Annotated in this window: 206 protein-coding genes, 1 tRNA gene and 2 pseudogenes (1 of these 209 cut by a window edge); 140 read left to right on the top strand and 69 right to left on the bottom strand. The window is 71.3% G+C overall.

Translation table 11 applies throughout. From position 1 onward, the window contains the following. Window positions 1-15 precede the first annotated feature (15 nt). Complete coding sequence (gene hmgA / locus ACTWQF_RS10785) at window positions 16-1386, bottom strand: homogentisate 1,2-dioxygenase (protein WP_443279464.1); 1371 nt, start codon at window positions 1384-1386, stop codon at window positions 16-18. Between the two features lie 207 nt (window positions 1387-1593). Here hmgA and ACTWQF_RS10790 point away from each other — a divergent pair, with 207 nt between their 5' ends. From ACTWQF_RS10790 to ACTWQF_RS10800, 3 genes are all read left to right on the top strand, one after another. Further along, the gene (locus tag ACTWQF_RS10790) at window positions 1594-3027 is read left to right on the top strand and encodes an aldehyde dehydrogenase family protein (RefSeq protein WP_443278970.1); all 1434 of its coding nucleotides are present in this window, start codon (window positions 1594-1596) and stop codon (window positions 3025-3027) included. 55 nt (window positions 3028-3082) lie between these two features. Further along, complete coding sequence (locus tag ACTWQF_RS10795) at window positions 3083-4168, top strand: zinc-binding dehydrogenase (RefSeq protein ID WP_443278971.1); 1086 nt, start codon at window positions 3083-3085, stop codon at window positions 4166-4168. Between the two features lie 99 nt (window positions 4169-4267). Then, the gene (locus tag ACTWQF_RS10800) at window positions 4268-4903 is read left to right on the top strand and encodes a TetR/AcrR family transcriptional regulator (protein WP_443278972.1); all 636 of its coding nucleotides are present in this window, start codon (window positions 4268-4270) and stop codon (window positions 4901-4903) included. Here ACTWQF_RS10800 and ACTWQF_RS10805 read toward each other — a convergent pair. Both ACTWQF_RS10805 and ACTWQF_RS10810 read right to left on the bottom strand, forming a co-directional pair. Continuing rightward, window positions 4884-5348: a MaoC family dehydratase gene (locus tag ACTWQF_RS10805; RefSeq protein ID WP_443278973.1), complete on the bottom strand. Its 465-nt coding sequence runs from the start codon at window positions 5346-5348 to the stop codon at window positions 4884-4886. The two genes, ACTWQF_RS10800 and ACTWQF_RS10805, sit on opposite strands and share 20 nt — an antisense overlap. A gap of 314 nt (window positions 5349-5662) precedes the next feature. Then, on the bottom strand, window positions 5663-6244 hold the full coding sequence (locus ACTWQF_RS10810) for a hypothetical protein (protein WP_443278974.1): 582 nt from the start codon (window positions 6242-6244) through the stop codon (window positions 5663-5665). A gap of 435 nt (window positions 6245-6679) precedes the next feature. On the opposite strand from ACTWQF_RS10810, the gene ACTWQF_RS10815 reads away from it, so the two are divergent. From ACTWQF_RS10815 to ACTWQF_RS10830, 4 genes are all read left to right on the top strand, one after another. After that, window positions 6680-7501 (top strand): SDR family oxidoreductase, encoded by an 822-nt coding sequence (locus tag ACTWQF_RS10815; RefSeq protein WP_443278975.1) that lies wholly within the window; start codon window positions 6680-6682, stop codon window positions 7499-7501. Next, window positions 7498-9201 carry a class I adenylate-forming enzyme family protein gene (locus ACTWQF_RS10820; protein ID WP_443278976.1) on the top strand — a complete coding sequence of 568 codons (1704 nt, stop codon included), beginning with the start codon at window positions 7498-7500 and terminating at the stop codon, window positions 9199-9201. Before ACTWQF_RS10815 ends, ACTWQF_RS10820 begins: the two co-directional genes overlap by 4 nt. An 84-nt stretch (window positions 9202-9285) precedes the next feature. Continuing rightward, window positions 9286-9891, top strand: coding sequence for a TetR/AcrR family transcriptional regulator (locus ACTWQF_RS10825; RefSeq protein WP_443279465.1), 606 nt, complete (start codon window positions 9286-9288; stop codon window positions 9889-9891). 94 nt (window positions 9892-9985) lie between these two features. Continuing rightward, window positions 9986-10954: an NADPH:quinone oxidoreductase family protein gene (locus tag ACTWQF_RS10830; protein ID WP_443279466.1), complete on the top strand. Its 969-nt coding sequence runs from the start codon at window positions 9986-9988 to the stop codon at window positions 10952-10954. Window positions 10955-10968: 14 nt separating this feature from the next. On the opposite strand, the gene ACTWQF_RS10835 is transcribed toward ACTWQF_RS10830, so the two are convergent. Beyond that, window positions 10969-12663 carry an FAD-binding dehydrogenase gene (locus ACTWQF_RS10835; RefSeq protein ID WP_443278977.1) on the bottom strand — a complete coding sequence of 565 codons (1695 nt, stop codon included), beginning with the start codon at window positions 12661-12663 and terminating at the stop codon, window positions 10969-10971. Window positions 12664-12777: 114 nt separating this feature from the next. Between ACTWQF_RS10835 and ACTWQF_RS10840 the strand changes: the two genes are divergently transcribed. From ACTWQF_RS10840 to ACTWQF_RS10855, 4 genes are all read left to right on the top strand, one after another. Beyond that, complete coding sequence (locus ACTWQF_RS10840) at window positions 12778-13311, top strand: NUDIX domain-containing protein (protein WP_443278978.1); 534 nt, start codon at window positions 12778-12780, stop codon at window positions 13309-13311. A 68-nt stretch (window positions 13312-13379) separates the two neighbouring features. Then, on the top strand, window positions 13380-13778 hold the full coding sequence (locus tag ACTWQF_RS10845; protein WP_443278979.1) for a YidH family protein: 399 nt from the start codon (window positions 13380-13382) through the stop codon (window positions 13776-13778). A gap of 29 nt (window positions 13779-13807) precedes the next feature. Further along, window positions 13808-14131 carry a DUF202 domain-containing protein gene (locus tag ACTWQF_RS10850; protein WP_443278980.1) on the top strand — a complete coding sequence of 108 codons (324 nt, stop codon included), beginning with the start codon at window positions 13808-13810 and terminating at the stop codon, window positions 14129-14131. Between the two features lie 38 nt (window positions 14132-14169). Beyond that, window positions 14170-14655, top strand: coding sequence for a gluconokinase (locus ACTWQF_RS10855; RefSeq protein WP_443279467.1), 486 nt, complete (start codon window positions 14170-14172; stop codon window positions 14653-14655). A gap of 33 nt (window positions 14656-14688) precedes the next feature. Here ACTWQF_RS10855 and ACTWQF_RS10860 read toward each other — a convergent pair whose 3' ends face one another. After that, window positions 14689-14838, bottom strand: coding sequence for a hypothetical protein (locus ACTWQF_RS10860; protein WP_443278981.1), 150 nt, complete (start codon window positions 14836-14838; stop codon window positions 14689-14691). 359 nt (window positions 14839-15197) lie between these two features. Between ACTWQF_RS10860 and ACTWQF_RS10865 the strand changes: the two genes are divergently transcribed. Next, complete coding sequence (locus ACTWQF_RS10865; RefSeq protein ID WP_443278982.1) at window positions 15198-16220, top strand: phosphotransferase family protein; 1023 nt, start codon at window positions 15198-15200, stop codon at window positions 16218-16220. 7 nt (window positions 16221-16227) lie between these two features. Next, a complete protein-coding gene (locus ACTWQF_RS10870; protein ID WP_443278983.1) occupies window positions 16228-17478 on the top strand; it encodes an acyl-CoA dehydrogenase family protein in 1251 nt (416 codons plus the stop codon). Window positions 17479-17690: 212 nt separating this feature from the next. On the opposite strand, the gene ACTWQF_RS10875 is transcribed toward ACTWQF_RS10870, so the two are convergent. From ACTWQF_RS10875 to ACTWQF_RS10885, 3 genes are all read right to left on the bottom strand, one after another. Continuing rightward, on the bottom strand, window positions 17691-20063 hold the full coding sequence (locus ACTWQF_RS10875; RefSeq protein ID WP_443278984.1) for a glycoside hydrolase family 65 protein: 2373 nt from the start codon (window positions 20061-20063) through the stop codon (window positions 17691-17693). Continuing rightward, window positions 20060-20833 (bottom strand): beta-phosphoglucomutase family hydrolase, encoded by a 774-nt coding sequence (locus ACTWQF_RS10880; protein ID WP_443278985.1) that lies wholly within the window; start codon window positions 20831-20833, stop codon window positions 20060-20062. The genes ACTWQF_RS10875 and ACTWQF_RS10880 overlap by 4 nt, the downstream gene beginning before the upstream one ends. 79 nt (window positions 20834-20912) lie before the next feature. Continuing rightward, on the bottom strand, window positions 20913-22751 hold the full coding sequence (locus ACTWQF_RS10885) for a GAF domain-containing protein (RefSeq protein ID WP_443278986.1): 1839 nt from the start codon (window positions 22749-22751) through the stop codon (window positions 20913-20915). A 284-nt stretch (window positions 22752-23035) separates the two neighbouring features. On the opposite strand from ACTWQF_RS10885, the gene ACTWQF_RS10890 reads away from it, so the two are divergent. Continuing rightward, window positions 23036-23740, top strand: coding sequence for a response regulator (locus ACTWQF_RS10890; protein ID WP_443278987.1), 705 nt, complete (start codon window positions 23036-23038; stop codon window positions 23738-23740). A gap of 189 nt (window positions 23741-23929) precedes the next feature. On the opposite strand, the gene ACTWQF_RS10895 is transcribed toward ACTWQF_RS10890, so the two are convergent. Beyond that, window positions 23930-24307 carry an RNA-binding S4 domain-containing protein gene (locus ACTWQF_RS10895; RefSeq protein ID WP_443278988.1) on the bottom strand — a complete coding sequence of 126 codons (378 nt, stop codon included), beginning with the start codon at window positions 24305-24307 and terminating at the stop codon, window positions 23930-23932. Between the two features lie 104 nt (window positions 24308-24411). On the opposite strand from ACTWQF_RS10895, the gene ACTWQF_RS10900 reads away from it, so the two are divergent. Next, complete coding sequence (locus tag ACTWQF_RS10900) at window positions 24412-26241, top strand: PP2C family protein-serine/threonine phosphatase (RefSeq protein ID WP_443278989.1); 1830 nt, start codon at window positions 24412-24414, stop codon at window positions 26239-26241. 68 nt (window positions 26242-26309) lie between these two features. Here the strand turns inward: ACTWQF_RS10900 and gvpO are convergent, their stop codons facing one another. Next, window positions 26310-26603 (bottom strand): gas vesicle protein GvpO, encoded by a 294-nt coding sequence (gene gvpO / locus ACTWQF_RS10905; RefSeq protein WP_443278990.1) that lies wholly within the window; start codon window positions 26601-26603, stop codon window positions 26310-26312. Window positions 26604-26723: 120 nt separating this feature from the next. Further along, the gene (locus ACTWQF_RS10910; protein WP_443278991.1) at window positions 26724-26894 is read right to left on the bottom strand and encodes a hypothetical protein; all 171 of its coding nucleotides are present in this window, start codon (window positions 26892-26894) and stop codon (window positions 26724-26726) included. A 109-nt stretch (window positions 26895-27003) separates the two neighbouring features. On the opposite strand from ACTWQF_RS10910, the gene ACTWQF_RS10915 reads away from it, so the two are divergent. From ACTWQF_RS10915 to ACTWQF_RS10960, 10 genes are all read left to right on the top strand, one after another. Further along, window positions 27004-27459, top strand: a complete 456-nt coding sequence (locus tag ACTWQF_RS10915; RefSeq protein WP_443278992.1) for a hemerythrin domain-containing protein — start codon at window positions 27004-27006, stop codon at window positions 27457-27459. Window positions 27460-27606: 147 nt separating this feature from the next. Next, window positions 27607-28017, top strand: coding sequence for a gas vesicle structural protein GvpA (locus tag ACTWQF_RS10920; RefSeq protein WP_443278993.1), 411 nt, complete (start codon window positions 27607-27609; stop codon window positions 28015-28017). Then, on the top strand, window positions 28014-28787 hold the full coding sequence (locus ACTWQF_RS10925; protein WP_443278994.1) for a GvpL/GvpF family gas vesicle protein: 774 nt from the start codon (window positions 28014-28016) through the stop codon (window positions 28785-28787). The genes ACTWQF_RS10920 and ACTWQF_RS10925 overlap by 4 nt, the downstream gene beginning before the upstream one ends. 135 nt (window positions 28788-28922) lie before the next feature. Beyond that, window positions 28923-29159 carry a gas vesicle protein GvpG gene (locus ACTWQF_RS10930; RefSeq protein ID WP_443278995.1) on the top strand — a complete coding sequence of 79 codons (237 nt, stop codon included), beginning with the start codon at window positions 28923-28925 and terminating at the stop codon, window positions 29157-29159. A 76-nt stretch (window positions 29160-29235) separates the two neighbouring features. After that, on the top strand, window positions 29236-29601 hold the full coding sequence (locus ACTWQF_RS10935; RefSeq protein WP_443278996.1) for a gas vesicle protein: 366 nt from the start codon (window positions 29236-29238) through the stop codon (window positions 29599-29601). Further along, complete coding sequence (locus ACTWQF_RS10940) at window positions 29573-30391, top strand: GvpL/GvpF family gas vesicle protein (RefSeq protein WP_443278997.1); 819 nt, start codon at window positions 29573-29575, stop codon at window positions 30389-30391. Before ACTWQF_RS10935 ends, ACTWQF_RS10940 begins: the two co-directional genes overlap by 29 nt. 73 nt (window positions 30392-30464) lie before the next feature. Beyond that, entirely contained in the window at window positions 30465-30650 is a 186-nt protein-coding gene (locus tag ACTWQF_RS10945; RefSeq protein ID WP_443247494.1) for a gas vesicle protein, read from the top strand. Next, window positions 30647-30955 (top strand): gas vesicle protein K, encoded by a 309-nt coding sequence (locus ACTWQF_RS10950; protein WP_443278998.1) that lies wholly within the window; start codon window positions 30647-30649, stop codon window positions 30953-30955. Before ACTWQF_RS10945 ends, ACTWQF_RS10950 begins: the two co-directional genes overlap by 4 nt. Before the next feature lie 25 nt (window positions 30956-30980). Beyond that, window positions 30981-31700, top strand: a complete 720-nt coding sequence (locus ACTWQF_RS10955) for an MgtC/SapB family protein (protein ID WP_443278999.1) — start codon at window positions 30981-30983, stop codon at window positions 31698-31700. 107 nt (window positions 31701-31807) lie between these two features. Then, on the top strand, window positions 31808-32182 hold the full coding sequence (locus tag ACTWQF_RS10960; protein ID WP_443279000.1) for a DUF6479 family protein: 375 nt from the start codon (window positions 31808-31810) through the stop codon (window positions 32180-32182). A 54-nt stretch (window positions 32183-32236) separates the two neighbouring features. Here the strand turns inward: ACTWQF_RS10960 and ACTWQF_RS10965 are convergent, their stop codons facing one another. From ACTWQF_RS10965 to ACTWQF_RS10980, 4 genes are all read right to left on the bottom strand, one after another. Then, window positions 32237-33088: a carbohydrate ABC transporter permease gene (locus tag ACTWQF_RS10965; protein WP_443279001.1), complete on the bottom strand. Its 852-nt coding sequence runs from the start codon at window positions 33086-33088 to the stop codon at window positions 32237-32239. 56 nt (window positions 33089-33144) lie between these two features. After that, window positions 33145-34104, bottom strand: a complete 960-nt coding sequence (locus ACTWQF_RS10970; RefSeq protein ID WP_443279002.1) for a carbohydrate ABC transporter permease — start codon at window positions 34102-34104, stop codon at window positions 33145-33147. Continuing rightward, window positions 34104-35399 carry an ABC transporter substrate-binding protein gene (locus ACTWQF_RS10975; protein ID WP_443279003.1) on the bottom strand — a complete coding sequence of 432 codons (1296 nt, stop codon included), beginning with the start codon at window positions 35397-35399 and terminating at the stop codon, window positions 34104-34106. Before ACTWQF_RS10975 ends, ACTWQF_RS10970 begins: the two co-directional genes overlap by 1 nt. 207 nt (window positions 35400-35606) lie before the next feature. After that, the gene (locus ACTWQF_RS10980) at window positions 35607-36119 is read right to left on the bottom strand and encodes a TetR/AcrR family transcriptional regulator (RefSeq protein ID WP_443279004.1); all 513 of its coding nucleotides are present in this window, start codon (window positions 36117-36119) and stop codon (window positions 35607-35609) included. A 160-nt stretch (window positions 36120-36279) separates the two neighbouring features. On the opposite strand from ACTWQF_RS10980, the gene ACTWQF_RS10985 reads away from it, so the two are divergent. Both ACTWQF_RS10985 and ACTWQF_RS10990 read left to right on the top strand, forming a co-directional pair. Continuing rightward, complete coding sequence (locus tag ACTWQF_RS10985) at window positions 36280-37881, top strand: MFS transporter (RefSeq protein ID WP_443279005.1); 1602 nt, start codon at window positions 36280-36282, stop codon at window positions 37879-37881. A 185-nt stretch (window positions 37882-38066) separates the two neighbouring features. Further along, window positions 38067-39179 carry a M23 family metallopeptidase gene (locus ACTWQF_RS10990; RefSeq protein WP_443279006.1) on the top strand — a complete coding sequence of 371 codons (1113 nt, stop codon included), beginning with the start codon at window positions 38067-38069 and terminating at the stop codon, window positions 39177-39179. 100 nt (window positions 39180-39279) lie between these two features. Here ACTWQF_RS10990 and ACTWQF_RS10995 read toward each other — a convergent pair whose 3' ends face one another. From ACTWQF_RS10995 to ACTWQF_RS11010, 4 genes are all read right to left on the bottom strand, one after another. After that, window positions 39280-40494, bottom strand: a complete 1215-nt coding sequence (locus ACTWQF_RS10995) for an ABC transporter permease (RefSeq protein ID WP_443279007.1) — start codon at window positions 40492-40494, stop codon at window positions 39280-39282. Next, window positions 40491-41195 carry an ABC transporter ATP-binding protein gene (locus ACTWQF_RS11000; protein WP_443279468.1) on the bottom strand — a complete coding sequence of 235 codons (705 nt, stop codon included), beginning with the start codon at window positions 41193-41195 and terminating at the stop codon, window positions 40491-40493. Before ACTWQF_RS11000 ends, ACTWQF_RS10995 begins: the two co-directional genes overlap by 4 nt. A 68-nt stretch (window positions 41196-41263) precedes the next feature. Then, window positions 41264-42595, bottom strand: coding sequence for a peptidoglycan-binding protein (locus ACTWQF_RS11005; protein WP_443279008.1), 1332 nt, complete (start codon window positions 42593-42595; stop codon window positions 41264-41266). Continuing rightward, on the bottom strand, window positions 42592-43179 hold the full coding sequence (locus ACTWQF_RS11010; RefSeq protein WP_443279009.1) for a hypothetical protein: 588 nt from the start codon (window positions 43177-43179) through the stop codon (window positions 42592-42594). The genes ACTWQF_RS11005 and ACTWQF_RS11010 overlap by 4 nt, the downstream gene beginning before the upstream one ends. 86 nt (window positions 43180-43265) lie before the next feature. Between ACTWQF_RS11010 and ACTWQF_RS11015 the strand changes: the two genes are divergently transcribed. From ACTWQF_RS11015 to ACTWQF_RS11050, 8 genes are all read left to right on the top strand, one after another. Beyond that, on the top strand, window positions 43266-43919 hold the full coding sequence (locus ACTWQF_RS11015; RefSeq protein WP_443279010.1) for a response regulator transcription factor: 654 nt from the start codon (window positions 43266-43268) through the stop codon (window positions 43917-43919). Then, a complete protein-coding gene (locus ACTWQF_RS11020; protein ID WP_443279011.1) occupies window positions 43900-45183 on the top strand; it encodes a sensor histidine kinase in 1284 nt (427 codons plus the stop codon). The genes ACTWQF_RS11015 and ACTWQF_RS11020 overlap by 20 nt, the downstream gene beginning before the upstream one ends. 73 nt (window positions 45184-45256) lie before the next feature. Then, window positions 45257-47524 (top strand): TOMM precursor leader peptide-binding protein, encoded by a 2268-nt coding sequence (locus tag ACTWQF_RS11025; protein WP_443279012.1) that lies wholly within the window; start codon window positions 45257-45259, stop codon window positions 47522-47524. Beyond that, window positions 47521-49584 (top strand): TOMM precursor leader peptide-binding protein, encoded by a 2064-nt coding sequence (locus tag ACTWQF_RS11030; RefSeq protein WP_443279013.1) that lies wholly within the window; start codon window positions 47521-47523, stop codon window positions 49582-49584. Before ACTWQF_RS11025 ends, ACTWQF_RS11030 begins: the two co-directional genes overlap by 4 nt. A gap of 13 nt (window positions 49585-49597) precedes the next feature. Next, window positions 49598-51283, top strand: a complete 1686-nt coding sequence (locus tag ACTWQF_RS11035; RefSeq protein ID WP_443279014.1) for a SagB family peptide dehydrogenase — start codon at window positions 49598-49600, stop codon at window positions 51281-51283. After that, the gene (locus ACTWQF_RS11040) at window positions 51280-54033 is read left to right on the top strand and encodes a lantibiotic dehydratase (protein ID WP_443279015.1); all 2754 of its coding nucleotides are present in this window, start codon (window positions 51280-51282) and stop codon (window positions 54031-54033) included. Before ACTWQF_RS11035 ends, ACTWQF_RS11040 begins: the two co-directional genes overlap by 4 nt. Further along, the gene (locus tag ACTWQF_RS11045; protein WP_443279016.1) at window positions 54030-55151 is read left to right on the top strand and encodes a lantibiotic dehydratase C-terminal domain-containing protein; all 1122 of its coding nucleotides are present in this window, start codon (window positions 54030-54032) and stop codon (window positions 55149-55151) included. Before ACTWQF_RS11040 ends, ACTWQF_RS11045 begins: the two co-directional genes overlap by 4 nt. 353 nt (window positions 55152-55504) lie before the next feature. Then, a complete protein-coding gene (locus ACTWQF_RS11050; RefSeq protein WP_443279017.1) occupies window positions 55505-56551 on the top strand; it encodes a methyltransferase in 1047 nt (348 codons plus the stop codon). 56 nt (window positions 56552-56607) lie between these two features. Here ACTWQF_RS11050 and ACTWQF_RS11055 read toward each other — a convergent pair whose 3' ends face one another. The 6 genes from ACTWQF_RS11055 to ACTWQF_RS11080 all read right to left on the bottom strand — a co-directional run bounded on the left by ACTWQF_RS11055 (window position 56608) and on the right by ACTWQF_RS11080 (window position 62650). Further along, window positions 56608-58131, bottom strand: coding sequence for a SulP family inorganic anion transporter (locus ACTWQF_RS11055; RefSeq protein ID WP_443279018.1), 1524 nt, complete (start codon window positions 58129-58131; stop codon window positions 56608-56610). A gap of 11 nt (window positions 58132-58142) precedes the next feature. After that, window positions 58143-58763, bottom strand: a complete 621-nt coding sequence (locus ACTWQF_RS11060) for a carbonic anhydrase (RefSeq protein ID WP_443279019.1) — start codon at window positions 58761-58763, stop codon at window positions 58143-58145. A 117-nt stretch (window positions 58764-58880) separates the two neighbouring features. Further along, complete coding sequence (locus tag ACTWQF_RS11065; RefSeq protein WP_443279020.1) at window positions 58881-59261, bottom strand: hypothetical protein; 381 nt, start codon at window positions 59259-59261, stop codon at window positions 58881-58883. A gap of 224 nt (window positions 59262-59485) precedes the next feature. Next, complete coding sequence (locus ACTWQF_RS11070; protein ID WP_443279021.1) at window positions 59486-60313, bottom strand: carbohydrate ABC transporter permease; 828 nt, start codon at window positions 60311-60313, stop codon at window positions 59486-59488. 25 nt (window positions 60314-60338) lie between these two features. After that, on the bottom strand, window positions 60339-61274 hold the full coding sequence (locus ACTWQF_RS11075; protein WP_443279022.1) for a carbohydrate ABC transporter permease: 936 nt from the start codon (window positions 61272-61274) through the stop codon (window positions 60339-60341). Continuing rightward, window positions 61271-62650 (bottom strand): ABC transporter substrate-binding protein, encoded by a 1380-nt coding sequence (locus ACTWQF_RS11080; RefSeq protein ID WP_443279023.1) that lies wholly within the window; start codon window positions 62648-62650, stop codon window positions 61271-61273. The genes ACTWQF_RS11075 and ACTWQF_RS11080 overlap by 4 nt, the downstream gene beginning before the upstream one ends. Before the next feature lie 298 nt (window positions 62651-62948). Between ACTWQF_RS11080 and ACTWQF_RS11085 the strand changes: the two genes are divergently transcribed. From ACTWQF_RS11085 to mmsB, 19 genes are all read left to right on the top strand, one after another. Then, window positions 62949-63305 (top strand): PRC-barrel domain-containing protein, encoded by a 357-nt coding sequence (locus tag ACTWQF_RS11085; RefSeq protein WP_443279024.1) that lies wholly within the window; start codon window positions 62949-62951, stop codon window positions 63303-63305. A gap of 16 nt (window positions 63306-63321) precedes the next feature. Further along, entirely contained in the window at window positions 63322-63492 is a 171-nt protein-coding gene (locus tag ACTWQF_RS11090; protein ID WP_443279025.1) for a hypothetical protein, read from the top strand. Between the two features lie 405 nt (window positions 63493-63897). Next, window positions 63898-65301, top strand: a complete 1404-nt coding sequence (locus tag ACTWQF_RS11095; RefSeq protein WP_443279026.1) for an extracellular solute-binding protein — start codon at window positions 63898-63900, stop codon at window positions 65299-65301. Further along, window positions 65276-66304: a carbohydrate ABC transporter permease gene (locus ACTWQF_RS11100; protein WP_443279027.1), complete on the top strand. Its 1029-nt coding sequence runs from the start codon at window positions 65276-65278 to the stop codon at window positions 66302-66304. Before ACTWQF_RS11095 ends, ACTWQF_RS11100 begins: the two co-directional genes overlap by 26 nt. Further along, complete coding sequence (locus tag ACTWQF_RS11105; RefSeq protein ID WP_443279028.1) at window positions 66301-67137, top strand: carbohydrate ABC transporter permease; 837 nt, start codon at window positions 66301-66303, stop codon at window positions 67135-67137. The genes ACTWQF_RS11100 and ACTWQF_RS11105 overlap by 4 nt, the downstream gene beginning before the upstream one ends. Then, window positions 67137-68282 carry an ABC transporter ATP-binding protein gene (locus ACTWQF_RS11110; RefSeq protein ID WP_443279029.1) on the top strand — a complete coding sequence of 382 codons (1146 nt, stop codon included), beginning with the start codon at window positions 67137-67139 and terminating at the stop codon, window positions 68280-68282. The genes ACTWQF_RS11105 and ACTWQF_RS11110 overlap by 1 nt, the downstream gene beginning before the upstream one ends. After that, entirely contained in the window at window positions 68279-69496 is a 1218-nt protein-coding gene (locus ACTWQF_RS11115) for a CehA/McbA family metallohydrolase (RefSeq protein WP_443279030.1), read from the top strand. Before ACTWQF_RS11110 ends, ACTWQF_RS11115 begins: the two co-directional genes overlap by 4 nt. A 32-nt stretch (window positions 69497-69528) precedes the next feature. Next, window positions 69529-70437, top strand: a complete 909-nt coding sequence (locus ACTWQF_RS11120) for a sugar phosphate isomerase/epimerase family protein (protein WP_443279031.1) — start codon at window positions 69529-69531, stop codon at window positions 70435-70437. A gap of 5 nt (window positions 70438-70442) precedes the next feature. After that, the gene (locus tag ACTWQF_RS11125; RefSeq protein WP_443279032.1) at window positions 70443-71633 is read left to right on the top strand and encodes a Gfo/Idh/MocA family protein; all 1191 of its coding nucleotides are present in this window, start codon (window positions 70443-70445) and stop codon (window positions 71631-71633) included. Then, entirely contained in the window at window positions 71630-74416 is a 2787-nt protein-coding gene (locus ACTWQF_RS11130; RefSeq protein ID WP_443279033.1) for a glycoside hydrolase family 38 N-terminal domain-containing protein, read from the top strand. The genes ACTWQF_RS11125 and ACTWQF_RS11130 overlap by 4 nt, the downstream gene beginning before the upstream one ends. Window positions 74417-74596: 180 nt before the next feature. After that, window positions 74597-75361: a VOC family protein gene (locus ACTWQF_RS11135; RefSeq protein WP_443279034.1), complete on the top strand. Its 765-nt coding sequence runs from the start codon at window positions 74597-74599 to the stop codon at window positions 75359-75361. Between the two features lie 10 nt (window positions 75362-75371). Then, complete coding sequence (locus ACTWQF_RS11140; RefSeq protein ID WP_443279035.1) at window positions 75372-75767, top strand: DUF2795 domain-containing protein; 396 nt, start codon at window positions 75372-75374, stop codon at window positions 75765-75767. Window positions 75768-75866: 99 nt separating this feature from the next. Beyond that, entirely contained in the window at window positions 75867-76247 is a 381-nt protein-coding gene (locus ACTWQF_RS11145) for an FhaA domain-containing protein (RefSeq protein ID WP_443279036.1), read from the top strand. Between the two features lie 206 nt (window positions 76248-76453). Next, on the top strand, window positions 76454-77620 hold the full coding sequence (locus tag ACTWQF_RS11150) for a mandelate racemase/muconate lactonizing enzyme family protein (RefSeq protein ID WP_443279037.1): 1167 nt from the start codon (window positions 76454-76456) through the stop codon (window positions 77618-77620). Further along, on the top strand, window positions 77617-78642 hold the full coding sequence (locus ACTWQF_RS11155; RefSeq protein WP_443279038.1) for a zinc-dependent alcohol dehydrogenase: 1026 nt from the start codon (window positions 77617-77619) through the stop codon (window positions 78640-78642). The genes ACTWQF_RS11150 and ACTWQF_RS11155 overlap by 4 nt, the downstream gene beginning before the upstream one ends. A gap of 45 nt (window positions 78643-78687) precedes the next feature. Beyond that, the gene (locus ACTWQF_RS11160; RefSeq protein WP_443279039.1) at window positions 78688-79662 is read left to right on the top strand and encodes a hypothetical protein; all 975 of its coding nucleotides are present in this window, start codon (window positions 78688-78690) and stop codon (window positions 79660-79662) included. A 1-nt stretch (window position 79663) separates the two neighbouring features. Continuing rightward, the gene (gene chvE, locus ACTWQF_RS11165) at window positions 79664-80782 is read left to right on the top strand and encodes a multiple monosaccharide ABC transporter substrate-binding protein (RefSeq protein WP_443279040.1); all 1119 of its coding nucleotides are present in this window, start codon (window positions 79664-79666) and stop codon (window positions 80780-80782) included. Between the two features lie 62 nt (window positions 80783-80844). Then, window positions 80845-82380 (top strand): multiple monosaccharide ABC transporter ATP-binding protein, encoded by a 1536-nt coding sequence (gene mmsA, locus ACTWQF_RS11170; RefSeq protein WP_443279469.1) that lies wholly within the window; start codon window positions 80845-80847, stop codon window positions 82378-82380. An 8-nt stretch (window positions 82381-82388) separates the two neighbouring features. Then, on the top strand, window positions 82389-83630 hold the full coding sequence (mmsB, locus tag ACTWQF_RS11175) for a multiple monosaccharide ABC transporter permease (RefSeq protein ID WP_443279041.1): 1242 nt from the start codon (window positions 82389-82391) through the stop codon (window positions 83628-83630). A gap of 195 nt (window positions 83631-83825) precedes the next feature. On the opposite strand, the gene ACTWQF_RS11180 is transcribed toward mmsB, so the two are convergent. Further along, window positions 83826-84686, bottom strand: a complete 861-nt coding sequence (locus tag ACTWQF_RS11180; protein ID WP_443279042.1) for a hypothetical protein — start codon at window positions 84684-84686, stop codon at window positions 83826-83828. A 165-nt stretch (window positions 84687-84851) separates the two neighbouring features. Between ACTWQF_RS11180 and ACTWQF_RS11185 the strand changes: the two genes are divergently transcribed. Further along, window positions 84852-85280: a DUF4913 domain-containing protein gene (locus ACTWQF_RS11185; protein ID WP_443279043.1), complete on the top strand. Its 429-nt coding sequence runs from the start codon at window positions 84852-84854 to the stop codon at window positions 85278-85280. 6 nt (window positions 85281-85286) lie between these two features. On the opposite strand, the gene ACTWQF_RS11190 is transcribed toward ACTWQF_RS11185, so the two are convergent. Then, complete coding sequence (locus tag ACTWQF_RS11190; protein ID WP_443279044.1) at window positions 85287-86144, bottom strand: SMP-30/gluconolactonase/LRE family protein; 858 nt, start codon at window positions 86142-86144, stop codon at window positions 85287-85289. Further along, complete coding sequence (locus ACTWQF_RS11195; RefSeq protein WP_443279045.1) at window positions 86144-86914, bottom strand: IclR family transcriptional regulator; 771 nt, start codon at window positions 86912-86914, stop codon at window positions 86144-86146. Before ACTWQF_RS11195 ends, ACTWQF_RS11190 begins: the two co-directional genes overlap by 1 nt. 111 nt (window positions 86915-87025) lie before the next feature. On the opposite strand from ACTWQF_RS11195, the gene ACTWQF_RS11200 reads away from it, so the two are divergent. Then, window positions 87026-87304 carry a DUF6480 family protein gene (locus tag ACTWQF_RS11200; RefSeq protein WP_443279046.1) on the top strand — a complete coding sequence of 93 codons (279 nt, stop codon included), beginning with the start codon at window positions 87026-87028 and terminating at the stop codon, window positions 87302-87304. Between the two features lie 30 nt (window positions 87305-87334). Here the strand turns inward: ACTWQF_RS11200 and ACTWQF_RS11205 are convergent, their stop codons facing one another. Next, on the bottom strand, window positions 87335-88045 hold the full coding sequence (locus tag ACTWQF_RS11205; RefSeq protein WP_443279047.1) for a VOC family protein: 711 nt from the start codon (window positions 88043-88045) through the stop codon (window positions 87335-87337). A 329-nt stretch (window positions 88046-88374) separates the two neighbouring features. Here ACTWQF_RS11205 and ACTWQF_RS11210 point away from each other — a divergent pair, with 329 nt between their 5' ends. Beyond that, on the top strand, window positions 88375-89436 hold the full coding sequence (locus ACTWQF_RS11210; RefSeq protein ID WP_443279048.1) for a SigB/SigF/SigG family RNA polymerase sigma factor: 1062 nt from the start codon (window positions 88375-88377) through the stop codon (window positions 89434-89436). Between the two features lie 116 nt (window positions 89437-89552). Next, window positions 89553-90770, top strand: coding sequence for a cytochrome P450 family protein (locus tag ACTWQF_RS11215; protein WP_443279049.1), 1218 nt, complete (start codon window positions 89553-89555; stop codon window positions 90768-90770). A 111-nt stretch (window positions 90771-90881) separates the two neighbouring features. Here ACTWQF_RS11215 and ACTWQF_RS11220 read toward each other — a convergent pair whose 3' ends face one another. Continuing rightward, window positions 90882-91613 (bottom strand): FadR/GntR family transcriptional regulator, encoded by a 732-nt coding sequence (locus tag ACTWQF_RS11220; RefSeq protein ID WP_443279051.1) that lies wholly within the window; start codon window positions 91611-91613, stop codon window positions 90882-90884. 219 nt (window positions 91614-91832) lie between these two features. Here ACTWQF_RS11220 and ACTWQF_RS11225 point away from each other — a divergent pair, with 219 nt between their 5' ends. The 8 genes from ACTWQF_RS11225 (at window position 91833) to ACTWQF_RS11260 (ending at window position 101879) form a co-directional block, all read left to right on the top strand. Next, window positions 91833-93872, top strand: coding sequence for a beta-galactosidase (locus ACTWQF_RS11225; protein WP_443279053.1), 2040 nt, complete (start codon window positions 91833-91835; stop codon window positions 93870-93872). 155 nt (window positions 93873-94027) lie between these two features. Further along, the gene (locus tag ACTWQF_RS11230) at window positions 94028-95356 is read left to right on the top strand and encodes an ABC transporter substrate-binding protein (RefSeq protein WP_443279055.1); all 1329 of its coding nucleotides are present in this window, start codon (window positions 94028-94030) and stop codon (window positions 95354-95356) included. Then, the gene (locus ACTWQF_RS11235) at window positions 95353-96288 is read left to right on the top strand and encodes a carbohydrate ABC transporter permease (RefSeq protein WP_443279057.1); all 936 of its coding nucleotides are present in this window, start codon (window positions 95353-95355) and stop codon (window positions 96286-96288) included. Before ACTWQF_RS11230 ends, ACTWQF_RS11235 begins: the two co-directional genes overlap by 4 nt. After that, window positions 96285-97127 (top strand): carbohydrate ABC transporter permease, encoded by an 843-nt coding sequence (locus ACTWQF_RS11240; protein WP_443247394.1) that lies wholly within the window; start codon window positions 96285-96287, stop codon window positions 97125-97127. The genes ACTWQF_RS11235 and ACTWQF_RS11240 overlap by 4 nt, the downstream gene beginning before the upstream one ends. Window positions 97128-97130: 3 nt before the next feature. Beyond that, window positions 97131-98279 carry a galactonate dehydratase gene (gene dgoD / locus ACTWQF_RS11245; RefSeq protein ID WP_443279059.1) on the top strand — a complete coding sequence of 383 codons (1149 nt, stop codon included), beginning with the start codon at window positions 97131-97133 and terminating at the stop codon, window positions 98277-98279. A gap of 135 nt (window positions 98280-98414) precedes the next feature. Continuing rightward, the gene (locus tag ACTWQF_RS11250; protein ID WP_443279060.1) at window positions 98415-99209 is read left to right on the top strand and encodes a serine/threonine protein kinase; all 795 of its coding nucleotides are present in this window, start codon (window positions 98415-98417) and stop codon (window positions 99207-99209) included. Beyond that, on the top strand, window positions 99202-100794 hold the full coding sequence (locus tag ACTWQF_RS11255) for a serine/threonine-protein kinase (protein WP_443279062.1): 1593 nt from the start codon (window positions 99202-99204) through the stop codon (window positions 100792-100794). Before ACTWQF_RS11250 ends, ACTWQF_RS11255 begins: the two co-directional genes overlap by 8 nt. Before the next feature lie 341 nt (window positions 100795-101135). Beyond that, on the top strand, window positions 101136-101879 hold the full coding sequence (locus tag ACTWQF_RS11260; protein ID WP_443279063.1) for a uracil-DNA glycosylase: 744 nt from the start codon (window positions 101136-101138) through the stop codon (window positions 101877-101879). A gap of 7 nt (window positions 101880-101886) precedes the next feature. Here the strand turns inward: ACTWQF_RS11260 and ACTWQF_RS11265 are convergent, their stop codons facing one another. From ACTWQF_RS11265 to tdh, 3 genes are read right to left on the bottom strand one after another with little or no spacing between them, the layout of a single operon-like run. Beyond that, window positions 101887-102786, bottom strand: a complete 900-nt coding sequence (locus ACTWQF_RS11265; protein WP_443279065.1) for a LysR family transcriptional regulator — start codon at window positions 102784-102786, stop codon at window positions 101887-101889. After that, window positions 102783-104000, bottom strand: coding sequence for a glycine C-acetyltransferase (locus tag ACTWQF_RS11270; RefSeq protein WP_443279067.1), 1218 nt, complete (start codon window positions 103998-104000; stop codon window positions 102783-102785). The genes ACTWQF_RS11265 and ACTWQF_RS11270 overlap by 4 nt, the downstream gene beginning before the upstream one ends. 36 nt (window positions 104001-104036) lie before the next feature. Continuing rightward, complete coding sequence (gene tdh / locus ACTWQF_RS11275) at window positions 104037-105065, bottom strand: L-threonine 3-dehydrogenase (protein WP_443279069.1); 1029 nt, start codon at window positions 105063-105065, stop codon at window positions 104037-104039. A gap of 294 nt (window positions 105066-105359) precedes the next feature. On the opposite strand from tdh, the gene ACTWQF_RS11280 reads away from it, so the two are divergent. The 3 genes from ACTWQF_RS11280 (at window position 105360) to ACTWQF_RS11290 (ending at window position 108318) form a co-directional block, all read left to right on the top strand. Further along, on the top strand, window positions 105360-106361 hold the full coding sequence (locus ACTWQF_RS11280; protein ID WP_443279071.1) for an ATP-dependent DNA ligase: 1002 nt from the start codon (window positions 105360-105362) through the stop codon (window positions 106359-106361). A 191-nt stretch (window positions 106362-106552) separates the two neighbouring features. Beyond that, window positions 106553-107830: an APC family permease gene (locus ACTWQF_RS11285; protein WP_443279073.1), complete on the top strand. Its 1278-nt coding sequence runs from the start codon at window positions 106553-106555 to the stop codon at window positions 107828-107830. Window positions 107831-107946: 116 nt separating this feature from the next. Next, window positions 107947-108318: a hypothetical protein gene (locus ACTWQF_RS11290; protein ID WP_443279074.1), complete on the top strand. Its 372-nt coding sequence runs from the start codon at window positions 107947-107949 to the stop codon at window positions 108316-108318. A gap of 98 nt (window positions 108319-108416) precedes the next feature. Here the strand turns inward: ACTWQF_RS11290 and ACTWQF_RS11295 are convergent, their stop codons facing one another. Continuing rightward, window positions 108417-109577, bottom strand: a complete 1161-nt coding sequence (locus ACTWQF_RS11295) for an FAD-dependent monooxygenase (protein WP_443279075.1) — start codon at window positions 109575-109577, stop codon at window positions 108417-108419. A gap of 186 nt (window positions 109578-109763) precedes the next feature. On the opposite strand from ACTWQF_RS11295, the gene ACTWQF_RS11300 reads away from it, so the two are divergent. From ACTWQF_RS11300 to ACTWQF_RS11310, 3 genes are all read left to right on the top strand, one after another. Continuing rightward, window positions 109764-110282 carry a TetR/AcrR family transcriptional regulator gene (locus ACTWQF_RS11300; protein WP_443279470.1) on the top strand — a complete coding sequence of 173 codons (519 nt, stop codon included), beginning with the start codon at window positions 109764-109766 and terminating at the stop codon, window positions 110280-110282. A gap of 236 nt (window positions 110283-110518) precedes the next feature. Beyond that, window positions 110519-111037 carry a phospholipase A2 gene (locus tag ACTWQF_RS11305; protein WP_443279077.1) on the top strand — a complete coding sequence of 173 codons (519 nt, stop codon included), beginning with the start codon at window positions 110519-110521 and terminating at the stop codon, window positions 111035-111037. 244 nt (window positions 111038-111281) lie between these two features. Next, the gene (locus ACTWQF_RS11310; protein WP_443279079.1) at window positions 111282-111857 is read left to right on the top strand and encodes a hypothetical protein; all 576 of its coding nucleotides are present in this window, start codon (window positions 111282-111284) and stop codon (window positions 111855-111857) included. Between the two features lie 372 nt (window positions 111858-112229). Here ACTWQF_RS11310 and ACTWQF_RS11315 read toward each other — a convergent pair whose 3' ends face one another. Beyond that, complete coding sequence (locus ACTWQF_RS11315; RefSeq protein ID WP_443279080.1) at window positions 112230-113474, bottom strand: FUSC family protein; 1245 nt, start codon at window positions 113472-113474, stop codon at window positions 112230-112232. A gap of 325 nt (window positions 113475-113799) precedes the next feature. Here ACTWQF_RS11315 and ACTWQF_RS11320 point away from each other — a divergent pair, with 325 nt between their 5' ends. The 3 genes from ACTWQF_RS11320 (at window position 113800) to dnaK (ending at window position 118786) form a co-directional block, all read left to right on the top strand. After that, the gene (locus ACTWQF_RS11320; RefSeq protein ID WP_443279082.1) at window positions 113800-115860 is read left to right on the top strand and encodes a phosphocholine-specific phospholipase C; all 2061 of its coding nucleotides are present in this window, start codon (window positions 113800-113802) and stop codon (window positions 115858-115860) included. 172 nt (window positions 115861-116032) lie between these two features. Beyond that, window positions 116033-116770, top strand: coding sequence for a L,D-transpeptidase family protein (locus ACTWQF_RS11325; RefSeq protein WP_443279084.1), 738 nt, complete (start codon window positions 116033-116035; stop codon window positions 116768-116770). A 141-nt stretch (window positions 116771-116911) separates the two neighbouring features. Further along, window positions 116912-118786: a molecular chaperone DnaK gene (gene dnaK, locus ACTWQF_RS11330; RefSeq protein ID WP_443279086.1), complete on the top strand. Its 1875-nt coding sequence runs from the start codon at window positions 116912-116914 to the stop codon at window positions 118784-118786. Between the two features lie 182 nt (window positions 118787-118968). Here the strand turns inward: dnaK and ACTWQF_RS11335 are convergent, their stop codons facing one another. From ACTWQF_RS11335 to ACTWQF_RS11355, 5 genes and pseudogenes are all read right to left on the bottom strand, one after another. Further along, the gene (locus tag ACTWQF_RS11335) at window positions 118969-119592 is read right to left on the bottom strand and encodes a LysE family translocator (protein ID WP_443279087.1); all 624 of its coding nucleotides are present in this window, start codon (window positions 119590-119592) and stop codon (window positions 118969-118971) included. Between the two features lie 110 nt (window positions 119593-119702). Further along, a pseudogene (locus ACTWQF_RS11340) lies at window positions 119703-119960 on the bottom strand (zinc-dependent alcohol dehydrogenase); the annotation flags it as partial. A 157-nt stretch (window positions 119961-120117) separates the two neighbouring features. Beyond that, window positions 120118-121554, bottom strand: a complete 1437-nt coding sequence (locus ACTWQF_RS11345; RefSeq protein WP_443279089.1) for an Nramp family divalent metal transporter — start codon at window positions 121552-121554, stop codon at window positions 120118-120120. Window positions 121555-121606: 52 nt separating this feature from the next. Continuing rightward, window positions 121607-122074 carry a type II 3-dehydroquinate dehydratase gene (gene aroQ / locus ACTWQF_RS11350; protein ID WP_443279091.1) on the bottom strand — a complete coding sequence of 156 codons (468 nt, stop codon included), beginning with the start codon at window positions 122072-122074 and terminating at the stop codon, window positions 121607-121609. A 49-nt stretch (window positions 122075-122123) separates the two neighbouring features. After that, on the bottom strand, window positions 122124-123017 hold the full coding sequence (locus ACTWQF_RS11355) for a shikimate dehydrogenase (protein ID WP_443279092.1): 894 nt from the start codon (window positions 123015-123017) through the stop codon (window positions 122124-122126). Between the two features lie 45 nt (window positions 123018-123062). Between ACTWQF_RS11355 and ACTWQF_RS11360 the strand changes: the two genes are divergently transcribed. The 9 genes from ACTWQF_RS11360 (at window position 123063) to ACTWQF_RS11400 (ending at window position 130027) form a co-directional block, all read left to right on the top strand. Further along, window positions 123063-123803 (top strand): IclR family transcriptional regulator, encoded by a 741-nt coding sequence (locus ACTWQF_RS11360; protein WP_443279094.1) that lies wholly within the window; start codon window positions 123063-123065, stop codon window positions 123801-123803. A 271-nt stretch (window positions 123804-124074) separates the two neighbouring features. After that, window positions 124075-124887 carry a 2-keto-4-pentenoate hydratase gene (locus tag ACTWQF_RS11365; protein ID WP_443279096.1) on the top strand — a complete coding sequence of 271 codons (813 nt, stop codon included), beginning with the start codon at window positions 124075-124077 and terminating at the stop codon, window positions 124885-124887. Next, entirely contained in the window at window positions 124884-125795 is a 912-nt protein-coding gene (locus ACTWQF_RS11370) for an acetaldehyde dehydrogenase (acetylating) (protein ID WP_443279097.1), read from the top strand. The genes ACTWQF_RS11365 and ACTWQF_RS11370 overlap by 4 nt, the downstream gene beginning before the upstream one ends. Next, on the top strand, window positions 125792-126847 hold the full coding sequence (gene dmpG / locus ACTWQF_RS11375; protein ID WP_443279099.1) for a 4-hydroxy-2-oxovalerate aldolase: 1056 nt from the start codon (window positions 125792-125794) through the stop codon (window positions 126845-126847). The genes ACTWQF_RS11370 and dmpG overlap by 4 nt, the downstream gene beginning before the upstream one ends. Beyond that, complete coding sequence (locus ACTWQF_RS11380; protein WP_443279100.1) at window positions 126844-127635, top strand: 2-keto-4-pentenoate hydratase; 792 nt, start codon at window positions 126844-126846, stop codon at window positions 127633-127635. Before dmpG ends, ACTWQF_RS11380 begins: the two co-directional genes overlap by 4 nt. A gap of 2 nt (window positions 127636-127637) precedes the next feature. Further along, entirely contained in the window at window positions 127638-127838 is a 201-nt protein-coding gene (locus tag ACTWQF_RS11385; protein WP_443279101.1) for a tautomerase family protein, read from the top strand. Further along, a complete protein-coding gene (locus ACTWQF_RS11390) occupies window positions 127831-128235 on the top strand; it encodes a carboxymuconolactone decarboxylase family protein (protein ID WP_443279103.1) in 405 nt (134 codons plus the stop codon). The genes ACTWQF_RS11385 and ACTWQF_RS11390 overlap by 8 nt, the downstream gene beginning before the upstream one ends. Beyond that, the gene (locus ACTWQF_RS11395; protein ID WP_443279104.1) at window positions 128232-129188 is read left to right on the top strand and encodes a VOC family protein; all 957 of its coding nucleotides are present in this window, start codon (window positions 128232-128234) and stop codon (window positions 129186-129188) included. Before ACTWQF_RS11390 ends, ACTWQF_RS11395 begins: the two co-directional genes overlap by 4 nt. After that, a complete protein-coding gene (locus ACTWQF_RS11400) occupies window positions 129185-130027 on the top strand; it encodes a sugar phosphate isomerase/epimerase family protein (RefSeq protein ID WP_443279106.1) in 843 nt (280 codons plus the stop codon). Before ACTWQF_RS11395 ends, ACTWQF_RS11400 begins: the two co-directional genes overlap by 4 nt. A 307-nt stretch (window positions 130028-130334) precedes the next feature. On the opposite strand, the gene ACTWQF_RS11405 is transcribed toward ACTWQF_RS11400, so the two are convergent. Together ACTWQF_RS11405 and ACTWQF_RS11410 are read right to left on the bottom strand one after the other, a co-directional pair. Continuing rightward, the gene (locus ACTWQF_RS11405) at window positions 130335-130583 is read right to left on the bottom strand and encodes an NlpC/P60 family protein (RefSeq protein WP_443279108.1); all 249 of its coding nucleotides are present in this window, start codon (window positions 130581-130583) and stop codon (window positions 130335-130337) included. Window positions 130584-131499: 916 nt separating this feature from the next. After that, window positions 131500-131584: transfer RNA gene (locus ACTWQF_RS11410), tRNA-Leu, on the bottom strand. Between the two features lie 139 nt (window positions 131585-131723). Here ACTWQF_RS11410 and ACTWQF_RS11415 point away from each other — a divergent pair. The 3 genes from ACTWQF_RS11415 to ACTWQF_RS11425 all read left to right on the top strand — a co-directional run bounded on the left by ACTWQF_RS11415 (window position 131724) and on the right by ACTWQF_RS11425 (window position 134542). Beyond that, on the top strand, window positions 131724-133040 hold the full coding sequence (locus tag ACTWQF_RS11415) for a M20/M25/M40 family metallo-hydrolase (RefSeq protein WP_443247438.1): 1317 nt from the start codon (window positions 131724-131726) through the stop codon (window positions 133038-133040). Between the two features lie 188 nt (window positions 133041-133228). After that, on the top strand, window positions 133229-133462 hold the full coding sequence (chpH, locus tag ACTWQF_RS11420) for a chaplin ChpH (protein WP_443279110.1): 234 nt from the start codon (window positions 133229-133231) through the stop codon (window positions 133460-133462). 168 nt (window positions 133463-133630) lie between these two features. After that, the gene (locus ACTWQF_RS11425) at window positions 133631-134542 is read left to right on the top strand and encodes a chaplin (protein ID WP_443279111.1); all 912 of its coding nucleotides are present in this window, start codon (window positions 133631-133633) and stop codon (window positions 134540-134542) included. A 113-nt stretch (window positions 134543-134655) separates the two neighbouring features. On the opposite strand, the gene ACTWQF_RS11430 is transcribed toward ACTWQF_RS11425, so the two are convergent. Next, window positions 134656-134844, bottom strand: coding sequence for a DUF5703 family protein (locus tag ACTWQF_RS11430; RefSeq protein ID WP_055498790.1), 189 nt, complete (start codon window positions 134842-134844; stop codon window positions 134656-134658). A 47-nt stretch (window positions 134845-134891) separates the two neighbouring features. On the opposite strand from ACTWQF_RS11430, the gene ACTWQF_RS11435 reads away from it, so the two are divergent. Continuing rightward, a complete protein-coding gene (locus ACTWQF_RS11435) occupies window positions 134892-135665 on the top strand; it encodes a hypothetical protein (RefSeq protein ID WP_443279113.1) in 774 nt (257 codons plus the stop codon). A 110-nt stretch (window positions 135666-135775) separates the two neighbouring features. Here the strand turns inward: ACTWQF_RS11435 and ACTWQF_RS11440 are convergent, their stop codons facing one another. Together ACTWQF_RS11440 and ACTWQF_RS11445 are read right to left on the bottom strand one after the other, a co-directional pair. Continuing rightward, window positions 135776-137839: a helix-hairpin-helix domain-containing protein gene (locus ACTWQF_RS11440; protein WP_443279114.1), complete on the bottom strand. Its 2064-nt coding sequence runs from the start codon at window positions 137837-137839 to the stop codon at window positions 135776-135778. Next, entirely contained in the window at window positions 137836-138894 is a 1059-nt protein-coding gene (locus ACTWQF_RS11445; protein WP_443279116.1) for an aldo/keto reductase, read from the bottom strand. The genes ACTWQF_RS11440 and ACTWQF_RS11445 overlap by 4 nt, the downstream gene beginning before the upstream one ends. 86 nt (window positions 138895-138980) lie before the next feature. On the opposite strand from ACTWQF_RS11445, the gene ACTWQF_RS11450 reads away from it, so the two are divergent. Both ACTWQF_RS11450 and ACTWQF_RS11455 read left to right on the top strand, forming a co-directional pair. Beyond that, a complete protein-coding gene (locus ACTWQF_RS11450) occupies window positions 138981-140033 on the top strand; it encodes an LLM class F420-dependent oxidoreductase (protein WP_443279471.1) in 1053 nt (350 codons plus the stop codon). 316 nt (window positions 140034-140349) lie between these two features. After that, entirely contained in the window at window positions 140350-141141 is a 792-nt protein-coding gene (locus tag ACTWQF_RS11455) for a ferritin-like domain-containing protein (RefSeq protein ID WP_443279118.1), read from the top strand. Between the two features lie 15 nt (window positions 141142-141156). Here ACTWQF_RS11455 and corA read toward each other — a convergent pair whose 3' ends face one another. Beyond that, complete coding sequence (gene corA, locus ACTWQF_RS11460; RefSeq protein WP_443279472.1) at window positions 141157-142149, bottom strand: magnesium/cobalt transporter CorA; 993 nt, start codon at window positions 142147-142149, stop codon at window positions 141157-141159. A gap of 67 nt (window positions 142150-142216) precedes the next feature. Here corA and ACTWQF_RS11465 point away from each other — a divergent pair, with 67 nt between their 5' ends. The 4 genes from ACTWQF_RS11465 (at window position 142217) to mshC (ending at window position 145997) form a co-directional block, all read left to right on the top strand. After that, entirely contained in the window at window positions 142217-142933 is a 717-nt protein-coding gene (locus ACTWQF_RS11465) for a histidine phosphatase family protein (RefSeq protein ID WP_443279119.1), read from the top strand. 75 nt (window positions 142934-143008) lie between these two features. Further along, window positions 143009-143599, top strand: coding sequence for a DUF3090 domain-containing protein (locus tag ACTWQF_RS11470; RefSeq protein WP_443247446.1), 591 nt, complete (start codon window positions 143009-143011; stop codon window positions 143597-143599). Beyond that, window positions 143563-144483, top strand: coding sequence for an SCO1664 family protein (locus ACTWQF_RS11475; RefSeq protein ID WP_443279121.1), 921 nt, complete (start codon window positions 143563-143565; stop codon window positions 144481-144483). Before ACTWQF_RS11470 ends, ACTWQF_RS11475 begins: the two co-directional genes overlap by 37 nt. A gap of 284 nt (window positions 144484-144767) precedes the next feature. Further along, entirely contained in the window at window positions 144768-145997 is a 1230-nt protein-coding gene (gene mshC / locus ACTWQF_RS11480; protein WP_443279122.1) for a cysteine--1-D-myo-inosityl 2-amino-2-deoxy-alpha-D-glucopyranoside ligase, read from the top strand. A 76-nt stretch (window positions 145998-146073) separates the two neighbouring features. On the opposite strand, the gene ACTWQF_RS11485 is transcribed toward mshC, so the two are convergent. From ACTWQF_RS11485 to ACTWQF_RS11515, 7 genes are all read right to left on the bottom strand, one after another. After that, window positions 146074-147063, bottom strand: a complete 990-nt coding sequence (locus ACTWQF_RS11485) for a PAC2 family protein (protein ID WP_443279124.1) — start codon at window positions 147061-147063, stop codon at window positions 146074-146076. Between the two features lie 457 nt (window positions 147064-147520). Next, window positions 147521-148192 (bottom strand): FadR/GntR family transcriptional regulator, encoded by a 672-nt coding sequence (locus ACTWQF_RS11490; RefSeq protein WP_443279473.1) that lies wholly within the window; start codon window positions 148190-148192, stop codon window positions 147521-147523. Window positions 148193-148227: 35 nt separating this feature from the next. Then, window positions 148228-149334 carry a hypothetical protein gene (locus ACTWQF_RS11495; protein WP_443279125.1) on the bottom strand — a complete coding sequence of 369 codons (1107 nt, stop codon included), beginning with the start codon at window positions 149332-149334 and terminating at the stop codon, window positions 148228-148230. 221 nt (window positions 149335-149555) lie between these two features. Next, a complete protein-coding gene (locus ACTWQF_RS11500; RefSeq protein ID WP_443279126.1) occupies window positions 149556-151163 on the bottom strand; it encodes an FAD-dependent oxidoreductase in 1608 nt (535 codons plus the stop codon). Window positions 151164-151168: 5 nt separating this feature from the next. Next, window positions 151169-152713 carry a glycerol kinase GlpK gene (gene glpK / locus ACTWQF_RS11505; protein ID WP_443279128.1) on the bottom strand — a complete coding sequence of 515 codons (1545 nt, stop codon included), beginning with the start codon at window positions 152711-152713 and terminating at the stop codon, window positions 151169-151171. 52 nt (window positions 152714-152765) lie between these two features. Further along, on the bottom strand, window positions 152766-153539 hold the full coding sequence (locus tag ACTWQF_RS11510; protein WP_443279129.1) for an MIP/aquaporin family protein: 774 nt from the start codon (window positions 153537-153539) through the stop codon (window positions 152766-152768). Between the two features lie 285 nt (window positions 153540-153824). Further along, window positions 153825-154589, bottom strand: a complete 765-nt coding sequence (locus ACTWQF_RS11515; RefSeq protein WP_443279130.1) for an IclR family transcriptional regulator — start codon at window positions 154587-154589, stop codon at window positions 153825-153827. Between the two features lie 219 nt (window positions 154590-154808). Between ACTWQF_RS11515 and metH the strand changes: the two genes are divergently transcribed. The 3 genes from metH to ACTWQF_RS11530 all read left to right on the top strand — a co-directional run bounded on the left by metH (window position 154809) and on the right by ACTWQF_RS11530 (window position 161186). Beyond that, window positions 154809-158330, top strand: coding sequence for a methionine synthase (gene metH, locus ACTWQF_RS11520; RefSeq protein WP_443279132.1), 3522 nt, complete (start codon window positions 154809-154811; stop codon window positions 158328-158330). 154 nt (window positions 158331-158484) lie between these two features. Further along, window positions 158485-159186 carry an HAD family hydrolase gene (locus ACTWQF_RS11525; protein WP_443279133.1) on the top strand — a complete coding sequence of 234 codons (702 nt, stop codon included), beginning with the start codon at window positions 158485-158487 and terminating at the stop codon, window positions 159184-159186. Window positions 159187-159590: 404 nt separating this feature from the next. After that, a complete protein-coding gene (locus ACTWQF_RS11530) occupies window positions 159591-161186 on the top strand; it encodes an ABC transporter substrate-binding protein (protein ID WP_443279134.1) in 1596 nt (531 codons plus the stop codon). Between the two features lie 49 nt (window positions 161187-161235). Here ACTWQF_RS11530 and ACTWQF_RS11535 read toward each other — a convergent pair whose 3' ends face one another. After that, the gene (locus ACTWQF_RS11535; RefSeq protein ID WP_443279136.1) at window positions 161236-161907 is read right to left on the bottom strand and encodes a response regulator; all 672 of its coding nucleotides are present in this window, start codon (window positions 161905-161907) and stop codon (window positions 161236-161238) included. A gap of 42 nt (window positions 161908-161949) precedes the next feature. Continuing rightward, on the bottom strand, window positions 161950-162873 hold the full coding sequence (locus tag ACTWQF_RS11540) for a RecB family exonuclease (RefSeq protein WP_443279137.1): 924 nt from the start codon (window positions 162871-162873) through the stop codon (window positions 161950-161952). 140 nt (window positions 162874-163013) lie between these two features. Between ACTWQF_RS11540 and ACTWQF_RS11545 the strand changes: the two genes are divergently transcribed. The 9 genes and pseudogenes from ACTWQF_RS11545 (at window position 163014) to prcA (ending at window position 172331) form a co-directional block, all read left to right on the top strand. Further along, a complete protein-coding gene (locus ACTWQF_RS11545; RefSeq protein WP_443279138.1) occupies window positions 163014-164306 on the top strand; it encodes a site-2 protease family protein in 1293 nt (430 codons plus the stop codon). A 169-nt stretch (window positions 164307-164475) separates the two neighbouring features. Next, window positions 164476-165381, top strand: a complete 906-nt coding sequence (locus ACTWQF_RS11550) for a tRNA (adenine-N1)-methyltransferase (protein ID WP_443279140.1) — start codon at window positions 164476-164478, stop codon at window positions 165379-165381. A 319-nt stretch (window positions 165382-165700) separates the two neighbouring features. Beyond that, window positions 165701-166258, top strand: a complete 558-nt coding sequence (locus ACTWQF_RS11555; protein ID WP_443279142.1) for a hypothetical protein — start codon at window positions 165701-165703, stop codon at window positions 166256-166258. A 263-nt stretch (window positions 166259-166521) separates the two neighbouring features. Further along, entirely contained in the window at window positions 166522-168288 is a 1767-nt protein-coding gene (arc, locus tag ACTWQF_RS11560; RefSeq protein ID WP_443279144.1) for a proteasome ATPase, read from the top strand. Between the two features lie 230 nt (window positions 168289-168518). Continuing rightward, window positions 168519-170030 (top strand): depupylase/deamidase Dop, encoded by a 1512-nt coding sequence (gene dop / locus ACTWQF_RS11565; protein ID WP_443279146.1) that lies wholly within the window; start codon window positions 168519-168521, stop codon window positions 170028-170030. Between the two features lie 145 nt (window positions 170031-170175). Next, a complete protein-coding gene (locus tag ACTWQF_RS11570) occupies window positions 170176-170394 on the top strand; it encodes a ubiquitin-like protein Pup (RefSeq protein WP_443279147.1) in 219 nt (72 codons plus the stop codon). A 170-nt stretch (window positions 170395-170564) separates the two neighbouring features. Further along, window positions 170565-170750, top strand: a pseudogene (locus ACTWQF_RS11575) (endonuclease domain-containing protein); the annotation flags it as partial. Next, complete coding sequence (gene prcB, locus ACTWQF_RS11580; protein ID WP_443279149.1) at window positions 170702-171547, top strand: proteasome subunit beta; 846 nt, start codon at window positions 170702-170704, stop codon at window positions 171545-171547. The pseudogene ACTWQF_RS11575 and the gene prcB, both read left to right, overlap by 49 nt. 34 nt (window positions 171548-171581) lie before the next feature. After that, window positions 171582-172331 carry a proteasome subunit alpha gene (gene prcA, locus ACTWQF_RS11585; RefSeq protein ID WP_443279150.1) on the top strand — a complete coding sequence of 250 codons (750 nt, stop codon included), beginning with the start codon at window positions 171582-171584 and terminating at the stop codon, window positions 172329-172331. Between the two features lie 42 nt (window positions 172332-172373). Here prcA and ACTWQF_RS11590 read toward each other — a convergent pair whose 3' ends face one another. Further along, window positions 172374-173471, bottom strand: a complete 1098-nt coding sequence (locus ACTWQF_RS11590; protein WP_443279152.1) for a LacI family DNA-binding transcriptional regulator — start codon at window positions 173469-173471, stop codon at window positions 172374-172376. A gap of 83 nt (window positions 173472-173554) precedes the next feature. Between ACTWQF_RS11590 and ACTWQF_RS11595 the strand changes: the two genes are divergently transcribed. The 11 genes from ACTWQF_RS11595 (at window position 173555) to ACTWQF_RS11645 (ending at window position 186189) form a co-directional block, all read left to right on the top strand. Further along, complete coding sequence (locus ACTWQF_RS11595) at window positions 173555-174943, top strand: MFS transporter (RefSeq protein ID WP_443279153.1); 1389 nt, start codon at window positions 173555-173557, stop codon at window positions 174941-174943. A gap of 15 nt (window positions 174944-174958) precedes the next feature. Next, window positions 174959-176320 (top strand): Pup--protein ligase, encoded by a 1362-nt coding sequence (gene pafA, locus ACTWQF_RS11600; RefSeq protein ID WP_209213255.1) that lies wholly within the window; start codon window positions 174959-174961, stop codon window positions 176318-176320. Window positions 176321-176530: 210 nt separating this feature from the next. Further along, window positions 176531-177520: an FKBP-type peptidyl-prolyl cis-trans isomerase gene (locus ACTWQF_RS11605; RefSeq protein WP_443279155.1), complete on the top strand. Its 990-nt coding sequence runs from the start codon at window positions 176531-176533 to the stop codon at window positions 177518-177520. A 58-nt stretch (window positions 177521-177578) separates the two neighbouring features. Further along, window positions 177579-177953, top strand: coding sequence for an FKBP-type peptidyl-prolyl cis-trans isomerase (locus tag ACTWQF_RS11610; protein WP_443279157.1), 375 nt, complete (start codon window positions 177579-177581; stop codon window positions 177951-177953). A gap of 122 nt (window positions 177954-178075) precedes the next feature. After that, window positions 178076-179143: a helix-turn-helix transcriptional regulator gene (locus ACTWQF_RS11615; RefSeq protein ID WP_443279158.1), complete on the top strand. Its 1068-nt coding sequence runs from the start codon at window positions 178076-178078 to the stop codon at window positions 179141-179143. A gap of 13 nt (window positions 179144-179156) precedes the next feature. Beyond that, window positions 179157-180128, top strand: coding sequence for a helix-turn-helix transcriptional regulator (locus tag ACTWQF_RS11620; protein ID WP_443279160.1), 972 nt, complete (start codon window positions 179157-179159; stop codon window positions 180126-180128). Window positions 180129-180175: 47 nt separating this feature from the next. Next, entirely contained in the window at window positions 180176-180406 is a 231-nt protein-coding gene (locus ACTWQF_RS11625) for a hypothetical protein (protein WP_443279162.1), read from the top strand. Window positions 180407-180624: 218 nt separating this feature from the next. Beyond that, on the top strand, window positions 180625-180909 hold the full coding sequence (gene tatA / locus ACTWQF_RS11630; protein ID WP_443279163.1) for a Sec-independent protein translocase subunit TatA: 285 nt from the start codon (window positions 180625-180627) through the stop codon (window positions 180907-180909). A gap of 107 nt (window positions 180910-181016) precedes the next feature. Continuing rightward, window positions 181017-181994: a twin-arginine translocase subunit TatC gene (tatC, locus tag ACTWQF_RS11635; protein ID WP_443279165.1), complete on the top strand. Its 978-nt coding sequence runs from the start codon at window positions 181017-181019 to the stop codon at window positions 181992-181994. 130 nt (window positions 181995-182124) lie between these two features. Beyond that, window positions 182125-184941, top strand: a complete 2817-nt coding sequence (locus tag ACTWQF_RS11640; RefSeq protein ID WP_443279167.1) for a DEAD/DEAH box helicase — start codon at window positions 182125-182127, stop codon at window positions 184939-184941. Between the two features lie 114 nt (window positions 184942-185055). After that, a complete protein-coding gene (locus ACTWQF_RS11645; protein ID WP_443279168.1) occupies window positions 185056-186189 on the top strand; it encodes an epoxide hydrolase family protein in 1134 nt (377 codons plus the stop codon). Between the two features lie 7 nt (window positions 186190-186196). Here the strand turns inward: ACTWQF_RS11645 and ACTWQF_RS11650 are convergent, their stop codons facing one another. Further along, window positions 186197-186847, bottom strand: a complete 651-nt coding sequence (locus ACTWQF_RS11650; protein WP_443279169.1) for a hypothetical protein — start codon at window positions 186845-186847, stop codon at window positions 186197-186199. Window positions 186848-187046: 199 nt separating this feature from the next. Here ACTWQF_RS11650 and ACTWQF_RS11655 point away from each other — a divergent pair, with 199 nt between their 5' ends. Then, window positions 187047-188264 (top strand): phosphatidylinositol-specific phospholipase C1-like protein, encoded by a 1218-nt coding sequence (locus ACTWQF_RS11655; RefSeq protein WP_443279171.1) that lies wholly within the window; start codon window positions 187047-187049, stop codon window positions 188262-188264. Window positions 188265-188410: 146 nt separating this feature from the next. On the opposite strand, the gene ACTWQF_RS11660 is transcribed toward ACTWQF_RS11655, so the two are convergent. Both ACTWQF_RS11660 and ACTWQF_RS11665 read right to left on the bottom strand, forming a co-directional pair. Further along, window positions 188411-189268, bottom strand: a complete 858-nt coding sequence (locus ACTWQF_RS11660; RefSeq protein ID WP_443279172.1) for a siderophore-interacting protein — start codon at window positions 189266-189268, stop codon at window positions 188411-188413. An 89-nt stretch (window positions 189269-189357) separates the two neighbouring features. Then, the gene (locus ACTWQF_RS11665; RefSeq protein ID WP_443279474.1) at window positions 189358-190263 is read right to left on the bottom strand and encodes a 5'-3' exonuclease; all 906 of its coding nucleotides are present in this window, start codon (window positions 190261-190263) and stop codon (window positions 189358-189360) included. A 328-nt stretch (window positions 190264-190591) separates the two neighbouring features. Here ACTWQF_RS11665 and ACTWQF_RS11670 point away from each other — a divergent pair, with 328 nt between their 5' ends. The 3 genes from ACTWQF_RS11670 to ACTWQF_RS11680 all read left to right on the top strand — a co-directional run bounded on the left by ACTWQF_RS11670 (window position 190592) and on the right by ACTWQF_RS11680 (window position 196224). Continuing rightward, the gene (locus tag ACTWQF_RS11670) at window positions 190592-191686 is read left to right on the top strand and encodes a quaternary amine ABC transporter ATP-binding protein (protein ID WP_443279174.1); all 1095 of its coding nucleotides are present in this window, start codon (window positions 190592-190594) and stop codon (window positions 191684-191686) included. After that, window positions 191679-194291 carry an ABC transporter permease/substrate binding protein gene (locus ACTWQF_RS11675; protein WP_443279176.1) on the top strand — a complete coding sequence of 871 codons (2613 nt, stop codon included), beginning with the start codon at window positions 191679-191681 and terminating at the stop codon, window positions 194289-194291. Before ACTWQF_RS11670 ends, ACTWQF_RS11675 begins: the two co-directional genes overlap by 8 nt. Before the next feature lie 346 nt (window positions 194292-194637). Then, window positions 194638-196224: a TROVE domain-containing protein gene (locus ACTWQF_RS11680; RefSeq protein ID WP_443279178.1), complete on the top strand. Its 1587-nt coding sequence runs from the start codon at window positions 194638-194640 to the stop codon at window positions 196222-196224. A gap of 92 nt (window positions 196225-196316) precedes the next feature. On the opposite strand, the gene ACTWQF_RS11685 is transcribed toward ACTWQF_RS11680, so the two are convergent. Beyond that, complete coding sequence (locus ACTWQF_RS11685) at window positions 196317-197405, bottom strand: SLAC1 family transporter (protein ID WP_443279180.1); 1089 nt, start codon at window positions 197403-197405, stop codon at window positions 196317-196319. 70 nt (window positions 197406-197475) lie between these two features. Between ACTWQF_RS11685 and ACTWQF_RS11690 the strand changes: the two genes are divergently transcribed. After that, a complete protein-coding gene (locus tag ACTWQF_RS11690) occupies window positions 197476-198396 on the top strand; it encodes a LysR family transcriptional regulator (protein WP_443279181.1) in 921 nt (306 codons plus the stop codon). On the opposite strand, the gene ACTWQF_RS11695 is transcribed toward ACTWQF_RS11690, so the two are convergent. The 3 genes from ACTWQF_RS11695 to ACTWQF_RS11705 all read right to left on the bottom strand — a co-directional run bounded on the left by ACTWQF_RS11695 (window position 198386) and on the right by ACTWQF_RS11705 (window position 201686). Beyond that, a complete protein-coding gene (locus ACTWQF_RS11695; protein WP_443279183.1) occupies window positions 198386-199108 on the bottom strand; it encodes a gamma-glutamyl-gamma-aminobutyrate hydrolase family protein in 723 nt (240 codons plus the stop codon). The two genes, ACTWQF_RS11690 and ACTWQF_RS11695, sit on opposite strands and share 11 nt — an antisense overlap. A gap of 196 nt (window positions 199109-199304) precedes the next feature. After that, on the bottom strand, window positions 199305-200795 hold the full coding sequence (eat, locus tag ACTWQF_RS11700; protein WP_443279185.1) for an ethanolamine permease: 1491 nt from the start codon (window positions 200793-200795) through the stop codon (window positions 199305-199307). Between the two features lie 159 nt (window positions 200796-200954). Continuing rightward, window positions 200955-201686: a FadR/GntR family transcriptional regulator gene (locus tag ACTWQF_RS11705; protein WP_443279186.1), complete on the bottom strand. Its 732-nt coding sequence runs from the start codon at window positions 201684-201686 to the stop codon at window positions 200955-200957. A 99-nt stretch (window positions 201687-201785) separates the two neighbouring features. Between ACTWQF_RS11705 and ACTWQF_RS11710 the strand changes: the two genes are divergently transcribed. From ACTWQF_RS11710 to ACTWQF_RS11730, 5 genes are all read left to right on the top strand, one after another. Next, complete coding sequence (locus ACTWQF_RS11710) at window positions 201786-203153, top strand: glutamine synthetase family protein (protein ID WP_443279188.1); 1368 nt, start codon at window positions 201786-201788, stop codon at window positions 203151-203153. Window positions 203154-203199: 46 nt separating this feature from the next. Then, complete coding sequence (locus ACTWQF_RS11715) at window positions 203200-204603, top strand: aldehyde dehydrogenase family protein (protein WP_443279189.1); 1404 nt, start codon at window positions 203200-203202, stop codon at window positions 204601-204603. Beyond that, window positions 204600-205394, top strand: coding sequence for a 3-oxoacyl-ACP reductase (locus tag ACTWQF_RS11720; RefSeq protein WP_443279190.1), 795 nt, complete (start codon window positions 204600-204602; stop codon window positions 205392-205394). Before ACTWQF_RS11715 ends, ACTWQF_RS11720 begins: the two co-directional genes overlap by 4 nt. 191 nt (window positions 205395-205585) lie before the next feature. Continuing rightward, the gene (locus ACTWQF_RS11725) at window positions 205586-206887 is read left to right on the top strand and encodes an HAD family hydrolase (protein WP_443279192.1); all 1302 of its coding nucleotides are present in this window, start codon (window positions 205586-205588) and stop codon (window positions 206885-206887) included. A gap of 52 nt (window positions 206888-206939) precedes the next feature. Beyond that, window positions 206940-207830 (top strand): DUF2510 domain-containing protein, encoded by an 891-nt coding sequence (locus ACTWQF_RS11730; RefSeq protein ID WP_443279475.1) that lies wholly within the window; start codon window positions 206940-206942, stop codon window positions 207828-207830. A 39-nt stretch (window positions 207831-207869) separates the two neighbouring features. Here the strand turns inward: ACTWQF_RS11730 and ACTWQF_RS11735 are convergent, their stop codons facing one another. Beyond that, window positions 207870-209084, bottom strand: a complete 1215-nt coding sequence (locus tag ACTWQF_RS11735; protein WP_443279194.1) for an amino acid deaminase/aldolase — start codon at window positions 209082-209084, stop codon at window positions 207870-207872. A gap of 326 nt (window positions 209085-209410) precedes the next feature. Here ACTWQF_RS11735 and ACTWQF_RS11740 point away from each other — a divergent pair, with 326 nt between their 5' ends. After that, window positions 209411-210859 carry a hypothetical protein gene (locus tag ACTWQF_RS11740; RefSeq protein WP_443279196.1) on the top strand — a complete coding sequence of 483 codons (1449 nt, stop codon included), beginning with the start codon at window positions 209411-209413 and terminating at the stop codon, window positions 210857-210859. Next, window positions 210856-212097, top strand: coding sequence for a type VII secretion-associated serine protease mycosin (gene mycP, locus ACTWQF_RS11745; RefSeq protein WP_443279197.1), 1242 nt, complete (start codon window positions 210856-210858; stop codon window positions 212095-212097). The genes ACTWQF_RS11740 and mycP overlap by 4 nt, the downstream gene beginning before the upstream one ends. Here the strand turns inward: mycP and ACTWQF_RS11750 are convergent. Beyond that, entirely contained in the window at window positions 212006-212875 is an 870-nt protein-coding gene (locus tag ACTWQF_RS11750; protein WP_443279199.1) for a serine hydrolase, read from the bottom strand. The two genes, mycP and ACTWQF_RS11750, sit on opposite strands and share 92 nt — an antisense overlap. A 67-nt stretch (window positions 212876-212942) precedes the next feature. Between ACTWQF_RS11750 and ACTWQF_RS11755 the strand changes: the two genes are divergently transcribed. Together ACTWQF_RS11755 and ACTWQF_RS11760 are read left to right on the top strand one after the other, a co-directional pair. Further along, window positions 212943-213689 (top strand): SseB family protein, encoded by a 747-nt coding sequence (locus ACTWQF_RS11755; protein ID WP_443279201.1) that lies wholly within the window; start codon window positions 212943-212945, stop codon window positions 213687-213689. Window positions 213690-213792: 103 nt separating this feature from the next. Then, window positions 213793-214557, top strand: coding sequence for an MIP family channel protein (locus tag ACTWQF_RS11760; RefSeq protein ID WP_443279203.1), 765 nt, complete (start codon window positions 213793-213795; stop codon window positions 214555-214557). Window positions 214558-214589: 32 nt separating this feature from the next. On the opposite strand, the gene ACTWQF_RS11765 is transcribed toward ACTWQF_RS11760, so the two are convergent. Then, a complete protein-coding gene (locus ACTWQF_RS11765) occupies window positions 214590-214964 on the bottom strand; it encodes a DUF1844 domain-containing protein (RefSeq protein ID WP_443248733.1) in 375 nt (124 codons plus the stop codon). A 374-nt stretch (window positions 214965-215338) separates the two neighbouring features. Here ACTWQF_RS11765 and infC point away from each other — a divergent pair, with 374 nt between their 5' ends. The 8 genes from infC (at window position 215339) to ACTWQF_RS11805 (ending at window position 224377) form a co-directional block, all read left to right on the top strand. Beyond that, window positions 215339-215959 (top strand): translation initiation factor IF-3, encoded by a 621-nt coding sequence (infC, locus tag ACTWQF_RS11770; protein WP_209211742.1) that lies wholly within the window; start codon window positions 215339-215341, stop codon window positions 215957-215959. Window positions 215960-216060: 101 nt separating this feature from the next. After that, entirely contained in the window at window positions 216061-216255 is a 195-nt protein-coding gene (gene rpmI, locus ACTWQF_RS11775; protein WP_433104406.1) for a 50S ribosomal protein L35, read from the top strand. Between the two features lie 80 nt (window positions 216256-216335). Next, the gene (gene rplT / locus ACTWQF_RS11780; protein ID WP_209237807.1) at window positions 216336-216719 is read left to right on the top strand and encodes a 50S ribosomal protein L20; all 384 of its coding nucleotides are present in this window, start codon (window positions 216336-216338) and stop codon (window positions 216717-216719) included. A 174-nt stretch (window positions 216720-216893) separates the two neighbouring features. Further along, a complete protein-coding gene (locus tag ACTWQF_RS11785; protein WP_443279205.1) occupies window positions 216894-217697 on the top strand; it encodes a TrmH family RNA methyltransferase in 804 nt (267 codons plus the stop codon). A gap of 72 nt (window positions 217698-217769) precedes the next feature. Continuing rightward, entirely contained in the window at window positions 217770-218825 is a 1056-nt protein-coding gene (locus tag ACTWQF_RS11790; RefSeq protein ID WP_443279207.1) for an ATP-binding protein, read from the top strand. Window positions 218826-219047: 222 nt separating this feature from the next. Next, a complete protein-coding gene (pheS, locus tag ACTWQF_RS11795; RefSeq protein ID WP_443279209.1) occupies window positions 219048-220169 on the top strand; it encodes a phenylalanine--tRNA ligase subunit alpha in 1122 nt (373 codons plus the stop codon). Continuing rightward, a complete protein-coding gene (gene pheT, locus ACTWQF_RS11800; RefSeq protein WP_443279211.1) occupies window positions 220169-222670 on the top strand; it encodes a phenylalanine--tRNA ligase subunit beta in 2502 nt (833 codons plus the stop codon). Before pheS ends, pheT begins: the two co-directional genes overlap by 1 nt. Before the next feature lie 120 nt (window positions 222671-222790). Continuing rightward, window positions 222791-224377 carry an MFS transporter gene (locus ACTWQF_RS11805; RefSeq protein WP_443279213.1) on the top strand — a complete coding sequence of 529 codons (1587 nt, stop codon included), beginning with the start codon at window positions 222791-222793 and terminating at the stop codon, window positions 224375-224377. Between the two features lie 48 nt (window positions 224378-224425). Here the strand turns inward: ACTWQF_RS11805 and ACTWQF_RS11810 are convergent, their stop codons facing one another. From ACTWQF_RS11810 to ACTWQF_RS11820, 3 genes are all read right to left on the bottom strand, one after another. Beyond that, complete coding sequence (locus tag ACTWQF_RS11810; RefSeq protein WP_443279214.1) at window positions 224426-225298, bottom strand: 3-hydroxybutyryl-CoA dehydrogenase; 873 nt, start codon at window positions 225296-225298, stop codon at window positions 224426-224428. Between the two features lie 229 nt (window positions 225299-225527). Further along, window positions 225528-225734 carry a DUF1918 domain-containing protein gene (locus tag ACTWQF_RS11815; RefSeq protein WP_443279216.1) on the bottom strand — a complete coding sequence of 69 codons (207 nt, stop codon included), beginning with the start codon at window positions 225732-225734 and terminating at the stop codon, window positions 225528-225530. A gap of 26 nt (window positions 225735-225760) precedes the next feature. Beyond that, the gene (locus tag ACTWQF_RS11820; protein WP_443279218.1) at window positions 225761-226834 is read right to left on the bottom strand and encodes a DMT family transporter; all 1074 of its coding nucleotides are present in this window, start codon (window positions 226832-226834) and stop codon (window positions 225761-225763) included. On the opposite strand from ACTWQF_RS11820, the gene ACTWQF_RS11825 reads away from it, so the two are divergent. Continuing rightward, window positions 226833-226987, top strand: partial view of an aminotransferase-like domain-containing protein gene (locus tag ACTWQF_RS11825; RefSeq protein ID WP_443279219.1) — the beginning only. 1303 nt of this gene lie beyond the right edge of the window; only the first 155 of its 1458 coding nucleotides appear in the window; its start codon is at window positions 226833-226835; the stop codon falls past the right edge of the window. The two genes, ACTWQF_RS11820 and ACTWQF_RS11825, sit on opposite strands and share 2 nt — an antisense overlap.

Genomic DNA, 226987 nt, shown 5'->3' on the forward strand with positions numbered 1-226987 from the left:
CGCCGCCGGGGGTTGTCAGGGGGCCGGGAAATGGCGCTCAAGACCCTGCCACACCGCGTCGTAGTCCGACTGCAGATGGGCAGCGCCGGCCGCCTGCTCCGTGAGCGAGACGGGCCAGCGGGTCTCGAACATGAAGGCCAGTCCGTCGTCGATCTTCTGCGGCTTCAGCTCGGCGGCCGACGCCCGCTCGAAGGTCTCCCGGTCAGGGCCGTGCGCCGACATCATGTTGTGCAGCGAGCCGCCACCGGGGAGGAATCCCTCGGCCTTGGCGTCGTAGGCGCCCTCGATCAGGCCCATGTACTCGCTCATCACGTTCCGGTGGAAGTACGGCGGCCGGAAGGTGTCCTCGCCCACCAGCCAGCGGGGCGCAAAGACCACGAAGTCCACGTTCGCCAGCCCCGGGGTGTCCGACGGCGAGGTCAGTACGGTGAAGATCGACGGGTCCGGGTGGTCGTAGCTGATGGTGCCCAGCACATTGAAGCGCCGCAGGTCGTAGACGTAGGGCAGATGATTGCCGTGCCAGGCCACGACATCCAGCGGCGAGTGGTCGTAGACGGCGCTCCAGAGATTCCCGCAGAACTTGTTGACGACCTCGACCGGGACCTCCACGTCCTCGTACGCGGCTGTGGGAGCCAGGAAGTCCCGGGCGTTGGCCAGTCCGTTGGCGCCGATCGGCCCCAGATCGGGCAGCGTGAAGGGGCGCCCGTAGTTTTCGCAGACATAGCCGCGCGCGCTCTCCTCCAGCAGCTCGACGCGGAAGCGCACCCCGCGCGGGATCAGCGCCACCTGGCTCGGCTCGGCCCGCAGCAGCCCGAACTCGGTGCGCAGCAGCAGCCCGCCGCGCTCGGGGACGATCAGCAGTTCGCCGTCGGCGTCGCTGAAGACCCGGTCGGTCATCGACGCGTCGGCGGCGTACAGATGGACGGCCATGCCGCAGCGCTGCCGCGCGTCGCCGTTGCCGCCCAGCGTCCACAGGCCCGCCAGGAAGTCGGTGCCCTCGGGGGCTTCGGGCAGCGGGCCCCAGCGCAGCCGGTTCGGGTCGGGAATCGTCTCCTCGAAGGGCGCGCCGCGCAGACCGCCGTTGCCGGTGCGCATGAAGCGGGGGTGCGCTGCCGAGGGGCGGATCCGGTAGAGCCACGAGCGCCGGTTGTGCGCCCGGGGTTCTGTGAAGGCGCTGCCGCTCAACTGCTCCGCGTACAGGCCCAGGGGCGCGCGCTGGGGGGAGTTACGTCCGACGGGCAGTGCCCCCGGCTCGGCCTCACTGCTGTGCTCGTTGCCGAAGCCGGACAGATAGCTCAGGTGCGCGGCCGTCTTGCGTGCCTGCTCCCGTGCCCCGTCGGTGGAGGTGCTGGTCGTGCTGGTGGTGCTGTCGGTGCCCTGGCCCATCGCCAACTCCCGCCGCCTCATGAATTCCTGTGCAGGACCATAGGAATAACGAAGGCCCCCGTCAACGCACCACGCGTCCGGACCCCGGCGCACCACGCGCGCGAGCCCCGCGCCCCGCACACCCGGCTGCGCCGCCGCCCGCGCGGTGATCCAGGGCACTCCGAGGCCGTGCTGACACCTTGCTGACTCGACAGTAGGTTTGCCCTCATGAAGGCACACGACGGCATGTACATCGACGGCGCCTGGCGCCCCGCTGCGGGCACCGGGACGATCGAGGTCACCAACCCCGCCGACGGAACCCTCCTTGCCACCGTCCCCGCGGGCGGCCCCGAGGACGTCGAGGCGGCCGTGCGCGCCGCCCGCGCCGCGCTGCCCGGCTGGGCCGCCACCCCGCCCGCCGAGCGCGCCGCGCGCCTCGAAGCCCTCCAGCAGATCCTGGCCGACCGGCGCGAGGAGATCGCCGGGACCATCACCGCCGAGCTCGGCTCGCCGCTCGCCTTCTCGCAGAAGGTGCACGCCGCCGTGCCGATCGCGGTCTGCGCCGGCTACGCCCAGCTGGCCGCCGAGTACGCCTTCGAGGAGCAGACGGGCAACTCCCGGGTCCTGCGCGAGCCCGTCGGCGTCGTCGGTGCCATCACACCGTGGAACTACCCGCTGCACCAGATCGTCGCCAAGGCCGCCCCGGCGTTCGCCGCCGGCTGCACCATGGTGCTCAAGCCCGCCGAGGACACCCCGCTGGTGGCACAGCTTTTCGCGGAGGCCGTCCACGAGGCGGGCCTGCCCGCGGGCGTCTTCAACCTCGTCACCGGGCTCGGGCCGGTCGCCGGGCAGGCACTGGCCGAGCACGACGGCATCGACCTGCTCTCCTTCACCGGCTCCACTGCCGTCGGCCGCCGGATAGGCGCGGTGGCGGCGTCCGGTGTCAAGCGTGTCGCGCTGGAGCTCGGCGGCAAGTCGGCCAACGTCATCCTCCCCGGCGCCGACCTGAAGAAGGCCGTCAAGGTCGGCGTCGCCAACGTGATGTCCAACTCCGGCCAGACGTGCAGCGCCTGGACCCGGATGCTGGTGGACTCCGAGCGCTACGACGAGGCCGTACGGCTCGCCGCCGAAGCCGCGGCCAAATACGTCACCGGGGACCCTCTGGACGAAACCACCCGCGTCGGCCCCGTCGTCAACGCCGAGCAGCGCGAGCGCGTCACCGGCTACATCAGGCGCGGCCAGGAGGAAGGCGCCCGGCTCGTGGTGGGCGGCGCCGAGCCTCCCCCGGGCTCTTCGAGCAGGGGCCAGGAGCGCGGCCACTATGTGCGGCCCACCGTCTTCGCCGATGTCACCCCGGAGATGACCATCGCCCAGGAGGAGATCTTCGGCCCCGTGCTGTCCATCCTCAGATACGAGGACACCGAGGACGCGCTGCGCATCGCCAACGGCACCGTCTACGGCCTGGCGGGCGCCGTGTGGTCCGAGAACGAGGACGAGGCCGTCTCCTTCGCGCGCCGGATGGAGACCGGACAGGTCGACATCAACGGCGGCCGGTTCAACACCCTCGCGCCCTTCGGCGGATACAAGCAGTCGGGCGTCGGGCGGGAGCTGGGGGTCCACGGCCTGGAGGAATATCTGCAGACCAAGTCCCTCCAGTTCTGACGTCCCCCTTCCGGCCGAGGCCACCCCCCGTCCCCGCACGCCGCTTGGAGCTCGCATGGTTCGCGCCGCCGTACTGCCCGCCGTCTCGGCACCGCTGGAGGTCACCTCGATAGCCCTGCCGCAACCCGGTCCCGGCCAGGTGCGGGTGCGGCTCGCCGCGGCCGGTGTCTGCCACTCCGACCTCTCCCTCGCCAACGGCACCCTGCGCCAGCCCGTACCGGCCGTCCTCGGGCACGAGGGTGCGGGCACCGTCGTCGCCGTGGGGGAGGAGGTGCTGGATGTCGCGCCCGGTGACCGTGTCGTGCTCAACTGGGCGCCGAACTGCGGCGAGTGCCACTTCTGCGCCCAGCTGTCCGAACCCTGGCTGTGCACCCGCGCCAACGACGCCACCACCACGCCCTACGCGAGCACCCGCAGCGGCGACGGCCTCTATCCCGGGCTGAGCGTCGCCGCCTTCGCCGAGGAGACGGTCGTCCCCCGGCGCGCGGTCCTCCCGCTGCCGCCCGGGGTGCCGCTGGAGGATGCGGCGCTGCTGGGCTGCGCCATGCTCACCGGTTACGGCGCCGTGCACCACAGCGCCCGGGTGCGGGTGGGGGAGTCGGTCGCCGTGTACGGCGTGGGCGGGGTGGGCCTGGCCACCTTGCAGTCCGCCCGGCTGGCAGGTGCCGGACAGATCATCGCCGTGGACGTCTCAGCGGCCAAGGAGGAGATGGCACGGGCTGCGGGGGCCACGGACTTCGTCGTCGCCGGCGAGAAGACCGCCAAGGCCGTACGCGCGCTGACGGTGGGCGGCTACGGGGCCGACGTGGCCATCGAGTGCGTGGGCCGCGCGGAGACCGTCCGGGCAGCCTGGGACTCCACCAGGCGGGGCGGGCGTACCACCGTCGTCGGCATCGGCGGCAAGGACGAGCGCGTCTCGTTCTCCGCGCTGGAGATCTTCCACTTCGCGCGGGAGCTGCGCGGCTGCGTGTACGGGGACTCCGACCCGGCCCGGGACGTTCCGGTGCTGGCCCAGCACGTCCGGGACGGGCGGCTGGAGCTCGGGGCGCTGGTCACCGAGCGGGTGGGGCTGGAGGGGGTCGGCGACGCCTTCGCCGCGATGCGGGCCGGGCGGGGCGGGCGCACGCTGGTGGTGTTCTGAGGCGTGACCGGCCCGGCCGGCCCGGCCGGGAGCTGAGGCCGGGAACTGGGGCCGGGGCTGGGGGCTAAGCAGGCGCTCAGCGCACAGTAAGCTGGCCGGATGACGACGGGCGAGATCGACGAATCGTTTGGCGGCGTCACCCCGGATGCCGCCCGCCGCCTTCTCCTGGGCGCCGTCCAGGCATTCGCGGAGCGGGGTTTCCACGCCACCACCACCCGCGACATCGCCGGGCGTGCCGGGATGAGCCCTGCGGCGCTGTACATCCACTACAAGACCAAGGAAGAACTGCTCTTCCACATCAGCAGGGTCGGCCACGAGCGCTCCGTGGCGGTGCTGGAGGAGGCCGTTGAGGGCGCCGCCGGCAGTGCGCAGCGCCTCGCCCGCGCCGTCCGCGCGTTCGTGCGCTGGCACGCGGAGCACCACACCACGGCCCGCGTCGTCCAGTACGAGCTCGCGGCGCTCGGCGAGGAGCACTATGCGCGGATCGTGGTGCTGCGCCGCCGCAGCGAGGAGATTCTGCGCGGGGTCCTCGAAGACGGCGTCGCCGCGGGCGAGTTCGATATCCCGGACATTCGTGGTACGGCCCTCGCGGTGATGTCGCTGTGCATCGACGTCGCCCGCTGGTTCAGCCCGGAAGGCCGCAGGACGCCGGACGAGATCGGCGAGCTGTACGCCGATCTCGCACTGCGGATGGCGGGCCACCGGGCCGCCGGCGTCACCAGTAGTAGCGGCTGAGGCTCTCCGCGACACACACCGGCTTGTCGCCGCCCTCCCGTTCCACGGTCACCTGCGCGGCGACCTGAACTCCGCCGTCCGACGTCTCGTTGACGTCGGCCAGGGTCGCCCGGGCGCGCAGCCGGGAGCCGACGGGCACGGGGGCCGGGAAGCGCACCTTGTTGGTGCCGTAGTTGACGCCCATCTTCATGCCCTCGACGCGCAGGATCTGCGGGACGAGGGCGGGCAGCAGCGACAGCGTCAAGTAGCCGTGCGCGATGGTGCTGCCGAAGGGGCCCTCGGCAGCGCGCTCCGGGTCCACGTGGATCCACTGGTGGTCACCTGTCGCGTCGGCGAACAGGTCGATCCGCTTCTGGTCCACCTCCAGCCAGTCGCTGTGGCCCAGCTCCTGGCCGACCGCGGCGCGCAGCTCGTCGGCCGAGGTGAAGACCCGGGGTTCCGCCATGCGAACAGACCTCCTACGCAGATGTGTCGCGGAGCAGGCGCCGAAGGGCAGGCAGCCGAAGAGCGGGCATCGGCTAAGCGACTGCTCAGCATGTGCCTGTCAGCATGCCAGGAGCCTGCGGCGCTGCGCCACCCCCAGTCCGTGCCGGGCCCCTGTTCGCGCAGGCCGTCCGAGGCGGCAGCCCGCGGTATGGGCGCGGCGGTCCGCCGTAGGGGTTGCGGCCGGCGGCCGTGTGCCCGCTCGTTGTGGTTGTGGGGGCACCTCCCGGCCGGAGGCTGGGGGAGCAGTTCCCCGCGCCCCTTTGGGGCTCGGTCTCAGCCCTGGGAGGGCAGTGGGCTGCTGAATCCCAGCCGGGAGCCTGCACCTTGGCGGTGTGGGTTGCGGCTCTCGCGGCGGCCGGAGCCGTCGGTGCGGATCTCCGTCCGTACCCCCCGGTCCATCCGCAGGCCGCGGCGTTGCGGAGGGGTTTCGCACGCGTCATCCGTCATGGCGATCATGCGGCGCAGCACCTCGGCCAGCCGGGGAGTCGGCGGCTGGGCCGGATCGCACCGCATCAGCGACCGTCCGCCCCACGTCCTGCGGTGCCACTCGTCGAGCGCGGTGGGCTGTCTGATGCCGTTGCGTTTCTCCCGCTTACGGCGGGCCGCGACTTCGGACTCGTAGGCGAGCCAGACCGCGCGTGCCTCCTCCAGCTCTTCCAGCGCCGCGACGAGCAGCGCGGGGTCGGGTTCGCGGTCGTCGGGATGGAACCCGGCGTTTCTGCACAGGTGTTGCCATGTGGCGCGGTGGCCGTAGGGGGCGAACCGCTCCAGGCACTTGCGCAGTGCCTGTCGTCGCTGGGACGGGTCTCTGTCTGGGTCACGGACTTGTCGGGCGAGCGCTCTGAAACCGGCCAATCATCCCACCTCCGGCGGAGAGGACCCGTGTCGTCGGGGGTGTGACGTACGACCCCGCACTTCGGATCCGTCTCCGGCGATGCTTTTTCGCGCGGCGAGCGCGCACTTGCTTCGGCGTGGCGGATTACCCCGGATGTGGCCCTCTATTCCTGTAAGGGTCGATTTCCCGCCTCAGCGGACGCAGCCGCTTCCGGGCTCTCCACCTGTCACGCATACGCGACGCCGCGCGCCGCACACAGCAGAAGAACGAGCCTCGCGCCGCGGTCGTTCCCGGGTCGGTCCAGGAACGGGCTCCGGGGTTCGCCGGGCACCCCTTCCGTAACGACATACCGACTGGTTAGTCTGCCGGGCGGGTGCGGGACCGGCAGGCCGTTCTGCCGCCCGCATCCCAACGGGGCCGCAGGAGCACAAGCCCGAAGAGTGGAGGCGCAGCCGATGGAGTCCTTGCGCGACAGTTCCGTTGTCGTCACCGGAGCCGGTGGTGGCATAGGAGCGGCCCTTGCCCGCAGATTCGCCGCCGAGGGCGCGCGGGTCGTCGTCAACGACCTCGACCCGGGCCGGGCCCGCGCCGTCGCGGAAGAGATCGGCGGCATCGCCGTACCCGGCGACGCAGCCACGATCGTGGCCCCCGCGTGCGAGGCGCTCGGCGGCGCTGTCGACACGTTCTGCGCCAACGCGGGCGTCGGCACCGAGGGCGGCCCCGAGACTCCGGACGCCCAGTGGAACGCGGCCTGGGACGTCAACGTCATGGCGCACGTACGGGCCGCGCGCGAGTTGCTGCCCGGCTGGCTGGAGCGCGGGCGGGGCCGATTCGTTTCGACCGTCTCGGCGGCCGGGCTGCTGACGATGGTCGGCTCGGCGCCCTACAGCGTCACCAAGCACGCGGCCCTGGCCTTCGCGGAGTGGCTGTCGGTCAGTTACCGGCACCGTGGCGTGGACGTGCACGCCATCTGCCCGGAGGGCGTACGTACCGACATGCTGGAGGCCACCGGTGCGGCAGGCGACGTCGTGCTGCGGCCGGGGGCCATCGCACCCGAGGCAGTCGCCGACGCGCTGTTCGCCGCGCTCGCCGACGGGCGTTTCCTCGTCCTGCCGCACACCACCACCCAGGCTCACTACACGGCGCGTGCCACCGGCACGGACAACTGGCTGAGCGCCATGAACCACCTCCAGCAGAAGGTCGAGCGCCGGGAGCGCGCCGGGCTCGACGGCGCACAGCCCGTCCCGGACGGCGCGCGGGAGGAGGAGCCGGCATGACACCGGCGGCCGCCGCCAGGTACGAGGACAAGCCATGGCTCGCCCAGCTGACTGCTGCCCAGCGCGCCCCCGTCACGCCGCCCGAGACGGTGCTGCACGCCTTCCGCGCCGCTGCCCACGAGGTGCCGGACCGCACCGCGCTCGCGTACTTCGACGGCCGGCTCAGCTACGCGGAGACCGACGCCCTCTCCGACGCGGTCGCAGCGCACCTCGCCGAGCGCGGGCTGCGGAAGGGCGACCGGCTCGCCCTCATGCTGCAGAACACCCCGCACTATGTGCTCGCGCTGCTCGGCGCGTGGAAGGCGGGCGCCACCGTCGTACCCGTCAACCCGATGTACAAGGAAGGTGAGGTGGCGCACGTCCTGCAGGACGCGGAAGTCGCCGCGCTGGTGTGCTCCGACCGCGCCTGGGAGGGCCGGCTGCGCGGGGCGGCGGCCGGCAGCAGCGTGCACACCGTGCTGACGGCCTGTGAACTCGACCTCCAGATCCGCGACGACGCCCGCGTACTCGGCTTCGAGCGGTGTGCGCCCGCCGACGACGCGCAGGACCTGCTCGCCGTCGCACGCACCGGCGCACCGGCGCCCGCCGGGCGCGAGCCGGCTGCCGGGGACATCGCGCTGATCAGCTACACCTCCGGTACCAGCGGCGCGCCAAAGGGCGCCATGAACACCCATGCCAACCTCGCCTACAACGCCGAGCGGCAGCGCGTCGGTCACGGCTTCCCAGAGGGCTCCTGCATCTTCGTGCTGGCGCCGCTGTTCCACATCACCGGGATGGTGGTGGAGCTGTGCGGGTGCATCGCCAACAAGGGCACGCTAGCGCTCGCCTACCGCTTCGACGCGGGCGTCGTCCTAGACGCCTTCCTGGAGCACCGCCCCGCCTACACCGTCGGCCCCTCCACCGCGTTCATGGCGCTGGCCGCCCACCCGGGTGTGACCCGCGAGCACTTCGCCTCGTTCCGGCACATCTCCTCCGGCGGCGCGCCACTGCCGCCCGCGCTGGTGGAGAAGTTCCGCGCCGCCTTCGGCCCGTACATCGCCAACGGCTACGGGCTCACCGAGTGCTCGGCGCCGTGTGCCTCCGTACCGCCCGGGAAACAGGCGCCCGTCGACCCGGAGTCCGGCACCCTCGCGGTGGGCGTGCCGGGCCCGGACACGGTCGTGCGCATCCTGGACGAGACGGGAGCGCCGGTGCCCTTCGGGCAGCAGGGTGAGGTCGCCGTCCGCGGCCCGCAGGTCGTCCCCGGCTACTGGCGGCGGCCCGAGGAGACGGCTGCCGGTATGCCCGACGGTGAACTGCGCACCGGTGACATCGGGTTCATGGACGAGGACGGCTGGCTGTACGTCGTCGACCGCAAGAAGGACATGATCAACGCTTCCGGGTTCAAGGTCTGGCCCCGCGAGATCGAGGACGTGCTCTACGCGCACCCCGCCGTCCGTGAGGCCGCGGTGGTCGGCGTCCCGCACGAGTACCGGGGGGAGACCGTCAAGGCGTATGTCAGTCTGCGCGAGGGCACCGATGCCGCGCCGGAGGAGCTGAGCGCGTACTGCAAGGAGCGGCTGGCCGCCTACAAATATCCCCGCGAGGTGGAGATCCTCCCGGAGTTGCCCAAGACCACCAGTGGGAAGATCCTGCGGCGGGAGTTGCGTTCCCGGCGGTTGAACGAGGACCGGAGCCGGTCGAGCGGACCCGGTCGATGAACGATGAGTGAGAGGCAGGTGGCGGCCATGGCGCCCAGGGCCGGTTCGGCGGGACGTGGGGCACGTTGGGACATGCCGGGCATGATGAGCCGTCAGGACGACGGCTGGGGCGGCGACACCCCCGCACCCGTACCGCAGCGGCTGCTGGCAGCCGCCACCCGGCTCTTCGCGGAGCAGGGTTACGACCGCACCTCCGTGCAGGAGATCGTGGAGGCGGCAGGCGTCACCAAGGGCGCCCTGTACCACTACTTCGGCTCCAAGGACGACCTGCTGCACGAGATCTACGGCCGCCTGCTGCGGCTCCAGCAGGAGCGACTCGACCTGCTGGCGCAGCGCGACGCACCCGTCGAGGAGAGGCTGCGGGCGGCCGCCGCCGACGTCGTCGTCACCACCATCGACAATCTCGACGACGCCATGATCTTTTTCCGCTCCATGCACCAGCTCTCGCCCGAGAAGCAGAAGCAGGTGCGCGCGGAGCGGCGCTGCTACCACGAGAGGTTCCGCGCCCTGATCGAAGAGGGCCAGCGCGCCGGGGTGTTCAGCGACGCCACCCCCGCCGACCTCGTCGTGGACTACCACTTCGGCTCCGTACACCACCTCGGCAGCTGGTACCGGCCCGGCGGCCGGCTCACCCCCCAGCAGGTCGCCGACCATCTGGCCGACCTGCTGCTGCGGTCGCTGAGGCCGTGAGACCGCTTATGCGCGGGGGACCATCCGTACCACCCGTTGGGGGCGAAGCCCCCGCACCGGCTCAACCACAACGTTCGGCATGAAAGGACATCCCGTGCAGGCTTGGCGCGTCCATACCAACGGCGAACCGCGTGACGTGATGCGGCTGGAGGAGATATCCGAGCCCGAGCCGGGGCCCGGCCAGTTGCTGGTGCGGGTGCGGGCCGGCAACGTCAACTACCCGGACGCCATGCTGTGCCGGGGCGAGTACCAGATCCGGCCGCCGTTGCCGTTCACCCCCGGCGTGGAGCTGTGCGGCGAGATCGTCGGCGGGCCCCGGGCGGGGGAGCGGGTGCTGGGACAGCCCGTACTGCCCTGCGGCGCCTTCGGCGAACTGGCCGTCATCAGCGAGGAGAGCGCCCGGCCCGCACCGGAGGCGCTGGACGACGCCCAAGCCGCCGCGCTGCACATCGGCTACCAGACGGGCTGGTTCGGCCTCCACCGGCGCGCCCGCCTCCAGAAGGGCGAGACCCTGCTGGTGCACGCTGCCGCGGGGGGTGTCGGCAGCGCCGCCGTCCAGCTCGGCAAGGCCGCCGGGGCGCGGGTGCTGGGCGTCGTCGGCGGCGAGGCGAAGGCGGCGGTCGCCCGCGAGCTGGGCTGCGACGTCGTCATCGACCGGCGGAGCGACGATGTCGTCGCCGCCGTGAAGGAGGCCACCGGCGGCAAGGGGGCCGATGTCGTCTACGACCCGGTCGGGGGTGACGCCTACGCGGCGTCCGCCAAATCCGTCGCCTTCGAGGGGCGCATCGTGGTCGTCGGCTTCGCCAGTGGCGCGGTGCCCACACCGGGGCTCAACCACGCGCTGGTGAAGAACTATTCGATCCTCGGCCTGCATTGGGGGCTTTACGCGCAGAAGGAGCCGTCGGCCGTCGACCGCTGCCACGAGGAGCTGACCCGTCTCGCCGCTGAAGGCGCGGTCGAACCGCTGGTGAGCGAGCGGGTGGCGCTGGACGGCGCTGCGGACGCCGTCCAGCGGGTCTTCGACGGGGTGACCACAGGGCGGGTGGTGGTCGAGCTCGGATGAACCCGCACGGGCGGTCAGCCGACCGCCCGTGCGGCAGCGCGCCCCGCCGTACGGCCCGAGAAGAGGCAGCCGCCCAGGAAGGTGCCCTCCAAGGACCGGTAGCCGTGCACGCCGCCGCCTCCGAAACCGGCGGCCTCGCCTGCCGCGTAGACACCCGGAATGGGGTCTCCCCTGTTCGAGCGAAGCCGAGAACTTGGGGAAGGGTCTCCGCCCTCCGTGAGCACGCGCGAGGACAGATCCGTCTCCAGCCCGCCCAGTGTCTTCCGCGTCAGGATGTTGAGGCGTACGGCGATCAGCGGACCGGCGGCGGGATCGAGCAGCCGGTGCGGGATCGCGACGCGGATGAGCCGGTCGCCCAGATAGCGCCGGGCGCCATGCATCGCCGTGATCTGCAGGTCCTTGGTGAAGGGGTTGCGGATCTCGCGGTCCCTGGCGGCGATCTCGCGCCGCAACGCGTCGGCCTCGATCAGCTTGTCCCCCGTCAGTTCGTTCATGCGGCGGGCCAGCGCGGCGACATCGCGCTCGATCACGAAATCGACGCCGTTGTCCATGAACGCCTGCACAGGGCCGGGCGCGCCGCCGCGTGCCCGGCCGAGGACATCGCGTACGGACCGCCCGGTCAGGTCCGGATTCTGTTCGGACCCGGACAGCGTGAACTCCTTCTCGATGATCTTCTGGCTCAGTACGAACCAGGTGTAGCCGTAGCCGGTCCGCATGATGTGGTCGAGGGTGCCCAGGGTGTCGAAGCCGGGGAAGAGCGGGACCGGCAGCCGCTGTCCGGTGGCGTCCAGCCATAGGGAGGAGGGGCCGGGCAGGATGCGGATGCCGTGCCCGGCCCAGATCGGGTTCCAGTTCTCGATGCCCTCGGTGTAGTGCCACATCCGGTCGCGGTTGATGAGCCGTCCGCCCGCCTGCTCCGTGACGCCGAGCATCAGCCCGTCCACGTGCGCCGGGACGCCGGAGAGCAGCTTCTCGGGCGGAGTGCCCAGCCGCTCGGGCCAGTTGGCGCGCACCAGGTCGTGGTTGCCGCCGATGCCGCCGGAGGTGACGATCACGGCCTGGGCACGCAGCTCGAAGCGGCCGTCGACCTCCCGGCTGCTGGCCGTGCCGCGCCGTGCGTCGCTGGGTACCAGTACCTCGCCGGTCACGGTGTCCACCGTCCCCGCCGTACGTGAGAGACCGGTGACGCGGTGCCGGAAGCGCAGCTCGACCAGGCCCCGCTCCACGCCCGCGCGTACCCGGCGCTCGAACGGCTCGACGAGTCCGGGCCCGGTGCCCCAGGTGATGTGGAAGCGGGGTACCGAGTTGCCGTGGCCGCCCGCGTCGTAGCCGCCGCGCTCGGCCCAGCCGACCACGGGGAAGAGCTTCAGCCCCTGGGAGCGGAGCCAGGCCCGCTTCTCACCGGCGGCGAAATCCACATACGCCTCGGCCCAGCGGCGCGGCCAGTGGTCCTCCGGCCGGTCGAAGCCGGCCGTGCCCAGCCAGTCCTGCCAGGCCAGCTCGCGGCTGTCCTTGATACGCAGCCGGCGCTGTTCGGGGGAGTCGACGAAGAAGAGGCCGCCGAAGGACCAGTGCGCCTGGCCGCCGAGCGACTGTTCGGGCTCCTGGTCGAGGAGGATGACGCGCCGCCCGGCGTCGGCGAGTTCGGCCGTCGCGGCAAGGCCCGCCAGCCCGGCTCCGACCACGATCACATCGGCGTCGTACGCCATGCTCCCACCTCTCGTACAGCTGCACCCGACCGGTGACCGGAGAGTAACCTTCGGCCGGGCCGTCGGACACCCCTTCGGAACCGTCTGCGTCAACGGTGGTGCTTGGATGGGCGTATGACGGAGCAGGGGCGCGCGGCGGACGAGCTGCTGGACATCGTGGACGAGCAGGACCGGGTCATCGGGCAGCGGCTGCGCTGTGAGGTCTACGCGAAGCGGCTGCGGCACCGCAGCACCTCCATCCGGGTGCGGGACGCCGCGGGCCGGATCTTCGTGCACCGCCGCACCCCGACCAAGCTGATCTTCCCCGGGATGTACGACGTCGTGGTGGGCGGCGTGGTGGGCGCCGGTGAGGACTACGACACGGCGGCGCTCCGGGAGGCCGAGGAGGAGCTGGGCGTCAGCGGGCTGCCGCAGCCCGAGCGGCGGCTGAAGTTCCTCTTCGAGACGCCCGCATTCTCCTGGTTCCTCCAGGTGTACGAGGTGGTGTGCACGCTGCCCGTCCAGCCGCAGCCCGAGGAGGTCGAGTGGTGGGACTTCCTCCCGGAGGACGAGCTGGAGCGGCGGCTGGACGGCTGGGCGGCGGAGGGAAAGGTCGTCCCGGACGGTCTGGAGTGTCACCGCCGCCTCTCGGCGCGGTCGGGGCTGTAAGGGCCCAGGAGCCGGGGCGTGGGTGTCCCACCGGAAGTGCGCCGCAGGTCACGGCGTACGGTTGAGCCATGCGCAACCGGATCTCGGGGACCCTCCGGCTGTGGTTCGCACCTCAGCGGCTCAGGGACGAGGGCACCACACCCGACTACCGCTTCTCCCTCGCCAACGAGCGCACCTTCCTCGCCTGGATCCGCACCGCGCTGGCCCTGGTGGCGGGCGGGATCGCGGTCGACCAGTTCCTGACGGACCTGCGCTGGGGCGTGCGGACGGGCGTCGCGATCGTGCTGCTGGCCGGTGCGGCGCTGTGCGCCTTCCGCGCGGTGAACCACTGGGTGCGCTGCGAACGTGCCATGCGCCGCGGTGAGGATCTGCCCGCCTCGCGCTTCCCGGTGCTGCTGGCGAGCGGCACGGCGTTTGCGGCGCTGCTGGTCATCGCCATCGTCGTGCTCGGCCTGGCGGGCCGGTGACCGGCCGTCCGACGGCCCGCGGACCGGGCGTGGGCACGCCGCGCGACCCGGAGGTGGGCCGCGATCCGGGCGCGCAGCCGGAGCGTACCTGGCTGGCCTGGCGCCGTACGACGCTCACCTGCGCCGTCTCCGTCGCGCTGGCGGCGCGGGTGGCGCTCGCGCAGCCGTCGGGCCCCGCCGTTGCGGCCGCCGCTCTCGGGGCGCTGGCCTGGGTCGGCCTGCTGATCACGGCCCACCGGCGGATCGGCGGACTGTCCCGGGCCCGGCCGGGGACGATGGGTGCCGCCGAGACCCTGGGGACGCTGGTCTGCGTATTCGTACTGATCGGTGTGGGGGGAATGATGCTGCTGTGAACGGCCGGGAGGGCGCACCGGGGCCGCTCGTCGTCGTGATGGGGGTGTCCGGGTCGGGCAAGAGCACCGTCGGCGAATGGCTGGCGGAGGCGCTCGGCCTGCCGTTCGCCGACGCGGACGACTTCCACCCGGAGCAGAACATCGAGAAGATGTCGGCCGGTGTCCCGCTGGACGACGATGACCGGGCGCCGTGGCTGGACGCGATGGCCGACTGGCTGGCCGGCCGCGCCGACGGCGGTGCCGTACTGGTCTGTTCGGCGCTCAAGCACCGCTACCGCGAGCGGCTGCGCCGGGCGTCCCCGCGGCTGTTCTTCGTGCACCTGGACGGCTCCTACGAGCTGATCGCCGCCCGGCTGGCCCGGCGCAAGGGCCACTTCATGCCACCGAGCCTGCTGCGCTCGCAGTTCGACGCCTTGGAGCCGCTCGGCGAGGACGAGCGGGGGGTCACCGTTTCCGCTGCCGGTACGCCGGGGGAGACCCGCGCCGCGGTGCGCAGCGCGCTGGCGCGCGCGGGGGTGTGCTGAGGGCTTCGCCGCGAGGGGTGGCCACTGGCCGGGTCAGGCGAGCGCGACGGCGGTCAGGATCAGCACGCCGACCGTGAGAACGATGATCAGCGCGAGTCCGGACGGGTTGCGGTGGTTGAGGACGTAGCCGTTCCTGTACCGCTCGTCGCGTACGAACAGCGGCTCGTTGTCACCCATGGGCATACCCCGAGGCTAGGGCGCGACCGGTGGGTGTGTCATGGGACTTCGGGCGGAAAGCGGTGCATCACACACCGAGCCAGCAGCATGCGGGTCAATCCGGACCTGAGAGGGCGGAGCCGGGGAAGACGCGCCCCGAAGGGGCGCGGGGAACTGCGCGACCAGCCACAAACAACCCGCAGCCTGCGGACGTCGGGAAGGGGCACCCCCTGGCCAGCAACGGGAGAGACCCGGAGATCGTGTCCGGTTCACGCCGTCGCGGCGGGAAATGGGCGTCGGCAGCGCAAAGAGAGAGAGCCACCCCTGGACGCGCATACCGACTAGTCGGCATGATCGTGCCGAGCGATGTCGAAGGAGCGCGCACGATGAGCGAACAGAATCCGCCCGGTCTCGATCCGGCACGGCTGGCCGCGCACCTGGAGCGGGAGTGTCCGGGGCTGATACGGGGGCCGCTGAGCGCCGAGGTCGTGCAGGGCGGCCGGTCGAACCTGACGTACCGGGTCACGGACGGAACGGGCCGGTGGGTGGTGCGGCGTCCGCCGCTCGGCCACGTACTGGCCACCGCGCACGACATGGCCCGCGAGCACCGTGTCATCAGCGCGCTGCGCGACACCGCCGTGCCGGTGCCGGGGACGGTGCTGCTGTGCGAGGACCCGGACGTGATCGGGGCGCCGTTCTATGTGATGGAGCACGTCGACGGCACCCCGTACCGCACGGCCGAGGAGCTCGCCCCGCTCGGACCCGGGCGCACCCGCGAGATCGTGCTGGCGCTGCCCGACACGCTGGTGGCGCTGCATGCCGTCGATCCGGAAGCGGTGGGGCTGGCCGGCTTCGGGCGGCCCGAAGGCTTTCTGGAGCGGCAACTGCGGCGCTGGGGCAAGCAGCTGGAGGCGTCCCGCAGTCGTGAGCTGGCCGGTATCGACGAACTGCGCACCGCGCTCGGCGAGACGCTGCCCGACTCGCCGCGGCCCACCGTCGTGCACGGCGACTTCCGCCTGGACAACGTGCTGGTGGACGCCGACGACGAGGTTGCCGCGGTGCTCGACTGGGAGATGTCCACCCTCGGCGACCCGCTGACCGACCTCGGGCTGCTGGCGATGTACAGCGAGCGCCAGGACGTGCCCGACTCGCCGGTCAGCACCACAAGCGGGGCAGCGGGCCACCCCTCCGCGGCCGAGCTGATCGAGCGGTACGCCGAACTGTCGGGACGCGATGTGTCCCGGATCAACTGGTACACCGCGTTCGCCTACTTCAAGCTCGCCGTGATCCTCGAGGGCATCCACTACCGCTTCACGCTCGGCCAGACCGTCGGCGCGGGCTTCGACCGGATCGGCGAGCTCGTGCCGGTCTTCATCGACAGCGGACTCACCACTTTGCGGAAGGGCTGAGCAGCAGATGGACTTCGCATACGACGCGCGTACGGAGGAGCTGCGCGAGCGGCTGCTCGCCTTCATGGACGCGCATGTGTACCCGGCCGAGCGGGTGGCCGAGGAGCAGCGCGCCGAGCAGGACTCGCCCTGGTCCACCGTGCCGGTCCAGGAGGAACTGAAGGCCACGGCACGGAAGCTGGGGCTGTGGAACCTGTTCCTTGTAAACGAGCACAGCTTTGTGAACGAGCACAGCCTGCCCGACGAGGAGTACGGCGCGGGGCTCACCAACCTCCAGTACGCGCCGCTGGCCGAGATCACCGGCCGCAGCCCGCAGTTGGCGCCGACCGCGCTCAACTGCGCGGCCCCGGACACCGGGAACATGGAGCTGCTGGCCCAGTTCGGCTCGCCCGAGCAGCGGAAGCGGTGGCTGGAGCCGCTGTTGGCGGGCGAGATCCGCTCGGCCTTCGCGATGACCGAGCCGGACGTCGCCTCCTCGGACGCCACCAACATCGCCACCCGCATCCGGCGGGAGGGCGACACCTATGTCATCTCGGGCCGTAAGTGGTACATCTCCGGGGCCATGCATCCGGACTGTGCCGTCTTCATCGTCATGGGGAAGACCGACCCGGACGGCGAGGACGTACGCCGCCAGCAGTCCATGGTGCTGGTCCCGCGTGACACCCCCGGCGTGGAGGTGCGCCGTGCGATGTCCGTCTACGGCTACGAGGACCACTACCACGGCGGTCACGCCGAGGTGGTCTTCCACGACGTACGCGTCCCGGCGGCCAACCTCGTCGGCGAGGAGGGCGGCGGTTTCGCCATCGCGCAGGCCCGGCTCGGCCCGGGCCGTATCCACCACTGCATGCGGCTGATCGGGATGGCCGAGCGGGCCATCGAGCTGATGTGCCGGCGGGCGCTGGACCGAACGGCCTTCGGTAAGCCGCTGGCCCGGCAGGGCGTGGTGCACGAGTGGATCGCCGACGCGCGGGTGCAGGTCGAGCAGTTGCGGCTGCTGGTGCTGAAGACGGCGTGGCTGATGGACACCGTCGGCAACCGGGGCGCCCACACCGAGATCCAGGCGATAAAGATCGCCACCCCGCGCGCGGTGGTGCGGATCATCGACGACGCCGTACAGCTGCACGGGGCCGGCGGGGTCTCCCAGGACTTCCCCCTCGCCCACCTGTGGGCCTCAGCGCGTACCCTGCGGTTGGCCGACGGCCCGGACGAGGTGCACCAGCGCTCACTGGCCCGCCGAGAGCTGAAGCGCCACGCCTAGGGCTTGCCCGGTATGTCTTGCGCACCGGGGCTGCGCTTGCCCACCCTGCGCCCTGGGGGTACCCCCTGCTCGAAGAGCTTGGGGGAGCAGACTGCCCAAGCTTTGCAGCGGAGGTGCGCCCCGAAGGGGCGCGGGGAACTGCGCGACCAGCCACAAACGACCCGTAGCCTGCGGACGGCGGACAGGGGCAGCCCCTCTCCAGAGGAGAGGCACTACTCCGGCGGGGGCCCGAGGCCGCCGTGCCGCACGGCGGGGCGGCGGCCCGGCGGCGGGGACGGCTCGGGCCGCGGCGGCGGGCGCCGCACCTGGTGCGTCCGAGGCGTCCCGCAGGCCAGCGTGAAACGCTTACCGCAGTGGCACAGCTCCAGCGGCTCGCCCTCCAGCAGCGTGTACGTGGCCGTCGTCCCGGCGAGGTCCACCCGCAGCCGCCGCTCCCGCACCTGCACCGTGAAGGCCAGCCGGCTCAGCTGTTCGGGCAGCAAGGGAGCGAAGTCCAGCGTGCCGCGCCGCAGCCGCATCCCGCCGAACCCGGCGACCAGCGCGATCCAGGCGCCGGCCAGCGAGGCGATGTGCAGCCCGTCGCGGGTGTTGCTCTCCAGGTCCTCCAGGTCCATCAGCGCGGCCTCGCCCACATAGTCGTAGGCGAGCCGCAGATGACCGACCTCGGCGGCCATCACGGCCTGGCAGCAGGCGGAGAGCGAGGAGTCGCGGACCGTCATCTGCTCGTAGTAGGCGAAGTTACGGGCCTTCTGCTCGGCGTCGAAGGCATCACCGCGCTTGTAGAGGGCCAGCACCAGGTCGGCCTGTTTGATGACCTGTTTGCGGTACAGGTCGAAGTACGGGTAGTGCAGCATCAGCGGATACTGGTCGGGCCCCGTCGCGGCGAAATCCCACATCTGGTGCCCGGTGAAGCCGGCCGACTGTTCATGGACCCCCAGCGTCTCGTTGAACGGTAGGGCCACCGCGTCCGCCGCGTCCCGCCAGGCCGCTGCCTCCTCGTCGTCCACCCCCAGCGCGGCAGCTTCCTCGGTGTACCGCTCCACGGCATCGGCGGCGGCGCGCAGGTTCTGCTGCGCCATCAGGTTGGTGTAGAGGTTGTCGTCCGCGACGGCGCTGTACTCGTCAGGGCCGGTGACGCCGTCGAAGTGGAAGGCGCCGTGGTGGTCGTGGTGGCCCAGCGAGTGCCACAGCCGGGCGGTCTCGACCAGGATCTCCACCGCCGTCTCGCGCTCGAACTCCACGTCGCCGGTGGCGTCGACGTACCGTACGACGGCGTCCGCGATGTCCGCGTTGACGTGGAAGGCGGCGGTACCGGCCGGCCAGTAGGCGGAACACTCCGAACCGTCGATCGTCCGCCAGGGGAAGGTGGCTCCCCGCAGGCCGAGCTTGCGGGCCCTCTCGCGCGCGGCGGGCAGCGTCTCCTGCCGCCAGCGCAGCGCTTCGGCCACCGAGTCCGGCGAGGTGTAGGTGAGCACCGGCAGCACGAACTGCTCGCTGTCCCAGAAGGAGTGGCCGTCGTAACCGGAACCGGTCAGCCCCTTCGAGGGGATGGCGCGCTTCTCGGCACGGGCGCCCGCCTGAAGCACGTGGAAGAGCGCGAAGCGCACCGCCTGCTGGATCTCCGCGTCGCCGTCCACCTCCACATCGGCGCGGGCCCAGAAGTTGTCCAGATACTCCCGCTGCTGCTGCACCAGTCCCTGCCAGCCCTTGCTGCGGGCACCGGCCAGTGCCGCGTCGACCTGGTCGCGTACCGCGGGCAGCGAACGGGCTCCGGACCAGCCGTAGGCGACCAGCTTCTCCACCCGCAGCGGTTCGCCGGGCTGCAGTTCGGCGGTGACGGTGAGCCGGGCGACGTTCTCCCCGCTCTCGCTGGAGGTGTTGGTCGACGCCGGTCCGTGCACGGTGTGGTCGGCCGCCGCACCGACCCGCAGCCCGCTGCGCTCGGTGCAGTGCACCAGCCGCAGCCGCATCTCGTGGGCGAAGTTCTCCTCCGGCAGCAGCACATCCTCCAGCGCGGCGGCGACCCGCGGGTCGCCGCCGGTCTTCTGTGGCAGCTGCTCGTTGGCGACCAGCTCCGACTGCACGACGATCCGGACGTCGGAGTCCAGCGGTTCCACCTCATAGTCGACGGCGGCGATGGCGCGCTGGCTGAAGGAGACCAGCCGGGTCGAGGTCACCCGTACGGTGCAGCCGGCCGGCGAGCTCCACTCGCAGACCCGGCGCAGCAGCCCCGTCCGCAGATCCAGTACGCGCTCGTGGAAGCGCAGCTTGCCGTAGCGGACGTCGAACGGCTCGTCGTCGACGAGCAGTCGCATGATCTTGCCGTTGGTGACGTTGATGACGGTCTGCCCGGACTCGGGATAGCCGTAGCCCGCCTCCGCGTACGGCAGCGGGTGCAGCTCGTGCACCCCGTTGAGATAGGTGCCCGGCAGTCCGTGCGGCTCGCCCTCGTCGAGATTGCCGCGCCAGCCGATGTGCCCGTTGGAGAGGGCGAAGACGGACTCGCTCTGCGGGAGGACGTCCAGATGCAGCTCGGTCTCCCGCAGGGACCACGGCTGTACGGCGTAGCAGGAGTGGCTGATCACGGGCGCTCCCTCCCCGGCACATGCTCCGGCTCGCGGTCCGGGAGCAGCTGTTGCAGGTCCTGGACGACGGTGTCGGCGCCGTGTGCGCGCAACGCGTCGGCCTGTCCCGTCCGGTCGACCCCCACGACGTACCCGAAGTGTCCGGCCCGGCCGGCGTCCATCCCGGCCAGCGCGTCCTCGAAGACCGCCGACTCGCCCGCAGGTACGCCCAGTTCCTCGGCGGCGGCGAGAAAGGTGTCGGGGTGCGGCTTGCCGGGCAGTCGGCGTTCCCTGGCCACGATGCCGTCGATCCGTACGTCGAACCGGTCCTCGATGCCGACCGAGGCGAGGACGTCGCGGCAGTTGGCGCTGGAGGAGACCACCGCAGTCCGCAGCCGGGCCGTGCGCACCGCGTACAGATAGCGCAGCGAGCCGTCGTACGCCTCGACGCCGTCCTTGCGGATCTTCGCCAGCAGCAGCTCGTTCTTGCGGTTGCCCAGCCCGTGCACGGTCTCCCGGCCGGGCGGGTCGTCGTCGGTGCCCTCCGGCAGCTGGATGCCGCGCGAGGCGAGGAAGGTGCGTACGCCGTCGGCACGCGGGCGCCCATCCACGTAAGCGTCGTACTCCGCCACCGGGTCGAAGGGGCGGAAGCCGGGCCCTTCGCGGTCGCGCAGATAGGCGTCGAACATCTCCTTCCAGGCGGCAGCGTGCACGACGGCCGTCTTGGTGAGCACACCGTCGAGATCGAACAGACATGCGCGGATGCTGTCCGGCAGACCGAGGTTCGTCATGCGTGCCGGGTCCCCTGGCCGCCCGGTCGGCATGCCTTCCTTCCGGCTTTGCCGCCCGGCTGGGCGCCGGGCAGGCGGCTTACCCCCTGGCCGGCTCACCGTCGTGGGGGAGGGGCACCTCCCAGACGATGCGGGTGCCGGGACCTGTACCGGACGCCGAATCGGTGCCCGGACCCGGCGTCACGGTCAGCGTGCCGCCGAGCAGCTCGGCCCGCGACCGCATGTTGGCGAGCCCTCCGGAGTGCGAGGCGGCACCGCTGACCACGGCGTCGTCGAGTCCCACACCGTCGTCGACGACGGTGAGTGAGATCGTCGCGCCGACCTGCAGCGTCACGTCCACCCGGCGTGCCCGCGCGTGCCGCACGATGTTGCTCAGCGCCTCGGCCAGCACCGCGCCCACCTGTTCGGCCGCCTCCACCGGCACGTTGGTGTCGACGGGTCCCTCCATCCGCAGGGACGGCAGGAAACCGAGCCGCTCGGCAGCGTCGCTGACGGCCTTGGCCAGGGTCCTGCGCAGACTGGTGCCGGGATCCGCAGCGCCCTCCCCGGAGGTGCGCAGCGCGAAGATGGTGGAGCGGATGATCTTGATGGTTTCGTCGAGGTCGTCCACGGCCCGGTTCACCCGTTCCGCCGCCTCGGTCCGCTCGATGAGCCGCCCCGCGCTCTGCAGCGTCATCCCGGTGGCGAACAGCCGCTGGATGGCCAGATCGTGCAGGTCGCGGGCGATGCGGTCGCGGTCGTGGAGCAGTGCCAGCTGTTCGGACTCGGCGCGGTGCTGCGCCATCTCCAGCGCGAGGGCCGCCTGCGCCGCGAAGTCCTTGAGCAGCTCAACCTCCGTCTCGTCGAACGGCGGCCGTCCCTTGAGCCGGCTCAGCCGCAGCGCACCCGGCGCGTCCTGCTGCGCCAGCAGCGGCACGGCGACGACGGGACCGTGCTCGGCCTCCCCGTCCGGAAATGCGTGGGTACGCGGATCGTTGCCGATGTCCGCCGTCACCGCCGACTCCCCGGTACGGGCCGCGAGCCCCGACAGGGTGTCGTCGTAGGGCACGATCACCCCTGTCTGCTCCTTGGCGACGTCACCGACCGCCACCACGACCCGCAGCGCGTCCGCCCCGCCCTCGGTGTCCGGCAGCAGCACACACGAGGTGTCGGACTGCGCCACCTCCAGCGCCCGCTGCGCGATCAGCCGCAACACCTCGTTCGAGGTCGCACCGCTCAGCAGCAGCCGGGTGATCTCGCCCAGCGCCTCCAGCCACTGCTCGCGGCGCCGGCTCTCCGCGTACAGCCGCGCGTTGTCGACGGCGACCCCGGCGGCGACGGCCAGCGTGGTGACGACCGCCTCGTCGTCCGCGTCGAAGTCCGCACCGCCGCGCTTCTGGGTCAGATAGAGGTTGCCGAAGACCTCGTCCCGCACCCGCACGGGCACGCCCAGGAACGTGCGCATCGGCGGATGGTGCGCGGGGAAGCCCTGGCTGGCCGGGTGCGCCGCCAGGTCGGTGAGCCGTAACGGCCGTGGATGGCGGATCAGTTCGCCGAGCACACCGTGCCCCGACGGCAACGGGCCGATGCGCGCGGCCTGTTCGGCCGAGATGCCCACGGGCAGGAAGGTCGACAGCCGCTGCCCGTCGCCGATGACGCCCAGCGCGCCGTACTCGGCGTCGGTCAGCGCCAGCGCCGCCTCCACGATGCGGCGCAGCACCTGGGACAGATCCAGCTCCCGCCCGACGCTGAGCACGGCTTCCAGCAGGCTGTGCATCCGGTCCTGGGTCAGGCGTGCGGCGTCCAGCCGCGTCTGGAGCTCGTCCAGCAGCTCGTCCAGCCGGAAGTGGGGCAGCTCCTCGCGGCTCTCCACCCGGTCCTGGGCCCGGTCCGCCTCCCGGTCCGGACGGTGCTGCCCCGCTCTGGCAGCCTCCGACATGCGCACCTCCGTACGCCGTACGACATCCGGGCCCCCGCACGACCCCGGAACCGGCAGTCTACGGCCGAACGGACCTCAGGTCGCCGGTCGTTTCCGGCTCCACCTCGGTACTTCCGTCGCGCGGCCGGGAGTTCGTGCTCCGGTTGCCCGGCTTGACGGGCCGCCGCGTCGGCGGGGAGACCTCCGGCCGGTCACTGGACGGCACGTTCGAGCAGGTACCGAACGGCCCCTACTCTTCGGGCGGTGCGTGCCGCAGGCTGGGAAGGCGTACCGAAGGAGGTCCAGTGCCGGGTTCCGACAGCCTGGGCGGCGTTCCCGCCCGCCCCGCAGCGCCTGTTCGTGTCTTTCTGCTCGACGATCACGAGGTGGTACGGCGAGGGCTGCGCGACCTGCTGGACGGGGAGCCGGATCTGGAGGTCGTCGGCGAGGCGTCCGACGCCGAGGAAGCGCTCACCCGGGTCCCCGCGGTGCGCCCCGATGTCGCGGTGCTGGATGTGCGGCTGGGCAGCGCCGAGCAGGACGGCGACCACTCGGGTATCGAGGTCTGCCGGGAACTGCGCGCCCGGATGCCCGAGTTGGTGTGCCTCATCCTCACCTCCTTCGACGACGACGAGGCGCTGATGGACGCGGTCATGGCGGGCGCCGCGGGCTATGTGCTCAAGCAGATCAAGGGCGCCGACCTGGTCAGCGCGATCCGGACGGTGGCGGACGGCACTCCGCTGCTCGACCCGGGAGCGAGCGGGCGCGTCATGGCGCGTGTCCGGGCCCGGGAGAACCGCGCGGGCCCGCCGGAGCTCGCCCGGCTCACGCCGCGCGAGCGGGAGGTGCTCGCACTGATCGGCGAGGGGCTGACCAACCGCCAGATCGGCGAGCGGCTGTTCCTTGCGGAGAAGACGGTGAAGAACCGGATCTCCGCCATCCTCGGCAAACTCGGCGTCGGCCGCCGCGTCCAGGCAGCCGTCATCGCAGAACGCCTCCGCGACCCCTGACGTCCCGCCCCATCCCGCGTACCCCGCATGGGGGCTGCGCTTGCCCACCCTGCGCCCCTGGCGCAGACTGCCCAAGCCCAGGAAGGGATAGCCCCGTCAGGGGCGCGGGGAACTGCGCGACCAGCCACAACGCACCCGCAGCCTGCGACTGCCGGGAAGGGGCACCCCCTCATCAGCAGCGAGGCACGCTCAAGCGGACCCGCGGAGACGGTCCAGCTCCCGGCGATCGCGCTTGGTGGGGCGCCCCGCGCCCCTCTCGCGGCGGGCGATAACGGGGACCTCCACCGGAGTCGGCGGCGGCGGACTTTTGTCCTCGTAACACGCGACAGCGATTGGCGCCCCCACCCGCTTCTTGATCAGCCGCTTGACGATCACGATCCGCTCGCGCCCTGACTGCCGCACCCGTACCTCGTCCCCCACCCGGAGGGCGTGCGCCGCCTTCACCCGCTCACCGTTGACCTTGACGTGTCCGCCGCGGGCCGCGGTCGCCGCCTGGGAGCGGGTCTTCGTCAGCCGTACGGACCAGATCCAGCTGTCGACCCGTACCGACCCCTCGTCTGCCGTCATGCTCCCGACTTTAGGCGAGCGCGACCGCGTGGGTGTCCCGCTGGGTCTTCCGGGCGGCCCCGCCACCCGGCGAAGAAGCGCCGCAAGGCCGACAATGAGGACATATGGACGCCTCATCTGCGGACCTCGCCACCGGAGCCGCCGCAGCTGCCGCGGAAAACGCGCTCCAGGAGCTCAACCAGCTGGCGCTGCGGACGGTCGCGCGTGCCCGGCACCGTGCGCGCGTCCGGATCGCCGAGGCGAGCCCCGCACACCCCGCGCACTCCGGCCACTCCCAGGACGGGGCGGGGAGCCGGCCGACGACCGGGCCGTTCGCCTACGACGGCGCCGAGACGGCACCGCCCAGCGATGTGGCGGTACTGCCCGGACTCCCGTCCTGGATGCCCGCCGTGCTGGGCGTGCTGCGGGGCAGCTCGACAGTGCTGCGCCCGGAGTACGCCGCGGACGGTACGGTCCGTGACTTCATCGTCGTCGGGGCCAACCACTTCGAGCTGAGCGGGGTGGAGCGCGGCTCCTACGACTTCCTCGGCAAGCGGCTGTCCGAGACCCGGCCGGGCGTCCGTACCAGCGGGATGTACGACGTCTACCGCGCTGCCCTGGACCGCGGCAGCCCCGTCTCCAGCGACACGATCGACTACGTCGACGTCATCGACGGCGTACTCCAGCGTGCCCGGCTGCGCGGCACCGTGACGCTGCTGCCGGACGAGGGGCTGCTGCTGACGAACTGGGAGCCGGTGGGCGAGGCCAGACTCAGCCGCCGTATCCAGGAGCGGGGCCGGATGGGGTGGGCGGAGTGGGATCTGATCACCGGCCGGATGCGCTGGTCGCTGGGGATGCGCGAGCTGCTGGGCCTGGCGGCGCCACCGCCGGAAGGCGTCCCGCTGGAGGGAGCCGACGAGCTGGAGGGCGCCGCTCGCTCGGTGACCTCGGCCAAGGACATCGCGGCCGACCTGCTCACCGTGGGGCGGATGATCGACCCGGCCGACATGCCCGCGTTCGTCGAGGACATGCGTACGCTGCTGGCCGGCGGCGAGGTGCCCGACCGGGAGCTGACCGTCCACGTGCGGGAATCGACGCGGCGGATCCGCTGGCTCGGCCACGCGCAGCCGGAGGGCGCCGAGGTGCCGGAGTCCCTGCTGTTCGCCGCGCGGAACGTCACCGGTCAGGAGGAGCTGCTGAGCCGGGCGCTGAGCGAGACGGAACGGCTGCGCGAGGAGGCGGCGGCCGAACACCGCGTCTCCGAGACCTTCCGCAGGGCGCTCACCCCGCCGCTGGGCGCGCTCACCCCGCCGTGGCTCTCCGTCAGCGCCGCGTATGTGCCCTCCGAATCGGGCGTCGGCGGCGACTGGTACAAGTGCCGCGAGCTGCCCGACGGCCGGGTGCTGCTGGCCGTCGGCGACGCCTCCGGACACGGTGTGGACGCGGCCAGCCGGGCGGTGCAGCAGCGCTCCGCGCTGGCCGGGCTCGCCTACACCGACGAGGACGCGGCCGAGCTGACCATGGCCCTGGGGGAGGTCGTCTACTACGGCGGCCTGGACACCACCGCCACCTGCGTGGTGGGGCACCTGCACCCCGAGTCCCGCGTCTTCCGCTGGGCCAGCGCCGGGCACCCATCGCCGGTGCTCGTCCGGGACGGCGTACCGCGGCTGCTGGAGGCGGAGCACGGCCTGATGCTGGGCGTCACGCCGCACACGCCGTACGCCATCAACGACACGCGGCTGCACTCCGGTGACCTGTTGCTCTGCTACACGGACGGTGTCATCGAACGCCGCGGTATGGACCTGGACGAGGGGGTCGGCGCCCTGCTGGCGGCGGCAGGGGAGTGCGCAGCACGCAGCCGTTCGGCCGAAGGAGCCACGGACTGTCTGGTCTCCACCCTGCTGGCGCAGGAAGCGGAGGACGACGCGACGATCCTCGCTCTGTACCTGTCCTGAGCCCTGCACGTGTCCTGAGAGCCAGGTTCGGCGAGCCTATGAAGCTCCTGGTTCGGCGAGCCCATGGCTCAGCGTGGGTCGGCCCTGCCCCGTTCGTAGCGGCGGACCCTGCGGTAGCCGGTCAGCTCGCCGTCCGGGTCCAGCGACATCTCGTACGAGCCGAGCATGCTGACGCTGTCCGGGATCCGGCGCAGCTCGACGACTTCGATGCACAGCGTCCAGCTCCCGTCGTCGCCTCTGACGACGGAGGAGACCGATTCGGACTCCAGGCCGGTCAGCTCCTCGATGGCCTCCCGCGCCGACCGCAGGACCTGCGCGGTGCCGGGGCCCTTCGCCTCGACGGTCGGCTTCTTCTCACTCATCCGCGGTCCTCCTCCCTCCCCGCTCGTGCCGGGGGGCGCCGGTGGACAGGGCGGGTGCCCGCTGTGGGCGGAGTGAACCGGGCGAGGCCGGGTACCGGTGAGGGGCCGAAGCGCGGCCGGTCAGTCCTCGCCGCGGAAGATGTGCGACTCCGGGTCCCGGTCGCCGGACGTGGCGTGCGGTCCGTAGCCCATGGGGCCGTCCGGGCGGCGCGCCGTCCGCGAGACGTTCACCGTCGGGCGGCGGGGTTCCCGGGCGTTCTCGTCACGGGTCCTCGTCTGATTCTGCTGCACGTGCGATCACCTCCGTTTCAGCTCACGCAGGCGGGTCCCCACGCGCCACGAGGTGAAACGGCGACCCGGACAAAACGGTCACGGGGCCGGAAGAAACCGAGGAGAGCCGATGCCGCACCGCCCGGACGTACTCGAACTGTTCACGGACGCTCACGCGGAGGCCGAACGCCTCGTCACGGCCTACGAGGCGACCCGCGACCCGGAGCGCCGCGCCGCCCTCGCCGAGCAGCTGGCGGCCGGGCTGGAGCGGCACGCACTCGCGGAGGGCCGCGCGCTGCACCCCGTCGTCCGCCGGGTGCTGCCCGATGGTGAGCGGCTCGTCACCGCGGCCCGGCAGCGGTGGGCGGTCGCGTCGGCTACCGCCCAGGAACTTTCGGCGGCCGAGCCTTGCTCGCCGGCCGCCGAGCGCTGGATGAGCACGCTGTTCGATCAGCTCCGCGAGCACGCCGCCCGCGAGGAGGGCGAGCTTTTCCTCCCGCTGCGGGGGCGGCTGCGCCGCCGGGAACGCCGCCGACTGGGTGCCGCCGCGGACCGCTGGCTGAGGGCCGGCTCCCAGGCCGGGTGAGCCTCGGCAAGGGCCCGGCGGGAGGCGGTGGCGCGAGGGCCGGGGGTTTGACCCTTGGGGTGAGGGCTACCCGTGCTGGGCCGCACGGGAGTTGACCCGTGAAGCCAAGCCAGAAAGCGGCGCCAACAGCGAAGGAGGCTCTGCCTCATGACTGTCGCTCCGGCACAGCAACAAGGCGGCGGAACCGGCAATCTCTACGACGTACTGGAACTCGTCCTCGATCGCGGATTGGTGATCGACGCGTTCGTACGGGTGTCCCTCGTCGGCATCGAGATCCTCAAGATCGACGTCCGGGTCGTGGTCGCCAGCGTCGACACGTACCTGAAGTTCGCCGAGGCGTGCAACCGCCTGGACCTCGAGTCGGGCCGCAACAAGAGCCCCGGCCTGCCCGACGTCGTCGGACAGGTCACCGAGTCCGGGGCCAAGGGAAAGACCAAGGGCGCGCTCAGCGGCGCGGCACAGACCGTGTCCGACGCGTTCCAGCAGGCGCGTGACGAGTCCAAGGAGGGCAGTACGCGACGGCGCACCACCACCCGCAAGAAGGAGGAGCCGGAGTGAGTACCTACGTCTACGGCATCACCCGGACCCCGGCCCCACCCCTGCGCGACGGCCTGACCGGCGTGGGCGACCCGCCCGGCGCGGTACGGGTGCTGGAGCGGGACGGCTTGGTGGCGGTGGTCGGTGACGCGCCCGACGACCTGCGGCCGAAGCGCCGCGAGCTCCTCGCCCACCAGCAGGTCCTGGCGGAGGTGAACGCCGAGCGGGTGGTCCTGCCGATGCGCTTCGGCAGCGTCTCGGAGGACGACGCCACCGTCGGCGAGGTGCTTCTGGAGCGGGCCGAGCACTTCCTGGAACGCCTCGACACGCTCGAAGGCAAGGTCGAGTACAACATCAAGGCCAGCCACAACCAGGAGGCCGTGCTGCACGTCGTGCTGGCGGAGCAGCCCGAACTGCGCGCGGAGAGCGAGGCCAACCGCGCGGCAGGCGGCGGCAGCCACGAGCAGAAGCTGGCGCTCGGCGAGAAGGTCGCCCGTGCCGTGCAGGCCCGGGAGCCCGTCGACGCGGCCCTGCTGCGCCGTGCGCTGGAGCCGCTGGCGGCCGAGGTGAGCGAGGGCCCGCAGAGCGCGGGCTGGCTGACGAACCTCTCCGTCCTGGTCGACCGGGAAGCGGCCGACGAACTGCTGTCCGCCGTCGAGGAGCTGGGCATCTCCGCACCGCAGCTGGACCTGAAGGTGAACGGTCCGCTGCCGCCCTACAGCTTCGTCGAGAAGACCGACGCCTCCGCCGATGTGACCACCGGCGCCCGGACCGCACCGGCGACCGGCTGACGGACCGGCGGACCGACGGACCGACGGACCGACGGATCGGCCGAGGGCCGAGGGCCGACGGGCGCAGGACGCCGGTGGACGCCGGTGGACGCGGACGGACGCCCACGGACGCCGACGGAGGCCAGGGAGGTCGACATGGGGCTGATCAGCGAACTGCTGCTGTTGCCCGCTGCCCCGCTGCGCGGCACCGCCTGGGTGCTGCGGCAGGTACAGGAGGAGGCGGAGCGCCAGTACCGCGACCCGGCCACCGTCCAGCGCGAGCTCGCGGAAGCGGAGCGGCAGTTGCTCGACGGCGAGATCGACGATGCCGAGTTCGACCGCCGTGAGGACGAGCTCCTCGCGCGGTTGGAGAACGGGAACCCATGGACATGAACGACAGACTGACGACGGCGCTCGCCGTCGCCCCTTCCCCGGGCCGCGTTCGAGACGCCGCGGGGCGTGAGCGCCCGTGACGACGCCGAACAGACTGCCCGAGCGCTACGAGGGCGGCAGCAGCGCGAACCTCGCCGACATCCTCGAACGGGTCCTCGACAAGGGCGTGGTGATCGCGGGTGACATCCGCATCAACCTGCTCGACATCGAGCTGCTGACCATCAAGCTCCGGCTGATCGTCGCCTCCGTCGACAAGGCCAAGGAAATGGGCATCGACTGGTGGGAGACCGATCCCGCGCTCAGCTCCAACGCCCGGCGGGGCGAACTGTCCGAGGAGAACGACCGGTTGCGGCGGCGCATCGCCGAGCTGGAACAGCGTGCCCCGGACCGCCCGGAGCCGGAGGGAGAACGCCATGAACACGGTGAGCGCCATGAACGGTGAACTGCGGTACGTCTACGCGGTGACAGCGCCCCTGGAGGCGCCCTTGGCTGACGGTGTACGGGGCGTTTGCGGCTCCGCCCCGTACACCGTCCACCACGCCGGACTGCGGGCCGTCGTCAGCCGGGTCCCCGAGGCGGACTTCGCCGAGGAGCCGCTGCGTGCGCATCTGGAGGACCTCGGGTGGCTGGAGGAGACGGCGAGGGCCCACCAGGCGGTGGTGGACGCGCTCACCGCACTGACCTGTCCCCTCCCGCTCCGTCTGGCCACCGTCTACCGCGACGACGACGGGGTCCGGCGCGCCCTGGAGGCGGGCAGGGAGCACTTCCTGCACACCCTCGACCGGCTGGCGGGTCGCGTCGAGTGGGGCGTGAAGGTCTACGCACAGCAAGAGCCCGGACCCGCCGCCGTGTCGGCGCCCGCCGCGACGAGCGGGCGGGAGTTCCTGCGCCGCCGCAGGGAGGAGGTCACCTCGCGGGAGAACGCGCTGCAGGAGGCCGAGGAGCTCGGCCGCACTCTTCATGCGGCGCTCGCCGCGCAGGCCGAGGACGTGCGGGTGCACCCCGCACAGAACCCGCAGCTCTCCCGGACGCCCGGGCAGAACCTGCTCAACGCGGCCTATCTGGTGCCCCGCGACCGGTCGGAGGAGTTCGTCACCCGCGTGGAGCGGCTCGGCGCGCACGACCCCTCCGTCCGGGTCGAGCTGACCGGCCCGTGGGCGCCGTACTCCTTCGCGGCACCCGACGCGCCGGACCGGCAGCGGGAGGTCAGCCATGACGGCGCCGTCTCCTGAGCCGTACGAGCCGTACGAGCCCTACGAGCCCTGTGCGCCGCGCGGGCCGGTGGCTGTCGACTCCCAGCAGCCGCTGGCCCGGCGGCAGGTCGCGCTGGTCGATCTGCTGGACCGGCTGCTGGGTACCGGAGCCGTCCTCACCGGGTCGCTCACCCTGGGGATCGCCGACGTGGACCTGGTACGGATCGACCTGCGGGCCCTGATCAGCTCGGTCAACGCACATGTCCCCTCGCCCTGGGAGGGAGGGCAGCCGCTGTGACACGAGTGCCTGAGCCACGGGCCTCCGCGACCCGCCGGCTCGATTTCGACCCCGACACGGTGGAGCACGACCTGGCCGCGCTGGTGCTGACCGTCGTCGAACTGCTGCGGCAACTGGTGGAGCGGCAGGCCCTGCGCCGGGTGGAGGTCGGGGACCTGGACGAGGACCAGGAGGAGCGGATCGGGATGACGCTCCTGCTGCTGGAGGACCGTATGGAGCTGCTGCGGGAACGCTTCGGGCTGACGCCGGAGGAGCTGAACCTGGATCTCGGCCCGCTGGGTCCCCTGCTGCCTACCGACCGATGACGCCCGAAGCTGTTAGACCTCGGATATGAACGACGCGTTCTACTCTTCGCTGGGCCAGGGCTGGCCACAGGTGGCCGACCTCGCCCTCGCTTTCTTCCTGACCTCGCTGATCGGCCTGGAGCGGCGGGCCAAGCACAAGAGCGCGGGGCTGCGCACCCACGCGCTGGTGGGGCTCGGCGCCGCGCTCTTCATGCTGGTCAGCAAGTACGGCTTCGCGGATCTGATGGGCAGGGAGGACATCTCCATCGACCCGTCCCGGGTCGCGGCCCAGGTGGTCTCCGGCGTCGGGTTCCTCGGTGGTGGCGTCATCTTCGTACACCGCAACGTGGTGCGCGGACTGACGACGGCGGCGATCGTATGGGTCTCGGCCGCGGTCGGGATGGCCTGCGGCGCGGGGCTGCCGCTGCTGGCGGTCGCGACGGTGGCCATGCACTTCCTCACGGTGTGGGGCTTCACCAAGATCAGCGACCGGCTGCCTGGCGTGGAGCCCGGTCATCTGCGGCTCACCTACGAGGAGGGCCGGGGCGTGCTGCGCAACACGCTGGAGATGTGTACGGAGCGTGGCTTCGTGGTGACCGAGACCAACGTCGAGCAGGTGGGTGAGCCGCGTCCGGAGCTCGCCAAGCTCACCCTCGCCGTGTCGGGGTCCGGCTCGGTGCCGGAGCTGGTGGGCGAGCTGATGACGGTCCCCGGGGTGCTCGCGGTCAACGGCCGCGCGGCGCCAGGTGCGCGAGACGGATACTGAGCGTCTGGTGTCGCTCAGATGTTCGCCTTCGGGGCCGGGCCAGGTTTCCTTTCGTCGACCACGGAAACCCCGGTTGGTGACACCGCGAGCCGAAGGGGGCTGAGCACATGAACGCGGACGTCATGGGGACGGCCATGGATGTCGCCGCCCGCGACCATCTGGTGGGCCTGGTGCCGGGGCTCATCGGGCTGTTCATCGTGGCCGCACTGATCGGCGCCGTCTGGCTCGGCATCCGGATCAAGAACCGTGAACCCGAACTGCCGGACCCCGAACAGCAGCCGCACCTCCCGGACACCGGACCGACCGAGGAGATCACGGGGAACCGCGAGCCGGACGAGATGCCTCGGGACGGGATCCGCCGGCTGCCGCACAGCGGTGTGCACGACTACGGCGATCGAGAGGATCACCCCGGCGAGCCGCCGACGCGTAAGAAGTGGGAGCCCGGCAAGAGCGGATCCTTCGGCAGCGGTGGGCCGGGCTGAGGCCCGCGCGCTTCGGACAGGGGCACCCCCTTACCGGAACACCGGCGGGCCCCCTCACTTGCCGATGCCCAGCGTCATCCCCGTGATGATGCGGCGGGAGAGCCAGCCGTACAGCAGCAGCATGGGAGCCACGATCAGACACAGCCCGGCGAACATTCCGCCCCAGTCGGCGCCCCGGTACTGCTGCTCACCGATGAACCGCGCAAGCACCAGCGGCAGCGTGAAGTTGTCGTTGCTCTGCATGAGCGACAGCGCGAACAGCGTCTCGTTCCAGTTGTTGATCAGCTGGAGGAGGAAGGCGGTGATCAGCCCGGAGCGGGCCAGCGGCAGCACGATCTGCCAGAAGGTGCGGGCGGGCGAGGCCCCGTCCAGGGCCGCCGCCTCCTCCAGCTCACCGGGCAGCGAGCGGAAGAATCCGGTCAGCAGGAAGACCGTGAACGGCATCGCCAGTCCCACGTACACCAGGAACAGCCCAGGCAGCGTGTCCACCATGTTCACCTCGGTGAGCATGAAGAACACCGGGATCAGCAGCACCTGCCCCGGCACACCGAGCCCCAGGACGAACAGCATGGTCAACGGCCCGGCGAGGGCGTTCAGACGGCGGCTGAGCGCATAGGCGGCCGGGGCCGCCAGCACCACGGCCACCAGTGCCGCCGAGCCGCTGACCAGCACGCTGTTGACCGCGGCCCGCCCGAAGCCGGAGTCGAACGCCGTGCGGTAGTTGGACAGCTGCCACGGGTCGGGCAGTGCCCAGGGCCGGTCGAAGATCGCCCGGGAGTCCCGCAGCGAGGTCAGCACCATCCATGCGAGCAGCAGCAGACCGGCCGCGACGGAGAGCCAGATCAGCCCGAGCCCGACGGCGCGCGCGGGGCTCGTGCGGGCGGAGCGCATGAGAGGTGCGGTCACCGGCTCTCCTCGGGTTCGGCGGTACGCGGTACGCGGCGGGACTCGGTACGGGGGACTCAGTACTCGACGGGGTCGCGGCGCATCAGACGGCGCAGCAGCGCGGTGAAGACGGCGACCAGCAGCAGGCTGGTGATCCCGGCAGCGCAGACCGTGCCGAACTGCGGGATGTCCGAGCCGGTGAACGCGTTGCGGTAGATGTACAGGGCGCTCGTCCAGGTCTCGATGGGCGGGGCACTGGTGGTGAAGGTCCCGCCGAAGACGAGCACCAGCTCGAAGACCTTCACCGAGCTGATCGTCCACAGCACGGCGCACACGGTCACCACATCCCAGCTCAGCGGCAGTGTGATGTGCCAGAACTTGCGGAAGGCCCCGGCGCCGGCCAGCTCCGCGTCCTCGTACAGATACCCGGGGATGTTGTCGACGGCGGCCATGAGGATGGCGACGTAGAAGCCGGTGGAGGTGCCCACCATCGTGGCCATGATCAGGAGAAAGACGTTGTCGCTCCCCAGCCACTTGGGCGGATCGTCCACCCCCAGCCCGGCCAGCGCCGAGTTGACCAGCCCGCCCGGGTTGAAGAGGAAGCCCGCCAGCACGCCGAAGACCATCGCGTTGACGATGTGCGGGAAGAAGATGACGGCCCGTACGAACCGCCTGCCCGCCATCTCCCGCAGCACCATCGTCAGCGCGAACGCCAGCACGAAGACGGCCAGCCCGACGAACACCAGGATCTTGAAGGTGTTCACCATCGAGGTACGGAAGTAGGGGTCGTCCACCAGCGCCTGGTAGCTGCCCAGGCCGTTCCACTCCATCGCGGAGTAGCCGTCCCAGCTGTGGAAGCTGGTCCACAGGCCGAACAGCAGCGGGCCGAGGTAGAAGACGGCCAGGAACAGCAGCGCCGGGATCACGAACGGCCAGAACAGCCGCCGCCGTCTGAGCGCCAGCGGCGCATCGCGTCCTGCCGCACCCGGCGGCTGCCGCGCCTGTGCCTGCTTACGGCCCGCGGTCAGCACCGTCATCAGCGGTGCGCCTTCGCATAGGAGACGTGCAGCTTCTTCATCTCGGCGACGAACTCCTCCGGGCCGGCCTCGCCGAAGAACAGCTTCTTGTACGCCGGGTAGAGGGCCTTGTCGGTGTACGAGGTCACCGAGCCGGGCAGCTGCTCGCGCGAGGGCGTGGACTCCATCTGCTGCTGGACGTCCCGCAGTACGGGCGGCGCCGCGATGTCGGGGCGCGGGGTGATGTTGTCCGCCTCGGTGGCGATACCGCGCAGCCGCTTCTTCGCCATGAAGTACGAGATGAACTTCTCGGCCGCTGCGGCGTTCTTGGCCTGCTTGGGCACCGCGAAGCCGAACACCCGCACGTCGGTGGCGTTCCGCCGGTCGGCCATGGTGTCCGCGGCGGAGGGGAAAGGCGCCGCCCGGAAGTCGAAGCCCTTCCCGGCGAACTTCCGGGTCTCGGTGGGCAGCCAGCTGCCGTTCAGGTTGAACGCCGCCTTGCCCTGCGCCCAGCGGTTCTGCTGCTCGGGGTACTTGCTCGCGTCGTACCCCTTGAGCAGATAGCCCTCCTCGACCAGTTCGTGGATCTTCTCCGCCGCCTCCTTGACCGCCGGATCGTCCCAGCCCTTGCCGGAGGGGTCGGTGATGGCCTTCTTCATGACGCCGTCGCCGCCGATCCGGTCGGCCAGATAGTCCAGCCACCAGATGATGTAGACGGGCTGGTCGCCGTCGGCCGAGATGCAGGCGCGGCCCTTGGCCTTGAGCTTCGTGCAGACCTCCAGCAGTTCGCCCCAGGTCTTCGGGGGCCGTACGTCCTTGTCGGCCGCGTTGTACCAGAGGTTGACGGAGGTGACCTCGTAGGGGACGAGCCATCTGTTGCTGCCGCCTGGCAGCTTGCGGAGATAGTCCAGATAGCTCATCTTCAGCGCCTTGGACAGCGGCTTCTTCTCGCCGGTCGCGGGCCGGTCGAAGACGGCGGACAGGTCCTTGGCCCGGCCGGTCCGCACCAGCGTGGGGTAGAGCTTGTCGTCGGACTGGTCCACCAGGTCGGGCACCTTGCCGGTGGTCAGCGTGGGCGCGAGCTTCTCCAGCACGGTGCGGCCCTGCCACTGCACGGTCACCTTGATGCCGGTGTCCGCGGTGAAGTCCTTGATGGCGGACTTGAGTACGGCCGCCTGCGGCTCGTTCTCGGTCCACATGGACCAGTAGGTCAGGCTCTTGCCGTCGCCGCCGTCCGCGCCGCATCCCGTCAGTGAGCTGAGGACGGCCGTCGCCGCCAGTGCTACGGCGGCCGTGCGAGTTCCGGTGTGCGTCATGGGCCCTCCCGGCGAGGCGCGCGGTCCGTCTCCCCGGCGCCTCGGCCAGGACGCGCGAGATTGATGCGGACAGATCAATTGATCCCGCGCATCCCGGTCGGGGTCAAGACACGTGCGGAGAAGTCCAGTTGTGCGGACCGCTTGTCCAAGCCGGTGCCACTGGTCGGTGCCAATGGCGCTGCCGGTGCCGGTTGTGGTGCCCGGGGCTCACTCGTCGGGGGTGAGCAGTGCCGCGAGTGGTCCCGTGATGTCGGTGCGGCTCGGCGGGGCCGCCGCGGCGAGGGAGTGCAGCAGCAGACCGTCGAGCACGCGCGAGAGCGCCCGCGCCGTCCGCTCGTCCGTGTGTGCGCCCAGCACCTCGCGCTCGGTCTCCGCGTACAGCAGCGCGGAGTCGCGCAGTTCGGGCCGCCGCATGGCGGCGGCCGACAGCTCGAAGGAGAGGGCCAGCGCGGCGCGGTCCTCGCGCAGCAGCGTCTCCACCAGGTCGGCCAGCGCCTCGACCAGCTCGGCGCGGGAGATCTCACCCAGTCCGGCACCCCAGGTGTGCAGCCGGCGTGCGTAGCGCTCGCTGAGCCTGCGGATGGCCGCGTCGAGCAGGTCGTTCAGCGTGGCGAAGTAGTACGTGGTCGAGCCGAGCGGGACGTCCGCCTCGCGGGCGACCGCGCGGTGGCTGAGCCCCGCGATGCCGCCCTCCAGCAGAATCCGCTCGGTGGCGGCCATGATCCGCTCCCGGCGCCTGGGGTCGGCCGGCCCGCGCTTGGCTCCCATCGGCGTTGCCCGTCTTTCTCCGTTCCGGCGGTTTTTGTGTACCGTAGTGCACAGATTTATGTACGGCCGTACACAAAATTCGGTTGACGGGGAAGAACGGAGATGCTGCGCCATGGTGCAGGAGACGACCACGAGGGCGGGGGCCCGCGAGTGGGCCGGGCTGCTGATCCTCACCCTGCCCGTGCTGTTGATCGCGATAGACCTCACCGTCCTCGGCTTCGCCGTCCCCGCGCTCAGCGAGGACCTCGCCCCGTCCAGCACCCAACTGCTGTGGACCGTGGACATCTACTCGTTCGTGCTGGCCGGGCTGCTGGTGACCATGGGCACCCTCGGCGACCGAATAGGCAGGCGCAAGCTGCTGATGGCCGGCTGCGCCGGATTCGGCGTGGCCTCCGCGCTCGCCGCCTACGCCCCCAGCGCAGGGGCGCTCATCGCGGCCCGCGTCCTGCTCGGCGTGGCGGGCGCGACGCTGATGCCTTCCACCCTCTCGCTGCTGCGCAGCATGTTCGGTGACGAGCGCCAGCGGCTGGTCGCCGTCGCCGCCTGGGGCTCGGCCTTCAACGCAGGTTCGGCGCTCGGCCCCGTCGTCGGCGGGCTGCTCCTGGAGCACTTCTGGTGGGGCTCGGTCTTCCTGATCAACCTCCCGCTGGTGCTGCTCGCGCTGATCGGGCTGCCGTTGCTGGTGCCCGAGACGAAGGACCCCGCTCCGGGCCGCTTCGACCTGCCGAGCGCCGCCCTCACCCTGCTGACGGTGCTGCCCGTCGTCTACGCCATCAAGACCTTCGCGCACGGCGACGAGTTGGAAGCCCTGCCGTTCCTCGCCGCGGGACTGGTCCTCGGCACCGTGTTCGTACGCCGTCAGCGCACTCTCGCCGACCCGCTGATCGACATCTCGCTCTTCCGCGTCCGCCACTTCTCCGCCGCGATCGTCACCAATGTGCTGGTGGTGTTCGTGATGGCCGGATCGCTGTTCTTCCTCCCGCAGTTCCTCCAGCTCTCCGCGGGCCTGTCGCCGCTGCGCGGCGGGCTGATGCTGCTGCCAGGCACCGCCCTCGCGGTGGCCTCCGGATTCTTCGCGGCTGCCGCGGCCCGGCGCACCGGCGTACGGCAGCTGATCACCGCCGGGCTGGCGACTGCGGCGCTCGGCTTCGCGGCGCTCACGGCGCTGCCGCTGGGGCACGGGGTGGCCGTGGTGGTCCTCGCCTTCTGTCTGGTGAGTCTGGGGGTGAGCACGGTGATGACGCTCACCAACAGCATGGTGCTCAGCACCGTTCCCCCCGAGCGTGCGGGCGCCGCCTCCGCCGTCTCCGAGACCGGCATCGAGCTGGGCGGGGCACTCGGCGTCGCCGTCCTGGGCAGCGTGCTCTCCTCCGCGTACCGGATGAGCCTCGACCCGGTGGACGGGGTGCCCGCGCGGGTGCTGGACGCGGCCCGCGAGACGCTCGGCAACGCCGTGGCCGCCGCCGCGCGACTGGGCGGGGACCCCGGCCGCGAGCTGGCCGCCGAGGCCAAGTCCGCCTTCGCGGGCGGCATCCAGTTCACCGGGCTGGCCGGTGCGGGCTTGCTCGCGGTGGCCGCGGCCTTGGCGTGGGTGCTGCTGCGGCCCCGGCCGGAGGAGGGCCCCGGCGGATCTTGCGCGCCCCGTGAGGGGCGCGGGGATCAGCTCACCCGCAGCCCGCAACCATCGGGCAGTGGCACCCCCTCATCGTCGTAGGAGAGGCGGCCGGCGAGCGAGGGCGCCGCGCGGCGGGCCCCCTCCCGCGCATGTGCGGTCCCTCCCGCGGCCGGCGGGAAATGCACCCGTACCGGGGACGGACCGCTGCGTCGAACGGCCCAAGCCGCCCGCGTGCCGCGTCCGCCCGGCGGCTCTCACACGGTGCGCGGCCGCACGATCGTGCCATGACTCAGGTCGCACGAAAGAGACGGGCGGCGGCCCCACTGGCCGCGCTGCTGTGTGCCGTGGTGCTCGCCGGTGGCGCCCCGCAGGCGGTGGGGAACGCCCCCGCGAAGGGCGCAGCCGAGGCGGCGCAACCGCTGCCGGCCCGGATCGCCTCGCTCTACCGGGAGGCCGCTGCCGCCTCGGCGCGCTACGAGGCCGCCAACCGCAGGGCGGCGGCACAGCGCGCGGCGGTCGCCCGGGCCGGACGGGCCGTCGCCAGAGGCGAGGACCGGCTGCGGCGGCTGCACCGGCAACTGGGCGCGGTGGCCCGCAGCCAGTACCAGCAGGGCAGCTGGGCGCCCACCACCCGGCTGCTGATGACGGGTTCGCCGGACACCCTGCTCGACAAGCTCCGCTCGCAGCGCCAGGGCGATCACGCCTTCCGGCGGCTGCTGTACACCACCAAGGTCACCCAGCGGCGCCTCGTCCGGGACCGCGCTGACCGGCGGACGCAGTTGGGCAGGCTCAATGCCGAGGCCGAGCGGCAGCGGCGGGCCAAGCGCGCCGTCGAACAGCGGCTGGCGAAGGCCAGGGAGCGGCTGCGGGAGGCACGGAAGGAACGCGCCGCGCGAGCCGCGGGCCCGATCTCCCGGGCGGCGCTCGGGGCGGAGCCCGGCTCCGGCGGCTGCTCGTACAGCCCGCCGCCCGCGCACCGGGCCGGGAGCGGCGCTGCATGGGTGGCGCCTGTCAAGGACTACACGCTGTCGGCGGGCTTCGCCTCTTCGGGCAAGCGCTGGGCGAACAGCCACACCGGGCAGGACTTCGCGGTCGGCATCGGCACCCCCGTACGGGCCGCCGGGGCGGGCACCGTCGTCAGGACGCGATGCGGCGGGCCCTTCGGCAATCACCTCGTCATCAGGCACCCCAACGGCTACTACACCCAGTACGCGCACCTGTCCCGTCTCCAGACCAGGCCGGGCGACCAGGTGCGGGCGGGGGAGCGGATCGGCCTCTCCGGCAACACGGGCAACTCGACAGGCCCGCACCTGCACTTCGAGGTACGCGTCACCCCCGAGGACGGCTCGGGCATCGACCCGGTGCCGTGGCTGCGGAGTCGGGGGGTGGATGTCTGAATCGAGGGCGCCGCGGCCGGGGCCCTCACCTGCGACAGATAACTGACGACGAGAGGGGGCGCCCCCCGTGGGGCGCCCCCTCCCTGGGCGGCGGCACCGGTCACGCGGCGGCCAACGCTTCCGTCGGCGGCAGCCGCGCAGCCCGCACGGCGGGATAGAACCCCGCGAGCCCGCCGATCACCAGCGTGGCGCTCACGCCGCCCGCCATCGCCCAGACCGGTACCACGGACGGCCAGCCCTGGTATGCCGCGTACCCCGTGGTGACGCCGATACCGAGCAGCACCCCGCCGATCCCGCCGAGCGCGGACAGCAGTTGGGACTCGCACAGGAACTGGCCCCGGATCTGGCCCCGGGTGGCCCCCAGCGCACGGCGCAGCCCGATCTCCGAGCGCCGTTCCAGCACGGAGATCACCATGGTGTTGGCGACTCCCACTCCGCCGACGAGCAGTGCCACGGCGCCCAGACCCAGGAGCAGCCCGCTCAGCGTGTCGTCGGACGCCTCCTTGGCGGCCAGCGCGTCCGAGGGCCGGGAGACCGTCACCTCGTTGGGACTCTCCGGGTTGGCCGTCGCCCCCAGCAGCTCCTGCACCTGGCCGACCGCCGACTCCTCCGCGCGGGTGTGCACGGTCGTCGGGTAGCCGTCGAAGTCCAGGTACCGCGCCGCCGCTTCCCAGCCCACCAGCGCGCCGGCGTCCAGGTCCGGGGCGAGTTCGTTGGGCGCCAGGATGCCCACGACGGTGAACCACCGATCGCCCAGCCACACCTGAGTGTCCCGGCCCGTGGTGTGGATGCCCAGGTGCTCGGCCGCCTTGGGACCGAGCACCACGGCCGGATAGCGCGAGTTGGCCGCGTTCAGCCAGCGGCCCGCCGTCAGCCGGGCCCCCACCGTGGCCGGCAGATCGGTCCGCGCCGCGACGACGGAGATGCCGCCGGTCTCCTCCTCGGGTATCCGGTCGCTGCGGAAGACCTTGGCGTCCGTCTTCCCCACCGCGGAGACCGACTCCACCTGCGGCATCCGGCCGATCATGTCCACCGCGCTCCTCGGCAGCCGGGCCTCCTCCCCGGAGAAGGACTGCCCCGGCGTGACGGTGAGCAGATTGGTGCCCAGCGCGTCCAGCTTCCGGTTCAGGTCCTCTCTGCTGGAGGTGGAGATTCCGACCACGCCGACCATGGCGGCGATGCCGATGGCGATGCCCAGCGCCGACAGGAACACCCGCATCGGGCGTGCACGCAGCCCGGATCCGCCCACTCGCAGCACGTCGGCGAGGCTCATCCGCGCGGCGCGCGGCGCGGTACCGGTCGTACGCTGCTTCATCGGGCGACCTCCGCCCCCGCCGCCGAGTCGTACGCCGAGCCGTGCGCCGAGTCGTGCTCGATCCGCCCGTCCCGCAGCCGCACCTCGCGCGGCAACGAAGCGGCGATGTCCCGGTCGTGGGTGATGACGACCACCGTCGTGCCCGCGCGGTGCAGCCCGTGCAGCAGATCCAGTACGGCCGTGCCCGAACGGGAATCCAGCGCACCCGTCGGCTCGTCCGCCAGCAGCAACGGCGGATCGCCCAGCACCGCTCGCGCGATCGCCACCCGCTGCTTCTCGCCGCCGGAGAGCTCGTGCGGCCTGTGCCACAACCGGTGCCCCAACCCGACCCCGCGCAGCGCTGCTTCGGCGGCCCGCCGCCGCTCGCCGCGCGAGGTGCCGCTGTAGAGCAGCCCGTCGGCGACGCTGTCCAGGGCCGGTACACCGGGGGAGAGATGGAACTGCTGGAAGACGAAGCCGATCGTCCTGGCACGCAGCGCGGACAACTCGCGGTCGGACAGCGCCGCCACGTCGTGCCCGTCGATGCGCACCGTGCCCCGGGACGGCCGGCTGAGGGTGCCCATGATGTTGAGCAGCGTCGACTTGCCCGACCCCGAAGGACCGACGATGGCGAGCAGTTCGCCCCTGGCCACGGTGAGGTCGGCGCCGCCGAGCGCCACCACATCGCCGTACCGCTGCTGGACGCCGGCCAGCTCCACCACCGTGCGGCCGGCCGGCGGGAGCAGGGGCGCTGGCCGCGGCGGGGGTGCGGAGCGGGCACGGGTCGCCGTCATCGGGGCACCCCCACGTCGAGCCCCTCCTTGACGCCCTTCCCGGACACCTCCACCTTGCCGTCCGCGAACATGCCCAGCTGCACCGGAATCCGGCGCGACCGCCCGTCCGCGCCCCTGGTCTCGACCGCATAGCCGCCACCTGGCTGGGCGAGCAGCGCGTTGACCGGCACCGCGAGCACGTTCTCGCGGGTCTGCGCCTCGAGGACCACATCCACCGAGGCCGCCTGATACCGGCCCAGCTTCTGCTGCGAGCCGACTTTCAGCTCGACGGGCAGCGTCGCCTCCTCCGCGTCGCCCTCCTCGCCGCCGCTTCCTGCGGAGTCCCCACCGCCGGACGCCTCCTGAGCGCTGGAGGGGGTGCCGATGTCGGTCACCTCTGCCTCCGCCGTGCCGCCGTCCGGCAACCGGACCGTCGCCTTGGTGCCCTTCTTCACCAGGCTCTCCAGCCCCGCCTCCAGGTCGACCTCCACGATCCGGTCGGTCCCCGTCCAGGTCAGCGCCTCGCCCCCGGCCAGCGCCCCCGGCGAGGTCTGCTGCTCGGCGACGCGGCGCGCCCCGGAGGCCACCACGGCGTCGCCGGGGGCGACCTCGCCCGTCTCCTCGCGGTGCATGTCGTCCTGCCAGTCGCGGACGGCTTCCGCCGTACCGCCCGTGAACGTGTCATCGGCGGTGAAGCCGCTGTAGCCGAGCTTCGCGAGGTTCTGCTCCAGCGTCCGCACGTCGTCCCCCTCCACGCCGGTGCGCATCGTGCGGTAGAACGGCTTGGCGCCGTACAGCAGGGGCACTTTGTGCTCGTCCACGCTGTAGACGGTGTCCCCGCGGGAGAGGGTGGCGCCCTCCTCGGGCAGCCAGGTGATGATCTCCCCGTCCCCGTCCCCGTCCCCGTCCCCGTCCCCGCTCCCGCCCGCGCCCGCGGAGCTCCCCGTGTCCCCGCCGGGCTGCTGCCCCGACCCCGAACCGCCGCTGTCCTCCCGGCCGTCGGTGGCCGCCTGCTGGACCGTCGTCGGCGTACCGAAGCCGAGCGTGCCGTCCACGGTCTCCGTGCGGGTGAGCGTGGTGCGCTCCACCGGCGCCGTCCTGCGGGGGCCCGTGGCGCGGGACGCCTCGGCGTTCTCCCCGTCGCCGCCGAAGGCACCGGTCGCCGCCACCCCGGCGGCGCCCACCGCCGTGACGGCGGCCAGCACCAGCAACGAGACCCGCAACGGACGCCGCGAGCCCCGCCCCCGCACGGGTCCCGCGGCTCCGCCGTCGTCGGTGCTCCCGGCTGCGCCGCCCTCGCCGGTGCTGCTCCCGCTGTCGGGCACCGGCACCGCGTCGGACACGGTCACTTCGGGCCGCCGCCCTTCATCTGGATGCCGCCGCCCGGGTACTTGCCGCGGCACGCCTTCTGGGCGTCCTGGAACGCCTTGCCACCGGGTTCGATGCCGGTGCCCGCCAGGTCGATCTGCATGGCGCTGCCGTTGATCGCTGGGTCGGGGAAGTCGTCGAGCCCGTTCTCGCGCATGCACTTGGCCCAGGCGGCGACCTTCGCCGAGTCCAGCGGCTTGCCCCCGCCGCCGTCCATCTGCGGCGCCTTGTCGCGGCACGCCTGCTCCGCCTCCTTGAACGCCGCGGAGTCGCGGTCTACGCCCGCGCCGCCGATGCGGACGCCGCCGCCTTCCTGCTTGGGGTCGGGGAAGTCCTTGACGCCGTTGTCGCGCATGCACTGCGCGTACTCCAGCGCCTTGTCGAACTGCTTGCCCGCGCCGCCGCGGGCACCGTCCTCGCCGGCGGCCTTGCCGGACGAGCCGTCCTTGGCCGCGTCGTCGGAGCCGGACGAGTCGCCGCCGCAGCCGGTGAGCAGCGCACCCGCCAGCAGTACCGCTGCCGCGGGGAGGGTTCGGATCAGAGATCGGTCACGAGTGATGAACATGCGGTGAGTTCTACGCCGCAGCCGGTTACACCACGGGAACGGCGGCTGTTACGCCGCTGTTATGCCCCTTGCCGCATCCTTGCGCCATGCGCGTGCTGATCGTGGAGGACCACCGGGAGTTGGCGCAGACCGTGGCCACCGGGCTGCGCCGCGACGGCATGGCCATCGACCTGGCCTTCGACGGGGAGGAGGCACTGGAGCAGGCGACGGTGCACGACTACGACGTGATCGTGCTCGACCGTGACCTGCCACGGCTGCACGGCGACGAGGTGTGCCGCGCGCTGAGCCGCGACGGCTCCCGTGCCCGGCTGCTGATGCTGACCGCGGCATCCACCCTGGAAGACCGGGTCGAGGGGCTGGATCTCGGCGCCGACGACTACCTCGCCAAGCCGTTCGCGTTCGCCGAACTCATCGCCCGTATCCGGGCGCTGGCCCGCCGCGCCCAGCCGGCTGTGCCGCCGGTCCTGGTGCACGGCGACCTCACTCTCGCCCCGGCCGAGCGGCTGGCCCGCAGGGGCGGGCGCAGGCTGGATCTCTCCCCCAAGGAACTGGCCGTCCTGGAACTGCTGCTGGCGGCGCGGGGTACTGTCGTCTCCGCCGAGGAGTTGCTGGAACGGGCCTGGGACCGGTCGGCCGACCCGTTCACCAACACCGTGAAGGTCACCGTCAGCAGGCTCCGCCGGAAGCTGGGCGACCCGCCCCTGATCGAGACGGTGCCCCATGCCGGCTACCGCATCTGAGTCCGTACGCGGGCAGTCCCCCGGAACCGCGCGGTCCGCGCCGGTACGTGCGACGCGCGGCGGCATCCGCTGGTCGGCACGGCTGCGGCTGACGCTGCTGTACGGCGCCCTCTTCCTGGTCTCGGGCGCGGCGCTGCTGGGCAGCACCTATCTGCTGGTGGCCCAGAGTCCCGTCACCAAGAACACGCGGGTGACGGCCTGGCGCGTCGGGGGCACGGGCGGTGAGAGCGACCGGGTGCGCACCCACCTGGAGGACATCGTCAACGAGCGCCGCGCCGCCGAACTGCGCATCCTGCTCACCGAGTCCGGTATCGCACTGGCCGGGATGACGGCCGTTTCGGTGGCGCTGGGCTGGGTGATGGCCGGCCGGGTGCTGCGCCCGGTGCGGGTGATGGCGGACAGGGCGCGCCGGATCTCCGAGCGGAACCTGCACGAGCGGCTCGCCGTTCCGGGGCCGACGGACGAACTGAAGGAGCTCGGCGACACCTTCGACGGGCTGCTGTCCCGGCTGGACGCGGCCTTCGCGGCGCAGCGGCGTTTCGTCGCGAACGCCTCGCACGAACTGCGTACCCCGCTGACCCTCCAGCGCGCCACCGTCGAGGTGGCCCTCGCCGCGCCGGACGCCGACGTGCTGATGCTGCGCCAGGTGTGTGAGCGCGTACTGCGGGCCGGGGAGAGCCAGGAACGGCTCATCGAGGCGCTGCTGACGCTGGCGAGCAGCGAACGCGGGCTCGACCCCGCGCGCAGCGGTCCCACCGATCTGGCGGCCGTCGTGGACACGGTGGTGCGCGAGCGGGAGGACGCGCGGATGACCGTCACCTTGCGGCCGGCCCCCGCGCACGGCGACGCGGCGCTCGTGGAGCGGCTGGCGGCCAACCTCGTGGAGAACGCTCGCCGTTACACGCCCGGCGACGGCTGGATCCACGTCGCCACCGGAACCAGCGCCGGGCGCCCCTGGCTGCACGTGGCCAACAGCGGTGAGCCGATCCCGCGCAGCCGTATCCCCGCGCTGCACCAGCCCTTCCAGCGCCTCGCCCCGCGCGGTGCCGACGAGGGGCACGGTCTGGGCCTGTCCATCGTGGCCGCCATCGCCCAGGCACACGGCGCCACCCTCACCACCGTCCCCGGCCCCGAGGGCGGCCTGGCCGTCACCGTCACCTTCCCGGCGCCCCGAAGGAGTGCGGGGAACTGTGCGGACAACCACGACGCACGTGCCCCCGCCCTCCCACCAGCAACCCCCACGGCGAGCAGCCGCACCGTATGACTGACACCGCGCCGGGCGACGGGGTACCGTCCTTGATCACGATCCGTACGAACGTGTGCACGGGAGCCGCCACGTGGACCCCACCCACGACGTACGCCCCAGACTGCGGGCGGACGCGCTGTTCACGGCGACCGAGGACGGGGCCCTCCTCCAGTACCCCGAAGGCCGGTTCGTCCTCAAAGGGCGGACCGCCTACCAGTGGATGTGCCGCCTCGCCCCGCATCTGACCGGCGCCCACACGGTCGCCGAACTGTGCCAAGGACTGCCCGAGGAGCGCCGGGCCACCGTCACCGCGATGGTGCGCACGCTGCTGCGGCGCGGCGTGGTGCGCGACGTACATCCCGACAACCCCGCTAGCCAGCACGGGAGTTATCCGCTCTCCGACGCCGTCCGCGACCGCTTCCGGGACCAACTCGCCTACCTCGACCACCAGCTCGGCGGCGGCGCGGCCACCGCCTTCGCCCGGTTCCGCGACACCCGCGTGCTGATCGCGGGCCGCGGCGAGGCGGCCGAGAGCTGCGCCCTGACCCTGCTGCGCAACGGGATGCGGACAGTCACCCTCACCGGACCGTACGAGGAACCGCCGCGCCAACTCCTGCTGGAGCAGGACGCTTTGCGCGCTGCGCACTGCGATGCCGATGTGGTGCTGCACCCGGTGGGCGAGGACGGCGCCGGCCCCGGCCACGCGGACGGTGCTGCCGACCTGGTCGTGGCATGCGGTACGGAATACGGAGAACTCGTCCGCCGCAACCGCGCGGCGCTCGACGGCGGTCCCGCGCTGCTGCCGCTGACCGTACTGGACGGCACGGCGGTGCTCGGGCCGCTGGTGCAGCGCGCGGGGCACGGCGTAACGGGCGGTGGCGACGAGTGGCCGGCGGGCTGCTGGCAGTGTGCCGTGCTGCGGCTCGCCGCCAACCTGGAGCCGTCGGCTGCGGCGGCGCTACTGCGTGCAGTGCACTCGGAGCGGACAGCGGCCGGGCCGGACGCGCAGCTGGGGCGCATGCTCGGTACGACGCTCGCGTTCGAGGTCTTCCGGCACCGCACGGGTGCCCTGCCCGCGGAGTGCGCGGGTGCCCTTGTCACCCAGGACTGCGCGACCCTGGCGACCTCGCGGGAGACCTTGCTCGCGCACCCCGACTGCGGGGCGTGCGGCGGACTCCCGAAGGCGCAGTTCGAGGCCGGCGGGCAGGGTGCTGCGGCAGCACCAAAGGCGTCCGACCAGACGGGGGAGGGGTTGCTGTTCGGCACACACGCCGGGGTCTTCCGCCGCTACGCCGACGACGAGCTCCCGCAGTCACCGGTTCGCGCCGCCTGCGTGGAGGTCGCGGCGCCCGGACCGTCCGCCGTACCTCCCCGGGCCGTCACCGCCTTCGCCCTCGACACCCAGACCGACGCCAGAGCCGCAGCGCGCAACGCGGCAGCGCTGGCGTACGAGGCGCTGCTGCACGCGCACGGCCTGCCGCGGAGTGCCGCACCGTACATCGCGGACGGGGTTGAGGAGCGCGTACCCGGCGCCGAGTTGAGCAATTGGAGCGGGACCGGGCAGGACGACGGCCACGCTGGTGGGGGGCCGTGGCTGCGCGCGTGGGTGTGGGATTCCGCGGAGCTCCCGAGCCCCGGGCACGGGCGGACGGTGGCCGTCCCGGCGGCAGCCGTCCACCCAGGCGGCGCAGTCGACCGGGAGGGGCGCTTCGAACCGGGGAGCGCGGGCGCCGGAGCAGGCGCCACCGTCGAAGCCGCCGCACGGGCCGGGCTGTTGTCGGCTCTCGCTCGCGAAGGCGTCGTGGCCGCGCTGCGCGGGGAGGCCGCCGCCCGGACGCTGCCCGTGGACGCGGCTGCCGATGGGGACTGCGGATTTCTCCTGCGTTCGGTCGCGCACTTCGACCAGCGGGTCACCCTCCTCGAACTCCCCGGTGCAGCGCCCGCACACGCCGTGGCCGCGCTCGCCTCCGACGAAGCCTCCGAGGGGATCTCCGACAGCACCGCTCAAGCGCTCGGCTACGGCACCACCCGCACCGAGGCCACCGTCCACGCCCTCCGCGACCTGGCCGGTACCCTCCAACTTGCGCGGCGCGGCCAGGAGGTGGACCTTGGCGATCCCCTGGTGGGCGGGCTCGACGTGCGGGCGTTGGCAGCGACGGCCGAGGGGACAGCCGAGGAATCGGTGCCGTCTGCCGAGCCGGCCGAGGCCGAAAGGCTCCGGCCGGGTCAGGACCCGATGGCGGCGGTGATTCCCGGCAGGCAAGTGCTCGTCGTGGTGACGACGCCGCCGGACCTGCGCGCGGGCGGCGTGGAGACCGTACGGGTGTTGCTGCGCAGCCCCCGGAAGGCACCGGCGTGACGGCCACGACCGAGAAGACGTTGGACGACGACCGGCTCCGCGTGGCGGAGGAACTGACGCGCCGTCTGCAAGCTGCCCGGCCCGCGGAGCCGCTGGCGGTCCACGTACGGCTGCTGGGTGTGCACGACGCCTACGCAGCGCCGGAGCAGCAGCCCGACTGCTCGCCCGGCACCACGCTCGTCCCCGTACATCTGCACGGCAGATACGCCCTGCTCGGGCCCCTCGGCCCGCGGCAGCCGGCTCCGGGCCGCCCGTGCTTCCACTGTGTGGCGACCCGCTGGCAGGCCCTGCGCTCAGCCGTCGAGCGCGATGCGCTGGAGCGCGGGCCAGGCGCTCCCCTCCATGCGGCTGCGCCGAACCCGTATGTGACCCCGTTCGCCCTCGACATGCTCGCGCACTTGGCGACGGCCGCACTCGATGCCGAAGCGCTCGATGCCGAAGCCCGCGAAGCTGAAGCACTCGATGCCGAAGCCCTCGATGCCGAACGCAGGGAGCCGTCGACCGCGCCCCGCACCGGCACCGTGCACCGGCTGGCGCTCGACACCCTCCGCGTGGAGCGTGCCCAGCTGCTGGCCGATCCCGAGTGCCCCTGGTGCGGGGCGCGACAGGCCGCTGTCCCGGCTCCCTCCCGGAGTTGCGCGGTCCTCCTGCGGCCCGGCCTCGTCCCGCGCTCCGGCTCCTTCCGGCTGCTGAGCCCCGCCGAGGCCGTGCCGGAGTGGGCCGCCGACGCACTGGCCAACCCCGTCTGCGGCGCGCTCGGCACGGGGGTACGACCGGACCGGGAGGCGGCCAACACCGCGCCGGCCGGCGGTCGTTTCGCGGTACGCGGGTCACCCCGCCTGCTGGACGTCCACTTCAGCGGGCACGCCGACAGCTACCGGGACAGCGCGGCCCTCGCCCTGTGCGAAGGGCTGGAGCGGCTGGCGGGTCTGCGCGAGGGCGCCCCCGAGCGGATTGTGGCCGCCCGGTCGGAACTGCGGCACCCGTCCGTTGACCCGCGCGAGTGCGGCCTCCCGGACGCGGCGTTCTTCGAGGGCGCGCCGTCGAGCTTCGTGCCGTACGACGAGGAGCTGGTCCTGCCGTGGGTGTGGGGCTGGTCGCTGCGGGACGAGCGGCCGGTGCTGGTTCCCGAGCAGCTGGTCGACTACCGGCTGGCCGGTCCGGGACCGTTCTTCGCGGCCGAGACCTCCAGCGGGTATGCGGGCGGCTCCTGCGTGGAAGAGGCCGTGCTGCACGGGCTGCTGGAGGTGGTCGAGCGGGACGCGTTCCTGCTGGCCTGGCTCGGGCGGGCCCGGCTGCCGCGGATCGCGGTGGAGAGCTGCCGGTCCCCTTCGCTGCTGTCCCTCGCCGAACGGATACGGCGCGGCGGCTACCGGCTGCGGCTCCTGGACAACCGCATCGATCTGCCCGTCCCCGTCGTGACCGCCGTCGCGACCCGCGAGGACGGCGGACCGGGGGCGCTGTGCCTGTCCTCCGCCGCCGCGCTCGACCCGGAACGCGCCGCCGAGTCGGCCGTACGCGAGGTTGCCAGCTCTCTGTCCGGTTTTCCCGAACGCACGGTACGGGACCTCGACCGGCTGCGCGCCATGGCGCAGGACTTCGCCCGGGTGCGCGAACTCGCCGACCACGCCGCGCTGTACGGCCTCCCGGAGATGGTGCGGCACGCCGCGTTCCTCCTCGGCCCTGAGGACGGGGCGCGCCCGCTGGCCGAGATCTACCGTGTCGGCGAGGAAGGCGCCGAAGGCCGCGGCGGCGGCGGACGAGGCGAAGGCGTGCCGCCCGGCGGAGATCTGTCCGCCGCCGTACGCCACTGCCGTGACCTGCTCGCCGCGCGCGGCTTCGACACGGTCGTCGTCGACCGGACGGGGCCCGAACAGCGGCTTGTCGGGACGAGCGTGGTGCGGGTGCTGGTGCCCGGTCTGCTGCCGATCGACTTCGGCGCGCGGCGGCACCGCGCGCCCGGCATGGCCCGCACCCGCACCGCGCTGCGGAGCGCGGGGATGCGTGCTGACGACCTGACGGGTGCGGAGCTCAACCCGGCTCCGCACCCGTTCATGTGAGGGAGAGGGAGACGTGCCCGACAGCGCAGAGCCGGGTGGGGCGGGCGACCACATGCTGACCGTCACCCGCTATCTGGACGCGGTGCTGCGGCGGGCCTCGGTGCCGATGGAGACCGAGCCCTTCGAGCCGGACTGGCAGGACCAGCCCCGGAGCCACAAGATCTACCGCGGGGTGCCCGGCTTCCCGCTCCCCGAAGCGCCGCCGCAGCCCCTCCTGCCGCTGGGGGAGGCCCTGCTCGCCCAGCACCCGGGAGAGGGAGCGGCCTTCACCCTGCCGCTCCTCGCCGGGATGCTCCGGTACTCCTACGGCTGGCTCTCCCGTCGGCTCCAGATCACCGCCGACCCGGGCCAGGGCGGCCGGGAGGCGTACGCGCACGCCGCGTGGGCGCGTGGCAGCGCGGCAGGCGGTGGCCTGTACCCGTGCGAGCTCTACTGGGTGTGCGGCCCGGGCGCGGGCCCCCTGCCGGGCGTCTACCACTACGACCAGCCCGCGCATGCCCTCCGCCGCATCGCCACGGGCGACATCTCGCCCCGGGTACGCGAGGCGCTGGGCGCCGGGCCGGCCGAGGGGCGCCAGTTCCTCCTCGTCACCGTGCGGTTCTGGCAGAACGCCTTCAAGTACGGGGAGTTCAGCCACCACTGCGTCACCATGGACCTCGGCTGCCTGCTGCAGACCTGGCAGACCTGGGCGGCGTCCTGCGGCATCGGGCTCAGCCCCCGCCTGTGGTACGACGAGCCGGAGCTGGACCGGCTGTTGGGCCTCGACCCCGCCACCGAAAGCGTCCTGGCCGCGGTGCCGCTGCCCTGGGGGTACCTCCCGGACAAAGGCCGGGGGACGGGAGCCGCCGAGAAGAGCGCCGGCCTCGCAACGGCCTCTCGCTCCACTCCGTCCATCGCCCCGCCCGTCGCCGAACGCTCCCGCACCGTACGGCGGTTCCCCGCCGCCGAGGCGGCCCAGCTGGCGGCGGCGTACGACACCCGGCCCTACCCCGCCCCCGAGGCGCTGGCCCGAGCTGCGGCCGACGCGTGCGGCCCGCCCGCCGGCGCCGCCGTCCCGCTGCCCGCACCGACCCCGCTCACCGGTGGCGTCGCCGAAGCGCTCGCCGCCCGGCGCAGCAGCTTCGGCCGGTTCTCGGCGCACCGCCCGCTCGCCGCTGAGGACTTGTCCGCGCTGCTGGAGGCAGCCGCGGCCGGGCGCCGGCTGAACACGGGGGCGCCCCCGCTCACCCGGCCGGCCGTCTTCGTGCAGCACGTGGCCGGAGTGCGGGCGGGGCTGTACCTCCACGACTCCGCGGCGCACGCACTCGTCCCGCTGCCCGGACCGGCCCCGCACCCGTTCCTCCAGCGGGTCTACACGCTCAACAACTACAACCTCCAGCAGGCCGCCGCCGTCCTCGTCGTCCTCGCCCGCCCGCACGCCGTCGTGGCCGCTGCCGGGCCGCGCGGCTACCGGCTGCTCAACGCCGAGGTGGGAGCGGTCGCGCAGTCGGCCTATCTGGCTGCCGCAGCGCTCGGCACCGGCTGCGGTGCGGCGCTCGGCTTCGACTACGAGGCCCTCCAGGCGGCTCTCGGCCCGGCCGTCGGCCCGGACACCTGGCCGCTGCTGCTGCTCATGACGGGCCACGAGCGCCCCGACAGACCCCGTTTCGACGCCTCCCTCACCCCCAGCCCTCGCACGGACCGGACCGACCACCCATGATCGCCACCCCCTCACGCCTCCCCTTCGAACTCGCCCCCGACGTCGTCCTCCGCGTCGCCGGGCTCCCTCTCGCAGCCCTCGCCCCCCTGCGTGCCCCCGGCACCGTCGCGTGGGCGCGGACGGCACTGGAACTGGAGGACCGCATGGCCGCGCTGGCACCCGCGGCCGAGGACGCCCTCGCCGAGGCCGTCGCACACGCCGAGCACCCCGCGACCCGCCGGGCCCTGCTCGCCCTGCGCCGCGATCTCCACAACGCCCGTACGCCGTCCCGCGAAACCCTGCGCACCGCCGAGCCGGTGGTCCCCTCGCCCGCCGCCGACTGGCTCGCCCTGCGGCACCGTTACGAGGCGCACCTGGCCGCCGGCGAGTCCACGGCGGCCGCCGAACTCGCCGCCGCTCGCTACCAGTTGCGCCACCTCGCCCACGATCCCGCCCTCCGCGCCGGCGTCCAGGCCGCCTCTCCCACCCTGGACGCCGCCCTCCCCGGCTACCTCGCGGCCGATGACGCGCCACCGAGCGACAAGCGGGCCCGGAAGACGGAACGGTCGCTGGTGTCGTACGTGTACCGGGCGGCGCTCAAGACGAGCCCCTTCAGCACCCTCACCACCCTGGCGCACGGACGTTTCCACGACTCCGGTCCTGCGCTGGGGCTTGCCCTCGCGGACGACGTCCCCCTGCGGCCGCTCCTGCGCGCCCGGCCCAACCTGACCGCACTCCACGAGATCGCCGTCGCCGCGCTCGGCGATCCGGCCACCCGGGTTGCCCTCCCGTTCCACGCGGCCGGCGGATGGCGCCGTACCGGCGGGCGCATCCACTACATACGCCGTCGCTACCGGCCCGTCGATCCCGGGCTCGCCCTCGCCACGCCGGGAGTGCTGGAGGAGGAGCCGTTCCAACTCCCGGCGGGTCCCGTTCTCGACGAGGCGCTGCGGCTCCTCGACGCGGCCGGGGACGCCGGACTCACCCTGCCGGGGCTCGCCGACGCGCTGCACCGCTCGGACCCGGACGGCAGACCCCGGGAGCGGCTGGACGGCTACCTCGCCAAGCTGGTGGAGCTCGGCCTGCTCACCACGCCCGCGCTCGCCCCCGACATCCACCACCCCGACCCGGTGGCCGAACTGGCCGGCCGGCTGCGTGCGCTCGGCCGCCCGTCCCCCGGCCCAGGGCCGTCCCTCGCCGACCGGCTGGAGCGGATACGGGAGCACGCCGACGGCTTCCCTCTCGCGCCGCCCGAGGAGCGCGCCCGTCGTACTGCCGCGCTCCGTACCGAGGTGGCCGAGGCGCAGCGGGCGCTCGGCCGCTCGACGCCGGTCGTGCCCAGGACCGCCGTCTACGAGGACGCCGTGCTGGCCGCGCCCGCCACCGCCTCCCTCCCGGCCTGGGAGGACGGGCCGCTGCCCGCGCTGCGGCGCTTCGCCCGGCTGCTGCCCGCATTCGATCTGATGCTGCTGGACCGACTGCTGGTGCGCGCTCACTTCCGCTCCCGGTACGGGCCCGGAGGGACCTGCGACGACGTGCCCGGCTTCGCGCACGAGCTGCACCAGTCGTTCGGCAAGTGGCTGTCGGGCACCGGCACCCGGCTCGGCACGCTCGCGGCGGACGGTGCGTACGTGCCGCGCGCGAACCCCTACGACGATCCGCGGGTCGCGGCGTTGAGCGCGGCCCACGAGGAGTTCACCCGCGCGCTGCGCGCCGCGCTCGACGCCCGGTTCCCCGAAGGGAAGCCCCAGCCGCCCGGCGCGCCCGAACTCGTCCTGGAGGCGGCGGATCTGGACCGGGCCGCAGCGCTGCTGCCGCCCGACGATCCCGGTATGCCGCGCAGCTACTCCTGCTACCTCCAGTGGGCCGAGCCCTCCGGGGACCGCCGACCGTTCGCCGTCCTCAACTGGGCCTACTCGGGCCTCGGCCAGCCCCTCGCACGGTTCGCCAGGTCCTTCGGGCCGGAGGCCGAACGCGAGCTGGCGGACGGCATCCGTGTCCGGCACGCCCGGCTGCTACCGCCCGATGCCGTAGCCGCCGACCTGAGCGGCGGCTACGACACCTCCAACCTGGCACTGCGGCCCGCGCTGGCCCCCTACCGGCTGACCGGGCCCGCCGAGGCGCCGCACGGGCCCGCCGAACGCCGGCTCCCCGTCGGCGACCTGGAGCTGGTCGACGACGAGGAGCGCGGCGAACTGCGGCTGGTCTCACGGAACCTGGGCAAGCGCGTCGTCCCGCTGTGGCTCGGCGGTCTCGTCCCTATGGCGCTGCCCCGCGTCCAGCGCACCCTGCTGGCGCTCTCCCCGGCCGCCATGCCGCTCGTCGCGGACCTGTGGGGGTGCCTGGAGGGCGGCGGGCCGACGGACCGCCCCCGGGTGCGGCACGGCTCGCTGGTCCTGGCCCGCCGCAGCCGGCGGTTCGCGGGGCCCGGACTGCCCGGACCGCAGCCGCCCGCCGAGACCGCGCGCGGCTTCCTCGCCCGCCGCAGGTGGTGGCGCGCGACGGGGCTGCCGGAGCGGGTGATGGCCCGTACGGACAGCGACCGCAAGCCGCAGCCCGTGGACGCCGACAGCCCGCTGTCCCTCGCGCTGCTCGACCACCGGCTGCGCGACGCGGGTGAGGCGGTCTTCACCGAACTGCTGCCCGACGTCACCGAACCGGCCCTGCGCGCGGGCGGCTCCGCGTACGCGTCGGAGGTGTGCGTGGAACTCGACGCGGCGCCCGCCCCCCTCGAACAGGCACAGCACAGCGGAAGGACGAACCCCCAGTGACCGACACCGACCAGGCGCGGCCCCCGGCCGAGCAGCGCAGCACCGGGCCCGCCGCGCCCCTCAACGCCGACGACCGCCCGCCCGCCGAGCTGCGCCCCGGCGAATGGCTGTCCGCGCACGTCTACTACGCCGGGGACCGCGACCCGCTGCTGGGCGAGTGCGTCGGCCCGCTGTTCGAGCAGCTGCGCGGCGAAGGGCTCGCCGACTGCTGCTACTTCCTCCGCCACTGGCTGGAGGGCCCGCACGTACGGCTGCGGGTGCGGCCCGTGAACACGGACGCGATCCCGGCCCTCACCGATGCGATCGAGGGGGCCGTCGGCGACTTTCTGGGCCGCCGCCCTTCCGTCTACGATCCCGCGGTCGACCTGACCGACGAGCAGTACCGGGAGCGCTTCCGGCTGGAGTTCTCCGACGCGCAGTGGGATGCCCGCTACGGCCCCGGCACCGTGCGGATGCCGCGCCGCCCCAACGACTCCCTCGCCTACCTCGGCTACGAGCCGGAGCTGGAGCGCTACGGCGGCCTGGCGGGTGTGGCGCTGGCGGAATGGCACGCCGACCGCTCCAGCACCCTCGTCGCGAGCCTGCTGGCCTCCACGAACACCCAGGTCGGCAGCGTCCGGCTGGGGCTGGCCGCGCAGCTGACGGCGACCCTCGCGCTGACCGTGCTGGACGACACCGACCGCACGATCGCCTTCTTCGAGCAGCGCATGGCCGACTGGGCGCCCATGTTCAAGGAGCGCTACAACACCTACGCCGCCGCGTACCAGCGGATGGCGGGCCCGGTGGGCGACAAGGTCGAGGCGCTGCACGCGGGCGTCCTCGGCGGACAGCCCGAGCTGCTCGCCGGGTTCCTGCGCCGCTGGGCCGAGCACGGCACCGAACTGCGCGCCCGCATCGACGAGGAAGCCCGGCGCGGGGCACTGGCGTTCCCCTCGGGCGACGGAACGGGCACGCCGGTGGCCGTGGGCGCCGAGACCGCGCGTGCCGCCCTCCTCGCCGGGATCGTGCACATGGGGTGCAACCGGCTCGGGGTGACCGTCGGCAACGAGGACTACCTCGCCTATCTGCTGCACCGGGCGCTCCGGGAGCGGGTGCAGGGACTGCCGGCGGATCGATGACGACCGCACCCCGTCAGCTATTGACCATGGCGAAAACTGATCTCCACAATGGCGGGTGTCCGTATAACTCACCCATCGAACAAGGGAGTTGGCACATGCTCGTAGACGAGCTGGAGGCCCTGGAAGCCGAGACCTTCGAGATCGAGGAGATCGAGGAGCCGCCGCAGGTCATCGCCAGCACGACGGCCTCGGGTCCGCTCTGCCACTGAGCCGTGCGGCAGCCGCCGCCGGGCACTGTCCGTGCTGTACGCAGTCGGACGGCGCCCGGCGGTGAGCCGTCCACGAGTGACCGAAAGCGAATCGTCCCGGCCAACGGCCGGGCCTGTCGCACCACCACACGACCGGAGAAGACGGTGACCCAGAAGGTGACCCAGGAGAACAAGCGGCCCCGCGGCACGAGCGATATCTGGGAGGCCGCCGACTTGGTCACCCCCATGGCCGTACGCGTCGCCGCCACACTGCGCCTCGCCGATCACATAGGGGAGGGCACCGCCCCCCTCGACCACCTCGCCGAGCGTTCCGGCGCCCCCGCACACCTGCTGGAACGGCTGCTCAACCACCTCGTCAACGCCGAGGTGTTCACCCAGCCGGAGCCGCACCTCTACGGCCTCACCGAACTGGGCGCCCAGCTGCGCGCCGACCACCCCGGCAGCCCTCGCGACTGGCTCGACACCGACAGCGCCTTCGGCCGCGGCGACCTCGCGCTGGTCCACCTGCTGGAGAGCATCCGCACGGGCAGGCCCGGATACGACACCGCCTACGGCCGCTCCTTCTGGGCGGACCTGGAGGACCGGCCGGAGCTCTCCGCATCGTTCGACACCTTGCTCGCCTCGCTGCTCGTACCCGGCGAGACGAAGGCCGCCGCCGACGGCTACGACTGGGGCTCGCTCGGCCACCTCGTCGACGTGGGAGGCGGCGACGCCACGCTCCTCACAGCGCTGCTCACCGCGCACCCGGAACTCCGCGGCACCCTGGTCGAGTTGCCAGGGCCGGCCGCGGCGGCCCGCACCAAGCTCGCCGAGCAGGGGCTGAGCGAGCGGTGCGCCGTCCTGGAGTCCAGCTTCCTGGACCCGCTGCCCGAAGGGGCCCACGGCGCAGGCGGCTATCTGCTCTCCGTCGTGCTGCACGACTGGGACGACGCCCACGCGCTGGCCATCCTGGAGAACTGCGCCCGCGCCGCCCGCCCCGGCAGCCGGGTGCTGCTGATCGAGGGGCTGCGCGACGACCCGCAGGGCGCACGCGTCCGCTCCGAGATGGATCTGCGGATGCTCACCTACTTCTCCGGTCAGGAGCGCACCCGCGACCAGCTCGCCGCGCTCGGCGACCGCGCCGGGTTCGATCTCGGCGTGGTGCGCAAGCTGAGCTACTACCGCTCCCTGGTGGAACTCGTCGCCCGCTGACAGCCGGGTGGCCGGCCCGCCAGGGGCGGGCCGGCCACTCACTCGGCACTCGTCGGTCAGCGGGTCAGGCTGGAGGCGTCCTCCCCGTGCGGCTCGGCGGCAACGGTTTCCGCCGCACCATCAGCTGCGCTCTCGGCGACGATGCGCTCCGCCGCCTTGTTGTGCTGCTCCTCCCAGGTCGAGAGGGCGAGCCCGCAGGCGTGGTCCATGTGCCGCAGCTTCTCCAGGCGCAGTTCGACCCGGCGATCGGTCGGCAGCGCCTCCAACTGGTCCTGGAGCTTGGGCAGCCGCAGGAACGTGGCGTTCCCCAGCACCATGACCCGCAGCGGCCGGCCCTCGCCCGGGTCCTCCGTCTCCACGTGGATGTGCGAGGTCTCCCAGGCGGTCTTGACCACCGCCATCAGCAGGCCCAGCACCACGCCCTCGAACATGTTGGTGAGGACGATCGCCAGCGCGGTGACGGCCAGCACCACGGCCTCGGCCCGGTGCTCCCGCCACATGGGCGCCAGATCGCGCAGTGGAATCAGCTTCCAGCCCGCGTGGACCAGGATGCCCGCCAGTGCGGAGAGCGGGATCATGCCCAGCGCGCCGGGAAGCGCGACGGTGAACACCAGCAGCCACAGACCGTGCAGCACCCGGGACGCCTTCGTCTTCGCCCCGGCCGACACATTGGCCGAGCTGCGGACGATGACCGCCGTCATGGGCAGCGCACCCAGCACTCCGCAGACGGTGTTCCCGGCGCCCTGCGCGATCAGCTCCTTGTTGTAGTCGGTACGCGGCCCGTCGTGCAGCCGGTCGACGGCGGCCGCGCTGAACAGCGACTCGGCCGAGGCGATCAGCGTGAACGCGAGCACCGTGCCCAGCATGCCGATCGAGGCGAGGCCGCCGAAGTCGTCCATTCCGGGCGGCTGGACGACGCCCAGCAGGCCCTGCACCTCGACGCGTGCGATGGGCAGATCGAGGGCGACGGTCGCGGCCGTGGCCAGCAGCACGGCGGCCAGCGGCGCGGGCAGCACCCGTGCCCCGGCTCGCCACTTCGGCCACACCACAAGGACCGCCACCGTGCCGGCACCGACCGCGAAGGCGGTCAGCGCCGTGCTGTCGCCCACCGTGTCCAGCACGAGCCGGCCCAGGCCCAGGATCTTCTCCGGGCCGCTGCCCGGTGCCTTGGCGTCGGCGAGCGAGTACAGCTGACCGGCGATCAGCACCAGGCCGATACCGGCGAGCATGCCCTGGACGACGGAGACGGAGATCGCCCGGAACCAGCGGCCCAGCCGCAGCACACCCATCAGCAGCTGCAGCACCCCCGCGGCCAGCACCAGGACGCCCAGTCCGCTGAGGCCGTAGGTCTGCACCGCCTCGTACACCAGCACCGTCAGACCGGCGGCCGGACCGCTGACCTGGAGGCTGCTGCCGGGCAGGAACCCGGTGACCAGCCCGCCCACGATGCCGGTGACCAGCCCGAGTTCGGCCGGCACCCCGGAGGCGACGGCGACGCCCACGCACAGCGGCAGGGCGACGAGGAAGACGACGAGCGAGGCGGTGAAGTCCGCCCGCAGCAGGCTTTTCGAGTACGTCATGACGCCACCTCTCACAGCGGGAGGAACGCGTCGTAACGCGTGTTGAGTTCGAGCACCTGGCCGGTGTCGATGGTGTAGAACCAGCCGCGCAGCGCCAGCTCTCCGGAGGCTTCCCGTTCGGCGACGCACGGGTAGTCCCGCAGCCGCGCGAGCTGCGCCCGTACATGGCGCTGCACGGCGGCGGCCACATCGGGCTGCTCGCGCTCGGCCTCGTCGGGCGCGAGTTCGACGGGCGGTGGCAGCTGTGTGGTCAGCCAGCCGTGCACGGCGGGCACGGCCGCCAGGTCCTCCTCCCGCACCCGGGCGCCGACCGCGCCGCAGTGCGAGTGTCCGCACACCACGATCTCGGGTACTTCCAGGACCCGGACCGCGTATTCGATGGTGGCGGACTCGCCGCTGGGCCGGCCCGCCGCGCCGTAGGGCGGCACCGCGTTGCCCGCGGTGCGCAGTTCGAACAGCTGGCCGGGGCGGGCGCCGGTGAAGACCGCGGGCTGGACCCGCGAGTCGGAGCAGGTGATGAAGAGTGCTTCTGGCGACTGGCCCTGTGCCAGCCTGCCGTAGCTTTCCCGTTCGTCGGTACGGTCGCTTATCCGTGCGGAAAAGGCGCGTGCGTGAGGGATGAGTGAGCGCATGAGGATTACCTTGCGTTCAGGTGCGTACGGATGTCGGTGAGAAGTCGGATACCCGGCAGGGGCCGGTATCGGCTGGTCACGGACAGGCGCGCCGTTAAGCGGCTGCCGCGGGCGGTATCAGTGCCGCAGCACCTGGTGCAGTACGGGAACCTCGACGGATCTGCGCCACGGCATCCCGGCGCTGCCGTTCCCGGGCAGCGCGGAGGGGTAGTCGTCGGCGAGCGATTGGGTCTGCCGGCCCCCCGCGTACTGCGGGCGCTCGCCGGGGGCCGGCGGTGTGGTGTGGTGGCGTACGGCGCGGCGCGGATGACAGTCGGCGTCACCGTGCTCGGCGTCGTCGGCCACGGGCGGTGAGACGTCCGTGGCGGTCGCGGCGGCGGCCGTCGGTCCGGCGGCAGATGCCGGGAGGGCAGCTGCGGCCTCGGTGGCCAGCAGTACGGAGAGGAGAAGGACGAGGGCGGAGACGCATGCTCGTACGGCGGTCACGCAGCGTCGCATCGTCCTCCCCCCTGTCCATGGCTCCGAGCTGGGCGTATTCAATCGTCGCCCACAGGGTGTGACGAACCCGCACGGCGGAGGTGAACAGCAGGTGAACTAACCTGGGAGATGCGGAGATTTTCGCTCACAGGGTCTTGTTTTCGGCCGCAACGGCGAGAATTGATCGCTGAGAGAGCTCGCTCGTATGATCGATAGTCGAACTCCGACGCCTCTGACCCGGGATGTCAGCCCTTGAAGGCTCCCTGCAACAAGCCGGAAACAAAGCTACGTTGAAATAGCAGGTACACGATTGTGATCGGCAACATCACAAGGATGGTCCCGGCAGCAAGCATTGGCACATCCGTGTTGTTCTGTCCCACGAAGAACCCGAGTCCCGCCGGTGCCGTCCGCTTGGCCGCGTCCTGCATCAACACCAGCACCAGCAGAAACTGGTTCCACGACCACATGAACACCAGCACCCCGAGCGTCGTCAGCGACGGCCGGACCAGTGGCAGCAGCACCCTGGTGAGGATCGTCCACGACGAGGCGCCGTCGATCCGCGCCGCCTCCACCAGCGAGGCCGGCGTCGTACGGAAGTGGGTCCGCATCCAGAAGACGCTGAACGGCATGAACAGCGCGATCTCCACCAGGACGACGCCCAGGTACGAGTCCGTCAGCCCGATCCCCCGCAGATCGAAGTAGAGCGGTACCACGATCAGTTCGACGGGGATGGTCAGCCCCGCGACGAACAGCGCCGCCACCCCGTCACCGCCCGGCAGCCGCATCGTGCCCAGCGCGTACCCCGCCAGCCCGGCCAGCACCAGCGAGGCGGGCACCACTCCGACGGCGATGACCAGGCTGGAGCGCATCAGCTCGGAGAAGCCCGCGACCGTCCACGCCTGCCGGTAGTTGTCCAGGCTCCACCGCTCGGGCCACGCCATGCCCACCACCGGCTCGCCCGAGGGCTGCATGGAGGCGAGGAAGACGCTGAGGAACGGGATGACGACCGCGATCCCCAGCACGGCCAGCAGCGCCTGCCCCGTCCAACGCTCCGCCCGGGACGCCGTGTTCATGACTGCGACCTCTCAGCGCTCGGTCTCATGGCCGTGACCCCTCCGCGCTCTCCTGCTGCCTCGCCAGCCGGTTGACGATGTAGACGATCACCAGGATCAGCAGACTCAGCAGCACTCCGAGCGCCGAGGCCAGGCCCACCTTCCCGTCGGAGAAGGCCAGCCGGTAGACCAGCAGTCCGGGAACGGTCGTCTCCTCGCCCGGCCCGCCGCCGGTGGTGACGTAGACGATGTCGAAGCTGGCGAGCGCGGCCACGGTGGTGACTGTCAGCGCGACGGCCAGCTCGCCGCGCAGCTGGGGGAGAGTGACCGAGACGAACTCCCGCACCGGCCCCGCGCCGTCCAGCCGCGCCGCCTCGTACAGCTGGGGGTCGATCTTCTGCACCCCGCTCAGGAAGAGCATCATGCACAGCCCGCTGAGCACCCATGTGCCCACCAGGCCGACGGCGACCAGTGCCCAGTCGAAGTCCCCCAGCCACGCCCGTGCCCAGCCGCCGAGCCCGATGCCGCCCAGCGTCTCGTTGATCAGCCCGTCGTCCCCGTACAGCCATCGCCAGGTCACGCCCACCGCGACCAGCGGCACCACCTGCGGAAGCATGAACAGCAGCCGGTAGACGCCCATTCCGCGGCGCCGGTGCCGGGCCAGCAGTCCCGTCATCGTCAGCCCTGCCAGGATCGGCAGGAACGCGAAGAAGACGACGAGCACCAGCGCGTTGACCACCGAGCCGCGCAGCGCCGGATCGGCGAAGACCTCCCGGTAGTTGTCGAGCCCCACCCAGCTGCCCAGCGTCACCCCGTCCCACTCGAACAGCGACAGATAGGCCGTGTGCAGCGCGGGCAGCACCGCGAAGGCGAGATAGACGGCGAGCGCGGGCAGCACATACAGGTAGCCGCGGTAGTCGCGCCAGGAGCGTGCGTGGCGCGGCGCTGTGCGGGAGGCCGAACGCTTCCCGGGCCGCGTCATGATCCGCTCCCGTAGCGTTCCTGCCACACGTCCTGGAGCGAGTCGAGATACGCCTCGGGCGTGGTGCGGCCCGCGATCAGTTTCTGCACCCCGGCGCGGAGCGGGTCGAGCATGTTGGGCGCGGTGAAGTCGGGGAAGTGGTTCATGCCGTCGTCGGCGGTGACCCGCCGGTGGGCCCGCGCCACCTCGCCCAGTACGCCCTCGGGGACGGGCACGGCGCTCTCGTCGGGCGGCAGGAAGCCGTTGTCGCTGACGATCTTGGCTGCCTCCGGGGAGCCGAGGAAGTCGAGAAAGGCTCCGGCGGCCTGCGGATGCTTCGTCCGGGAGGAGACCGCGTACGAGACGCTGAACCCGGAGGCGACGGCGCGGGCGCCGGGGCGCTCACCGGGCATCAGGAAGAAGCCCGCCTTCTTCCCCATCGCCTCGGACAGCTGCCCGGCCGCCCAGTTGCCGTTGATGAGGAAGACGCTCTCGCCCCGGGTGAACTGGGCCGTGGTGTCGGTCTGGGTGGTGCCGTTGGCCGACTCGTCGAAGTACCCCTTGCGGCTCCACTCCACCAGCTTGCGGGTGGCCGCCAGCGTCTGCCGCGTCTTGATGGTGGCGCCGGCCGTGCCCTTGACCCAGTTCCGGTACGCCTTCGGCGGCATCGCGTTGTTGACCAGCGCCGCCCACAGGTGGAGGCCGCCCGAATCGAGCGCGCCGACGCCCAGCGGCGTCATCCCGGCCTTCTTGACGGCGGCCAGCTGCCGGTCGAACTCGGCCACCGTGCGCGGCGGCCGGGTGATGCCCGCCTTCCGTGCCAGCTGCTTGTTGTAGTAGATCCCCGTCATCGACAGCCCGGCAGGCACCCCGTACAGATGCCGCCCCGAGGCGGCGCGCCGGCCGGAGCCGGTGAGCTGGTCCAGGCCGGCCGCCGGGAACTTCTTCCGCCAGCCGTACGCGTCCCGGTACGGCGCCAGATCCAGGATGTCGCCCCGCGCGGCGATGTCGTCCATACCGACGGCGAACTGCGCGAGGTCGGGCGCGGTGTCCGAGGCCATCGTGAGCTTGATGCTCTTCACGTAGTCGGCGAACTGGGTGTACCGCGGCTCGATGCTGATGCGGGGGTGCTTCTTGTGGAACGCCGCGATGAGAGCGTCCACCATCTGGGGTGCGTCGGCGAAGGTGAGCCTCAGGGTGATGTCGCCCTCGCCCTTCGGCACCGCCGTGGACGACGGCACCGTCCTCGGCCGGTCCGGATCGGCGGCGCTGCCCGGGGTCAGGGCGCCACATGCTGTGACCAGCACGGTGAGGAGTGCGCACAGTGCTGTTGCCGACCGCGTTTTGGTGGTGCGGCGCGTGGTGGTGCGGCGCGTGGTGGTGCGGCGTCTCCCCATGCTTGCCCCCTCTCGGAGCACTCTCTTCCCATCGCGACGGCGCACAACGCCTGTTCGAGTGCGCGCCTTTCCGCCCCCACGTTGCGCGGGGACGCGGTTTCTTTCCGGCGGTCGGCCGCCGTGGGGGCTTTGCGGATTGCCCGGGTGCCGGTGCGTCGTGGTTGCTCGCGCATGCCTCGAAGCCGGCGGAGCGCCCGCGAGAGGCACAAAGGAGGGGCCCGCGCTCTTCGGGGCGCCTTCGCGGGGGGCGGGATGGTCGGTGCAACTATGGAAATAGGCCCCGAGGCTGGAGGAAGAGATGTTCGAGCCGGACGACATCCGGGAGTGGCGAGGGCACGACGTGGTGGACGCGGGTGGAAGCAAGATCGGCTCGCTGGAGTCCGTGTATGTGGACACCCGTACCGACCAGCCCTCCTTCGCCACGGTGACCGTCGGTATGCCCACCCGGCACCGGCTCGTCTTCGTTCCGCTGGCGGGAGCCACCGTGGGGCCCAAGTATCTGAAGGTCCGGTACCCCAAGAACCGGGTGAAGGACGCCCCGTCCATCGGAACCGACGATGTGCTGCCGGCCGCTGACGAGCCGTCCGTCTTCGCGCACTACGAGATCGAGTACACCCCGGGCGCGGGCGGCGAGCGCCGCCTCGCGCGCCGCTGAGACACGGGAGGCCGAGATGGCGCTGTTCCTGTTCCTGGTCCTGGTGGCGATCCTGCTGGGGATCTTCGGCTCGGTCGTCGAGGGAATGTTCTATCTGCTGGTCATCGGCATCTTCGTGGCGCTGATCGGCTTCCTCTACGCGGCCTACCGGATCACGGCCCGCACCAACCGGCGCCACCCGCGCTGAGGGGGTCCACCGCGGTCAGGGCGTGCCCGGCGAATCCTGCCGCGCTCGTCCCTTCTTCTCGGTCAGGGGATGCCCCTGCCCGTCGTCCCGGGCCGCTCGTGCTCCCCCAAGCTCTTCGAGCAGGGAGGTACCCCCATGGCTTGTCGCGCAGTTCCCCGCGCCCCTGACGGGGCGCAACCTCCTGCTGCGAAGCTTGGGCAGTCTGCTTCCCCCAAGCGCGCCGAGCGGGGGAGGGGCCAGGGCGCAGGGGTGGGTAAGCGCGGCCCCCGCCGGGTACGCAAGATTCGCGGATAAGCGCCGGCGCAAGTCGTGTCCGTGATGTGAATGTAAGGACAACAGCTCTTTACGTCATGCGGGCGCCGTGCCAATCTTCCGGGACGATCTCTGGCGCAAGGAGGGGCCCGGATGGGAGTCATCGCGCGGCGAACCGCGCTGACCGCCGCCGTCCTCGGGGCGGGCTCGGCGGCGCTCGCAGGGTGCGGGAGCCCGCTCGATCCACGCGGGGGCGAGGGCGGGGACGGGGAGAAATCGCTCACCATCGCCACCAACGCCGTCTCGGGCGGCAAGAACGCCGACGAAGCGGACTGGATCACGCAGTGGGTCATACCCCGTTTCGTCGAGCGGCAGCGGGCCAAAGGCGTCGATGTCCGCGTCCAGTTCCAGCCCAGCGGCGTCGACGACGAGCAGTACAAGACCAAGCTCGCGCTCGACCTCAAGGCCCAGGCGGGCCCCGACATCATGTCGCTGGACGGCATCTGGGTCGGCGAGTTCGCGCAGGCCGAGTACATCAGGCCGCTCCGCGAGGTCGCCGGACCCGGCGCTGCCGACTGGGAGGGCTGGCAGCAGATCAGCGCCAAGGTACGCTCCCTCGCCCGCTTCGAGGGCAAGCTCTACGGCGTTCCGGCAGGCACCGACGCACGCGTGCTCTACTTCCACAAGCCGCTCTTCCGCAAAGCCGGGCTCCCCGCCGACTGGCAGCCGGGCAGCTGGCAGGACATCCTGGATGCCGCCCGCAAGCTGAAGCGGCTGGAGGGGGTCACTCCGCTGCAGATCAACGCGGGCACCGCGATGGGTGAGGCCACCACCATGCAGGGCGTGCTGCCGCTGCTGGCGGGCGCGGGCGGACGGATGGCCAAGGGGGACCGCTGGTACGGCGACACCCCCGAACTCCGGGCGGTGCTCGGCTTCTACCGCGACGTCTACCGGCACGGCCTGGGCGATCCGAAGCTCCAGCAGGAGGCCAAGGGCCGGGACAAGTCCTTCGAGCGGTTCGCGGAGGGCAGGCTCGGCATCCTCGCCGAGGGCGACTACTTCTGGCGGGACGTGATCTCCCCCAAAACCGGCACCGCACCCATGAAGCATCGTGACAACGATGTCGGTTTTGCGCTGATCCCCGCCCGCGCCCGCGGTGAGGCCACCGGCGGCCGCGACCACGTCAGCCTCTCCGGCGGTGCGGTCCATGTGCTCAACCCCCATACCCGCCACCCCCGGCAGGCGTTCGAACTGCTCGCCGCGCTGCACTCGGCAGCCGCGCTCAAGGCGCGGCTCGGTGACGCGGCGATGATCACCGAGCGGGACGACGTCAACGACGTGGTCCTGGACAAGGACCCCATGCTCCGCTTCTGCGCCGACAAGGCGATGCCCGTCACCACCTTCCGGCCCCCGCTCGCCGCCTACACCGCCGTGTCCCTCGCGCTCCAGGAGGCGACGGCGCAGGTGGTGGCGGGCCGCAGCCCCGTCAGAGCCGCACAGGCGTACCGCAAGGAGTTGGAGGAGGTGCTCGGTGGCAGCGACCACATCATCGGCTGAGACCGGCTCCCCGGCGGAACCCCGGGGCCGGGACGGGGACCAGAGGCAGGACGGAGCAGCCGCAGGCCGGGAGCTGGGACACGACGACGCGGCCGGGCTCGGCAGGCGCCGGGCCGCCGGCTTCGTCGCGCCGGCGCTGGTGCTGATCGCCCTCTTCCTGGTCCTGCCCGCCGTCTGGACGCTCTATCTCGGCGCCACCGACTACCGGTTGACCGGCATTCCCGCCATCGACCCCAGCTTCGTCGGGTTCGACAACATCACCAAGGCGCTCGGCGACGACGGGTTCCTGCGCTCGCTGCGGCTCACCCTGGTCTTCGTCCTGGGCTCCGCCGTCATCGGCCAGGCCGGGCTCGGCTTCGCGCTCGCGTGGTGGATGCGGGAGCGTGCCGGCTGGCTCAAGACCACCCTCGAAGCGCTGGTCATGCTCGCCTGGATCCTGCCCAGCTCGGTGGTCGCCTTCCTGTGGATCGCCTTCCTGGACCGGGACGGCGGCACCCTCAACGAACTGCTCCGCACGCCCGGCGCTGCCTGGCTGCTGGACCACCCGATGCTGTCGATCGTCGTCTACAACATCTGGCGCGGCAGCGCCTTCTCGATGATGCTCTACAGCGCGGCGCTCGGGAACGTGCCCGCCTCCCATCTGGAGACCGCGCGGCTGGCCGGGGCGAACGGATGGCAGCAGCTGCGCGACGTCGTCTTCCCGCGCATCCGCGGTCACATCCTGACGAACCTGCTGCTGATCAGCCTGTGGACGTTCAACGACTTCACGCCGTTCCTCATCACCGCCGGCGGCCCGAATGGACAGACCGAGACGCTGCCCGTCCACATCTACAAGACGGCCCTGGGCAGCGGCGAGCTGGGCTACGGTGCCGCGATCTCCTTCCTGATGCTGCTGATCAACCTGGTGGTGGCGGTGATCTATCTGCGGCTGCTCGGCCAGAAGAAGACATCCCGTTCGGCACGTAAGAGGGCCCGCAAGAGCAGGCAGGAGGAGACGGCGTGAGAACCGGAGGGAACCCCATCCCGGCGCTGCTGCGCGGTGTCGGCGTCTACGTCCTGGTCGCCCTCGCGCTGGCGTTCTTCGCGCTGCCCATGCTGTGGCTGGCCAGCGCCCCCTTCGACAGGCGTCCGGGCATCACCGCCTCGCTGCCCGACTTCACCCTCGCCAACTTCGAACGGCTGTGGCACAACCCCAACGCCGTCGATTCACTGGCCAGTTCGCTGATCCTGGCCGTCGGCAGTGCCGTGCTCGTCGTCGGTCTCTCCGCGCTCGCCGCCTACGCGCTCAGCCGCGTCCGCATCCGGGGCCGGGACGGACTGCTGTACGCGCTGCTGCTGCTGTCCTCCATCGTCACCGGTACGGCCGCGATGGTGCCGATCTTCCTGCTGGCCGCCGAACTCAACCTGGTCGACTCCTACTTGGGCGTCATCCTCGTGCTCACCGGAGGACTGCTGCCCGCCGCGATCTTCATCCTCAAGGACTTCATGGACACCACACCGCGCTCCTACGAGGAGTCGGCGCGGGTCTTCGGCGCCTCACCGCTGCGCGTCATGAAGGACGTCGTCGTGCCCGTCGTACGGCCGGGACTCGCCACGGTCGGCGTGTGGACGGTCGCCCAGGTGTGGGGCAACTTCCTCATTCCGTTCCTGCTCCTGCGCTCGCCGGACAAGTCACCCGCTGCCGTGGTCATGTACACCTTCTACACCGAGGGTGGCCAGCCCGACCTGGCGCTCATCTCCACCTTTTCGCTGCTCTACTCCCTGCCGGTCGTGCTGATGTTCCTCTTCGTCAGCCGCCGCTACGGCTTCCGCTTCCACGGAGGGATCAAGGCCTGATGGCAGACATCACCCTGAACCGGCTCGCCAAGGTCTACCCCGGCGGTGTGCGGGCCCTGCACGACCTGGACCTGACCGTCCGTGACGGCGAGTTCTTCGCCCTCCTCGGCCCCTCCGGCTGCGGCAAGTCCACCCTGCTGCGCACCATCGCGGGCCTGGAGACCGCCAGCGGCGGCACCGTCCGCATCGGCGACCGCGATGTGACAGCGCTGCAGCCCGGCGAGCGTGACATCGCCATGGTCTTCCAGGACTACGCCCTCTTCCCGCACATGACCGTCGAGGAGAACATCGCCTACCCCCTGAAGATCAAGAAGGTGAGCAGGGCGGAGCGCGCCGCCAAGGCCCGGGAGACCGCCGAGGAGCTCGGCCTGGGCCATCTGTCGGAGCGCAGGCCCGGCCAGCTCTCCGGCGGCCAGCAGCAGCGCGCCGCACTCGCCCGCGCGATGGCCTGCCACCCGCAGGTCTTCCTCTTCGACGAGCCGCTGTCCAACCTGGACGCGCGGATGCGTCTGGAGGCCCGTACCTTCCTCAAGAAGCTCCAGAGGGAACTGGGCGTCACCACCGTCTTCGTGACCCACGACCAAGCCGAGGCGCTGGCCATGGCCGACCGCCTCGCCGTCATGGAGGGTGGCGAACTACGGCAGGTCGGGACCCCCACCGAAGTCTTCCGCCACCCCGCGAGCACCTTCGTCGCCTCGTTCATCGGGTCCACACCGATGAACCTGCTGGACGGCGAGGTCACGGCGGTCGGCGGCGGGGTCCGCGTGGCCGGCGCCGAACTGCCGATACCCGACGCCGCCACCGGCCTGACCGCGGAGGGGGAGAAGGTCGTCTACGGCATTCGCCCCGAGTACCTGAGGTGGTCCGGCACGGCCGTGGAAGGCGCCGTCGCGGGCACCGTCTCGGTCGTGGAGAACCTGGGCAGCGCCCAGTTGGTCACCCTGGAGTGCGACGGCGAGGTGAGCGTGCAGGTCGTCGTGGACGAGGACCACCAGCCGGAGCCCGGCGGACGCGGATGGGCCGTACCGCGCAACGACCGGGCGCTGCTCTACCGCGACGGCAACCTCGTCACGGCGCCTGCTGACGCGGACGGGGCGGACGGGGCTGACGAAGCGCCCGACCCGGCCCAGGCAGTGCCCTCGTGACGGCGCAGGAACAGACGCACCACGGTACGTGGACGATGGAGCACCGCGCCGAAGAGGTACTGCGGGCGCTCCCCGTCGAGGTGCCCGGCGGCACGGGCGCGCTCACCGTCACCCTCGGCTACCCGCGCCGCGCGGGAGTGCTCGACCTCGGACTCCTCGGCCCGTACGGGGAGTTCCGCGGCTGGGCCGGCGGCGCACGCGACACCGTCACCGTGACGGAGAGCTGGGCCACCCCCGGCTATCTGCCCGGCCCGGTCGTCCCCGGCATCTGGCAGGTACTGCTCCGGCTGCACCGCATCCCGCCGCAGGGGCTGCCGTACGAGGTGCGGGCACGGTTCGACGGCCAGGTGCCCGCCGCGCCGTCGAGTGCGGCGCCACGGCCGCCGGCCCCGGCGGACCGCCGACGGCGGCGGACGGTGCCCTCCCTGGGCGGCGCCCAGTGGCTGGCCGGCGACCTGCACGCCCATACAGTGCACAGCGACGGTGCCCTGACCATCGACGAACTGGCCCACGCCGCAGTCGCCGAGGGCCTCGACTTCCTCGCCGTCACCGACCACAACACCGTCAGCCATCACCCCCGGCTCGCGGCCGTCGGCAGCCGTCAGGGCATCCGCCTGCTGCCCGGTCAGGAGGTCACCACCGACCTCGGACACGCCAATGTCTTCGGCGACACCGGGTGGATCGACTTCCGGCGCCCGGCCGGGGACTGGCTGGCCCAGGCCGACGCCGCGGGCGGTGTCCTGTCCGTCAACCACCCGCTGGCCGACGACTGCGCCTGGCAACTCCCCTTCGCCGGGCGGCGGCCCCGGCACGCCGAACTGTGGCACCACACCTGGACGGACCGGCGGCACGGGGCACCGCTCGCCTGGGCGCGGGCCTGGCGGAACGATGTGATCCCGCTGGGCGGCAGCGACTTCCACCGGCCCGAGCAGGGCCACCCCCTCGGCGCGCCCACCACCTGGGTGCTGTGCGCGGACGGCGATGTCCTCGGCGGTCTCGCCGCGGGCCGCACCGCCGTCTCGGCAGCACCTGACGCGGCCGTGCTGCTGCGCTACGGGGACGAACTGCTCGCCCTCGATGCGGACGGCACCGTACTGGTGCGGCCCGGTGGAGCGCGGACGGTCGTACGCGGCGACGCCGTCCGGCTCCCCGCCCGGGAGGGAATGCACCGGCTGGAGACCCATACCTGCGAGGTCGTGGCCCTCTGCGCCTGATCCCTGTGCGGGCCACCCATCGAAAGGAATCCATGCACGTCCGCCTCGCCAACGCGCCCGTCTCGTACGGGATATACAGCCCCGAAAACGCCCCGCTGCCTCCCGACGAACTGCTCGGCACCTTCCAGGAGCAGGGCTACCGGGGAACGGACAGCGGCCCCCTCGGCTATCTCGGCGAGGGCGAAGCCCTCACCCGCCGCCTGGCCCGGCACGGGCTCTCTCTCGCGGGCGGCTGGGCCGATCTGCGCTACGGCGGCGACCCCGACGCGTTCGCCGCGGACCTGCGCTCTCTCGACCACACGCTGGACGTCTTCACCGCCGTCCCCGTGGACGACAAGCTGTTCGCCCCGCGCCCCACCCTCGCCTGCCCCGCGGACCCGGAGCGCTTCGCGGCGCCCGGCGCGCCGGTGGATCCGGGCCTGCAACTGGCCGAGGGGGAGTGGGAAGCGTTCGCCGCCGATGTGCAGCGAGCAGCGGACCGGTGCCGGGAGCGCGGGCTGGAGCCCGTCTTCCACCACCATTTGGGGACCGCCGTCGAGACCCCGGAGGAGACCCGCCGGCTGCTGTCCCTCACCGACATCTCCCTCTGCCTGGACACCGGGCACTGGTGGCTGGCGGGGGGCGACCCGGTGGCCGCCGTCGCCGAGTTCGGACCGCGCATCCGCCAGGTGCACCTCAAGGACGCCGACCGTGCGGCACACGCACGGGCGCGCAACGCGGGCGGGGACCTGTGGCGCGTCGTCGCCGAGGGCGGCTTCCGCGCCCTGGGGGAGGGCGACCTCGACTTCGCGGCCGTGCTGGCGGCTCTCCGCGACGCGGAGTACACCGGCTGGCTCGTCGTCGAGCAGGACGCCCCGCCCGCACCCTGTGGCCGGGACCTGGACCGCATCACCGCCGACCAGCGAGCCAATCGCGAACTGCTCCGTGAGAAAGGGCTGTAACGACCATGACCGCCGCCACCCCCACGCGCCCGCGGCCCCGGACCCGGCTGCGGGTCGCCGTCGCCGGGCTCGGGGCCATTGCCCGAACCGCGCATCTGCCACTGCTGGAGCGGCGCCGCGAACTGTTCGAGATCACGGCGCTGTGCGATCTGTCCCCGGGCGCCCTCGCGGAACTGGGCGCCCGGTACGGCGTACCGCCGCAGCACCGGCACACCAGCACGGACGCGCTGCTGGCGCAGGGCGGCTTCGACGCCGTGCTGCTGCTGACGTCCGGCTCGCACGGCCCGGCGGCCGAGGCCGCGCTGCGCGCCGGGTACGCCGTGCTGTGCGAGAAGCCGCTCGCCTTCACCCGGGCCGAGGCCGTCCGGATCGCGGAGGCCGAGCGCGCGCAGCGCCGCGGACCGCGGCTGATGGTCGGGTACATGAAGCAGTACGACCCGGCGACGCGCCGGCTGGCGACCCTGCTCGCCGAGGCGGGCGGGCCCTCCCGCATCCGGTCCGCCGAGGTGTGCGTGCTGCATCCTACGGGCCCTGACCAGCTGGCCTTCGCCCAACTGCCCGCGCCCTACGACGACCTGGACGCCGGGGCGCTGGCCTCCCTCAAGGCGCACGACGAGGCACTGACGAACGCCGCGCTCGGCAGCGGCGCCACCGAGGCGATGCGCTCGCTCTACCACATCGTCACCGGCTCCATCAGCCACGACCTGTCGCTGCTGCGGACGGCCGTCGGCGCCCCGGAGAGCGTCGACCTCGCCGCGTTGTGGGGGGCCTCCGCCGAGGGGCCCGGCTCGGTCGAGCTGTCGGGAGCGCTGCCGGGCGGGGCGCGGTACGCGGTCCGCTGGCACTTCCTGTCAGGGCACGCCGCCTACCGCGAGACGTTCGCCGTCCACCACGAGGGCGGCACCCTGGAACTGGCCTTCCCCTCCCCATACTTGATGAACGCGCCGACGGTGCTGACCGAGACGTCGAGCGGCCCGGGGGAGGGCCCGCACGCCGAGCGGCGCGCCGAGTACCGGTCGGTGACCGAGGCGTTCGAGGAGGAGCTGGTCGCCTTCCACTCCATGGTCACCGCCGGCACCCCGCCCCGCACCGGGGTCGACGGCGCCACCGAGGACCTGATCACAGCCCAGCGCGCGGTCGCGGCGTACGCGGCCCGCCACCAGCTCCCCTGCGACGGAGAGGCAGCATCCGTATGAGCGCCCCTGACCCGGCTCGGCAGCACGCCGACGAGCTCGTCATCGTGCCGCACACCCACTGGGACCGCGAGTGGTATCTGCCCTTCCAGCAGTTCCGCCTCCAGCTGATCGGGCTGCTGGACGAGGTGCTGGAGCGGATGGAGAACGACCCCCGCCAGCGCTTCACCCTCGACGGGCAGGCCGTCGCGGTGGACGACTATCTGGAGGTCCGGCCCGAGCAGCGCGAGCGGCTGACCTCGCTGGTGAAGGCAGGCCGGCTCGCCGTGGGCCCGTGGCAGATCCTGCTGGACGAGTTCCTGTGCTCCGGCGAGAACATCGTCCGCAACCTGGAGCTGGGCCTGCGCCGCAGCCAGGAGATGGGCGGTTCGCTGCCCGTCGGCTATATGCCCGACATGTTCGGGCACTGCGCACAGATGCCGCAGATCCTGCGCGGCGCCGGTCTCGAACACGCCTGCGTATGGCGCGGGGTACCGGCCGCCGTGGACAGCCACGTCTTCGCCTGGACCGCGCCCGACGGCACGGCGATCCGCACCGAGTACCTGGCCGCGGGCGGGTACGGCAGCGCCGCGGGGCTGTTCGACGCCACCGGCGACCCCGTGCAGGTCGCCGAGCGGGCCCGCGCCGTCGCGGCCAAGCTGCGCCCGTGGCGCCCGGACGGCTCCCCGATGCTGGCGATGTACGGCTCCGACCACACCGCGCCGGCGGCCGACCTCGCCGAGCTGCTGGAGCGCCACAACGAGCGGTACGCCGCGGAGGGTGGGGTGCGGCTGCGGCTGGCGACCATGGCCGAGTACTTCGCCGAGCAGCCCACCGACGTCGCGGGGCTGCGCGCCGTACACGGCGAGCTCCGCAGCCACGCGCGGGCCAACATCCTGCCCGGCGTCTTCTCGGTGCGTGCCCCGCTCAAGCAGGCCATGGCCCGCGCGGAGCGCGCCGTGGAGCGGTACGCCGAACCGCTGGCCGCGCTCTGGTTCGACGGCTCGGCCCGGCGCTTCCTGGACATGGCCTGGCACCGCCTCATCGAGGTCTCCTGCCACGACTCGGTCACCGGCTGCGGCTGCGACGAGACGGCGCAGCAGGTCGCGGCCCGGATCGCCGAGGCCGAGCAACTGGGCCTGGCGGTACGGGACATGGTCGGCAAGCAGCTTGCCGCGCACGTCCCGCACGACGCGTACCTGCTGCTCAACCCGACGCCTGCGCCGCGCACCGACCTGGTGGAGCTGGACGTCGCAGGGGACGGCCCGGTCCACCTCGTCGCGGCCGACGGCACCGTTTTCCCGGCGCAGCAGACCGCCACGGCGCCCCGGCTGCTGGCCGACGACACCGTGCCTGCCGAGCGGCTGCCCATCGTGCTGGCCCGGGTGCACGGCAGCGAGCTGTACGGCCAGGAGATCACCGCCTGGCGCGTCGAGCCCGCGGAGCGGCTGCTGCACTTCACCGTCGCCCGGAAGAGCGAGCTGCCCTTCGACATCGCCGAGGTCGCATCCGCGCTGGCCGCAGCGCGGGCCGAGGGCTCCGGGGAGGACGGCGACTGGCGGGTGGTCATCGAGGCTGAGCCACGGCAGCGGGTCGCCGCGCTGGTGTCCGCGCCGGCGCTGGGCCACACCGCCGTGCGCGCGGTCGCGCGCGGAGCCGCGCCCGAGCCCGCGTACCCGGTCCGCACCTGGGACGGCACCCTCGCCAACGGCCTGCTCACCGTGGAGTTCGCCGAGGACGGCACCTTCGCCGTACGGACGGCGGACGGGGTCGAACTGACCGGCGTCGGCCGGGTGGTGGACGGCGGCGACCTCGGCGACACCTACAACTACGCCCCGCCGGCCCACGATGTGCTGGTCGACCGGCCTACCGACGTCACCGTCCGCCGTGTCGCCGAGGGCCCGCTGACCGGCGCGTACGAGATCGAGCGCCGCTACGCCTGGCCCGCGGCCGGCGATTTCGCCGCGGACGGACGTACCACCGCCACCGAGCCGACGACGGTGACCACGCGCGTGGAGCTGCGCGCGGGCGAACGGTTCCTACGGCTGGCCGTCTCGTTCGACAACCGCAGCGACGACCACCGCGTACGGCTGCACGTGCCACTGCCCCGGCGTGCCGATGTCTCGTACGGGGAGGGCCAGTTCGCCGTCGTCGAGCGGGGCCTGACGGCGGAGGGCGGCTTCGGTGAGGAGCCGGTGCCGACGTTCCCCGCCTCCGCCTTCGTCGCGGCCGGTGGTGCGGCGGTGCTGCTCGAGCACGCCACCGAGTACGAACTGGTCGGGGACGGCTGTGAGTTGGCGCTGACGCTGCTGCGGCCCACCGGCCGGATGTCCCGTAACCGTCATGTGTGGCGCGACGAGCCCGCGGGCGGCGAGTTCGACACCCCGCAGGCCCAGTGCCGTGGGCTGCGTACGGTGACCTTCGGGCTGCTGCCGTACCCGGGGGAGTGGCACGAGGCGGGGGTGCACACCGCCGCAGAGTCCTTCCGCCACCCGTTCGCGGCGCTGCACGGCACCGCACCCGCCGCCACCCCGCTGCCCGACGCGTCCGAGGGGCTGTCCGTGACGGGCGCGGGTGTCGTCCTCAGCTCGGTGCGGGAGCGCGAGGGGCGGTTGGAGGTCCGCGTCGTCGCACAGACACCGCTACCGGCGACCGCCCGACTGGCTCTCCCGGGGCTGCTGGCCGCCGTACGGTGCGATCTGCTCGGCCGGCCGCTGGAGCAGGGCGAGCCGCCGGCGGTGGCGGACGGTGCCGTCGCGGTGCGGCTGCGGCCCTGGGAGATCGCCACCTTCCGGCTGGAGCGCTGAGCGCTGCCCTGCCGGGTGCTGAGCCTCCGGCAGGGCACAGGCCCTCACCGTCCGGCACAAGGCCGCTCCGGCTCGTGAGCGGGCGGCTCCCAAGGGGTGGTCGTCCGATATGCCCCTTCTGCTCCGCTATGTACCCTGAGTGGAGCACGCACGATGCCCACGCGGCGGGAAGGCGGACACATGGCTTCGGTCGGCGGAGTGCCCTGTTGGGTGAGCCTGATGACCCCCGATCAACGGGCCGCCGAGGAGTTCTACGGACCGGTGCTGAGCTGGACGTTCGTGTCCTCGGACGCCGGCCCCGACGCGCGGATCGCCACGGTGGACGGCCAGCCCGTGGCCGGGGTCAACCAGCTGACCGCGGGCGCCGGCCCCGAGGCCGAGCGGTGGACCGTGTACTTCCAGGTCGAGGACGCCGACGTGGTCGCGGAGCGCATCTCCGAGCGGGGTGCGACCGTGGCGGTCGGCCCGCTCCGGGCGGGCGGCGGCCGTGCCGTGATCGCGGCCGACCAGTGGGGGGCGCCGTTCGGGCTGTGGCAGGGCGACGGCCCCGCCTCCTGGTGGGTCGGCTCCGGTCCGGCGCCCGCCTGGCTCCAGCTGCACACCTCCGACGCCTTCGCCGCGGCGGTCTTCTACGGCGAGATCTTCGACTGGATGGGGGACCCCAGCCACGGGGTCACCTATGAGGAGCAGTACGACGAGATCGTCGTCCGGGTCGACGGTCACGCCGTGGCCGGGCTGCGCGGCGGTGCGCTGGAGGCGCCGCCCGATCCGGCCATCCGGCCGCGATGGGAGCCGTACTTCCGGGTACCCGATCTGGACGCGGCGGTCAGTGCGGTGGAACGGGAGGGCGGCGCGGTCGCCTCCCCGCCCCGGACGGGCCCTCTGGGACGGACGGCGACGCTCCGTGACCCCAAGGGAGCTTCCTTCTGTCTGCTCAGTACGTAAGGAGCACACCATGCAGGAGAACGACAAGACCGGCCCCATCCAGGACGACGAGGCCAAGAAGCGGCTGCGCGGAGATCTGCGCTCCAACCGCGAGGAGGCGCGGGAGATGGAGCCCTCGGGCGAGGACCAGCCCGAGCCCTTCCGGGACCCGCAGGCGCTGCGGACCGGCGGCACCCCCGCCGGGATGACCCCTCGCGACGTCGAGCTGCGCTCCGAGATCGCGCAGTACCTGGGCCGCCATCTGTACCCGACCGGGCGCCAGGAGGTGCTGGACGCGCTGCGTGCCGAGCACGCTCCGGACCGGCTCCTGGACATGGCCGAGGGCCTTCCGGCGGACACCCGCTTCAGCAACGTGCAGGAGCTGGCGCAGGCTCTCGGCCTGCACACCGAGTCCCGCCGGGGTTGAGCCGACCCGGCGGGGAAGAGCGGGAGGGCTTCGGCCCCGCGCACGGACACCACCCGATCGGGGGGACATGCTTGCCGTGGGAGCGGGAAACGGGGAGCGATGACGTTCTTCCATGACCTCGAATCCAGGATGGAGCGCCTCTCCGCCTCCCTGTGGCGGCTGTTCCCTCGCCGTACCGAAGAGCCGGTGGAGGTGCTCGGGGTGCTGCGTCGCGAGTGCGACGCGAAGGCGGTGATCGTGGGCCGGGACCGGACCGTGGTGCCCAACGCCTATGAGCTGGAGCTCCCGGCCGAGAGTTATGCGCGGCTGGCGGGCGAGGCCGGAGCGGTCGGCGAGCGGCTCGCGTCGGAGGTGCGACGGCACGCCGCCGAACGGCACTTCAGCTTCGCGGGCCCGGTCGCCGTCCGGTTGCGGCCCCCGCGCGACGGACACGAGCCGCACCGCTACCGCGTCCACAGCAGCATCACCCCCGGCCCCTGACCTCCGACGACGGGAGTCCCTGGCCGTGGACGACGGGATTCCCCCGACAGCGGGCAACAAGCTCGATCAGTGCCGAGCAACAAGACGCACAGAAAAGCGCGTCCCGGGCATTGACACCCTTCCCGGCCCTCCTTAGTGTCGCCATCGCTATTTCGAACGCGTGACGAAATATCGAACGTGGCGAACAGACTTCACAGGAGCGGCTCGTGCGCATCACCGGTATCAGCACCCACGTGGTCGGGACGCCTTGGCGGAACCTGACCTACGTACAGGTTCACACCGACGAAGGGCTCACGGGCGTCGGAGAGACCCGGATGCTGGGCCACACCGATGCGCTGCTCGGCTATCTGCGGGAGGCGGAGGCCAATCACATCGCCGGCTCCGACCCGTTCCGTACCGAGGACCTGGTACGCCGGATGAAGTACGGCGACTACGGGCGCGCCGGCGAGATCGTGATGTCCGGTATCGCCTGCGTCGAGATGGCCTGCTGGGACATCAAAGGGAAGGCACTGGGCCTGCCCGTCTGGCAGCTGCTGGGCGGCAACGTCACCGACACCGTCAAGGCGTACGCCAACGGCTGGTACACCACCGAGCGCACCCCCGAGGCGTACCACCAGGCCGCCAAGGACGTCATGGCGCGCGGCTACCGCGCCCTGAAGATCGACCCGTTCGGCACCGGGCACCTGGAGCTCTCCCACGAGGACACCCGCTACGCGGTCTCCCTCATCGAGGCGGTGCGCGACGCCATCGGCCCGGAGGCGGAGCTGATGCTGGAGATGCACGGCCGCTTCGCGCCCGCCACCGCCGTCCGGCTGGCCCACGAGATGGCGCCGTTCCGGCCGGCCTGGCTGGAGGAGCCGGTGCCGCCGGAGAACCTCAAGGCCCTCGCCAAGGTCGCAGACAGGGTGGACATCCCGGTGGCGACGGGGGAGCGCATCCACGACCGGATCGAGTTCCGGGAGCTGTTCGAGAGCCAGGCCGCCGACATCCTCCAGCCCGACCTCGGGCACCTCGGCGGCATCGCCGAGACCCGCAAGCTGGCGGCCACCGCCGAGACCCACTACATGCTCGTGGCCCCGCACAACGTCGGCGGCCCCGTACTGACCGCCGCCAGCCTCCAGGTGGGGTTCGCCACGCCCAACTTCAAGGTGCTGGAGCACTTCAACGACTTCGCCGACGCCGAGATCAAGAAGGTCGTCAAGGGCGCGCCCCAGGTCGACCCCGAGACCGGCTGCTTCACCCTCTCCCAGGCCCCCGGGCTGGGCGTCGAGCTGGACACCGAAGCGGCGGCCGAATTCCCCCAGCAGCGCGCCCACTTCGACCTGTGGGCCGAGGGCTGGGAGACCCGCAACCCCGACGGCGGCGACCGGTGAACGCCGCACAGGGCGAGGGCCTCGCCGTCGTCCTGGACGCGCCCGGCACCGCCCGCCTCGTCCCGCACACCCCGCGCCCGCCCGGCCCAGGAGAGGCGCTGGTACGGGTTCACGTGGCCGGGATCTGCGGCAGCGACCGGGAGCTGTACCAGGGCAACCGCCCGGCGCCGTACGCGCGCTACCCCGTCACGCCCGGCCACGAGTGGTCGGGCACGGTCGCCGACACCGGCGAAGGGGTGCCCGAGGGGCTGGTGGGGCGCAAGGTGGTGGGGGAGGGATTCCGCAACTGCCAGGTGTGCGAACGCTGCCACCTCGGCGAGACCACGCTGTGCACCGCCGGATACGCCGAAACGGGGTTCACCGAGCCCGGCGCCATGGCACCCACGCTCACCCTCCCGGCCCGGCTGCTGCATCCGCTGCCCGACGACGCCGATCTGACCGCCGCCGCGCTGCTGGAGCCCGCCGCCTGCGTCGCGGCTGCCGCGCTGCGGGCCCGGGTGCGGCCCGGTGACCGGGTGGCCGTCGTCGGTGACGGCACGCTGGGGATGCTCGCCGTCCGGCTGCTGGGCCTGGGCTCACCCGCCGAGCTGCTGCTGGTCGGGGCGCGTGCGGAACGCGCGGCGCTCGCCGCCGGGTTCGGCGCCACCGACTACCGCCACCACCGGGAGACCGAAGGGCTCGGCGGCTACGACACCGTCGTCGAGGCGGCGGGCGCGCCAGGAGCGGCCCGGCAGGCGGCCGGACTGCTGCGGCGCGGCGGACGGCTGGTGCTGACCGGCATCCCGCCCGCCGGAACCGAAGAGCTCGACCCGGCCGCGCTCGTGCTCGGCCAACTGCGGGTGGAGACCGTCTTCGGTGCCCCGCCCGCCGCCTGGGCGCACGCGGTGCGCACCTTCGCCGCCGGGCTGCTGGACCCGCTGCCGCTGGTCACCCACCGGCTGCCGCTGTCCGAGTTCGAGAAGGCCGTCTCACTGGTCGCCGACGGCGATCCCGCCGTCGGCAAGGTGCTGCTGCACCCCTGACCCCCCGCACCCCGCCCGGCCTCCGCCCCGTACCGAAGGAGCCCTGTGACCACCAGCACCACCCCCCGCCTCCCCGGCGAACCCGCGCTCGGAGCGCTGGGCCTGGCCGCCCCCCGGCCCGAGCCCGCCGACGGCTCCGCGCACACCTTCCCCGACGGGGGCCGATGGCGCACCGAGGTGCCCTCATGCGAGGGACCCGAGGCGCTGGCCGTCGTCCTCAAGGAGTCCGCGCGGCTCGACGTACCGCTGCACCGGATCAGCCAGGGCAGCGGCATCTGGATGCTCACCGACGCCGAGATCACCGAGATGGTCGAGGCGTGCGCCGAACGGGACATCGAACTGTGCCTGTTCACCGGCCCGCGCGGCACCTGGGACACCGGCGCCGCCACCCGCACCGACTCCGGCGGCGCCGGGCTGCGGGCGCGCGGCCACAGCGCGCTCGCCGGCTGTGTCGAGGACGCGGTACGCGCCACCGAACTGGGGGTGCGCTGCCTGCTCGTCGCCGACGAGGGCGTGCTGTGGACCCTGCACCGGGCACGCGCCACCGGCATCCTGCCCGCCGACACCACGCTGAAGGTGTCCGCGCTGATAGGCCCGGTCAACCCCGCCTCGTACGCCGTATACGAGCGGCTCGGCGCCGACTCGCTGAACGTGCCCAGCGATCTGACGCTCGACCACCTCACCGAGATCCGGCGGGTCAGCGCAGCACCCATGGACATGTACATCGAGGCACCCGACGACCTCGGCGGCTATGTGCGGATGTACGAGCTGGCCGAGCTGATCCGCCGCGGCGCCCCCCTCTATCTGAAGTTCGGGCTGGCCAAGGCCCCCGGCATCTACCCCTCCGGGCGGCACATGCGCGACACCGTGCTGGACACGGCGCGCGAACGGGTACGCCGCGGCCGGCTCGCCCTGGACCTGCTGGCACGGCACGGCGCCGAGGACGGGATGTCTCCGCTCGGCTCCCGGCTGCCGGGCCCGCTGCACCGCTTCGAGCACACCGAGCCTGAAGGGAACTGACATGCGCACCCGCAGATGCCGTATCGCCGCGTCGGCGGTGCTGGCCGCCGCGCTCGTCGCCGGGCTGACCTCCTGCGGCCAAGAGGCCCGCGGTGGCAGCCGTTACCAGCCCCCCAAGGGCAAGGGCGGCACCATCGGCCTGGCCATGCCCACCAAGTCGTCCGAGCGGTGGATAGCCGACGGCAAGAACATGGCCGAGCAGTTCCAGAAGGCCGGCTACAAGACCGACCTCCAGTACGGGGACGACAAGGTCGAGAACCAGGTGGCCCAGCTCGAGAACATGATCGCCAAGGGGCACCGGCTGCTGGTCATCGCCGCCATCGACGGCTCGGCCCTCACCGACGTCCTCAAGCAGGCCGCGGACGCGAACGTCCCCGTCATCTCCTACGACCGGCTCATCCTGGGCACCAAGAACGTCAACTACTACGCGTCCTTCGACAACGAGCGCGTGGGCGAGCTCCAGGGCCAGTACATCCTCGACAAGCTCAAGCTGAAGAAGCCGGACGAGAACGCGGACAAGAGCTACAACATCGAGCTGTTCGCGGGCTCACCCGACGACAACAACACCAAGTACTTCTGGAACGGCGCGATGAAGAAGCTCAAGCCGTTCATGAAGTCGGGCCAGCTGGTGGTGCGCAGCAAGCAGACGAAGATGAACCAGGGCTACACCCCGGCATGGAACGGCGGTGTGGCGCAGAAGCGCATGGACGACCTGATCAGCAAGAGCTATGGCAGCGAAGATGTGGACGCGGTGCTCTCGCCGTACGACGGCATGTCCATCGGCATCATCTCCGCACTCAAGAGCGCCGGTTACGGCGGCAAGGAACATCCGCTGCCCATCGTCACCGGGCAGGACGCCGAGCTGGCCTCCGTCAAGTCCATCGTCGCCGGGAACCAGACCCAGACCGTCTTCAAGGACACCCGCAAGCTCGCCAAACAGGCCGTCCAGATGGGCGACGCCGTCCTCACCGGCAAGAAGGTCCAGGTCAACAACACCACCGACTACGACAACGGCAAGAAAGTCGTCCCCGCCTATCTGCTCAAGCCGGTCTCCGTCGACAAGAAGAACACCCAGCTCCTCATCGACGAGGGCTACTTCACCAAGGGGCAGCTCAAGTGAGCCCGGCAGCAGAACCGCAGGAGCAAGCCGTCCTCGAAGACCAGGACCAGCTCGTCCTCCAGATGCGGGGCATCACCAAGACCTTCCCCGGCGTCAAGGCGCTCAGCGACGTCAACCTGGCCGTGCGCCCCGGTGAGATCCACGCGATCTGCGGCGAGAACGGCGCGGGCAAGTCGACGCTGATGAAGGTGCTCAGCGGCGTCCACCCGCACGGCAGTTACGAGGGTGAGATCCTCTTCCAGGGCGAGCCGGTGGCCTTCAAGGACATCCGTGCCAGCGAACAGCACGGCATCGTCATCATCCACCAGGAGCTGGCACTGGTGCCGTTCCTGTCCATCGCCGAGAACATCTTCCTCGGCAACGAGCAGCGCAGCGGCACCCGCGGGCTCGTGGACTGGAACGCCACCATGCAGCGGGCGACCGAACTGCTGCGGCGGGTGGGTCTGCGGGAGAACCCGCAGACCCCCGTCGCCGACATCGGCGTCGGCAAGCAGCAGCTGGTGGAGATCGCCAAGGCGCTGTCCAAAGAGGTGCAGTTGCTCATCCTGGACGAGCCCACGGCGGCGCTCAACGACGAGGACAGCGCCACACTCCTGGACCTCATCCTGGAGCTGCGCGAGCAGGGCATCGCCAGCATCGTCATCTCGCACAAGCTGGGCGAGATCCGCCGCATCGCCGACACCGTCACCATCCTGCGCGACGGCCGCACCATCGAGACGCTGACCGTACGCGAAAGCCCCGGCGACGAGCCCGAGTTGTCCGAGGACCGCATCATCCGCGGCATGGTCGGCCGCGACCTCGACCACCGCTTCCCCGACCGCACCCCCTACGAGGGCGAGCACAGCACAGCCCTGGAGGTCTCCGGCTGGACCGTACGGCACCCCGTCGACCAGCAGCGCAAGGTCGTCGACGACGCCTCGCTGACCGTGCGCCGAGGCGAGATCGTGGGCATCGCCGGGCTGATGGGCGCGGGCCGTACCGAGCTGGCCATGTCCGTCTTCGGCCGCTCCTACGGGCGCTACGAGTCCGGCACCGTACGGATGGACGGGCGCGAGGTACGCACCAAGACGGTGCCGGCGGCGATCGAGGCGGGCATCGCCTACGTCACCGAGGACCGCAAGCAGTACGGGCTCAACCTGCTCGACACCATCAACCGCAACATCTCACTGGCGTCGCTGTCCGGCATGGCGCGGCGCGGTGTCGTCGACGAGCACCACGAGAGCTCCGTCGCCGAGCGCTACCGCAAGTCCATGAACATCAAGGCCCCCACGGTCCACGAGCAGACCGGCCGGCTCTCCGGCGGCAACCAGCAGAAGGTCGTGCTCAGCAAGTGGATCCACGCCGATCCCGAGGTGCTGATCCTCGACGAGCCGACCCGGGGCATCGACGTGGGCGCCAAGTACGAGATCTACACCGTTATCGACGAACTCGCCGCGCAGGGGAAAGCCGTGCTCTTCATCTCCTCCGAGTTGCCCGAGCTGCTGGGGATGTGCGACCGCATCTACACCATGGCCGAGGGCCGCCTCACCGCAGAGATCGACCGTGCGGACGCCACCCAGGAAGTCCTGATGCGCCACATGACCCGGAACAGAAGCTGAGGCCCGCCATGACCACCACGACCAAGCCCAACACTCCGCCCGAGGACGCGCCGCCACCCGTGCAGGCCGCCGTACGGTCGGCGGGAGCCGTGCTGCTGGAGAACATGCGCGGCCATATGCGCCAGTACGGCATGCTCACGGCGCTCGTCTTCATCATCGTGCTGTTCCAGATCTGGACCGACGGCACGCTGCTGCTGCCGAACAACGTCTCCAACCTGATCCAGCAGAACGGCTACATCCTCATCCTGGCCATGGGCATGATGATCGTCATCATCGCCGGCCATATCGATCTGTCCGTCGGCTCACTCGTGGCCTTCGTCGGCGCCATGTCGGCGGTGATGATGGTCAAACACGATATGCCCTGGGTGCTGGCGCTGGTGCTGTCACTGCTGATCGGGGCGGTCGCCGGGGCCTGGCAGGGCTTCTTCATCGCCTACGTCGGCATCCCGTCGTTCATCGTGACGCTCGCCGGAATGCTGCTCTTCCGGGGCCTGACGCAGATCGTCCTGGAGGGCCAGTCCCTCTCGCCCTTCCCGGAGGGCTTCCAGAACCTCGCCAAGGGCTTCATCCCCGAGATGGGCCCCTACACCCAGTACCACAACCCCACGCTGTTCATCGGCCTCGTCGCGCTCGTCTTCCTGCTGCTGCGCGAACACCGGGACCGCAGGCGGCAGCTGACGTACGAGCTGGAAGTACTGCCCACCGGGCTGTGGGTCGCCAAGTGCGTGGCCCTCTCCGCCGCCGTCATCGCCTTCACCCTGACGCTCGCCAGCTTCCACGGCATCCCCGTCGTCATGCTGGTGATGGGCGGCCTGCTCATCGGGCTCGGCTACGTCATGCGCAACGCCGTCGTCGGCCGTCACGTCTACGCGCTCGGCGGCAACAAGGCTGCCGCCAAGCTCTCCGGCGTCAAGGACCAGCGGGTCACCTTCCTGGTCTTCGTCAACATGGGCGTCCTCGCCGCGCTCGCCGGCTGCGTCTACGCTGCGCGGCTCAACGCGGGCACCCCGCAGGCGGGCCTCAACTTCGAACTGGAAGCCATCGCCGCCTCGTTCATCGGTGGCGCCTCGATGAGCGGCGGCGTCGGCACCGTGATGGGTGCCGTCATCGGCGGCCTCGTCCTCGGCGTCCTCAACAACGGTATGTCCCTCGTCGGCATCGGCACCGACTACCAGCAGGTCATCAAGGGCCTGGTGCTGCTGGCCGCCGTCGGTTTCGACGTCTGGAACAAGCGCAAAGCGGGCCGCTGACCGCCCCCGCTGCGTGCGGGGCGCCCGCCCACCCGTCCCTTCCGGGGGACGGGTGGGCGGGCGTGTTCCGGCAAGGGGGTGCCCCTGTCCGAAGTGTGCGGGCTGCGGGCGCGTCGTGGTTGATCGCGCAGTTCCCCGCGCCCCTGACGGGGCGCAGCGCCCCATGCCGGGTACGCAAGAGGCGCCGGACAAGCCCTAGTGCTTTCTGCCCTTGCCCTTCTTGTCCTTTCCGCTCTTGCTGTGCCCTCCAGGCTTGGGCGGCGGCTGTTGAGACTGGGCGGTGGCCGCGGACTGCTGGGCGGCGCTTTGCGGCGGGCTCTGCCGGCGGGGCGGCGAGTCACCGCTGGTGTTGGACGACGAGGACGGGAACTTCGGCGAATCCCGGTCCGAGGTCGGGGGAGTGGTACGAGTGGCCCGATTGATCTGGCTGGGGTCCACCACTCCCGCCGAGCCACCCGGGACATGCGCGCGCTGCCAATAGGTGGCGTGGGCCTCCGGGTTGTTGTCCGCCGTGTACGAGTTGGTCCGCCGAGTGGCGTCGTTGTACCCGTACGTCGACAGGACCTGGCCGGTGCTGAAATCCCGCCTGCCGTCGGTGGCGCTGTGCGGGGAGTAGTCGTCGTAGTTCGGCTTGACGGCCACGCGTCCGTTGGTCCTGGGGAAGAGCTGGCCCACCCGGTCGGCGAGCATCTGCTGGCGCGTCTTGCATCCGTTGCAGGCTCCGGTGTCCGCGACGAGGTCCACCTGGACCGACCTCACTTCGTCCCTGTTGGTGACGCTTCGGGCCCGCTCTTCAGCCCAGTCCAGAGCCTGGACCTCCGCGTCGTTCCGGGACATCCGCATCTCCTGCGACCTGTTGCCACGGAGCGCGTACGTGCTGTTGGGGCCCGGTTGTGTGCCGCTGTTGAAGATCGGGGATTCCGCGAACTGTTGCCCGTTGATGTACATGATCGCTTTGAGGGTGACGCGTCCCGGTCGACTTGCGCTCATCACGTCGTCGAAAGCCCGTGCGCGGGCCGGCGAGGCGGCGCCGTATCCCCCTGTCGGGGTGGTCATGGCGGCTCCTAGGTGGTCCGGCGGTCCCAGGTGGACCGCGACTCGCCAGTTCCCACGGAGCGGCTCCCGGCCCGGTTCAACGGCATACGGAATCCGGAAGTTGTGAACCCTCCGCCGTACACATGCGTTGTCGTGGCCGGACGACGAACGTAGGAAGGAACGCCCATGCCCTCCCCAGAGCCGCCCCCGCCGGAGCCTCCGCCCGCCCCTCGTCCGTCATTCATCCTCTTTCTGGACGGGCCCGAGCACCAGGAGACGCTGCGTCGGCTGACCCTGTGGACGCATCACCTGCTGCTGCCCGTCTACGGCAGGGAGGTCACTTCCACCGCGCCCTGGTGTCCCCGCTGGTGGGAACACGAAGAGGCGGTGGCTCAGCTCCATGGCCTGTTCCTGGCCTGGCAGGAGCTGACCGGTCCGGATGCCGGGGCGTCGGGTCCCGCCATGTGGCACCGCGACTACCTGGGCCCCGTGATGGACACCCTGCGCGATCCCACGGGGCCCTTCGCCGGCTGCAAGCCGGGCAGCCACCGCGTCAAGCAGCTACCGCCCATCGACGCCGTCGACCCGTTCGGCCCGCCCCCTGGGGAGTCCTGACCGGCTTCAGCCCGCGAAGGGGGGCTGGGGGAGACCGTGGCCTGCGTCGGGGAGGACGAGGAGCGAACCGGCGGCCGCCGGGGGCGCGTCGAGGCCGACGCGGGCCGTGGTGATGTAGAGGTCGCGGAGGCCGGGGCCGCCGAAGGCGCACGCGGTGGGGCGCCGCACAGGAAGGGGAACCACCCGGTCCAGCGCCCCCTCCGGGGTGTAGCGCCGCACGGCGCCCCCGTCCCACAGCGCCACCCACACACAGCCGTCCGCGTCCACGGTCAGCCCGTCCGGACAGCCCGCGCCCTCCTCGACCGTGGCCAGTGGGCGCCGGCCGGCGACGGCGCCGCCCTCACGGACGTCGAAGATGTCGATGCGACGCGTGGGGGTGTCGATGTAGTACATCCGCTGCCCGTCCGGACTCCAGCCGGTGCCGTTGGAGACGGTGACGTCGTCGAGGACGGTGGCGGCCGTCCCGTCCGGGGCCAGCCGCACCAGCGTGCCGCCGCCGGGCGTCTCGTCGTAACACATCGTGCCCGCCCACAGCGCGCCGTCGGCAGCGACCGCCGCGTCGTTGCCGCGGCGGCCGGGCGACGGGTCGCGGTACAGCCAGGAGAAGCGGCCGTCGGCGTCGTACAGCCCCACGCCGTCCCGCAGGTTGACGACAAGCCCGCCGCCCGCGCGCGGCTTGGCCGCGCCCACATGCTGTTCGGTGGTCATCAGAGTGCGGTTGCCGGTCGCGGGATCGAAGGTGTGGACCCGGGCGCCGAGGATGTCCACCCAGATCAGCCGGCCGGCCGCCGGATCCCAGGTCGGTCCCTCGCCCAGTTCGGCGGATGCGTGGAGTGCGGTCTTGACTCCCGTCCCTGTTCCCATCACAGCCCCCTGTGGCCCAGCCGTTCGGACAACCGTACGGCGCCGCGCTGCGCCAACTCCGCCAGCTCCGCGCGGCGTTCCTCGCTCCACCGGATCAACGGTACGGAGATGGACAGCGCCGCCACCACCCGGCCGGAACGGTCCCGTACAGGCGCGGCCACACAGCTCACATCGGGGTTCGACTCGCTCTCCTCGACGGCGAACCCGCGCTCCGCGATCCGCGTCAGCTCCTCGCGCAGCGTCGCCGCGTCGGTGATGCTGTTGGGCGTCATGGCGCGCAGCTCGGCACCGTCCGGCAGCCTGGCCGCGAGCTCCTCGGAGGGCAGCGAGGCGAGCAGCATCTTGCCGACCGCGGTGCAGTGCGCGGGCAGCCGCCGCCCGGCGGCCGAGACCATCCGCACCGCCTGCGTGGAATCCACCTTCGCGACGTAGATGACGTCCGTTCCCTCCAGGATCGCCACATGCACCGTCTCCTCGCAGGTCTCCGCCACCGAGCGGGCCACCTGCTGCCCCTCCGCCGCGAGGTCGAGCTGCTCGGCGTACCGGCTGCCGAGCTGGTAGGCGCGCACCCCCAGCCGGTAGTGGCCCGCCTTGCCCGGGACGGGTACGAGGTAGGAGCGCGCGGTCAGGGTGCCGACCAGTTCGTGCACCGTGGTGCGGGGCAGCTGCAGCTTGCGCACTATGTCGGGTGCCGAGAGTGTGCCGTCCCCTTCCAGGAACAGCTCCAGAATGTCCAGCGCCCGGGTCACAGCGGGCACGAGCCGTCCCATGGCTCCTCCTGTTCCGTCCTGTTCGAAATTTCAACAACCGATCGAAGGTCCGAACAGTCTATCCGGGGGGCCCCAGGTGTACGAGGGGGCGTCGCGGTCCACCCGGAAGGTATGACGTACCCCAACCCTGACCCCGATCCGCAGCGCACCCCCGGGCTGGAGGAGGAGCGCACCCCCGGGCCGGAGAAGGAGCGCACTCCCGGGCCGGAGATGGGCGGACTGGTTCCGCCCGGCGAGACGCCGCCCGGGGAGGGCGGTCTGTCGGAGGCCGGTCCGCGCGAGACGCACAACCCGACCAAGGGCTGGAGCACGGTGCCGGTGGTTCTGATCGCCATCGTGGTGGCGGCCATGCTTCTCTTCTTCGTGGGTTATCTCGTCGGCCTGATGTGACCGGTCGGAGAGGGCCTACGGGGAGGGCTGTCATGCTCCGACGAGGGTGAACAGCGCCCCGTGCGGATCGGAGAGGGTGATCCGGCGTCCTTCGGCGACCTCTTGAGGGGCGGAGAGGACCGAACCGCCGTGCCGAGCGGCTTCAGCGAGGGTCCCACCGGGGTCCGCCGACCGGAACGAGACCTCCCAGCGGGGCCGGGCACCCGGGTCGGGGTCCGCAGCGCGGGCTCCGGGACGCAACGCGGCGTACGGCCACTCCGCGACCGCCCGCGGCCACCCCAGCAGGGCGCTGTAGAACTCCGCCACGTCGTCCGGATCGCACGTGCGCAGGCACAGCTCCGCGGGAGCGTCGTCGGCACCCACGTGCCACTCGGCGGGGGTCGCGCCCTGCCACAGCCCGAAGGCCGCGCCGCACGGATCCGCGCCCAGCACCGCACGGCCGCTCCCGGTCTCCAGCGGGCCCACGGCGACCGTTCCCCCGCGCTCCGCCATCATCTCGGCTCCCTTGTCCGCGTCCTCGACCAGGAAGAACACCGTCCATCGCGCGGGCAGCCCGCGGGCCGCCGCGGCCTCGTTCAGCCCGGCCACCGGCCGCCCCGCCACGGTGGCGACCCGGAACTCCGGCGCGAGGGTGCCGTCCTCGAAGGACCAGCCGAGCACTCCGTTGTAGAACGCCTCCGTCGCCCGCCGGTCGTGAGTCGTCAGACTGACCCAGCACGGCGCACCCCGTCGAACGGCCATCTCGCTTCTCCTCCGCAGCCACATGTCGCGGCGGCGGCCCCTTCGGGGGAGCCGCCGCGCAGAGTGCTCGGGTGCCCCGTCCGTATCACTGGCAAACGGCGGTGGCCGCGCTTCGACTACGGTGCGTCTGTCCCACAGCTACCCGCTGCGAACGGCCCTGACCTGCGATGACCTGCGAAGATGCCGTGCGGCGTGGTTTGTGTCACGGTGAAATCGGGCCGCTGGATTTCCGGCGGCACCACCTTCGGATCCTGTCCGGAAGCGGACTGGGGGATCGCTTCTCGCCTGTCTTACACAGCACCCATGTGAGACGTGGGAGTGAGCAGCCCATGAACACCACGCGGTTCCGCACCACCGAGGACGGCACCACCCCTGCCGTCCCGACCGAGGGCACGGACGCCACCGGCGCCACGGAAGCCCCATGCACCACGGATGCCGCAGACCCCGCGGACGCCGGGGGCGCAACGGACGCCGGGGACACCGCGGTCGCCGGGGACGCCACGGACGTCGCCGGGGACGCCACGGACGCCGTGGAGGGAGCCACCGCGTCCCACGCCCACCGTCGTACCCACCACGACGCACCCGACACCGCCGCCGACTTCGCCGCGTTGGTGAAGCTGCCCGAAGGCTGCCCCGAGCGTCAGCGGCTCCAGGACTGTGTGGTCACGGCCTGGCTGCCGATGGCGCACCGGCTCGCCCGCAAGTTCCGCAACCGTGGCGAGTCGCTGGAGGATCTCGAACAGGTCGCCGCGCTCGCGCTGGTCAAGTCCGTCGAGCGCTACGACCCGGCCCGGGGCAACGCCTTCGAGACCTTCGCCATACCGACGATCTACGGCGAACTGAAGCGGCACTTCCGGGACAACATGTGGGAGATCCACGTCCCGCGCCGCGTCCAGGACCTGCGCAACCGGGTCCGCGCCAGCATGCGGGAGCTGGAGCTGACCTCTTCCGGGCGCTCACCCACCGTCGCCGAGCTGGCAGCGCACAGTGGCCTCTCGGAAGAGGACACCCTCACCGGCATGGAAGCCCTCCAGTGCTTCAACTCCCTCTCGCTGGATGCGCCCGTCTCCTCCGAGGCCGGGGGCGGAGGGGATGGTTCCGGTGACGGGGCGATCTGCCTGATGGACACCCTCAGCTCGGACGAGAACGGCTACGACCACGTGGTCGACCGCGAAGCGGTCCGGTCCTGTCTGTGCCGGCTCCCCGAGCGGGAGCAGCGGCTGCTGTACCTGCGCTTCTTCCGTGAGCTCACCCAGTCGCAGATCGCTCGCCGGCTGGGCGTCTCCCAGATGCACGTCTCCCGCCTCCTCGCCGCGGCCTGCCGCCGCGTGCGGGAGGAGATCGAGGAGGAGCAGGAACCCCCCGCCAAGTCCCCGCGCGCCGCCGCCTGAGAGGGCGCGCCCGAAGGGGTCTCGTTCTCCGCCGGAAGCCCGGGTTCTAGCCTGTGCGCCAGCACGTTCGCGCCGGCTCACAGAGCCCGCTCACAGATCTGACGGAGAGAACGAGAATGACGGCACTGCCGCAGCCTTTCGACGAGTCGTTCCGTGCCATGCCGCACGCGGTGTACAACAAGCTGCGGGACGAGGCCGCCGTACACCGGGTCGCGCTGCCCGACGGCGCCGAGGTCTGGCTCGTCACCCGCGACGAGGACGTACGCGCCGGCCTCGCCGACGCCCGGTTGTCCGTCAACAAGGCGCACTCCACCGGTGGCTACCAGGGCTTCTCCCTCCCGCCCGCACTGGATGCGAACCTCCTCAACCTCGACCACGACGACCACATACGGCTGCGGCGGCTGGTCGCGCAAGGCTTCACCCCGCGGCGCACCGAGGCGATGCGCGCCGGGATCCAGGCGGTGGCCGACCGGCTCGCGGACGGGCTGGCGGAGCGGCTGGAGAGTGACGGAGTGGCCGATCTGGTGCGGGAGTTCGCCACCCCGCTGCCCCTGACCGTCGTCTGCGACCTGTTCGAGGTGCCCGAGGCGGACCGCCGGCCGTTCGCCTCCTGGGTGACGACGATGCTCGCGATGGAGAGCCCGCAACAGGTCGGCGAGGCGATCTCGGAGATGCACGACTTCCTGCGCCGGCTGGTGGCCGAGCGCAGGAGCGCGCCCGGCGACGATCTCCTCTCCGCGCTCATCGAGGCCCGCGACGAGGGGGACCGGCTCTCCGAGGACGAGCTGTGCTCCCTCGCCTTCCTCGTCCTGGGCGCGGGCATCGAAAACGTGCAGCACCTGCTGAGCGGGGGCTTCCTCACCCTGCTGCGGCATCCGAGGCAGCTCGCCGCACTGCGCGGCGACTCCTCGCTGCTGCCCGACGCTGTCGAGGAACTGATGCGGTACGCGCATCCGAACCTGACGGCGATCCGGCGGTTTCCCACCGAGCCGGTGGAGTACGGCGGGGTGCGGATCCCGGCCGGTGACACGGTGCTGTTTGCTCTCGCCGCTGCCAATCGCGATCCCTCTCGCTACGAGCAGCCCGAGCGGTTCGACATCCGCCGTCGCCCTGGGGGCACCTCCCGGCCGGAGGCTGGGGGAGCGCATCTGGCCTTCGGCCAGGGCATGCACTATTGCCTCGGCGCCCCGCTCGCCCGCATGGAGATCGGCCTGGCCCTGGAGACGCTGCTCAGCCGCTTCCCCTCCCTGCGCCTGGCTGTGGAGCCCGACGAACTCCGCTGGCAGACCTCCTTCCGCTCCCACGCGCTCCGCGAATTGCCGCTCAGCCGCTGAGGGGGTGCCCCTGCCGGTCGCTTGCGGGCTGCGGGTGCTCTGTGGTTGCTCGCGCAGTTCCCCGCGCCCCTGACGGGGCGCGTCCCCTGCGCTGTACGCAAGAGCCGAGGGCTAGCCCTCTTCGACGTGCTCCCGCAGCAGCGCCACGTCCTTCGCGGCCTGCGCCAGCAATCGGCGCATGGCCGCCTCCGCGGCGTCGGCGTCCCGGGCGCGTATGGCGTCCAGGACCGCGCGGTGGCTGGGCACCGGGTCGAGAGGGTGGTGGCCGGGCCCGTGTACGAGGCTGTCGCGGGCGGCCCGCACGGTGGAGATCACCATCTCCATGCGCTCCAGCAGCTCGTTGTGCGAGGCGGCCAGCAGCGCCCGGTGGAAGGTGAGGTCCGCCTCGACGGCCTCGGACGCGCCGTCGGTGGCCTCGCACATGGCCTCCAGGGCCCGCTCCAGCGCGGCGAGGTCGGCGTCGGTACGGCGCTCGGCGGCCAGCCGTACCGCGGCGGGCTCCACGATGCCGCGCACCTCGTCCAGATCGCGTAGCAGTGGCGGGCCCGCGTCGGAGGCGGCGGCGGTGGCGGACTGGAACTGCCAGCGCAGCACGTCCGCGTCCAGCAGGTTCCAGTCGGTGCGCGGGCGTATGAAGGTGCCCCGCTTCTGCCGGGCGTCGACCATGCCCTTGGCCGCCAGCACCTTCAGCGACTCGCGCAGCGCGGTGAGGCTGACGCCCAACTCGGCCTGGAGCGCCCCGAGATCGAGGGTGGCGCCCTCGCGGAGGGCGCCGCTGAGCACCCGGTGGGCGAGGGCTTCCACGGTCTGTCCGTGTACGCCCCGCGGCGCGTAGCCCGCCATCGGGACCTCCTGTTGTTTCCCCCGGTACGCCTGCTGTTCCTCCGGCGTTCGGGCCGATCTCATCCCGGCGACGACTTTACGACGCCCCCCGACAGTCCACGATCTCGGGCGGATTGCCGTCAAGGAACTATTCATAAATAACGAGTTCTTGTACGGTGCGGCGTCATCACGGTCTCCGCTCTGCCCGGCATCCAACTCGTCGCAGGGGGCGCAGCATTCATGACGGCAGCCGACCACCGTTCCGGAAGCAGCTCCGGCATCCGCACCTTCGAGCCCGCCCGTCTGCACTTCGGCGGCGACTACAACCCCGAGCACTGGCCGGAGGAGGTGTGGGCCGAGGACATCCGGCTGATGAAGGAGGCCGGGGTCACCATGGTCACGGCCGGGATCTTCTCCTGGGGGCTGGTCGAACCGCGGCCCGGCAGCTATGACTTCGGCTGGTTCGACCGCGTCATGGGCCATCTCGGCGACGCAGGCATCCAGGTCTGTCTGGCCACCATGACCGCCTCTCCGCCGCCCTGGCTGAGCCGGCAGCACCCGGAGATCCTGCCCGAGACCGCCGACGGCGTCCGCAAGTGGCCCGGCTCCCGGCAGCACTACTGCCCCTCCAGCCCGGTCTACCGCACCCGCGCCGTCCGCCTCGTGGAACAGCTCGCCACCCGCTACGCCGAGCACCCGGCGCTGGCCCTGTGGCACATCGGCAACGAGTACGGGTGCAGCAACCCGGTCTGCTACTGCGAGGTGTCGGCCGCCGACTTCCGCCGCTGGCTGCGCGAGCGCTACGGCACCGTCGAAGCCCTCAACGCGGCGTGGTCCACCACTTTCTGGTCGCAGCGCTACGGCGACTTCGAGGAGGTGCTGCCGCCGCGTACGGCGCCGACCCACGCCAACCCCACCCAGCAGCTGGACTACGCCCGCTTCAGCGACGACGCGCTGCTGCAGTGCTATCTGGCCGAGCGCGAAGTGCTGCGCCGTATCACCCCCGACGTCCCGGTGACCACCAACCACATGCCGCACCACAAGCCGGTGGACCCGTTCCGCTGGGCCGCGTACGAGGACGTCACCGCGCTGGACTACTACCAGGAGCCGTACGACAGCGAGACGCACATCGACGCGGCAGCCGCGTTCGATGTGACGCGCTGTGCCGGGGGCGGACGGCCGTGGCTGCTGATGGAGCAGGCACCCGGCGCCGTCAACTGGCGGGCCCGCAACAGCCCCAAGCCGCCCGGTGCGATGCGGCTGTGGAGCTGGCAGGCCGTCGCACAGGGCGCCGATGCGGTGCTCTACTTCCAGTGGCGCCAGTCCCAGGGCGGCGCCGAGAAGTTCCACTCCGCGATGGTGCCGCACGCCGGGACCGACACCCGGATCTTCCGCGAGGTCAGCGCGCTGGGCCAGGAACTGGCCACGGTGCCGCAGCTCGCGGGCACCCGCTGCAGTTCCGAGGTGGCGCTGCTGGCCGACTGGAACAGCTGGTGGGCGCTGGAGCAGGGCTCGCACCCCTCCTCGGCCCTCAGCCACCGCGAGACGCTGCTGCGCCACTACAGGCCGTTCTTCGACGCCGGGGTGCCCTGCGACATCGTCCCGCCCGACCGCGCGCTCAGCGGCTACCGGCTGGTGGTCGTCCCCAATCTGTATCTGATGAGCGAGGAGACCGCGGAGCGGCTGACCGCATACGTACGCGACGGCGGTCACCTGTTCGTGTCGTACTTCACCGGCATCGCCGACGAGTGCGACCGCGTCCACCTGGGCGGCTATCCCGCGCCGCTGCGCGAGGTGCTGGGGCTGCGGGTCGAGGAGTTCTGGCCGCTGGACGAGGGCGCCCGCGTGCTGCTGCGCGGTGAGCTGAGCGGCCAGGCCGATCTGTGGTCGGAGGCCATCGATCTCGAGGGGGCCCGTGCCGTGGCCACGTTCGGGGACGGCGAGTTGACCGGGCGGCCCGCACTGACCCGGCACGCTTTCGGGGACGGCATGGCCTGGTACGCGGGCACGCGCCCGGAGCCCGGGGTGATGCGGACCTTGATGGACCGGGTACGGGAGGAGGCCTGTGCCGCGCCCCTGCTCGCCGACCTGCCGCCCGGGGTCCAGGCCACCGCCCGCGAGGGCGGGGACGGACGGTACCTGTTCCTGCTCAACCACGGTGAGACGGCGGCAACGGTGACGCTCCCGCACCTCGCGCGGAACCTGCTCGACCCCGGGGCCGAGCCCGCCGCAGCCGTCACCCTTCCTGGCCGCGGCGTCGCGGTGCTGAGCGCCCCGTAAGGGGCGCGGGGAACTGCGCGATCAATCATGGGGGTACCTCCCTGCTCGAAGAGCTTGGGGGAGCGCCCGCAGCCGGACAACTACCCGTCATGCAACGGCGGGCAGCCGCCAGCGGGTCAGCCCCTCTCTCGGAAGTGCTCTGACAAGGAGGTCGGATGCCCACCCGAAGAAAGCTGCTGGCGGCAACCGCTGCCGCGGCGGCCATCCCCGCGATAGCGGCCTGCGGTGAGCAGGCGGGCGCGGCCCGGATGACGAAGCAGACCCGTCGCACTCCCGGACGGCGGGTGAACCTCGTCTTCTGGACCTGGGTCCCACTGCAGAAGGCCGCAGCGCTGTGGAACAAGCAGAACCCCGACATCCACGTCACCGTGCAGACGGTGCCCGCCAACACCTCCGGCGGCTACCAGAAGATGCACGCCGCTCTCAAGGCCGGTGACCCGCCCGATCTGGCCCAGATCGAGTACTACGCACTGCCGGAGTTCATGCTGGTCCGCGGCTTGACGGACCTCAGCAAGTACGGTGCCGACCGGCTCAAGGACAGTTACGTCGACTGGCAGTGGCAGCAGGGGGTGTTCGCGGGCCGGACCTATGCCATGCCGCAGGGCTCCGGGCCGATGGGCTTCTTCTACCGCGCCGACCTGTACGACAAGTGGGACCTGGAGGTTCCCCGCACCTGGGACGAGTTCCGGCAGACGGCACTGAAGATCAAGAAGCGTTCCGGCGGCTCCTACATCACCGCGTTTCCGCCCGTCAACGCGCAGTGGTTCGCCTCCTTCCCCTGGCAGCGCGGCGCCCACTGGGTGCGTACCGAGGGTGATACCTGGATCGTGGATCTGACCAGCGAGGAGTCGCTGCAGGTGGCCGACTTCTGGGACGGGCTGATCCGGGACAAGCTCGTAGCGACGATCCAGGACTCGCAGGGCTCCTTCTTCAAGGGCCTGCAGACCGGGCAGCTCGCGAGCTGGCTCGGCGCCCAGTGGCAGGACGCCCTCATCCGCGGCAACGCGCCCGGCACCAAGGGCAAGTGGCGGGTGGCGGAGCTGCCCCAGTGGGAGCGGGGTGAGCACGCCTCGGCGAACTGGGGCGGCTCCTCCACCGCGATCCTGCAAGGCACCCGGCACCCCGAGGAAGCGCTGAAGTTCGCCCACTGGCTCAACACCGATCCCGCCAGCATCAAGCTGCTGGTGGAGGCCGGATACGGCTGGCCCTCCGCCAAACTGGACCTGAAAGAGTCCCCGTTGGGCAAGCCGGACCCGTTCTTCGACGGCCAGGTCTACAACGAGGTCTTCCAGGTCTCGGACCGCAACGTGGACACCAGCTGGCGCTTCTCGCCCACCACCACCCAGTCCTACGCACACATCCAGGACAACATCGGCCGGGTCGTCGCGGGCCACGGCACCATTGGTGAAGCGCTCGCGGACGCCGAGACCAAGTTCGTCGACGATCTCAAGGCCAAGGGCCTGGACGCGAGGAGCGCCCGATGACGACGTCCAGCACAGGGAGAAAGCCCGAGCGTCGCCGGCGCAGCGCGCGGCCCGACCGCAAGGCGTGGACGTTCCTCGGCCCGTTCCTCGCCGTCTACGTCTTCGCGATGATCCTGCCGATCTGCTACGCGATCTACCAGAGCCTGCTGACAGTCGAACGCTCGGGCCCGCTGGGTCTTGGTGAGCCGTCCGTCGAGTTCGCCGGGCTGGACAACTACGCGCTCGCCCTCGAGCAGACCGCGTTCCTGGAAGGCTTCGGCCGCGTGCTGCTGTTCGGCGTCGTGCAGGTGCCGGTGATGCTGGTGCTGGCCCTCGTCCTGGCGCTGCTGCTCGACCAGGTGAAGGACCGCTGGGCCGGGCTGCTGCGGGCCACCTATTTCCTGCCGTACGGCATTCCCGGCGTCATCGCCACCCTGCTGTGGGGCTTTCTGTACGTACCGGGGATCAGCCCGATCAACGACCTGCTCGGGGAACTCGGCTTCCAGCCGGACTTCCTCGGCTACGACAGCATCCTGTGGTCCATCGCGAACATCGTCGTCTGGGAGTTCGCGGGCTACAACATGCTGATCATCGTCGCCCAGCTCAAGTCGATCCCCCAGGAGCTGTACGAGGCGGCCAGGATCGACGGTGCGGGGCCGTGGCAGGTCGCGCTGCGCATCAAGCTCCCGCTGGTGCGCCCTGCCCTCATCCTCACCTGCGTCTTCTCCATCATCGGCACCATGCAGCTGTTCGCGGAGCCGCTGGTCCTCAAGAAACTCGCACCTGTCGTGACCAACGACTTCACGCCGAACCTCAGCGCCTACTTCGACGCCTTCGCCAACGCCAACGTCTATCTGGCAGCCGCCAAGTCGGTGCTCCTCGCCGTCGTCGCGATGGTGCTCTCCTTCTCCTTCCTCAGCCTGGTCAGCCGCAAGCGGAAGGATGACCGATGAGAACGCTGCGTCCCGGACGGATCCTGCTCGTCGCCTTCCTCGCGCTGGCCGCCGGCTACTTCCTGCTGCCCGTCTACTGGCTTGTCATCGCGGCCACCAAGTCGAACGAGAGCCTCTACGGCAGCTTCGGGCTGTGGTTCGACAACCCGAGGCTGTGGCACAACCTGTCGCAGATCTTCACCTACAACGGCCACATATACCCCCGCTGGGCACTCAACTCCCTCTTCTACGCGGGCGTCGGCGCCCTCCTCGCCACACTGCTGTCGGCCGCCGCGGGCTTCGCCCTGGCCAAGTACCGCTTCCGGGGCCGCGAGGCCGTCTTCAAGTGTGTGCTCGCCGGTGTGCTGCTGCCGTCCACGGCGCTGGCGCTGCCGCTCTATCTGATGTTCAACAAGATCGGGCTGACCAACACTTACTGGGGTGTGCTCATCCCCAGCATCGTCAGCCCCTTCGGCGTCTATCTGTGCCGCATCTACGCCGAGTCCGCCGTGTCCGACAACCTGCTGGAGGCCGCGCGGGTGGACGGTGCGGGGGAGGAGCGCATCTTCTTCACCGTGGTGCTGCGGCTGATGACCCCGGCGCTGGTGACGGTCTTCCTCTTCCAGTTCGTCCACATCTGGAACAACTATTTCCTGCCCCTGGTGATGCTCTCCGACGAGCGCAAGTACCCGATCACCCTGGGCCTGGTCGCGTGGAAGGAGGCCGCGGACCGGGTTCCCGAACTCACCCAGTACACCGTCGGGGGCGCGTTCGTCTCCGTCATCCCGCTCGCCGTTGCCATGCTCGTCCTCCAGCGGTACTGGCGGACGGGACTGACCGAGGGAAGCGTGAAGGAGTAGCAATTGCGGATCGCCAGGGTCGAGACCTTCGCTGTGCCGCCGCGCTGGCTGTTCTGTCGCATCGAGACCGACAGCGGACTCGTCGGCTGGGGCGAACCGGTGGTGGAGGGCCGCGCGGAGACCGTACGCACCGCCGTGGCCGAACTCGCCGAGCAGTTCCTGCTCGGCGCCGACCCGCTGCGGATCGAGGACCACTGGCAGCTGATGACCAAGGGCTCCTTCTACCGCGGCGGGCCCGTCCTCTCCTCCGCCGTAGCCGGCCTCGACCAGGCCCTGTGGGACATCGCGGGCAAGGCGTACGGCGCACCCGTGCACCAGCTCCTCGGCGGGCCGGTGCGCGAGCGGGCCCGCGCCTACTGCTGGGTGGGCGGCGACGAACCGGCCGATGTGCGCGAGCAGGTGGCGGCGCAGGTGGCGGCCGGTTTCACCGCCGTCAAGATGAACGCCTCCGGGCGCACCGACCGGCTGCCCACCACCGCGGCGCTCGACGCCGTCGCGGCCCGCGCCGAGGCGGCCCGCGAAGCCCTCGGGCCCGACGGTGACTTCGCCGTCGACTTCCACGGCCGGTTCTCCGTCGCGGGCGCCGTCCGGGCGCTGTCCGTACTGGAGCCGTACGGGCCGATGTTCGCCGAGGAGCCCGTACTGCCCGAGTACACCCATCTGCTCGGCCGGGTGACCGAGGGGACCACCGTCCCGATCGCCACCGGGGAGCGACTCTTCTCCCGTACGGACGTGCTGCCCGCGCTGCAGGCCGGCATCGCCGTGATCCAGCCGGACCTCTCGCACGCGGGCGGCCTCTCCGAGGTACGGCGCATCGCCTCGCTCGCCGAGACCTGGGACGTCGCGGTCGCCCCGCACTGCCCGCTCGGACCGCTGGCGCTGGCCGCCAGCCTCCAACTGGCCTTCTGCACCCCGAACTTCCTGATCCAGGAACAGTCCATCGGCATCCACTACAACACCGGCGCCGAACTGCTCGACTATGTGGTGGACCGCGAGGTCTTCCGCTTCCAGGACGGACATCTGCTCCGCCCCACAGGCCCCGGGCTGGGCGTGACCGTCGACGAGCGGGCCGTGCGCGAGGCCGACAGCAAGGCCGAGAGCTGGCACAACCCCATATGGCGTCACCCGGACGGAGGGTTCGCCGAATGGTGAGCTCACCCTGGGGGGTGGTGCTGCCTCCGGGCCGCGGCTGAAAACCTTCCACTCTGGCAGCCGGGCGTCCAGCGTGGGCCCTGACAGATGTCAGGGCCGATATAGGATGCCCGCGGCCGAAGGGGGAGGCTGATCATGGACACGGTCATCGTTCAACTGCCGGACCAGCCGGGAAGCGACGCCGGCGAGTTCGGCGACCGGCCGCGTCTGCTGCACCTGGGGCCCGGGGAGACGGCGGACTTCGGCCGCGGCGGGGCTGACAGCCCGGTAGAGGTCGCGCTGTCCGATCCGGGCGTCTCCCGGCACGCGGGCCAGATCACGGCCGCCGAGGACTACTGGCGGCTCTCCAACTACAGCGGCAACGTCACCTATGTGGTGGAGAACATGGAAGGCGCCGGGGAGCACATCAAGGTGGCGCCGGGCAGGCTGGGCGCGCCGGTCCCGTTCGAGTTCTCCCGCGTCGTGCTGCCCTCCCGCGACGGCGAGGTGCACTTCAAGGTGTTCGCACCGGAGCACATGTATCTGGACACCGGCGTCGGCGTCCGCTCCGGGGAGCCCACCCAGAGCCCCTTCGCGCTGGACCAGACCTCCAAGTACTTCCTGGTGCTGCTCGCCCTGTGCGAGCCCCGGCTGCGCGACCCCTCCAGCGGGGCCATCCCCGGCGTCAGCGAGGTCCTTGAGCGGCTGCGCCCCGTGGAGGGCTGCCAGGACCTGACGCGCTCGGCCGTCAACTACCACATCGAGTACCTGGCCACGGTCAAGCTGCGGCTGCGCAACGACGACGAACGCGCCACCGGCACCAACCACAAACGCGCCGAACTCGTCGCCCTCGCCCTCCGCTTCGACCTCGTCCGCGAAGAACATCTCGCGCTGCTGCGGCCCGCGCGGGGCGAACGCAAGGGGCACAAGGAGAACGCAGCGCATGGCTGACGGCGACGCGACCGGCCGGATCGACCTGCCCGCCGGCTACCGGGTGGGGGACTGGGAGCTGACCGGCCCGATCGGCGCGGGCAGTTGGGGCGTCGTCTACGCGGCACGTGGGACGACGGACGGTACGCAGGCGGCGGTGAAGTTCCTGCCGACCCAGCTGTTGCCCCCCGGGCAGCGCGAGTCCATGGCGGAGCTGGTGCGGCGCGAGGTCCGCTTCAGCCTGGAGACCCGCCACCCGAACGTGGTGCGTACCCACGAAGCGCTCACGGTCCACGACGCTGACCGGCCCGATCTGGACGGTGCGACCGCGCTCGTCATGGACCGCGCCGAGCGCAGCCTCCAGGAGCTGCTGACCCCCGGCACCGGCGAGGGCCCCGCGCCGCTGCCGGACGCGGCGCACATCCTCGCCGGGGTCGGCGCCGGGCTGGCCCACATCCACGAACGCGGCTGGGTGCACGGCGACCTCAAACCCGGCAACGTACTGCTGGCACCCGGCGGCGAAGTGTGGCTGGGCGACTTCGGGCTGACCGTCGAGCTGGACGGCACCCACGCCTATGTGCCGCCGCTGGGCTCCCTCGACCACGTACCGCCCGAGTGGTGGTCCGACCGCGAGGGCGGGCACAGCGTGGTGCGCCCCACCGCGGACATCTGGGCCTTCGGAGTGCTGGCCCACCAGGTACTCACCGGCGGACTGCACCCCTTTCCCGGCAGCACCCCGCGCGCCCGCGCGCTGGGCGCCCAGGCATACGCACGCGGTAACGCCGAACTGCGTCTCGACAACAGCGTCCCGCAGGGCTGGCGGGAACTGATCGCCGACTGCCTCAAGCCCGACCACACCTCCCGCGCGGCGCTGGACGCCGGTCAACTCGCGGCCCGGGTACGGGAACTGGAAGGCACCGGCCGGGCGGGAGGGGGCCGTTTCGGCAGCCGGTTCAGCTTCGGCAGCCCGTTCCGCTCCGACCGCGGGGGACGTCGGGGCGGCTGGAGGAGCCGCCGCCTCACCATCATCGCGGCAGCCGTCGCCGTCCCGCTCGTCGCCGCCGGCTCGGTCTTCCTGCTGCGGGCCGACGACGACCCGACCTCCTCCTCCGGGGGCGAAGCGCCCAGCGCCTCGCCGTCCGTACCCGGCGCCATCCCCGCCGACTCCGACGTGCCCCGCAAGCTGCGCCCGGTCATCACCAAGGCGGCGCTCAAGTGCGCCGAGGACGAGGTCACGCCGGCCTTCCTCGCCGCCATGCTGAAGGCGGAGAGCGGCTTCGACGCGAACGCCAGACGGCCCAGGACCGACGAGTACGGCATCGCCATGTGGACGCCGTCCGTCTTCAAGGGATGGGCCCAGGACGGCGACAAGGACGGCGACAAGAGCTATATGTCGCCGCCGGACGCCATCGCGGCGATGTCCAGCTTCGTGTGCTGGCTCGACCAGCAGTACAAGGAGAAGGGCATGCGCAAGGACCTGCCCGCGCTGATGGCCGCCGGCTACCGCACCAGCTCCCGTACGGTCATCGAGGCGGGCGGCGTCCCAGAGCGGGTGCGGCCGCATGTCAACCGCGTCGAGCGCTATCTGAAGCAGTACTCCAGCTGAGGCCGTGCAGCCCTGAAGCCGAGGCCGAAGCCCTGAAGCCGCCTGCCCACGGGGCGCAAGCGGCTCAGGGCGGCGGCCGCTCACGGGGGACGGGCTCGCGCGAGGCTCCACCGCGCTACCCGGCCCCCATGCCCCCCGGACGCCGACCCGTCAGCTTCCCGCACGTCGGCCGTGGGCCAGCACGGCCGCCGCGTTCGGGCGGGTTCTGCTCGACGGGTCCCGGGCCGGGCCGCTCGTCAGCGGCCCGGCCCGTTGTGCTCCACCCTAGGAAGAGGCAGGTCCAGCGGGTACCTGACGTATGTCAGGACAACGGGACCGGACGGAACCGGAGGATCCAGCGGATGAGTTATCCCGGTCGGCAGGCGCCGCGGGCGCCCGATCTGCGTACGCTCGACGCGGCGCTGACCGAGTGCCGGGCCTGTCCGCGACTGGTGGAGTGGCGGGAGGAGGCGGCACGCGTCAAACGTCCGGCCTTCCGGGACTGGGAGTACTGGGCGCGGCCCGTGCCCGGGTTCGGCCCGCCGGACGCGCGGATGCTGCTCGTCGGCCTGGCTCCGGCCGCGCACGGAGGCAATCGGACCGGGCGGATGTTCACCGGTGACCGGTCCGGTGACGCTCTCGTCGCGGCGCTGTACGACCTCGGCCTGGCCTCGCAGCCTGCCTCCACCCACCGCGGCGACGGGCTGCGGCTGCACGGGGTGCGGTTCACCTCGCCGGTGCACTGTGCGCCGCCCGCCCACAAGCCCACCCCGGCCGAGCGGGACACCTGCCGCCCCTGGCTGGTACGGGAGCTGGAGCTGCTGCACCCCACGGTGCGTACCATCGTCGCGCTCGGCGCCTTCGGCTGGCAGGCCCTGCTGCCGGTGTTGGCCGCCGGCGGCTGGCGTGTCCCCCGTCCCCGCCCCGTGTTCGGACACGGTGTCCGGGTCGAACTTCGCCCCCTCCGGGCGGATACGGCACCGCTGGCCGTGTACGGCTGCTACCACGTCACGCCGCGCAACACCTTCACCGGCAGGCTGACCCCCGCCATGCTGCGGGATGTGCTGCGCACGGCGGCCCGTGAGGCGGGGCTGGCGACCCGGTGAGGACGCCTCAGCCGGCGGCTTCAAGCAGCGCGTCCAGCACCGGGCTGATCAGCGGATGCTCCTCGGCCCCGCGGCGCACGGCGGCGAAAACCCGGCGCGTGGGCGGGCTGCCCTCCACGGGCTGTACGGCGACCCCGGCCAGGTCGGTGCCGAGCAACGCCGACCGCGGCACCAGGGCAACGCCCACCCCCGCGGAGGCGAGCGCGACGACGGCGCTGAAGTCGTCGGAGAAGTGCTCCATGGTGGGCTCGAAGCCCGCATGTTCGCAGGCGAGCACGACCACGTCGTGGCAGGGGTTGCCGGGGAAGGGCCCGATCCAGGTGTCCTTGGCCAGCTCGTCCAGCGGCACCCGGTCGGCGTCGGCCAGCCGGTGCCCCACGGGCACCACGGCGTCGAACGGCTCCGCGTACAGCGGCAGCCGCGTCAGCCGGGGGTCGTCCGGGCTGGGTGCGCCCCGGTACTCGACGGCCACCGCCACATCCGTCTCGCGGTCCAGCACCATCGGCAGGCTCGCGTCGCCCTCCGCGTCCTGGACCCGCACCCGGATTCCCGGCGCCGTACGGGCCAGCCGGGCGAGGGCGGGGGCGACCACCAGGCCGATGCCGGTGGCGAAGGAGGCCAGGTCCACCCGGCCCGCGGCGCCCGAGCCGTACGCTGCCAGCTCCGCCTCGGCCCGCTCCAGCTGGGCGAGGACCAGATTGGTGTGCGAGAGCAGGATCTCCCCGGCCGGGGTGAGCCGTACGCCCTTGGTGCCGCGCTCGACCAGCCGGTGGCCGGTCTCCTGCTCCAGCGCGGTCAGCTGCTGGGAGACGGCCGAGGGGGTCAGATAGAGCGCGGCGGCAGCGGCGGTCACCGTGCGATGGTCGGCCACCGCACGGAGGATGTGCAGCCGCCGCGCTTCGATCACGCGACCGATTCTCCCCCAGTCGTCTTCGCGAGCTCTGCCCGGGATGCGACGAACGCGTCGACCGCCCGGTCGACGTCCTCCGTGGAGTGCGCCGCCGACAGCTGCACCCGGATCCTGGCCTGCCCCTTCGGCACCACCGGGTAGGAGAACCCGATCACATACACCCCGCGCTCCAGCAGCAGCTCCGCCATCCGGGCCGCCTCGGCGGCGTCACCGATCATGACGGGCGCGATGGCGTGCTCGCCGGGGAGGATCGTGAAGCCCTCCTCGGTCATCCGGCGGCGAAACAACTCGGTGTTGGCCTTCAGCTTCTCCCGCAGGTCACCGGCCGACTCCAGCAGGTCGAGCACCTTCAGCGAGGCCGCCGCGATCACCGGGGCCAGGCTGTTGGAGAACAGATACGGGCGCGAGCGCTGGCGCAGCAGCGCCACGATCTCCGCGCGGGCCGCCACATAGCCGCCCGAGGCGCCGCCCAGCGCCTTGCCGAGGGTGCCGGTGATGATGTCGATCCGGTCCATGACGCCGTGCAGCTCCGGCGTTCCGCGCCCGCCCTCGCCGACGAAGCCGACCGCGTGCGAGTCGTCCACCATCACCATCGCGTCGTAGCGCTCGGCCAGGTCGCAGATCTCGGGCAGCGGTGCGAGGTAGCCGTCCATCGAGAAGACGCCGTCGGTGACGATCAGCCGGCGCCGGGCGTCCTGCGCCTGCTTGAGCTGCTGCTCCAGGTCGGCCATGTCGCGGTTGGCGTAGCGGAGGCGGCGGGCCTTGGACAGCCGGATGCCGTCGATGATCGAGGCGTGGTTGAGGGCGTCGGATATGACCGCGTCCTCGGCGTCGAGCAGCGTTTCGAACACGCCGCCGTTCGCGTCGAAGCAGGACGAGTAGAGGACGGCGTCCTCCTGGCCGAGGAACGCCGAGAGCCGCGCCTCCAGCTCCTTGTGCACCTCCTGGGTGCCGCAGATGAAGCGGACCGAGGCCATCCCGTAGCCCCAGCGGTCCAGCGCCGCGTGCGCCGCGGCGAGCACCTCGGGGTGGTCGGCCAGGCCCAGGTAGTTGTTGGCACAGAAGTTGAGCACCTCACCGGGCCGCCCGCCCGCGGTGACCTCGACGGTTGCGGACTGCGGGGTGCCGATCACCCGTTCCGGCTTGTGCAGCCCGGCCGCGGTGATCTCGTCGAGGGCGGCGCGCAGCTCGTCGCGTACGGAGTCGAACATGCTGTCAGGTCTCCAGGGGATAGAACGAGAGGGGGCTCAGCTGGTCCAGTCGAGGACGACCTTGCCGCCGCGCCCGCCGGCCGCGTCGTCGAAGGCCGCGTCGAAGTCGCGGTAGTCGTACCGGCCGGTGATCACGGGGCCGAGGTCGAGGCCGCCCTCCAGCAGCACCGACATCGCGTACCAGGTCTCGAACATCTCCCGGCCGTAGATGCCCTTGATGGTGATCATCGAGGTGACGATCCGGGCCCAGTCCACGGCGAACTCCTCGGCGGGGAGCCCGAGCATCGCGATCTTCCCGCCGTGGGTCATGTTGGCGAGCATGTCGCGCAGGGCCACCGGGTTGCCGGACATCTCCAGGCCCACGTCGAAGCCCTCGCGCAGTCCCAGGGTGCGCTGGCCGTCGGCGATGCTCGCGCCGGCGACGTTCAGGGCGAGTGAGGCGCCGACCTTGCGGGCCAGCTCCAGGCGCTCCTCGCTGACGTCGGTGACCACGACGTTCCGCGCCCCGGCGTGCTTGGCGACCGCCACCGCCATCAGCCCGATCGGGCCCGCGCCGGTGATCAGTACGTCCTCGCCGACGAGCGGGAAGGAGAGCGCGGTGTGCACGGCGTTGCCGAACGGGTCGAAGATCGCCGCGATATCCGGGTCCACCGGGCTGCGGTGCACCCACACGTTCTCCGCGGGCAGTGCCACGTACTCGGCGAAGGCGCCGTCCCGGCCGACGCCGAGTCCGACCGTGGCGCGGCACAGGTGCCGGCGCCCGGCCAGACAGTTGCGGCACTTGCCGCAGACCAGATGGCCCTCGCCGCTCACCCGGTCGCCGGGCTCGATGTCGGTCACATCCCGGCCGGTCTCCACGACCTCGCCGGTGAACTCGTGCCCCACCACCAGCGGCGCGGTCACCGCCTGCTGGGCCCAGCCGTCCCAGGCGCGGATGTGCAGATCGGTGCCGCAGATACCGGTCCGCTCCACCTTGATCAACACCTCGCCGGGGCCGGTGGCGGGCTCCGGCACATCGGCCAGCCACAGCCCCGGTTCGGCCTTCTCCTTGACCAGTGCCTTCACGCCACGGCTCCTGTCGTCTCGCGCCACGGCAGGGCGAAGCAGGGCCGGTAGGCCCTGTGCCCTGGGACGGGGTGGGGCGGCGCTTTCCGCGCGCACCGCCGGGACAAACGTGCCGTACGGGGGCTCCAGGGTCCATCGAGGATTTCTTAACCGCGCCCGCAGCTTCCCTTCACACGCCGCTGTCCCGGCCCCGCGCAGGTCCCGGTTCCGGCCTGCACGGGGTCCGGTTCCGGCCCCGCACGCGGTCGTGCGGGCGCGGTCGCGAGCTGCGGAGTTTCGCGTTATATGTGACGTATGGGCGAGAACGGCAGGCGGCTCGTACCGCCCATCTCCCCGATGACGGCCCGCACGGTCGATGTGCCGCCCCGCGCGCCCGGCCTCGCGTACGAGGCCAAGTGGGACGGCTACCGCGTACTGCTCTTCGCCCGCCCCGACGCGCCCCACCTCCAGTCGCGGCGCGGGAACGACCTCGGCCCCGGCTTCCCCGACATCCTGCGGGCCGCAGCGGAACTGGGCGAGGAGGCCGTCTTCGACGGGGAGCTGGTGGTGATCGAGGAGGGAGCCGTCAACTTCGCCGCGCTCCAGTCGCGGGCCCAGCGCACCGGGCGCCGCGCCGAGTCCGCGGCCGCCGCGCACCCGGCCCACTTCATCGCCTTCGACCTGCTGCAGCTCGGCGACGAGCCCACCATGGCCCGCCCCTACCGTGAGCGCCGGGCCCTGCTGGAGGAGATCTTCACCCGCCGTGACCTCCAGCCGCCCTGGGCCCTGTGCCCGATGACGACCGACCCGGACCGGGCGAGCGAATGGCTCGACCCGGCCTGGGGCGCGGTCGGCGTCGAGGGCATGGTCGTCAAGGGACTGGGCCAGCCCTACCGGCCCGGCGAACGCGGCTGGCGCAAGCTGCGCGCCCGCGCTACCGCCGACGCGCTGGTCGGCGCGGTAACCGGCCCGCTGACCTCGCCCGATGCCCTGCTCCTGGGACGTTACGACGCCGAGGGCGAACTCCGCATGGTGGCCCAGAGCGCGCCCGTCACCAACGTCCTCCGCCGCCAACTCGGCCCCCTGCTCACCCCCGCAGGGCCCGACCACCCCTGGACCCACGTCCGCTTCCGCTCCGGCTGGGGCACCCGCGACATCCTCGCCCACCGCTGCGTCGTCCCCGAACTGGTCGTCGAGTTCGAGGCCGACGTCGCCTTCGACGCGGGCCGCTGGCGCCACCCCGTCCAAGCCCGCCGCGTTCGCGCTGAGTTGGCCCCGGACGATGTCCCCCGCTTCCCTGCGGGGTCGGTGGACTGACGCGACTGCGGCCTCACTCTTCTTCCCGCCGCAGCGGTGCTCAGCCACGAGCTACGTGACCGGCGGTGCCGAACCCAGCTGTAACGATGCACTTGCGCCCACCGGGGGGAAGAGCGCCGTAACCTTGCTCGGCTAGGGTCCCGTGAGGGCCGGGCGGCCCGACGCACCGTCACACAGGGAGGGCAGCCACGATGCCAAGGTCGTCGGACGGGGCGGAGGCCCCGGACGAGTTGCGGCGGCGGCTCGGGGTACCGGACGCCGTGATCATCGGCCTCGGCGCCATGATCGGCGCCGGGGTCTTCGCGGCGCTGGCGCCCGCCGCCCGCGCCGCCGGGTCGGGGCTGCTGCTCGGTCTCGCGGTGGCGGCCGTCGTCGCGTACTGCAACGCGACGTCCTCCGCACGGCTGGCGGCCCGCTACCCGACCTCCGGCGGCACGTATGTGTACGGCCGTGAGCGGCTGGGCGAGTTCTGGGGATATCTGGCGGGGTGGGCGTTCGTCGTCGGCAAGACCGCCTCGTGCGCGGCGATGGCGCTGACGGTCGGCTCGTACGTATGGCCCGCGCAGTCGCACGCCGTCGCGGTGGCCGCCGTGGTGGCGCTGACCGCCGTCAACTATGCCGGGGTGCAGAAGACGGCCTGGCTGACGCGGGCGATCGTGGCCGTGGTCCTGGCCGTCCTCGCCGCCGTCGTGGTGGCCGCGCTCACCGCGCAGGGTGCGGCGGCCGACCGGCTGGCGCCCGGCGGCGACGTCTCGGCCGGCGGTGTCCTCCAGGCGGCGGGACTGCTGTTCTTCGCCTTCGCCGGGTACGCCCGGATCGCCACGCTGGGGGAGGAGGTGCGCGATCCGCGGCGCACCATCCCCCTCGCCGTCCCGCTGGCCCTCTTCCTCACCCTGGTCGTCTACGCGGCCGTCGCGGCTGCTGCGCTGGCGGTGCTGGGCCCCGAGCGGCTGGCCGACGCCACCGCGCCGCTCGCGGACGCCGCGCGGGCCGCGGGTGCCGACTGGCTGGCGCCGGTGGTGCGGGCGGGGGCCGCGGTCGCCGCGCTCGGTTCGCTGCTCGCCCTCGTCCTCGGCGTCTCCCGCACCACGCTCGCCATGGCCCGCGACCGCCATCTGCCGCCCGTGCTCTCCGCGGTCCACCCGCGCTTCGGGGTCCCGCACCGCGCCGAACTCGCGGTCGGCGCCGTGGTGGCCGTGGTCGCGGCGACGGCCGACGTACGGGGCGCCATCGGGTTCTCCTCCTTCGGCGTGCTCCTCTACTACGCCGTCGCCAACGCCTCGGCGTGGACCCTCACTTCCGCCGAGGGCCGTCCGCCCAGGATCGTGCCCGCCGTCGGGCTGGCGGGCTGTCTGGTGCTGGCCTGCGCGCTGCCGCTGCCGTCGGTCGTCTCGGGTGCCGCCGTCCTCGTCCTCGGCGCGGGCGTCTTCGGGCTGCGCCGTCTCCTCGGCGCCCGTACGGGGCGCTGACGAGGATCCGTTCGTACGCCGCGATTGACCTGTCCGGAGCAGCACCGCGCGCACGGTCCGGGCACTCGGTGCAGCGTGGAAGCAGCGTCAGCAGCAATCGAACCGAAGGAGTTCCCATGCGTCGCTTCCCCCTCCCGTCACGCACCGCGACCACCATCGCCGCGCTCACCGTCACAGCCCTGGTCCCCCTCTGCGGAGTCGCCCAGGCCGCCCCCGCCGACCATGCGCCGGGGACGACCGCGTCCACCCCGGCACCGGGCGCCGATTCCCAGCCCGGCTCCCACTCCGAGGGTGGCTCCCACTCCCAGCCCGGTGCCCATTCCGAGCCCGGCTCCCACTCTGAGGGAGGCGCCCACTCCCAGCCCGGCGCCCACTCCCAGCCCGGCGCCCACTCCCAGCCCGGCGCCCACTCCGAGGGCGGCTCCCGGCCGCTGAAGATCGGCAGCCGTGACGGCCTCCTCGGGCTCGGCTTCCTCGGCCTCCTCTGACACCGGTCCCGGCCCCACCCCGCGCCGAACCGCTCGACTGCCGCTGTGCAGCGAGCGGTTCGGCGTGCCCGAGGCCGGTCTGCGGTCTCGTTCTCCCGTCAGCCGACGGCCGGCGGTTGCCAGTCGGCGTGCCGCAGCACGGCCCGGAGCGTGGTACCCGAAGGCGCGAGCCGCATCGCCGTGTTGCGCAGCGCCACGGCCACCGGATGGGACAGCTGCTGTCCCAGTCGACCCGCCTGCCGGGCGGCGCGGGCGACGGCCTGGCTGCGGGGGCGCCGCTCGGCGTCGTAACGGGCCAGTGCCGCTGCCACCTCCGGTGCTGCGGCCAGCGCGGCGGCCAGCACGACGGCGTCCTCCAGCGCCTGACAGGCACCCTGCCCGAGGTTGGGCGTCATCGCGTGAGCCGCGTCGCCGAGCAGGGCGACGCGGCCCGCGGCGAACCGCGGCAGGGGCGTGACCAGTTCGCTGATGTCGTGGTGCAGCACGGCCTCGGGGCGGGTGGTGGCCAGAAGTTGGGGGATCGGGTCGTGCCAGCCTCCGAACCGACGGCGCATCGCGGCGAGCGTGTCCTGGTGGCGGACTCCGGGCCGTGCGGTGAGGACCGCATGCCATTCGGCCCGGCCGTCGGTGAACGCGATATGGCCGAACTCCGCTCCGTCGCCCCACGTCAGCTCGAAGTCGGTCCCCGTGTCCACCGGGCCGTCGCTGATGGCGCGTACGACCGTCGAGCCGCTGTGCACCGGGCCCGGATGGTGCGGGAAGAGAGAACTGCGCAGCCGGCTGTTGACCCCGTCGGCGGCCACCACGAGGTCCGCTTGCAGGACGGTGTCCCCGAGCGGCAGCCGTACCCGGTCGTGGTCCGGATCGTCCTCGACGGACCGCACCTCCTCGCCGGTCACCAGCACCGTGGACGGCAGCGCCTCGCGCAGCGCCAGGTGGAGTGCGGTGCGGGGTATGCCCATGATCGGCGTGCCCAGCTTGCGCTCCAGCGCCGCCCCGTCCATGCGGGCCAGCAGCCGGCCGGCCGGGGTACGGGTGCCGCCCCTGTACTGGGGCCGGGCCGCCTCCCGCACCGGGGCGCCGACTCCCAGCGCGTCCAGGGCGCGCATGCCGTTGGCGTGCAGGGAGATGCCGGCGCCGGCGTCGGCGAGCACCGGGGCGCGCTCGACGACCGTCACCTCCCAGCCGATACGCCGCAGACCGATCGCGGCAGCCAGTCCCCCGATGCCGCCGCCGACCACGACCGCGCGGTGTCCCATAGAAGCCTCCTTCTACATCTGTAGAAGGAGGCTACATCGGCGCTTCTACAGGTGTAGAAAGAGGGGGTGTCCAACGACAGCCGAGCCGAAGACAGCCGTACCGAAGTCAGCCGCAGCCGAGACAGCCCCGCCCGAGACAGCAGTACCGACCGCCGGGACCGCCGTACCGTTCTCGCCGACGCGGCCATCGAGGTACTGGCCGAGAGCGGGATGCGGGGCCTGACCCACCGTGCCGTGGACCGGGCCGCCGGACTGCCGCCCGGCACCACCTCCGCGTACTGCCGCACCCGCCAAGCCCTGCTGACCGCGCTGGTCGCCCGCCTGGTGGCACGTGACCAGGCGGAGCTCGAAGAGGGCGGGCGCCGGCTCCCCGTCCTGCGCGACGCGGACGAACTCGCCGGGGCGCTGGCCGGGTTCGTCCGACGACGGCTGACGGGGGAGGGCCGCCGCCGGACGCTCGCCCGGTACGCCTGCACGGTCGAGAGCGTGCACCACCCCGAGCTGCGCGAAATCCTGCTGCCCCGCGAGAACGCCGCACGGGACGCGGTACGCGCCTTTCTGGCAGCGCACGGGGTCACGGATCCGGAGACGCGCACCCTCACCCTGCTGGCCTGCGTGGACGGGCTGGTCTTCGACCGCCTGGTGAACGGCGGAGACGTCGCGGAGGAAGAGCTGCGCGGGCTGGTCACGACCGCACTGCGGTAACCCGGCGCGTCTGTCACGAGATCGGGTACGGCTTCCGTCTCCCGGGCCGCGCGGTGTGCGCCGCCCTGGCGTGCCTCGTACTGGCATGGACGGCGACCCGGCCGGCGGGCGGGGCGGGGAGCCTGTCGCATGCCGGGGCCCGCCGTGTCCCCCGGAGGAGGGAAGCGGCGCACCAGGCTGCAGGTGACGCTCGTTCCCAGGTCGGCAGCGCTCCGAGCCGAGACCTGGGAGTCACGATGCGCGCGAAGTTCTCAACCATGCTGGCCGCCGGAGTGCTCACCGCCTCCACGATGCTGGGCGCCGCCGTCCCGGGTACCGCCGTCGCGGCCCCCGCCCCGGTCTCCGCCCCGGCCCTTGTTCCTGCCTCCGCTCCGGCCGACTCCGCCGTGCGGGCCGAGGCCGACCGCCTGATGGAGCTCAGCTACCAGGAGTTCGCGAAGGCCCGCCACGTCGCACCGTTCAACTGGACCACCGACGGTTGCTCCGTACCGATCGGCCTCGCCCCCTACCGCGAGGTCTTCCGTCCGGCCTGCGTCCAGCACGACTTCGGATACCGCAACTACGGCCGCGACCACGAGCTGAAGCTGGACCCCACCCGGAAGACGAAGAACTGGATCGACGGCCGCTTCCGCACCGAGATGCGGCGGATCTGCGCCGACAGGTACCCGGAGCAGCGGCGCCGCCACAACTGCCGCAGCGCGGCCGAGACGTACTACCTCGGGGTGCAGATCGGCGGCGACGGAGCGTTCTTCTAGGGCTTGCCCGGCGGATGTTGCGTACCCGGCGTGGTGGGCTGCGCTTGCCCACCCTGCGCCCCTGGGGCGGACTGCCCAAGCTTCGCAGCACGGGGGGACGCGCCCTCGCCCGCGAAACGGTCGGCCGGGCGCAAAGTCCTTCCGGGAAGCGGGAGCTGGGGTGTTCGCCGGGTCGCGGGGGGGCGGCTGGGGCATGCTCGGCGGGGGAGCCGGGCAGCGGGCCGGCGGCACGGAGGGGGCGTTCATGGGATGGCGGAGCGAGAAGTTCGGGGCGTCGCACGAGGGGTGGGCGGGAGCGCTGCTGGCCGACGGCAGTGAGCCCGGACCGGCGTATCTGGATGTGGGCAGCGGCCCCCGGATGGCGGAGACCACCGAGTGGTGGGCCTACGACGGCAGGCTGAGCTCCCGGCCGCGGGCCGCCTGGGCGCGGGCGGCGTGCGCGTGCGGCTGGCGGGGCGAGCGCCGGTTCCCCGTCGAGCCGGACCAGTTGGGCGGCCGGGGCGACTTCGACGACTCCGGAGCGCGGCAGGAGTGGAGCCGGCACATCCGTGAGGTGGAGCTGCGCTCCGTGCCACTGCCGGTGGGACTGGCGGAGAGGCTGGAGCAACTGGGCGACGAGTTGTTGGCGCTGGCCGACCAGGCGCCGCTGGCCGCGGTCCGTGCCGTCGGCGAACTGGAGCGCCTCACCGTGGATGTCGGTCATCTGGCGGCCCAGAACATCCACGCCGACCAGATCCCGTGGCACGCGGCGGGGGAGGCGTTGGGCCTGAGCGCACGGGAGGCCAGGTCCCGGATCGTCCGCTACAGCCTGCGGCGCTGAGGAGCAGGTGTGACGGGCTGCGGAGTGGCGGTGGCAAGGGCGAGGCGTTCGACGGGGACACACTGGTGCTCGTACCCGACCGGGTGCTGCTCCCCAAGGGCGTGGTGAAGGACCACGCGGTGCTCGTCCGGAGGGCGTCTTCCGCGAGATCGGCGGCGCCGCCCGGCTCACCGCCGCACACCCCCGTCGATGTGGCGGCGCCGGCCAAGGGGGCCGAAGCAGCCGGCATCCGCCGCGCCGCCGAGGTGGGCCGCGAGGTGGTCCGCCGCGCCGACATCCACCGCGTCGAGCCGGTGCCGGGCGGGGTAGGCCGACTCGGCTCCGCCGGACGGCCCGGCGGTGTCCGCGCTCCCTCAGCGGGCGGCTGCTCCCTCAGCGGGCGGCCTCCTCCTGGAGTTCGCCGGACTCCGTGGCCTCCTGGACGGTGTGCCGGAGGATGTCGCAGGAGTGCTGGGCCTCGTCCATCAGCCGGGTGGCCTCCGCCAGGAGGATGCCGTACGGGCGGGAGGGGTCGCCGAGCGGGATCTGCCTGGGGCACTCGACCAGTTCACCGTGCTTCTCCTGCGCCGCCTCCGTCGCCCGCCGCAGCTCGTACACCTGGCTGGTGAGCCGCCGGGCATCGATGTCGCAGAAGTGCCGGACCACTCGGGCGACGGCCTCCAGGAGCGCGGCGTAGTCCCGCAGGAAGCCGCGGCACTCCTCGCCGCTCTCGTCCTGCGGCCAGTGGTGCAGCGTCCGCGCCATCGACGTGAGCTGGTAGGTGACGCGTTCCAGCGCGTCGACCAGTTCCTGGTAGCCGGAGAAGTCCTCGTGCCCGGAGCGGCCGGGAAACAGCAGCCGCGGGTTGTAGTACCTGCTCTCCACCGCCATGTGCAGCGCCGAGCGGGCCTGGCCGACCAGCGGTCCCAGCGTGGTGGCGCGCTGTCGCCAGTGCCAGGTGGTCTCCTCGTCGAGGGCGCCCTCGCGCAGTGCGGGGGCGATGTCACTGATCAGATCGCACATCGAGTGGGCCAGGGCGCGAATGCCTTCCTCGGCGCCGCGGTAGCGCATCGGCGGCAGCACCGTGACGTTGATCAGTACGCCGATCCCGCAGCCGATGCCGACGAGTTCGAGGATCTGGCCGAGCTGTTCGACCCGCTGCGGGTTGTCGGTGGCGGTGACGAAGGTGGAGAAGGCGAAGAACGCGGCGGTCGCCACCTGGGTGCCCTGGGAGCCGAGCCGCTGCCAGCGGCCGATGGTCATCGCGATCAGCGCGACCACCACGAAGGTCAGCAGATCGGGCCCGGCCAGCAAACCCAGCACCCCCTGCACGCACACCCCCGCGCAGACGGCGGCCAGATAGCGCAGCGCCTGGAGCAGCGACTGATAGATGGTCACCTGCATGATCAGTACGGCGGAGAACGGCGCGAAGGCCGGCGTCTGCGCGGCCATCAGATCGTGGGCCACGAACCAGGACGCGCCGGCCGCCAGGGTGCTCTTGCCGATGAGCTCCAGGGTGTGCCGCTCGTGTCCCGCCGACGACTTCGCGCGGCTCAGCCATTGCCTGGCCCGTGTCCACCTGCTGTGCTGCGATGCCGCGTGGCCGTCGTCGTGGGACACCTTCGTCTCCTCGGTCATCGGTGGCTCTCCTCATCGCGTCATCGTCGTCCCCTGCGCTCTCCCGGCGGGTCTGCCCGGCAGGTGGCGGAGTGCCCGTTATTTCCTTCCCACCGTGTGTGGCGGCGGTCACTGTGCTGGTTTCCGCGGGTTACGGAACACAGCGCGACGGCGGCCGGTCCGCTCTCCCGGCGCATCTTGGCTGGTGGTATGGGGGGCGAACCTCTTCACGTCGCCAGATGTTTGCCAACTTGTTCATACAGGTGGCTTCCCTGGTTGTTGGTGTTCTTGAAAGACTCTGCCGCGTCCGACGATTCCGAACACGCCCTGCGAGGTCAGCAGAGACATGCCAGAACTCAACCGGCGCCGGTTCCTCCAGATAGCCGGCGCGACCGCGGGCTTCTCGGCCCTCTCCGGCAGCATCGAGCGGGCCGCCGCCATCCCCGCGGCCCGCCGTTCCGGCACGATCGACGACGTCGAGCACATCGTCGTGCTGATGCAGGAGAACCGGTCCTTCGACCACTACTTCGGCACCCTGAAGGGTGTCCGCGGCTTCGGCGACCCGCGCCCGGCCGCACCGACCGGGAAGCGGACGGTCTGGCAGCAGTCCGACGGCAACAAGGACGTGCTGCCCTACCACCCGGACGCCGAGAACCTGGGCATGCAGTTCATCGCGGGCCTCAACCACGACTGGGCCGGCGGCCACCAGGCATGGCACGAGGGCAAGTACGACCAGTGGATGCCGGCCAAGGGCACCGGCACCATGGCGTATCTGACCCGGAAGGACATCCCCTTCCACTTCGCCCTCGCAGACGCCTTCACCATCTGCGACGCCTACCACTGCTCGATGATCGGCGCCACCGACCCCAACCGCTACTACATGTGGAGCGGCTACTCCGGAAACGACGGCGAGGGCGGCGGCCCCGTCCTCGGCAACGAGGAGGCCGGGTACGGCTGGACGACGTATCCGGAGCGGCTGGAGCAGGCCGGTATCTCCTGGAAGATCTACCAGGACATCGGCGACGGCCTGGACGCGGAAGGAAAATGGGGCTGGATCGAGGACGCCTACCGGGGCAACTACGGCGACAACTCACTGCTGTACTTCAACAAGTACCGGAACGCCGAGCCCGGCGACCCGCTCTACGACAAGGCCCGCACCGGCACCGACGCCAAGAAGGGCGACGGCTTCTTCGACATCCTCAAGGCCGACGTCAAGGCCGGCAAGCTGCCGCAGATCTCCTGGATCGCAGCGCCAGAGGCTTTCACCGAGCACCCCAACTTCCCCGCCAACTACGGCGCCTGGTACATCTCCCAGGTACTGGACGCGCTCACCGCCAACCCCGAGGTGTGGGCGAAGACGGCGCTGTTCATCACCTACGACGAGAACGACGGATACTTCGACCACGTCGTCCCGCCCTACCCGCCGGCCTCCGCCTCCCAGGGCCGTTCCACCGTGGACACCGCGCCCGACTACTACCAGGGCGGCGTCTCCGGCTACGCGCCCGGTCCCTACGGCTTCGGCCAGCGCGTGCCGATGCTGGTCGTCTCGCCCTGGAGCACCGGCGGCTATGTGTGCTCCGAACTGTTCGACCACACCTCCATCATCCGCTTCATGGAGCGCCGCTTCGGAGTGCACGAGCCCCACATCTCTCCCTGGCGGCGGGCCCTGTGCGGCGATCTGACCTCGGCGTTCGACTTCACCCTCCAGGACACCGAACCGGCCGAACTGCCGGACACCGACGCCTACGAGCCGCCGGACAAGGAGCGGCACGAGGACTATGTGCCCAAGCCGCCGGCCAAGCCGGTGCTGCCCAAGCAGGAGGCGGGCTCCCGGCCCACCCGTCCGCTGCCGTACGCCCCCCTGGTGGACGGCGCGGCCAAGCCGGCGGAGGGGAAGTTCACCCTCACCTTCGGCGGCGGCAAGTCAGCGGGCGCCTTCTTCCTCGTCACCTCCGCCAACCGCACCGACGGCCCCTGGACCTACAGCACCGAGGCGGGCAAGCAGCTGTCCGACACCTGGAACACCGCCCATTCCGGTGGTAGCTACGATCTCACGGCCCACGGCCCGAACGGCTTCCTGCGCACATTCAAGGGCCCGGGCAAGCAGCCCGGCCCGGAGGTGACGGCGCGGCACCTCGCGAAGAGCGGCGACATCGAGCTGACCCTCACCAACGCGGGCGACACCGACTGCGGTCTCACGGTGGCCAACGCCTACGGCGGCGCCAAGGAGACCCACAAGGTGCGCGCGGGGGCCACGGTCGTGCGCACCGTGAGCCTGCGGGACAGCAAGCGCTGGTACGACCTGACCGTCACCTCCGACACCGACGCGGACTGGCAGCGCCGCCTCGCCGGCCACGTCGAGACCGGTGAGGTTGGCGTCAGCGACCCGGCCACGCTGACGGACTGACACCTCTCGCCGCCTCGCCCCACCCGGAGTCGCCCCCTGCCGCACCCGGTATTCCTGCCCCGCCCGGAACGGCTCCGGGCGGGGCAGGAAAAGGGGGAACTCGTGTGCGGCGGTCAGGTGAATCCGCAGCGTTCCGCGCTGTATTCGCAGCATCGGGGGCAGATGCCCGTGCATGCCACCGAAGAATTTCCTTCCCCCCGCGCGTAAGGCCCAGGCGCCCGCCCTCGCGCTCCTGTTGCTGCTCGGCCTCGCCGAAGCCGTACCCTCCCAGGCGCTCGCCCCGCACTCGGCGGGGGAGGACCAGGCCGAGGAACGAGCCTGCTCCATGAGAACCGGCCCGCAGCAGCGGGAGGTCGAGAGATATCTGGGCCTCCCGGTGGACGGCCGGCAGTCGCAGCGGGACTGCGCGGCGATCCAGCGGTTCCAGGAGCAGGAGGGCGTGCTGCCCGCGGACGGCTTCGCGTCCCCCGCCACGTATCGGGCGCTGTACGCGCGCTGGGCGGCGGGGCATCCGGAGAAACTGCTGGCGGACAAGCACTGTCGGCCGGCCCGCGGCCGGGTGGTCTGTCTCGATCTGACCCACCAGGTGATGTGGCTGCTCAAGGGGCGGAAGGTCGTCCTCCGCGCGATGCCCGCCCGCAGCGGCGCCCGCGGGTACGAGACGCGCACCGGACACTTCCGCATCCTGCGCCGGGTGCGGTACGACTATTCGGTCCTCTACCGCCAGCAGATGCCGTTCAGCCAGTACTTCAGCCGCGGCCAGGCTTTCCACGGCACGCACAAGAACATCTACAGCCCGCCCGGCTCCCACGGCTGCGTCAACCTCCGCTACGAGGACGCGGAAAACCTGTGGAGATGGCTGCGGATCGGCGACCGCGTCCGTATCTGGGGCCGCAAGCCGGCGGCGTGACGGGCCCCTCCACAGGTGCTGGGGCGGATCAGGGTCCGAAAGCGCGCTCCCTCGCTTGACAGTAAGCGACTCAACTTTTATGCAAGATGTAGAGGCACCTGGAGAGCGGCAATGGTGGGGGACGCAGGAGAGGAGACTGAGGTGGCACGCGCAGTCGGAATCGATCTCGGTACGACCAACTCGGTGGTCTCCGTCCTGGAGGGTGGCGAGCCCACCGTCGTCACGAATGCGGAAGGCGCCCGGACGACGCCCTCGGTGGTGGCGTTCGCCAAGGGCGGCGAAGTGCTGGTAGGGGAGGTCGCCAAGCGGCAGGCCGTGACCAACGTGGAGCGCACGGCACGCTCGGTGAAGCGGCACGTGGGCGAGTCGGACTGGCGCTTCCCGGCGTCCGGCAGCGTGGACGGCAAGCAGTACACCGCACAGGAGATCTCCGCGCGGGTGCTGCAGAAGCTCAAGCGGGACGCGGAAGCGTTCCTCGGGGACGAGGTGACGGACGCCGTCATCACCGTGCCCGCCTACTTCAACGACTCCCAGCGCACCGCCACCAAGGAAGCGGGCGAGATCGCCGGGCTGAACGTCCTGCGGATCATCAACGAGCCGACCTCCGCAGCCCTCGCCTACGGGCTGGACAAGGAGAACGACCAGACGGTCCTCGTCTTCGACCTGGGCGGAGGCACCTTCGACGTCTCGCTGCTGGAGATCGGCGAGGGCGTCGTCGAGGTGAAGTCCACCTCCGGCGACACTCATCTGGGTGGTGACGACTGGGACCAGCGGGTCGTCGATCATCTGACGAAGCAGTTCAAGAACAGCTACGGCGTCGATCTGGCCCAGGACAAGATGGCGGTGCAGCGGCTGCGTGAGGCGGCCGAGAAAGCGAAGATCGAACTATCCGCCACGACCGAGACGACGATCAACCTGCCGTACATCACCGCCTCGTCCGAGGGGCCGCTGCACCTGGATGAGAAGCTCACCCGGGCGCAGTTCGAGCAGCTGACCTCGGACCTGCTCGAACGGTGCGAAGGCCCGTTCCACAGCGCGGTCCGGGACGCGGGGATCAGCGTCTCCGACGTCGACCACGTGATCCTGGTCGGTGGTTCGACCAGGATGCCCGCGGTGACGGACCTGGTGAAGAACCTCACCGGCAAGGAACCGCACAAGGGCGTCAACCCGGACGAGGTCGTGGCCATCGGCGCCGCCCTCCAGGCGGGCGTGCTCAAGGGCGAGGTCAAGGACGTCCTGCTGCTGGACGTCACCCCGCTGTCCCTCGGTATCGAGACCAAGGGCGGCGTCATGACCAGGCTGATCGAGCGGAACACCACGATCCCCACCCGGCGCTCGGAGATCTTCACCACCGCCGAGGACAACCAGCCCTCGGTGAACGTGCAGGTCTTCCAGGGCGAGCGGGAGATCGCCGCGTACAACAAGAAGCTCGGCATGTTCGAGCTCACCGGGCTCCCGCCGGCGCCCCGTGGCGTACCGCAGATCGAGGTCGCCTTCGACATCGACGCCAACGGCATCATGCATGTCTCCGCCAAGGACCAGGGGACAGGCAGAGAACAGAAGATGCAGGTCACCGGCGGCTCCAGCCTGCCGAAGGACGAGATCGACCGCATGATGCGGGAGGCCGAGCAGCACGCCGACGAGGACCGCCGCCGGCGCGAGGCCGCCGAGACCCGCAACCAGGCCGAGACCCTCGTCCACCAGACCGAGAAGTTCCTCGCGGAGAACGAGGACAAGGTCCCCGCGGACACCCGCTCCGAGGTCGAGGCAGCGGTCGGTGACCTCAAGGAGAAGCTGAAGGCGGAGTCCGCCGACAGCGACGACACCGCGGCGATCCGCGCCGCCACCGAGCGCGTCAGTACGGTCAGCCAGAAGCTGGGCCAGGCCATGTACGCGGGAACCCAGCCCGGTGCCCCCGGCCCCGACGGCGCGGGCCCCGCCGGTGGCGGCACCGGCGGGGAGGAGGACGTCGTGGATGCGGAGATCGTCGACGACGAGAAGGGCGGCTCGCGCTGAGCCGCCGCCGAGGGGGTGCCCCTGCTCGACGTTTGCGGGGTGCGGCTGCGTCGTGGTTGCTCGCGCCCACGCGGCGGAGCCGCACATGAACTCAGTCCCGCGCCCCTTACGGGGCGCGTCCCCCTGCTCGAAGAGCTTGGGGGAGCGGGGTGGGCAAGCGCAGCCCTCCATGCCGGACGAGCTCAGGAGTCGACGGCAAGCCGCACGCCGAGGCCGACCAGGACCGCGCCGGAGATCTGTTCCATCCGGCGCCGTACGGACTGCCGCCGCAGCACTCCGCCGACCCGCCCGGCCAGGGCAATCAGCGGGAGGTACCAGATCAGGTCGACCACGACCCATATCACCGAGAGGGCGAACAGCGTCGGGAGGACGGGTGCGCCGTCGGGCACGAACTGCGGCAGGAAGGAGACGGCGAACAGGCCCGCCTTGGGATTGGCGAAGTTGGTGACCAGCCCCTGCCAGAAGGCCCGCCGGTACGACACCGGGGCCGTCTCCGCCGATTCCCCGACCGGCCCTGCGACCCGCCGCGCCTGCCACAGCGCCCGCGCCCCCATCCAGACCAGAACAGCTGCGCCGGTGATCCGTATGACGTCGTAGGCGACCTGCGAGGCCAGCAGCAGGACCGAGAGCCCGCACGCCGCGGCGAGGCCCCACAGCAGTACCCCGCACTCGTTGCCCAGCACCGCGGCCATGCCGGTCCGGCGGCCGTTGACCACCGCACGGCGCAGGATCACGACCGTGCTCGGCCCCGGAACCATGGCGATCAGAAAAGCCGCACCGACGAACGCGGCCAGTGAAGTCAGCATCGGGCCAGCATCGTCAAGCGCTGCCGACCCCACAAGGCATTTCGCCCGGGCGGCCAGCGAGGGGCCCACGCTTACCCCAACCAAGGTGGTCGCGGGCGGCGATGCGGTTGTCAGCGTGCGGCCTGGGGTGGGTTGGTGTTGCGGACGAAGACGGGCTTGAGGTGCTTCTCGGGCAGGGCGTCGGGGAGTTGTTCCCAGTCGAGGACGCGGGAGACGACGCGTTCGGGTGCGACGGTGCCGGAGGTGGCGAGGTCGAGGGCGTCGGGCATGTGGGCGCGGACGTTGTCGCGGGCGATGCGGAGGCTTACGCCGGTGAGGTACATGTCGAGGAGCGGCAGTTCGCCGGGGCGGAAGTGGTTGCCGGCCGACTACGACGCACCCCCACCCGATCAGCCGGCGCCCGCGCCGGCGGTGGTCTTCGCGGTGCAGCTTCCTGCCTGGTCACCGCAGGGGTGACCAGGCAGGGAGACACGATTCCCCCTCGGCTTGGGCCATGGGGTGTTTCGGCACTGTTTCAGTACAGGCTCACAGGAAGTTGTCCCGTATCTGCGTCACCACCATCGCGACGGCGAAGAAGCCGTAGAACCCGATGGCTACCGCCATTCCGCCGAGCCTGGCGCCGCGCAGGCGGATTGCGCTGGGCAGGTCCCTGGTGTTCAGGCGGACCAGCAGGATCGAGTAGAGCAGGGTCACCACGGACGCGGCGCAGGTGGAGACCACGAGCAGGGCGATCGGCTGGGTGAACCCGGCCAGCAGGATGAACGATCCCAGGATGATCTCGCCCCACACCACGGCGAGGTAGAGCCGGGGTTCGGTCCAGAAGGCGGAGTTCGGGAGATAGCTGCGCCGGAGGAAGTCGGCGGCCACACGGCCGATGACGTCGAGGAGTCCCATGGCGGCCGCCCACAGCGACACCGTGACGATCGCGAAGAACAGCAGCTTGAGCCACTCCCCGACTTGATCGCTGAGAATGTCTCCCTGGATGTTGAGGAATTCGGGGCTGGAGTCGAGGTCGTCGCGGCCGAAGAGCGTCTCGTACGCCAGCAGGCTCATGATGGTGATCGTTACGACGCAGACGAGCGAGAACGTCATGACGTGCTCGGCATTCGCGCGCTTCCACCAGATCCTCCAGCGGGCGAGGTTGGCCTCGTCCTGCGGGAAGGCGTATCGGTCGGTGCCTGCGGCCTCCTCCTGGCCGGTGATCGGTGAGACGAGGCGGGGGACGTGGGCGCCCATCCCGTACCTCTTGTCGCGTATCCAGTTGCTCAGCACCAGGTTGTGCACGCCCCCGGCGCCGGCCGCTCCGATCGCGCTGAGCAGCATGGTGAAGGTGACGCCGTCCGGGATCTGCCCGAAACCGGTGGCTGTCTCCCTGGCTCCCTCGCCCCAACTGGTGGCGGAGATCACGAATATCACCACGATGGCCAGGAAGAAGAGGGTGAGCCCGACCTTGACGACCTCGACCCGCTCCACTGTCCGGTAGATGACCTTTGATGCCGAGAGCAGGACGCCGATGGCGCCCAGCGCGATCACTGTCACCCAGACCGGATCACCGCCGCCGACGAGGTATGTGAACACCGTGGAGCCGCTGGTGGCCCAGCCCGGCCAGACGTACTGAAACGCGCCGGCCAGGCAGATGGCGATCCCCCAGCCCTTCCACCACCGGGAGAAAGCGGCGACGACGGTCTGACCGGTGGCCAGTGTGTAGCGCTCGATCTCCATGTTGATGACGGTCTGGACGACCAGGGTGGTGAGGGCGAGCCACAGCAGACCGAGGCCGCCGATCGAGGTGAGGTAGGGCCACAGGATGATCTCGCCGGCAGCCAGTCCGATCCCGACGGCCACGACACCGGGGCCGACCATTCGCCGCAGGGGCATCGGCTCGGGGAGGTCCCGGATCTCGGCGTCGCCGGGTTCGCCGGAACCGGGGGGTCTGACAGTGGTCGGTCCTTCTTCTGACATGTCGTTCTCCAAGCGGTGCGGGTGCCCCTGGGGATGGGGGCGGGGACGGGGGTCAGCGGGAGAGGAGGTGCGCGGCGTGCAGCGTCGCCAGGACGTAGCCGTGCGTACCGGCGCCGACGATCAGGGCGTCGGCGACCGCGGAGATGTAGGAGTGGTGCCGGAACTCCTCGCGCCGGTGCACGTTGGTGATGTGCAGCTCGACGGTCGGCAGGGCGACGGCGGCGAGCGCGTCCCGCAGTGCGACGGAGGTGTGCGTGAAGCCGGCGGGGTTGATGACGATCGCGCCGCATTCGGTGCGCGCCGCGTGAATCGCGTCGATCAGCACGCCCTCGTGGTTGCTCTGCACGAAGCGGGCGGTCAGGTCGTGTTCGGCGGCGGTCTTCGCCACGGTCTCCTGGACCTGGCTCAGCGTGGTGGACCCGTACGTGTCGGGCTCGCGCGTGCCGAGCAGGTTGAGGTTGGGGCCGTTGAGGAACAGGACGGTACGTCCGGGGTCGCTGCCGGTGATGCAATCGCCCATGTGCGGCTCCTTCAAGAAAATGTGGGCAAGTGGGTGTACGGAGCGCCGGTCAGGCGGGCGTGGCCGCCTCCCGCTGGGCGAGGAGCCGGGAAAGATGGCGGAGCATCCGTTCGGTGTCGGGTGTGCGGCCGGTGATGAGCTCGAATGCCCCCGCTGCCTGGAACACGCACATGCCGGTGCCGCCCAGGGTGCGCAGGCCGCGGGCCGCCGCCTCGGACAGCAGCCGGGTCTCGGTGGGCATGTAGACCACGTCGGCGACCCACTGGTCGTCCCGTAGCAGTTCCACGGCGACCGGGGTGCCTGGGTGGCTGATCATGCCGACCGGGCTGGCGTTGACCACCCCGTCGGCCTCCGTCAGAGAGGCGGGCAGCCCGTCCGGGTCGACGGCGTCGGCGCGCTCGTCGCCGAACGCCTTCCGCAGGGCGCGGACCAGCGCCGCACTCCTGGACGGGTCGGGGTCCATGATCGCCACATGCCCGGTTCCCGCCGCGAGCTGGGCGTGCGCGACGGCGGCTCCGGCGCCGCCCGCGCCGAACTGGACGACACGGCGGGTCGCAGCGCCGGGCAGTCCGCGCCGGAACGATCGGGCGAATCCGGATGCGTCCGTGTTGTGGCCGATCCGGCGCCCGTCGCGGAAGACCACGGTGTTGACGGCGCCGATCGCCCGGGCGAGGGGGGAGAGCTCGTCCAGCTCAGGGATCACCCGCTGCTTGTACGGGTGCGTGATGTTGAGCCCGGCGAAGCCTTGGGCCTCGGCGTCGCGCAGCAGCCCTCCCAACTCGTCCGGAGTGCCGGGTCGGGCGGTGTCGATCAGTACGTAGGACAGGCCCAGGCCGTGGTGCCTGCCTTCCTCCTGGTGGAGGGCCGGTGACAGTGAGGTTCCTATGCCGGCGCCGATGAGGCCGTACGCGCATGCTTGCATGCCGTCTGGTGCTCCCCTCATGATGCGAGGATGTGTCCCGCTGAACGGAACGTTCCTGATTCTGGTGTGGCACGCGTTGCCGCCGTGCTCGGGGCCTTCGACGCGCTCCACGCCGAGTTGGGGGTGTCGGACATCGCCCGCCGGTCCCGCCTGCCCAAGTCCACGACCTCCCGCCTCGTACGGGACCTCGTCGCGTACGGATTCCTGGAGCGCGACGGCGCGATGCTGCACATGGGCACGCGGTTGTTCGAGTACGGCGAGCTGGCCTCCCGGCACCGGAATCTCCGGGCGATAGCCCTGCCGTACATGGCCGATCTGCGCGAGGCGACCCGACAGACGGTCCATCTCGCCGTCCTGGACGGCACCGAGGTCGTGTACGTCGAGATCTTGCGCAGCAAGGGCGCCCCAAAGATGGGATCCCAGGTGGGGGGCAGGCTGCCGGCCCACTCCGCCGCGGTGGGCAAGGCCCTTCTCGCGTTCAGCCAGGCGGAGGCGGTCGACGCGGTCTGCGTGCGTGGACTGGCCGCCATCGGCCCCCGGACAATCACGGCGCCGCAGCTGCTGAGGCGCGAACTGGAACGCATCCGCGGCGCGGGACTCGCATATGAGAGCGAGGAGTCCGGCCCCGGCGTGGGGTGTGTGGCGAGTGCGATCCTGGGGGCGAGCGGCCGAGCGGTCGCGGCGGTGTCCATCTCGGGCTGGAGCGGCCGCCTCAATCTGCGACGGGTGGGCCCCGCGGTGCGTACGGCCGCGCTCGCCATCAGTCGCGAGCTGCGGGGCCCGAGCCCCGTCCCGGACGAACGCTGAGCGGACACGACGCACGGCCTTTCCGGGCGCCGCTTGTCCGCTCATGCCGTTCCCTCCATCGCGTTCGGCCTGTGGTGTGTCACGCGTTTGCGGAGACCGACTGTCCTCCCGCGGTGCAGAGCGAGCAAGCAAGATGATCCGCTGAGCGGGACACAATCTCGCAAAGGTTATTCGCGATCATGATCCGTTCAGCGGATCACTCGCCTTGTCGGTCGGGCGGCTGCCGCACATGCTTCGGGGAGACCGTCACAGCCGGACCGAGGAGACGCGGATGGACAGAGCCACGCATGGCGTGGTCGCCGAGGAACTGCTGGCGGCCCGGCGCAGCCGCGAGCCCATCCCCCCGCTCAGCCGGTCCCACCCCGGGCTGACGGTCGACGACGCTTACGCGATCCAGCTGGCGCAGGTCCGCGTCTGGACCGAGGAGGGGCAGCCCGTCCAGGGACACAAGGTGGGGCTCACCTCAGCGGTCATGCAGCGCCAGCTCGGGGTTGACCAGCCCGACTACGGGCACCTGATGGGCGGCATGTTCCACCTGGAGGGGCTGCCGATCGCGCTGGACGCGTTCATCAGTCCCAGGGTCGAGCCGGAGATCGCTTTCGTACTGAAGCGGCCGTTGAGCGGACCAGGGGTGAACGCCGCTCAGGCGCTCTCGGCGGTCGACTACGTCCTGCCTGCCATCGAGATCATCGACTCCCGCATCCAGGACTGGAAGATCGGCCTGGTCGACACGGTGGCGGACAACGCGTCATCGGGCGGCGTGGTGCTCGGCAGCCGCCCCATCCCCGTCGGCGCGGTCGATCTGCGGCTGGCCGGCTGTGTGCTGAGCCGGCGCGGCATGGTGGTCGGAACCGGCTCGGGAGGCGCCGTCCTCGGTTCGCCCCTCAACGCCCTGGTGTGGCTGGCGAACACCGTGGGCCGGCTCGGCGTCACCCTGGCGGCCGGCCATGTCGTGCTGCCCGGCTCCGTCTGCGCCGCGGTGCCCGTCGCCGCCGGTGACAGCGTCACCGCGACCTTCGGCGGTCTGGGCAGCGTCACCGCCCGGTTCGTCCGCGACCGCGCCCACGAACAGGAGGACGCATGACCTCCCGAACGACCGCCACCGCCGCCATCGTCGGACCGGGCAACATCGGCACAGACCTGATGGTCAAGCTGCTGCGCAACGAGCACATCGACGTCAGATACATGGTCGGGGTGGACCCCGATTCGGACGGCCTGGACCGGGCGGCCCGTGCGGGGCTGGAAGCGAGCGCCGGAGGCGTGGACTGGCTCCTGGCCCGACCGCACCTGCCGGACCTGGTGTTCGAGGCCACCTCCGCAAGGGCGCATCTGGCGAACGCCCCCCGCTATGCGGAGGCCGGGATCACGGCCATCGATCTGACCCCCGCCGCGACCGGACCCTTCGTCTGCCCCGTGGTGAACCTGACCGAGCACGCGGCCGCCAGGAACGTCAACATGATCACCTGCGGCGGGCAGGCCACCATCCCGGTCGTCGCGGCCGTGTCCCGGGTCGTACCCGTCGCGTACGCCGAGATCGTCGCCTCGATCGCGTCCCGGTCCGCCGGGCCCGGCACCCGCGCCAACATCGACGAGTTCACCGAGACCACCGCACACGCGATCGAGGCCGTGGGCGGCGCCGAGCGCGGCAAGGCGGTCATCATCCTGAACCCGGTGGCCCCTCCGATGATCATGCGCGACACGGTCTATTGCGCCATCCCGGCGGACGCCGACCGCGACGCGATCACCGCATCCATCCACCAAACGGTCGCTGAGGTGCAGGTCTACGTCCCCGGTTACACGCTGCGCGCCGAGCCGCAGTACGACGACCCGCGCCCCGGCTGGCAGGGACGGGCCAGGGTGGCGGTCTTCCTGGAGGTGCGCGGCAACGGCGACTACCTGCCGCCGTGGGCAGGCAACCTCGACATCATGACCGCCGCCGCCGTCCGCGTCGGCGAGCTGATCACGCTGCGACAGGGAGTCATGACGCCATGAGCACGACCACACCGGCGGTACGCATCACCGACACCACCCTGCGCGACGGGAGCCACGCGGTGGCCCACCAGTTCACGGTCGAACAGGTGCGGGCCGTGACCCGCGCCCTCGACGACGCGGGAGTGCGGGTCATCGAGGTCACCCATGGCGACGGCCTCGCCGGGTCGTCCTTCAACTACGGCTTCTCGCACACCGACGAGATCGAGTTGGTCGAGGCGGCGGTGGACGAGGCCCGTGACGCGCGCATCGCTGTCCTGCTGCTGCCCGGCCTGGGCACAGTCGCGGACCTGCACCGGGCCCGGGACGCGGGGGCCGGGATCGTACGGGTGGCGACCCACGCCACTGAGGCCGACGTCTCCGTGCAGCACTTCCAGGCCGCCCGCCAACTGGGCCTGGAGACCGTTGGTTTCCTGATGCTCTCGCACCGGATCGGGCCCGAGGCGTTGGCCGGGCAGGCCAGGGTCATGGCCGACGCCGGGTGCCAGTGCGTGTACGTGGTCGACTCCGCGGGATGGCTGCTGCCCACCGACGTGACCGATCGCGTGTCGGCGCTGGTCGCCGAGCTCGGCGCGGACGCGGAGGTCGGCTTCCACGGCCACCAGAACCTCTCGCTCGGCGTCGCCAACTCGATCGCCGCCTACCAGGCCGGGGCCCGCCAGATCGACGGCAGCCTGTGCGCGCTCGGCGCCGGGGCGGGCAACGCGCCGACGGAGCTGCTGGCCACCGTCTTCGACCGGCTGGCGGTCCCCACGGGCCTGGACGTGGACGGCGTACTGCGCGCCGCGCATGAGGTCCTCACTCCGCTGGTGCCACGGCTGCCCGTCGCGGATCGTCCGGCCATCGAGCAGGGGCGGTACGGCGTCTACTCTTCGTTCCTGCTGCACGCGCAGAGCGCCGCCGAGCGTTACGGCGTGCCCGCGCACGCCATCCTGCGCGCGGTCGGCGAAGCCGGATACGTCGGCGGCCAGGAAGACATGATCATCGACGTGGCGATCGGCCTGTCGTCGCGCGCCACGGTCCCTGCCACCGCCCTGGAAGGTGTGCCCCAATGACAGGCCCGACTGACTGGACGATCGACCGCGCGGTGACCGAGCTGCTGAGCCGGGAGGCGGACCGCCGGGACGGTGGCCGCATCACCGACGCATGGCCCGGCCTTGACCTGCCCACCGCTTACCAGGTGCAGGACGCGCTGCTGCGGCGCAAGCTCGATTCCGGCGAGCGGCTCGTCGGCGTCAAACTCGGTCTCACCTCCCGCGCCAAGCAGCAGCGGATGGGCATCGACTCCCCGCTCACCGCATGGCTCACCGACGCGATGGTGCTTCCGGAAGGCACACCGGTGCCGATCGGTGAGCTGATCCACCCGCGCGCCGAGCCGGAGATCGTCTTCGTCATGGGCGAGCGGCTGGCCGGTCCCGGCGTGACCGCCGCGACCGCGCTTGCCGCCGTCAGCAGCGTGCACCCCGGCTTCGAGATCATCGATAGCCGCTACACCGACTTCGCGTTCACCCTCCCCGACGTGGTCGCCGACAACGCCTCCTCCTCCCGCTTCGTCGTCGGCGGCAACGGCCTGCCGGCACAGGGGCTCGACCTCGCGCTGGAGGGATGCCTGCTCGGCATCGACGGCGAGATCACCCACTCCGCGACCGGCGCCGCCGTACAGGGCCACCCCGCCGAGGCGCTCGCGCTGGCGGCGAACTCCCTCGGGGCGCGCGGCATCGCCATCGAGCCTGGCTGGATCGTGCTCACCGGTGGCCTCACCGACGCAGTCTTCGTCGAACCCGGACGGGAGATCAGCGCCGAGTTCACCCACCTCGGCTCGCTGCGCATGACAGGAGCCTGAAGATGCCACTCGTCGAGATCAGCGTCGTCGCCGGACGCCCCCAGGAGAAGATCCGCGACCTCATCCACCGGGTGCACGCCGCCGTACGGGATTCCCTGAACGTCCCCGACACGGCCATCCGTGTCCTCGTACGCGAAATCCCGCCGGAGCACTGGGCGGTCGGGGACGTCACCAAGGCCGAACAGGAGGCATCCCATGACTGACCGACCGGAGAGCCCCGAGGACTACCGCGCGACCTACGAGCGGATGCTGGGCTTCGTCCCCCCACGGGTGGCCGCCCGGTTCGAGGCGTCGGGAGAGACCGATCCGGAACTCCTGCTCGCGCAGGAGCGCCTGCGCAATATGGTCATGTATCCGGATGCGCTGGACCAGAAGACCGTCCAGCTCGTGCTTTTCGGCATCCTGCACGCCAAACTCAGCGACGCCGCCAAGCTGCACGGCCTCGCCGCACTACGAGCCGGTGCCGGCTGGGACGAACTGCGCGCCGTCATCGACCTGGCGTTCCTGTTCACCGGATTCTCCGCGATCAATCGCGGCCCCCAGGTGCTCGCCGACATCGCGGAGCTGGAGAAGAAGGCGGAAGAAGGCGAGAAGCAGTGACAACGACTGAGCCGCTCTACGAGCTCGCCCACCTCGGCCACGCCGAGCTGCTGACCCCCGTGTACGACCAGAGCCTGGCCTTCTTCACCGAGGTCTACGGCCTGCACTTGGTGCATGAGTCCGGCGGCAGCGCCTATCTGCGCGCATGGGGCGACCACGACCTGACGACCCTGAAACTGACCGCGGCCGACCGCGCCGGACTCGGTCATGTCGCCTGGCGCGCGGTGAGCCCGCAGGCCCTGACACGCCGGGTCGCGGCCCTGGAGGAACGCGGCGTCGACGGCGAGTGGACCGACGGGGACTTCGGGCACGGCAAGGCGTACTCCTTCATCGCCCCGAGCGGCCAGCGCATGGAGCTCTACTACGAGACCGAGAAGTACCGCGCTCCTGAGGGCAAGGCGTCGTACCTGCCCAATCAGCCCCAGTCCTCCGTCTCCGCCGGTGTCGGCGCGGCGCGGATCGACCACATCAACGTCCTGGCGCAGGACGTGCCCGCCACGCGTGGGTTCATGTGCGAGACGCTGGGCTTCAAGCTTCGCGAACACCTGGTCCCACCCGGCCGGCCCGAGGCAGGCGCCTGGCTCAGCCTGATGAACAAGGCCCACGACCTCGCCATCACCCGCGAGCCGGTTCCCGGGGTCACCGGGCGGCTGCACCACCTCGCGTACGCGGTCGAGAACCGCGAGGACGTGCTCCGCGCCGCCGACATCTTCTGCGAGCTGGGCACTCAGATCGAGTTCGGCCCAGCCAAACACTCGCGCACCCAGGGCTTCTTCCTCTACGTCCTGGAACCAGGCGGCAACCGCATCGAGGTGTTCGCCGGCGGCTTCCACATCTTCGCTCCTGACTGGGAACCGGTCACCTGGACCACCGAGGGCCAAGGCCGCTCCACCGCTTGGGGCCTCGATGTGCCCGACAGCTTCCACTCCCACGCCACCCCGACCCTGCCATGACTCCCGCACTCCCCGAACTCACCGCGAGCTTCGTGACCCTCTCCGGCGCCGGTTTCGCGCAGCCGGCCCGCGTGCCGTTCGCCGAGCGTTGCCGCGCGGCGGCCGCCGCCGGCTTCACGGGTATCGGCCTGCACATCGACGACTACCAGCGGATGCGAGCAGCCGGAGCGAGCGACGATTCCGTACGCACGCTGCTCGGCACGCATGGACTTGCCCTGTGCGAAATCGAGTTCCTCAGCGGCTGGGCCACGGCGGACCCCGAAGGCGGTGACCTCGCCACCGTCGACGCTCTCGGCCACGCGTTCCGCCCCCATCACGTCACAGCGGGCGAGTTCACCGGCGACGAACTCGACATCACCGCCGCGGGTGCCCGGCTTCGTGCGATCTGTGACGCCGTCGCCGAACACGGTCTGCACGTCGCGGTCGAGGCATTCCCCTGGTCCGGCCTGAAGGACGTGGCCACCGCGCGCGCGGTGCTGGAGGCGTCGGGTGCCCCCAACGCCGGACTGATGATCGACGTCTGGCACTTCTACAACAGCCGCTCGACCCTCGCCGACCTCACCGGCTTGCCCCCGGACCGCATCACGGCCGTCCAACTCAACGACGGCCGCATCGTGCATGACGACTTCCTCGCCGAGGCACGACGCGGCCGCCTGTTGCCGGGCGACGGCGAACTGGACGTCACGGGCCTGCTGCTGGGCCTGCACGAACGCGGCTTCCGCGGCCCCTACTGCGTCGAGGTCAACTACCCCGGCTACCGGGACCTCCCCGTCGAAGAGATGGCCACCCAGGCGTTCATGAAGGCATCCGCCGCCCTGGAGGTGCTTCCCACGCACTGAGCCCACCTGGTCCACCGGACCTGGTCCACCGGACACCCGCGGCCTGCTCTCGACGAGGCGTCACTGAGTATCCCGGAACACCGCGGTAGTACCCGCTCGCGCAGCGGTTCCCTCGGCAGTCAAGGAGTGCCTGTCCTCTCCGGCAGCGGCCAGATCCAGCGCTGAGGTTTGTAGGTAGGGCAGTGACCTGCCGCTTCTCATGCCTACCGGCTCGCGGAGAAGTACGTCCTCTGCGGGCAGAGCGCCGGGCCCGGGTGTTGGCAAGCTGGTGGCCTGTGGCTCTCCGGCCGACGGGCCCGTCGCGAACCTATGCGGGTATCGCGCGGTGGGGCGGGTGGCCCCTCTCCTGGCCGGGGGCATTGATCATTTGTCCGCCTCCGATATAGAGGCCGACGTGGTGGACGTTGTCGGGAGTGCCGTAGAAGACGAGGTCTCCGGGCCGAAGCTGGTCGTCCGGAACGTGGGGTTCGGGCGGGTCAGCGCGATCAACTGCGCTTCTTGGGCTTTGAGTACGCCCCCCTGCACGGCTGCGGTCACTGTCGGGGCGGGTGGCCACAGGGCGCTCGTGCCTCTCCTGCTTGCGGGCGGTGTTGATGAGCCGGTGGATATCGCAGTCAGCGGCGTTGAAGAGGACCCGGTGCGGTTCGGGGGTGATCGTCTGTCAGCGAGGGCAGCGTGGTGGCGACTGCGGCCAGTGCCGTCTGCTCCACATCCGCTCGCTCCAGGCGCTGGGGAAGCTGCTGTCGGCGCAGCATCCAGTACAGAACCGGGATGGTCCCCGCCCACCGCAACCAGCTGCCACGGCTCTGGCAGCTTCTGGGCCCGGCGCACCACCTCGCACCGGGTGGCTGCCCGCTGACCGGCCGCTTTCCCCGGGTGCGCGAGCCGGGCCCGCACCCGGTCTACCGGCCAGTCGCCTGCCGCCCGAGCGCGAGGAATGCCTCGTCCAGTCCCCCGAGCGGCGAGCGGCCCTCACCGGCTTCCGCACCTGCAGGAGTGGAGCAGACGCGGCGCATGAGCACCTCCGGGAGTGGCGGGTTGGCTTGTGCCGCCACGACTCCCAGCCGCCCGGACCGCAAGAGCAAGGGCAAGGCTCTCCCGAGCTGACCGAGGCCCGGCAGCAACTGGCCGACTGCGAGCGACGTCCCGCTGGATACCGCGCTGCGCTGGACGCCGGGTCGGACCCCGCCTTGGTGACCCAGTGGATCAACGAGACCCAACAGGAGAAGACCGCCGCCGAGCAACGGATCCGTGCTGTCCGATCAAGTCAGCCCAAGAGGCAAGATCTCTCTGAAGCGGAGCCGGCGACCATGATCCGAGCGCTTGGCGACATGAAAGATCGACTTCCAGCGGCAGACCCGGCAGACAAGCGGCCGATCTACGAATCGTTCGGACTGAGCCTCACATACGACGAACGGCGGCAGACCGTGACCGTTGAGTCACGTCCCGCCGCCGCGTGTGCGTGTGGTACGTGTCGGGAGGGGGACTTGAACCCCCACGCCCTGTAAAGGGCACTAGCACCTCAAGCTAGCGCGTCTGCCATTCCGCCACCCCGACCGGGTGTGCCGCGGGGCCGGTGGGCGGCCTTGCGACGGGTTAAACCTTAGCACCCGATGAGGACTGCGATCACCCGGCTCTTGGGGTGCCGGGGTGTGGGCGGGAGGATGGGGGTCTACCTGCGAGAAGAGGAGGCAGTGTGAGTGCCGATAGCGCCGCTACCGCCGAGAGCGAGGTCGTCGATCTCTGCCGCGAGCTGATCCGGATCGACACCAGCAATTACGGCAACAACGAGGGCCCCGGGGAGCGGGCGGCGGCGGAGTACGTCGCCGAGAAGCTGGCCGAGGTCGGCCTGGAGCCGCAGATCATCGAGTCCCGCCCGGGTCGCGCCTCGACCGTGGCGCGGATCACGGGCGAGGACCCCTCCCGCCCCGCCCTGCTCATCCATGGGCACACCGACGTGGTGCCGGCCAACGCCGACGACTGGACGCATCACCCGTTCTCCGGGGAGATCGCCGACGGCTGCGTGTGGGGACGCGGCGCCGTCGACATGAAGGACATGGACGCCATGACGCTGGCGGTCGTACGCGACCGGATGCGTGCCGGGCGGAAGCCGCCCCGTGACATAGTGCTGGCTTTCCTCGCGGACGAGGAGGCGGGCGGCGTCTACGGGGCGCGGCACCTGGTGGACAACCACGCCGATCTCTTCGAAGGGGTCACCGAGGCCATCGGCGAGGTCGGCGGTTTCTCCTTCACGGTGAACGAGAACCTGCGGCTCTATCTGGTCGAGACGGCCCAGAAGGGCATGCACTGGATGCGGCTCACCGTGGACGGCACCGCCGGCCACGGGTCGATGACCAACAACGACAACGCGATCACCGAACTGTGCGAGGCCGTCGGACGACTGGGCCGGCACAAGTTCCCGGTCCGGGTGACCAAAACGGTCCGTTCGTTCCTGGACGAGCTCTCCGACGCGCTCGGCGTCGAGCTCGACCCTGAGGACATGGAGGAGACCCTCGCCAGGCTCGGCGGTATCGCGAAGATCATCGGTGCCACGCTGCAGAACACCGCGGCGCCCACCCAGCTCGGCGCCGGCTACAAGGTCAACGTCATCCCCGGACAGGCAACCGCGCACGTGGACGGGCGGTTCCTGCCGGGCCACGAAGAGGAATTCCTGGCCGATCTCGACCGGCTGCTGGGGCCGCGCGTACGGCGTGAGGACGTGCATGCCGACAAGGCGCTGGAGACGACGTTCGACGGTGCGCTGGTGGACGCCATGCAGTCCTCGCTGCGCGCGGAGGACCCCGTCGCCCGTGCCGTGCCGTACATGCTCTCGGGCGGTACCGACGCCAAGTCCTTCGACGACCTGGGCATCCGTTGCTTCGGCTTCGCACCGCTGAAACTGCCGCCGGAGCTCGACTTCGCCGGGATGTTCCACGGCGTGGACGAGCGGGTTCCGGTCGAAGGACTGCAGTTCGGGGTCCGGGTGCTGGACCGGTTCCTGGACCAGGCGTGACACCGCCGGGCGCCCGTCGTCCGTCATACGACGTTGACCGGTCCGGGGCGGTAATCGGGTAATCGGCCACCTGTACGGAGGCGACTGGGATGAGTGAATGATCTAGTCAGTTCGTAGCCTGATTCCTCCATCCTCGTTACAGGGAGTGCGGTCCCCGGCTGGGACCGTATTGCCAACAAGGAGGAACAATGATCAAGAAGGTCATCGCCGCCGCGGCTGCCACCAGCGGTCTTGTGCTGGCTGGTGCGGGTATGGCCGTCGCCGACTCCGGTGCGCAGGGTGCCGCTGTGCACTCCCCGGGTGTCGTTTCCGGCAACAACGTGCAGGTCCCCGTCCACGTGCCGGTGAATGCCTGCGGCAACACGATCTCCGTGGTCGGGCTGCTGAACCCCGCGTTCGGCAACACCTGCGTCGCCAAGTGACGCCGAGCCTCATCCGACCCGATCGGTGAGCAATGCATCTGAGTGGCCCCGGAGCACGCGCCACGCGCTCCGGGGCCCTCGGGTCTTGAGGGGGCGGGACGGCGCGTGCGGTGCGCCTCCCCCTGGCAGGTCATAGACAGTCACCACTAGGCAGGGGATTCCACAACCATGCGACAGGGCACCAGAAAGGGCCTGCTCACCATGGCCGCGGCGGGCGGCCTCCTTGTGATGTCAGGGGGGACCGCGCTCGCGGACTCGGGCGCACAGGGCGGCAGCGCGAACTCGCCGGGGGTGCTCTCCGGCAACAACGTCGAGGCACCGGTGAACGGCACGGTCAACGTCTGTGGCAACACCGTCAACGCCGTCGGCGTTCTCAATCCGGCGTCCGGCAACGGCTGCGGCAACGACGGCACCGGCCCGCAGGGCGGACGCGGGGCCCACGCGGGCGGTTCCACGCACGGCTCGCCCGGTGTCGGTTCGGGCAACAACGTGCAGGTTCCGGTCGATGTGCCGGTGAACGCCTGCGGCAACACCGTCGATGTCGGCGGTGCGCTCAACCCGGCGCACGGCAACGGCTGCGCCGACCAGCCGGGCCCGTCGGAGCCGGGTCCGGGGCCGGTCGACCCCGGGTATCCGGAAGACCCCGGCAAGCCCGGTGATCCTGGCCGGCCCGGCGACCCTGGGGACCCAGGGAGCCCTGGGGACCCGGGTGACCCCGGCGATCCGGGTGACCCCGGTGACCCCGGACGGCCCGGAGACCCCCAGCAGCCGGGGCAGCCCGGTAATCCGCCCGCGCCCGGCGATCCTGGCGAGCCCACAGCCCCGGGCCCGTCCACCCAGCCCGGCAGCACCGGTGAGGTGCACGGTCCTTCCGTGCCGGAGGCCGTACCGGAGTCGTCGGCAGCCGAGAAGGCTGCGGCGTCTGAGGTCTCCGGGGCGCCCGCTGCCGCAGGGGCCGACGGCGAACTGGCGCACACCGGCGCCGGCTCGCAGCTCTGGGTGGCCGCGCCGCTGAGCGCGGGCATGCTCGCGGGGGGATATGTGCTCTACCGGCGCTCCCGGGCCGCCATCCGCCGCTGACCTCTGCGGCGGCCGGTCCGGTCCTGGGCCGTGGTCACACAGGGCACGGTAGAGGGAGCGGTCCCGCAACCGGCGGGCCCGCTCCCTCGCAGCCCCTCACCTGCGAACGGCGGTCACCAGGTGGCGCGCAGCTGGCGGATGATGCGGCGGCGTAGTCGCACCCGACGGCTCCCGTCCGGGTACAGCCGCATCCGGGCCAGCTCCCAGTGCCCGTACTCGGCGTGATCGGTCAGCAGTTGAGTCGCAGCCTTACGGGATACGCCCCGAGGGACGTACACATCGCGAAATTCGTATTCCGGCATCCTCTCTATTGTGCGTGTGGACCCCGTCTGCCGATAGCGTCTGCACTATGTCTGATGCTGCGCAGCCCACCGCTGCCGACGTACGCGCCGCCGCCGAGGCGGTCAAAGCCGCGCTGGACCGGCACCTCGAGGCCGTCGAGCGCCGCGCGGGGGAGTCCCGGGCGCCCGCCGGAGCGGGCGCCGACGCCGGTGCGGGTGAGCGGGACGCCTCGTCGTCGGCGGGGCAGTACGCCGCCGAACTCGACTCTGCCGTCTATGCCGCCTTCGACGCGCTGGCCGCCGCGGGTGAGGCCTACGACGAATTGCTGTACGAGGTCTACGACGAGGTCACCCCGTTCGAGATCCCCAGCAGCGACGGCCTGCCCGCCTACACCGGGCCGGAAGCGCCCAGCGCACTGAGCGTTCTGATCCGGCGGGACTACGTCATCTCCGAGCCGCACCGGTTGCAGTCCCAGGCCGAGCGCGTCACCGAGTTGGACCCGGATTCGGCGGAGGACGAGCGGGTCGAGAGCGCCGCCCCGGGCAACAGCGTGCATGCGGCGCTCGGGGTGCTCTTCGGGGAGTACGAGCCGGACGAGATCGCCACCCGGCACAAGGAGTTCGGCCTCGAGGAGGGCGATTCCACGCTGTGGGTCACGGCGGTCGACGAACCCGCCGAGCCCGGCGAGTGGCTGTCGGCGCCCTTCGACCAGGCGGACCCCCAGCGCGTGATCTGCCGCTTCGACGTCAGCTCCGTCTTCGACGAAGACGAGGAAGACCTGGTCCTCGAAGCCCGGGGTGAGGACGAGGACGACGATGAGGATGAGGACGAGGACGAGTAGGGCTTGTCCGGCGCCTCTTGCGTACCGGCGTGGGGTGGGCAAGCTTCGCAGCACGGGGGGACGTTTGGGCGGCGCCGGGAAGCGGCCTCCGCAGCCGCGGTGGGGGCGGTTCAGGTGCCGGGTTCCTCCGTTCCGCCGGACTCCGCCGCGCGGGCGGATTCGGTCAGCAGGGTGCGCAGGCGCGTCGTCCGGTCCCCGGCGACGGCCGAGGCCACCGCGCGGGGGAGCGCGTCGCCCGCTCCGTGCACGACCGACAGATGGCGCTCGCCACGGCTGAAGGCGGTGTAGACCCACTCCCGGGTGAGCGCCCCCGCGGCGTCGCCCGGCAGCACCACGACGGCGGCGGGCCAGCGGATACCCGCTGCCTGGTGAGCCGTCACCGCCCAGCCGTGCCGCACCGTTTCGGGAACCCGCTCGGGTGGGACCGTCACGCTGCGGCCGGCGCAGGTCAGATGGAGACCGCGGTCGTCGGCGGAGGCCACGGCGCCGACGCTTGTACGGCCGGGGGCGGGCGAGTAGGCGACGCGGTCGCCGGGGTCGAAGCCGCCGAAGCGGCCGGGGCCGGGGTTGAGCCGTTCCTTGAGGGCGGCGTTCAACGCGCGCGTTCCCGCCGCGCCGCCGTGCCCGGGAGTGATCACCTGGGTCTCGGCTGAGGGGATCGAGAGCGCCCGTGGCACCGAGTCCGCGACGAGCTGCACCGTCCGGTGCACGGCCTCGCCCGGGTCGGTGACGGGGACGATCACGACTTCCTTGCCCGGCGCCGCCACCTGGTTCAGCTCCCCGACGCCGATGCCCGAGACGAGCTCGCCCACCGGTCCCGGGTCCGGGGTACGCGAGGCGACATGCGGGCAGCACTTGGCCGCCATCAGGTCCCGGAGCACCTGTCCGGGGCCCGCGGCGCCCAGCATGCCCGGATCTCCGCTGAGCACCAGCCGGACCCCGTCCGGCAGGGACTCCAGCAGTGCGGCGGCCGTCTCCGCGTCGAGCTGCGGTGCGTCGCAGACCGCCAGCAGATCGACGGCGAGCGCTCCTTCCTCGTCCCGGCCCGGCCCCTCCGCGTCCGCCAGCACTCCGGCGACGGTGGCACAGCCCGCGCCCAGCCCCGCGTCCGCACCCGCGTCAGCTCCCTGCTCCGCGGGGGCGTCCTCCGGGTCGGCGGCCGGGACTGGGAGGAGGCGGGTCATGCGGTCCCGCCCGTCATCCGTATGGGTGAGGGCCCAGGCGCGCAGGCCGAGCCCATGGGCGGCGGCGACCAGCGAGGCGACCTCGGCGCGGGACGCCTCGCCGCCCGTATGGGTGACCAGCCCGCTCCCGGCCACGGCATGGATCAGCTCGCGTGCGGAGGGCGAGGGGGCAGCCTCGGCCGCTGCCGCCCAGCCGGCGGCGGCCTCCGGATCCGAGGTGCCCTGCGCCTCGTCCGCCGCTCCCTCGTGCGCCGTACCCGCTGGGCGGAACGTGCCGGCGATGCGGGTCAGCCCGTCGGCCAGGCTCTCCTCGGCCAGCGCGTACCGGTCCAGCCCGACCAGGACGTTGACCGGGCGCTCCTCCTCGGTGTCGCCTTCCTGCATGGCTGAGGGGGCCGGGCCCGCGTCCAGGGCGTCCTCGAAGACCAGCACCGCTCCCGCGTCGACGGCCTCCCGCACGGCCTCGTCCGGGTCCGGCACCGCGTGCTGGGCCAGGCCCTTGGCCAGCGCGTCCGGCGCCAGCACCGTGTCGCCCCGCAGCGCCGCGCGCTCCAGCAGCCGGACGACCAGCGCGACTGCCCGGCGTGGGTCCCCGGGCCCCGCCTCGTCGCCGAGCAGGGCGCGCGCGAAGCCGTCGGCCTGCTCGGGGCGTACTTCGGGGACCGCGAGCAGCTGCCATGGATCGGTGCGCAGCAACTCGGCCGCGCCCTCGCCGAGCGTCTCCACCACGCGCCGCGCCAGCGCCTCGGGCGCCCCGCCCTCGAGCAGCAGGGCCCGCACCTCGTCCGGGACGGTGACCGGTCCGGCCGCGCGCCCCTGCCCGGCGGTCCCGGCGGGCCGGGCGGCCCCTCCCGGCTCGGCGGGCCGGGCGGGCTTGGCGGGCCTGGCGGGCGCGGCCGTCGGCTCGTTGAAGAAGGAGGCGGCGGAGCGTTCGCCGCTCTCCACCGCGCGGACGGCCGCGAGGAGTTCGGCTGCCTTGTCGTTGCTCACAGCTCGCTCCAGTCATGGTCGGGGTAGCGGTGCACGGGGGCGGAGACATCGTCCAGCGCCGCGCGGATTTCGTCTGGAAGACTAAGGCCCTCCACTGACAGAGCCTCCGCGAGCTGCTCCGATGTCCGTGCGCCGACGATCGGTGCCACCACCCCGGGCCGGTCGCGCACCCACGCCAGAGCCACCTGGAGCAGGGGCAGGGCGAGCCCGTCGGCCGCTATGGCCACCGCGTCCACGATCCGCCCCGCGGTCTCGTCCAGATACGGCTCGACGAACGCCGCCAGCCGCTCGGAGGCGCCGCGTGATCCGGGCGGCGGCGGGCCGGGCTGCCGGTACTTGCCGGTGAGCACGCCGCGGCCGAGCGGTGAGGACGGCAGCAGCCCGATGCCCAGGTCCCGTGCGGCGGGCAGCACCTCCCGCTCGATGCCGCGCTGGAGCAGCGAGTACTCCATCTGGGTACTGGCCAGCGGCTGCCGTACCCCCGGCGCCGCAAGCTGCCAGGCGCCTGCCTTGGCGAGCTGCCAGCCGGAGTAGTTGGACACCCCGGCGTACCGGGCGCGTCCGCTGCTGACGGCCACGTCCAGCGCCTGGAGCGTCTCCTCGAGCGGCGTGTACGGGTCGTACGCATGCACCTGCCACAGGTCCACATGGTCGGTGCCCAGCCGGTCGAGGGAGGCGTCCAGCGCGGTGAGGAGGTGGCCGCGCGAGCAGTCGAAGCGGCGGTCGGGATCGGGCACGCTGCCCGCCTTGGTGGCGACGACCAGGTCGCGGCGCGGTACGTAGTCGCGCATCAGCCGTCCCAGCAGATACTCCGCCTCGCCGTCGCCGTACACGTCGGCTGTGTCCACGAGCGTGCCGCCCGCTTCCCAGAACGTCTTGAGCTGGTCGGCGGCGTTCTGGAAGTGCTGGTCGTGCTGCTCGTAGGTCTCGTGCCGGCCGCCGTGTCCCGTGCGGTCGGCCGCGCCGCTCAGGCCGCCGCCGCGCGCCCAGCTGAGAGTGCCCAGTCCGATCCGGGATACGCGCAGGCCAGTGCGGCCGAGGTGCCTTCGCTCCATGGGCGTTGAGCGTAGTTGTGGCAGGCGTTAGAGTCCGGGGGTCAGGGACATTACTGATCAGTAAGGGAAGTGGGTGCGGGATGGGGATGCGACTGGGCATCAACCTCGGCTACTGGGGCGCCGGGATGGATGCGGACAACCTCGCCGTCGCACAGGAAGCCGACCGGCTCGGCTACGACGTGTGCTGGGCGGCCGAGGCGTACGGCTCCGACGCCGCGACCGTGCTCACCTGGGTGGCGGCCCACACCGAACAGATCGACGTGGCCGCCGGGATCTTCCAGATCCCCGCCAGGACCCCCGCCATGACCGCCATGACGGCCGCCACCCTCGACTCGCTCTCCGGCGGGCGCTTCCGGCTCGGCCTCGGCGTCTCCGGACCGCAGGTGTCCGAGGGCTGGTACGGGGTGAAGTTCGACAAGCCGCTCGCCCGCACCCGCGAGTACGTCGAGATCATCCGCCGTGCCATGTCCCGCGAGCGCCTGTCCTACGAGGGGCAGCACTGGACGCTCCCGCTGCCCGGCGGTCCCGGCAAGCCGATCAAGCTGACCGTCCACCCGGAGCGCGAAGAGATCCCGCTCTACATCGCCGCCATCGGCCCCAAGAACCTGGAGCAGACCGGCGAGATCGCCAATGGTGCGCTGCTGGTCTTCTTCTCCCCGGAGCATGCCGAGGAGACCACCCTGCAGCACCTGCGCGTGGGCAGGGAGGCCGCGGGCAAGACCATGGACGGCTTCGATGTGTGCCCGACCGTCCCGATGGCTGTCGGCGACGACATCGACGCGCTCGCCGACCTCTTCCGCCCGTACACCGCGCTCTACGTCGGTGGCATGGGCAGCCGCAAGCAGAACTTCTACAACAAGCTCGCGCAGCGCATGGGCTACGAGAAGGAAGCCGCCGAGATCCAGGAGAAGTACCTGGGAGGCGACAAGGAGGGCGCCGCCGCCGCGATCCCGCGCGAGCTGATCGACTCCACCACCCTGATCGGCCCCGTCGAGCGGATCGCGGACCGGATGAGTGCCTACGCGGACGCCGGGGTGACGACGCTGTCGCTGTCCCCGGCCGGGTTCTCGCTGGAGGAGCGGCTGGCCGGTCTGCGGGCCGGAGTCGAGGCCCTGGAGCGGGCCGGGCTCGCTTCCTAGGGCCGCGAAGACGGCCCAGGGCCGGGCGCGGAAACGGGCGCCCTCACAGAGGGCGCCCGTTAGGCGTAAGGCCCGGCCCGCAAGGCGTAACGCGCCTTGAGAAGTCTGCGGCCGTGGTGGGGGCTCGGGGTCAACCCCGCCACGGCCGTCACGGAGCACAACGCGGCCCCGCCCGCCCGGTTACGCGGGCGGGCGGAACGCCTCCTGCTTTCGGCGCATACCGACTGCTCACCTGTTGCCCGTTCGCCTACACGGCATTTGACTCGTTCTTCTCGGATGTCGTGCTGTTCGGAACTCGCGCACGGAGGTGGCAGCGATGCTCTCGGCCAGGAGTCTGTTCCAGGAAATCCTCGACAACGACGAGTCCTTCCGGCTCTTCTGCTCCATCGCGGCCAGCGGCGAGGCACAAGGCGGCTGGGAGAACGGCCGTATCGCCGCACTGGTCCCCGGGACCCAGCGCCACCTCGCACCCAAGATCGCCCGGCACGGCGCCGACGAGGAAAAGCACGGCCGGATCTTCATGGCGCTGCTGAACAAGCGAGGTCTGGAGGCGGCCGAGATCCCCGACGACACCGACTACACGATGATCCTGGAGGGGCTCGGCATCGGTCTGGCGCACGAGAAGCTGCGCCGCGACGAGCAGCTGACCGAGCACGACGTGCTCACCTACCTCGCCCACAGCCGGGTCACCGAGCAACGTGCCGCAGAGGAGATGATCCTGCTCAAGAAGGTGGCCGGTGACCATCCCGAGGTCGGCCGCGCGGTGAAGATGATCTCCAAGGACGAGGACAACCACCTCGCGTACTGCCATGAGGAACTGCTGAACCTCGCCGAGGCCGGACACGCGCGCACCATCAAGGCGCTGCTGCGCGAGAGCGCGCTCGCCGAGATCAAGGTCTACCGCGACGTCAGCCTGGCCGTCATGAGCCGGATGGCCCGCATCCTTGGCTGGTCCGGGGTCAGGTACGGGCTCATCGCGCTGGGCATCCACGGCCGGTACGTAGGGGAGCGGCTGGGCGGCTGGCGCCGGATGGTCAGCCTCCGGATGCCCGAGCGGCGCAATGCGCTGGGCACCGGCCGGGGGGACGCGGCGCCGGAATACGCCTGAGGCTCGCGTCGGGGCTCAGAACCAGTTGCGGCGCTTGAAGACGCGGAAGAGCACCACGCAGATCGTCGCCATCAGCAGGATCGTCGCCGGATAGCCCCAGATCCAGTGCAGCTCCGGCATATGGTCGAAGTTCATGCCGTACACCCCCGCGATCGCTGTGGGCACGGCGAACATCGCGGCCCAGGCGGAGATCTTGCGCATGTCGTCGTTCTGGCGCACGCCCATCTGGGCGAGATACGCCGACAGAATGTCCGACAGCAGCCGGTCGATGGACTCCACCTGCTCGTTCACCCGTGACAGATGGTCGGCGACATCGCGGAAGAACAGCCGCGAGTCCTCGTGCACGAATGGCACCCCCGACCCCGTCAGCCGGGTCACCGGGTCCGTCAGCGGCACCGTCGCCCGGCGGAACTCCACCGCGCGCCGCTTGAACTCGTAGATCCGGCTCACCATGTCCGGCGCCTCCCTGCTCTCCCGGGAGAAGAGACCGGCCTCCAGATCGTCGAGGTCCGTCAGGAGCGCTGCCGCAACCTCCAAGTAGTGGTCCACGACGGTGTCGCTGACCGCGTACATCACCGCCGTCGGGCCGTGCCGCAGCACGCCCGGCTCGTCCTCGAGCCGGCTGCGCACCGAGCCCAGCGGGTTGGCCTCCCCGTGCCGCACGGTCACCACGAACGAGTCGCCTACGAAGAGCATCAGCTCACCCGTGCTCAGCTGGCCGCTGTCCTCGTCGTACCCGACAGGCTTGAGCACCAGGAACAGCGAGTCCGCGTACACCTCCAGCTTCGGCCGCTGGTGGGCGTGCAGTGAGTCCTCCACCGCCAGCGGGTGCAGGCCGAAGGCATGGGTGACCCGGTCGAACTCCGCCTCCGTCGGCTCGTACAGGCCGATCCACAAGAATGCGTCAGCCGCGGACCGGGCCTGGCGCAGCGCCTCCGAGAAGTCCTCCGGACGTTCCGCGCGCTGCCCGTTGCGGTAGAGCGCACAATCGACGATCACCTCTCGAATTCTTCCGCGCCCCGGCCGTCTCACAACCGGAGAGCGGCACCTGAGGCGGCTCGCTTAGGGTTGCGGCATGCCCACGCTGATCCTCGTACGCCACGGCAGGTCCACGGCGAACACCGACGGGCTGCTGGCCGGCCGCACACCGGGAGTCGCCCTGGACGAGCACGGCCGGCAGCAGGCGGCCGAGCTGCCCGGCCGCCTTGGGGACATCCCGCTGGCCGCCGCCGTCAGCAGCCCGCTGCGCCGCTGCCAGGAGACCCTCAGGCCGCTGACCGCGGCCCGTCCCGAGCTGCCGCTGCACACCGAGGAACGCATCACCGAGTGCGACTACGGCGACTGGTCGGGCCGCAAGCTCGCCGAGTTGAACGACGAACCCCTGATGGCCACCGTCCAGCGCCACCCCTCGGCCGCCGCCTTCCCGGGCGGCGAGTCGATGCGCGCCATGCAGGCCCGCGCGGTGGACGCCGTACGCGACTGGAACGCGCGCATCGAGGCCGAGCACGGCGCTGACGCCGTCTACCTGATGTGTTCGCACGGTGACCTGGTCAAATCGATCGTCGCGGACGCGCTCGGCATGCACCTCGACCTCTTCCAGCGGATATCCGTCGCCCCCTGCTCTGTCACGGCCATCGCCTACACCCCCCTGCGCCCCTTCTTGCTGCGGCTCGGCGACACCGGGGAGCTGGCCTCCCTCGCGCCACCGGACCGCACGGACGAAGAGGGCGACACTGGAAGTACTGGGGGAGGCACCGGGGAGGGGAACGCAACCGTGGGCGGAAGCGCCTGAGCACGATGATCGGAACGCACAGTAGGGTGCGGATGTCCGAAGCCACTTAAGCCGTCGAACCCAACGGAGCAGAACGTGTCCCGTCAGGTATTTCTGTACGACCCGCCGGACCGGTTCGTCGCCGGTACCGTCGGTCTGCCTGGCCGCCGCACCTTCTTTCTCCAGGCCAGTGCAGGAGGCCGCACTACCAGCGTGGCCTTGGAGAAAGCGCAGGTCGAAGCGCTCGCCGAACGGATCGACGAACTCCTGGACGAGGTGGTGCGCCGCTCCGGCGGCAGCGCGCCCGTTCCCGCCGTCGCTCCCTCCGAGGTCGACGACACCGCGCCGCTGGAGACTCCGGTCGAGGAGGAGTTCCGGGTCGGCACCATGGCCCTTGCCTGGGACGGCGAGGGCGAGCGGATGGTCGTCGAGGCGCAGGCCATCGTGGAGCTGGAGCCCGGCGAGGACGAGGACCTGGCCGACGCCGAGGAACGGCTGTTGCAGGACGACGAGAACGGCCCTCCGATGCTCCGGGTGCGGATCAGCGGCAGCATGGCCCGCGCCTTCGCCAAGCGCGCGATGGAGGTCGTGAACGCAGGCCGCCCGCCGTGCCCTCTGTGCAGCCTGCCGCTCGACCCGGAGGGACACGTATGTCCGCGCCAGAACGGATACCGCCGGGGCGAATGAACGGCACACCACCCGGCAACGGCACGGCTCCGGCCGCGGAGGCCGCCCGCGAGCTGCTCGCACAGGGCACCCTCACGGTGCACGGGCGGATCAGAGCGGCCTCGAACGCCGTACTGTTCGGCACCGTCGAGCACGAGGGCCGCAGCCTTCCCTGCGTCTACAAGCCCGTCGCCGGTGAGCGCCCGCTGTGGGACTTCCCCGACGGCAACCTCGCCCAGCGCGAAGTCGCGGCCTACGAGATCTCCCGCGCCACCGGCTGGGACCTGATACCCGCCACCGTGCTGCGCGAGGGCCCGTACGGTACGGGCATGTGCCAGGCGTGGGTGGGGGAGCTGCCGGACGCCGAAGAGGACGGGGAGGACGCAGCGCAGGCGGAGGAGGACCCGGCGGCGGACGAGCCCGCGCCGCTGCTCGCCCTGGTCGACGGTGACGAGCCGGGCGAGGGCTGGAAGGCGGTCGGCTTCGCGGACGTGGGTGACGGTCGGACGGCGCTGCTCGTACACGCCGACGACCCCCGGCTGCGGCGGCTCGCCGTGCTCGACGCGGTGATCAACAACGGCGACCGCAAGGGCGGACATCTGCTGCCCCGGCCGGATGGCGCGCTGTACGCCATCGATCACGGCGTCACCTTCCACGTGGACGACAAGCTGCGCACCCTGCTATGGGGATGGGCGGGCGAGGAGCTGACCGGCGAGGCCGTCGAGGCGCTGCGCGCGCTGTCCGCCGCGCTCTTGGAAGGGGCCCCGCTGGCCGTACGGCTCACCCGGCTGCTGACCGAGGCGGAGGTAGAGGCCGCGCGTAAGCGGGTGGAGGCGCTGCTCAGTGCGGGGCGGCATCCGCTGCCCAGTGGTGAGTGGCCCGCGATTCCTTGGCCGCCGGTTTAGGGGTTGCCCGGCGCCTTTTCGTACCCGGCATGGGGGCTGCGCTTGCCCACCCTGCTCCCCCAAGCTCTTCGAGCAGGGGGTACCCCCAGGGCGCAGACTGCCCAAGCTTCGCAGCACGGGGGACGTGCCCCGTGAGGGGCGCGGGGAACTGCGCGCCCAGCCACGACGCACCCGCAGTTCCCGCGCTTCAGGCAGGGGCACCCCCCTTACCGGCGGGAACCCGGCGAAGCCGTACGCGTTCATCCGGCCGGATACAGAACACGGGTCCGGGTTAGGCTCAAGGCATGCATGCCTGGCCCGCTACCGAGGTCCCCGTTCTGCCTGGACAGGGCCGCGACCTCGACATCCACGACACCGCGACCGGTGGCCGAGTGACCCTCACCCCCGGTCCTGTCGCCCGTATCTATGTGTGTGGCATCACCCCGTACGACGCCACCCACCTGGGGCACGCGGCGACCTACAACGCGTTCGACCTCGTGCAGCGCGTGTGGCTCGACACCAAGCGCCAGGTTCACTACATACAGAACGTCACCGACGTGGATGATCCACTGCTGGAGCGGGCCGTCGCGACGAACATGGACTGGACGGCCCTCGCCGAACGCGAAACGGCGCTGTTCCGTGAGGACATGACGGCCCTTCGGATGCTGCCGCCGAAGCACTACATCGGTGCCGTGGAGTCCATCCCCACGATCGTTCCGCTGGTCGAGCGGCTGCGCGACATGGGCGCCGCCTATGAACTCGAAGGCGACATCTACTTCTCCGTCGAGTCCGACGTCCACTTCGGCGAGGTCTCACGCTACGACGCCGAGACGATGCGGCTACTGTCCGCCGAGCGCGGGGGCGACCCCGAGCGGCCCGGCAAGAAGAGCCCGCTCGACCCGATGCTGTGGACGGCTGCCCGCGAGGGGGAGCCGCACTGGGACGGCGGCACCCTCGGCCCCGGGCGTCCTGGCTGGCACATCGAGTGTGTGGCCATCGCCTTGGAGCACCTGGGTATGGGCTTCGACGTTCAGGGCGGCGGCTCCGATCTGGCCTTCCCGCACCACGAGATGGGCGCCTCGCACGCGCAGGCGCTGACCGGTGAGTTCCCCTTCGCACAGACCTATGTGCACGCGGGGATGGTCGGGTTGGACGGCGAGAAGATGTCCAAGTCGAAGGGGAACCTCGTCTTCGTCTCCCGGCTGCGGAGGGACGGCGTCGATCCCGCCGCCATCCGGCTCGCGCTGCTGGCGCACCACTACCGCGCCGACTGGGAGTACACCGAGGCCGTGCTGGACGAGGCCAAGGAGCGCCTCGCCCGCTGGCGTTCGGCCGTCTCGCGGCCGGACGGACCGCCCGCGGAGTCCATGCTGGAGTCCGTGCGGGTCGCCCTCGCGGACGACCTGGACGCCCCTGCGGCGCTGGCGGCGATCGATGCCTGGGCGGAGGAGCAGAACTCGCGGGGCGGCACCGACGAGGGAGCGCCGGGGCTGGTCTCGCGGACGGTCGACGCCCTGCTGGGCGTGGCCCTCTAGTTCATCCCGCGGCACCCTTTTCCCGCCGCAGATCCTGGCTGTTGCGGCGGGAAAAGGTGCCGCGGCGGGGAAAGGGTTACTCGTCGTCGTCCGGCTCCTCCGGCCGCGGCGGCTCACCGCCCGGCTTCGGCGGTGGGGGCGGGGGCGCTTGCCCCGGATCCCGCAAATAGGGGGGAGTCCCAGGCGCGGAGCCCCCCTCGGTGGTGGAGCCGCCCCCGTCGCGGCGACGCAGATAGCGCTCGAACTCCTTCGCGATGGCTTCCCCCGACGCCTCCGGCAGCTCGGCGGTGTCCCGCGCCTCCTCCAGCGACTGCACGTACTCGGCGACTTCGCTGTCCTCCGCCGCGAGCTGGTCGACGCCGATCTGCCACGCGCGGGCGTCTTCGGGGAGCTCTCCCATCGGAATCCGGATGCCCAGCAGGTCCTCGAGCCGGTTGAGGAGGGCGAGCGTCGCCTTCGGGTTGGGCGGCTGGGACACGTAGTGCGGTACGGCCGCCCACAGGCTGGCGGCCGGAACGCCCGCGTGGGTGCAGGCTTCCTGGAGGATGCCGACGATGCCGGTCGGGCCCTCGTACCGGGACTCCTCCAGATTCATCGTGCGGGCCAGGTCGGAGTCCGAGGTGACGCCGGTGACCGGTACGGGCCTGGTGTGCGGGGTGTCGCCGAGCAGCGCGCCCAGCACGACCACCAGCTCGACCCCCAGCTCGTGGGCGAAGCCCAGGATCTCGTTGCAGAACGAGCGCCACCGCATGCTGGGCTCGATCCCCCGTACGAGCACCAGATCGCGCCGCTTCCCCTTGCCGTCGGCGTCCTCCACACGGACGACGGACAGCCGCGTGGTGGGCCAGGTGACCTTGCGGACACCGCCGTCCAGGAAGACCTGCGGGCGGTTCACCTGGAAGTCGTAGTAGTCCTCCGCGTCCAGCGCGGCGAAGACCTCGCCCTTCCACTCCTTCTCCAGGTGCGCGACCGCGGTGGAGGCGGCGTCTCCGGCGTCGTTCCAGCCTTCGAACGCGGCCACCATGACTGGGTCGACCAGCTCGGGAACCCCCTCCAGCTCGATCACCCAGCTCCTCCTTAGCTTGCTGTCCTGGCTTGCCGGCGCCTGCCGCTGCCAGCCCTTTTCGTGCTGCTCCCGGCTCCCTTTCCGGGTTCGGCTGCCGCCGTTCCGTGCAAGCCCCAGCCTATGCCGTGCCGGTGCCCGCCCCGCAGCCCCCGCACGCCCCCGAACGACAACCCGTGCGCCCCCCAGGCACCGGCTCCGGCCGGGACCACCACCGCAGGCCCCGGGACACCCCCTGCCGCGGCAAACATACATCCGATGTATGAGCCGAGGTACTCGTCATCCTGCTGCTCGTCGCCCTCCGCGCGGCCCGCCTCGCCGACCGCCACGCCGCGCTGCGCTACCGACAACGCTGCCCGGGCGTACGGGATATCCGTACGCCCGGGCAGCGCGGGTCCGGCGCGGTGCCGCGACGGCAGCAAGCCGTTCGCCGGGCGGCCCGCAGGTCAGCCGCTGCGGCTCACAGCGACGAGCGCAGCCACTGTTCGATGCCGGCGATGTGCACCGTCGACCATGCGCGTGCCGCATCGGCGTCGCGGGCACGCAGGGCGGCGAGGATCTGCCGGTGCTCGTCCAGGGTGCGGCTGACGGTGTCCTCCTGCGTCAGCCCCCGCCACATCCGGGCCCGGGTGGTGGGTCCGGACAGGCCGTCCAGCAGGGAGCACAGTACGGAGTTACCTGAGGCGGCCACGACGCGGTGGTGGAACTCCAGGTCCGATTCGACCACTTCCTCCACGGACGGCTCCGGGCCGAGCGCTTCCAGTTGGGACTCCAGCGCGTCGAGTTCCGCCACCGGGATCCGGAGCCCCGCCAGCGCCGTGGCGGCGGGCTCCAGGATGCGGCGTACGGCCATGAACTCCAGGAGGGTGTCGTCGCGGTGGAAGTCCACCACGAAGCTCATCGCCTCCAGCAGCAGCTTCGGGTCCAGGCTGGTCACATAGGTGCCGTCGCCCTGGCGTACGTCGAGCACGCGCATCAGCGACAGGGCACGGACCGCTTCCCGCAGCGAGTTGCGCGACAGGCCCAGTTCGGCGGCGAGCTCGTTCTCCTTGGGCAGCCGGTCGCCGGGGCCCAGCGCGCCCGAGACGATCATGTCCTTGATCTTCTCGATCGCCTCGTCGGTGACGGCCACGCGCTGTTTCCCCGGGACGTCCGATGTCTGTTTGTTCATGGTGATCCGCCGTCCGTTGTGCCCCAGCCTCGGCGGTAGTCCCGCCAGTCCTTGTCCGTCGCCGCGAAGTCGACATAGAGGGCGACACCGAACCGGCTGCGCCTCCTGTCCTCGCGGCCCAGCCCCAGCCGCACCCCGCGCACAGCGGCGGCAACCGTCTCGGCCGAGGCGTGATGCCCCATGTCGTCCGTGTGGTAGAAGGGCAGCCCCATCAGCACGTCCACCCTCGCGGGCGCCACCTCCAGGGCCAGCGCCGTCTGCTGCGCCACATAGCCGCCATACAGGCTCTCCGCGGGCAGCGCGGTGTCGTACGACATCACCGCGATCTGGTCCACCCGCCGCGCGACCTTGCCGAAGTACTCCTGCGACCACCACTTGCCGCGCCCGGCGACCGCGCCGGAGACATGGTGCAGTCCCGGCAGCGGATCGATCTGGTGCACGGCCACGGACAGCAGCCCGCCCCGCGCGTGGACGGCCGGGCGGAGCCGGTCCAGGAGCCGCAGATAGTCGCCATTGTCGGAGTGCAGCGGCTCCAGGTCGAAGTGCACCCCGTCGAAGCCCGCGTCCAGCATCTGCCGCGCGCTCGCCGCCACCGCCCGCCGCGCCGCACCGTCGGCCAGCCGCAGCCCACCGCGCTCGCCTTCGTCGTAGACGAGCCGGTCACCGAGCCACGCCTGCACCCGCACCCCGGGCAGCTCCCGCTCGACCGCGCCCAGCAGCCACTTGGCGCGGGGGTAGCGCTTCGACGGGAGGGTACCGTCGTGCTCCAACGGGCCGGTGTGGACGTACAGATCGCGTATCCCGGTGCCCGCCATCCGCCGCTTGAGAGCCTTGAGATCGGACTCGTCCCTGCGCCCGTCCACCCAGGCGTGCCCGAGCCATATCGCGTCCCGCCCGCGGGTGCGTGCGTCCGCATGCGGCTCACCCGCATAGGAGATGCGGAGCGCCGTTGCCGCGCCCGTCACCGGCAGTACGACCAGCACCCCGAGCGCGAGCGCTACCCATCCCGCAGCCCGCCGCGCCCGGGTCCGGCCGGGCATCCGCAGCCTCACCCGCAGCCGCCGCACCCCCGGCCCCGAGCGCCTTACATTTTCCCCGTCCATGCCAAGGACAGTGTCACGCCTCATGGCCCGACCGAACCGGAGGGGACGAGCCCGTTACGAAGCTGCCGAACTGGTGATCGCACGGACACAACTCCGTAGCGCGGACACGACGAAGGGGCGTACGCCGTGGTTGGTGTACGCCCCTTCAGGTGGCCGGCCCGGTTGGTTGATCTTTCGGCGGGCGGGCTGAGCCGGGCGCGGTTGAGCGCGCCGTTGCGGGGTCAGTTCCGCTTGGTGAGCAGTTCGTCGATGCGGTTGCGGACTTCGTCGGTGTCCAGGCCGCGGATCGTCAGCGTGGTGCGGCGGCGGGCCACGTCGTCGACCGTCTCGGCCCACTCGTGGTCGCGGGCGTAGACGACCTGGGCCCAGATCTCCGGGCCGTCGGGGTGGATGCGTTCGCCCAGGGACGGGTCCTCGTTGACCAGGCGGGCGATGTCGAAGGAGAGCGAGCCGTAGTGGGTGGCCAGCTGGCGGGCGGTCAGCGGGTCCATACGGACGCCCGGTTCGCGGTCGACCAGCAGCCGGTGCGCGACCGCGTTGGGGTTGGCGATGCCGGGCAGCGGGGTGCGCCGCACCAGCTCCTTGACCGGCACGGTGTCCTCCGCCAGGGCACCGCCGGGCAGCTTCTCCAGCTTGTTCATCACCGTACGGCCGATGTGCCGGTAGGTGGTCCACTTGCCGCCGGCGACCGACAGCATGCCGCCCTTGCCCTCGGTGACGACGGTCTCGCGCTTGGCGGACTCTACGCCGCCGGGGCCGCCCGGCAGTACGCGCAGCCCGGCGAAGGCGTACGTCATCAGGTCGCGGTCGAGGTCGGCGTCCCGTACCGAGAACGCGGCCTCGTCCAGGATCTGCTGGATGTCGGACTCGGTGGCCCGTACGTCCGCCGGGTCGCCGGTGTACTCCTCGTCCGTGGTGCCCAGCAGCAGCTGGTCCTCCCACGGCAGGGCGAAGGTGATGCGGTACTTGTCGATGGGGGTGGCCAACGCGGCCCGCCACGGCGACTTGCGCTTGAGCACCAGGTGGGCGCCCTTGGACAGCCGGATGGAGGGCGCCGCACCGCTGTCCTCCATCTTGCGCAGGTGGTCCACCCAGGGGCCGGTCGCATTCAGCACCAGCCGCGCGTTGACGCCGAACTCCGTACCGTCCGTCCGGTCCCGCAGCTCCGCACCGGTGACCCGGCCGCGGGTGAAGCGCAGCCCGGTGACCTCCGCGTGGTTGAGGACGACGGCACCGGACTCCACGGCGGCGCGGACGGTCATCACGGCCATCCGCGAGTCGTTCATCTGGTGGTCGCCGTAGACCGCGACGGCCTTGAGGTTGTCCGTGCGCAGCGCCGGGTTGTCGGCGGCGGCCTTGGCGGGTGCGATGACCCGGCCGACGCCGTCACCGAAGGCGGACAGCGCCGAGTAGGCGAAGACACCGGCACCCAGCTTGGTGGCGCCGTGCGGGCCGCCCTTGTAGACGGGCAGGTAGAAGGTGAGCGGGTTGACCAGGTGCGGGGCCACGTCCTTGGCCAGTACCCGCCGCTCGTGGTGGTTCTCCGCGACGAGCTTGACCGCGCCGGTCTGCAGGTACCGCAGGCCGCCGTGCACCAGCTTCGAGGACGCGGAGGAGGTGGCACCGGCGAAGTCACCGGCGTCCACCATGGCCACCCGCAGTCCCGACTGCGCCGCATGCCAGGCGACCGAGGTGCCCAGGATGCCGCCGCCTATGACCAGGAGGTCGTACGTCGCGTTTGCGAGCAGCCCTCTGGTCTCTGCGCGGCCAGGGTTGCTGCCGGCAGTCGGGTGCGTCCCGAGGGTGGGGACGCTCTGCGAGGTGTTCATTACTCTCAGTTCTCCTCTTCGATCCAGCCCATGGTCCGCTCCACGGCCTTGAGCCAGTTCCGGTATTCCCGCTCACGCGTGTCCGCGTCCATGCGGGGGGTCCATTCCGCGGCGCGCTTCCAGTTGGCCCGCAGCTCGTCGGTGTCCGACCAGAAGCCGACGGCCAGACCGGCCGCGTACGCCGCACCGAGACAGGTGGTCTCGGCAACCATCGGACGGACGACGGGCGCGTCCAGTACGTCCGAGATGGTCTGCATCAGCAGATTGTTGGCGGTCATGCCGCCGTCCACCTTCAGCGCGGCCAGCTCGACGTCCGAGTCCTTCTGCATCGCGTCGACTATTTCCCGGGTCTGCCAGGCCGTCGCCTCCAGCACCGCGCGGGCCAGATGCGCCTTGGTGACGTAGCGGGTCAGGCCGGCGATGGCGCCGCGCGCGTCCGAGCGCCAGTACGGGGCGAACAGCCCGGAGAACGCCGGGACGAAGTAGGCGCCGCCGTTGTCCTCGACGGAGCTGGCCAGCGTCTCGATCTCCGCCGCGCTGTTGATCAGCCCCATCTGGTCGCGCATCCACTGCACCAGCGAACCGGTGACCGCGATGGAGCCCTCCAGCGCGAAGACCGGCTGCTGGTCACCGATGCGGTAGCCGACCGTGGTGAGCAGCCCGTTGTAGGAGTTGACCGGCTCATGGCCGGTGTTCATCAGCAGGAAGGTGCCGGTGCCGTACGTGGACTTGGCCTCGCCCTGCGCGAAGCAGGTCTGGCCGAACAGCGCCGCCTGCTGGTCGCCCAGCGCGGAGGCGACGGGCAGCCCCGCCAGCTCACCGGTGGCCTCGCCGTACACCTCGGACGAGGACCGGATCTCGGGCAGCACCTCCATGGGGATGCCGATGGAGGCACAGATCTTCTCGTCCCACGCCATGGTGTGCAGGTTCATCAGCAGCGTGCGGGAGGCGTTGGTGACGTCCGTGACGTGCTTGCCCCCGTCGGGCCCGCCGGTCAGGTTCCAGATGACCCACGAGTCCATGGTGCCGAAGAGGATCTCGCCCCGTTCGGCGCGCTCCCGCAGCCCTTCGACGTTGTCGAGCAGCCAGCGGATCTTCGGCCCTGCGAAGTAGGACGCCAGCGGCAGTCCGGTCTCCCGGCGGAACCGGTCCTGGCCGACGTTGCGGCCCAGCTCCTTGCAGAGTGTGTCGGTGCGGGTGTCCTGCCAGACGAGGGCGTTGTGCACCGGCCTGCCGGTCGCCTTCTCCCACAGGACGGTCGTCTCGCGCTGGTTGGTGATGCCCAGCGCCAGAACGTCGCTCTTGGTGACCCCGGCCTTCTTCAGCGCGCCCGTGACCACCTGCTGGACGTTGGTCCAGATCTCGGCGGCGTCGTGCTCGACCCAGCCCGGCTTCGGCAGGATCTGCTCGTGCTCCTTCTGGTCGACCGCGACGATCCGGCCGTCCTTGTCGAAGACGATGCAGCGGCTGGAGGTGGTGCCCTGGTCGATCGCGGCTATGAAGGGCCCGCCGCCGTGTGCGGAGGCGTGGGTGCTGTGGGTGTCGCTCATGGTGTTTCTGCTCCGATGCGTCGTTGGTTCGGTCGGCGGTCGGGTCTGTCGCTCATCCCCATGCGAGGTTGTAGACCCCGGCGGCGATGGCGGCGCCGGCCATCGGGCCCACCACGGGAACCCAGGCGTAGCTCCAGTCGCTGCCGCCCTTGTTGGGCAGCGGCAGCACCGCGTGGATGATGCGAGGACCGAGGTCACGCACCGGGTTGATGGCGTAGCCCGTGGGCCCGCCGAGCGACAGACCGATACCGACGACGACCAGCGCGGTGATCAAGGCGCCCATCTTGCCGAGGCCGACGGTGCCGTCGACATCCTTGACCAGGCCCTGAGTGAGGATCGCGAGGATGAGCACGAACGTCGCGATGACCTCGGTGAGGAAGTTCAGCAGCGGCTTGCGCACCTCGGGAGAGGTGAAGAAGACACCGTGCACGGGGCCCGGGTTCGCGTTCTTCATCTCGACGACGTCCGGCTCCCGGAGCGTGACCTGGAACTGGGCGTAGTAGACGAGCCAGACCAGCACCGCGCCGAGCATGGCACCGAGCATCTCGCTGCCCAGGTACACCGGAACGTCGCTCCAGGGGGTGGCTCCCTTGCCCCCCTTCATGGCGAGGGCCAGGGTGACGGCCGGGTTGAGGTGGGCGCCCGAGGACTGCGCGATGTACGCGCCGGTGAGGACCGCGAAGCCCCAGCCGAAGGCGATGGCCACCCAGCCGGCTGCGAATGCCTTGGAACGCTTCAGATTGACTGCGGCACACACGCCGCCACCGAGGAGGACCAGCACCATCGTGCCGAGGACCTCGCTCTGGAAGATGTCGGAGCTGGACACCCGCGACTCCTTTGTCACTTTTGTCTTGGGGCAACTCCCGGCCGGAGGCTCGGGGAGGATGGGCGGCCCGGTCGGTAAGCGTCCGGTGTTCGACAATGTCGACCGCCGAACGGCAACTTTTCTCCTAAGTGAGGGTCCCGTCAAGGGGCTGTGACAGATGACTCCTGCCTGTCATCCTGCGGGCACACAGCGGTGGCGGCACCCTCGGACGCTCAGACGGTGCGGCAGGCCCACCCGGGTGCCCGGAACCGCCGGGCCCGGGGCGTGGGCCCGCCGGCCCGGGGCTCAGAATCGCTGGGCGCCCAGGTCGCGGGAGACCGCGCGGGCCGTGTCGCGTACGGCCGCGACCAGCCGGGGGAGCGGCTCGTCGCCCTCGCACATCCGTTCAACGGCCCCGGTTATCCCCACCGCGCCCACCGGCATCCGGCGCCGGTTGTAGATCGGCGCGGCCACCGAGGCGAGCCCGTCCCAGGTCTCCTCCACGTCCGCCGCCCAGCCGCGAGCCCGTACGGTCTCCAGCAGCGCCTCGAACCGTTCCGGGTCGGTCACCGTGCGCTCGGTGAAGGTCGCCCGCTCCCCGTCCAGCGCCTCGCTCAGCGCCACCGGGTCGTACGCGGAGAGCACCTTGCCCAGCGCAGTGCTGTGCAGCGGCTGCATGGCGCCGACCTCCAGCACCTGGCGGCTGTCGTCCGGGCGGAAGACGTGGTGCACGATGAGGACGCCCTGCTGGTGGAGCACGCCCAGATAGACGCTCTCCCCGCTGGAGCGGGCCAGGTCGTCCGTCCAGACCAGGGCCCTGGCCCGCAGTTCGTGTACGTCCAGATAGCTGTTGCCCAGGCGCAGCAGCTCGGCCCCGAGCTGATAGCGGCCGGTGACCGGCTCCTGCTCCACGAAGCCCTCCTGCTGAAGGGTGCGCAACAGCCCGTGCGCCGTACCCTTGGCAAGGTCGAGGGCCGAGGCGATCTCGGAGAGCCCGAGCCGTCGTTCGCCGCCCGCCAACAGCCGTAGTACGGCCGCCGCACGCTCCAGCGACTGGATGGTCCGGGCCATCGGTCCTCCCTGACCTGCTGGCTTGAGATTCGACAATGCCGAACGCTATCGCTTCATGTCGACGGGGTGGTAGTCGGGATCGAGCCGGGATCGAGCCGGGGAGTGTCCGATGGTCGGAATGTCGACCGGCACTCTTGCGTCCGCCCGCTACGCTGACCGGATGCGCTGCCGTACTGGCGCGCAAAGCCGACAGCCGTCGCATCCCAGGGAGCTTCTTCCATGGCCTCGTCGCCGAGCAGCACGACCGCATCCTCGTCCCCCACCCGGGCCGACGCGCTTCGCCAGGCGCTGGCCTCCCGGGTAGTCGTCGCCGACGGCGCGATGGGGACGATGATCCAGGCGCAGGACCCGACGCTGGAGGATTTTGAGCAGCTGGAGGGCTGCAACGAGATCCTGAACGTGACCCGCCCCGACATCATCCGCACCGTGCACGAGGAGTACTTCGCCGCCGGCGTGGACTGTGTGGAGACCAACACCTTCGGCGCCAACCACGCGGCGCTGGGGGAGTACGAGATCACCGACCGCATCTTCGAGCTTTCCGAGACCGGCGTACGCATCGCCCGCGACGTCGCCGATGAGTTCGAGGCCGAGGACGGCCGGATGCGCTGGGTGCTGGGCTCGATGGGCCCGGGCACCAAGCTGCCGACCCTCGGCCACGCCCCGTACGCCACGCTGCGGGACGCCTACCAGCAGAACGCCGAGGGCATGATCGCGGGCGGCGCCGATGCGCTGCTGGTGGAGACCACTCAGGACCTCCTCCAGACCAAGGCCTCCGTCATCGGCGCCCGCCGCGCGATGGAGGCGGCGGGCGTGGACCTGCCGCTGCTGTGCTCGGTCACCGTCGAGACGACCGGCACGATGCTGCTCGGCTCCGAGATCGGCGCGGCGCTCGCGGCCCTGGAGCCGCTGGGCATCGACATGATCGGCCTGAACTGCGCGACCGGTCCCGCCGAGATGAGCGAGCACCTGCGCTATCTGGCCCAGCACTCCCGCGTCCCGCTGTCGTGCATGCCGAACGCCGGTCTGCCGGTGCTGGGCAAGAACGGCGCCCACTACCCGCTCACCCCGCAGGAGCTGGCGGACGCGCACGACACCTTCGTCCGCGACTACGGCCTCTCCCTGGTGGGCGGCTGCTGCGGTACGACGCCCGAGCACCTGCGGCAGCTGGTGGAGCGGGTGCGCGGCCGTGCGCCCGCCCCGCGGGAGCCGCAGCCGGAGCCGGCGGCGGCCTCCCTCTACCAGGCGGTGCCCTTCCGCCAGGACACCTCGTACCTGGCCATCGGGGAGCGGACCAACGCCAACGGGTCGAAGAAGTTCCGCGAGGCGATGCTGGACGAGCGCTGGGAGGACTGCGTCGAGCTGGCCCGCGAGCAGATCCGCGAGGGCGCCCACATGCTCGACCTGTGTGTCGACTACGTCGGCCGCGACGGCGTCGCCGACATGACGGAGCTGGCCGGACGGCTGGCCACAGCCTCCACGCTGCCCATCGTGCTGGACTCCACCGAGATCGCCGTCATCCAGGCCGGGCTGGAGAAGCTGGGCGGCCGGGCCGTCATCAACTCCGTCAACTACGAGGACGGGGACGGCCCCGACTCCCGCTTCGCGAAGGTCACCGAGCTGGCGGCCGAGCACGGCGCCGCGCTCATCGCGCTGACCATCGACGAGGAGGGCCAGGCCCGTACCGCCGAGCACAAGGTCGCCATCGCCGAACGCCTCATCGCGGAACTGACCGGCAACTACGGCATCCACGAGTCGGACATCCTCATCGACGTCCTCACCTTCACCATCTGCACCGGTCAGGAGGAGTCCCGCAAGGACGGCATCAACACGATCGAGGCCATCCGGCTGCTCAAGCAGAAGCACCCCGACGTACAGACCGTGCTGGGCCTCTCGAACATCTCCTTCGGCCTGAACCCGGCCGCGCGGATCGTGCTCAACTCCGTCTTCCTCGACGAGTGCGTCAAGGCGGGACTGGACTCCGCGATCGTGCATGCCAGCAAGATCCTGCCGATCGCGCGCTTCGACGACGAACAGGTCGAGGTGGCCCGCGATCTGATCTACGATCGGCGCCGCGAGGGCTACGACCCGCTGCAGAAGCTGATGGAGCTGTTCGAGGGCGCCACCGCCAAGTCGATGAAGGCCGGCAAGGCCGAGGAGCTGGCGGCCCTCCCGCTGGAGGAGCGCCTCCAGCGCCGCATCATCGACGGCGAGCGCAACGGCCTGGAGGCCGACCTGGAGGAGGCGCTTCAGGAGCGGCCCGCGCTCGACATCGTCAACGACACGCTGCTGGCGGGCATGAAGGTCGTCGGTGAGCTGTTCGGCTCCGGCCAGATGCAGCTGCCGTTCGTGCTCCAGTCGGCCGAGGTGATGAAGGCCGCCGTGGCCTACCTCGAACCGCACATGGAGAAGGCCGAGGACGCCGAGGGCAAGGGCACGATCGTGCTGGCCACGGTGCGCGGCGACGTCCACGACATCGGTAAGAACCTGGTCGACATCATCCTGTCCAACAACGGCTACCAGGTCGTCAACCTCGGCATCAAACAGCCGGTGAGCGCCATCCTGGAGGCAGCGGCCGAACACCGCGCTGATGTGATCGGCATGTCCGGGCTGCTGGTGAAGTCCACGGTGATCATGAAGGAGAACCTGGAGGAGCTCAACCAGCGCAAGATGGCGACCGACTTCCCGGTCATCCTCGGCGGCGCCGCGCTCACCCGGGCCTACGTCGAACAGGATCTGCACGAGATCTACGAGGGCGAGGTCCGCTACGCCAAGGACGCCTTCGAGGGGCTGAGCCTCATGGACGCCCTGATGGACGTCAAGCGCGGCGTCCCCGGCGCCAAGCTGCCCGAGCTCAAGCAGCGCCGGGTGCCCAAGCGGGACCTCGACATCCCCGAGCCGGAGGTCAACGACGGCTCCGTCCGGTCCGATGTGGCGGTCGACAACCCCGTCCCGGAGCCGCCCTTCTGGGGGACCCGCGTCGTCAAGGGCCTGCAGCAGCAGGACTACGCCTCCTGGCTCGACGAAGGCGCCCTGTTCAAGGGCCAGTGGGGGCTCAAGGAGGCCCGCAAGGGCGACGGCCCCTCCTACGAGGAGCTGGTGGAGACCGAGGGCCGGCCGCGGCTGCGCGGCTGGCTGGAGCGGCTGCAGACGGAGAACCTGCTGGAGGCGTCCGCCGTCTACGGCTACTTCCCCTGCTACTCCAAGGGCGACGATCTGATCCTGCTGGACGAGCAGGGCAACGAGCGCACCCGCTTCACCTTCCCCCGCCAGCGGCGCGGCCGCCGGCTGTGTCTGGCCGATTTCTTCCGCCCGGAGGACTCGGGCGAGACGGACGTGGTCGGGCTGCAGGTGGTCACCGTCGGCTCGAAGATCGGCGAGAAGACCGCCGAGCTGTTCGCGGGCGACGCCTACCGCGACTACCTGGAGCTGCACGGCCTCTCCGTGCAGCTCGCCGAGGCGCTGGCCGAGTACTGGCACGCCCGGGTCCGCGGCGAACTCGGATTCTCGGCCGAGGACCCTGACCAGATGCAGGGCATGTTCGATCTGAAGTACCGGGGAGCGCGCTTCTCCCTGGGCTACGGCGCCTGCCCCAATCTGGAGGACCGCGCCAAGATCGCCGAGCTGCTGCGGCCCGAGCGGATCGGCGTCGAGCTGTCCGAGGAGTTCCAGCTGCACCCCGAACAGTCGACCGACGCGATCGTGCTGCACCACCCCGAGGCCAAGTATTTCAACGCCCGATGAGGGTAGAGGTCATACACTGATCGGTCCGGTACAGGCCGGTCGTCCCCTTCCGCCGGGGTTCCGCCGGAGTCCACAGGGATTCCGCGGGGTTCCGGCGGGAGGGGGCGGCCGGCCTTGTCGTCCCTTCGGAGTCGTCTTTCAAGGAGGTGCTGCGATGGCCGATCCATCCCCCGCCGTCACCACTCTGACGGGTGAGGAGCCCGCGCTCCAGGCCGTGCTGCTGGACATGGACGGCACCCTGGTCGACACCGAGGACTTCTGGTGGGACGCGGAGGTCGAGGTCTTCGCCGAGCTGGGACACGAGCTGCGCGACGAGTGGCGCACCGTGGTGGTCGGCGGGCCCATGTCGCGCAGCGCAGGCTTTCTGATCGAGGCCACGGCCGCCGATATCGGTCTGGAAGAGCTGAGCGTGCTGCTGAACGCCAAGTTCATCGAGCGGCTGGAGCGCGGCGTCCCGCTGATGCCCGGCGCCCGCCGCCTGCTGGCGGAGCTGTCGGCGCACCGGATCCCCGCAGCGCTCGTCTCCGCCTCGCACCGCACCGTCGTGGACCGCATGCTCACCTGGATCGGCCGCGAGAACTTCGCCTTCACGGTCGCCGGTGACGAACTGGCCCGCACCAAGCCGCACCCGGACCCGTATCTGACCGCTGCGCGCCGGCTGGGTGCCGACCCGGCGCGCTGCGCCGTGCTGGAGGACACCGCCACCGGTGTCGCCGCTGCCGAGGCCGCCGGGTGTCATGTCGTGGCCGTGCCGTCCATTGCGCCGATCAAGCCCAAGTCCGGTCGCACCATTGTGAGTTCACTGGAAGAAGTCGATCTCGAATTCCTGCGTTCGCGGATCATGGTCACGCGTTGAAGCGCTCACTTCCGTACCGGATTCGATTCTGACGGGACACGGGAAATGCGCTGTCCCGGCCCGGGAAATCCGCTTCTGCGGGTGGTGCAAAACGTTGAACTCCGGTGTCCGGTGCGCAGATTGGTCCAGTGACGTTCGTCACGCACAGCCCTCTCGACGGCGCGGGTGACGTGTGGTTCCCCTGGTGCTGGTGGGGAAAATGTCCTTCCGTTATGTCCGCATTGGTAGAACGACGCGGAGATCGTTCCAGCGTCCGGATAGCGGACAGAAAGCTCGTGGTTTCTGTCCGTGAAACCGGCTCCGTGGCCTGCGCTTCGGAAGTGACCGGAGTAGACCATTAATGTCGGTGTACCGGCCATTCCACCCCTGCAGCAAACCCTGGCCGGCCGAGGAGATCGTCGACCATGAACCGTAGAACTGTGGCGCTGCCGGTGCTCGCCGCCGGGCTGCTCACGCCGCTTCTCGCCGGGTGCGGGACCGAGAAGGGCGGAAGCGCCGGCGGCGATGCGATCGTCGTCGGTACGACGGACCACTTCGCGGTCGGCAAGAACGCGCCGGCCCCGTTCGACCCGGCGGCGGCGTACGACGTCGCGGCCTGGGGCGTCATGCGCAACACCTTCCAGACGCTCCTGCGCCTCCCGCGCGCCGGCACCTCCCCGGTGCGGGACGCCGCCGCCAAGTGCGGCTTCACCGATGCGGCGAACGAGCAGTATCGCTGCACCCTGCGCAAGGGGCAGACCTTCTCCAACGGGCACGCGCTGGACGCCGAGGACGTCGAGTTCTCCCTGCGGCGCCTCAAGCGCATCAACCACAAGGGCGGCCCCGCAGTCCTCTTCAGCAACCTCGACCGTGTCGAGGCCAACGGGAAGAACCGGATCGTCTTCCACCTCAAGAAGCCCGACGCGACCTTCCCGTACAAGCTGACCACCCCGGCCGCCGCCATAGTCGACTCCGAGACCTATCCGGCCGACTCCCTCACCAAGGGCGGCCGGCTGACCGGCTCGGGCCCCTACGCCCTCGACAGCATCGACGCCAAGTCCGCGGTCCTCACCAAGAACCCGCACTACAACGGCGCGCTGAAGCTGCAGAACAGCAAGATCGAGCTGCGCTTCTTCGACGGCGCCACAGGCATGGAGAAGGCGCTCAAGGCGGGCGACATCGATGTCATGGGCCGGACCATCTCGCCCAGCCAGGTCGGCCGGCTCGACGAGGCCCAGGGCAACGGCATCGAGCTGGTCGAGCAGCCCGGTCAGGAGATCCGCTACCTCGCCTTCGACACCGACGACGACACCGCGGGCAAGAAGGCCGTCCGCCAGGCCATGGCCCAGCTCGTCGACCGCAAGAAGATCGTGCGGGACGCCTACGACCGCAGCACCGAGCCGCTCTACAGCATCGTGCCCGCCGGGCTGCCGGCCCACCGCAACTCGTTCTTCAACAAGTACGGCGACCCCAGCAAGGAGGCGGCCGAGCGCACCCTGCGCAAGGCCGGCATCGACAAGCCCGTCAAGCTCACCCTCACCTACACCACCGACCACTACGGCGACGCCACCGCCAAGGAGTTCGCCGTCCTGAAGCAGCAGCTCAACGACAGCGGTCTCTTCGACGTGCGGACCAAGGGCGTCAAGTGGGACCGGTTCCGCCCCGCGGCCACCGACGGCAAGTACCAGGTCTGGGGCTACGGCTGGTACCCGGACTTCCCCGATGCGGACAACTTCGTCGCCCCCTTCTTCGAGAAGGACAACTTCCTCGGCTCGCCGTACACCAACCGCGAGATCCGCGACGAACTGGTCCCGCAGACCCGCCGCCAGACCCAACGCGCCGCCACCGCCGGCACCTTCGGCCGCGCCCAGGACATCGCCGCCGAGGACGTCCCGGTGCTCCCTCTCTGGCAGGGCAACCAGTACCTCGCGGCGCGCGACGACGTCACCGGCGTCGAATGGGCCCTCAACTCCTCATCGGTACTCCAACTGTGGGAGCTGGGCCGCGGGCAGGACGGCTGACCCTCGGGGCGGTGATTCCCCGCCGCTGCGGCGGGGAAGGGGCCGGCTCTTACGAAGACCCGGGCCGGACGAGCCCGCTCTCGTACGCGTACACCGCCGCCTGCACCCGGTCGCGCAGCCCCAATTTGGTCAGCACATGGCCGACATGCGTCTTGACCGTCGTCTCGCTCACGAACAGGTCCGCCGCGATCTCCGCGTTCGACAGCCCGCGCGCCACCAGCTTCAGCACTTCAACCTCACGCTCGGTCAGCTGGTGCAGCGTGTCCGGCACCGGCTCCTCGCCCGAGGGCAGCCTGCCCGCGTACTTGTCCAGCAGCCGGCGGGTGATGCTCGGTGCCAGCATGGCCTCGCCCGCCGCCACCACCCGGATGGCCTGCACCAGCTCACCGGCGGGCGCGTCCTTCAGCAGGAACCCGCTGGCCCCGGCCCGCAGCGCCTCCACCACGTACTCGTCCAGGTCGAAGGTGGTGAGCACCAGCACCTTCGCCGGGCCGTCCTTGGCGGGGCCGGTGATCCGGCGGGTCGCCTCCACACCGTCCATCCGAGGCATGCGGATGTCCATCAGCACCACGTCGGGCTGCAGCGCCCGCACCTGGTCCAGCGCCTGCAGACCGTCACCTGCCTCACCGACCACCGCCAGATCCTGCTCGGCCTCCAGAATCATCCGGAAGCCGGTGCGCAGTAGCGGCTGGTCGTCGACCAGCAGTACGCGGATTGCCACGGGAACTCCTCAGGGGGACGGCAACGGTCGCCCCATTCTCACTCAGCCCCCGGCTCTGTTGCCCGTTGCCCCTTCCGACTCGGAAGCCGGCCCCGGTTCCGACCCGGATTCCGGCTCCGCACCTCGCGGCTCGGGCAGCCGGGGCTGGATCATCAGCGGATACGGCGGGGGAGTGCCGCCGAACTCGGGGCAGTGCGCCTGGTGGTCGCACCAGCCGCACAGCTTGCTCGGCTTGGGGCGCCAGTCGCCCGTCTCCATCGCACGTTCGATCGCGTCCCACAGCGCCAGCAGCTTGCGCTCGGTGGCCAGCAGATCGCGCTCGTCCGGGTCGTAGGTGAGGACGTCGCCGCTGCCCAGGAAGACCAGCTGCAACCGCCGGGGCACCACCCCGCGCAGCCGCCACAGCACCAGGGCGTAGAACTTCATCTGGAACAGCGGACCCTCGGTGTACTCGGGGCGCGGCGCCTTGCCCGTCTTGTAGTCGACGATCCGCACCTCACCGGTGGGGGCCACGTCCACCCGGTCGATGATCCCGCGCAGCCGCAGCCCCGAATCCAGCCGCGCCTCCACGAACAGCTCGCGCTCCGCGGGCTCCAACCGGGTGGGGTCCTCCAAGGTGAACCACCGCTCCACCAGCGCCTCGGCCTCCGCCAGCCACTGCGCCAACTGGGCGCCGTCCGAGGTGTCCTCCGCGAACAGCTCGGCCAGCTCCGGACGCTTGGCCAGCAGCCGCTCCCACTCCCCGGCCACCATGGCCCGCGCCCGCCGCGCGCTGCGCTCCGGGGCCGGAGCGTCGAAGAGTCTCTCCAGCACCGCATGCACCACCGTCCCCCGGGTGGCGGCGGCCGAAGGCTTCTCCGGCAGTTTGTCGATCACCCGGAAGCGGTAGAGCAGCGGGCACTGCATGAAGTCCCCCGCCCGGGAGGGCGACAGCGAGGTCGGCGGTGTGGCCGCGCTGGTTTTCATGGGGTAAGACCCTACGGCCCACCACTGACAGCGGACACTTACCATCGACGGCAGACCCCTCGCGTCGGGTGATCGCCAACCCGAGGCTGATTCAGCCGCGCGGCGCAGCGGGGCGCGAGGGAAGCAGCAGAGGGGAACCCGTGGCGGACGAGGACAACGACGGGAAGCCGCGGTCCGGCGGCTCCGGCGAGGGGAACGGCCCCCAAGAGCCGAAGCGCCGTCGGCCGGTTCCCGGCAAACCCGTACGCCCCAACACGCCGGGCGGCGGCATCCTGATGGGCCGTCCGTTCGGTGTCCCCGTCTATGTCGCCCCGTCCTGGTTCCTCGTCGCGATCCTGATCACCTGGGTCTTCGGCGGACAGCTCGACCGCGTACTGCCCGAGCTGGGCGCGGTCCGCTATCTGATCGCGCTCTTCTTCGCCGTCGCCTTCTACGCCTCCGTCCTCGTCCACGAGCTCGCCCACACGGTCGCCGCGCTCCGGTTCAAACTGCCGGTGCGCCGAATCCAGCTCCAGTTCTTCGGCGGCGTCTCCGAGATCGAGAAGGAGTCCGAGACCCCCGGCCGCGAGTTCGTCCTGGCCTTCGTGGGCCCGCTGTTCTCCCTCGCCCTGGCCGGCGTCTTCTACGCCGCGATGCTCGCTGTCGAGCCCCGCACCGTCCCCGGCGTCCTGCTCGCCGGACTGATGATCTCCAACCTCATCGTCGCCGCCTTCAATCTGCTGCCCGGCCTCCCGCTGGACGGCGGCCGGATGCTGCGCGCCGTCGTCTGGAAGATCAGCGGCAAACCGATGACCGGCACCGTGGCCGCCGCCTGGGTGGGCCGGGCGCTGGCCGTCACCGTGCTGATCGGCCTCCCGCTGGCCACCCACGCGGGCGGCCTGGCCCGGGGCAGCGTCAGCGGCGTGGACTCCCTCACCGACGCGCTGCTCGCCGCGATCCTGGCCGCCATCATCTGGACCGGTGCCGGCAACAGCCTGCGGATGGCCAGGCTGCGCGAACGCCTGCCCGAGCTGCGCGCCCGTACGCTGACCCGCCGTGCCGTCCCCGTCGAGACCGACACCCCCCTCTCCGAGGCCCTGCGCCGGGCCAACACCGCGGGTGCCCGCGGCCTGGTCGTCGTCGACGGCAAGGGCGACCCGCTCTCCCTGGTGCGGGAGGCCGCCATCGCCTCCGTACCCGAGCACCGCCGCCCCTGGGTCGCGGTCAGCACCCTCGCGCAGGACCTGAAGGAGGGCATGCGGGTCCCCGCCGAGCTGGCCGGGGAGGACCTGCTGGAGTGGCTGCGGGCCACCCCCGCCACCGAATATCTGGTGGTGGAGGAGACCGGCGAGATCTACGGGGTGCTGTCCACCGCGGACGTCGAGCGCGCCTTCGTCGAGGCCATGTCCAAGCGCCCGGACCAGGACGGCGACAGCGCCAAGCCCACCGGCTAGGGCTTGTCCGGCGCCTCTTACGCACCGACGCTCCCCGGTCGCGCAATTCCCCGCGTCCCCGCCGCCTGCGCGCATCGGCCAGGGCACCCCTTACCGGCACAACGGAGGGGCGGGGCAAGATCCGCCGGGCACGGCGTAGCCGCCTCCGCGGACCGGCTAGGCTGTGCGTATGTCCGAACCGACCGGTGCCGCCCGCCGTCGCGGGCCCTTCAAGGTCGGGGACCAGGTCCAGCTCACCGACCCCAAGGGACGCCACTACACGATCACCCTCGAAGAGGGAAAGAGCTTCCACACCCACAAGGGAGCCTTCCCCCATGACGAGCTGATCGGTGCGCCCGAGGGGAGTGTCGTCCGTACCACCGGAAACGTCGCCTACCTCGCGCTGCGTCCACTGCTCCCCGACTACGTCCTGTCCATGCCGCGGGGAGCCGCCGTCGTCTATCCCAAGGACGCCGGACAGGTGCTCGCCATGGCCGACATCTTCCCTGGCGCGCGTGTCGTCGAGGCGGGGGTCGGCTCCGGATCGCTGAGCACCTTTCTGCTCCGCGCCATCGGCGACCAGGGCATGCTCCACTCCTACGAGCGCCGTGCCGATTTCGCCGACATCGCCCAGCAGAACGTGGAGCGCTACTTCGGCAGCCCCCACCCGGCCTGGACGCTGACCGTCGGTGACCTCCAGGACAACCTCACCGACAGCGACGTGGACCGCGTCATCCTCGACATGCTCGCCCCCTGGGAGTGCCTGGAGGCCGTCTCCAAGGCCCTGGTGCCCGGCGGCATCCTGTGTGCCTACGTCGCCACCACCACGCAGCTGGCGCGCATGGTCGAGTCGATCCGCGAGTTCGGGACCTTCAACGAGCCGCAGGCGTGGGAGACGATGGTGCGCAACTGGCACATCGAGGGTCTCGCCGTCCGCCCCGACCATCGCATGATCGGCCACACCGGCTTCCTGCTCACCGCGCGTCGGCTGGCCGACGGCGTCGAGCCGCCGCTGCGCCGCCGCCGGCCCGCCAAGGGCGCTTACGGCGAGGACTACACGGGCCCCGGCAGCCAGTCCGGCGGCGGCCGGGCGTAGCGCCGACCGCCGCGGTCCCGGCCGAACGCGGTGGCCGCCCCCGCCGCAACCGCCGCCGCACTCTCCCGTCGGTAGTCGTTCGCCGTCGCGGCGGACAGAAGGCCCTGCCGCGGACAGAAGGCCCGCCACTTCTCGCCGCTCCGGAACGACACGCTGCCCCGCCCCGGGCGAACCCGGGTGTGGGGCAGCGCCGTTGGCCCGGGCGGGCCCCCGTGGCGAGGACTCCGCAGAGCGGCCCCCGCCGTTCCGCGGCAGTGTGACCTATGGCACGATGCGTAGCACTCCGCGTTCGTCTCGTCCCGCACAGGAGTCACCCCGAGTGACGGAACTGCCGCACACCCGCACCCGCGCCGTCCACTGGCTCGCCACCGCCGCAGCCCTCGCCGCCGTGCTCGGCGGCACGGCCCTCCTGCAACCCGCCACCGCCACCCCAGCACCCGCCACGGGCGCCTCCGGTCAGGCCCCCGACCCGGACCGCGCCCGCTACCCGCTGGACTGCGGTCCGTCCGGGGCCGGCATCGACGTACTCGACAAGGCCGCCGCCGACTTCGACGGCGACGGCACCGCGGAAACAGTCGCGGTCGTCCGCTGCCAGGCGCGCGGGGGCACCCCGCCCAGCGCGGTCTTCGTACTCTCCGGCACCGCACAGAGCGGGCGACCGCGGATCGCCGCCACCCTCGTCGAGCACCGGGAGAGGATGTCGGTCCAGGACCTCGCGGTGCGGGGCACCACCATCTCCGCGACCCTCCTCGGCTACTCCTCGGCAAACGTGCCGCGCTGCTGCCCCGACAAGCGACGCACGGTCAAGTGGGAGTGGCGCCAGGGGAAGTTCGCCCTGCGTCCAGGGCCGGTCGCGGGCGGTGGCGTCAGCGTCTGACGGGCCCGCCTGCGGCCCGGTACGGACCCGCCGCCTCGACACCGGCTCGGGACGAAATAGTGCGGCACTTGAAGGGTGTTGAACGTCTCGGCACCACAACCGGTCGCTTTCAGATGGTTGTGGGTGGGTATTCCCTGTCCTGAGGGAGTGCGCAAGGGTGAAGATCGGACACACCCCGACCGTCTTTGTGATCTAGGGGTTTCAACCCGCACCGGCCCAGGTAGGGTCGAAGCGTCCAGCTCCCCCTGGAGGAGGTGAGGACCGTGGCAGCCCACGACGACGACACCAACCGCGGCATCCGGCCCGGTCGGGGTTCCGAAGACCCGTCCGGCCAGATCGCCTACCTTGAGCAGGAAATCGCCGTCCTGCGCCGCAAGCTCGCCGACTCTCCGCGGCACACTCGTATTCTCGAGGAGCGGATCGTCGAGCTGCAGACCAACCTGGCCGGTGTATCCGCCCAGAACGAGCGGCTCTCCAACACGCTCCGCGAGGCGCGTGACCAGATCGTGGCCCTCAAGGAAGAGGTCGACAGGCTCGCCCAGCCACCGGCGGGCTTCGGAGTCTTCCTGCAGGCCAACGAGGACGACACGGCCGACATCTTCACCGGAGGCAGAAAACTCCGGGTGAACGTCAGCCCCAACGTCGACCTCCAGTCGCTCCAGCGCGGCCAGGAGCTCATGTTGAACGAGGCGCTCAACGTGGTCGAGGCCATGGAGTTCGAGCGCGCGGGTGACATCGTCACCCTCAAGGAAGTACTCGACGACGGAGAGCGAGCGCTGGTCGTCGGCCACACCGACGAGGAGCGCGTCGTACGGCTCGCCGAGCCGCTGCTGAACACCACGCTGCGGGCCGGTGACGCCCTGCTGCTGGAGAGCCGCTCCGGCTACGTCTTCGAGGTCGTGCCCAAGAGCGAGGTCGAGGAACTGGTCCTCGAAGAGGTCCCCGACATCGACTACACCAAGATCGGTGGCCTCGGCGGACAGATCGAGCAGATCAGGGACGCCGTCGAGCTCCCGTATCTGTACCCGGACCTCTTCCGGGAGCACGAACTGCGCCCGCCCAAGGGTGTGCTGCTCTACGGCCCGCCCGGCTGCGGCAAGACGCTGATCGCCAAGGCGGTGGCCAACTCGCTGGCCAAGAAGGTCGCCGAGGTCACCGGCTTGCCCCAGGGGAAGAGCTACTTCCTCAACATCAAGGGCCCCGAGCTGCTCAACAAGTACGTGGGCGAGACCGAGCGGCACATCCGGCTCGTCTTCCAGCGGGCCCGGGAGAAGGCCAGCGAGGGCACACCGGTCATCGTCTTCTTCGACGAGATGGACTCCCTCTTCCGCACCCGTGGCTCGGGCGTAAGCTCGGACGTGGAGAACACCATCGTCCCGCAGCTGCTCTCCGAGATTGACGGCGTGGAGGGCCTGGAGAACGTCATCGTCATCGGCGCCTCGAACCGCGAGGACATGATCGACCCGGCGATCCTGCGTCCCGGCCGGCTGGACGTGAAGATCAAGATCGAGCGCCCGGACGCCGAGGCGGCCAAGGACATCTTCTCCAAGTACCTCACCCCGAACCTGCCGCTCCACCCGGACGATGTCGCGGAGCACGGCGGCAATGTGGAGGCCGCCTGCGACGCCATGATCCAGTCGGTCGTGGAGCAGATGTACGCGGAATCGGAGGAGAACCGCTTCCTCGAGGTCACCTACGCCAACGGTGACAAGGAAGTCCTCTACTTCAAGGACTTCAACTCCGGCGCCATGATCGAGAACATCGTCGGCCGGGCCAAGAAGATGGCCATCAAGGCGTACCTGGACCACAACCAGAAGGGTCTGCGCGTCTCCCATCTCCTGTCGGCCTGCGTGGACGAGTTCAAGGAGAACGAGGACCTGCCCAACACCACCAACCCGGACGACTGGGCCCGCATCTCCGGCAAGAAGGGCGAGCGGATCGTGTACATCCGCACCCTCGTCACCGGCAAGCAGGGAGCGGACACCGGTCGTTCCATCGACACCGTCGCCAACACCGGTCAGTACCTGTAACGAGGACCGATTCCGGCTGCGGGTCCCCGCCCGGGGTACCCGCAGCCGGATTGTTTCCCGGAGCATCAAGGAAGTCCGCAGAGTGATCTCCCCACTCCACTCCGTGCGTCATAGGCTCTTCCCTACCGCCGCGACGCGCAGTGCGCAGGAGGGGGCCGCACACGGGACGGATGCGCAGCGGGACTTGAACGGTGGTCCACCGGCGGGCCGCCGTCAGCGAGGAGGGCAGCATGACCGTACGGCGCGTAATGGGCATCGAGACCGAGTACGGCATTTCCGTGCCCGGCCACCCCAACGCCAATGCCATGCTCACCTCGTCCCAGGTCGTCAACGCCTACGCGGCCGCGATGCACCGGGCGCGCCGCGCCCGCTGGGACTTCGAGGAGGAGAACCCGCTGCGGGACGCCCGCGGCTTCGATCTGGCTCGTGAGTCGGCCGACGCCAGCCAGCTGACGGACGAGGACATCGGCCTGGCCAACGTCATCCTCACCAACGGAGCCCGGCTCTACGTCGACCACGCCCACCCCGAGTACAGCGCCCCCGAGGTCACCAACCCGCGGGACGCCGTGCTGTGGGACAAGGCGGGCGAGCGGATCATGGCCGAGGCCGCCGAGCGCGCGGCCGAGGTCCCCGGCACCAGCCCGATCCACCTCTACAAGAACAACACCGACAACAAGGGCGCCTCCTACGGCACGCACGAGAACTATCTGATGAAGCGGGAGACCCCGTTCTCGGAGATCGTGCGGCATCTGACCCCTTTCTTCGTCTCCCGGCAGGTCGTGTGCGGAGCGGGACGGGTGGGACTGGGGCAGGACGGCAGCGAGCACGGGTTCCAGCTGAGCCAGCGCGCCGACTACTTCGAGGTCGAGGTCGGGCTGGAGACCACGCTCAAGCGGCCCATCATCAACACCCGTGACGAGCCGCACGCGGACGCCGAGAAGTACCGGCGGCTGCATGTGATCATCGGGGACGCCAACCTCTCGGAGGTCTCCACCTACCTCAAGCTGGGCACGACCTCGCTGGTCCTGTCCATGATCGAGGACGGCTTCATCGCCGTCGATCTCGCCGTCGACCAGCCCGTCCGCACCCTGCATCAGGTCTCCCACGATCCGACACTCGAACGGCTGATCACCCTCCGTAACGGCCGCACCCTCACCGCGGTACAGCTCCAGATGGAGTACTTCGAGCTGGCCCGCAAATACGTGGAGGAGCGCTGGGGCGCCGACGCGGACGAGCAGACTCAGGATGTGCTGGCCCGCTGGGAGGACGTGCTGGGCCGGCTCGAACACGACCCCATGAGCCTGGCAGGAGAGCTGGACTGGGTCGCCAAACGCGAGCTGATGGAGGGCTACCGCCGCCGCGACGGAGTCGACTGGGACGCCCCTCGGCTGCACCTGGTCGATCTCCAGTACGCGGACGTACGCTCCGACAAGGGCCTCTACAACCGACTGGTCTCCCGCGGGAGCATGCAGCGGCTGCTGTCCGAGGAGGAGGTCAAGGAGGCCGCCTTCAAGCCCCCGGAGGACACCCGCGCCTACTTCCGCGGCCGCTGTCTGGAGCAGTACGCCGACGACGTGGCCGCCGCCTCCTGGGACTCGGTCATCTTCGACCTCCCCGGCCGTGACTCTCTGCAGCGGGTCCCGACCCTTGAGCCGCTGCGGGGTACCCGTAACCACGTGAAGGAGCTGCTGGACCGCTGTCGTACCGCGGAAGAGCTGGTGAAGGTGCTTTCGGGCGGCTGAATCGCGGCTATTCGGTCCGCGGTCCGGGAATCATCGAGGTGGTTGCCGGACGTTGTAAGAACGAAGGAGCCGATGACAGTCCCGGCTTGTAGGGTCTGATCTTGTACGTTCCGCGTACACCACCGAACCGAGCGGGGTGAGGGATATGGCGACCAAGGACACCGGCGGCGGACAGCAGAAGTCCACGCGTCACACCGAGGAGACCGAGGAGCAGACCCAGGACGCGCAGGTCTCCGAGGACCTCAAGGAGCGCCAGGAGGCGCTCTCGGACGACGTGGACTCGGTGCTGGACGAAATCGATGACGTCCTCGAGGAGAACGCGGAGGACTTCGTACGATCCTTCGTTCAGAAGGGTGGACAGTAGTCCGCATTCGTGAACGAGTGATCTCGAACGAGGGGGAGTCGAAGCGATGAGCCACGTCGAGGAGCGGCGAAAAGCGCTCCTCGACGTTCGGTTCGGCGTCCGCCCTAACCGTCCCGGGTCCGGTAGCGCATGCGGAACCGGCAGTCCGCGGAACGCAGAACGCGGAACCGGCCGAGCAGGTGGACCACGATCATGAGACGGGTAGGGTCCGGGACGTACCGTACTCCAGCCGGGACGCCGCGCTGGGGAAGTTCAAGGACCGGGCGGACGTCCCTGGACGTGCCGCCGCCTACGTGGAAGGAAACGTGTGGAAGCCGAAACTCGTAGCACGGGGCGTCTACCTGCTGCCTTCCTGACGCCAGGGTCGTCGTCCTTCATGGATTTCCTGTCCGACCACGCTCCGGAGCAGCTGCCGGGCAACCGGCCGCTGCCGCCCGTGGAGGGTGCCGTGCAGGCGCCGCACGGGACCACGATCGTGGCCGTGACCTTCGCCGGCGGCGTGGTGCTGGCCGGGGACCGGCGGGCGACGATGGGCAACGTCATCGCGCAGCGGGACATCGAGAAGGTGTTCCCCACCGACGAGCACTCCGCCGTGGGCATCGCGGGCACCGCGGGTCTGGCGGTGGAGATGGTGAAGCTGTTCCAGCTGGAGCTGGAGCACTTCGAGAAGGTGGAAGGGTCCACGCTCTCCCTGGAGGGCAAGGCCAACCGCCTCTCCACGATGATCCGCAGCAACCTGGGCATGGCCATGCAGGGCCTCGCCGTGGTGCCGGTGTTCGCCGGGTTCGATCTGGACCGCGGCAAGGGCCGGATCTTCTCCTACGACGTGACGGGCGGCCGTTCCGAGGAGCAGGGCTTCGCCGGAGTCGGCTCCGGTTCGGTCTTCGCGCGCGGCTCGCTCAAGAAGCTCTACCGCGACGAGATGACCGAGGAGCAGGCCGCCACGGTGGTCCTCCAGGCGCTCTACGACGCGGCGGACGACGACTCGGCCACCGGCGGTCCCGATATGACGCGCCGTATCTACCCGATCGTCGCGGCGATCACCGAGGACGGATACCGCAGGCTGAGCGAGGAGGAGGTCTCCGGGCTGGCGCAGACGGTGCACGACGGCCGCCTCCGGCTGCCCAACGGGCCGCAGGCCCCCGTCTCCTAGAGCACTCATTCGGACAGGAAGGGACGGATAGCCGGTGTCGACGCCGTTCTATGTGTCACCCCAGCAGGCAATGGCCGATCGCGCCGAGTATGCCCGCAAGGGCATCGCGCGCGGACGCAGCGTGGTCGTGTTGCAGTACGCGGACGGCATCGTTTTCGTCGCCGAGAACCCCTCTCGGGCACTGCACAAGGTCAGCGAGATCTACGACCGGATCGCCTTCGCCGCAGTCGGCAAGTACAACGAGTTCGAGAACCTGCGCATCGGCGGTGTCCGCTACGCCGACCTGCGCGGCTACACCTACGACCGCGAGGACGTCACGGCGCGCGGCCTTGCCAATGTCTATGCCCAGACGCTGGGCACGATCTTCTCCGCGAACGCGGAGAAGCCCTACGAAGTGGAGCTGATCGTCGCCGAGGTGGGCCCGGCCCCCGAGGACGACCAGATCTACCGGTTGCCGCACGACGGCTCGATCGTGGACGAGCACGGCTCGGTCGCCGTCGGTGGCAACTCCGACCAGATCGGCAGCTACATGGACCAGCGGCACCGGGAGGGAATGTCGCTGGGCGAGGCGCTGAAGCTTGCCGTCGAGGCGCTCAAGCGGGACAGCAACGGCAGCGAACGGACACTGACCGCCGAGCAGTTGGAGGTCGCCGTACTGGACCGGGAGCGCCCCCAGCGGCGTAAGTTCAAGCGCGTCCCCGCCGGCCAGGTGGCCCGCCTTCTGGAGGAGACCCCGGCTCCGGAGAGCACGAAGGACGAGACCGAGGGCGGCGAAGAGAAGTAAGACCCCGGACCCCGCCCCGCGCCAGTTCGAGGGGCGGGGGTCCTAGGGGGAGACCGGCAGCGCGTTGGAGGGGCAGGGGCCGGTCGAGCCGCGTACCACCAACCGCACCGGCAATCGCACTGCTTCCACCTGCTGACCGTCCAGCACGGCCAGCAGGGCCCGCATGCCTGCGGCCCCCACCCGCTCGGCGGGCAACCGTACGGTCGTCAGCTCGGGCTCCACGGCGGTGGCGAGGGCGACATCGTCGAGCCCGGTCACCGACACCTCCTCCGGCACCCGCAGGCCGAGCCGTCGCGCAGCCTTCAGCGCGCCGACAGCGAGCAGGTCGTCGTCGCACACGAGTGCGGTCGGCCTGCCTTCTGCGGTGTCCGCGGCGGGGGATCCGTAAGCCGCCGTCAGCGCCCGGGTGGCCGCCTCCAGCCCGCCGGCCACGCTCAGTGGCCCGCGTGCGGTGTGCACCAGGGCGGCTCCGCTCGCGTGCAGCTCCTCGTGCAGTGCCCGCGCCCGGATCTCGAAGGTCCAGGAGTCCACGTCGGCCGCGATATGGGCGATCCTGCGGTGGCCCAGCTCCCGCAGATGGGCGACCACCTGCCGCATGCCGTCGGCGAGATCGACGTTGACGGTGGCGTCGCAGGCTCCCTCGTCGCTGTCCAGCATCACCAGGGGCAGCCCTTCGCCGCGCAGTGCCGCGAGGGCTTCGGGGGCCATGGAGGAGGCGATGACGCCGTCGAGCGCGGTACGGGCCGAGGCGAAGGGGTCGGGGGCCGCGTTGATGCCTTCGGGTGAGGGGTAGAGGACGATCCCGAAGTCGTGTTCCCCGGCGACCTCGGCGGCCCCGCGGTGGACGTTGGCGAAGAAGTCGTTGGTGAGCGCGGGGACGACCAACAGTGCCGTGCGGGTGCGGCCCAGGCGCAGGGTACGGGCCGCGAGATTGGGGCGGTAGCCGAGCTCGCGGGCCGCTGCGCGGACGGCTTCGGCGGTGCGGGCGGAGACCCGGCCCTCCCATTTGCCGCCGAGCACGAGCGAGACGGTGGCCTGCGAGACGCCTGCGGCACCGGCCACGTCGTGGCCGGTGGGCCGGTTGCGGCCCCGGTTTCCACTGCCATGATCTCCGCCGGCTGATGCGTGCTGTCCTGGCACGGAAAAACTCCTTCACCGCTGCTGCCTTGGCATGGTACGTATGGCGAGGCCGTTATACGTAAAACTAGAGAGGGGTGGGGCGGATGGCGACGGGCTATGCCGAGCTGCTGCGGGCCAGACACGCGATGCGCCTGCTGGCGGGAACGCTGGTGGGCAGGCTGCCGAATGCCACGGGGCCGATCGCCATCGCGCTCTTCATCCGTTCCGACGGCGGCAGCATGGCGCTGGCGGGCGCCCTCTCGGCGGTCTACGGCCTCGCCACCGCGTTCGGCCAGCCGATGCTGGGGCGGCTGGTGGACCTGTACGGGCAGCCGCGGGTGATGCTGCCCGCCGCCGTGGTCTCCGCCGCCGGCGCGGCCACGCTGGCGCTTGCGGGGACCGGCTCGCTGCCGCTCGCCTATGCGTGCGTACTGGTCTTCGGCCTGTTCACGCCCCCGCTGGAGGGCGGGTTGCGGGCGCTGTGGCCGACGGTGCTGCGGCGCGAGGAGCAGGTGCACAGCGCGTACGCGCTGGATGCCGTCGCCCAGGAAGTGATGTTCGCGGCGGGGCCGTTGCTGGTGACGCTGCTGGTCGCCGGATGGAGCGAGGCGGCGGCACTGCTGGTGGTCAACGCACTGGGGGTGCTGGGCGCCCTCTCGGTGGTCGTCTCGCCCCCTTCGCGCCGCTGGCGGTCCTCGCCCCGTAAGCCGCATTGGCTGGGCGCGCTGCGTTCGCCGGGGCTGAAGGTGATGCTGGGCTCGTTCTTCTTCGTGGGGCTGGCGCTGGGCACCTTCGCGCTGGCCGCGGTCTCCTACGCCGATGACCACGACGACAAGCTGATCTCCACCTATCTGCTGGCGGCGCAGGGTGCGGGTGCCCTGGTGGGCGGGGTCGGCTACGGGGCGCGGGGCTGGCCGGGCAGCCACGAGGGGCGGCTGCGCGTGCTGGTGGGCCTGTTCGCGGCGGGCAATCTGCCGCTGGCCCTGGTGCCGGGGGTACCGGTGATGGTGGTGCTGGGCGGCCTCTCCGGGCTCTTCCTGGCCCCGGCGCTGGCGTGCGCCTTCGTGGTGGTGGACCGGCACGCACCGTCGGGGACGGTGACGGAGGCGTTCTCCTGGCTGGTGACGACGTTCGGCGTGGGGGCCGCAACGGGGACGGCCGCGGTCGGCTCGGTCATCGAGTGGGGCGGTACGGGCGCGGGCTTCGGCCTGGCCGGGGCCGGCGGGCTCGCGGCGCTGGCCGTCATCGTGGCGGCGCGCCGGTTCCTGGCGCCTCCGGACGGCTCCGGGCGGGGCGGGGTGGTGGCGGGATCGACGGTGCCGTCCGCGGAGCCCGTCGCCGGACCGGTGGCAGCGGCGTCGCCTCCGACGGGCGGGGAGAGCGAGCCGCGGCCGGGCCTTCCGCACACCGGAACCGAACGTCAGGGGCGCCCGTCAGGTGCGGAAACTGATCGGAACGGCTCTCCCGAACCCGGTTTCAGATCCTCCACGTAGGCGTACTGTTCAGGCATGGACCGCCGAATCTTCGGGCTGGAGAACGAGTACGGCGTCACATGTACGTTCCGGGGCCAGCGCCGGCTGTCCCCCGACGAGGTGGCGCGGTACCTCTTCCGCCGTGTTGTGTCATGGGGCCGCAGCAGCAATGTGTTTCTGCGGAACGGCGCGCGCCTCTATCTGGACGTGGGCTCGCACCCGGAATACGCCACTCCGGAGTGCGACAGCGTGACCGAGCTGGTCACTCACGACAAGTCGGGTGAGCGCATTCTCGAGGGCCTGCTCGTCGACGCCGAACGCCGACTGCACGAGGAGGGCATCGCGGGCGACGTCTATCTCTTCAAGAACAACACCGACTCGGCAGGCAACTCCTACGGCTGTCACGAGAACTATCTGGTGGCCCGGCACGGGGAGTTCTCCCGACTGGCGGATGTACTCATCCCGTTCCTCGTGACGCGGCAGCTGGTGTGCGGCGCGGGCAAGGTGTTGCAGACCCCGCGCGGGGCCGTCTACTGCGTCAGCCAGCGTGCCGAGCACATCTGGGAGGGCGTCAGCTCCGCGACGACGCGCTCCCGCCCGATCATCAACACCCGTGACGAGCCGCATGCGGACGCGGAGCGGTACCGCAGGCTGCACGTCATCGTCGGCGACTCGAACATGTCGGAGACGACGATGCTGCTCAAGGTCGGCGCCACCGACCTGGTGCTGCGCATGATCGAGGCCGGCACGGTGATGCGGGACCTGACGCTGGAGAACCCGATCCGGGCGATCCGCGAGGTCAGCCACGACATCACGGGCCAGCGCAAGGTGCGGCTGGCCAGCGGCCGGGAGGCGTCCGCGCTGGAGGTCCAGCAGGAGTACTTCGACAAGGCGCTGGACTTCTGCGACCGGCGCGGCATCCGCACCGGCCGGGTCGAGCAGGTGCTGGAGCTGTGGGGACGGGCCCTGGAGGCAGTGCGCACCCAGGAGCTGGACAAGATCAACACCGAGATCGACTGGGTGATGAAGTACCAGCTCATCGAGCGGTACCGGAACAAGAACAACATCACGATGTCGCACCCGAGGATCGCGCAGATAGACCTCGCGTACCACGACATCCACCGGCGCCGCGGTCTCTACTACCTGCTGGAGCGCAGCGGCAAGGCGGCCCGTATCTGCAACGACGTCAAGATTTTCGAGGGCAAGTCGGTGCCCCCGCAGACGACACGGGCCCGGCTGCGCGGCGACTTCATCCGCAGGGCTCAGGAGCAGCGCCGGGACTTCACCGTCGACTGGGTGCATCTCAAGCTGAACGACCAGGCGCAGCGCACGGTGCTGTGCAAGGACCCGTTCCGGTCGGTGGACGAGCGGGTGGAGAAACTCATCGCAGGGATGTGACCTCTGACGAGGATCCGACCGATCAGCTGACGCGGCGTCCGAAGGCTTTGCCGAGGGCGGTCCCGGGCTTCCGGGACCGCCCTTCTGCGTGCGCGTCAGCGTGGATTGACCGGTGCCGGTCGGCGCCGTGTCGTGGGCGGCGGCGGTCTCGTTGCTGGGTCGTAGGCTGTCAGGACTGCACGAATATCCCTAAACCCACGAGTGGGACACATGTCGTATTTCTCCGGGGGCTCGGCCCCCCGCACCACCCGAGCCTTCCGGAATCCGCACCGGACGAGTGCGCGCCGCCTCGCCACGCTGCTGGCCGTTCCGCTGCTTGCGGTCTCGGCGGCAGCCTGTGGCAGTGACGACGGATCGTCCGATGACAAGGGCGGCCCTCCGGCGGTGAGCGGATCCTGGGGCAAGAAACCCAAGATCGATAAGGGGGAGGGTGACCCGCCCTCCGAGCTCAAGACGAAGGTGCTCAAGAGCGGTAACGGGCAGAAGGTGCGTAAGGGCGACGCGGTCAGCGCGCACTACGTGGGCCAGTTGTGGAACGGCAAGGAGTTCGACAGCAGCTGGAAGCGCCAGATGCCCGCCACCTTCCAGATCGGTACCGGCAAGGTCATCAAGGGCTGGGACGAGGCGCTGGTCGGCAAGAAGACCGGTAGCCGGGTCGAGATCGTCGCCCCGCCGGACAAGGGGTACGGCAAGAAGGGACAGCCGCCGACGATCCCCGGCGACTCCACGCTGGTCTTCGTCGTCGACCTGGAGAAGATCGCCCCGAGCGAGATCGACGGCAAGCCCGTGGACAAGCCGCAGAACCCGCAGCTGCCCAAGGTGAGCACCAAGGTCGACAAGAACAAGGCGCCGACGGTCCGGATGCCCAAGGGCAAGGAGAGCGCGCCGGGCCGGCTGATCAGCGAAACCATCGTCCAGGGCGACGGCAAGAAGACGGTCGCTGCGAACAGCACCATCCTGACCCACTTCACCGCCAAGACGTGGAAGGGCGGCAAGCAGTTGGACGACACCTGGGCGCAGAACGGTGCGCCGCAGGAGATCCCCGTCGCCCAGATCCCGGGCTGGAAGGACGGGCTGAAGGGGGTCAAGACCGGCAGCCGCGTGGTGATCTCCGTGCCGCAGAACAAGTTCCCCAAGGAGCAGCAGAAACAGTTCAAGAACGGAGTCGTCTTCTCGGTGGATGTGCTCGACGTGAAGTGACTACTTCCGTGGCAGACTGGCGCGGTTGTCCCGCAGATACGTTCGTAGGAGCAATTTCGTGAGCATCGACAAGCCCGAGGTCGACTTCCCCGAGGGCGAGCCGCCGTCCGACCTGGAGTTCCAGGACCTGTGGGAGGGCGACGGGCCCGAGGCCAAGGCCGGGGACAACGTCTCCGTGCACTACGTGGGCGTCTCCTTCTCCACGGGTGAGGAGTTCGACGCCAGCTGGAACCGCGGCAAGCCGCTCCAGTTCCAGCTGGGTGCCGGCCAGGTCATCGAGGGCTGGGACAAGGGCGTTCAGGGCATGAAGGTCGGCGGCCGCCGCCGGCTGACCATCCCGCCGCACCTCGCCTACGGTGAGCGTGGCGCGGGCGGCGGGCGGATCAAGCCCAACGAGACGCTGATCTTCGTCTGCGACCTCGTCGCCGTCTGACGGCCGCGTATCACACCCCATGGGAGCCCCGCCCACCGCGGGGCTCCCGGCTTTTGCCTCCCGCCGCGCTGGCGGTACGGTCGAGGGCCCAGAACAGCATGAGAGAGGGCACGAGGGAACCCATGGCGATTGCCAAGGCCGAGCGGCTGATGAATCTGGCCCTGTGCCTGCTGGGGGCCCGCCGCCCGCTCACCAAGCGTGAGCTGCGCGCATCGATCGAGGCTTACGTCGAGGCGTACGGCTCGGGGGAAGCAGCGGCCTACGGGTCGGGAGAGGCAGTGCCCTTCGGCTCGGGAGAGGCGGGTGCCGCCTTCGGTCCGGGGGAGGGGTCCACGGGGACCGAGGAGTCCTTCAGCCGGATGTTCGAGCGCGACAAGGACGACTTGCGCGAGCTGGGGCTCGTCATCGACACCGTCGACAATCTGGATGGGGAGACCGGCTACGTCGCCCGTCGCGACAGCAATCGCCTCCCGCCCATCACGCTGGACGCCGCCGAGGCCACCGCGCTCGGGCTCGCGGCCCGCGTCTGGCAGCAGGCCCGTCTCGCCGCCGCGGCCAGCGGCGCCTTGCAGAAGCTGCACGCCGCCGGCGGTATGCCGCCGGGCACCATCCCCGAACAGGGCGGGGAGCGGCAGCTGAGCACGCTGGAGCCGCACATTCCGGCGCGCGAGGCCGCGTTCGAGCCGCTGATGCTCGCCTGCCGCGACCGCCGCCCCGTCGTCTTCGACTACCGCAAGTCCAACGCGGCCCGCTCCGAGCGGCGCCATGTCGAGCCGTGGACGCTGGAGTGCTGGCGCGGGCACTGGTATCTGGCCGGCTGGGACCGGGAGCGGCAGGACGAGCGGGTCTTCCGCCTCTCGCGGATCACCGGCCCGGTCCGCTCCCGAGCCGCCGCCTTCACCGCCCCGGTACCCGATCAGGTGACGGTGCGCGAGACCGTGGAGCGCTGGGCGGGAGAGGGCGCCACCAGCACGGCGCGGATCAGGCTGCGCGCGGGCGCGGGCTACCCGCTGCGGGCGCGGGCGCGGCATACCCGGGAACTCGGGGACGGGTGGGACGAGTTGGAGATCCCGTACGGGCACGGCCTGGACGCCTGGCTGGTGGAGTTCGGCCCGGACGTCGTCGTGCTGGAGCCCGCCGAGCTGCGTGCCGATGTGATCGACCGGCTGCGTGCCGTGGCAAAGGGCTGAGGGAGGAGCGGCAGTGGCGGTGAACGCCATCGACCAGACCCGCAGGATGCTCTCGCTGGTCACCTATCTCAGGGACCGGCCGGGAGCCCGGGTCGAGGAGGTCGCGCGCGCCTTCGGCATCTCCGACGACGAGCTGATCTCCGATCTGAACGTGCTGCCGATGTGCGGCACCAGCTTCCGCGGTGGCGATCTGCTGGAGATCGACACCGACGGGGAGCGCATCTGGTGGCGCAACTCCGAGGCGCTGGGCAGCGACACGGCACAGCCACTGCGGCTGGCCGCCGACGAGGCCACGGCGCTGCTGGTCGCGGCCCGCGCCGTGGCCACTTTGCCGGGCCTGCGGGAGAGCGACCGGGACGCGCTCCAGCGGGCCACGGCGAAGCTGGAGACGGCGGCGGGCGAGAGTGCCGGTGCCAGCTCGCGGCTGTCGGTCACCTTCGAGTCCGAGGGCGGCGTCTTCGCCGACGTCGACCGCGCCATCGCCGAGCGCCGTCGACTGTGGATCCGCTACTACTCGCCCGCCCGGGACGAGCTGACCGAGCGCGAGGTGGACCCGATCCGGCTGTTCGCCGTCGGTCACACCTACGTCGAGGCGTGGTGCCGGCTCTCGGAGGCGCGGCGCACCTTCCGGCTGGACCGGGTGGCGGAGATCAGGCTGCTGGACGAGCGCTCCGACCCGCCGCCGATAGAGCCGCGCGATCTGAGCGCCGGGCTGGTGCAGCCCGCGGCCACCGATCCGGAGGTCGTCGTCGAGGTCGGCCCCGGGGGGCGGTGGGTCGCGGAGTACTACCCGCACGACAGCGCCGAGGAGCTGCCCGACGGTGGCCTGCGCATCACGCTGCGTACTCCGGACCCCGCCTCGCTGCGGCGGCTGGCGCTCCGGCTGGGTCAGGACGGCCGCATCACGGCGCCTGAGGAGCTTGCCCGGAGCGCACGGGATGCGGCGCGAAAGGCGCTGGCGGCGTATGGCGAGCATGTCGTATAGGAAGGACCGGCAGGGCGTCGTCACTGCCAGGCACTAGGCTGCCCCTCATGCTCTGGCCGATGTTCTTTCTGGCGCTCGCGTTCTGCGGGATCGCCGTGCTCGGAGTGCTCGCCGTACGGGTGGGGCTGGAGGTGCGGCGCTTCTCGCGGGCGGTCGGCGACAGCTCGGAGCGGATCACTCGGGCCGCGGAGAACCTGGAGCGGGCGGCGATGCCGCTGGCAGCGCGGTCCGGCCGGGGGACGGATTCCGACGGAACGCAAGGCCCGAACGAGACATAACCGACGCCTGGCCCCTCTCCAGCTGCGGAGCCGGGAGCGGTAGGCTGCCGGTTGCGGCGTCGAAGCGCGCTGGAGCACGCCATCGGGCGGATGCACGGGGATTGCCCGGTGTTCACTCCACAGGGTTACGATCGATGCCGGCACGTCAGCACGATGAAGCCAGTCCGATTCATCCGGCAGGCACGGAACACGCCGCCCCGGCGAGAAGGTAGTGGCACATGATCGCAGGTTTGAAGCCCATGGAGATCGTTCTGATTCTCCTTGTCATCCTGCTGCTGTTCGGCGCCAAGAAGCTCCCGGACATGGCCCGTTCGCTCGGCAAGTCGGCCCGTATCCTCAAGAGCGAAGCCAAGCAGATGAAGAAGGAAGGCGCTTCCGAAGCCGAAGCGGACAAGTCCGGTGAGGCGCAGCAGTCGGCGCCGAAGACGATCCAGGCCGCTCCCGGCGATGTCTCGACGTCGCGCCCCGTCACCGAGCCGGCGGACCAGCCGAAGCAGAGCTGAGCGACGGCCCGGCCACAGTGCCGGCCGTGCCCGCCGTCCGCTCCGTGGCACCGGCCGCGGGGTGGCGGAGTCAGCCGTATCCGACACTTCGAGACTGAGGACGAGGGTTGCTCAAGTCCGCCCGAAAGCAGGGTAAACAGCAGAAGGACCCCGAGGGGCGGATGCCTCTTGCGGACCACCTGCGGGAGTTGCGCAACCGCTTGATGAAGTCGGTGCTGGCGATCCTCGTCGTCACCATCGTGGCGATGATCTACTACAAGCAGATCGCCGACTTCCTGATGCACCCGGTGCGGGAGTCGGTCGGCTGCAGCAAGGGATTCGGCGAGGCCGCGAAAGATGGCGAGACCTGCGCCGAGATCACCATCAACGGGCTGATCGCGCCGTTCACGATCATGCTGAAGGTGGCGCTGACCACCGGTGTCGTCATCGCCTCCCCGATCTGGCTGTACCAGCTGTGGGGCTTCCTCGCCCCCGGCCTGCACAAGCACGAGAAGCGGTACGCGCGCTCCTTCGTCGGCGCCGGTGTGCCGCTGTTCCTCGCCGGTGCCTTCCTGGCCTACCTGATCCTGCCGAAGGCCGCCAAGACGCTGCTGGACTTCTCCCCGGACGGCGCGGGCAACCTGATCCCGCTGGACGACTTCCTCGACATCGTCACCCGGCTGGTCATCGTCTTCGGTCTCGCCTTCGAGCTGCCGCTGCTGCTCGTCCTGCTCAACTTCGGCGGAGTGCTGACCGGCAAGCGGCTGCTGGGCTGGTGGCGGGGGATGGTCATCGGCATCACCGTCTTCGCCGCGGTCGCCACCCCCACCGGTGACCCGCTGACGATGGGCGCGCTGGCGGCACCGATCGTGCTGCTGTATTTCGCCGCCGTCGGTATTTGCCTCTTCAACGACCGCCGCCGCAGCCGCTCCAACCCCTACGCCGGGCTGGACGACGACGAGGCATCGCCGCTCGACCACGCGCCCGAGACCGTGGGCGCCGCCGAGTCCCTGCCCGCCCCGCGCCCCGACACCGAGGGCGGCGCGCAGGACAGCGGTGGTGCGGACGGCCCGCAGCGGCCGGACGGTTACGACGACGCCACCTGAGCGGCGCTTCGGGTCGGGCGGTCACCATCCGCATCCGAGCGGTCGGCACCTCGCTGACCTCGGGGTTCGCTCCATGGGCCGGTAAAGATCGTGAGTTCTGTCAGAGGTGGCCGGTAGGCTCGTAGACACGATGACCGAGGATCTGTCCCCCGCGGAGCGGTATTCGGCGGCGCGCAAGCGTGCCGCCGAGCAGGCCACCGCTCTCGCGCCCTTCCGTGACCTGTACGACTTCGATCTGGACCCCTTCCAGATCGAGGCGTGCGAAGCCCTCGAAGCAGGAAAGGGTGTGCTGGTCGCGGCGCCGACCGGCTCCGGCAAGACCATCGTGGGCGAGTTCGCCGTCCACCTGGCCCTCACGCAGGGCCGCAAGTGCTTCTACACAACCCCCATCAAAGCGCTGTCCAACCAGAAGTTCAGCGATCTGGTCAAGCGGTACGGACCGGCCAAGGTCGGCCTGCTCACCGGCGACAACAGCGTCAACTCCGAGGCACCCATCGTCGTGATGACGACCGAGGTGCTGCGGAACATGCTCTACGCGGGCTCGAAGTCCCTGCTGGGCTTGGGCTACGTCGTCATGGACGAGGTCCACTACCTCTCGGACCGCTTCCGGGGCGCCGTATGGGAAGAGGTGATCATCCACCTTCCCGAGTCGGTCACCATCGTCTCGCTCTCGGCCACCGTCTCCAATGCGGAGGAGTTCGGCGACTGGCTGGACACTGTGCGTGGCGACACCGAGGTGATCGTCTCCGAGCACCGTCCGGTGCCGCTGTGGCAGCACGTGCTGGCGGGCCGCCGGATGTACGACCTGTTCGAGGAGTCCGGCGACAAGCGCGAGGTCAACCCCGATCTGGTGCGGATGGCCCGGATGGAGAACAGCCGGGTGGGCAACGGGCGCGACCGGCGCCGGGGACGCCCCCAGCGGGAGGCCGACCGGGAGCGGGAGCGGCGGCAGCGCGCCCGGATCTGGACGCCCAGCCGCCCCGAGGTGATCGACCGGCTGGACTCGGAGGGGCTGCTCCCGGCCATCACGTTCATCTTCAGCCGCGCGGGCTGCGAGGCCGCCGTCCAGCAGTGCCTCTACTCGGGCCTGCGGCTCAACGACAACGCGGCCCGGGCCCGGGTCCGCGAGATCGCCGAGGAGCGCACCGCCGACATCCCTGACAAGGATCTGCACGTCCTCGGCTATTTCGAGTGGCTGGAGGGCCTGGAGCGGGGCATCGCCGCGCATCACGCGGGCATGCTGCCCACCTTCAAGGAGGTGGTCGAGGAGCTGTTCGTCCGCGGTCTGGTCAAGGCCGTCTTCGCCACCGAGACGCTGGCGCTGGGCATCAACATGCCGGCCCGCTCCGTGGTGCTGGAGAAGCTGGTCAAGTGGAACGGTGAGCAGCACGCCGACATCACTCCGGGTGAGTTCACGCAGCTCACGGGGCGCGCGGGGCGGCGCGGCATCGACATCGAGGGACACGCCGTGGTGCTGTGGCAGCGCGGCATGGACCCGGGCGCGCTTGCAGGGCTGGCCGGTGCGCGTACGTATCCGCTGCGCTCGTCGTTCAAGCCCTCGTACAACATGGCGGTCAACCTCGTCTCGCAGTTCGGCAGACACCGCTCGCGCGAGCTGCTGGAGACGTCGTTCGCGCAGTTCCAGGCCGACCGCTCGGTGGTCGGTATCTCCCGGCAGGTGCAGAAGAACGAGGAGGGTCTGGCGGGCTACCAAGCCTCCATGACCTGCCACCTGGGGGACTTCGAGGAGTACGCGCGGCTGCGCAGGGAGCTCAAGGACCGCGAGACCGAGCTGGCCAAGCAGGGCGCCAACCAGCGCCGGGCGCAGGCGGCGGCAGCGCTGGAGAAGCTCAAGCCGGGCGATGTCATCCACGTGCCCACCGGTAAGTACGCCGGACTCGCGCTGGTGCTGGACCCGGGTGTGAGCGGCGGACGTGGATCCGGGCCGCGCAGGGGCTACGACGGGACGACAGGGCACGAGGGCCCGCGCCCGCTGGTGCTGACGGCGCAGCGGCAGGTCAAACGGCTGGGCCCGATCGACTTCCCGGTGCCGGTCGAGCCGCTGGAGCGGATGCGCATCCCCAAGTCGTTCAACGCACGCAGCCCTCAGTCCCGCCGCGATCTGGCTTCGGCGCTGCGCAGCAAGGCGGGCTCCTACGTGCCCGAGCGGCACCGCAGACAGCGCTCGGCCGCCGCCGACGATCCCGAGATCGAGCGGCTGCGCAAGGCCATCCGGCAGCACCCCTGCCACGGTTGCGACGAGCGCGAGGACCACGCCCGCTGGGCCGAGCGCTACCACCGGCTCAAGCGGGACACCCGCCATCTGGAGCGGCGCATCGAGGGTCGTACGAACACGATTGCCCGCACCTTCGACCGGGTGTACGCGCTCCTCTCGGAGCTGGGTTATCTCTCCGGCGACCACGTCACCGACGACGGCCGGGTGCTGGCCCGGCTCTACGGCGAGCTGGACCTGCTCGCCTCGGAGTGCCTGCGCGAGGGCGTATGGGAAGGGCTGCCGCCTGCCGAGCTGGCCGCCTGTGTCTCCGCGTTGGTGTTCGAGGCCCGCAGCAACGACGACGCGCTGCCCCCCAAGCTGCCCGGCGGCCGGGCACGGGCCGCGCTCGGCGAGATGGTGCGGATCTGGGGGCGGCTGGACGCCCTTGAGGAGGAGCACCGCATCACCGCGACCGAGGGCGTCGGCCAGCGCGAGCCCGACCTGGGCTTCGCCTGGGCCGCCTACCGTTGGGCGGACGGCCATGGCCTTGACGAGGTGCTGCGCGAGGCCGACATGCCGGCCGGTGACTTCGTGCGCTGGTGCAAGCAGGTCATCGATGTCCTCGGCCAGTTGGCCGCGGCTGCGCCGGAGGGCGGCACGGTACCGAGGAACTCCCGCAGGGCGATCGATGGCATGCTGCGCGGCGTGGTGGCGTACTCCAGCGTGGGCTGAGCACCGGCTCGGTCCGGTGTCGTCCCGCCGTGCTCCGGCGCCTGACTCTTGCGGACAGAACTTCTCCAACCCTTGCGGACAGTAATTGTCCGCAAGGGTTTCTACTGTCACCGCATGACCTCACAGATCCGCCCCTTCCGCATCGCCGTCCCGCAGGCCGACCTGGACGACCTCCGGGAGCGGCTGGCCCGTACCCGCTTGCCCCGCGAACTGCCCGGCGAGGGCTGGGACCGCGGCGTCCCCGGGAAGACGCTGCGCGAGCTGGCCGCTTACTGGGCCGAGGAGTTCGACTGGCGGGAGCAGGAGGCGGCACTCAACCGGTTCCCGCAGTTCATGACGGAGATCGACGGACAGGACCTGCACTTCCTGCATGTGCGCTCGCCCGAACCCGGAGCGCTGCCGCTGCTCCTCCACCACGGCTGGCCCAACACCTTCGCCGAGTTCGCCCGGCTGATCGGCCCGCTCACCGACCCCGGCGCGCACGGTGGGGACCCCGCGCAGGCTTTCCATGTCGTGGTGCCCTCGTTGCCCGGCTTCGGCTTTTCCGCACCGCCGCGCGGGACGGGCTGGGACGCGGCACGGGTGGCCCAGCTGTCCGCTGAGCTGATGCGGCGGCTCGGATACGACCGCTACGGTGCCCAGGGCGGTGACTTCGGCGCCTATGTGGCCCCCGAGATCGCCACCGCGGCGCCCGGCCATGTGGCGGGGGTGTACATCACCGGTGGGCTCGGCTTCCCCACCGAGGACGACGTTCCCGAGCTGAGCCCGGACGAACGCGCCCTGTACGACGCGCTGATGAACCAGGACTGGATGCACGGGGTCGACCACCACGCGCTGCTGCGCGCCGCGCCACAGACCTTCGCGTACGGCTGGCACGACTCGCCCGTCGGGGCGCTGGCCTGGCTGGCGCAGAAGTTCCACGACTTCAACGCGACGGGCAAGCCGCTGGAGGAGACCATCGACCGGGATCTGTTCCTGACCAACGTCAGTCTCTACTGGCTGACGGACACGCTGGGTTCGGCATCGTGGCCGTACTACGAGAGCAGCGGGTTCGGCTGGCCGCGCGGCAGCGCCGAGGCGCCGAGCGGCGTCTACTGCGGCCCGCCCGGCATCCGGCGGCTGGCCGAGAAGTACACGAAGGTGCTCCACTGGCCGGAGGACAACCCCGAAGGCCACCACTTCCTCGCCATGGACCAGCCGGAGGCGCTGGCAGCTGACATGAGGGAGTTCTTCGCCAAGGTGCGGTGAGCACTTCTCACGCGCGGACGATGACGCGGCCTTCCCCCAGGGCGCCGACATAGTGCCGGGCCTCGTCCAGGCTCATGCCGGTGTCCCTGCCGGCCTGGACGACGGCCTCTCGGTGCTTGTCATCCGCTATCAGGCGCAGCACCTGGGGCGAGGGCGGTTGGCTGCGGGTCTTCCGGCGCACGAGCTGCCCGTCGTCGAGAAAGGCTGGTTCCAGGACGGTGTCTTCGTAGAAGCGCAGGTAGACATCGAGATCGAACTGCGGGTCGAGCACCCGCCGGGTCAGCCAGCTGATGCACTGTTCCGGCCCTTCGAAGTCACCCGGGTGCACTTCCTGACGGCTCGTCAGTGCCCAGCCCGGGCGGGGCTGGTTGCGCTCGCGGCGCCGCAGGTCCGAGAAGAGCACCCCGCCGATCCGGCCGGCTGCCCCGCGCCCTGCCAGTGCCGGGCGCCTGCTCTCCTCCCAGGTGCCTTCCGCCCCCGGTGCGTAGTCGGCGAGCTCGCCGTCTTCGTCGACGAAATCCATGGGGAAATCCGTCACGATGGTGCACTCCGTCGGCTCAGGTCCCAGCCCCAGGTGCCAGCGCAGCTCATTCAGCTCGGCTTCCGAGAGGTCGTCGGGGAGATCCGCGTTGATGAGCAGCTCGTATACGTCAGCCATGCCGCGCAGTCTGGCAGGCCGGGGTGACAGTGACCGCGTTCGCCCGGGCGGCCGGGCCGGGGCGGTGTTGACGGCCGTCGCGGGGGGCGGGATGTTCAAGCGTGTGTCAACTGCCGGGCACCGGGTGGCCGTACGTGCTCGGCAGTGTCTCGCGTGACGCGCGCGACCCGCGTGCATCCCGTACTCGACAGGGGGCCAAGTGCGTACGAGTAGCAGCACCAGCAGAGCCAGATCCCTGATCCGCCGTTGGGCCTGCGCCGTGACCGCCGTCGCCGCGGTCGCGGCGCTGTCGTCCACGGCCGCCACCGCGCAGCCGGGCACCGCCGCGGCCCGGGGCGGGCACGGAGATCCGGCCGGGAACCTGCGGCTGACCCAGCTTCAGGCGATGGCCACGCACAACAGCTACCACCGCGAGACCACCTCCCTCGCTGAGCAGAACCTGATGTCCCAGTACGACCCCAACTGGCAGACGCTGCTCTACAGCCACTCCTCGCTCCCCGTACAGTTCGAACGCCAGCGTGCCCGCGGCATCGAGCTCGACGTCTTCCCTGATCCCGAAGGCGGCCTCTACGCGGACCCGCTGCTCCGCAAGCGCGCCGGGCTGCCCCCGCTGGACGACCCGGAGCTGAAGAAGCCCGGCTTCAAGGTGCTGCACTGGGCGGACTTCGACTACCGGTCGAGCTGTGTGACCCTGCGCGGCTGTCTGCGCCAGGTCAAGAAGTGGTCCGACAGCCGGCCAGGCCATGTGGCCGTACCGATCCTGCTGGAGCTGAAGCAGACGGATCCGCGGCTGGAGGAGCAGGGGGGCGCCAAGAGCCCGCCGTGGGACACGGCGATGCTCGACGCGCTGGACAAGGAGATCCGCTCCGTCTTCCCCGACGACGAGACGGTCACACCGGACGACATCCGGCGGCCCGGCCGGACGCTGGAGCAGTCCGTGCTGCGCCACGGCTGGCCGAAGGTACGTGACACCCGGGGCCAGGTCATGTTCTTCATGGACAACGACGGCAAGGAGATCCAGGACGCCTACCGCGCCGGAGGGCGCGAGAGCCTGCAAGGCCGCGTGCTGTTCACCGACTCCGAACCGGGGCGGCCGGACGCGGCCTTCATGAAGGTGAACGATCCGACGGGCACCAACAAGGCCGTCATCCGCGATCTGGTGCAGCGCGGATTCTTCGTACGGACCCGGTCGGACGTACCGCTGGACCAGGCGCGGAGCGGGGACACCGGGATGCTGCGGGACGCGCTCTCGTCCGGGGCGCAGATGGTGAGCACCGATTTCCCGGTGCCCGGGATGGCGGCCCGCTACGGGTCCGACTACGTCGCGGAGTTGCCGGGCGACAGGGACCGAGCCGTACGGTGCAACCCCGTGACGGGGCCCCGGGACTGCCCCCAGGGCCCGTTGGAGCCGCGCTGATCCTGGGACGCGCCCCGTCAGGGGCGCGGGGAACTGCGCGACTAGCCACAACAAACCCGCAGCCCGCAAGCTCCGGGCAGGGGCAGCCCCTTACCGGCCCAAACGAGAGGGCCCGGCAAGATCCGCCGGACAAGCCCTGGGCCCTCTCACGCGGCGGGCTGGCGCTCCTGCTCGGCTTCGACGCGTTCGTTCCACTCCTTCTTGGACGCCTGCCAGCCGTCCTCGTCGGCCCCGAGCCGCCAGTAACCGGAGATGGAGAGCTGCTCGCGCTCGATGCCCCGCTCCAGCCGCAGGTGGCCGCGGAGTTCTTTCACGAAGCCCGCCTCGCCGTGGACGAAGGCGTGCACCCGCCCCGGGGGGAACTCCAGTTCGCGGACGGCCGCGACCAGGCGCTCGCCCACGGGCGCCGCACCCCGGTGCAGCCAGCGCACCTGGGCGCCGGGCGGCGTGTCCAGCGGCTGCTCCTCCTCGGGCCCGGCGACCTCGATGAGTGCCCGTACGGGGGCTCCGGCGGGTATCCGGGCCAGCGAGGCCGCGATGGCGGGCAGCGCGCTCTCGTCACCGGCCAGCAGATGCCAGTCGGCTTCCGGGCTGGGCGCATAGGCGCCGCCGGGGCCCAGGAAGCGGACCTCCTCGCCGGCGGTGGCGGAGCGGGCCCAGGGTCCGGCCAGTCCCTCGTCGCCGTGGACGACGAAGTCGATGGTCAGCTCCAGTGCGGCCGGGTCCCAGGCGCGGACGGTGTAGGTGCGCATCGAGGGCCACTGCGAGCGCGGCAGGTCGGCGCGGATCCGGGCGATGTCGAACGGCTCCGGGTAGCGCACGCCGGGGGCCGGGAACAGCAGCTTGACGTAGTGGTCGGTGTACTCACCGGCCGGGAAGCCCGTCAGGGACTCGCCGCCGAGGACGACACGCACCATGTGCGGCGTCAGCTGCTCGGTGCGGATCACGCGCGCCTGGTGGAGCTGCGGTTTGTTGCGGGCTGGACGGGCCGGGCGTTCTGGCACGGGGCCTCCCTGGACACGGAGCAACTTAGGTATACCTAAGCTAACAGATGGCTGCCGGGAAAGATCGGCCACCGGCCCTGCCCGCGGTCTCAGCCCGCGAGCGCTTCCAGCAGCCGCCGCAGCGAGCCGCCCAGCCCCCAGCGTTCGGACAGTGCCTCCAGCAGCGCCGGGTCGCGCGGGGCGCGCGGCAGGGTGAGGTCGACGTCCGGGAGGGAGATGTCCCGGGCGACCCGCACCACCGTCGGCGCGACATCCAGATAGGCGGCGGCCTCCTTGAACTTCGTGCGCTGCGCGGGGGTGAGTCGCGAGACCGGGTCGGCCGCGGCGGCGCGGATGCCGTCCAGATCGCCGTACTGGGCCAGCAGCTTGGCGGCCGTCTTCTCGCCGATGCCCCGCACCCCGGGCAGGCCGTCGCTGGGGTCGCCGCGCAGCACGGCCAGATCCGCGTACCCGGCGCCGTCGACGCCGTATTTGGCGCGCAGCGCCGCACCGTCGTACGTGTCCAGGCTGCCGACGCCCTTGACGGGGTAGAGCACCCGGACGCCGCGCTCGTCGTCGACGAGTTGGAACAGGTCGCGGTCGCCGGTGACGACGTCGACCGGTCCGGCTGCGCGGGTGGCGAGGGTGCCGATCACATCGTCCGCCTCGTACCCCTCGGCGCCCAGCCGGGCCAGCCCGATCGCGTCCAGCACCTGCTCGATCACCGGAACCTGTGGGCCCAGGGTGTCGGGGGTCTCCTCCTCGTCCGGGCCGTCCGGGATCTCCTCGGCGACGCGGTGCGCCTTGTAGGAGGGGATCAGCTCCACCCGCCACTGCGGGCGCCAGTCGGCGTCCATGCAGGCGGCCAGCGCCTGGGGGCGGTGGTCCTGGACCAGTCTGGCGATGAAGTCGAGCAGCCCGCGCACCGCGTTGACGGGGGTTCCGTCCGGGGCGCGGACGGTGTCCGGGACGCCGAAGTAGGCGCGGAAGTAGAGCGAGGCGGTGTCCAGGAGCATCAGCCGATGGCCGCCCCGTGCGTGCGCTGTGTTCGCTGCGTTCGCTGTGGTGATGGTCACGAACCGATGATGCCGTACGGGACTGACACAGCACGGCGCGTGGTCGTTCGGTGGCTATAGGTGCCACTTGGTTGGCTGTTGGACCCTTTTGGTCGCTATGAAGCGCGTCACTCCCGGTTTGGGGTCACGATCCAGGAGCAGGAGCAGCCCTATAAAGCTTTGATGTAAGCTTCATCTTTCTGGTATGCGCCGATTGCGGCTATTTCGCCGCTCCAAGGCGAGGCAGGGGGGTGCCGGGTTATCTGTTGTCGAAGTCAAGAGGGTGAATGTGTCCAGGCTGAGAGCCGAGCACCTGTACAAAGTGTTCGGGAGAAGGGCAGACCAGGCAGTAGCCCGGCTGGAAGCCGGTACGGACCGTGACGAACTGCGGGCCCAGGGCACGACAGCGGCCGTGATCGATGCCTCCTTCGAGGTGGAGGAGGGGCACATATTCGTCGTCATGGGCCTCTCCGGTTCCGGCAAGTCCACGCTGCTGCGGATGCTCAACGGCCTTCTCGAACCCACCTCAGGGCGGGTCCTGTTCGACGATGAGGACCTGACCGCGCTCCGCCCCCGCGAACTGCGCCAGGTGCGCGCCAACAAGATCAGCATGGTCTTCCAGCACTTCGCGCTCTTCCCCCACCGCAGCGTGCTGGAGAACGCCGCCTACGGCCTGGAGGTGCAGGGCGTTCCGCGCGAGGAGCGCGAGCAGCGCGCCACCGAGGCTTTGGAACTGGCCGGACTCAAGGGCTGGGAGAGGTCCTGGCCCGACGAGCTGTCCGGCGGTATGCAGCAGCGCGTGGGGCTGGCCCGGGCGTTGGCCACCGACGCCGACCTGCTGCTGATGGACGAGTCCTTCAGCGCGCTGGACCCGCTGATCCGCCGCGACATGCAGGACCAACTGCTGCAACTGCAAAAGTCCCTGCACAAGACCATCGTCTTCATCACCCACGATCTGAACGAGGCCATGCGCCTCGGCGACCGTATCGCCGTGATGCGGGACGGCCGGATCGTGCAGATCGGCACAGCGGAGGACATCCTCGTGCGGCCCGCCACCGACTACGTCGCCTCCTTCATCCAGGACGTGGACCGCTCCCGGGTGCTGACCGCCGGGGCGATCATGAAGGACGCGAAGGCCGACGCCGCCGCCCTGTCCGGCGACGGCGGCCCGGCACGTGCCGCCACCGTCACCACCGAGACCCCGCTCGCCGAGCTGTTCACCCCGTTCTCCACCAGCGAGCACCCGCTGGTCGTCACGGACGGGTCGGGCACCCCGGTCGGCGTCGTCGACCGCGAGCGGCTGCTCGCCGCACTGGCCGAGGAGCCCCGGGTGGCGGCGCACGCGCAGGGCGGCGCAGGGGACGGGGTGAGCGCAGGTGCCTGAGTTCCACCCCGGCAACTGGGTCGAGACCGCCGTCGACTGGCTGCAGACGAACCTCAGCTGGCTCTTCGACATCATCAACACGGTGCTGACCGGGCTCTACGACGGGATCAACATGGTCCTGGGCAGCGCCGAACCGCTGCTGCTGGCCGGTATCTTCGCCGTCATCGCGTTCTGGCTGCGCGGCCTCCTCGCGGGCGTCGTGGCCTTCGCCGGCTTTGTGCTGATCGACTCCTTCGGGCTGTGGGGCGACGCGATGTCCACGCTGTCGCTCGTCCTGGCCGCCGCCGTCATCACCATCTTCTTCGCCGTGCCGACCGGTATCTGGGCGGCCCGTAAGAAGGCCGTCAGCGCCGCGGTGCGCCCGGTGCTCGACGTGATGCAGACGATGCCGGCCTTCGTCTACCTCATCCCCGGCGTGATGTTCTTCTCCGTCGGCACCACCCCCGGCCTGCTGGCCACGATCATCTTCTCGATGCCGCCCGGCGTCCGGATGACCGAGCTGGGCATCCGGCAGGTCGACAGCGAGCTGGTGGAGGCTGCCGACGCGTTCGGCACCAGCCCCAGGCAGACGCTCACGCGGGTGCAGTTCCCGCTGGCGCTGCCGACGATCATGGCCGGTATCAACCAGGTCATCATGCTCGCGCTCTCGATGGTCGTCATCGCCGGTATGGCCGGTGCGCCGGGCCTCGGCGAACGCGTCTACGCCGCTGTCACCCAGGTCCAGATCGGCCTCGGTGTCGAGTCCGGCATCGCCGTCGTCATCCTCGCCATGTATCTGGACCGGATGACCGGCGCCCTCAACGTACGGGTCTCGCCGCTCGGCCGCCGCGCCGCCGCGAAGGCGACCGCCATGATGGGCCGGATGCGGTTCGTCCGCTACAAGCCGGGCACGTCCGTCGCCCTGAGCGGTGTGCTGGCGCTGGCGCTGGCCGCGGGCGGGCTGAACATGGCCGGCTCGGGCTCCGATACACAGGCCGGGGGCGGCACGAACGTCGGCAAGGGCAAGCAGCTCAACATGGGCTACATCCCCTGGGACGAGGGCATCGCCACTTCCTTCCTGTGGAAGGAGGCGCTGGAGCAGCGCGGCTACAAGCCCGAGCTCAAGCAGCTCGACCCGGGCCCGCTCTACACCTCCCTCTCCCAGGGCCGGACCGACTTCCAGACGGACGCCTGGCTGCCCACCACGCACCAGCAGTACTGGGACAAGTACGGCTCCAAGATGGAGAAGCTGGGCTCCTGGTACGGCCCCACCTCGCTGGAGCTGTCCGTGCCCTCGTACGTCAAGGGCGTCAAGTCCCTGGAGGACCTCAAGGGACAGGGCAAGAAGTTCAAGGGCAAGATCATCGGCATCGAGTCCAGCGCCGGTGAGATGAAGATCCTCAAGGAGAAGGTCCTCAAGGACTACGGCCTGGAGGGCGAGTACGAGGTCGTCTCCTCCAGCACCTCCTCGATGCTGTCGGAGCTGAAGCGCTCCATCCAGCAGAAGGAGCCGGTCGTCGTCACGCTCTGGTCCCCGCACTGGGCGTACAACAAGTACGACCTGACGAAGCTCGAGGACCCCAAGGGCGCCTTCGGCAAGGGCGAGAAGCTCTACAACGTCGGCCGGAAGGGCTTCGCCAAGGACAACCCGACCGTGGCCCGCTGGCTGAAGAACTTCCATCTGACGGAGAAGCAGCTCACCTCTCTGGAGGCCAAGATCCAGAGCGCGCCCAAGGGCGAGGAGCAGCAGGCCGTCAAGGAGTGGCTGGAAGCCCGCCCCGGCTTCCTCGACAAGATGGTGCCGGTGCCCGGCCAGAAGAAGCACGGCAACGACGCGGGCAAGTCGGTCAACATGGCCTACTTCCCGTGGGATGAGGCCATCGCGACCACCTACCTGTGGGACAACATCCTTCAGGACCGCGGCTACAAGCCGACGGTCGAACAGCTCGACCCCGGTCCGCTGTTCACCGCCATGTCGCAGGGCCAGATCGACTTCCAGACGGACGCCTGGCTGCCCACGACGCACGAGCAGTACTGGAGCAAGTACAAGGACAAGCTCACCGACGTGGGCTCCTGGTACGGCCCCACCTCGCTGGAGCTGTCCGTGCCGTCCTACGTCAAGGGCGTCGACTCGCTGAACGACCTCAAGGGCAAGAGCAAGCTGTTCGGCGGGAAGATCACCGGGATCGAGTCCAGCGCGGGCGAGATGAGGATCCTCAAGCAGGTGCTCAAGGACTACGGGCTGGACAAGGAGTACAAGGTCGTCTCCTCCAGCACCTCGTCCATGCTCTCGGCGGTGGACAAGTCGGTGAAGCAGAAGAAGCCGGTCCTGGCCACCACCTGGTCGCCGCACTGGGTCTACAGCAAGTACCCGATGAAGAAGCTCAAGGACCCCAAGGACGCCTGGGGCAAGGGCGACCACATTCACGTCACCGCCAAGAAGGGCTTCAAGAAGGACTTCCCCGAGCTGTACGGCTGGCTGAAGAACTTCAAGATGTCCGAGAAGGACCTCGGCTCCCTCGAAGCCGCCATCCAAAAGGGCGGCAAGGGCAAGGAGAAGGAGTCCGCACGCAAGTGGCTGGACGCCCGACCCGGCCTGGAGGACAAGCTGGCACCGGTCAAGTGACGGCCCTTCGGGGCCGCTCTTCCATGCCGGGCGCGGAAATTCATATGACGCGCCGCCGGTCACGCCCTACCGTCGTGGACGTGAACGAACGCACCTCCCGGTGCGCAGACGACGGTTACTTCTTTGGCAGAACAGGTTCGAATCCTGAAACCCGTCGTCGCATCCGATCTCGGGAGGCGTGCTCGGCACAACCGGAGCGCCCGGTGCGTGGACGACGGTTACTTCACTTTCCATGAACCGGCCCGTCGTCCGTCCTGAAGTCCTCGGGCGCTTCCGGAATGCCGCACGCCCGCTTTCCCCGAGGCGCATGCCGTTCCACGCACTGTGAAGGCAATTCGGGGGAATCATGAGCAAGTTCAACAAGCAGCACACGCATGCGCGCAACGCGCTCACCGTCACCCACGAGGGCGGCAAGGCGTACGTACGGGATGCCAAGTCCGAGCTCGTACTGCTCGCCGTGGTGAACATGGTCGGTGAGGACACCTTCTACGAGTCGGCCGCCGACCGCGACAACCGGTACGCGGACCTCGTGCACACCGTCGCCGTCGAGGACGGCCCCTGGACGGCCCGCTTCGTGGCGTGGCTGCGTGACGAGGCGCAGATGCGGTCCGCCTCGCTGGTCGCCGCCGCACACGCCGTCTGGGCGCGGCTGGCCGAGGGCAGGCACGGCGACAACCGCGAGATCGTGGCCGCCTCCTGCCGACGCGCCGACGAGCCGGGCGAGTTCCTGGCCTACTGGACGGCCACGTTCGGCCGCGCCGTTCCCAAGCCCGTCAAGCGGGGCCTCGGCGACGCGGTGCGCCGGCTCTACAACGAGAAGGCGCTGCTGAAGTACGACACCGACAGCCACGCATTTCGGTTCGGCGACGTACTGGAGCTGATCCACGCCGCGCCCGACCCCGACAAGCCGTGGCAGGGCGAGCTGTTCCGGCACGCGATCGACCGCAGGCACGGCCGCGACGCGCAGATCCCCGAGGCACTGCCGACGGTGGCGGCCCGCGCCGAGCTGATGGCGGTCCCCGCCGTCGACCGGCAGTACGTGCCCACCCAGCCGGACGGGCCCGCCGCTCTCGCCCGCGCCGGAATGACCTGGGAGGCACTGGCGGGCTGGCTCCAGGGCCCGATGGACGCGGCGGGGTGGGAGGCCGTGCTGCCCTCGATGGGGCTCATGGCGCAGCTGCGCAACCTGCGCAACTTCGACCGCGCGGGTGTCTCGGACGAGGCGGCGCAGCAGGTCCTCGACCGGCTGCGGGACCCGGAGCAGATCGCCCGCTCTCGGCAGTTCCCGTACCGCTTCCTGTCCGCGTACCGCGCCGCGCCGTCGCTGCGCTGGGCGCACGCGCTGGAGCAGGCACTCGCCGCCTCCACCGCGAACGTCCCGTCGCTGCCCGGCCGTACGCTGCTGCTCGTCGACTCCTCGGGCTCCATGCAGGGCTCGGTCTCGGCACGCTCCAGCGTCACCCATGCGGACGTGGGCGCGCTGTTCGGCGCCACGCTCGCACATCGTGGTGAGCAGGTGGAGATGTACGGGTTCGCCAACGGGCACTTCCGGCACGAGCTGCCCCGGGGCGGCTCGGTGCTCCCGGCGATCGAGGCGTTCCGCTCCCGGCTGGGGGAGGTCGGGTACGGCACGGAGACGGTGGCGGCGCTGCGGGCGACCTACGACGGCCACGACCGGGTCGTGATCGTCTCGGACATGCAGGCGTTCCACTACCCGGGGAACGAGGCGCGCGGCGTCTCGGTCTCCGACGCGGTACCGGCCTCCGTGCCGGTGTTCGGCGTCAACACCTCCGGGTACGCGCCGTCCGCGCTGGACACCTCGCGGCCCAACCGCTTCGAGATCGGGGGCTTCTCCGACAAGCTGTTCACCATGATGGCGATGCTGGCCGAGGGTGAGGGCGCCGTCGGCCGGCCGTGGGAGAGCGGCAAGTAGACGAGGGGGCTCCGGCATCGGCCGGGGCCCCTCTCCTCGTGACCGAGATCCGGACGCGGAGCAGGGTTTCGCCGAACTCCACGGGTTCTCAGCTACCGCGCCGCGAGCAGGGCTCCGCTGATCAGCCCGCCCAAGGTCCGTACGGCAGCCGTGGCCCAGGCGGCCAGCAGCAGTGCGTACAGCCCTGTCGCCAGCCAGCCGAAGGCATCGGCGCCGGTGTGCCGCCACACTGCCGCGGCTCCGGTCACACAGGTGCCGACGGGAAAGGTGAACGCCCACCAGGTCAGGGAGAATCGCATCCCCTGCCGCGCGGCCCGCACCACCAGCGCGGCGGACAGCGCGAGCCACAGCAGGGCGAAACCGAGCACCGGCACCCCGTACAGCACCGACAGGGCCCCGAAGGAGCCGGGCTCGACGTCGGCGAGGTTGCCCAGCGCTGTCGCCGACTGCCCCAGCGGGCCGAGGACGAGGAAGAGCAGCGGCGTCATCGGCACCGGCAACGGGCCGTCGTGCAGGAGCCGCGCGAAGACCAGCGGCAGGATCAGCAGTGTTGCCAGCAGGCTCATCCCGAAGAGCGCGAAGGAGCCCAGCAGCATCGTCTGCCTCGGCTGCCCCGCGGGCAGCTGCGCCGCCAGCGGCGGGCCGAGGGCTGCGGAGACCATCGGCGCCACCACCGGCAGCAGCCACACCGGGCTGGCGCTGCCCGGCCGCACGTCATGCCGGGCGATCATCAGATACGGCACTGCCACCGTCGCCACCAGCCCCACCGCCGTACCGGCCGTCCACAGCGCCGCATCGATGCCCACGGCCCCCGGCACCCGGAGCGCCAGCGCCCCGCCGCCCACGGCCAGCAGCGCCATCGCCAGGCAGCCGTAGAACGGGGCCACCTCCGGGTCGAGCAGCTGGGCGCGGGCCCGGTCCCGGTGCCGAAGCCAGTGCCCGGCGCGGGCCACCAGCAGCACCAGCAGCAACGCCGCCGCCAGCGTCCATACGCCCTCCAGCACGGCGTGCGGCGGGCGGACGGGCAGCGTGGTGCCGGCGGCGGGGACGATGGCGGTGCCCATCACCGCCGCGTACCAGTTCGGGCCCAGCGCGCGCAGCCGGGCGGGGGCGGAAGGGCTCAGTGCTGCGGGCGGGGCAGGGGTCGGGGCGCCGGTGGTGGCGCGTACGGATGCGGTCATGTACTCACGCTCGTCCCGGACGGGCCCGACGGCCAGAGAGCCTGCCCCTATGAGGGCATAAGCTGAACCTATGAGCGATACGGAGGGTGTGCCCGGTGGCCTGGCACACCGGGTGCCGGACCTGGGGGCGCTGGAGCTGCTGCTGGCCGTCGCCCGGCTCGGCAGCCTGGGACGCGCTGCCCGCGAGAGGGGCGTGAGCCAGCCCGCGGCCAGCGGCCGTATCCGCTCCATGGAACGGATGCTGGGCGTCACCCTGCTGGAGCGCTCACCCCGCGGCTCGCGGCTGACGGCAGCCGGCGTGCTGGTCACCGACTGGGCGCGGCGCATCGTGGAGTCCGCCGAGTCCTTCGACGCGGGCGTCAGTGCGCTGCGCGACCGCCGCGACTCCCGGCTGACCGTCGCGGCCTCCATGACGATCGCGGAGTATCTGCTGCCCGGCTGGCTGATCGCGCTGCGGACCGAGCGGCCGGACACCGCCGTCTCGCTGCGCGCGGGCAACAGCGCGGCCGTGGCCCGTATGGTCCTGGACACGGAGGCCGACCTGGGCTTCGTCGAGGGGCTGGGGGTGCCGCCCGGGCTGGACGGTACCGTCATCGCCCGCGACCGGCTGCTCGTCGTCGCGGCCCCCGGGCACCCGTGGACCCGGCGCCGCAAGCCGGTCGGGCTGCACGAACTGGCCGCCACCGGGCTGGTGCTGCGCGAGCCGGGCTCCGGTACGCGGCAGGTCCTCGACGCCGCGCTCGCCGAACACGGCGGGCTGGCGCCGCCGCTGCTGGAACTCGCCTCCACCACGGCCGTCAAGGCGGCGGCGGTCAGCGGCGCGGGCCCCGCCGTGCTCAGCGAACTGGCGGTGGGCGAGGAGTTGTCAGCGCGGCGGTTGACCGAGGTCGCGGTGGCGGGGCCCGAACTCGGCCGCGCGCTGCGGGCTGTCTGGCCCCGCGGGTCCAGACCCACGGGGCCCGCACGTCAGCTGCTGGCCCTCACCCGCTGACGCCGGATGCCGCCGCGCCGACCAGGGCCTGCATCAGCCGGAGGTCCTCACCTGCCTCCGGGTGCCACTGGACGCCCAGTACGAAGTGGCCGACGGCGCCCGGGAGTTCGAGGGCTTCGACGGTGCCGTCGTGGGCTGCGTGGGCGGCGGCGACGAGGCCCTCGCCGAGCCGGTCCACCGCCTGGTGGTGGTACGTCGGTACGGAGACGGTCGCCTCGTCCTCCAGCACCTTGGCGAGCAGGGTGCCGGGGACAGGGGCGACGTCGTGCGGGGTGAAGACGCCGGGGGCGCCGCGGTGCGCTTCCGTGGTGGGCATGTGCTGGACGAGGCTGCCGCCCAGCGCGACGTTGAGGATCTGCATGCCCCGGCAGACGGCCAGCAGAGGAACGCGTCGGGCCAACGCCTCGTGAGTGAGGGCCAGCTCCCAGGCGTCGCGTTCGGGGTACGCGGGACCGGTGCGCGGCTCGCGGTCGGCGCCGTAGCGGGGCGGGTCGATGTCGGGGCCGCCCGCCGTGACGAGGCCGTCGAGGCGGGAGAGGGTCTCCGCTGCTGCCGCGGGGTCGTCGTCGGGCGGGAGGAGCACTGCGCGGGCGCCGGCCTGCTGCGCCATGCGGTGGTAGCCGGCCGGCAGGAGCGCTGCGGGCAGGTGCCAGTCGCCCCAGCGGGCCGAGGCTTCGAGGTAGGTGGTGATGCCGATGAGGGGTGGTGCCATGTCTTCTCCTTTACGCCGCGAGGGCCTACGGCCGGCCCGGCGGATCTTGCGTACCCGGCATGGGGGAGACGCGCCCCGTCAGGGGCGCGGGGAACTGCGCGACCAGCCACGATGAAGCCGCAGCCTGCGGCGGCCGGGCAAGGGCACCCCCTTCCCAGAGCAGGGGAGGGCGCCGCAAGACACCGCCGGGCAACCCCTAGTCGCGTAGCTCCTCCTCCGCCTTGGCCAGCGCCGCGAATTCTTCCTCAGGGGCCGCGGCCACCAGTCGGTGGCGGCTGTAGAGGGCGAAGTAGGCAATCGCGACCGCGTAGACGGCCAGGGCGATCAATGCTGCCTGCTTGTCGACCAGGAAGGTGGCCACCAGCGCTGCGAGGGCCAGGACCAGGGCGACGGAGGACGTCAGTACGCCGCCCGGGGTGCGGTAGGGGCGGTCCAGGTGAGGCTCACGCTTGCGCAGCACGATGTGGGAGAGCGACATCAGCGCGTAGGAGATGGTGGCGCCGAAGACCGCTATGTTCAGCATCGTCGCGCCGTCTCCGCTGCTCGCGGCGAGGGCGAAGCCCAGCGCTCCCGGCAGCAGCAGGCCGAGGTAGGGCGCCTTGCGGCGGCTGGTAAGGGAGAGGAAGCGGGGCAGGTAGCCCGCCCGGGAGAGGGCGAAGAGCTGGCGGGAGCCGGCGAAGATGAGGGAGAAGAACGAGGCGACCAGACCGGCCAGCCCCGCGTAGTTGACGACGCGGGAGAGCGCGGTGGCCTTGCCGTCCGGCTCCAGGGCCTCGACCAGCGGGTTGCCGACGTCCTGGATGGCTGCCGAGCCGCGCGCCCCGGTGGCGGTGACGAAGGTGAGCAGCGCGAGCAGCAGCAGAATGCCCATCGACCAGGCCATGGCCTTCGGCAGCGTACGGGCCGGATCGCGGGTCTCCTCGGCGGCCAGCGGTACGCCCTCGACGCCGAGGAAGAACCACATGCCGAACGGGAACGCCGCCCAGATGCCTAGGACGCCGAACGGCAGCCAGGAGCCGGAGCCGAAGGCGCCGTGGTCCACCGGGATGTCGTTCAGCGCGCTGGTGTGGAACTCGGTGAGCGCGCCGAGGACGAACACCAGCAGCGCCGCGACCGCGATGGCGGTCACGATGAGCGAGAAGCGCAGTGCCTCGCCGACGCCCCACAGGTGTACGCCGATGAAGAGGGCGAAGCACACCAGGTAGACGGGCCAGCTGGACTCCAGTCCGAACAGGCCGAGGGATTCGATGTAGTCGCCGATGAAGCAGACGATGGCGGCTGGTGCGAGGACGTACTCGATGAGGATGGCGGTACCTGTCAGGAAGCCGCCCCACGGGCCCAGGGCGCGCCGCGCGAAGCCGTATCCGCCGCCTGCCGTGGGCAGGATCGCGGACAGCTCGGCCAGCGCGAAGACCATGCAGGTGTACATCAGGCCCATCAGCACGGCGGCGACGGCCAGTCCGCCGAAGCCGCCCTCGGCCAGGCCCGCGTTCCAGCCGGAGTAGTCGCCGGAGACGACGTAGGCGACCCCGAGCCCGGTCAGCAGCAGGGGACCGGCGCTGCCGCGCCGCAGCGTACGGCGCTCCAGATAGGCCGCGTCCGGATCGGGCCGTGCCGCCTGGGCGTCCGGGGTGCCCGAGGTGCTCGGGGTGCCGTCCCGGGTGGGGGACTCGGACTGTTCGGTCATGTGCCACACTCCCGCCGTCATCCATTGGTGTGCTGGCATACCTTTGTGGCCGGAGGCGGCCGGGCGCAACCCTTGTGCGTGAAGGAGCTGTAACCGCAAGCGGCATTGCATGCCATAGAGGACATACCGGACGGGCCGTCCTCCGTGCCCGTATCCGCCCTACGTCAGGAATCCCCGCAGCAGTGAGGCCGTACCCGCGCAGTGCTCGCGGGCTATGGCCCGGGCGCCCTCGCCGTCCCGCTCCAGTACGGCGGCCACCAGTGCCGCGTGCTGCTGCTGGGCGTGCTCCAGGTTCCGTACCAGCAGCGGGATGCGGTTCAGTAGATCGTTGAGCTTGGCCCGTACAGCGGCGTACTGCGCGGTCAGTGAGGGGGAGCCGGCCAGCTCCACCAGGGTCAGATGCAGCAGCGTGTCGTGTCTGCGGTAGTCGCCCGGTGTCGCTTCACGGGTGGCGTCCAGCGCTTTCCGCAGCCGGGCGGCCTCCGCCGCGGACAGTCCGCGGGTGGCGCACAGCTCGGCGGCGCCCGCCTCCAGGACCTCGCGGAAGGTGAGGGTGTCGGCCAGGTCCGGCGCCCCGGCCGGCAGCCGTACCCGTCCCTGTGCTGCGTCCTCGGTCTCGCCGTTGACCGGCTGGGGGAGTACGAAGGTGCCGCCGTACCGGCCGCGCCTGCTCTCCACCACGCCCTGTTCGGCCAGCACTTTGAGCGCCTCGCGCAGGGTGACGCGGCTGATGCCGAGCCGTTCGGCCAGCTCCCGCTCGGCGGGCAGCCGCTCGCCCTCGGCGACCAGGCCCAGCCGGACGATCTGAAGGATCTGTTCCAGCGCTTCTTCGAAGCCGTTGCCCGCGTGTACGGTGCGCAGGATCGTGGCCAGCCTGTCGTCCTCCGGCATAGAACCCCCTCCCATTTCGGAGACTTCGCAGACCCTCTTCCTTTTCAAAGGTCTGCACGGCTACCTTATGGCTTCCGCGGACCGACAGGAGGCCCACTCGTGGCAGACCGCACACCATCGCTCGCCGTGTCCGAGCTGAGGAGACTCGTCGACGCGGGCGAGATCGACACCGTCGTCCTGGCTTTCACCGATATGCAAGGGCGCCTCCAGGGAAAGCGGTTCGCCGCGCCCTACTTCCTCAACGACGTACTCGACGGCGGCACCGAAGGATGCAACTACCTGCTCGCCGTCGACGTGGAACTCAACACCGTCGACGGCTACGAGATGTCCTCCTGGGAGCGCGGCTACGGTGACTTCGCCATGCACGGCGACACCGCCACCCTGCGCCGCATCCCCTGGAACCCCGGCACCGCGCTGCTCACCGCCGATCTGGCCTGGCACGACGGCTCGCCCGTCGTCGCCTCGCCGCGGCAGATCCTCCAGCGTCAGCTCGACCGGCTCGCCGAGCGCGGCTGGCACGCGTATGTGGGCACCGAGCTGGAGTTCATGGTCTTCCAGGACACCTACGAACAGGCTTGGGACAGCGCCTACCGGGGCCTGACCCCCGCCAACCAGTACAACGTCGACTACTCCATCCTCGGCACCGGACGCGTCGAGCCCCTGCTGCGCCGGATCCGCAACGAGATGGCCGCAGCCGGCATGGTCGTCGAGTCGGCCAAGGGCGAGTGCAACCTGGGCCAGCACGAGATCGCCTTCCGCTACGCCGACGCGCTCACCACCTGTGACCAGCACGTCATCTACAAGACGGGCGCCAAGGAGATCGCCGCGCAGGCGGGCCAGGCGCTCACCTTCATGGCCAAGTACGACGAACGCGAGGGCAACTCCTGTCACATCCACCTCTCGCTGCGCGACGAGGAGGGCGGCGCCGTCCTCGCCGACGACGAGGGCGAGCACGGGATGTCGCCCCTGATGCGGCACTTCCTGGCCGGACAGCTCGCCGCGCTGCGGGAGTTCACCCTGCTGTACGCGCCGAACATCAACTCCTACAAGCGCTTCCAGCCCGGCTCCTTCGCCCCCACCGCCGTCGCCTGGGGACCCGACAACCGCACCTGCGCGCTGCGCGTCATCGGCCACGGCCACGGGCACCGCTTCGAGAATCGGGTACCGGGCGGCGACGTCAACCCCTATCTCGCCGTCGCCGGAATGATCGCGGCCGGGCTGCACGGCATCGACAACGAACTGGAACTCCCGGCGCCCTGCACCGGCAACGCCTACACCGGTGACGCCGCGCACGTACCCACCACCCTGCGCGAGGCCGCCGCCTTGTGGCAGGAGAGCACGCTGGCCCGCGCCGCGTTCGGTGACGAAATGGTGGACCACTACCTCAATATGGCCCGGGTGGAACAGCGGGCCTTCGACACCGCTGTGACGGACTGGGAGCGCTACCGCTCCTTCGAACGCATGTAAGTCATCACATGTAAGTCTTCCGAGCGCAGGTAAGGACTTCACCGCAGTGCAGCACGAGCAAGAGGAACCCACCGCACCACCGGCCGAAAAGCTGGAAGTCGTCAACCCGGCGACGGAGGAGCTGATCACCACCGTCCCCGTCACCACGCCCGAGGAGGTCGACCGTGCGGTCGGCCGGGCCGCCGCGGCGCAGACCGCCTGGGCCGCGCTGCCGCCCGCCGACCGGGCCCGGCTGCTGCGCCGGTTCGCCTCCGTTGTCGACGGGCACATCGAGGAGCTCGGCGTCCTGGAGATGCGCGAGGCCGGGCACCCGCTGAGCAACGCCTGCTGGGAGGCGAGCAACGTCCGCGACCTGCTCGACTACTCCGCGGGCGGCGTCGAGCGGCTGACGGGGCAGCAGATCCCGGTGGCCGGCGGCGTCAACCTCACCTTCGCCGAACCACTGGGCGTGGTCGCCGTCATCGCGCCGTGGAACTTCCCCATGCCGATCGCCGCCTGGGGCACCGCGCCCGCGCTGGCGGCCGGTAACGCGGTGCTCCTCAAGCCCGCCGAGACCACCCCGCTGACCGCGCTGCGGCTGGCCGAGCTGGCGCTGGAGGCCGGGCTGCCCGAGGGGCTGTTCCAGGTACTGCCGGGCGAGGGGCCCGTCACCGGTACCGCGCTGGTCGAGCACCCGCGCGTCGCCAAGGTCGTCTTCACCGGCTCCACCGCCGTGGGCAAGCGCATCATGGCCCAGTGCGCGGCGTCCGTGAAGCGCGTGACCCTCGAACTCGGCGGCAAGAGCCCCAACATCGTCTTCGCCGACGCCGATCTGGAGCGCGCGGCGGCCACCGCGCCCGGCTCCTTCCTCGACAACACCGGCCAGGACTGCTGCGCCCGCAGCCGTATCCTCGTCCAGCGCACCGTCCACGACCGGTTCCTGGAACTCCTGGAGCCGGAGGTGCACGCCTTCCGGGCCGGCAACCCCGCCGACAGCACCACCGCCATGGGCCCGCTCATCTCGGCCCACCACCGGGAGCGGGTGCGCGGATACGTACCCGAGGACGCACCCGCGCTCATCCGCGGCACCGTCCCAGAGGGCCCCGGCTTCTGGTACCCCGCCACCGTGCTGGCCGGCGCGGCGGGGGAGCGGGCCGCCGTCGAAGAGGTCTTCGGCCCCGTCGCCGTCGTCATCCCCTTCGACGACGAGGACGAGGCGGTTCGGCTCGCCAACGACACCGACTACGGGCTCTCCGGCTCCATCTGGACCCGCGACAGCGCCCGCGCCCTGCGCGTGTCCCGCGGCGTCGCCGCCGGAAACCTCTCCGTCAACTCGCACAGCAGCGTGCGCTACTCCACCCCCTTCGGCGGCTACAAGCAGTCCGGACTCGGCCGCGAGCTCGGCCCCGGCGCGCTTGCCGCCTTCACCGAAACGAAGAACGTCTTCATCAGCACCGAGGAGAGCCAGTGAGCGCCACCGACTCCGAGACTGTTGTGTGCCGTCGCCTGGTCGGGCGTACGGCCGTCGTCACCGGCGCGGGCAGCGGCATCGGTCTTGCGACCGCCCGCCGCCTCGCCTCCGAGGGAGCCCACGTCGTCTGCGCCGACGTCGATGACGAGCGCGGGGAGGCCGCCGCCGCGGAGACCGGCGGCCTGTACGTTCAGGCCGACGTCACCGACCCCGAACAGGTCGAGGCGCTCTTCCGCACCGCGAACGAGACGTACGGCTCCGTCGACATCGCCTTCAACAACGCGGGCATCTCGCCGCCCGACGACGACTCCATCCTGGAGACCGGACTGGACGCCTGGCAGCGCGTGCAGCACGTCAACCTGACGTCGGTGTATCTGTGCTGCAAGGCGGTACTGCCGTACATGCGGGCGCAGGGCCGGGGCTCCATCATCAACACGGCTTCGTTCGTGGCCGTGATGGGCGCTGCCACCTCGCAGATCAGCTACACCGCATCCAAGGGCGGGGTGCTTGCCATGTCCCGCGAACTCGGCGTCCAGTTCGCCCGCGAGGGCATCCGGGTCAACGCGCTGTGCCCCGGTCCGGTCAACACCCCCCTCCTCAAAGAACTCTTCGCCAAGGACCCTGAGCGGGCGCAGCGGCGCCTGATCCACGTGCCGGTGGGCCGGTTCGCCGAGGCACACGAAATCGCCTCGGCGGTCGCGTTCCTCGCCAGCGATGACGCCTCCTTCGTCAACGCCGCGGAGTTCTTGGTCGACGGCGGTATTGCGGGCGCCTACGTCACGCCTCTGTGAGCGCCGCCTCCAATGCTTGAGGGCCCAGCCTTCTGACGGGTGGGTGGGGCGGCGGTGGTTTGAGGGCCGGGGGTTGGGGGGTCTTCCCCCCACCCCCCGCCCCCGCCCCGTTTCCCCCCAAACAAAATGTCCCACCCCAATGGATGTAACGTACACAAAGTAACTGTCGATCATCAGGAGAGGCGCCAAAGATGCGTAGCAGATCCGTCCTGACCACTGTCATCATGGCCGCGGCCCTCGCCGCAACCCTCACACCGGGCCCCGCCCAAGCGGACAGCACTCACAAAGACGGGGCACGCGATTGCCCGCAACTCTCGGCGAACCTCACCTGGCACGGCGACAACCGAGCGAAGCTCCAACGCACCATCGACGAGCGCGGAAAGTGCTCCGCCCATTGGCGGGGCGGCAAGCACGGGGACCGTCCGGTGGCCGCGTTCGACTGGGACAACACCATCGTCAAGAACGACTCGACCGACGCCACCATCGCCTGGGCCCTCAAGCACGACAAGATCCTGCGCCCCGAGAACTGGGCGGACACCAGCAAGTGGCTCACCCCCGCCGCCGACCGGGCCCTCACGAAGGCGTGCGGCACCGACGTACCGGTCGGGCACCCCCTCCCCACGTCCAGCAACGCCGCGTGCGCCGACGAGATCCTCCAGGTGCGCGGCGAAGCCGAGACGATGAGCGGCGAGAAGGCGTTCGCGGGGAACTGGAACCACCGGCGTACCGTTCCCGAATACGCGTGGGTCCCACAACTCTTCGCGGGGCACACAGTCGCTGAGCTCCGCAACTACGCACGGGCCGCCCGCGACGAAGCCTTGGCGGCGCCCGTCGGCAGCGAGCAGAAGGTCGGCACCCACACAGTGCCCGCCTACAGCCGCTACTACGAGCAGCAGAAGGATCTCCTCCGTACGCTCAAGAAGGCCGGGTTCGACGTCTACATCGTCTCCGCGGGCTCCGAGCCGGTGGCGGAGGAGTGGGCGAGCGGCGTCGGTATCGACCGCAAGCACACCCTCGCCATCCGCAGCGTCGTCGAGCACGGCAGGATCACCCCCTGGACCGAGGGCTGCGGCGGCATGCCCCGCAGCAAGGGCGAGGTGATCCCCTACATCGAGGGCAAGCGCTGCGTCATCAACCAGGACATCTTCGGCATCAAGGGCGCCCGGGCCTGGCAGCAGCAGGACTGGCGGCACCGCATCGCGATCGGCGGCGGTGACGCGGACACCGATGTCACCTTCGTCGGTGACGCGACGGGCACCCACCTCGCGCTCAACCGCAACAAGCCGGAGCTCATGTGCCGGGGCTACGACGACGCCGACGGTCGCTGGGCGGTGAACCCGATGTTCATCGAGCCGCTGCCGCGCAAGAAGGAGCCGTACCCGTGCGCCACCGAGGGCTTCACCAACCCTGACGGTTCGCTCGGCCCGGTGCGCAGGAGCGACGGTTCGATCATCCAGGACCAGGAGGACACCGCCTACGGCGCGGAGGCGTAGCGGGGGCGCCCCTCGGGGTCGTACGAATGTGCCATAGGGTGCGACCGTGAGCATGACGACCCCGCCCGGCTGGTACCCCGATCCCGGGCAGACGCCTCAACTCCCGCCTCAGGACCGCTGGTGGGACGGCAGTACCTGGACCAGCCACACCCGGCCCGGCGCGGGCGTCCCCCCGCAGCCGGGCCCGGGTGGCGCGGGGGCCGGGCGAGGCCAGCTCATCGCGGGCATCGTGGGCTCGGTCGTACTGGCCGCCGCGCTCGCGGTGGGCGGGGTACTGCTGCTGGGCGGCGGCTCGGACGACAAGAAGCCGAAGGCGGCCCCTTCCTCCTCTTCCTCCTCCGCGGCGCCGGACGAAAGCGCTCCGCCCGAGGACGAGGAGACCCCGTCACCGAGCACGTCCCCCGGCGACGTGGTACCGGAACCGAAGCTCGGCGTCGGGCTGACGGTTCCGAAGGAGTGGGAGCAGGCGAACCCCGACTCCAGCTTCGTCAGCCACAAGACCGAGTACGTGTGCCCCGGTCAGAACACCAACTGCGTGCGCGGCGGCGCGCAACTGCTGCCCGTCTCCAGCGGCTGGGAGGGCAAGGAAGCGCTGAAGGAGGCCACCGAGCTCCAGGTGGCCAAGAACGCCAAGGAGGCGTACTCCAAGAAGGCGTACGGCGGGATCACCTCGCACAAGGTCGTCAAATCCGGTGCGGTCACGGTCGCCGGTCAGCCCGGGTACCGCATCCGCTGGCGGGTGGAGAACAAGCTCGAACCGGACGCTTTGGTCGAGGCTGTCGTCTTCCGCTCACCGCACCTCAAGGACGACATCCTCACCCTCTGGAGCAGCGCCGACATCGCCCCGAAGTCGCCCCCCGCCTCCGATCTGGACAAGCTGCGCAAGGGCATCGTCAAGACCGGCCTCGGCGAGGAGGACGACGGAAACAACGAGTCCGTCTGAGCAACGGCACCGTCCCGCCCCGGGGGACCCGGGGTGCGGTCACAGGAATGTCCTGCCCTCGCCCCGGTAGGTGGGCACGGACCCGGTCACGCGGTCGCCCTCCACCAGGTGCAGCATGTCGAACCGTTCGCACAGCTCGCCCGCCTTGGCGTGCCGGAACCACACCTTGTCCCCGATCAGCAGATCATCGGCGGGCGGGCCCAGCAGCGGGGTCTGCACCTCGCCGGGCCCTTCCAGGGGGTCGTAGCGCAGCCCGGCGGGCAGATACGGCCGGGGCAGCCGGTCGGGACCCGCGGCACCGGAGGCGGGATAGCCGCCGCCCAGCACCGTGACAACGCCCACCCCGGGCCGGCGCACCACCGGCATGGCGAACAGCGCGGCCGGGCGGCCGGTGAACGAGGTGAAGTTGTCGAACAGCAGCGGCGTATACAGCCCCGAGCCGGCCGCGATCTCCGTCACCGCCTCCTCGGCAGCCGTGTGCTGGACGCTTCCCGTACCGCCGCCGTTGACGAACTCCAGGTCCGGTGCCACCGCACGGACGGCGCGGACGGCGGCGGCGCGGCGCGCCGCCAGTTCGCGTTTGGCCGCCGCCTGCATCAGCCGTACGGCGCGCGAGCGCAGGGCCGCACCGGGGACGGCGTCCCCCACGCCCGCCACATGGCCCTCGTACGCCATCACACCCACCAGCTGGAATCCGGGGCGCCGCTGGACGGCACGCGCCAGCTCGGCCAGCTCGGTGGGGGAGTGCAGCGGGGAACGGCGGGCTCCGACACGGAACCGGCCGCCCAACAGCCGTAGCGAGGTGTCCAGTTCGAGGCAGACCCGGATCCGCTCGGCACCGCCGTCCCGCGCCGCGTCGATCAGGGCGAGCTGCGCCGGGTCGTCCACCATCACGGTCACCGCCGCGGCCAGCTTGGGGTCGGACGCCAGCTCGGCGTACCCCGCACGGTCGGCCGACGGGTATGCCAGCAGCACGTCCGTGATGCCCGATCCGGCCAGCCACAGGGACTCGGCGAGGGTGTAGCTCATCACCCCGCTGAAGCCGTCCTTGGCCAGCACGCGCTCCAACAGCGCCCGGCAGCGCACCGACTTGGTGGCCACCCGCACCGGCTTGCCCGCGGCTCGCCGTACGAGGTCGTCCGCGTTGGCGTCGAACGCCCCCAGGTCGACCAGCGCGAGCGGCGCGTCCAGCTGGGCGGTCGCCCGGTCGTACCGGGCGCGGACGGCGGCGAGATCGGCAGTCGTATCGAACACCCTCGCAGCTTGCCAGAGGCGCCCGCCGCCGCCCAGCCCCGGAACGCCGCGACCGGCGCCGATGGCCCGGCCGAAGTCCGCGCGGGACCTTGTTGGCCTTGCCTCGGCAGAGTGCCCGCCGTCGCCTCGGCGGAGTGGCTGGCGTCGCCTCGGCATGGTGGTCACCGCCTTCTCGGCCGGGTTGCCGTCCCTCCCGGTCTGCACCGTAGAGTGACGCCGCGCGCCGTGACGGACGGCCCGCGGCGAACAGTTCACTGTGGCCCCGACGAACATGCCTGCTCAGCCTGGCGTTCGTGCGGGGCGGAATCGCGCGAAGGGGGGCGCACATGGGCACTGACGCCGACCGCGCCGCTGTCCCCGAGCGCCCCGCCACCCCACCCCGTCCCGCTGTCCCGCCGCATCCGTCCAGCGCTCCCGACAAGGCCCCGGCCGCCTCCATCCCCGCACCACCACCAGCGCCGCCCCACCCCGCTGTCCCTCCGCGTCCGAGCGTCCCCCCACGTCCCGTCACCTCACTGTTCACCACCGGGCCCGGCGTCGCCGGCGGCACGGCCGGTACGGGCGAGAAGACGGGTCGCGAGCCGGAAGCGGAGCCGACCCCGGAAGACGAGTCCAGCCCACAGATGCCACATTCCAGGGAGAGGGAAGAGGAGGTGGCGGAGCGCTCCGAAGGCGCCTCCGTCCCCGCCCCCCGCGACCCCGCGCACACCTTCCGCCCCCCGGTGCCGGCCCTGCCGTCGCAGCCCGCACCTCCCACCGGTGAACCCCTCACGGCCTCCCGGCGCCCAGCACCGCCCCGCGCCGAGCCGGTCGCGCCCCCACCTCCGCCGTCCGTGGTCTCCACGCCGTCATCGGGCGTCGCCGTTCGCTTCCGCCTGGCCTCGGCGGCCGGCCCCCGCGGGCACGCCCCGCTGACCGCCCGTACGGTCGTCGTCGCCGTCTGCCTCGTTCTCGGCGTCGGTCTGCTGGGCGGCGCGGGTACGGGGGTGCTGCTGTCCGGGGACGCCGGTGAACGGCCCGCGGTGGCCGCGGGGTTCGACGGCGCCCGCGCGGCCTGGCACGAGATCCCCGTCGACGAGCTGTTCCCTCACACCCTCAAGGGCGAGGGTGCCGGACCCGGCGGCGCCGACCGGCGCTGGACGCGGGTCGCGGTGGCGCCCGACAGCGGCTGCAAACACGCCTTCGACCCGCTGCTGACCAAGGCGCTCGCCCCGGTGGGCTGTGCCCGGTTGGTGCGGGCCACCTACGCCGACGAGACCTCCAGCAGCGTCACCACGGTCGGGCTGATGTTCACCAAGGCCGACCCGGCCGCCATGCGCGACCTGCGGGAGCGGTTCGCGGCCCAGAACCTCCCGCAGCGCACCGATCTGATGCCCCGGCCGTACGCCGCGCGCGGCACGGTCGCCGCCGACTTCGGCGACGCACAGCGGGCGAGCTGGACGGTCCGGGTTCTGCGGGACGCGCCTGTCGTCGTCTACACCGTCTCGGGGTTCGCCGACGGCCGTGTCGTCACCGACCCCCAGTCGGCGAACGACGCCACCCGCAAGGGCGAGACCTCCGCCGCCGCACAGGCTGGGCTCGGTCACGATGCCCAGGGCATCGCCGACCTCATCGAGCGCCGGCTCCGGGAGGCCACGACCCAGCGGGAGCCCGGCTCCGGCGACGAGGCGAAGGACCGGGACAAGAAGGACCAGAGCAGGAAAGACCAGGACCAGGAAAAGAAGGACCAGAGCAAGAAGGACCAGGGCGGGGAAGGCGAGGGCAAGGTCGGATGAATCGTGTACTGCGCACCCCGGTCACCCTCCTGTGCGCCCTGCTCGCTCTCGCGCCCGTCACCGCCGGTACGGCACACGCGGAAGGATCCGGGCTCCAGCGCAAGGAGTGGGCCCTCAAAGCCCTGCATGCGAAGGAGGCGTGGAAGACCACCAAGGGCCGCGGTATCACCGTCGCCGTACTCGACACCGGCGTCGACGGCAGCCACCCCGACCTGCACAAGAACGTCCGCAGCGGCAAGGACATGGTCGGCATGGGGGCCAAGAAGGGCAACCGCGCGTGGGCCCGGCACGGTACTGCCATGGCCGGGATCATCGCCGGTCACGGCCACGGCAAGGGAGGCAGGGACGGGGTACTCGGTATCGCGCCGGAGGCCCGCATCCTGCCGGTCCGCGTCCTGCTGGAGGACACCGACCCGAAGCGCGCCAAGGCCCGCGGCGAACGGAACACCGCACTCGCCGACGGTATCCGCTGGGCCGCCGACCACGGCGCCGACGTCATCAACCTCTCGCTGGGCGACGACAGCAACGCCGCACACCCCGACGCCGGCGAGGACGCCGCGGTCCGGTACGCACTGCGCAAGGGCGCCGTCGTCGTCGCCTCGGCGGGCAACGGCGGTGAGGACGGCGACCACGTCTCCTATCCCGCCGCCTACCCGGGCGTGATCGCGGTGGCCGCCGTCGACCGCAACGGCGCACGGGCCGCGTTCTCCACCCGCCGCTGGTACGCCACCGTGGCGGCGCCCGGCAAGGACATCCTCATCGCCGACCCCGACCGCTCCTACTACCAGGGCTGGGGCACCAGCGCCGCCGCGGCCTTCACCTCGGGCGCCGTGGCGCTCGTCCGCGCAGCCCATCCGGATCTGAGCCCCGCGCAGATCAAGGAGCTGATCTCCGACACCGCGGGCCACACCCCGCAGGGCGGGCGCAGCGACGCGGTCGGCACCGGTGTCGTGGACCCGGCGGCGGCCATCGAGATGGGCTCCCACATCGAGCCGCGGGAACAGCAGCCGCCGGTCGGCAAGTACGGCAAGGAGTACTTCGGCTCGGCAGGGCCCGGCGCCGAGGGCGGACCCGGCTGGTTCGCGATCCTGGCCGCCCTGCTGGGGGCGCTGCTGATCGGCGCGGCCCTCGCCGTGCACCGGGGGTTCACCCCGCGGATCCCGCCCCGGCTGCGGACCCGCACCGGTGTGCCGGGCTCCGGCTCAGGCGGGGGGCCAGGGCTGCCCGGCGGTCCATGAGGGTGCGAACCGCGGCGCGGGCCGCGCCATCCACCGCCGCGATGCCCTCCTCGGCTGTGGCGTGCCCGTCCGAGAGCACCGCCAGCAGCCAGGGGTGGCCCGCGGCGGTGACCCGGCCCACGCTGTTGATCACCCACAGCCCGGTCGCCGTACGTGGCAGCCACCCGTTCTTCACCTCGCCGGGCGCCACCTCGGGCGCTTCCGCGTGCTCGTCCCCGGCCGCCGTCACGCCCCAGCGCTGCGAGGCGACGACGCCGCGCATCAGCTCCCGCACCCACTGCCGTACCGACGGCGCGAGTACGTCACGCCGGGGCCCGCTCCCGTGCACGGCGCACAGCAGCGCGAGCTGGTCGGCGGCCGTTGTCGTGCTCAGCCCCCAGCGCCCGTCCTCGGCCGGCCGCGTCCGGGTCAGCCCCAGCAGGCGACCGGCCGCCGCGATGCCCTCCGCGCCCCCGGCCGCCCGCCACAGCGCGTTCGCCGCCTCGTTGTCGCTGCGCTCGATCATCGCCGCGGCCCACGCCCTCTCCTGAGCGGTCACCTCCCGCGCCGGGCCGCCCCACTCGCCCCGTACGCGCAGCAGCAGCGCCACGAGAATGTGCACCTTCATCACGCTCGCCGCCACGAACGGCTCGTTGGCCCGGACCCCCACCGCCACAGGCCCGCCCCCGTCCAGCGACTGCGCGGCCACAGCCAGCCGCGCCGACGGCCCCAGCCCCGCCGGGGACAGCAGCTCGTCCGGCACCTCGTCGCCGCTCTCCGCATTGCTTCGCGCGTCCACCCGACGACGCTATCGGTGCCCGCCCTCCCGCGCCGAAGCGGTGGCGGCCACCCGATACGCTCGGTGCGTGGCGCTCAAGAACATTCCCCGGTCGGCCTTCTCCAGCGACGACGGCACCGCCGACACCGAGCTCGCCGGCGCGCTCGCCGCCTGGCAGGCCGATCGCCGGGCGCCCGGGGCCGAGACTCGCGTCCTGGCGGCGCTGCACGGAGCCCGACTGCTCGTGCCCGTCGTCGCCGTCCTCACCGAGGCCGAGACCGGCGAGGACGGGCTGCGCCGCGACAAGACGAGCGAGATGGCGGTCCCCACCCTCAACGCACCCGGTGGCCGCCGCGCGCTGCCCGCCTTCACCTCCACCGAGGCGCTGACCCGCTGGCGCCCCGATGCCCGCCCCGTCGCCGTACCGCTGCACCAGGCGCTCCAGGCGGTGGCACACGAGCAGGCGGACACGCTGCTCCTCGACCTGGCGGGACCGGTGCCCTACGAACTGACCGGACCGGCGCTCCACGCGCTCGCCGAGGGGCGCGTCCACACCTCCGCGCTGGCGGACCCCGCCGTGGCCGACGCGCTGCGGGCCGTGCTCGCGGCCGAACCAGCGGTCGCCGGCGCCCATCTCACGCCCGGCAACGGCTCGGGGGACGGCACACTCGCCCTCGCGCTCGCGCCGGACGCCGAGGTCCAGGCGGTCGCCCAGCGGGTGGCCGGAGCGCTGGCCGCCGACGAGACACTGCGCGCACGGCTGGTCCGCGGCCTCGACCTGGCGCTCCTCCCCCCGGGCAGCCCGCTGCCCCAGGCGGCCTTCTACCGGGCCTGACCGCGCCCGAGGTGCGAGCCGCCAGGGCGCGGCGGACACTCGGGGAGAGTGCCGGGCCACTCCGGTCCCCGGCTGCCGCCTACGACCCCCACGGGAGGTCGATATGCAGGTCAAGACGCTCCAGGCGAGCCCCGAGCAGCTCAGAGATCTGGAAGACAAGCCACAGCCGATCGCTGCGGAGTTCCTGGGCACCCTGCTACTGGTGTTCTTCGGTGTCGGCGCTGCCGTGCTGGCGGCCGAGTACGTCGGCTCGCTGGGTATCGCGCTCACGTTCGGCTTCGTGCTGCTCGCCCTCGCGTACGCCATCGGCCCGATATCCGGCTCCCATGTGAACCCGGCGGTGACGCTCGGGATGTTCCTGGCCGGGCGGCTCGATCTGGAGCTGGCGATCAAGTACTGGATCGCACAACTCGTCGGCGGTATCGCGGGCGCCGCGCTGCTGTTCCTCGTCGCCAAGCAGGTTCCGGGTCTGGAGACGAGCGGGAGCTTCGGCAGCAACGGCTTCGGCGACCGCTCGGCGGTGCACATCAACACCGGCGGAGCCTTCGTCGCCGAGCTGATCCTGACCTTCCTGCTCGTCTACACGGTGCTCGCGGTCACGCACAAGGTGGCGGTCGTCGGCTTCGACGGGCTGCCCATCGGCATCGCGCTGGCCGTCGTCCACCTGGTCGGCATCCCGCTGACCGGCACCTCGGTCAACCCGGCCCGGAGCCTCGGTCCCGCCGTCTTCGCCGGTGGCGCCGCACTCACCCAGCTGTGGCTGTTCATCGTGGCCCCGCTGGTGGGCGCGGCCGTCGCGGCGTACGTGCATGTGCTCACGCACCCGCAGCCGAACCGGCGGCCGCGGCGCGAGATGAGGGTCAGCTGAACGCCCGCGTGCCGCTCACTCGCAGTGGCCGCTCAGCCGTGCACCGGCCCTGTGAACTTCTCGCCGGGCCCCTGGCCGGGCTCGTCGGGGACGGTGGATGCCTCACGGAAGGCGAGCTGGAGCGACTTGAGGCCGTCACGCAGCGGCGCCGCATGGTAGGAGCCGATCTCGGTGGCGCTCGCGGTCACCAGGCCGGCCAGCGCCTGGATCAGCTTCCGTGCCTCGTCCAGGTCCTTGTGCTGCTCGCCCTCCTCGGCCAGGCCGAGGTTGACGGCGGCGGAGCTCATCAGGTGCACCGCCACGGTGGTGATCACCTCGACCGCCGGGACCTCCGCGATGTCGCGGGTCAGGCTGTCGAAGTCGGGGGTCTGACCGGAGGGCTGCCCGGCGGCTGCGGCGTCGCTCATGCGGATCACCCTAAGCCCCGCCGCTTCCGTACTGTCGTACGGGCCGAGCTGCCGCAGCGGCGGGCACCGCGCGGCGCACCTGGCGCCCTGCTGCTATGCTGGGATATCGACCGGCTGAAGACCGCCCCTGCGGGGACGGCCTCCAGCCCGCAAGTGGAGGCTCCGATCTCCCACCTGGTGGCCCTGCGGGCCGCGGGTCAACGGTCAGGCTGCGCCCCGCGGAGTTCCGCGGCGGTGCTCCCGGTCTGTGAGGAGCCCCGCCTGTGACCCGTCCGGGGCGTTTTTTGCGCCCGCGAACGGTGGTCACCCACTGATTACTTAACTCATGCGCGGTCGTTCGCCAGACGCTCGCGCGGTGTACCCGAGGAGGCCCCATCAGCGCCGAGCCCCGCATCAACGACCGCATTCGCGTCCCCGAGGTGCGACTCGTCGGTCCCAGCGGCGAGCAGGTCGGCATCGTGCCGCTTGCCAAGGCCCTGGAGCTCGCCCAGGAGTACGACCTCGACCTGGTCGAGGTCGCGGCGAACGCACGTCCGCCGGTGTGCAAGCTCATGGACTACGGCAAGTTCAAGTACGAGTCGGCCATGAAGGCCCGTGAAGCGCGCAAGAACCAGGCGCACACGGTCATCAAGGAGATGAAGCTCCGGCCGAAGATCGATCCGCACGACTACGACACCAAGAAGGGTCACGTCGTCCGGTTCCTCAAGCAGGGTGACAAGGTCAAGATCACGATCATGTTCCGCGGTCGTGAGCAGTCCCGCCCCGAGCTGGGTTTCCGACTGCTGCAGCGGCTGGCGGACGACGTGTCGGACCTGGGCTTCGTGGAGTCCAACCCGAAGCAGGACGGCCGCAACATGATCATGGTTCTCGGTCCGCACAAGAAGAAGACCGAGGCGATGGCCGAGGCCCGTGAGGCGCAGGCCGCCCGCAAGGCGGAGCGCCAGCAGGGGTCCGCTCCCGCTGAGGAGTCCGCCGAGGAGCCTGCCGAGGCGTGAGCCCTCCCGGGGCACCCGCCCTGGAACCCATACGAACAACTGGCGCTTCCGCCTGCCCTTACGACAGCGGGAGCGTCACTGACGAGGAGTGAAACGGCGACATGCCGAAGAACAAGACGCACAGTGGTGCCCGCAAGCGCTTCAAGGTCACCGGCACGGGCAAGGTGATGCGCCAGCGCGCCGGTCGCCGCCACCTTCTCGAGCACAAGCCGTCCACGCTGACGCGCCGCCTTGCCGGTAAGACCGAAGCGGCCCCGGCCGACGCCAAGAAGATCAAGAAGCTTCTCGGCAAGTAAGTCCCCGTACGACCGGGACCCCATCGACCTGGGCCGGAGAGTGAGGTCCCCTCCCGGCCCCGCCAACAAGGAGTAATCACGTGGCACGCGTCAAGCGGGCAGTAAACGCTCAGAAGAAGCGCCGGGCGATCCTGGAGCAGGCCAGCGGCTACCGCGGCCAGCGTTCCCGCCTGTACCGCAAGGCGAAGGAGCAGGTCACCCACTCCTACGTCTACAACTACAACGACCGCAAGAAGCGCAAGGGCGACTTCCGGCAGCTGTGGATCCAGCGGATCAACGCCGCGGCCCGCGCCAACGGCATCACCTACAACCGCTTCATCCAGGGTCTGAAGGCCGCCTCCATCGAGGTCGACCGCAAGATGCTGGCCGACCTGGCGGTCAACGACGCCGCCGCTTTCGCTTCGCTTGTCGAGGTTGCGCAGAAGGCGCTGCCGAGCGACGTCAACGCACCGAAGGCTGCCTGAGCGCGGCGGCTTCGCCGTTGATCGAGCGTTGTGGCTGACGCCGTCGGCCCTTCCTCCCCCGAGCTCCTCGAGCAGGGGGTACCCCTCGCCGTCGTGGTTTCTCCCCCGTGCTTCGCACGGGGGTGCCCCCACGGCGGCGAGATTCGTTTACCCGAAAGCGAGAAACTTCCGCCCATGCAGCCCGAGTTGACCTCTGTGCGGTCTCCCCGCGTCACTGCTGCGCGCAAGCTGGGCAAGCGGAGTTTCCGGGGTAAGGAGCGGCGGTTTCTCGCCGAGGGGCCGCAGGCCGTGCGGGAGGCGGTGGAGCACCTCGTCGAGGTGTATGTGACACCTGAGGCCGCCGAACGGCACGCGGACCTGCTCGATACGGCCCGCGCGGCGCGCGTCCCCGTGCTCACAGCCTCCGCCGAGGTGATCGCGGAGATGTCCGACACCGTGACGCCACAGGGCATCGTGGGGCTGTGCCGTTTCCTGGACCGGCCCCTCGCGGAGATCCTGACGGCACGGCCCCGGCTGGTCGCCGTCCTGGCGCACGTACGCGACCCCGGCAACGCGGGCACTGTGCTGCGGTGCGCCGACGCCGCCGGGGCCGACGCGGTGGTGCTGACCGACGCCTCCGTGGACATCTACAACCCCAAGGCGGTACGCGCCTCGGCCGGTTCGCTCTTCCATCTGCCGGTCGTCGTGGACGTGCCCGTCGAGGAGGTGGCCCGAGGGCTGGCCGGGACCGGGGTGCGGGTGCTGGCAGCCGACGGGGCGGGGGACCGGGACCTGGACGAGGAACTGGACGCCGGAGCGATGGCCGGGCCCACTGCGTGGGTGTTCGGCAACGAGGCGTGGGGGCTGCCCGAGGAGACCCGGGCCCTTGCGGACTCCGTCGTACGGGTGCCCATCCACGGCCGCGCGGAGAGCCTCAACCTGGCGACTGCCGCAGCTGTCTGCCTCTACGCCTCGGCCCGCGCACAGCGGTCCCGCTGAGGGTGCCGCGCGGTCACGCAGAGCTAGTAGGGTGCCGGGGACCGAGGGCGGCCGGAGGAGGGGCGGAACGGGATGGACGTGCAGCCCGACGACCTGCCCGACGGGCTTGTGATCGCCGACGGCGCCGGGCGCGTCGTCTGCTTCAACGCCGCAGCTGTCCGGATCACCGGGCGGGCGCGGGAGGAGGCGCTGGGCAGTCCTCTCCACGCCGCGCTCCCGCTGGAGGACCTGGACGGGCGCCGCTGGTGGCAGCTCACCGACCCGTACCACGGGCCGGCCATCCGCAACGGGCAGCCCGAGCGGAACCTGCTGCTGCCCGGCGGCCACGAGGTGCTGGTCGCGGCGCGCTATGTACGGGCACGCCCGCGGGGGCCCGTCGAGCGCGTCGTCGTCACACTGCGCGGCACCGAGGCCAGGCGGCGCACCGAGCGCAGCCACGCCGAGCTGATCGCCACCGTCGCCCACGAACTCCGCTCGCCGCTCACCTCCGTCAAGGGGTTCACCGCCACCCTGCTGGCAAAGTGGGAGCGCTTCACCGACGACCAGAAGCGGCTGATGCTGGAGACCGTCAACGCCGACGCCAACCGCGTCACCCGGCTGATCGCGGAACTGCTGGACATCTCCCGTATCGACTCCGGACGGTTGGAGGTGCGGCGTCAGCGGCTGGACATGGCGGCGGCGGTGCGGCGCCATGTGGAGGCCCATGTCGCGGCAGGCCGCCCCGCGTCCCGGTTCAAGACCGAGATCGCCGACGAGCTGCCCGACCTGTGGGCCGACCCGGACAAGATCGACCAGGTGCTCGCCAACCTGCTGGAAAACGCGGTGCGGCACGGCGAGGGAACTGTCACCATCGAGGTCCAGCCCACCTCGTCCCCCCGCGTGCCGGGTGGTACGGCGACGGCCGTGGCGGTCAGCGACGAGGGGCCAGGTATCCCGGAGGAGTCCATGAGCCGCGTATTCACCCGCTTCTGGCGTGGCAGCAGGCGCGGCGGCACGGGCCTGGGGCTCTACATCGTCAAGGGCATCGTGGAGGCGCACGGCGGGGTCATCACCGTCGAGCGGGCGCCCGCGGGCGGTGCCCGGTTCCGATTTATCCTGCCTGTGGGCGCCCCGGCCTTTATGGCCTGACCGGTCTTCGGGCGGCTCCCGGCCTGAGGCCGGGGGAACGCGGCGCTCACGGGCCGACCCCCGCAGCCAGCACCGGAGGCCGGGCCCCTGGCCTCCGCGTATCCGCCAACAGGCGGCCCCCTTTAGACTCGGGATTCGGCACGCAGTCAGCAGTCATGGGCGGGGCGCAGCCTGGGGGTACCTCCAGCGATAGCTGGGGGACAATCGGAAACACGGGAAGAGATGTCGGCACCCAACAAGTCGTACGACCCTGTCGAGGTCGAGGCACTGAAACCGGAAGCGATCGACCGGGCCAGGGACGAGGCGCTCGCCGCCGTCGCCGCCGCCGGGGATCTGGAGGCGCTGCGCGAGGTCAAGGCAGCACACGCGGGTGACCGCTCCCCGCTGGCGCTGGCCAACCGCGAGATCGGCGCGCTGCCCCCGCACGCCAAGGCGGAGGCGGGCAAGCGCGTCGGACAGGCCAGGGGGGCCGTCAACAAGGCCCTCAAGGCCCGCCAGGAGGAGCTGGAGCGCGAGCGCGACGAGCGGGTGCTGGTCGAGGAGGCGGTGGATGTCACGCTGCCCTACGACCGCCGCCCGGCAGGCGCCCGGCACCCGCTGACCACGCTGTCGGAGCGTATCGAGGACGTCTTCGTGGCGATGGGCTACGAGGTTGCCGAGGGCCCCGAAGTCGAGGCCGAGTGGTTCAACTTCGACGCGCTCAACCTGGGCCCCGACCACCCGGCCCGCACCATGCAGGACACCTTCTTCGTACGGGGCCCGGACGGTGGCGAGGACTCCGGCGTCGTGTTGCGGACCCACACCTCACCGGTGCAGATCCGCTCGCTGCTGGAGCGCGAGCTGCCCGTGTACGTCATCTGCCCCGGCCGGGTCTACCGCACCGACGAGCTGGACGCCACGCACACCCCCGTCTTCGGCCAGGTCGAGCTGCTGGCCATCGACGAGGGGCTGACCATGGCCGACCTGAAGGGCACCCTCGACCACATGGTCTCGGCGCTGTTCGGCGAGGGCCTGGGCACCCGGCTGCGCCCGTCCTACTTCCCCTTCACCGAGCCGTCCGCCGAGATGGACATGGTCTGCTTCGTGTGCCGGGGCAAGTCCGTCGGTGACGTGGACAACCCCTGCCGTACGTGCAGCAGCGAGGGCTGGATCGAGCTCGGCGGCTGCGGCATGGTCAATCCGCGGGTGCTGACCGCCTGCGGCGTCGACCCGGAGAAGTACAGCGGGTTCGCCTTCGGGTTCGGCATCGAGCGGATGCTGATGTTCCGCCACAACGTCGAAGACATGCGAGACATGGTCGAGGGTGATGTGCGCTTCACCCGGCCGTTCGGGATGGAGATCTGATGCGGGCGCCGCTTTCGTGGCTCCGGGAGTACGTCGACCTGCCGGCCTCGGAGACTGGCCGGGATGTCGCGGCCAGGCTGATCGCTGCCGGTCTCGAGGTCGAGACGGTCGAGCAGACCGGTGCCGGGCTCAAGGGTCCGCTGGTGGTCGGCCAGGTCCTCGCCATCGAGGAGCTGAAGGACTTCAAGAAGCCCATCCGCTACTGCCAGGTGGATGTCGGCCGGGGCGCCGACGACCCGCAGAACATCGTCTGCGGTGCCACCAACTTCGCCGTCGGCGACAAGGTCGTCGTCGTGCTGCCGGGTGCCGTGCTGCCCGGCGGCTTCGAGATCAGCGCCCGTAAGACCTACGGGCACGTCTCGGAGGGCATGATCTGCTCCGAGCGCGAACTGGGCATGGGCGAGGACCACGACGGGATCATGGTGCTGCCGCCCGAGCACGAGGTCGGCACCGACGCGATCGAGCTGCTGGAGCTGGTCGACGAGGTGCTCGACATCGCGGTGACGCCCGACCGCGGCTACTGCCTGTCGATGCGGGGCCTCGCCCGCGAGGCGGCAACCGCCTACGGGATGCCGCTGCGCGACCCGGCGCTGCTGGACGTGCCCGCGCCCAACGCGCACGGCTACCCGGTGAAGGTCGCCGACCGGCTCGGCTGTGACCGGTTCACCGCTCGTACCGTCACCGGGCTGCGGCCCGAGGCACAGTCCCCGATCTGGCTCAAGCGCAGGCTGCAGAAGGCCGGGATGCGTCCCGTCTCGCTGCCCGTCGACATCACCAACTACGTGATGCTGGAGCTGGGCCAGCCGCTGCACGCCTACGACAGGTCCCGTATCGAGGGGGCCATCGGGGTGCGCCGTGCCGAGGACGGCGAGAAGCTGATCACGCTCGACGGGACCAAGCGCGTCCTGGCCCCCGATGACCTGGTCATCACCGACGATCGCGGGCCGATCGGCCTGGCCGGGGTGATGGGCGGCGCCAACACCGAGATCGCCGACGGCGGGACCGCCCCGGGCACCACCGATGTGGTGATCGAGGCCGCGCACTTCGACTCGGTCTCCGTCGCCCGCACCGCGCGCCGCCACAAGCTCTCCTCCGAGGCGTCGCGCCGCTTCGAGCGGGGTGTCGACCCTGCGGCGGCGGCAGCGGCAGCGCAGCGCACCGTCGATCTGCTGGTGCTGCTCGCCGGCGGCACAGCCGAGCCGGGCGTCACCGAGATCACCACGCCTTCCGGACCGCATACGGTACTGATCGACGCCGACCACCCCGACAAGGTCGCCGGCGTCGGCTACGGCCGGGAGACGGTCGTCCGCCGCCTCCAGCAGGTCGGCTGCGATGTCTACGGCCAGGATGAGCTGACCGTCACCGTGCCGTCCTGGCGGCCCGACCTGACCGACCCGAACGATCTGGCCGAGGAGGTCATCCGGCTGGAGGGCTACGAGAACCTGCCCTCCACCCTGCCGAGGCCGCTGCCGGGGCGTGGGCTGACCGAGCGGCAGCGGTTGCACCGCCGCGTCGGGCGCGCGCTGGCGGGCGCCGGCTATGTCGAGGCCCTGTCGTACCCGTTCGTCGGCGACGCCGTGTTCGACGCGCTGGGCCTGGACGCGGGCGACCCGCGCCGCCGCACCGTTCAGCTCGTCAACCCGCTCTCGGACGAGGAGCCGGGGCTGCGCACCACCCTGCTGCCCGGTCTGCTGGCCACGCTGCGCCGCAACGACGGGCGCGGCAGCCACGACCTGGCGCTGTTCGAGACCGGCCAGGTCTTCCTCCCCACCGGTAGCGAGACCACCCCCGAGCGGCTGCCCGTCACCCAGCGGCCCTCCGAGGAGCAGCTGTCCTCGCTGGACGCGGCGCTGCCCGAGCAGCCCCGGCACCTGGCGGTCGTTCTGGCGGGCGCCCGCGAGCGTGCCGGCTGGTGGGGCAAGGGCCGCCCCGCCGACTGGGCCGACGCCGTCGAGGCCGCCCGCACCGTGGCCGCCGAGACGGGCGTGGAACTGACCCTGGAGAGCGCGAGCTTCGCGCCCTGGCACCCGGGGCGATGCGCAGCGCTCCACGTCCAGCTGGACGGCGAGAAGGTGCTGGCCGGGCACGCCGGCGAGCTGCACCCGCGGGCCGTGAAGGCGCTGGGGCTGCCGGAGCGCACCTGCGCCATGGAGCTCGATCTCGACCTTGTCGAGCGTGCTGCCGCCGGACCGGTGCGGGGCCCGCACGTGTCCGCCTTCCCGGTGGCCACCCAGGACGTGGCTCTCGTGGTGGACGCGTCGGTGCCGGCCGCAGAGGTGGAGAGCGCACTGCGCGCGGGCGCCGGTGAGCTGCTGGAGTCGCTGCGGCTGTTCGACGTCTTCACCGGCGAGCAGCTTGGCGCGGGCCGCAAGTCGCTGGCCTACGCGCTGCGGTTCCGCGCTCCGGACCGGACGCTGAAGGCCGAGGAGGCGTCCGCAGTACGCGATGCGGCGGTCGCCGAGGCGGTCGAGCGGACAGGTGCGGTGTTGCGGGGCGCCTGAGCGAAGCTCGCCCCGGCGTTCGAGGGGACATCCGGCACTGGCGGATGTCCCCTCATCTTTTCGGGTGAGAAGCCCTGACGATCTTCTGACAGACGTGCGGCGGCGGTTACGGGTGACGGCGTGGCAGCAGCGAACTCATCCTCCAGTCCGGCGGACGCACCGCTCCGAAGCCTGATTCCTGCACGTATCGACCGGATGCCCTGGTCCGGCTTCCACACGAAGATGATCGCGGCGCTGGGCTGTGCGTGGATCCTGGACGGCCTGGAGATCACGGTCGCCAGCTCCGTCACCTCGGTCCTCACCCGCTCGGACACGCTGAGCCTGTCCTCCAGCGAGGCGGGACTGATCGCGACTGTCTACCTGGTCGGTCAGGTGACGGGTGCGCTCTTCTTCGGGCGCATGGCCGACCGCTTCGGGCGCCGCAGACTCTTCCTGCTCACCTTCGGTGTCTATCTGTTCGGCAGCGGGCTGACTGCGCTCACCTATGGGCAGGGGTTCGGCTGGGACGCCTATCTGTACCTGACCCGCTTCATCGCGGGAACCGGTATCGGCGGTGAGTACGCGGCGATCAACTCGGCGATCCAGGAGATGATGCCCGCCCGTTTCCGGGGCCGGGTCGACCTGCTGGTCAACGGCACCTACTGGGCAGGGGCCATGGTCGGCACCATCGCCGAGCTGATGATCCTCAGCACCTTCGACGACTCGGTCGCCTGGCGGATCGGCTTCCTGCTCGGCCCGGTGCTGGGCTTCTCGGTGCTGTTCGTCCGCCGTCATCTGCCGGAGAGCCCCCGCTGGCTGATCATGAACGGGAAGGAGGCCGAGGCCGAGGCGGCCATCGCCCGGATCGAGTCCGCCGTACGCAGGCACGGCAAGAAGCTGCCGCCGGTCGACGAGAAGGACGCCATCGAGATCAGCGAATCGGCACACAGCACCTACGTCACGCTGCTGCGGGTCCTCTTCAAGGAGTACCCCAAGCGGGCGGTGCTCGCCTCGACGCTGATGATCACGCAGTCGTTCCTGTACAACGCCATCTTCTTCACCTACACCCTGGTGCTGACGAAGTTCTACGGCGTCTCCGACAAGGATGCGCCGATGTATCTGCTGGCGTTCGCCGCGGGGAACCTGCTCGGCCCGATCGTCCTGGGGCCGCTCTTCGACATCGTGGGCCGCCGCTGGCTGATCGCGGGGACCTATTTGTTCTCCGGGTGCGCGCTGGCGGTCACCGCGACGCTGTTCGTCGCCGATGTGCTGACCGCGAACACCCAGACCTTCGCCTGGTGCGTCATCTTCTTCTTCGCCTCGGCCGGCGCCTCCTCCGGCTATCTGACCGCGGGCGAGATCTTTCCGCTGGAGGTACGGGGCAAGGCCATCGCGCTCTTCTTCGCCATCGGCCAGGCCGCCGGAGCCACCGGGCCGTACTTCTACGGCTGGCTCATCGGCGACGGGACCGAGCGCGGCAGGCTCTACGTGGGCTTCCTGATGGGCGCCGTCATCATGGTCGTCGGCGGGCTGGCCGAGACGTTCCTCGGGGTGGATGCCGAGCGCAAGTCGCTGGAGGCGGTGGCCAAGCCGCTCTCGGTGGTGCGGACCTCGGTGGGCGTGGCGCGGCGTAAGACGGTCAAGAAGCTCAAGAAGCCGGGGGACAAGCCCGGCGACAAGCCGGACCAGCCCGGTGACGAGCCACGCGCCGACACCCCCGCGGTCTGAGGGCGGGGGTGCCCGGGGAGGGGGATCTCCGGGTGGCGGGGCGGCGGCTCAGGAGTAGGCGTAGAAGCCCGCGCCCGCCTTCCGGCCCAGGCGGCCCGCGTCGACCATGCGCTGGAGGAGCGGGGGAGCGGCGTACAGCGGCTCCTTGAACTCCGCGTACATCGAATCGGCGACCGAGGCGACGGTGTCGAGGCCGATGAGGTCGGTGAGCTTGAGCGGGCCCATGGGGTGGGCGCAGCCCAGCTCCATTCCGTTGTCGATGTCCTCCCGGCTGGCGATGCCCGACTCGAACATCCGGATGGCGGAGAGCAGATACGGAATCAGCAGCGCGTTGACGACGAAACCGGAGCGGTCCTGGGCGCGAATGGTGTGCTTGCCCAGCACCTGGCCCACCACGGCCTCGGCCCTCTTGACGGTCTCCTCGCCGGTGGTCAGCGCCGGGATGAGCTCGACGAGCTGCTGCACCGGTGCCGGATTGAAGAAGTGGATGCCGATGACCTGGTCGGGGCGCGAGGTCGCGACGGCGAGCTTCACCAGCGGGATCGAGGAGGTGTTCGAGGCCAGGATGGCGTCGGCGCGGGTCACCACCTGGTCCAACACCTGGAAGATCTCCGTCTTGACCTGCTCGTTCTCGATCACGGCCTCGATGACCAGGTCGCGGTCGGCGAAGTCGCCCAGGTCGGTGGTGAAGGACAGTCGCTCCAGCGCCTCGTCGCACTCCTGCCGGCTGATCTTGCCGCGGTCCGCGGCCTTGCCGAGCGAGTTGACCAGCCGGGTGCGGCCGAGCTCCAGGGCCTCGCCGGTGGTCTCAGCGACCATCACCTCCAGGCCGGACCGCGCGCACACCTCCGCGATACCCGCACCCATCTGGCCACAGCCCACCACTCCGACGCGTTCTACGCCGGCTACAGACTCCGTCACCTCGTGCCTTTCGCCAAACTTCACGATCCGCAGCGGACCTGCCCCGGTGTATGAGGGCGCAGGGACCGCCGCCTTGCCGCCCGACGTTACCTGTGTGCGAACAGTGGATGGCGGGTGGGGGCGAAAGGTCACCTACGTGTGGAATGCGCAGCGTGTGGGAGGAATGCATGGCCTGCTCGGTCCGGCACAGGAGAAGAGCGCCGACACCGGGCGCTCTTCTCCTCGGGGCTCAGCTCTTCTCTTCGTGCTTTTCCCGGCGGCCCTGCACGACGGAGTCGGGGCCGGGGGAGACCACGGCCTCATGGCCGTCGTCGAAACGCACCCGGTACGGAGGCTCACCCTTGGTGCCCAGGACCTCGACGATCTCCGCCGTACGGTCGTGCTGCCCCACGGTCCTTCCGTGCACTAGCAGTTGGTCGCCTGTGTTCGCTCGCATGACACATGCCCTCCAGTTCCCGGTGGTCAGGCGCGGCTGCGCTGTACGACCACGATGCACACCAGCACGGCGAGCGCCGCCGCCGGTGCGGCGGGAGAAAGACGCTCACCGAGTAGGAGCACCGCCCACACCAGCGTAAGCAGCGGCTGCGCAAGTTGCACCTGGCTCGTACGGGCTACTCCGGCCAGCCCCATCGCGCGGTACCAGAACAGCATCCCGATGAACTGGGAGCCCAGCGCGCCCCACGCCAGCCCCGTAACGGAGTGCGCGGTCAGCGTGACGGGCTCGTGCGCCAGGGCGAGCGCTGCGCCGACGGCGGCGAGCGGCAGACAGCACACCAGCGCCCACCCGATGACCTCCAGCGCGGGCAGTTCCCGCGCCAGCCTGCCGCCCTCGGCGTACCCGGCGGCGCAGACCAGCAGCGCTCCGCACAGGAAGAGATCGCCGACGCTGGGGGCGCCGCCGCTCTGGTACAGCGCGAACGCGACCACCACGGCGGCCCCGGCCAGCGCCGCGACCCAGAAGAGCGGGGCGGGCCGGGAGCCGGTGCGTACCGACGAGTAGAGGGCCGTCGTCAGTGGGAGCAGCCCCACGACGACCGCGGCGTGCGAGGTGGTGGAGGTCTCCAGGGCGAGGGTGGTCAGCAGCGGAAACCCGATCACGACGCCGGACGCGGCGAGCGCGAGCCCGCCCCAGTGCCGCCGCGCCGGAAGCGGCACCCGCCGCACCATGAGCACTCCGCCCGCGACCAGCCCGGCGAACATGCCCCGCAGCGCCGTCGCCGACCAGGGGCCGAACCCCTCCAGCGACCAGCTGGTCGCGGGAAAGGTCAGCGAGAAGAGAACGACCCCGAGCGCGGCGAACACGACGCCGGTCCGGGCGGTCCGGTCCACAGGTGCGGGGGCGGAAGGGGCCGGGTGCGCTGCGGGTTGCGACGGACCGGGCAGGGAGGGGACGGCCAGGCCGGGGGCCGGTTCACCGGGTACGGTCCCGCCCCGCGGTTCCGCGGCCGGGGCCGGGGACGGGGCCGGGGACGGGGCCGAGGCCGGGGACGGAGCCGCTATCCGTGCAGTGCAAGTAGCGCTATCGTTGTCTCTCATGGCAGAGCGTAGCAGTGTTGCTGACCTGGCCGCTTCGTTGCGGGATGAGCTGGACCGCTACTCTCCCGGCGGGAAGCTCCCGTCCAGCAGGGTGCTGGTCGAGCGGTTCCGGGCCAGCCCGGTGACCGTCTCGCGCGCGCTGGCGGTGCTGGT

Source organism: Streptomyces sp. 8N114, assembly GCF_052245835.1.
Classification (GTDB): domain Bacteria; phylum Actinomycetota; class Actinomycetes; order Streptomycetales; family Streptomycetaceae; genus Streptomyces.

Excerpts from the sequence above, each read along its gene's own strand:
- ACTWQF_RS11695 (WP_443279183.1), bottom strand. The coding sequence starts at position 199,108 with ATGGCACCACCCCTCATCGGCATCACCACCTACCTCGAAGCCTCGGCC.
- ACTWQF_RS10885 (WP_443278986.1), bottom strand. The coding sequence starts at position 22,751 with ATGTCGGAGGCTGCCAGAGCGGGGCAGCACCGTCCGGACCGGGAGGCG.
- ACTWQF_RS11135 (WP_443279034.1), top strand. The coding sequence starts at position 74,597 with ATGGCTTCGGTCGGCGGAGTGCCCTGTTGGGTGAGCCTGATGACCCCC.
- ACTWQF_RS11325 (WP_443279084.1), top strand. The coding sequence starts at position 116,033 with ATGCCACCGAAGAATTTCCTTCCCCCCGCGCGTAAGGCCCAGGCGCCC.
- ACTWQF_RS11120 (WP_443279031.1), top strand. The coding sequence starts at position 69,529 with ATGCACGTCCGCCTCGCCAACGCGCCCGTCTCGTACGGGATATACAGC.
- pheT (WP_443279211.1), top strand. The coding sequence starts at position 220,169 with ATGCGGGCGCCGCTTTCGTGGCTCCGGGAGTACGTCGACCTGCCGGCC.
- ACTWQF_RS11180 (WP_443279042.1), bottom strand. The coding sequence starts at position 84,686 with ATGACCACCCCGACAGGGGGATACGGCGCCGCCTCGCCGGCCCGCGCA.
- ACTWQF_RS11790 (WP_443279207.1), top strand. The coding sequence starts at position 217,770 with ATGGACGTGCAGCCCGACGACCTGCCCGACGGGCTTGTGATCGCCGAC.
- ACTWQF_RS11220 (WP_443279051.1), bottom strand. The coding sequence starts at position 91,613 with ATGGCGGGCTACGCGCCGCGGGGCGTACACGGACAGACCGTGGAAGCC.
- ACTWQF_RS11540 (WP_443279137.1), bottom strand. The coding sequence starts at position 162,873 with ATGAAAACCAGCGCGGCCACACCGCCGACCTCGCTGTCGCCCTCCCGG.
- ACTWQF_RS11235 (WP_443279057.1), top strand. The coding sequence starts at position 95,353 with ATGACGACGTCCAGCACAGGGAGAAAGCCCGAGCGTCGCCGGCGCAGC.
- ACTWQF_RS11730 (WP_443279475.1), top strand. The coding sequence starts at position 206,940 with ATGACGACCCCGCCCGGCTGGTACCCCGATCCCGGGCAGACGCCTCAA.
- ACTWQF_RS11370 (WP_443279097.1), top strand. The coding sequence starts at position 124,884 with ATGACCTCCCGAACGACCGCCACCGCCGCCATCGTCGGACCGGGCAAC.
- ACTWQF_RS10915 (WP_443278992.1), top strand. The coding sequence starts at position 27,004 with ATGCCGCACCGCCCGGACGTACTCGAACTGTTCACGGACGCTCACGCG.
- ACTWQF_RS11650 (WP_443279169.1), bottom strand. The coding sequence starts at position 186,847 with ATGGCTGACGTATACGAGCTGCTCATCAACGCGGATCTCCCCGACGAC.
- ACTWQF_RS11465 (WP_443279119.1), top strand. The coding sequence starts at position 142,217 with ATGCCCACGCTGATCCTCGTACGCCACGGCAGGTCCACGGCGAACACC.
- ACTWQF_RS10985 (WP_443279005.1), top strand. The coding sequence starts at position 36,280 with ATGGTGCAGGAGACGACCACGAGGGCGGGGGCCCGCGAGTGGGCCGGG.
- ACTWQF_RS11310 (WP_443279079.1), top strand. The coding sequence starts at position 111,282 with ATGGGATGGCGGAGCGAGAAGTTCGGGGCGTCGCACGAGGGGTGGGCG.
- hmgA (WP_443279464.1), bottom strand. The coding sequence starts at position 1,386 with ATGGGCCAGGGCACCGACAGCACCACCAGCACGACCAGCACCTCCACC.
- ACTWQF_RS11455 (WP_443279118.1), top strand. The coding sequence starts at position 140,350 with ATGCTCTCGGCCAGGAGTCTGTTCCAGGAAATCCTCGACAACGACGAG.
- ACTWQF_RS11785 (WP_443279205.1), top strand. The coding sequence starts at position 216,894 with ATGCAGCCCGAGTTGACCTCTGTGCGGTCTCCCCGCGTCACTGCTGCG.
- ACTWQF_RS11185 (WP_443279043.1), top strand. The coding sequence starts at position 84,852 with ATGCCCTCCCCAGAGCCGCCCCCGCCGGAGCCTCCGCCCGCCCCTCGT.
- ACTWQF_RS11280 (WP_443279071.1), top strand. The coding sequence starts at position 105,360 with ATGGGCGAGAACGGCAGGCGGCTCGTACCGCCCATCTCCCCGATGACG.
- ACTWQF_RS10805 (WP_443278973.1), bottom strand. The coding sequence starts at position 5,348 with ATGGCGGAACCCCGGGTCTTCACCTCGGCCGACGAGCTGCGCGCCGCG.
- ACTWQF_RS11195 (WP_443279045.1), bottom strand. The coding sequence starts at position 86,914 with ATGGGACGGCTCGTGCCCGCTGTGACCCGGGCGCTGGACATTCTGGAG.
- ACTWQF_RS11205 (WP_443279047.1), bottom strand. The coding sequence starts at position 88,045 with ATGGCCGTTCGACGGGGTGCGCCGTGCTGGGTCAGTCTGACGACTCAC.
- rpmI (WP_433104406.1), top strand. The coding sequence starts at position 216,061 with ATGCCGAAGAACAAGACGCACAGTGGTGCCCGCAAGCGCTTCAAGGTC.
- ACTWQF_RS11335 (WP_443279087.1), bottom strand. The coding sequence starts at position 119,592 with ATGCTGACTTCACTGGCCGCGTTCGTCGGTGCGGCTTTTCTGATCGCC.
- ACTWQF_RS11475 (WP_443279121.1), top strand. The coding sequence starts at position 143,563 with ATGTCCGCGCCAGAACGGATACCGCCGGGGCGAATGAACGGCACACCA.
- ACTWQF_RS11570 (WP_443279147.1), top strand. The coding sequence starts at position 170,176 with ATGGCGACCAAGGACACCGGCGGCGGACAGCAGAAGTCCACGCGTCAC.
- ACTWQF_RS10920 (WP_443278993.1), top strand. The coding sequence starts at position 27,607 with ATGACTGTCGCTCCGGCACAGCAACAAGGCGGCGGAACCGGCAATCTC.
- gvpO (WP_443278990.1), bottom strand. The coding sequence starts at position 26,603 with ATGAGTGAGAAGAAGCCGACCGTCGAGGCGAAGGGCCCCGGCACCGCG.
- ACTWQF_RS10845 (WP_443278979.1), top strand. The coding sequence starts at position 13,380 with ATGCGCAACCGGATCTCGGGGACCCTCCGGCTGTGGTTCGCACCTCAG.
- ACTWQF_RS11290 (WP_443279074.1), top strand. The coding sequence starts at position 107,947 with ATGCGTCGCTTCCCCCTCCCGTCACGCACCGCGACCACCATCGCCGCG.
- ACTWQF_RS11500 (WP_443279126.1), bottom strand. The coding sequence starts at position 151,163 with ATGAACACCTCGCAGAGCGTCCCCACCCTCGGGACGCACCCGACTGCC.
- ACTWQF_RS10790 (WP_443278970.1), top strand. The coding sequence starts at position 1,594 with ATGAAGGCACACGACGGCATGTACATCGACGGCGCCTGGCGCCCCGCT.
- ACTWQF_RS11400 (WP_443279106.1), top strand. The coding sequence starts at position 129,185 with ATGACTCCCGCACTCCCCGAACTCACCGCGAGCTTCGTGACCCTCTCC.
- ACTWQF_RS11110 (WP_443279029.1), top strand. The coding sequence starts at position 67,137 with ATGGCAGACATCACCCTGAACCGGCTCGCCAAGGTCTACCCCGGCGGT.
- ACTWQF_RS11525 (WP_443279133.1), top strand. The coding sequence starts at position 158,485 with ATGGCCGATCCATCCCCCGCCGTCACCACTCTGACGGGTGAGGAGCCC.
- ACTWQF_RS11740 (WP_443279196.1), top strand. The coding sequence starts at position 209,411 with ATGGGCACTGACGCCGACCGCGCCGCTGTCCCCGAGCGCCCCGCCACC.
- ACTWQF_RS10955 (WP_443278999.1), top strand. The coding sequence starts at position 30,981 with ATGAACGACGCGTTCTACTCTTCGCTGGGCCAGGGCTGGCCACAGGTG.
- ACTWQF_RS11315 (WP_443279080.1), bottom strand. The coding sequence starts at position 113,474 with ATGACCGAGGAGACGAAGGTGTCCCACGACGACGGCCACGCGGCATCG.
- ACTWQF_RS11215 (WP_443279049.1), top strand. The coding sequence starts at position 89,553 with ATGACGGCACTGCCGCAGCCTTTCGACGAGTCGTTCCGTGCCATGCCG.
- eat (WP_443279185.1), bottom strand. The coding sequence starts at position 200,795 with ATGACCGAACAGTCCGAGTCCCCCACCCGGGACGGCACCCCGAGCACC.
- chvE (WP_443279040.1), top strand. The coding sequence starts at position 79,664 with ATGCGCACCCGCAGATGCCGTATCGCCGCGTCGGCGGTGCTGGCCGCC.
- ACTWQF_RS11550 (WP_443279140.1), top strand. The coding sequence starts at position 164,476 with ATGTCCGAACCGACCGGTGCCGCCCGCCGTCGCGGGCCCTTCAAGGTC.
- ACTWQF_RS11445 (WP_443279116.1), bottom strand. The coding sequence starts at position 138,894 with ATGGAGCGAAGGCACCTCGGCCGCACTGGCCTGCGCGTATCCCGGATC.
- ACTWQF_RS10800 (WP_443278972.1), top strand. The coding sequence starts at position 4,268 with ATGACGACGGGCGAGATCGACGAATCGTTTGGCGGCGTCACCCCGGAT.
- ACTWQF_RS11430 (WP_055498790.1), bottom strand. The coding sequence starts at position 134,844 with ATGCCGGAATACGAATTTCGCGATGTGTACGTCCCTCGGGGCGTATCC.
- ACTWQF_RS11615 (WP_443279158.1), top strand. The coding sequence starts at position 178,076 with ATGGCGATTGCCAAGGCCGAGCGGCTGATGAATCTGGCCCTGTGCCTG.
- ACTWQF_RS11380 (WP_443279100.1), top strand. The coding sequence starts at position 126,844 with ATGACAGGCCCGACTGACTGGACGATCGACCGCGCGGTGACCGAGCTG.
- ACTWQF_RS11725 (WP_443279192.1), top strand. The coding sequence starts at position 205,586 with ATGCGTAGCAGATCCGTCCTGACCACTGTCATCATGGCCGCGGCCCTC.
- ACTWQF_RS11015 (WP_443279010.1), top strand. The coding sequence starts at position 43,266 with ATGCGCGTGCTGATCGTGGAGGACCACCGGGAGTTGGCGCAGACCGTG.
- pafA (WP_209213255.1), top strand. The coding sequence starts at position 174,959 with ATGGACCGCCGAATCTTCGGGCTGGAGAACGAGTACGGCGTCACATGT.
- ACTWQF_RS11200 (WP_443279046.1), top strand. The coding sequence starts at position 87,026 with ATGACGTACCCCAACCCTGACCCCGATCCGCAGCGCACCCCCGGGCTG.
- ACTWQF_RS10930 (WP_443278995.1), top strand. The coding sequence starts at position 28,923 with ATGGGGCTGATCAGCGAACTGCTGCTGTTGCCCGCTGCCCCGCTGCGC.
- ACTWQF_RS10900 (WP_443278989.1), top strand. The coding sequence starts at position 24,412 with ATGGACGCCTCATCTGCGGACCTCGCCACCGGAGCCGCCGCAGCTGCC.
- tatA (WP_443279163.1), top strand. The coding sequence starts at position 180,625 with ATGATCGCAGGTTTGAAGCCCATGGAGATCGTTCTGATTCTCCTTGTC.
- ACTWQF_RS11760 (WP_443279203.1), top strand. The coding sequence starts at position 213,793 with ATGCAGGTCAAGACGCTCCAGGCGAGCCCCGAGCAGCTCAGAGATCTG.
- ACTWQF_RS11070 (WP_443279021.1), bottom strand. The coding sequence starts at position 60,313 with ATGAACACGGCGTCCCGGGCGGAGCGTTGGACGGGGCAGGCGCTGCTG.
- ACTWQF_RS11010 (WP_443279009.1), bottom strand. The coding sequence starts at position 43,179 with ATGTTCATCACTCGTGACCGATCTCTGATCCGAACCCTCCCCGCGGCA.
- ACTWQF_RS11425 (WP_443279111.1), top strand. The coding sequence starts at position 133,631 with ATGCGACAGGGCACCAGAAAGGGCCTGCTCACCATGGCCGCGGCGGGC.
- mmsB (WP_443279041.1), top strand. The coding sequence starts at position 82,389 with ATGACCACCACGACCAAGCCCAACACTCCGCCCGAGGACGCGCCGCCA.
- ACTWQF_RS11345 (WP_443279089.1), bottom strand. The coding sequence starts at position 121,554 with ATGTCAGAAGAAGGACCGACCACTGTCAGACCCCCCGGTTCCGGCGAA.
- ACTWQF_RS11640 (WP_443279167.1), top strand. The coding sequence starts at position 182,125 with ATGACCGAGGATCTGTCCCCCGCGGAGCGGTATTCGGCGGCGCGCAAG.
- ACTWQF_RS11435 (WP_443279113.1), top strand. The coding sequence starts at position 134,892 with ATGTCTGATGCTGCGCAGCCCACCGCTGCCGACGTACGCGCCGCCGCC.
- ACTWQF_RS10995 (WP_443279007.1), bottom strand. The coding sequence starts at position 40,494 with ATGAAGCAGCGTACGACCGGTACCGCGCCGCGCGCCGCGCGGATGAGC.
- ACTWQF_RS11230 (WP_443279055.1), top strand. The coding sequence starts at position 94,028 with ATGCCCACCCGAAGAAAGCTGCTGGCGGCAACCGCTGCCGCGGCGGCC.
- ACTWQF_RS10980 (WP_443279004.1), bottom strand. The coding sequence starts at position 36,119 with ATGGCCGCCACCGAGCGGATTCTGCTGGAGGGCGGCATCGCGGGGCTC.
- ACTWQF_RS11320 (WP_443279082.1), top strand. The coding sequence starts at position 113,800 with ATGCCAGAACTCAACCGGCGCCGGTTCCTCCAGATAGCCGGCGCGACC.
- ACTWQF_RS11685 (WP_443279180.1), bottom strand. The coding sequence starts at position 197,405 with ATGACCGCATCCGTACGCGCCACCACCGGCGCCCCGACCCCTGCCCCG.
- ACTWQF_RS11495 (WP_443279125.1), bottom strand. The coding sequence starts at position 149,334 with ATGGACGGGGAAAATGTAAGGCGCTCGGGGCCGGGGGTGCGGCGGCTG.
- ACTWQF_RS11605 (WP_443279155.1), top strand. The coding sequence starts at position 176,531 with ATGTCGTATTTCTCCGGGGGCTCGGCCCCCCGCACCACCCGAGCCTTC.
- ACTWQF_RS11530 (WP_443279134.1), top strand. The coding sequence starts at position 159,591 with ATGAACCGTAGAACTGTGGCGCTGCCGGTGCTCGCCGCCGGGCTGCTC.
- glpK (WP_443279128.1), bottom strand. The coding sequence starts at position 152,713 with ATGAGCGACACCCACAGCACCCACGCCTCCGCACACGGCGGCGGGCCC.
- metH (WP_443279132.1), top strand. The coding sequence starts at position 154,809 with ATGGCCTCGTCGCCGAGCAGCACGACCGCATCCTCGTCCCCCACCCGG.
- ACTWQF_RS11680 (WP_443279178.1), top strand. The coding sequence starts at position 194,638 with ATGAGCAAGTTCAACAAGCAGCACACGCATGCGCGCAACGCGCTCACC.
- ACTWQF_RS11625 (WP_443279162.1), top strand. The coding sequence starts at position 180,176 with ATGCTCTGGCCGATGTTCTTTCTGGCGCTCGCGTTCTGCGGGATCGCC.
- ACTWQF_RS11765 (WP_443248733.1), bottom strand. The coding sequence starts at position 214,964 with ATGAGCGACGCCGCAGCCGCCGGGCAGCCCTCCGGTCAGACCCCCGAC.
- ACTWQF_RS11055 (WP_443279018.1), bottom strand. The coding sequence starts at position 58,131 with ATGACGTACTCGAAAAGCCTGCTGCGGGCGGACTTCACCGCCTCGCTC.
- ACTWQF_RS10970 (WP_443279002.1), bottom strand. The coding sequence starts at position 34,104 with ATGACGGTGCTGACCGCGGGCCGTAAGCAGGCACAGGCGCGGCAGCCG.
- ACTWQF_RS10815 (WP_443278975.1), top strand. The coding sequence starts at position 6,680 with ATGGAGTCCTTGCGCGACAGTTCCGTTGTCGTCACCGGAGCCGGTGGT.
- ACTWQF_RS11385 (WP_443279101.1), top strand. The coding sequence starts at position 127,638 with ATGCCACTCGTCGAGATCAGCGTCGTCGCCGGACGCCCCCAGGAGAAG.
- ACTWQF_RS10880 (WP_443278985.1), bottom strand. The coding sequence starts at position 20,833 with ATGACGAACCTCGGTCTGCCGGACAGCATCCGCGCATGTCTGTTCGAT.
- ACTWQF_RS10940 (WP_443278997.1), top strand. The coding sequence starts at position 29,573 with ATGAACACGGTGAGCGCCATGAACGGTGAACTGCGGTACGTCTACGCG.
- ACTWQF_RS11645 (WP_443279168.1), top strand. The coding sequence starts at position 185,056 with ATGACCTCACAGATCCGCCCCTTCCGCATCGCCGTCCCGCAGGCCGAC.
- ACTWQF_RS11250 (WP_443279060.1), top strand. The coding sequence starts at position 98,415 with ATGGACACGGTCATCGTTCAACTGCCGGACCAGCCGGGAAGCGACGCC.
- mycP (WP_443279197.1), top strand. The coding sequence starts at position 210,856 with ATGAATCGTGTACTGCGCACCCCGGTCACCCTCCTGTGCGCCCTGCTC.
- ACTWQF_RS11225 (WP_443279053.1), top strand. The coding sequence starts at position 91,833 with ATGACGGCAGCCGACCACCGTTCCGGAAGCAGCTCCGGCATCCGCACC.
- ACTWQF_RS11240 (WP_443247394.1), top strand. The coding sequence starts at position 96,285 with ATGAGAACGCTGCGTCCCGGACGGATCCTGCTCGTCGCCTTCCTCGCG.
- ACTWQF_RS11140 (WP_443279035.1), top strand. The coding sequence starts at position 75,372 with ATGCAGGAGAACGACAAGACCGGCCCCATCCAGGACGACGAGGCCAAG.
- mshC (WP_443279122.1), top strand. The coding sequence starts at position 144,768 with ATGCATGCCTGGCCCGCTACCGAGGTCCCCGTTCTGCCTGGACAGGGC.
- ACTWQF_RS10795 (WP_443278971.1), top strand. The coding sequence starts at position 3,083 with ATGGTTCGCGCCGCCGTACTGCCCGCCGTCTCGGCACCGCTGGAGGTC.
- ACTWQF_RS10855 (WP_443279467.1), top strand. The coding sequence starts at position 14,170 with ATGGGGGTGTCCGGGTCGGGCAAGAGCACCGTCGGCGAATGGCTGGCG.
- ACTWQF_RS11305 (WP_443279077.1), top strand. The coding sequence starts at position 110,519 with ATGCGCGCGAAGTTCTCAACCATGCTGGCCGCCGGAGTGCTCACCGCC.
- ACTWQF_RS10960 (WP_443279000.1), top strand. The coding sequence starts at position 31,808 with ATGAACGCGGACGTCATGGGGACGGCCATGGATGTCGCCGCCCGCGAC.
- ACTWQF_RS11295 (WP_443279075.1), bottom strand. The coding sequence starts at position 109,577 with ATGGGACACCGCGCGGTCGTGGTCGGCGGCGGCATCGGGGGACTGGCT.
- ACTWQF_RS11390 (WP_443279103.1), top strand. The coding sequence starts at position 127,831 with ATGACTGACCGACCGGAGAGCCCCGAGGACTACCGCGCGACCTACGAG.
- dmpG (WP_443279099.1), top strand. The coding sequence starts at position 125,792 with ATGAGCACGACCACACCGGCGGTACGCATCACCGACACCACCCTGCGC.
- ACTWQF_RS11815 (WP_443279216.1), bottom strand. The coding sequence starts at position 225,734 with ATGCGAGCGAACACAGGCGACCAACTGCTAGTGCACGGAAGGACCGTG.
- ACTWQF_RS11040 (WP_443279015.1), top strand. The coding sequence starts at position 51,280 with ATGATCGCCACCCCCTCACGCCTCCCCTTCGAACTCGCCCCCGACGTC.
- ACTWQF_RS11255 (WP_443279062.1), top strand. The coding sequence starts at position 99,202 with ATGGCTGACGGCGACGCGACCGGCCGGATCGACCTGCCCGCCGGCTAC.
- ACTWQF_RS10895 (WP_443278988.1), bottom strand. The coding sequence starts at position 24,307 with ATGACGGCAGACGAGGGGTCGGTACGGGTCGACAGCTGGATCTGGTCC.
- ACTWQF_RS11210 (WP_443279048.1), top strand. The coding sequence starts at position 88,375 with ATGAACACCACGCGGTTCCGCACCACCGAGGACGGCACCACCCCTGCC.
- ACTWQF_RS11145 (WP_443279036.1), top strand. The coding sequence starts at position 75,867 with ATGACGTTCTTCCATGACCTCGAATCCAGGATGGAGCGCCTCTCCGCC.
- ACTWQF_RS11125 (WP_443279032.1), top strand. The coding sequence starts at position 70,443 with ATGACCGCCGCCACCCCCACGCGCCCGCGGCCCCGGACCCGGCTGCGG.
- ACTWQF_RS10860 (WP_443278981.1), bottom strand. The coding sequence starts at position 14,838 with ATGCCCATGGGTGACAACGAGCCGCTGTTCGTACGCGACGAGCGGTAC.
- ACTWQF_RS11665 (WP_443279474.1), bottom strand. The coding sequence starts at position 190,263 with ATGCTCCTGGACACCGCCTCGCTCTACTTCCGCGCCTACTTCGGCGTC.
- ACTWQF_RS11285 (WP_443279073.1), top strand. The coding sequence starts at position 106,553 with ATGCCAAGGTCGTCGGACGGGGCGGAGGCCCCGGACGAGTTGCGGCGG.
- ACTWQF_RS11270 (WP_443279067.1), bottom strand. The coding sequence starts at position 104,000 with ATGTTCGACTCCGTACGCGACGAGCTGCGCGCCGCCCTCGACGAGATC.
- ACTWQF_RS11365 (WP_443279096.1), top strand. The coding sequence starts at position 124,075 with ATGGACAGAGCCACGCATGGCGTGGTCGCCGAGGAACTGCTGGCGGCC.
- ACTWQF_RS11450 (WP_443279471.1), top strand. The coding sequence starts at position 138,981 with ATGCGACTGGGCATCAACCTCGGCTACTGGGGCGCCGGGATGGATGCG.
- ACTWQF_RS11820 (WP_443279218.1), bottom strand. The coding sequence starts at position 226,834 with ATGAGAGACAACGATAGCGCTACTTGCACTGCACGGATAGCGGCTCCG.
- chpH (WP_443279110.1), top strand. The coding sequence starts at position 133,229 with ATGATCAAGAAGGTCATCGCCGCCGCGGCTGCCACCAGCGGTCTTGTG.
- mmsA (WP_443279469.1), top strand. The coding sequence starts at position 80,845 with ATGCGGGGCATCACCAAGACCTTCCCCGGCGTCAAGGCGCTCAGCGAC.
- pheS (WP_443279209.1), top strand. The coding sequence starts at position 219,048 with ATGTCGGCACCCAACAAGTCGTACGACCCTGTCGAGGTCGAGGCACTG.
- ACTWQF_RS11595 (WP_443279153.1), top strand. The coding sequence starts at position 173,555 with ATGGCGACGGGCTATGCCGAGCTGCTGCGGGCCAGACACGCGATGCGC.
- ACTWQF_RS10835 (WP_443278977.1), bottom strand. The coding sequence starts at position 12,663 with ATGGCGTACGACGCCGATGTGATCGTGGTCGGAGCCGGGCTGGCGGGC.
- ACTWQF_RS11355 (WP_443279092.1), bottom strand. The coding sequence starts at position 123,017 with ATGAGGGGAGCACCAGACGGCATGCAAGCATGCGCGTACGGCCTCATC.
- ACTWQF_RS10840 (WP_443278978.1), top strand. The coding sequence starts at position 12,778 with ATGACGGAGCAGGGGCGCGCGGCGGACGAGCTGCTGGACATCGTGGAC.
- ACTWQF_RS11515 (WP_443279130.1), bottom strand. The coding sequence starts at position 154,589 with ATGGCCCGGACCATCCAGTCGCTGGAGCGTGCGGCGGCCGTACTACGG.
- ACTWQF_RS11060 (WP_443279019.1), bottom strand. The coding sequence starts at position 58,763 with ATGCGCTCACTCATCCCTCACGCACGCGCCTTTTCCGCACGGATAAGC.
- ACTWQF_RS11705 (WP_443279186.1), bottom strand. The coding sequence starts at position 201,686 with ATGCCGGAGGACGACAGGCTGGCCACGATCCTGCGCACCGTACACGCG.
- ACTWQF_RS10870 (WP_443278983.1), top strand. The coding sequence starts at position 16,228 with ATGGACTTCGCATACGACGCGCGTACGGAGGAGCTGCGCGAGCGGCTG.
- ACTWQF_RS11020 (WP_443279011.1), top strand. The coding sequence starts at position 43,900 with ATGCCGGCTACCGCATCTGAGTCCGTACGCGGGCAGTCCCCCGGAACC.
- ACTWQF_RS11190 (WP_443279044.1), bottom strand. The coding sequence starts at position 86,144 with ATGGGAACAGGGACGGGAGTCAAGACCGCACTCCACGCATCCGCCGAA.
- ACTWQF_RS11075 (WP_443279022.1), bottom strand. The coding sequence starts at position 61,274 with ATGACGCGGCCCGGGAAGCGTTCGGCCTCCCGCACAGCGCCGCGCCAC.
- ACTWQF_RS11090 (WP_443279025.1), top strand. The coding sequence starts at position 63,322 with ATGGCGCTGTTCCTGTTCCTGGTCCTGGTGGCGATCCTGCTGGGGATC.
- ACTWQF_RS11690 (WP_443279181.1), top strand. The coding sequence starts at position 197,476 with ATGAGCGATACGGAGGGTGTGCCCGGTGGCCTGGCACACCGGGTGCCG.
- ACTWQF_RS10865 (WP_443278982.1), top strand. The coding sequence starts at position 15,198 with ATGAGCGAACAGAATCCGCCCGGTCTCGATCCGGCACGGCTGGCCGCG.
- ACTWQF_RS10820 (WP_443278976.1), top strand. The coding sequence starts at position 7,498 with ATGACACCGGCGGCCGCCGCCAGGTACGAGGACAAGCCATGGCTCGCC.
- ACTWQF_RS10990 (WP_443279006.1), top strand. The coding sequence starts at position 38,067 with ATGACTCAGGTCGCACGAAAGAGACGGGCGGCGGCCCCACTGGCCGCG.
- ACTWQF_RS11065 (WP_443279020.1), bottom strand. The coding sequence starts at position 59,261 with ATGCGACGCTGCGTGACCGCCGTACGAGCATGCGTCTCCGCCCTCGTC.
- ACTWQF_RS10825 (WP_443279465.1), top strand. The coding sequence starts at position 9,286 with ATGAGCCGTCAGGACGACGGCTGGGGCGGCGACACCCCCGCACCCGTA.
- ACTWQF_RS11085 (WP_443279024.1), top strand. The coding sequence starts at position 62,949 with ATGTTCGAGCCGGACGACATCCGGGAGTGGCGAGGGCACGACGTGGTG.
- ACTWQF_RS11260 (WP_443279063.1), top strand. The coding sequence starts at position 101,136 with ATGAGTTATCCCGGTCGGCAGGCGCCGCGGGCGCCCGATCTGCGTACG.
- ACTWQF_RS10975 (WP_443279003.1), bottom strand. The coding sequence starts at position 35,399 with ATGACGCACACCGGAACTCGCACGGCCGCCGTAGCACTGGCGGCGACG.
- ACTWQF_RS11130 (WP_443279033.1), top strand. The coding sequence starts at position 71,630 with ATGAGCGCCCCTGACCCGGCTCGGCAGCACGCCGACGAGCTCGTCATC.
- dop (WP_443279146.1), top strand. The coding sequence starts at position 168,519 with ATGACCGTACGGCGCGTAATGGGCATCGAGACCGAGTACGGCATTTCC.
- aroQ (WP_443279091.1), bottom strand. The coding sequence starts at position 122,074 with ATGGGCGATTGCATCACCGGCAGCGACCCCGGACGTACCGTCCTGTTC.
- ACTWQF_RS11095 (WP_443279026.1), top strand. The coding sequence starts at position 63,898 with ATGGGAGTCATCGCGCGGCGAACCGCGCTGACCGCCGCCGTCCTCGGG.
- ACTWQF_RS11080 (WP_443279023.1), bottom strand. The coding sequence starts at position 62,650 with ATGGGGAGACGCCGCACCACCACGCGCCGCACCACCACGCGCCGCACC.